158 protein-coding genes, 2 rRNA genes, 1 other RNA gene, 5 pseudogenes, 1 riboswitch and 1 other annotated feature (2 of these 168 running past the window's edge) are annotated in these 177329 nt (G+C 38.5%); of the genes and pseudogenes, 38 read left to right on the top strand and 128 right to left on the bottom strand.

Translation table 11 applies throughout. From position 1 onward, the window contains the following. The 4 genes from CYK55_RS03655 to CYK55_RS03640 all read right to left on the bottom strand — a co-directional run. A 23S ribosomal RNA gene (locus CYK55_RS03655) occupies nucleotides 1-105 on the bottom strand (it extends 2810 nt beyond the left edge of the window). Between the two features lie 230 nt (nucleotides 106-335). Then, a 16S ribosomal RNA gene (locus tag CYK55_RS03650) occupies nucleotides 336-1896 on the bottom strand. The 16S and 23S rRNA genes sit together here, the layout of an rRNA operon. A gap of 809 nt (nucleotides 1897-2705) precedes the next feature. Continuing rightward, a complete protein-coding gene (locus CYK55_RS03645; protein ID WP_019724011.1) occupies nucleotides 2706-3068 on the bottom strand; it encodes a hypothetical protein in 363 nt (120 codons plus the stop codon). Between the two features lie 71 nt (nucleotides 3069-3139). Further along, nucleotides 3140-3520, bottom strand: coding sequence for a CvfD/Ygs/GSP13 family RNA-binding post-transcriptional regulator (locus CYK55_RS03640; RefSeq protein WP_034690845.1), 381 nt, complete (start codon nucleotides 3518-3520; stop codon nucleotides 3140-3142). 90 nt (nucleotides 3521-3610) lie between these two features. Here CYK55_RS03640 and CYK55_RS03635 point away from each other — a divergent pair, with 90 nt between their 5' ends. After that, entirely contained in the window at nucleotides 3611-4777 is a 1167-nt protein-coding gene (locus CYK55_RS03635) for a MalY/PatB family protein (protein WP_034690846.1), read from the top strand. 144 nt (nucleotides 4778-4921) lie between these two features. On the opposite strand, the gene CYK55_RS03630 is transcribed toward CYK55_RS03635, so the two are convergent. Both CYK55_RS03630 and CYK55_RS03625 read right to left on the bottom strand, forming a co-directional pair. Continuing rightward, nucleotides 4922-5506, bottom strand: a complete 585-nt coding sequence (locus CYK55_RS03630; RefSeq protein WP_034690848.1) for a peptidylprolyl isomerase — start codon at nucleotides 5504-5506, stop codon at nucleotides 4922-4924. Between the two features lie 50 nt (nucleotides 5507-5556). Then, entirely contained in the window at nucleotides 5557-6669 is a 1113-nt protein-coding gene (locus CYK55_RS03625; RefSeq protein ID WP_126133961.1) for an SLC13 family permease, read from the bottom strand. 189 nt (nucleotides 6670-6858) lie between these two features. On the opposite strand from CYK55_RS03625, the gene CYK55_RS03620 reads away from it, so the two are divergent. Together CYK55_RS03620 and CYK55_RS03615 are read left to right on the top strand one after the other, a co-directional pair. Next, nucleotides 6859-7857: an NAD(P)/FAD-dependent oxidoreductase gene (locus tag CYK55_RS03620; protein WP_034690853.1), complete on the top strand. Its 999-nt coding sequence runs from the start codon at nucleotides 6859-6861 to the stop codon at nucleotides 7855-7857. Nucleotides 7858-7949: 92 nt separating this feature from the next. Continuing rightward, complete coding sequence (locus tag CYK55_RS03615; RefSeq protein WP_010736099.1) at nucleotides 7950-8459, top strand: phosphatidylglycerophosphatase A family protein; 510 nt, start codon at nucleotides 7950-7952, stop codon at nucleotides 8457-8459. Between the two features lie 106 nt (nucleotides 8460-8565). Here CYK55_RS03615 and CYK55_RS03610 read toward each other — a convergent pair whose 3' ends face one another. The 6 genes from CYK55_RS03610 to tadA form a co-directional block, all read right to left on the bottom strand. Continuing rightward, the gene (locus CYK55_RS03610) at nucleotides 8566-9213 is read right to left on the bottom strand and encodes a TIGR01906 family membrane protein (RefSeq protein WP_126133960.1); all 648 of its coding nucleotides are present in this window, start codon (nucleotides 9211-9213) and stop codon (nucleotides 8566-8568) included. A gap of 4 nt (nucleotides 9214-9217) precedes the next feature. Next, nucleotides 9218-9982 (bottom strand): TIGR01457 family HAD-type hydrolase, encoded by a 765-nt coding sequence (locus CYK55_RS03605; RefSeq protein ID WP_126133959.1) that lies wholly within the window; start codon nucleotides 9980-9982, stop codon nucleotides 9218-9220. A 4-nt stretch (nucleotides 9983-9986) separates the two neighbouring features. Continuing rightward, entirely contained in the window at nucleotides 9987-10658 is a 672-nt protein-coding gene (locus CYK55_RS03600; protein WP_126133958.1) for a YutD family protein, read from the bottom strand. An 11-nt stretch (nucleotides 10659-10669) separates the two neighbouring features. Continuing rightward, nucleotides 10670-12076: a bifunctional metallophosphatase/5'-nucleotidase gene (locus tag CYK55_RS03595; protein ID WP_206437474.1), complete on the bottom strand. Its 1407-nt coding sequence runs from the start codon at nucleotides 12074-12076 to the stop codon at nucleotides 10670-10672. A 158-nt stretch (nucleotides 12077-12234) separates the two neighbouring features. Then, nucleotides 12235-12319: signal recognition particle sRNA small type (ffs, locus tag CYK55_RS03590), an RNA gene on the bottom strand. 40 nt (nucleotides 12320-12359) lie between these two features. Next, nucleotides 12360-12854: a tRNA adenosine(34) deaminase TadA gene (gene tadA, locus CYK55_RS03585; RefSeq protein ID WP_034688832.1), complete on the bottom strand. Its 495-nt coding sequence runs from the start codon at nucleotides 12852-12854 to the stop codon at nucleotides 12360-12362. Nucleotides 12855-12985: 131 nt separating this feature from the next. Between tadA and CYK55_RS03580 the strand changes: the two genes are divergently transcribed. Beyond that, a complete protein-coding gene (locus CYK55_RS03580; RefSeq protein WP_034688834.1) occupies nucleotides 12986-13837 on the top strand; it encodes a helix-turn-helix domain-containing protein in 852 nt (283 codons plus the stop codon). 70 nt (nucleotides 13838-13907) lie between these two features. On the opposite strand, the gene CYK55_RS03575 is transcribed toward CYK55_RS03580, so the two are convergent. Then, on the bottom strand, nucleotides 13908-14243 hold the full coding sequence (locus CYK55_RS03575; protein WP_034688836.1) for a hypothetical protein: 336 nt from the start codon (nucleotides 14241-14243) through the stop codon (nucleotides 13908-13910). 267 nt (nucleotides 14244-14510) lie between these two features. Beyond that, complete coding sequence (locus CYK55_RS03570) at nucleotides 14511-15056, bottom strand: hypothetical protein (RefSeq protein ID WP_034688837.1); 546 nt, start codon at nucleotides 15054-15056, stop codon at nucleotides 14511-14513. A gap of 467 nt (nucleotides 15057-15523) precedes the next feature. On the opposite strand from CYK55_RS03570, the gene CYK55_RS03565 reads away from it, so the two are divergent. Further along, nucleotides 15524-16999 carry a helix-turn-helix domain-containing protein gene (locus tag CYK55_RS03565; protein WP_034688839.1) on the top strand — a complete coding sequence of 492 codons (1476 nt, stop codon included), beginning with the start codon at nucleotides 15524-15526 and terminating at the stop codon, nucleotides 16997-16999. Nucleotides 17000-17127: 128 nt separating this feature from the next. On the opposite strand, the gene CYK55_RS03560 is transcribed toward CYK55_RS03565, so the two are convergent. The 7 genes from CYK55_RS03560 to CYK55_RS03530 form a co-directional block, all read right to left on the bottom strand. After that, nucleotides 17128-17832, bottom strand: a complete 705-nt coding sequence (locus tag CYK55_RS03560) for a zinc metallopeptidase (RefSeq protein ID WP_034688840.1) — start codon at nucleotides 17830-17832, stop codon at nucleotides 17128-17130. A 77-nt stretch (nucleotides 17833-17909) separates the two neighbouring features. Then, nucleotides 17910-18248: a zinc ribbon domain-containing protein YjdM gene (locus tag CYK55_RS03555; RefSeq protein WP_126133956.1), complete on the bottom strand. Its 339-nt coding sequence runs from the start codon at nucleotides 18246-18248 to the stop codon at nucleotides 17910-17912. A 300-nt stretch (nucleotides 18249-18548) separates the two neighbouring features. Then, complete coding sequence (locus CYK55_RS03550) at nucleotides 18549-19499, bottom strand: DHH family phosphoesterase (protein ID WP_034688845.1); 951 nt, start codon at nucleotides 19497-19499, stop codon at nucleotides 18549-18551. 15 nt (nucleotides 19500-19514) lie between these two features. Beyond that, the gene (locus CYK55_RS03545; RefSeq protein WP_034688846.1) at nucleotides 19515-20846 is read right to left on the bottom strand and encodes a DRTGG domain-containing protein; all 1332 of its coding nucleotides are present in this window, start codon (nucleotides 20844-20846) and stop codon (nucleotides 19515-19517) included. A 9-nt stretch (nucleotides 20847-20855) separates the two neighbouring features. Beyond that, nucleotides 20856-21536: a metal-dependent hydrolase gene (locus CYK55_RS03540; protein WP_034688847.1), complete on the bottom strand. Its 681-nt coding sequence runs from the start codon at nucleotides 21534-21536 to the stop codon at nucleotides 20856-20858. A 433-nt stretch (nucleotides 21537-21969) separates the two neighbouring features. Further along, nucleotides 21970-22320 carry a PTS sugar transporter subunit IIB gene (locus CYK55_RS03535; RefSeq protein WP_034688848.1) on the bottom strand — a complete coding sequence of 117 codons (351 nt, stop codon included), beginning with the start codon at nucleotides 22318-22320 and terminating at the stop codon, nucleotides 21970-21972. A gap of 112 nt (nucleotides 22321-22432) precedes the next feature. Beyond that, entirely contained in the window at nucleotides 22433-24112 is a 1680-nt protein-coding gene (locus CYK55_RS03530) for a ribonuclease J (protein WP_034688849.1), read from the bottom strand. 473 nt (nucleotides 24113-24585) lie between these two features. On the opposite strand from CYK55_RS03530, the gene CYK55_RS03525 reads away from it, so the two are divergent. Together CYK55_RS03525 and CYK55_RS03520 are read left to right on the top strand one after the other, a co-directional pair. Beyond that, complete coding sequence (locus CYK55_RS03525) at nucleotides 24586-26094, top strand: ABC transporter permease (RefSeq protein ID WP_126133955.1); 1509 nt, start codon at nucleotides 24586-24588, stop codon at nucleotides 26092-26094. A 12-nt stretch (nucleotides 26095-26106) separates the two neighbouring features. Then, a complete protein-coding gene (locus CYK55_RS03520) occupies nucleotides 26107-26772 on the top strand; it encodes an ABC transporter ATP-binding protein (protein ID WP_126133954.1) in 666 nt (221 codons plus the stop codon). A 57-nt stretch (nucleotides 26773-26829) separates the two neighbouring features. Here the strand turns inward: CYK55_RS03520 and CYK55_RS03515 are convergent, their stop codons facing one another. The 8 genes from CYK55_RS03515 to CYK55_RS03480 all read right to left on the bottom strand — a co-directional run bounded on the left by CYK55_RS03515 (nucleotide 26830) and on the right by CYK55_RS03480 (nucleotide 36805). Then, nucleotides 26830-27051: a CsbD family protein gene (locus CYK55_RS03515; RefSeq protein ID WP_010736118.1), complete on the bottom strand. Its 222-nt coding sequence runs from the start codon at nucleotides 27049-27051 to the stop codon at nucleotides 26830-26832. 90 nt (nucleotides 27052-27141) lie between these two features. Next, a complete protein-coding gene (gene iadA / locus CYK55_RS03510) occupies nucleotides 27142-28335 on the bottom strand; it encodes a beta-aspartyl-peptidase (RefSeq protein ID WP_126133953.1) in 1194 nt (397 codons plus the stop codon). A gap of 202 nt (nucleotides 28336-28537) precedes the next feature. After that, nucleotides 28538-30277 (bottom strand): putative basic amino acid antiporter YfcC, encoded by a 1740-nt coding sequence (gene yfcC / locus CYK55_RS03505; RefSeq protein ID WP_126133952.1) that lies wholly within the window; start codon nucleotides 30275-30277, stop codon nucleotides 28538-28540. Nucleotides 30278-30798: 521 nt separating this feature from the next. After that, complete coding sequence (locus CYK55_RS03500) at nucleotides 30799-31404, bottom strand: SIS domain-containing protein (protein WP_034688860.1); 606 nt, start codon at nucleotides 31402-31404, stop codon at nucleotides 30799-30801. 509 nt (nucleotides 31405-31913) lie between these two features. Then, a complete protein-coding gene (locus CYK55_RS03495; protein ID WP_034688861.1) occupies nucleotides 31914-32288 on the bottom strand; it encodes a hypothetical protein in 375 nt (124 codons plus the stop codon). Between the two features lie 63 nt (nucleotides 32289-32351). Further along, entirely contained in the window at nucleotides 32352-33233 is an 882-nt protein-coding gene (galU, locus tag CYK55_RS03490; RefSeq protein ID WP_034688864.1) for a UTP--glucose-1-phosphate uridylyltransferase GalU, read from the bottom strand. Between the two features lie 30 nt (nucleotides 33234-33263). Next, nucleotides 33264-34277 carry an NAD(P)H-dependent glycerol-3-phosphate dehydrogenase gene (locus CYK55_RS03485; RefSeq protein ID WP_126133951.1) on the bottom strand — a complete coding sequence of 338 codons (1014 nt, stop codon included), beginning with the start codon at nucleotides 34275-34277 and terminating at the stop codon, nucleotides 33264-33266. Between the two features lie 791 nt (nucleotides 34278-35068). Then, nucleotides 35069-36805, bottom strand: coding sequence for a fibronectin type III domain-containing protein (locus CYK55_RS03480; protein WP_034688869.1), 1737 nt, complete (start codon nucleotides 36803-36805; stop codon nucleotides 35069-35071). Nucleotides 36806-37016: 211 nt separating this feature from the next. Here CYK55_RS03480 and CYK55_RS03475 point away from each other — a divergent pair, with 211 nt between their 5' ends. The 4 genes from CYK55_RS03475 to CYK55_RS03460 all read left to right on the top strand — a co-directional run bounded on the left by CYK55_RS03475 (nucleotide 37017) and on the right by CYK55_RS03460 (nucleotide 43112). Continuing rightward, entirely contained in the window at nucleotides 37017-37958 is a 942-nt protein-coding gene (locus CYK55_RS03475) for a helix-turn-helix domain-containing protein (RefSeq protein ID WP_126133950.1), read from the top strand. Between the two features lie 614 nt (nucleotides 37959-38572). Further along, on the top strand, nucleotides 38573-39214 hold the full coding sequence (locus CYK55_RS03470) for a lytic polysaccharide monooxygenase auxiliary activity family 9 protein (RefSeq protein WP_126133949.1): 642 nt from the start codon (nucleotides 38573-38575) through the stop codon (nucleotides 39212-39214). Nucleotides 39215-39619: 405 nt separating this feature from the next. After that, nucleotides 39620-41335 (top strand): ABC transporter ATP-binding protein, encoded by a 1716-nt coding sequence (locus CYK55_RS03465; protein ID WP_126133948.1) that lies wholly within the window; start codon nucleotides 39620-39622, stop codon nucleotides 41333-41335. Between the two features lies 1 nt (nucleotide 41336). After that, entirely contained in the window at nucleotides 41337-43112 is a 1776-nt protein-coding gene (locus CYK55_RS03460) for an ABC transporter ATP-binding protein (RefSeq protein WP_034688876.1), read from the top strand. 77 nt (nucleotides 43113-43189) lie between these two features. Here the strand turns inward: CYK55_RS03460 and CYK55_RS03455 are convergent, their stop codons facing one another. The 4 genes and pseudogenes from CYK55_RS03455 to CYK55_RS03440 all read right to left on the bottom strand — a co-directional run bounded on the left by CYK55_RS03455 (nucleotide 43190) and on the right by CYK55_RS03440 (nucleotide 45066). Next, on the bottom strand, nucleotides 43190-43723 hold the full coding sequence (locus CYK55_RS03455; protein WP_034688877.1) for a folate family ECF transporter S component: 534 nt from the start codon (nucleotides 43721-43723) through the stop codon (nucleotides 43190-43192). A 36-nt stretch (nucleotides 43724-43759) separates the two neighbouring features. Continuing rightward, nucleotides 43760-43857, bottom strand: a riboswitch (THF riboswitch). A 154-nt stretch (nucleotides 43858-44011) separates the two neighbouring features. Next, nucleotides 44012-44443 carry a methylglyoxal synthase gene (mgsA, locus tag CYK55_RS03450; RefSeq protein ID WP_034688879.1) on the bottom strand — a complete coding sequence of 144 codons (432 nt, stop codon included), beginning with the start codon at nucleotides 44441-44443 and terminating at the stop codon, nucleotides 44012-44014. Between the two features lie 66 nt (nucleotides 44444-44509). Next, nucleotides 44510-44833, bottom strand: a pseudogene (locus CYK55_RS03445) (type II toxin-antitoxin system PemK/MazF family toxin); the annotation flags it as partial. Next, nucleotides 44834-45066 (bottom strand): annotated as a pseudogene (locus tag CYK55_RS03440) (AbrB/MazE/SpoVT family DNA-binding domain-containing protein). Nucleotides 45067-45478: 412 nt separating this feature from the next. On the opposite strand from CYK55_RS03440, the pseudogene CYK55_RS03435 reads away from it, so the two are divergent. Beyond that, nucleotides 45479-46587: pseudogene (locus CYK55_RS03435) on the top strand (ABC transporter ATP-binding protein). Between the two features lie 82 nt (nucleotides 46588-46669). On the opposite strand, the gene CYK55_RS03430 reads toward CYK55_RS03435, so the two are convergent. From CYK55_RS03430 to CYK55_RS03410, 5 genes are all read right to left on the bottom strand, one after another. Beyond that, nucleotides 46670-47296, bottom strand: a complete 627-nt coding sequence (locus tag CYK55_RS03430) for a hypothetical protein (protein WP_034688882.1) — start codon at nucleotides 47294-47296, stop codon at nucleotides 46670-46672. A gap of 250 nt (nucleotides 47297-47546) precedes the next feature. Then, a complete protein-coding gene (gene rsmA, locus CYK55_RS03425) occupies nucleotides 47547-48431 on the bottom strand; it encodes a 16S rRNA (adenine(1518)-N(6)/adenine(1519)-N(6))-dimethyltransferase RsmA (protein WP_034688884.1) in 885 nt (294 codons plus the stop codon). Further along, nucleotides 48424-48993 (bottom strand): ribonuclease M5, encoded by a 570-nt coding sequence (gene rnmV / locus CYK55_RS03420; RefSeq protein WP_034688886.1) that lies wholly within the window; start codon nucleotides 48991-48993, stop codon nucleotides 48424-48426. Before rnmV ends, rsmA begins: the two co-directional genes overlap by 8 nt. After that, nucleotides 48986-49762 carry a TatD family hydrolase gene (locus CYK55_RS03415; RefSeq protein ID WP_023519222.1) on the bottom strand — a complete coding sequence of 259 codons (777 nt, stop codon included), beginning with the start codon at nucleotides 49760-49762 and terminating at the stop codon, nucleotides 48986-48988. The genes rnmV and CYK55_RS03415 overlap by 8 nt, the downstream gene beginning before the upstream one ends. A gap of 137 nt (nucleotides 49763-49899) precedes the next feature. Further along, nucleotides 49900-51222, bottom strand: coding sequence for an APC family permease (locus tag CYK55_RS03410; RefSeq protein WP_126133946.1), 1323 nt, complete (start codon nucleotides 51220-51222; stop codon nucleotides 49900-49902). 168 nt (nucleotides 51223-51390) lie between these two features. On the opposite strand from CYK55_RS03410, the gene CYK55_RS03405 reads away from it, so the two are divergent. Then, nucleotides 51391-51984 (top strand): hypothetical protein, encoded by a 594-nt coding sequence (locus CYK55_RS03405; protein ID WP_034688892.1) that lies wholly within the window; start codon nucleotides 51391-51393, stop codon nucleotides 51982-51984. A 67-nt stretch (nucleotides 51985-52051) separates the two neighbouring features. On the opposite strand, the gene CYK55_RS03400 is transcribed toward CYK55_RS03405, so the two are convergent. Together CYK55_RS03400 and metG are read right to left on the bottom strand one after the other, a co-directional pair. Beyond that, entirely contained in the window at nucleotides 52052-52693 is a 642-nt protein-coding gene (locus CYK55_RS03400; RefSeq protein WP_235186338.1) for a Fic family protein, read from the bottom strand. 438 nt (nucleotides 52694-53131) lie between these two features. Beyond that, a complete protein-coding gene (metG, locus tag CYK55_RS03395) occupies nucleotides 53132-55141 on the bottom strand; it encodes a methionine--tRNA ligase (RefSeq protein WP_034688895.1) in 2010 nt (669 codons plus the stop codon). A gap of 277 nt (nucleotides 55142-55418) precedes the next feature. On the opposite strand from metG, the gene CYK55_RS13990 reads away from it, so the two are divergent. Then, complete coding sequence (locus CYK55_RS13990) at nucleotides 55419-55697, top strand: hypothetical protein (RefSeq protein WP_010736143.1); 279 nt, start codon at nucleotides 55419-55421, stop codon at nucleotides 55695-55697. Nucleotides 55698-55788: 91 nt separating this feature from the next. Continuing rightward, a complete protein-coding gene (locus CYK55_RS03385; protein ID WP_126133945.1) occupies nucleotides 55789-56610 on the top strand; it encodes an NUDIX domain-containing protein in 822 nt (273 codons plus the stop codon). A 141-nt stretch (nucleotides 56611-56751) separates the two neighbouring features. Here CYK55_RS03385 and CYK55_RS03380 read toward each other — a convergent pair whose 3' ends face one another. The 5 genes from CYK55_RS03380 to opp3b are packed head-to-tail and all read right to left on the bottom strand — an operon-like array spanning nucleotide 56752 to nucleotide 61773. Next, the gene (locus tag CYK55_RS03380; protein WP_034688898.1) at nucleotides 56752-57759 is read right to left on the bottom strand and encodes an RNA-guided endonuclease TnpB family protein; all 1008 of its coding nucleotides are present in this window, start codon (nucleotides 57757-57759) and stop codon (nucleotides 56752-56754) included. Between the two features lie 12 nt (nucleotides 57760-57771). Further along, nucleotides 57772-58725: an ABC transporter ATP-binding protein gene (locus tag CYK55_RS03375; protein WP_010736151.1), complete on the bottom strand. Its 954-nt coding sequence runs from the start codon at nucleotides 58723-58725 to the stop codon at nucleotides 57772-57774. After that, a complete protein-coding gene (locus tag CYK55_RS03370; RefSeq protein ID WP_034688901.1) occupies nucleotides 58700-59782 on the bottom strand; it encodes an ABC transporter ATP-binding protein in 1083 nt (360 codons plus the stop codon). The genes CYK55_RS03375 and CYK55_RS03370 overlap by 26 nt, the downstream gene beginning before the upstream one ends. Nucleotides 59783-59787: 5 nt before the next feature. Then, nucleotides 59788-60831: an ABC transporter permease gene (locus CYK55_RS03365; protein WP_019722499.1), complete on the bottom strand. Its 1044-nt coding sequence runs from the start codon at nucleotides 60829-60831 to the stop codon at nucleotides 59788-59790. Continuing rightward, nucleotides 60832-61773 carry an oligopeptide ABC transporter permease gene (opp3b, locus tag CYK55_RS03360; protein ID WP_023519216.1) on the bottom strand — a complete coding sequence of 314 codons (942 nt, stop codon included), beginning with the start codon at nucleotides 61771-61773 and terminating at the stop codon, nucleotides 60832-60834. Nucleotides 61774-61853: 80 nt separating this feature from the next. Here opp3b and CYK55_RS03355 point away from each other — a divergent pair, with 80 nt between their 5' ends. Then, nucleotides 61854-62198 carry a DUF3899 domain-containing protein gene (locus CYK55_RS03355; protein ID WP_034688906.1) on the top strand — a complete coding sequence of 115 codons (345 nt, stop codon included), beginning with the start codon at nucleotides 61854-61856 and terminating at the stop codon, nucleotides 62196-62198. A 92-nt stretch (nucleotides 62199-62290) separates the two neighbouring features. On the opposite strand, the gene CYK55_RS03350 is transcribed toward CYK55_RS03355, so the two are convergent. The 8 genes from CYK55_RS03350 to CYK55_RS03310 all read right to left on the bottom strand — a co-directional run bounded on the left by CYK55_RS03350 (nucleotide 62291) and on the right by CYK55_RS03310 (nucleotide 72960). After that, the gene (locus CYK55_RS03350) at nucleotides 62291-63958 is read right to left on the bottom strand and encodes a peptide ABC transporter substrate-binding protein (protein WP_034688907.1); all 1668 of its coding nucleotides are present in this window, start codon (nucleotides 63956-63958) and stop codon (nucleotides 62291-62293) included. Between the two features lie 330 nt (nucleotides 63959-64288). Beyond that, nucleotides 64289-64831 (bottom strand): aminoglycoside N-acetyltransferase AAC(6')-Ii, encoded by a 543-nt coding sequence (aac(6'), locus tag CYK55_RS03345; RefSeq protein WP_034688908.1) that lies wholly within the window; start codon nucleotides 64829-64831, stop codon nucleotides 64289-64291. Nucleotides 64832-64916: 85 nt separating this feature from the next. After that, nucleotides 64917-65990, bottom strand: coding sequence for a 23S rRNA (adenine(2503)-C(2))-methyltransferase RlmN (gene rlmN / locus CYK55_RS03340; protein ID WP_034688909.1), 1074 nt, complete (start codon nucleotides 65988-65990; stop codon nucleotides 64917-64919). 579 nt (nucleotides 65991-66569) lie between these two features. Beyond that, nucleotides 66570-69008, bottom strand: a complete 2439-nt coding sequence (locus CYK55_RS03330; RefSeq protein WP_034688910.1) for a DNA translocase FtsK — start codon at nucleotides 69006-69008, stop codon at nucleotides 66570-66572. A gap of 175 nt (nucleotides 69009-69183) precedes the next feature. Then, a complete protein-coding gene (locus CYK55_RS03325; RefSeq protein ID WP_034688913.1) occupies nucleotides 69184-70626 on the bottom strand; it encodes a glycoside hydrolase family 1 protein in 1443 nt (480 codons plus the stop codon). Between the two features lie 205 nt (nucleotides 70627-70831). Further along, nucleotides 70832-71644, bottom strand: a complete 813-nt coding sequence (locus tag CYK55_RS03320) for an amino acid ABC transporter substrate-binding protein (RefSeq protein ID WP_034688915.1) — start codon at nucleotides 71642-71644, stop codon at nucleotides 70832-70834. A gap of 18 nt (nucleotides 71645-71662) precedes the next feature. Further along, the gene (locus CYK55_RS03315) at nucleotides 71663-72298 is read right to left on the bottom strand and encodes an amino acid ABC transporter ATP-binding protein (RefSeq protein WP_034688916.1); all 636 of its coding nucleotides are present in this window, start codon (nucleotides 72296-72298) and stop codon (nucleotides 71663-71665) included. A 20-nt stretch (nucleotides 72299-72318) separates the two neighbouring features. Next, entirely contained in the window at nucleotides 72319-72960 is a 642-nt protein-coding gene (locus CYK55_RS03310; protein WP_034688918.1) for an amino acid ABC transporter permease, read from the bottom strand. 91 nt (nucleotides 72961-73051) lie between these two features. After that, nucleotides 73052-73282, bottom strand: a binding site (T-box leader). Nucleotides 73283-73374: 92 nt separating this feature from the next. On the opposite strand from CYK55_RS03310, the gene CYK55_RS03300 reads away from it, so the two are divergent. Then, nucleotides 73375-73860, top strand: a complete 486-nt coding sequence (locus CYK55_RS03300; protein WP_034688919.1) for a YbaK/EbsC family protein — start codon at nucleotides 73375-73377, stop codon at nucleotides 73858-73860. A gap of 1 nt (nucleotide 73861) precedes the next feature. On the opposite strand, the gene CYK55_RS03295 is transcribed toward CYK55_RS03300, so the two are convergent. From CYK55_RS03295 to CYK55_RS03285, 3 genes are all read right to left on the bottom strand, one after another. Further along, nucleotides 73862-75937 carry a DNA topoisomerase III gene (locus CYK55_RS03295; protein ID WP_126133944.1) on the bottom strand — a complete coding sequence of 692 codons (2076 nt, stop codon included), beginning with the start codon at nucleotides 75935-75937 and terminating at the stop codon, nucleotides 73862-73864. Beyond that, complete coding sequence (locus tag CYK55_RS03290; protein ID WP_034688922.1) at nucleotides 75870-76247, bottom strand: DUF1033 family protein; 378 nt, start codon at nucleotides 76245-76247, stop codon at nucleotides 75870-75872. The genes CYK55_RS03295 and CYK55_RS03290 overlap by 68 nt, the downstream gene beginning before the upstream one ends. A 124-nt stretch (nucleotides 76248-76371) precedes the next feature. Next, the gene (locus CYK55_RS03285) at nucleotides 76372-76938 is read right to left on the bottom strand and encodes a TetR/AcrR family transcriptional regulator (protein WP_034688924.1); all 567 of its coding nucleotides are present in this window, start codon (nucleotides 76936-76938) and stop codon (nucleotides 76372-76374) included. Between the two features lie 146 nt (nucleotides 76939-77084). Between CYK55_RS03285 and CYK55_RS03280 the strand changes: the two genes are divergently transcribed. Beyond that, nucleotides 77085-78347, top strand: a complete 1263-nt coding sequence (locus tag CYK55_RS03280) for a multidrug efflux MFS transporter (protein ID WP_034688926.1) — start codon at nucleotides 77085-77087, stop codon at nucleotides 78345-78347. A 51-nt stretch (nucleotides 78348-78398) separates the two neighbouring features. On the opposite strand, the gene mnmA is transcribed toward CYK55_RS03280, so the two are convergent. Continuing rightward, on the bottom strand, nucleotides 78399-79520 hold the full coding sequence (mnmA, locus tag CYK55_RS03275; RefSeq protein WP_126133943.1) for a tRNA 2-thiouridine(34) synthase MnmA: 1122 nt from the start codon (nucleotides 79518-79520) through the stop codon (nucleotides 78399-78401). 851 nt (nucleotides 79521-80371) lie between these two features. Further along, the gene (locus tag CYK55_RS03265; protein ID WP_034688928.1) at nucleotides 80372-80635 is read right to left on the bottom strand and encodes a hypothetical protein; all 264 of its coding nucleotides are present in this window, start codon (nucleotides 80633-80635) and stop codon (nucleotides 80372-80374) included. 2248 nt (nucleotides 80636-82883) lie between these two features. Between CYK55_RS03265 and CYK55_RS03235 the strand changes: the two genes are divergently transcribed. Next, the gene (locus CYK55_RS03235) at nucleotides 82884-84806 is read left to right on the top strand and encodes a hypothetical protein (RefSeq protein ID WP_126133940.1); all 1923 of its coding nucleotides are present in this window, start codon (nucleotides 82884-82886) and stop codon (nucleotides 84804-84806) included. Between the two features lie 135 nt (nucleotides 84807-84941). Here the strand turns inward: CYK55_RS03235 and CYK55_RS03230 are convergent, their stop codons facing one another. Together CYK55_RS03230 and CYK55_RS03225 are read right to left on the bottom strand one after the other, a co-directional pair. Then, nucleotides 84942-85553, bottom strand: coding sequence for a metallophosphoesterase (locus CYK55_RS03230; protein ID WP_126133939.1), 612 nt, complete (start codon nucleotides 85551-85553; stop codon nucleotides 84942-84944). A gap of 93 nt (nucleotides 85554-85646) precedes the next feature. Beyond that, a complete protein-coding gene (locus CYK55_RS03225) occupies nucleotides 85647-86918 on the bottom strand; it encodes an MFS transporter (RefSeq protein WP_277600568.1) in 1272 nt (423 codons plus the stop codon). Nucleotides 86919-87009: 91 nt separating this feature from the next. Between CYK55_RS03225 and CYK55_RS03220 the strand changes: the two genes are divergently transcribed. Next, entirely contained in the window at nucleotides 87010-87789 is a 780-nt protein-coding gene (locus CYK55_RS03220) for a hypothetical protein (protein ID WP_126133937.1), read from the top strand. Nucleotides 87790-87929: 140 nt separating this feature from the next. Here the strand turns inward: CYK55_RS03220 and CYK55_RS03215 are convergent, their stop codons facing one another. The 4 genes from CYK55_RS03215 to CYK55_RS03200 form a co-directional block, all read right to left on the bottom strand. Continuing rightward, on the bottom strand, nucleotides 87930-88277 hold the full coding sequence (locus CYK55_RS03215; protein WP_010736189.1) for a DUF1831 domain-containing protein: 348 nt from the start codon (nucleotides 88275-88277) through the stop codon (nucleotides 87930-87932). 75 nt (nucleotides 88278-88352) lie between these two features. Continuing rightward, the gene (locus CYK55_RS03210) at nucleotides 88353-89483 is read right to left on the bottom strand and encodes a cysteine desulfurase family protein (RefSeq protein WP_080693158.1); all 1131 of its coding nucleotides are present in this window, start codon (nucleotides 89481-89483) and stop codon (nucleotides 88353-88355) included. A gap of 166 nt (nucleotides 89484-89649) precedes the next feature. Continuing rightward, entirely contained in the window at nucleotides 89650-90630 is a 981-nt protein-coding gene (locus CYK55_RS03205) for a ribose-phosphate diphosphokinase (RefSeq protein WP_126133936.1), read from the bottom strand. A 77-nt stretch (nucleotides 90631-90707) separates the two neighbouring features. Further along, on the bottom strand, nucleotides 90708-91562 hold the full coding sequence (locus tag CYK55_RS03200) for a hypothetical protein (RefSeq protein WP_034688944.1): 855 nt from the start codon (nucleotides 91560-91562) through the stop codon (nucleotides 90708-90710). Between the two features lie 235 nt (nucleotides 91563-91797). On the opposite strand from CYK55_RS03200, the gene CYK55_RS03195 reads away from it, so the two are divergent. Beyond that, nucleotides 91798-93705: a M13 family metallopeptidase gene (locus tag CYK55_RS03195; RefSeq protein WP_034688945.1), complete on the top strand. Its 1908-nt coding sequence runs from the start codon at nucleotides 91798-91800 to the stop codon at nucleotides 93703-93705. Between the two features lie 113 nt (nucleotides 93706-93818). Here CYK55_RS03195 and CYK55_RS13690 read toward each other — a convergent pair whose 3' ends face one another. From CYK55_RS13690 to CYK55_RS03170, 6 genes are all read right to left on the bottom strand, one after another. Further along, nucleotides 93819-93950, bottom strand: coding sequence for a putative holin-like toxin (locus CYK55_RS13690; RefSeq protein ID WP_235186340.1), 132 nt, complete (start codon nucleotides 93948-93950; stop codon nucleotides 93819-93821). A gap of 438 nt (nucleotides 93951-94388) precedes the next feature. Next, a complete protein-coding gene (locus tag CYK55_RS03190; protein WP_034688947.1) occupies nucleotides 94389-94658 on the bottom strand; it encodes a hypothetical protein in 270 nt (89 codons plus the stop codon). 149 nt (nucleotides 94659-94807) lie between these two features. Continuing rightward, nucleotides 94808-95359 (bottom strand): cysteine hydrolase family protein, encoded by a 552-nt coding sequence (locus tag CYK55_RS03185; RefSeq protein ID WP_034688948.1) that lies wholly within the window; start codon nucleotides 95357-95359, stop codon nucleotides 94808-94810. A 12-nt stretch (nucleotides 95360-95371) separates the two neighbouring features. Further along, the gene (locus tag CYK55_RS03180; RefSeq protein WP_126133935.1) at nucleotides 95372-96064 is read right to left on the bottom strand and encodes a 5'-methylthioadenosine/adenosylhomocysteine nucleosidase; all 693 of its coding nucleotides are present in this window, start codon (nucleotides 96062-96064) and stop codon (nucleotides 95372-95374) included. Nucleotides 96065-96081: 17 nt separating this feature from the next. After that, complete coding sequence (gene macP / locus CYK55_RS03175; RefSeq protein ID WP_034688951.1) at nucleotides 96082-96366, bottom strand: cell wall synthase accessory phosphoprotein MacP; 285 nt, start codon at nucleotides 96364-96366, stop codon at nucleotides 96082-96084. 12 nt (nucleotides 96367-96378) lie between these two features. Then, nucleotides 96379-96942 carry an NUDIX hydrolase gene (locus CYK55_RS03170; RefSeq protein ID WP_034688952.1) on the bottom strand — a complete coding sequence of 188 codons (564 nt, stop codon included), beginning with the start codon at nucleotides 96940-96942 and terminating at the stop codon, nucleotides 96379-96381. A gap of 217 nt (nucleotides 96943-97159) precedes the next feature. On the opposite strand from CYK55_RS03170, the gene CYK55_RS03165 reads away from it, so the two are divergent. Then, the gene (locus CYK55_RS03165; RefSeq protein WP_034688953.1) at nucleotides 97160-97816 is read left to right on the top strand and encodes a 5-bromo-4-chloroindolyl phosphate hydrolysis family protein; all 657 of its coding nucleotides are present in this window, start codon (nucleotides 97160-97162) and stop codon (nucleotides 97814-97816) included. A gap of 89 nt (nucleotides 97817-97905) precedes the next feature. Further along, nucleotides 97906-99105 carry a toxic anion resistance protein gene (locus CYK55_RS03160; protein WP_034688954.1) on the top strand — a complete coding sequence of 400 codons (1200 nt, stop codon included), beginning with the start codon at nucleotides 97906-97908 and terminating at the stop codon, nucleotides 99103-99105. Nucleotides 99106-99168: 63 nt separating this feature from the next. On the opposite strand, the gene CYK55_RS03155 is transcribed toward CYK55_RS03160, so the two are convergent. From CYK55_RS03155 to sapR, 4 genes are all read right to left on the bottom strand, one after another. Then, on the bottom strand, nucleotides 99169-100548 hold the full coding sequence (locus CYK55_RS03155; protein WP_034688956.1) for an APC family permease: 1380 nt from the start codon (nucleotides 100546-100548) through the stop codon (nucleotides 99169-99171). A 43-nt stretch (nucleotides 100549-100591) separates the two neighbouring features. Next, nucleotides 100592-101458: a GRP family sugar transporter gene (locus tag CYK55_RS03150; RefSeq protein WP_034688957.1), complete on the bottom strand. Its 867-nt coding sequence runs from the start codon at nucleotides 101456-101458 to the stop codon at nucleotides 100592-100594. Between the two features lie 331 nt (nucleotides 101459-101789). Next, nucleotides 101790-102815, bottom strand: coding sequence for a two-component system sensor histidine kinase SapS (sapS, locus tag CYK55_RS03145; RefSeq protein WP_034688958.1), 1026 nt, complete (start codon nucleotides 102813-102815; stop codon nucleotides 101790-101792). Between the two features lie 17 nt (nucleotides 102816-102832). Further along, nucleotides 102833-103507, bottom strand: a complete 675-nt coding sequence (gene sapR / locus CYK55_RS03140) for a two-component system response regulator SapR (protein WP_010736206.1) — start codon at nucleotides 103505-103507, stop codon at nucleotides 102833-102835. Nucleotides 103508-103961: 454 nt separating this feature from the next. On the opposite strand from sapR, the gene CYK55_RS03135 reads away from it, so the two are divergent. Beyond that, nucleotides 103962-104795 (top strand): manganese catalase family protein, encoded by an 834-nt coding sequence (locus CYK55_RS03135; protein ID WP_126133934.1) that lies wholly within the window; start codon nucleotides 103962-103964, stop codon nucleotides 104793-104795. A gap of 46 nt (nucleotides 104796-104841) precedes the next feature. Here the strand turns inward: CYK55_RS03135 and CYK55_RS03130 are convergent, their stop codons facing one another. From CYK55_RS03130 to CYK55_RS03120, 3 genes are all read right to left on the bottom strand, one after another. Further along, on the bottom strand, nucleotides 104842-105048 hold the full coding sequence (locus tag CYK55_RS03130) for a hypothetical protein (RefSeq protein WP_023519183.1): 207 nt from the start codon (nucleotides 105046-105048) through the stop codon (nucleotides 104842-104844). Between the two features lie 191 nt (nucleotides 105049-105239). Further along, entirely contained in the window at nucleotides 105240-105695 is a 456-nt protein-coding gene (locus CYK55_RS03125; RefSeq protein ID WP_034688962.1) for an arginine repressor, read from the bottom strand. A gap of 57 nt (nucleotides 105696-105752) precedes the next feature. Next, nucleotides 105753-106403: a GyrI-like domain-containing protein gene (locus CYK55_RS03120; protein ID WP_034688964.1), complete on the bottom strand. Its 651-nt coding sequence runs from the start codon at nucleotides 106401-106403 to the stop codon at nucleotides 105753-105755. 208 nt (nucleotides 106404-106611) lie between these two features. Between CYK55_RS03120 and CYK55_RS03115 the strand changes: the two genes are divergently transcribed. Next, a complete protein-coding gene (locus CYK55_RS03115; protein ID WP_034688966.1) occupies nucleotides 106612-107982 on the top strand; it encodes an MFS transporter in 1371 nt (456 codons plus the stop codon). Between the two features lie 188 nt (nucleotides 107983-108170). Then, the gene (locus tag CYK55_RS03110; protein ID WP_126133933.1) at nucleotides 108171-109277 is read left to right on the top strand and encodes an NAD(P)/FAD-dependent oxidoreductase; all 1107 of its coding nucleotides are present in this window, start codon (nucleotides 108171-108173) and stop codon (nucleotides 109275-109277) included. Between the two features lie 66 nt (nucleotides 109278-109343). On the opposite strand, the gene CYK55_RS03105 is transcribed toward CYK55_RS03110, so the two are convergent. The 6 genes from CYK55_RS03105 to CYK55_RS03080 form a co-directional block, all read right to left on the bottom strand. Continuing rightward, nucleotides 109344-109952, bottom strand: coding sequence for a LysM peptidoglycan-binding domain-containing protein (locus tag CYK55_RS03105; RefSeq protein ID WP_023519180.1), 609 nt, complete (start codon nucleotides 109950-109952; stop codon nucleotides 109344-109346). 377 nt (nucleotides 109953-110329) lie between these two features. Beyond that, the gene (gene queG / locus CYK55_RS03100) at nucleotides 110330-111496 is read right to left on the bottom strand and encodes a tRNA epoxyqueuosine(34) reductase QueG (protein WP_034688971.1); all 1167 of its coding nucleotides are present in this window, start codon (nucleotides 111494-111496) and stop codon (nucleotides 110330-110332) included. Between the two features lie 15 nt (nucleotides 111497-111511). Continuing rightward, entirely contained in the window at nucleotides 111512-112258 is a 747-nt protein-coding gene (locus tag CYK55_RS03095; RefSeq protein ID WP_034688974.1) for a hypothetical protein, read from the bottom strand. Between the two features lie 271 nt (nucleotides 112259-112529). Beyond that, a complete protein-coding gene (locus CYK55_RS03090; protein WP_126133932.1) occupies nucleotides 112530-113465 on the bottom strand; it encodes a metal ABC transporter substrate-binding protein in 936 nt (311 codons plus the stop codon). A 31-nt stretch (nucleotides 113466-113496) separates the two neighbouring features. Then, nucleotides 113497-114354 carry a metal ABC transporter permease gene (locus CYK55_RS03085; protein WP_126133931.1) on the bottom strand — a complete coding sequence of 286 codons (858 nt, stop codon included), beginning with the start codon at nucleotides 114352-114354 and terminating at the stop codon, nucleotides 113497-113499. Continuing rightward, nucleotides 114351-115097: a metal ABC transporter ATP-binding protein gene (locus CYK55_RS03080; RefSeq protein ID WP_034688981.1), complete on the bottom strand. Its 747-nt coding sequence runs from the start codon at nucleotides 115095-115097 to the stop codon at nucleotides 114351-114353. The genes CYK55_RS03085 and CYK55_RS03080 overlap by 4 nt, the downstream gene beginning before the upstream one ends. 241 nt (nucleotides 115098-115338) lie before the next feature. On the opposite strand from CYK55_RS03080, the gene CYK55_RS03075 reads away from it, so the two are divergent. Further along, nucleotides 115339-116709: an amino acid permease gene (locus CYK55_RS03075; RefSeq protein ID WP_034688983.1), complete on the top strand. Its 1371-nt coding sequence runs from the start codon at nucleotides 115339-115341 to the stop codon at nucleotides 116707-116709. A gap of 336 nt (nucleotides 116710-117045) precedes the next feature. Here CYK55_RS03075 and CYK55_RS03070 read toward each other — a convergent pair whose 3' ends face one another. The 10 genes from CYK55_RS03070 to CYK55_RS03025 all read right to left on the bottom strand — a co-directional run bounded on the left by CYK55_RS03070 (nucleotide 117046) and on the right by CYK55_RS03025 (nucleotide 124788). Beyond that, the gene (locus tag CYK55_RS03070) at nucleotides 117046-117867 is read right to left on the bottom strand and encodes a sensor histidine kinase (protein WP_126133930.1); all 822 of its coding nucleotides are present in this window, start codon (nucleotides 117865-117867) and stop codon (nucleotides 117046-117048) included. Then, a complete protein-coding gene (locus CYK55_RS03065) occupies nucleotides 117836-118408 on the bottom strand; it encodes a hypothetical protein (protein ID WP_126133929.1) in 573 nt (190 codons plus the stop codon). The genes CYK55_RS03070 and CYK55_RS03065 overlap by 32 nt, the downstream gene beginning before the upstream one ends. Next, a complete protein-coding gene (locus CYK55_RS03060; RefSeq protein ID WP_126133928.1) occupies nucleotides 118405-119061 on the bottom strand; it encodes a response regulator transcription factor in 657 nt (218 codons plus the stop codon). The genes CYK55_RS03065 and CYK55_RS03060 overlap by 4 nt, the downstream gene beginning before the upstream one ends. A gap of 12 nt (nucleotides 119062-119073) precedes the next feature. Further along, on the bottom strand, nucleotides 119074-120306 hold the full coding sequence (locus CYK55_RS03055; RefSeq protein ID WP_126133927.1) for an ABC transporter permease: 1233 nt from the start codon (nucleotides 120304-120306) through the stop codon (nucleotides 119074-119076). Between the two features lie 6 nt (nucleotides 120307-120312). Next, nucleotides 120313-120996 carry an ABC transporter ATP-binding protein gene (locus CYK55_RS03050; protein ID WP_034690876.1) on the bottom strand — a complete coding sequence of 228 codons (684 nt, stop codon included), beginning with the start codon at nucleotides 120994-120996 and terminating at the stop codon, nucleotides 120313-120315. Further along, a complete protein-coding gene (locus CYK55_RS03045) occupies nucleotides 120983-122236 on the bottom strand; it encodes an efflux RND transporter periplasmic adaptor subunit (RefSeq protein WP_126133926.1) in 1254 nt (417 codons plus the stop codon). Before CYK55_RS03045 ends, CYK55_RS03050 begins: the two co-directional genes overlap by 14 nt. Nucleotides 122237-122297: 61 nt before the next feature. Beyond that, on the bottom strand, nucleotides 122298-122528 hold the full coding sequence (locus CYK55_RS03040) for a hypothetical protein (RefSeq protein WP_126133925.1): 231 nt from the start codon (nucleotides 122526-122528) through the stop codon (nucleotides 122298-122300). A gap of 223 nt (nucleotides 122529-122751) precedes the next feature. Continuing rightward, entirely contained in the window at nucleotides 122752-123108 is a 357-nt protein-coding gene (locus CYK55_RS03035; protein ID WP_235186390.1) for an MmcQ/YjbR family DNA-binding protein, read from the bottom strand. Between the two features lie 136 nt (nucleotides 123109-123244). Next, nucleotides 123245-123871 carry a pentapeptide repeat-containing protein gene (locus CYK55_RS03030; RefSeq protein ID WP_126133924.1) on the bottom strand — a complete coding sequence of 209 codons (627 nt, stop codon included), beginning with the start codon at nucleotides 123869-123871 and terminating at the stop codon, nucleotides 123245-123247. A 533-nt stretch (nucleotides 123872-124404) separates the two neighbouring features. Next, nucleotides 124405-124788: a DUF7006 family protein gene (locus CYK55_RS03025; RefSeq protein WP_034690223.1), complete on the bottom strand. Its 384-nt coding sequence runs from the start codon at nucleotides 124786-124788 to the stop codon at nucleotides 124405-124407. Nucleotides 124789-125789: 1001 nt separating this feature from the next. Here CYK55_RS03025 and CYK55_RS03020 point away from each other — a divergent pair. Beyond that, complete coding sequence (locus CYK55_RS03020) at nucleotides 125790-127277, top strand: helix-turn-helix domain-containing protein (protein ID WP_034690224.1); 1488 nt, start codon at nucleotides 125790-125792, stop codon at nucleotides 127275-127277. Nucleotides 127278-127506: 229 nt separating this feature from the next. On the opposite strand, the gene CYK55_RS03015 is transcribed toward CYK55_RS03020, so the two are convergent. From CYK55_RS03015 to CYK55_RS03000, 4 genes are all read right to left on the bottom strand, one after another. Then, complete coding sequence (locus CYK55_RS03015; protein WP_034690225.1) at nucleotides 127507-132378, bottom strand: WxL domain-containing protein; 4872 nt, start codon at nucleotides 132376-132378, stop codon at nucleotides 127507-127509. A 13-nt stretch (nucleotides 132379-132391) separates the two neighbouring features. After that, a complete protein-coding gene (locus CYK55_RS03010; RefSeq protein WP_126133923.1) occupies nucleotides 132392-133474 on the bottom strand; it encodes a DUF916 and DUF3324 domain-containing protein in 1083 nt (360 codons plus the stop codon). Nucleotides 133475-133552: 78 nt separating this feature from the next. Then, nucleotides 133553-134356 (bottom strand): WxL domain-containing protein, encoded by an 804-nt coding sequence (locus CYK55_RS03005; RefSeq protein WP_034690227.1) that lies wholly within the window; start codon nucleotides 134354-134356, stop codon nucleotides 133553-133555. After that, the gene (locus CYK55_RS03000; protein WP_126133922.1) at nucleotides 134353-134748 is read right to left on the bottom strand and encodes a hypothetical protein; all 396 of its coding nucleotides are present in this window, start codon (nucleotides 134746-134748) and stop codon (nucleotides 134353-134355) included. The genes CYK55_RS03005 and CYK55_RS03000 overlap by 4 nt, the downstream gene beginning before the upstream one ends. A gap of 265 nt (nucleotides 134749-135013) precedes the next feature. On the opposite strand from CYK55_RS03000, the gene CYK55_RS02995 reads away from it, so the two are divergent. Then, entirely contained in the window at nucleotides 135014-136531 is a 1518-nt protein-coding gene (locus CYK55_RS02995; protein WP_126133921.1) for a helix-turn-helix domain-containing protein, read from the top strand. A 264-nt stretch (nucleotides 136532-136795) separates the two neighbouring features. Here CYK55_RS02995 and CYK55_RS02990 read toward each other — a convergent pair whose 3' ends face one another. The 7 genes from CYK55_RS02990 to CYK55_RS02960 all read right to left on the bottom strand — a co-directional run bounded on the left by CYK55_RS02990 (nucleotide 136796) and on the right by CYK55_RS02960 (nucleotide 145772). After that, nucleotides 136796-137962 (bottom strand): hypothetical protein, encoded by a 1167-nt coding sequence (locus CYK55_RS02990; RefSeq protein WP_034690234.1) that lies wholly within the window; start codon nucleotides 137960-137962, stop codon nucleotides 136796-136798. A 124-nt stretch (nucleotides 137963-138086) separates the two neighbouring features. Then, a complete protein-coding gene (locus tag CYK55_RS02985; RefSeq protein ID WP_034690235.1) occupies nucleotides 138087-139232 on the bottom strand; it encodes a pectate lyase-like adhesive domain-containing protein in 1146 nt (381 codons plus the stop codon). Nucleotides 139233-139461: 229 nt separating this feature from the next. After that, nucleotides 139462-139812: a hypothetical protein gene (locus CYK55_RS02980; RefSeq protein ID WP_034690236.1), complete on the bottom strand. Its 351-nt coding sequence runs from the start codon at nucleotides 139810-139812 to the stop codon at nucleotides 139462-139464. Between the two features lie 41 nt (nucleotides 139813-139853). Then, nucleotides 139854-140435, bottom strand: a complete 582-nt coding sequence (locus tag CYK55_RS02975) for a hypothetical protein (RefSeq protein ID WP_126133920.1) — start codon at nucleotides 140433-140435, stop codon at nucleotides 139854-139856. Between the two features lie 25 nt (nucleotides 140436-140460). Next, nucleotides 140461-140979, bottom strand: a complete 519-nt coding sequence (locus tag CYK55_RS02970) for a hypothetical protein (RefSeq protein ID WP_126133919.1) — start codon at nucleotides 140977-140979, stop codon at nucleotides 140461-140463. A gap of 32 nt (nucleotides 140980-141011) precedes the next feature. After that, nucleotides 141012-144029, bottom strand: coding sequence for a BspA family leucine-rich repeat surface protein (locus CYK55_RS02965; protein WP_126133918.1), 3018 nt, complete (start codon nucleotides 144027-144029; stop codon nucleotides 141012-141014). 267 nt (nucleotides 144030-144296) lie between these two features. Continuing rightward, on the bottom strand, nucleotides 144297-145772 hold the full coding sequence (locus CYK55_RS02960) for a helix-turn-helix domain-containing protein (protein WP_126133917.1): 1476 nt from the start codon (nucleotides 145770-145772) through the stop codon (nucleotides 144297-144299). A 1089-nt stretch (nucleotides 145773-146861) separates the two neighbouring features. Between CYK55_RS02960 and CYK55_RS02955 the strand changes: the two genes are divergently transcribed. Both CYK55_RS02955 and CYK55_RS02950 read left to right on the top strand, forming a co-directional pair. Further along, nucleotides 146862-147656: a DUF6597 domain-containing transcriptional factor gene (locus CYK55_RS02955; RefSeq protein WP_126133916.1), complete on the top strand. Its 795-nt coding sequence runs from the start codon at nucleotides 146862-146864 to the stop codon at nucleotides 147654-147656. Nucleotides 147657-147753: 97 nt separating this feature from the next. Continuing rightward, nucleotides 147754-148011, top strand: coding sequence for a hypothetical protein (locus CYK55_RS02950; protein WP_126133915.1), 258 nt, complete (start codon nucleotides 147754-147756; stop codon nucleotides 148009-148011). Between the two features lie 28 nt (nucleotides 148012-148039). Here CYK55_RS02950 and CYK55_RS02945 read toward each other — a convergent pair whose 3' ends face one another. The 3 genes and pseudogenes from CYK55_RS02945 to CYK55_RS02935 form a co-directional block, all read right to left on the bottom strand. Continuing rightward, nucleotides 148040-148636 (bottom strand): YitT family protein, encoded by a 597-nt coding sequence (locus CYK55_RS02945; RefSeq protein WP_051536295.1) that lies wholly within the window; start codon nucleotides 148634-148636, stop codon nucleotides 148040-148042. Between the two features lie 384 nt (nucleotides 148637-149020). Further along, a pseudogene (gene fghA / locus CYK55_RS02940) lies at nucleotides 149021-149862 on the bottom strand (S-formylglutathione hydrolase). Continuing rightward, complete coding sequence (locus CYK55_RS02935; RefSeq protein WP_126133914.1) at nucleotides 149843-150982, bottom strand: S-(hydroxymethyl)glutathione dehydrogenase/class III alcohol dehydrogenase; 1140 nt, start codon at nucleotides 150980-150982, stop codon at nucleotides 149843-149845. Before CYK55_RS02935 ends, fghA begins: the two are co-directional and overlap by 20 nt. A 204-nt stretch (nucleotides 150983-151186) precedes the next feature. On the opposite strand from CYK55_RS02935, the gene CYK55_RS02930 reads away from it, so the two are divergent. Further along, a complete protein-coding gene (locus tag CYK55_RS02930) occupies nucleotides 151187-151543 on the top strand; it encodes a winged helix-turn-helix transcriptional regulator (RefSeq protein WP_034690242.1) in 357 nt (118 codons plus the stop codon). Between the two features lie 596 nt (nucleotides 151544-152139). On the opposite strand, the gene CYK55_RS02925 is transcribed toward CYK55_RS02930, so the two are convergent. Next, nucleotides 152140-153969: a glucose PTS transporter subunit IIA gene (locus tag CYK55_RS02925; protein WP_126133913.1), complete on the bottom strand. Its 1830-nt coding sequence runs from the start codon at nucleotides 153967-153969 to the stop codon at nucleotides 152140-152142. Nucleotides 153970-154242: 273 nt separating this feature from the next. Between CYK55_RS02925 and CYK55_RS02920 the strand changes: the two genes are divergently transcribed. Then, the gene (locus CYK55_RS02920; protein ID WP_034690245.1) at nucleotides 154243-155442 is read left to right on the top strand and encodes an enolase C-terminal domain-like protein; all 1200 of its coding nucleotides are present in this window, start codon (nucleotides 154243-154245) and stop codon (nucleotides 155440-155442) included. 430 nt (nucleotides 155443-155872) lie between these two features. Here CYK55_RS02920 and CYK55_RS02915 read toward each other — a convergent pair whose 3' ends face one another. The 5 genes from CYK55_RS02915 to CYK55_RS02900 form a co-directional block, all read right to left on the bottom strand. Then, the gene (locus tag CYK55_RS02915; protein ID WP_126133912.1) at nucleotides 155873-156580 is read right to left on the bottom strand and encodes a GntR family transcriptional regulator; all 708 of its coding nucleotides are present in this window, start codon (nucleotides 156578-156580) and stop codon (nucleotides 155873-155875) included. 189 nt (nucleotides 156581-156769) lie between these two features. After that, the gene (locus CYK55_RS02910; RefSeq protein ID WP_126133911.1) at nucleotides 156770-157669 is read right to left on the bottom strand and encodes a LysM peptidoglycan-binding domain-containing protein; all 900 of its coding nucleotides are present in this window, start codon (nucleotides 157667-157669) and stop codon (nucleotides 156770-156772) included. Between the two features lie 118 nt (nucleotides 157670-157787). Continuing rightward, the gene (locus CYK55_RS13425; protein ID WP_010736259.1) at nucleotides 157788-157955 is read right to left on the bottom strand and encodes a hypothetical protein; all 168 of its coding nucleotides are present in this window, start codon (nucleotides 157953-157955) and stop codon (nucleotides 157788-157790) included. Then, nucleotides 157955-158632 (bottom strand): NAD(P)H-dependent oxidoreductase, encoded by a 678-nt coding sequence (locus tag CYK55_RS02905; protein ID WP_126133910.1) that lies wholly within the window; start codon nucleotides 158630-158632, stop codon nucleotides 157955-157957. Before CYK55_RS02905 ends, CYK55_RS13425 begins: the two co-directional genes overlap by 1 nt. Before the next feature lie 68 nt (nucleotides 158633-158700). Continuing rightward, nucleotides 158701-159606 (bottom strand): AraC family transcriptional regulator, encoded by a 906-nt coding sequence (locus tag CYK55_RS02900; RefSeq protein ID WP_034690316.1) that lies wholly within the window; start codon nucleotides 159604-159606, stop codon nucleotides 158701-158703. A 228-nt stretch (nucleotides 159607-159834) separates the two neighbouring features. Between CYK55_RS02900 and CYK55_RS02895 the strand changes: the two genes are divergently transcribed. Then, nucleotides 159835-160875 (top strand): aldose epimerase family protein, encoded by a 1041-nt coding sequence (locus CYK55_RS02895; RefSeq protein WP_126133909.1) that lies wholly within the window; start codon nucleotides 159835-159837, stop codon nucleotides 160873-160875. Continuing rightward, nucleotides 160872-162038: a galactokinase gene (locus tag CYK55_RS02890; RefSeq protein WP_126133908.1), complete on the top strand. Its 1167-nt coding sequence runs from the start codon at nucleotides 160872-160874 to the stop codon at nucleotides 162036-162038. Before CYK55_RS02895 ends, CYK55_RS02890 begins: the two co-directional genes overlap by 4 nt. A gap of 79 nt (nucleotides 162039-162117) precedes the next feature. Here CYK55_RS02890 and CYK55_RS02885 read toward each other — a convergent pair whose 3' ends face one another. From CYK55_RS02885 to aroF, 11 genes are all read right to left on the bottom strand, one after another. Beyond that, nucleotides 162118-162450: an arsenic metallochaperone ArsD family protein gene (locus CYK55_RS02885; RefSeq protein ID WP_126133907.1), complete on the bottom strand. Its 333-nt coding sequence runs from the start codon at nucleotides 162448-162450 to the stop codon at nucleotides 162118-162120. 645 nt (nucleotides 162451-163095) lie between these two features. Continuing rightward, nucleotides 163096-163605, bottom strand: a complete 510-nt coding sequence (locus CYK55_RS02875) for a type 1 glutamine amidotransferase domain-containing protein (RefSeq protein WP_010736264.1) — start codon at nucleotides 163603-163605, stop codon at nucleotides 163096-163098. Nucleotides 163606-163729: 124 nt separating this feature from the next. Further along, a complete protein-coding gene (locus CYK55_RS02870; protein WP_126133906.1) occupies nucleotides 163730-164185 on the bottom strand; it encodes a type II toxin-antitoxin system HicB family antitoxin in 456 nt (151 codons plus the stop codon). 39 nt (nucleotides 164186-164224) lie between these two features. Further along, nucleotides 164225-164398 carry an addiction module toxin, HicA family gene (locus tag CYK55_RS02865; protein WP_080693183.1) on the bottom strand — a complete coding sequence of 58 codons (174 nt, stop codon included), beginning with the start codon at nucleotides 164396-164398 and terminating at the stop codon, nucleotides 164225-164227. Nucleotides 164399-164536: 138 nt separating this feature from the next. Beyond that, nucleotides 164537-165403 carry a prephenate dehydratase gene (pheA, locus tag CYK55_RS02860; RefSeq protein WP_034690322.1) on the bottom strand — a complete coding sequence of 289 codons (867 nt, stop codon included), beginning with the start codon at nucleotides 165401-165403 and terminating at the stop codon, nucleotides 164537-164539. Continuing rightward, the gene (locus CYK55_RS02855; RefSeq protein WP_034690324.1) at nucleotides 165400-165906 is read right to left on the bottom strand and encodes a shikimate kinase; all 507 of its coding nucleotides are present in this window, start codon (nucleotides 165904-165906) and stop codon (nucleotides 165400-165402) included. Before CYK55_RS02855 ends, pheA begins: the two co-directional genes overlap by 4 nt. Then, nucleotides 165906-167189, bottom strand: coding sequence for a 3-phosphoshikimate 1-carboxyvinyltransferase (aroA, locus tag CYK55_RS02850; RefSeq protein ID WP_126133905.1), 1284 nt, complete (start codon nucleotides 167187-167189; stop codon nucleotides 165906-165908). Before aroA ends, CYK55_RS02855 begins: the two co-directional genes overlap by 1 nt. Before the next feature lie 4 nt (nucleotides 167190-167193). Continuing rightward, a complete protein-coding gene (locus tag CYK55_RS02845) occupies nucleotides 167194-168273 on the bottom strand; it encodes a prephenate dehydrogenase (RefSeq protein ID WP_126133904.1) in 1080 nt (359 codons plus the stop codon). A gap of 13 nt (nucleotides 168274-168286) precedes the next feature. Beyond that, nucleotides 168287-169453 (bottom strand): chorismate synthase, encoded by a 1167-nt coding sequence (gene aroC / locus CYK55_RS02840; protein WP_126133903.1) that lies wholly within the window; start codon nucleotides 169451-169453, stop codon nucleotides 168287-168289. Next, a complete protein-coding gene (aroB, locus tag CYK55_RS02835) occupies nucleotides 169454-170518 on the bottom strand; it encodes a 3-dehydroquinate synthase (RefSeq protein WP_126133902.1) in 1065 nt (354 codons plus the stop codon). A 14-nt stretch (nucleotides 170519-170532) separates the two neighbouring features. Then, nucleotides 170533-171552, bottom strand: coding sequence for a 3-deoxy-7-phosphoheptulonate synthase (gene aroF / locus CYK55_RS02830; protein ID WP_034690337.1), 1020 nt, complete (start codon nucleotides 171550-171552; stop codon nucleotides 170533-170535). 553 nt (nucleotides 171553-172105) lie between these two features. On the opposite strand from aroF, the gene CYK55_RS02825 reads away from it, so the two are divergent. The 3 genes from CYK55_RS02825 to CYK55_RS02815 are packed head-to-tail and all read left to right on the top strand — an operon-like array spanning nucleotide 172106 to nucleotide 174225. Continuing rightward, nucleotides 172106-173497 carry a Y-family DNA polymerase gene (locus tag CYK55_RS02825; protein ID WP_126133901.1) on the top strand — a complete coding sequence of 464 codons (1392 nt, stop codon included), beginning with the start codon at nucleotides 172106-172108 and terminating at the stop codon, nucleotides 173495-173497. Continuing rightward, the gene (locus CYK55_RS02820) at nucleotides 173460-173969 is read left to right on the top strand and encodes a hypothetical protein (protein ID WP_034690341.1); all 510 of its coding nucleotides are present in this window, start codon (nucleotides 173460-173462) and stop codon (nucleotides 173967-173969) included. Before CYK55_RS02825 ends, CYK55_RS02820 begins: the two co-directional genes overlap by 38 nt. Nucleotides 173970-173985: 16 nt before the next feature. Further along, the gene (locus CYK55_RS02815; RefSeq protein WP_126133900.1) at nucleotides 173986-174225 is read left to right on the top strand and encodes a hypothetical protein; all 240 of its coding nucleotides are present in this window, start codon (nucleotides 173986-173988) and stop codon (nucleotides 174223-174225) included. A 149-nt stretch (nucleotides 174226-174374) separates the two neighbouring features. Here CYK55_RS02815 and CYK55_RS02810 read toward each other — a convergent pair whose 3' ends face one another. The 4 genes and pseudogenes from CYK55_RS02810 to CYK55_RS02795 all read right to left on the bottom strand — a co-directional run. Continuing rightward, a complete protein-coding gene (locus tag CYK55_RS02810; protein ID WP_126133899.1) occupies nucleotides 174375-175241 on the bottom strand; it encodes an RsiV family protein in 867 nt (288 codons plus the stop codon). An 18-nt stretch (nucleotides 175242-175259) separates the two neighbouring features. Continuing rightward, nucleotides 175260-175772, bottom strand: a complete 513-nt coding sequence (locus CYK55_RS02805; protein WP_034690344.1) for an RNA polymerase sigma factor — start codon at nucleotides 175770-175772, stop codon at nucleotides 175260-175262. Between the two features lie 1163 nt (nucleotides 175773-176935). Further along, nucleotides 176936-177175: pseudogene (locus tag CYK55_RS13560) on the bottom strand (type II toxin-antitoxin system RelB/DinJ family antitoxin); the annotation flags it as partial. Nucleotides 177176-177263: 88 nt separating this feature from the next. Further along, nucleotides 177264-177329 carry the 3' end of a glycosyl-4,4'-diaponeurosporenoate acyltransferase gene (locus tag CYK55_RS02795; RefSeq protein WP_126133898.1) on the bottom strand. The gene runs 426 nt beyond the window's last position, so only the last 66 of its 492 coding nucleotides appear in the window; its start codon lies beyond the right edge, outside the window — the gene reads right to left on this strand; it ends in the stop codon at nucleotides 177264-177266.

Raw genomic sequence — 177329 nt, 5'->3', positions numbered from 1 at the left:
GGATCATAGCTTACGTACAGCTCCCCAAAGCATATCGGTGTTAGTCCCGTCCTTCATCGGCTCCTAGTGCCAAGGCATCCACCGTGCGCCCTTATTCACTTAACCTTATCAACCTTACGGTTGGGTTTTGATCTTTCTTCTAGCGATAGAAGTCCAATCAAGAAAAATAAGCAATTGAACTTATTAAAAAACTCATTCAACGCGGTGTTCTCGGTTTGTATTACTTACATTTTTACTTCAATATCCAGTTTTCAATGAACAAAATTTTGAGAGTAGACCTCTCAAAACTGAACAAAGTATCGACAAACGTGTGTAGTCTCCGTAATATTCCTTAGAAAGGAGGTGATCCAGCCGCACCTTCCGATACGGCTACCTTGTTACGACTTCACCCCAATCATCTATCCCACCTTAGGCGGCTGGCTCCAAAAAGGTTACCTCACCGACTTCGGGTGTTACAAACTCTCGTGGTGTGACGGGCGGTGTGTACAAGGCCCGGGAACGTATTCACCGCGGCGTGCTGATCCGCGATTACTAGCGATTCCGGCTTCATGTAGGCGAGTTGCAGCCTACAATCCGAACTGAGAGAAGCTTTAAGAGATTAGCTTAGCCTCGCGACTTCGCGACTCGTTGTACTTCCCATTGTAGCACGTGTGTAGCCCAGGTCATAAGGGGCATGATGATTTGACGTCATCCCCACCTTCCTCCGGTTTGTCACCGGCAGTCTTGCTAGAGTGCCCAACTAAATGATGGCAACTAACAATAAGGGTTGCGCTCGTTGCGGGACTTAACCCAACATCTCACGACACGAGCTGACGACAACCATGCACCACCTGTCACTTTGCCCCCGAAGGGGAAGCTCTATCTCTAGAGTGGTCAAAGGATGTCAAGACCTGGTAAGGTTCTTCGCGTTGCTTCGAATTAAACCACATGCTCCACCGCTTGTGCGGGCCCCCGTCAATTCCTTTGAGTTTCAACCTTGCGGTCGTACTCCCCAGGCGGAGTGCTTAATGCGTTAGCTGCAGCACTGAAGGGCGGAAACCCTCCAACACTTAGCACTCATCGTTTACGGCGTGGACTACCAGGGTATCTAATCCTGTTTGCTCCCCACGCTTTCGAGCCTCAGCGTCAGTTACAGACCAGAGAGCCGCCTTCGCCACTGGTGTTCCTCCATATATCTACGCATTTCACCGCTACACATGGAATTCCACTCTCCTCTTCTGCACTCAAGTCTCCCAGTTTCCAATGACCCTCCCCGGTTGAGCCGGGGGCTTTCACATCAGACTTAAGAAACCGCCTGCGCTCGCTTTACGCCCAATAAATCCGGACAACGCTTGCCACCTACGTATTACCGCGGCTGCTGGCACGTAGTTAGCCGTGGCTTTCTGGTTAGATACCGTCAAGGGGTGAACAGTTACTCTCACCCTTGTTCTTCTCTAACAACAGAGTTTTACGATCCGAAAACCTTCTTCACTCACGCGGCGTTGCTCGGTCAGACTTTCGTCCATTGCCGAAGATTCCCTACTGCTGCCTCCCGTAGGAGTTTGGGCCGTGTCTCAGTCCCAATGTGGCCGATCACCCTCTCAGGTCGGCTATGCATCGTGGCCTTGGTGAGCCGTTACCTCACCAACTAGCTAATGCACCGCGGGTCCATCCATCAGCGGCACCGTAAAGCGCCTTTCAAAACGAAACCATGCGGTTTCGATTGTTATACGGTATTAGCACCTGTTTCCAAGTGTTATCCCCTTCTGATGGGCAGGTTACCCACGTGTTACTCACCCGTTCGCCACTCCTCTTTTCCCGGTGGAGCAAGCTCCGGTGGGAAAAGAAGCGTTCGACTTGCATGTATTAGGCACGCCGCCAGCGTTCGTCCTGAGCCAGGATCAAACTCTCATAATAAAAGTTAGAACAATCTTGCGATTGTTAAGCTCAATTTGTTTGCTAGCATATTGCTTGCTTGTTAAAAATGTTTGTTGTCTTGAATTGAATCAAGACGCCCTACACATTTGGTTTGTCTTACTTTGTTCAGTTTTCAAAGGTCTACGTGATAATTGAAACACAACTGTCTCAATTCATCATTTGTGATTGCCGTAGCAACTTTTATATCTTAGCAAACTCTCGGATGATTGTCAACTATTTTTCAAAATTTTTTTGAACTCGTTTTTCACGAGGCTGTTTCAGCAACTCACTCATCATAACTCGTCGTATGTTATTTGTCAACACTTTATTTCGCTTTAAATCCTTACATATAAGCGTCTCACAAAGCGCTGAAACAATTCAACTTCGTTATATTAACATGGTTTTATCCAGCGGTCAATAGTTTTTTTAATGTTTTTCTGAATATTTTCAAAAGAACTTATTTTCGAATCAACGTTGTCTAATTTACCATGCTACACACCTAGCGTCAATACTTATTTTTAAGTAAAAAAAGACAAGGTTTCCAATCATTTTATGATCATTCGGATTATCCATGTATTTAAGTGTTTTTTTTATAAAAAAGTTAAAAAATCAATTGAATCCTGAACATTCTCTTCTACTTTTCTTGTAAGATAGACAAAAAAAAGAAGTTTGAAAGATGTTCAAACTTCTCTGAAAGTCCTGCTTGGTTCCAAAAAATGATCTCCTATTTTATTCGTCGATTCTCAAGTAGTCAACGATACACCTGCGAACGGTATTCATTTCTCTTTGGTAGAAGTACTGGAATCAATTTAAAAAATCGGTACACCATCTACTTCATAAATCCCTAGTACCGTACGCATTTGTCCTGGATCTTCCCAATGATAACCTTCGCCTAACTGTTCTTGTTGATTTTTTTGTTCCGTTTCAAAAACAAAAAGTGGAACATTTTCTTGATTGATATGGGTATTCGTCAACTCCATCAAGTTGATTTTACTCACATCAATATGAACGATTTCTTTTAAGAAACTAAGTATGTTTGCTAAACCAGTCTTATCATTTGAGTGGTCTGCGCATGCGAACTCTAATTTATTCTCTCTTGAATGAACTAAAAATTTTTTAGATCCATCCTCCAAATGCAACATAATTGTACCAGCGACTCTTTTGTTTGCCAAAATTTCCACCTCGATCAACTTGTTTATGGCTTACAAGAGAATTTTAGCATATTTTCAGAAAAAATACACTTTTATTTCCTTGGTTCTTTTTTATCTAATTGGATCAATGCTTCCTTGATCCATATAGGTAACTGTTTTTCAATCGTTGCAAACCCGATTTTTTTATTTTTATTAGTGAAGTATCGTTTTCTTCGGTATGGGATCGATGGTACTTTCTTTTCTAAGGTACGTAACGACAGACTGATTTTGTTCGAATACTCATCAATATCAATGATTTGTACAGTCACCGGTTGCCCTACCTTCAATAATGTATGAATACTTTTCGTATAACCAGATTGCACTTCTGATACGTGGATCAACCCTTGTGTCTCTTCATCTAATGAAACAAACGCTCCATATGGTTGTATTCCAGTGATTTTCCCTTTGATTATTTCGCCTATTCTATAAGTCATATACTTCCCTCTCTTCGCATTTATCATTATACTGTAAATATTAAAAAAAAAGAAGTTCTGTTCTTGCATCTAGATATGGAGGTCTTATAGATGGAACAATTTGATGAAATAGTTTCAAGACTAAACACAGATAGCGTAAAATGGGATACCATCTCACAAACTTATCATAGGAATGATCTTTTACCTTTATGGGTAGCGGATATGGATTTTCTTGCCCCTCAAGGAGTAACAACAGCTTTTCAAAACTATCTGAAAAAAGGCATTTTTGGTTATTCGATCGTACCGGACGGTCTCTACCGATCAGTGATTGATTGGGAAGAAAAGCGCCATCATGTGACTCTAACTAAAGACCACATTCTTTTCACTAGTGGAGTCTTAGCTAGTCTCTCATTGGCGATTCAAGCATTTACAGCTCCAGGTGACGCAGTGTTGATTCATGATCCAGTTTATCCGCCATTTGGTGCAATTGTTGAAAATAATGAGCGTCAATTGATTCGCAGTCCTTTAAATAAAACAGCCAATCATTTTGAAATGGATTTTCAAGATATGGAAGAAAAAATTGTCTCAAACAAGATAAAAGCAATGATTCTATGTAACCCGCATAATCCAGGTGGTCGTGTTTGGACCAAAGAAGAGCTCAAACAGTTGAGTGAACTATGCTTAACATACGACGTCTTCTTATTTAGTGATGAGATCCATCAAGATATCGTCTTTTCCGGATATGAATTCACCTCGATGCAAACAATTGATCCTGCCCTTTCTCGATTATTGATCACATTCACTTCAGCAACTAAGACATTTAATCTAGCTGCAATAAAAAATTCAATGGTCTTCATCAAAGATCATGATTTAAAAAGTCGCTTTACGAAACAATTAGAAAAAAATCAACATCAAGGAATCAATACTTTCGGACTCTTAGGCACTCAAGCTGCTTACGAAACTGGTGAGGAATGGTTAAATGAGTTATTAGTTTATCTGGAAGAAAATGTCCGAGAAGTCATTACCTTCTTTACTAAGTATCTTCCTGATATCAAAGTGATGAAGCCAGAAGGAACGTACCTTATATGGCTTGATTTTTCTGCCTATACGAAAGATGACCGGCTACTTGAAAAGAAGCTGATTGAAAAAGGCAGAGTTGTCTTGAATCCTGGAATCAGTTTTGGACCAAGCGGTCATTGCCATATGCGTTTGAATGTCGCTTGTCCAAGATCAGTATTAAAAGAAGGACTCTTACGTATCCAACGTGCTTTAAGTTAGAAAACGAAAGAAGTCATTGCACAACAAATGTTATTCTTTCCTACTTTGTTACCGTCCAAACCAAAAAAGCATCGAACAGCAAAAGTATTTTCTGCTTTTGCTGTTCGGTGTTTTTTAAGAGCTTGGTATGTTTAAAATTTTATTTTATTCAGAAATCTCAATCGTTTCGATCACTACATCATGTACTGGACGATCTTGTGGGCCACGTTGCGCATTTGCGATATCATCGACTGTGTCCATTCCTTCAAGTACATGGCCAAACACTGTATGACGGAAATCAAGCCATGGTGTTCCACCATTTTTATACGCTTCAATGATTTCGTTAGGGAATCCTGCTCCTTCTAATTGACTAAGCATGTTTTCTGGCACATTTGTGTTGTTGACGATAAAGAATTGGCTGCCATTTGTATTTGGACCAGAATTAGCCATTGATAGTGCGCCACGTAGATTGAACAATTCGCGGCTGAACTCATCTTCAAAACTTTCACCGTAAATGCTTTCGCCTCCCATACCTGTACCGGTTGGGTCGCCTCCTTGAATCATGAAATCAGGGATCACACGATGAAAAATCACACCATCATAGTATCCTTTTTTTGCTAATTCAACAAAGTTTTGGACTGTTTTAGGTGCTAACTCAGGAAATAGTTTTACTGTAATATCTCCGCGATTCGTTTTTATAAGAGCTTTAGGCCCCTTTTCATTCATAAGATCAAGTTGTGGAAATGCCATTTTTTCTTCCTCCTAAAAAATTCTGTCTTCCTGTGTAATCATAACATATTCTATTGATATACGGTAAAGATGAGCCACAAGAAAATCAAAAAAACGATGTTGTAGAATGCAAAGACGAATAAATACTTTTTTCTCCATTCGGGATATTGCTTGATGACTAATTTGTAAGAGATCAAACTTGCCATTGAAGCAATCAATGTCCCTAATCCTCCCAAGTTCGTCCCAATGATCAAACCCTTGATATTTTCTGTATAACTTGATAGTAGGAGCGCCGCAGGAACATTACTAATCAATTGACTTGCAAAAATGCTTGCACTGACTTCATGATGCGCCACACTTTTTTCAAAAAAGGCTCGGACAACATCTACTTGTTTGATATTCCCGATAAATATAAAAAGAAAAACAAACGTAAATAATAAGGAGTAATCGATTTGTTTAAAGAGTCGGCGATCATTGCCTAGTATATTGACACTCACTAAGACCAATACAACATAATGAGGGATGATGCCACTTACAGCTAGAAGACATATTAAAAATAGACCAAAATAAAAAATGAGTTGTTTTCGCTTTAACATTATCTCATCTGCATTCGCCAAATCGATGGTATTATTTTTGATTCTCCCATAGATCAACACCACCAATAATATGGCAGCAGCTAGTGTATATGGAAGCATCAACTGTAAAAATTCGATCAGTTGTAATTGTGACTGTGCGAATAAATAAAGATTTTGTGGATTACCGATCGGAGTGAACATACTTCCTAGATTACCCGCAATCGTCATCAAAGTTATGACGAGAGGAATCAAGGTTCGCATGCCGATCCTTTCTACTATCAATAGACCAAATGGTACAAAAATGATCAGTGCCACATCATTCGTAATCAGCATACTACTGAGAAACGTGAGAAACACTAAAATCAAAATTATGCCTCTCGTATTTTTTGTCTGGGTGATCAAATAATTGCCTAGATAATCGAAAAACTGTTGTTGCCGTATCCCTTCTACAATCAACATCAAACAAAAAAGAAGAATCAATGTGTGAAAATCGATATAAGAAAAATAATTGAAGTTTGGCGGGATGACGAACATGGTCCCTATTGCTAAAAGAAAAGACAGCGTCAATACTCCGTCTTCTTTTGCATTGCTTGTTATTCTTTTAATCATAAAATTCTACCTCTTAGATTCAAACACTTCGTACTAATAAAATAACTCTTTTTAGCTAATATTGAAAGTAAATAAACTATATGTTAGATCACTCCTTATATTTTAGTAACTGTTCGTTCCATAATTAAACTATTTGAGAAGAATTCTCAATTAAATTCTGTTATAGTGTCACCAAGGGAGGAATTTCAAATGGAAATTTACGATATTACAATTATTGGTGCAGGGCCGGTTGGCATGTTTGCAGCTTTTTATGCTGGTATGCGCCAAGCGAAAACCAATATTATTGATAGTTTGCCTCAACTTGGCGGACAGTTAACTACCTTATACCCTGAAAAATATATTTATGATATCCCTGGTTATCCAGCAATCAAAGCGGTTGATCTTGTTAATAATTTAAAGAAACAATTGACCACTTTTAATCATACATTTCATTTAAATGAAGAAGTTCTCTCACTTTCCAGAGAAGACGAGATCATCGAGATCACTACTACGAAAGGTATCCATTATTCAAAAGCTGTGATCCTGACACTAGGAAGTGGTTCTTTCCAACCAAGAAAGCTGAACTTAGAACATGCTGACCTATACGAAAACCATGGGTTAGATTATTTCGTGAACGACTTAATGAAATATGCAGGAAAGAAAGTTGCCATTGCTGGCGGTGGGGATTCAGCAATCGACTGGGCACTGATGCTTGAACCTATTGCGAGCGAAGTTTATTTGATTCATCGTCGAGAGGCATTTAGGGCTCATGAACATAGCGTCAATCAGTTGAAACCATCCTCTGTAAATGTATTAACACCTTATTTGATTGAGCGTTTATCTGGTTCAAATGGAGAGTTGTCAGACATTCGTCTAAAAAAAGCTAAGACAGATGAAACGATTGATCTCATGGTTGACTCATTGATCGTCAATTATGGGTTCACTTCTAATTTAGAGCATTTATCTTCTTGGGGACTTGAAAGTTCCAGAAATGCGATCACCGTACACTCTGATATGTCAACTTCAATTCCTGGTGTGTATGCTGCTGGCGACATTTGTAGCTATGAAGGAAAAGTGAAATTGATTGCCACGGGATTTGGAGAAGCACCGACTGCTGTCAATAACGCATTGCATTTCATCAATCCAAAAGAACGTACACAGCCTGGTCATAGTACAAGCCTTTACGATAAAACATTTGGACCAAAATAACTTAGCTGCTTTTTTATAAAAGAAATGATTCTTGCTTTTTGTACGTACTACGTTACCATGATAGATAGAAAGAAGAGACGGAGGAATCAAAAATGGTCATAAAAACAGAAACCTTAGAAGAAAAAGCGCGAGATCTCCTAAAAGAACGTGGCGTAACAATCGAGGATATCGCTGAATTAGTCATGTTTTTACAAAAAGACTATATCTCAGATTTAAGCTTGGAGGATTGTGCGGAAAGTATTAATGCAGTCTTGACAAAGCGTGAAGTCCATAACGCGATCATCACTGGCATCCAATTAGATATCTTGGCAGAACAAAAACAATTGATGAGCCCTCTTCAACATATCATTGAAGATGATGAAGGATTATACGGAATAGATGAAATTTTAGCCTTGTCGATCGTCAATGTTTATGGAACGATTGGTTTTACCAATTATGGCTATATCGATAAAGTAAAACCTGGGATCTTGAAAAAGTTAAATAGTCACGATGGCAAAAATGTCCATACATTTTTAGATGATATCGTGGGAGCAATTGCTGCCTCTGCCGCAAGCCGCTTGGCCCACCAAGAACCGGAAAAACGGAGCCGTTTGACACAATAATCAAATAAAAATTAAAAATCATCCATAAAAATCGCAAAAGGATTTTTATGGATGATTTTTTGCTATATCCGAAAAAACAATCAACGCGCTACACGAAAGTGATTGGTTAATTGTTCTCCTTTTTCAATTCTCTTTTGCCAACAAGAACCATCAAAGCGAAAAATAATTCGATAAGCACAAAAAACAGAATGAAACAATGCATGAAGTATTGCTCAGGTAAGACATTGATGATTGGATCAGTCTGAGGATCAAACAACCAGTCATCATTATTGAAAAATGTTTCGTGAAAAAGAATAAAAAAACGATCAAAACCAATCAACATGAAAAAGCCAAAAACAAATGGTAGGACCATGCCGATTTGGAATGGGCGTATTAGCCGCCACAAACGCTGATTTCTTTTCAACTGGCGAAGAAACAAGCCACTTGGGATCAATGTAAGTAACAACACCGTATAATTGAGCATGAATAATAACTTGACTTCATAAAAATGATGTAAGCCACTCGCTGACATTGGAAAGTCGGGAAGTGCCAACACTTGCTCAAAAGGATTATTGAGATACCTCATCAGTTGATCATAATTTCGAAGTAATGTTGGCTGATCCACAGTAGTGTAATCTAAGATACCTAGATGCCCGATATCAAACACATATAGTGGGCGGAAGTTGATCGTTATTGCAATTGCTAAAGTGAACAACGTCAGGAACAAACTAACCATCCCCGCATATTCCACCCATTGCCATCGTTTATTTTTCATTGTTTTAGAAACTCCATTCATCTAACGATTGCAAGACATAGGTTGCTGGTGTTGGCAGATCTGGTATGTCTTCTTCTTTTGTAAAGCCTGATAACACAAGCAGTGTGTCGATCCCATTACGAATCCCTGCTTGGATGTCAGTTTCATAATTGTCTCCTACCATGATGACTTCTTCTTTGTTCAATCCTAAAAGTTCCACTGCTTTATTCATAATGATTGCTTCTGGCTTACCAATATAGACCGGTGTGGTTTGTGTCGCTGTCTCTACAAAAGAAACAACCGAGCCAGCTCCAGGTAATAATCCTCTTTCTGTAGGGATATTTTTATCAGGATTCGTGCCGATGAACGTTGCTCCCTTTTGAATCGCTAACGTTGCGGTCACCACTTTTTCGTAAGTCAAGTGATTGTCTAGGCCTACTACGACATAATCAGGATGTTCTTCTTCCCATACAAACCCTGCCTCTAAGATCAAATCTGTCAATCCAGCTTCACCGATCACATACACTTTATTTCCTTTAGCGTCTGATTTCATGAAATCAATTGTCGCTAGAGATGCTGTATAGATCGTTTCTGGTGAGACATGGATATCAAACTCAGTGGCTAAACGTTGTGCCACTGTACCCGGTGTTTTTGTCGTATTGTTGGTTACAAATAAAAAGGGCGTCCCATTTTCCTGTAACTGTTCGACGAATCGCTTTCCTGCCGGTATCGGCTCCGTTCCACGATAGATCGTTCCGTCTAAATCGATCAAATAGCCTTTATAATTCATAGGATCATTCTTCCCTTTGTCTAATAGTAAAATTCTTTTTAGAAGTTGATTTTGTTGGGCGTTCTGATGTTTTTTCAGTTCCCTTTGGTGTTGCTGGTTTACGATTTTTGATCACAGGTTGTTTGCGTACCGATTCAACGGGCGCTTTTTTTTCATCGATGTGCGCTTGATTGTTGCGATTCGGATTTTTTTTCTTTTTACGTCGTTGGGTGTTTTTTTCTTTTTTTCCGCCAATACGTTCAATGACAAAATATGCACAGCCAAAATTACAATATTCGTATAAATAATCTTCTAATGCATCAATTCGCTGATCTGGGTGAGCACGTCGATTCGTGGCATCAAAAAAGCCTTTCAAACGTAGCTGTTCGTACCCCCAGTCACCTACGATGTAATCGTATCTGGAAAGCACTTCGCTATATCTCTCACCAAGCTTCTCAGCATTGAAACCTTCCCGGTAATCCGTTAGGATACGATAAGGTCTATCACCAATCAAAAGATTCGTTTCATCTGTCAATGTGACGATTTCTCCTTTGACTTTCTCTGGCTTCGTTTCCTCGATTATTTCTTCTAAAACTGCCGTCACTTCTTCGGTCACTGTTTGTTCTTGTGAGCGATCGACCGTTGTTTGACTCTCTTTTTTGTCACTGTTGTGTTGTTTATTTTGTTTCGTCGACATGCTTTCACCACCTATTTCTCTATTATACCTTCTTTTTCATTGGTTGGGTAGTGAGCATTTAAGTAGTCTCCCACTACTGTGCGAATAAATTCGGGAAATAAAAAATCGACCTGTCCGACAATTTCGATGGTTGGGAAAAAAGGAACAAACATCAGGTGGTCGACCGTAGTAACGGTATAATTCTTTTCCTCTTCGATTGGTTGTTTTTGCCACAGAACTTCTCGATTGACCGCATCATACGTGATCTCACTATAGAAAATCTCACCGAATATCTGACCACGAAACCCCATTCCCTTGATAGGAAAATTCCGTAAAAAAAGGCGACTTTTTTCAATTTCCAACACTAAGCGAATCATATCTGACCCTTTCAGCGTGACGTTGATCAAATGCATCGGATGTGGCAGTGCGCTATGGAGTTGATCTTGGTCAACCACTCCTTTAGGTACGCTATTCAAAAAAAGCCCACTATTCAGAAATGATGCTTCTGTGTTTCCTCTTTCTTTTACCGCTTCTAAAGCGATTTGGATAAAGGAATGTTCATCAAATGAATCAAGTGATAAGTCAAATGGCAGATCTGCCACTTTCTTTTGGGCTAAAAGACGATGTCCTTGTTCAAGATAACCGGCGATTTCTTTCTCATCCTCTACGAATGCAGTCATTGTATCTGTCGGAATCGCTTTGGCGTAGTGTCCGATGATTTTTTTATTTTCCAATGAAAGATGTACTTCCCCTACATATTGCCCAAATTTTCCGGCAGCGGCTAATTGTACCTCATTCACGACTTTCCCATCAATAAAAAGATGATGAGTATGCGATCCTAGAATCACATCGATTGCAGGGATTTCTTTTGCAATCTGTAAATCATCTTGGATCCCTAAATGACTCATTAAAACAAGAACGTCTACCTGTGGACGCAATTGCTCCACTAGTTCTGGCAAAAGGTCATACGGCTGACGGATGTCCCATCCATTTGGATTATATGTCAAAGGGAATGGCGCAGTAAAAGCAATCAAACCGACTTTTGTTCGTTGCTTTGTTTCGATGATTTTATATGGCTTTGTCCACACTGGTGGTTGCAAAGTATTTTTATCGAATAAGTTGCTCAGTAGCACATCAAAATTCGCGTGATCATATAAATGATTCAACTCATTCTTGGAATTACCCACACCTTCATTATTCCCTATAGTTGCTGCATCATATCCGATTTGATTCATTAATTCAACATTGGCATGACCATTCGTTGCTTCTGACAAAGGATGCCAACGATCAACAAAATCTCCAAGATCAACCGTGAGAGTCGTCGTATTATTTTTTTTCTCATTTTCACGCTTTTTTTGCTCAAGGAATCTTCTGATCCGTGGCCAGTTTTCAAGATGTGAATGTAAGTCATTCGTGTGTAAAAGAACGATTTCTTCCACTGTTTGTTCCACCTCACTTTTTTTCATCATACCATAGGGTTTCCCTTTGTTCACATGGAAAGTTTTTTCACAAAAAAAAGGTACTTAGACTTTTTCACAAAATCTAAATACCTTAAACTTGCCTCTAATAAAAAAAAGCCCTTTAGGCTTAATAATCCAATCAATCAGACACATGGCGGCACCTGCTTAGTGCTGCTTCCTTCCGGATCTGACACGCTTCACAAGCCCACCATTGTCCTAGCCTTTCGGCAAAGAATAGTATACCGCATTTTATTATCCTTGGCTAGTCCTTTTTTAATTTCTTTTTCTTTGCTCGCAACTCTCTAAAAAACATAGATAAAAGTTCACCACATTCTTCTTCTAATATTCCGCCCTCCACATCGGCCTGATGGTTGAAACGTTCATCCTCAAGTAGATTCATCAATGTCCCTGCGGTTCCTCCTTTTGGATCATAGGCACCAAAGTAAACTTCTTTTACGCGAGAAAGAATCATAGCACCGCTACACATTGGACACGGTTCTAACGTGACATATAATTGTGTTTCTTCTAAACGCCAACTTCCGATTGCCTTGCATGCTTCTTGGATTGCAATCATCTCAGCATGTGTTGTTGCATTTTGTGTTGTTTCCCTCAAATTGTGCCCACGCCCAATAACCTGTCCTTGGTGAACCACGATGGCGCCGATTGGTACTTCTGCTAACGCTTCTGCTTTTTTGGCTTCTTCAATAGCCACACGCATCCATTCTTCTTTTATTCGCTGTTGTTCTGTTTCTACCACTTGTACTCCTACCTTTTTTAGATTTACTTATCTTCTCTATCAAACATAGTATAACTGGCTTTTTAGTGAAGTACAAAGAGTTTTTCCTTATCGCCATGTCCTATGGTAAACTAGAGGATGAGGTGAAGTAAATGAACACAGAAAAGTTACTTGGATTATACCCAAATGCACAAAAAAAGAATTCTCCTTCTTCTGATGATCGAATTCTTTCACTGGTTGTAGAAGATTACTTCTTGTGGATCGATAAAAGTTCCTTGTCCGTTCAAGAAGAAAAACTTTTGAAAGCGTTATTTCAGAAAACAAACACCTTAGACAGCCATCCTTGGTATCAATATTTATTTGAGGAAAAGGTATATGTATGTGAAGAAAACTGTCGAATCATTCAGTTACATTTTGAAAAGAGATCAGATTTCTTACAAAAAGAATGGCGAGAAACAATTTCCGGATTATTTCCCGAAGCTCTTGATTTTTTTCTTTACACAGAGACAGATGCGTTGATCATCGAAAGAAAGCATACCAATTATTTGAATACGACAGATCTTAAAGGCATCTTTTTATCTCTTGATGTCGATTTTGATATGACGACACAAGCCTTTGTCGGTTCATTCCATTCAGCTGGACAAAATCTAACCGCTATGTTCAATGAAGAACGAAAAATTTTCCTGAATAAACGAACACAAATACAAGTAGCCGACCAAACGACTTCCATACAAGAAATTGCCTTATATTATTATACAAAAGAATTAGCTACATCCAGTCAGCTAACAAATGAATATCAAGAAATAATCCGTAGTTTTAAAATGGAAGACATCATTATCGAACTGTGGAAAAATTTCGGGAATATCAGTTCAGCAGCTAAACAACTTTTTATGCATCGAAACACTCTCCAATATCGGATCGAAAAGTTTGACGAACAAACAGGCTTCAATTTAAAAAAAGCAGATGACTTACTCTTTTGTTATCTCCTTTTGTTACACATATAAAAAAGGAACAAGCAGCAATAAACATCGCCTTGCTTGTTCCTTTTTTCGATCAATTCAAAGAGAATCGTTTTTAGATCATTTTCTCAACAAGTGACATCAGACGACCTTTCGCATCTTCTGTTGAGTCTTTGATAGAGTCACCGTAGACAGAAATTTTCTTTTTGCCAGATTTAATCTTTGCAAGCATACCCATCAATGAATCTAAATCGCTATCTGATAAATGGTCGACGACATCTAATAACTTTTCATTCCCATCAAATTTGTCATACACGAATTTTTTTACTTTTGTTCGGTTACTTAGATGATGGATTTTTTCGATCACTTTGCCAGAAACAACTACAGCTGTTGCCACACTTGCTGCTGCTGCGACACCTAATCCAATCGTTACTTTTGTTGATGTTTTCATAATTATCAGCTCCTTTTTATCTACTACAATCATATCACAGTCAAATAGATAAGCGAACTAATTGCTATGAGCCCTGCCAGATGAATAGCAAAAAAATTTACAAAAAGCAAATACTGTCTTATTTTATGATTTGCTTTTGTACGACGCCACATTTGGCGTTTCCGGTTTTAAGCAACCTTAGTTTGATGCGTTAAAAAAAGCACCTCCTTTTTGGAGATGCTTCATACATACAACTAAAGTAAATCATCCATACTAAGAAATGTAAGGTCAATTATCCGGAACATATTGGATATTTGTTAGCATTTCAGGCAAATCATCTTCTAATTCTGCTAACTTATTCCAAATCAATGTCATTGTCTCAAAAAATTCCTTTGATGATTTATCTGAATTTAAACTTCCTAGTGCGTTCAGCCAAAGAAGTTCTAATAAATACGCTTCTTTGATTCCCGTATGTTCTCTGACAAACTCTGAGAACGTTCGTTTGAACAACGAGGCCATGTCTAATTCGGATTTGATAACTACTCCTCTAATACTCTCATGAATCGAGAAAAACTCCTTCAATAAATGAACGACACTGAAAAAATCGTCAATAACGTATTCAGCTAAATATCGATCAAAACATATCGTGATCTCTTCGATAATTTTTTCTTTTAGTATACGGATTGATTTAAAATGTGCATAGATCGGGTAAGTAGAACAGCCACAAAAAGAAGCTAAACTTCTCGCTGTGATTGTCGATAACCCATTTTCTTCAGCATATACCATACTCTTAAATAGTAAATATTCTTTACTAAAATTCGTCACTCTTCCCACGAAACCATCCATCCTTTCCGATTATCTTATTCATATCCGGCAATGATTCTTTTTTTATTTCCCATGACGATCCAGCGCATTAGCTAGTAGGAAAAACTTATGTAAACCATGAAGAAACAAGTTTTGATAAAAAAAAACGATAATAACATATTTCGGGGGTTAAAATATGTCTCTTTGTAATAGAAGCTTGATTTATCTAATGCTTCGCCAAAAATAAGATTTAAAAAATAACGAAACACTCAATTAAATAACATTGTATTCCCTCATCCAAGATTATTTAAATGATTCCAACTTGACAAAATAAGCAAAGAAATAAACAATAGAATAGATAACTGATTATCATTTATTAAAATAACAAGTTATATAATCTAATTCTATTACTATGTGAGAATATCATACATTGAAAACACTTTCCACTCACATTTTATGTCACCACTAGTACACTAATTGTCAGAAAGGAGTCCATCATGTTAATCGATGCAAAAAAGAAAGAATTATTAGTCCTCTATACGATCGCTCAAAAAAGTCAATGTACGTTAAAAGAACTGGCGGATGAACTGACTATACCTAAACGGACAATCAAAGAATTGATTCGAAAGTTGAATACTACGATTGAACAGCACTTGAGCATTTCTACTTTTATTTTCTCTACACACAAAGGAGAAATAACTATATCCGATGAATACCAAGAAATAAAAATGATGATTTATCACAAACTCAAACTTTTTTATTTAAGAGAATCTAATCGTTTCAACTACTTATTACTTATGGTCAATTATCCCAAAGCGTATGTTCCGAAAAAATATTTATTGGAGCAATTATACATATCCCACTCTTACTTAGAAAAATTAACACACCAATTGAATGAAACACTTCAAGATTTTGAAATCGAGATTGTTTCATCTCAGGGCTGTTATTTGTTCAAAGGAAACGAATTATTTATCCGACTCTATTTGTTTTTTATTCTATCTGATGCTTTTCAAGGGTTGGAATGGCCTTTTGATAAATTCAAATTGAGCCAACTAAAAAAAGAGCGGCGATTATCCAAAAAATTGCTCGTTTCAAAGCATTCTTTGAAATATCAAGAAAACTTGTATTTGCTGATTGCTATTTTTACGCTTCGTACACAACAATCATCATTGATTACCTCTGAATCTAGTGAGGTCTATGCTATTTTAGAATTGCTGCAACAGGTACAAGATATCTCTGGTAGTTTTAAACATCATTTGTTTCATCTTTTACCACATGAAATCGCCATTGATGAACTATTGTATTTTAATTTTTTGATTTATTGCTTTTTTCCTAATCTCATTTCAAGTCAGCAGAAGAGTTTGATTGGTTATACTTTGACGAATAAACGTAATCATCTATGTATGAAAATCACCTCACTCACAAAAGAGCTAGCTCAAACCTTTCCAGTGATCGCAGCATCTGAAAAAAGGTTTTTTTACAATTACTATCTTATGCTTTCTTTAATTTCTATTTTGATATTGGGAAATACAACTCCCTTTTTCTACTCGTTGCATTTTCCTAAACCAGCACTTGAGCTTGATGAATCGAATGAACAAATACAACAAATACAACAAATTATCTCTGAAGTTTTTCATGACCACCCAAAAAAAACGTTGATTATTTATTATTTGAGTAGCTTGATCTATAACCTCTTGCAGTCGGAAACAAATGAAAAATTATTGATCTATGTACAAATGAATAAAACGCTGACTGGGAATTATCATATCCAAAATCGATTACGACAAGTATTTGACGAAAAAATGATTCGCTTGACAGAAAATCCAGAACAAGCAGATTTGATCGTCACCGATTGGTTTGATAAATTGCATCAAACGAGTAAAATTTTTTACCTTGATCCTAGTAAAGAAAAAGATTTGTGGGTAGATTTAGTCACAAAAATTCAACAACTCTATGTCAATAAAATGATTTGATTTAAAGAAAAGATAGGAGAAACAAGCGTGTCTCTATCGTCTGAACTTTTAAATTGCTAAAAATTTCTCCAAAATAAAAAGTGAGTGGATCAGTCCAATCGACTGTCCCTCACTTCTATTGGTTTGTTCTAGTCTCGACGATTGCCGCCAAAGAGCAAAATCAAACGTAGTAATTGTAAGAAAGTAGATAGCGCTGCAGCAACATAGGTCAAAGCCGCCGCAAATAGCACATGTTTCGCCATTGGTACCTCTTCTTCTGTCAGTAAGCCACCTTCACTTAAAATTTGGATCGCTCGTCTTGACGCATTGAACTCTACTGGTAGCGTAACAAGTTGAAACAATAGTGCCAATGAAAAAGCGAAGATACCAATATTGATCAACGTCGTATTCCAACTAAATAATACACCTACCATGATCAACGGAAACGAAATCATCGAGCCAAAATTCGCGACAGGCACTAATGAAGCTCTGATTTTCAACGGAGCATAACCAACGGCATCTTGCACTGCGTGTCCACATTCATGGGCAGCTACACCAATTGCAGCGACTGATGTAGATTGTGCTGTAGCTTGCGATAAACTCAACATCTTGTTCCCTGAATTATAATTGTCCGTCAAATCACCGGCGATTTGTTGGACGCCAACGTTATTGATTTGCTGACTTTGTAAAATGAACTGAGCGGCTTGTGTACCAGTCACGTTATTTTTGCTTCTGATTTTGTCGTATTTACGAAAAGTACTATTGACGTAAGCAGAAGCAATTCCGGAAATAGCCAATCCAGCAATAACTAAAAGAAACGTTGGATCTAAGCCATAAAAACCATATCCATACATAATCGTTTCACCCTTTCCTCATTGCTTTTATTTTACCATTGTTCGAGTAGAATAATTGTGAAAAGAGATTGAATATTTTAATTCTTTTTGACAAATTCTGATTTCAGCTTCATTGGACCAAACCCTTCGATTTTACAATCGATATTATGGTCTCCTTCAACTAAACGGATATTCTTCACCTTTGTTCCTTGTTTGATAGGTGAGAAAGCTCCTTTTACTTTTAAATCCTTGATAACGGTCACACTGTCGCCATCTGTTAAACGATTGCCGTTTGCATCAAGTACTACTAAACCTTCTGCTTCTGCTTCTGTTTCTTCAGATGGTGTCCATTCGTTTCCACATTCAGGACAAATCAATAATCCCCGATCTTCATAAGCATATTCTGAACCACATACTGGGCAATTTGGTACTGTCATGTTGTTTCTCCTTTTTGTTCGTTATTGAGCAATATTATAACGGAAAAATAACAGTTTGAAAAGAGCAACTTCTTATCGGAGATCCTAGAATACCTCCGCTGATTCAATCTCACTGACCTTGATTGCACATATCCCTGATAAAAAGACACTCAACTTCGATGAGTAAAGGGGCAAGGTAGAAGGAACCTGATTGCCGAAGAGGTCACTTCTACCCCCACCATTTATTCGTGCCAAAGGGAATAGATAAAAGAGAATGTAACGTTTGCTTAAAATTCTCGATTGACTACTTGAAGTACACTTTTAACGTGCATAATTGGTGCAAGCTTCTTGTATTTCTTTGTAGATCTCTGCTACTTCTTGCAGGTCTTTTGCATTTGCGCCACTTGCTAAGGGATGGCCGCCACCATGATGTCGTTTGGCGATCTCGTTGATGACTGGTCCTTTTGAACGTAAACGTACACGATAATAGCCCTCTGGTTGTTCGACAAAAATCGCCCAAGCTAACACTTCGTCAATCACACCCGGTAAAGAGACGACAGCTGCGGTCTCTGAATCAACGATGCCATACTTGTCTAACAATTCTTGTGACAAAATTACTTTTCCGGCACCTTTTTCGTCAACTTCGATCGTTTGATAGACACAACCGGATAATTTCGCTACTTTCATGGTGATCTGTTCAATTTCACGATTCAATTGGCTTGCATCGAAAGAGTACTTTCTTAACTCTGCTGCTAGTTCTAACGTACGACCTGTTGTTGAAGGATACAAAAACCTACCAGTATCTCCAACGATTCCCGCATACAATAAACGAGCAGAATCGCTGTTCATTTTCAGCTCATTAGGGAACATCAAAGCAAACTCAGCGATCATTTCACTACAGCTACTAGCTTTCGTATCCACCCAAAGTAAATCGCCATATGGTTCATCATTTGGATGATGATCGATTTTGATCACTTGATCTCCTAAGGAATAACGCTTATCATCGATACGTGGCGCATTCGCTGTGTCTGTCACAATGACTAATGCCCCTTGATAGAAGGCATCGTCGATTTCTTGCATTTCTGTTAAATAACGTAAACCTTCAACGTCTTTTCCAACTTGACGAATTTCTTTTTCTGGAAAACTATTACGTAATAACTCGGCTAATCCCACTTGTGAACCTAAAGCATCTGGATCTGGCCTTTGATGTCGGTGGATCACGATTTTTTGATATTTTTTGATTTCATTCAAAATTTCTTCTTGTATGGTCATTTTCTTTCCTACTTCCTACGAACGTTCCATCACTTGGCAGACGACAATAGCTTTAGCCACGATCGTGTTTTCTATAAATACTTCTACATCAAGTTTAGCAGACCTTCTACCGATTTCTAAAACTCTTGGATGAATGTCTAACTCACTTTCGATCTGGATCAGACGAAGGTAATGTAGATTCATTTGTTCCAACAAGATATTTCTTCGTTGATTCATGATCATTGTTTTTTGAGCAACATCTGAAATGATTTCACTTAATACCCCAAAAGAAATCGTTCCAACACCTGTTACCATTTGTGGTGAAACCTCAAATTTGAACTTAGGCGTCGTCAATCGATTGCCTTCGCGATCGGTATCGATCGTTTGGATAGCTCCTGAAATCTGATCAGAAATCGTATCAGCAATTTGCGGTTGACGTTGTACCAATTGCATCGCCTTCATGACATCTTGTCGTGTGATCAATCCTTCTAACGTCAAATCATCGGAAACGACTGGCATGACTTCTAAACCATCCCAAATCATTTGATGTCCGACAGAAGCAACGCTCATCGTTTTCTTGACACTGATTGGATCTTTGGTCATGACCCGATCAATGACTTGTGTCGGTGCTTTACCTACGACATCTTTTGCCGTAATGATCCCCATCAAACGCATGTGATGATTCACCACTGGGAAACGAGAATGTTGGGTTTCTTCTGAAATCCGTTGATAATCAGCCACCGTATCCGACTGTAACAAATAATGTGTTTTCTGGGCAGACAGATAAATATCACCGACGAGCATGATATCTTTTTTGATCAGTTGGTCACTAAGCGCTCGGTTAATCATCGTTGCTACAGTAAATGTATCATAGGTCGTACGTAAAATCGGCATAGCTAATTCATCAGCTAATTTGGCAATCTCAGGCGTCGTATCAAAGCCACCCGTGATCAACACTGCTGCGCCATCCTCAAGTGCTAACTTTTGCACTTCAGTACGGTTACCGACGATCATCAATGAACCTGGAGTGATATAGCGTTCCATTGCATGTTCGGTCATCGCACCTATGACAAATTTATTCAAGACTTTATCTAGACCGACTGCCCCGCCTAAGACATCGCCTTCGATGATCCGCACGACTTCGCCAAACGTCAATCGTTCGATATTTTTCTTCAACTTACGTTCGATCCGTATCGTTCCTACTCGTTGGATCGTTGACACTAACCCTACATTTTCAGCATCTTTAATTGCTCGATAGGCCGTTCCCTCACTGACGTTCAATTCTTTGGCTATACTACGGACAGATATTCGATTCCCCACTGGTAGGCTTTCGATATATTCTAAAATCAAATCATGTTTTGTCGCCATCTTTTTCCCCTACACTTCCAGCGTTTCCGAAACGCTCATTATTTTTCCTTCGGTATCTGCTAATAAATCGATGAATACTTGCGGATCTTGTTCAATGACGGGAAAGGTATTGTAATGGATCGGTACGACTTTCTTCGCTTTGATTCGCTTCGCTGCACGAGCCGCATCCTCAGGACCCATTGTATAATTGTCGCCAATCGGTAAAAAGGCTACATCGATCATAAACTGTTCACCTAAGAGCGCTAAATCGCTAAAATCTGCGGTATCACCCGCATGATAAATCGTCTTCCCCTCTGCTTGGATCAGAATACCACTAGGCTCTCCCATATAACGCGAAACACCATCGATTTCAATACTTGAACTATGCTGTGCATGGACAAATTTGACTGTGCCAAAAGGAAACTCCCTTTTGCCACCAATATTCATACCAAAAGAGTTTGCTCCTTGCCGTTGTGCATAATCAGCGATTTCGACAATACTGATGATGGTCGCCTCATTGTTCTTCGCAATCGGCAACATGTCTCCAATATGATCAGCATGTCCATGGGTGATCAATATCCAGTCCGTCTGGACTTCATCCACTTTTAAATCAGTCATAGGATTCCCAGTAATAAATGGATCTATCAGCACTTGTTGGCCATTTTGCATTTCAAGAGAAATACAAGAATGTCCATGATAAGTAATCTTCATCTTCTCACTCCTCAACATTTTGGTCACTGACTCTTTCGTTTTCGTTTCGAACATTTACACAATTAGTAGTACAGTATATCCTATTCAATTGTAACAGATAATACAGGTTGTACCAAGTATCAAGTGAGCGTGTACTTACTATTGAATACCCAGATAAAAGAATGTTTCGTCTATAATTGACAGTTTCTGTTTATTGTTTGATTTCTGTGAATAAATCTAGAATGACTACGAAACTGTAATAATGTTCAAAATAAAAAATACCAATAGTAGAAACTAAGACGCTAGTTTCTACTATTGGTATTTTTTATTACAGTTTAGCTACCTTATAAGCCTTACAAGACTGAACTAATCCGCAACACTTTTTTAGGTGGAAGAGTGATAAAATATAAAAAAGCAGTTTGCTAACTACTTTGAAAATTTCTTCTTCTCTAGTTTAGTGATCAAAAAATTTTTTTAAGATATTCTCAGCATTTAGCAGACCATAATCTTTCATGTCTATCACTTCAATAACCTTTGTAGGATAATCTTTTACGATAGTTTCTCTCATAGAAGACAGCTCTGGTGATAATAGAATAACATCGGCAGCCTTTGCATACTGATCCAACTTAGAAATGCTATGCATGTCAACATGCACAAGTAAATTTTGTTTTTTTGCTAAGTTGTTCATCTTTGTTACTAACAAATTGATATAAAGCGTACTATCTGTACTCATTGAAGTTACGCCAAAAACGATAATCTGTTTCTCTTTCATTTGATTATTTTCCAAAAAAAATTCCTTTTCCATTACATACACTTCCACCTTTCCATAATATATCCAATGCGCTCACTTCTATAAAATAAAAGCTATACCAAACATATCCATTATCTGAACACCTTTTGATATAGCTTTTCATTTTTTATCTTTTGCCGCGACGTTGTGTCGCTTCCATGATGACTGGTAAAATCACTGGGCGACGTTTGGTTTGTTCAAACAAATAGCGACCTAATTGATCACGTATTTCTTGTTTCAACTTGCTCCACTCGAAATCATCGCTTTCTAAATGTTTGCCTACAATAGTTTCGATCATGTTGCTACTTTCATTGATCAAATCACGACTTGCTTTGACATAAACAAATCCTCGTGAAGTGATTTGCGGTTTTGAGACAATTTTCTTTTCGCGACGACTAATTGTCACTACTGCAACAAAAATACCGTCTTCAGATAAGATTTTACGATCGCGTAAGACGATGTTTCCAATATCACCGACACCTAGTCCGTCGATCATGACATTTTCAGCACTTGTCGTACCTGCCACACTCATCCGCTTGTTTTTATATTCTAAAATATCCCCACGTCCTGTGATATAGATATTTTTATAGGGGATACCAACTGCATGGGCTAAGTCTGCATGGGCAGCTAGTTCACGGTATTCTCCTTGAACTGGGATGAAATATTTAGGTTTCATGAAGTTCAACATCAATTGTAAGTCATTTGGATTTGCATGACCGGAAACCCGCAGGTTGTCAGAGATTTGTTTGACTATTCCACCAGCTCGGTAAATGATGTCTTCTGTCTTAGCAACCATTGTTTCCATCGCAATACTTGGTGTCGTTGTGATATAAACAAGATCGCCTTCTTTGATCTTGATATGGCGATGTGCGCCATTCGCCATTTTTTGTAAAGACTTGATTGGTTCACCCATCCGGCCTGTTTCCAAAATGATCAGTTCTTCAGGCTCATAGTTTTTCATATCTTTTAATGTGACCAATAGGTCTTCACTTGGTAATTGAAGTTTTTCTAAGCGCATAGCTGTTCGGATGATCCGTTCAAAGTCTTGCCCAGTCAACACAACCTTACGTCCTGCTTTAGCAGCGGCGTCTAAGATTTGTTGGACACGTTGAAGATTACTTGCAACACAAGCAACGATGATCCGTCCTTCCCAATATTTGATGGTGTCAAATACTTCATCAGCAATTTGGAACTCAGAAGCAACAGGGGTCGCGTTTTCTGCATTTGCTGACTCACTCAGTAAAGCTAACACGCCTTCTTTCCCAATCTCTGCTAAACGAGCGTAATCCGTTTGGTACATTGGGATCGCCATTTGGTCAAATTTAAAATCACCCGTATAAACGATATTTCCTTCTTGGGTTTTTAAATTGATCCCAACTGAATCTGGAATCGTATGGGTGGTGCGGAAGAAGCTAACGATTGTTTCACCGAAATCAATCTCTGTATGCTCATCTACCACATGAAAATCTTTGAATCCTTTTGCAGCATCATTGCGATTGACATTCAATTTTGCCAATTCGATCGTCAATTCGGTTCCGAACACAGGTACAGAAATCTTTGACAATAAATAAGGCAACGCCCCAATCGCATCTGCGTGACCATGTGTCAGAAAGACACCTGCTACACGATCGACATTATCTTCTAGATACGTAAAATCAGGAATTACAACGTCAATCCCTAATAATTCGTTTTCAGGATACTTCAGACCACAGTCTAAAATAAAAATTGCTTCCCCTACTTCTGCAATGTACAAATTTTTTCCGTTTTCGCGTACACCGCCTAAAGGGATAATCTTAATGGTACTCACAAATTTCACCTCTTCTTATGACATCTTCATTTTGACGATGTCGATTTTCTATTTTATTTAAAACGATCCAATTTCTGAGTGCCTCATTTTCGGATGATTTCATTAGATAATCAAATCTATCTTAATCTTACAGGCGTTTAGGATCTTTTTTTGACACAAAAAAATCGGGATTGCTTCAGTTGCTCGATCAACTGCTCCACATCATTATACAACAAATCAAACAAATCGCTAGCATGTACGATTGTTTCTATCTTCATGTTTTTCCCAGACCATTTTTTCTTCTTTTATTTTAGAAGATACTTCGTCTATTTTAACATAAATTACTCAATAACTATAGAATGTTTTTCATTTCCTGCTCCATTTGATCTGTTTTTAGCTTTCAACTGTTTGTATTCGTAGCCTCTTTTTAAGGTAGGCTTAAGCTACTCCCTTTATTCTATTTTTTGTACTCATTTCGAAAGGAGATCGAACCAATGAATTTTTTCAAACGAGCATTAAAAAGTACAAAAGTAAAATGGGGGCGTTCTTTATTATTATTAGCAGTTTTTACAGCAATCCTTGTCTTCGTTCTTGCTGGACTAACCATACGTAGTGCGGCACAAGAAGCAGCAGAGCAAGCTCAAAAAGATGTCGGTGCGACGGTCACTTTAAGTGCAAATCGCGAAGCCGCTTTTCAAAAACAAACGGAGGCAACTGATACTGAATCCGGTGGACGACCAGATCCTGGAAGTTTCTCCCTCACACCTGTTTCAGTCAGCGATGCAGAAAAGATCGCAGCACTAGATCATGTAGCAAGTTTTTCCTTTGAAAGCTCTGCATCAGCTTTAGCAAATAGCGGAATCACTGCCATTTCAAGCTCTGATACCTCAGAAACATCCGAAGAAACTGATACTGCAACTGAAGCTGCACCAAACGGTGAAAACTTGGGTGGAGCTATGGGAGGTGGCAAACCGCAAATGATCCAAGCAGATTTTCAAATCAGCGGGGTATCGAATACAGCCCAAACCAGTGGCTTTACAGATGGCACAGCTAAAATCATCGAAGGAGAAGGAATCACTGATAGCGACAAAGATACGAATAATGTTGTGATCGACTCTACTTTAGCTAGCGCGAATGACTTATCCGTAGGGGACACTTTCATAATTACTAGCACGGAAGATGAAGAAACTACTTATGAAATGACGATCAAAGGAATCTATGAGTCAAGTGAAACAACTAGTAGCATGGGAATGAATTTCAATTTCATGAATCCAGCGAACACTTTGTATACTTATTATACGTTTGCCAATACATTGAATGGCGCGGCAGAAGATGACACAATCGATTCTGCGGTTTATACGCTGACCGATCCTAATAAAATGACAGACTTTATCAATGAAGCAGAAAACCTGATCAATACTTCAACGTTCAGTCTTCAATCAAACGATACCATGTTCCAAGCAATGCTTGAACCACTTAACAACGTGGCTAGTTTTTCACAAAATGTCGTTTTACTCGTTGCAGTTACCGGAATCATCATTTTGACTTTGATCATCATGATCACGATTCGTGAGCGTCGCCATGAATTAGGGGTATTGCTTTCATTAGGTGAATCCAGAAGCAAAATCGTCCTTCAATTGTTTGCAGAAGTAGCCCTATGTATGATCGTCGCGTTAGCTGCGGCTTCCTTTAGTGGAAATGTCGTTGCAAATGCGGTTGGTCAACAGTTACTTGATCAACAAACTGAAACGTCAACCGACTCACCTGCCGAGCAACAAGGAGAGCAAATGCCTAGTGGTGGCAATCGTGGACCTGGCGGACAACCAGGTGGAACTAGTAATCCATTTACCGTTTCGGAGCAAGTAAGCGACCTTGAAATCACCGTTCAACCAGCTCAATTCGGCCTACTAGCAGCTGTTGCATTTGGGATCAGCTTACTCTCAGTTTTTCTAGCCTCCATCGGCATACTACGATTAAATCCACGAAAAATTTTATTAAACTAAAGGAGGAATTGGATGTTACGTACAGAAAACTTGGGCTTCTGGTATCAGAATCCAACAGAAGCACTTTATAAAGATGTGAATCTATCTTTTGAAAAAGGAAAAATGTACGCCATACTAGGAGCAAGTGGTTCAGGAAAGACGACCTTTCTTTCGTTGATTTCAGGACTTGATACACCAAAAGAAGGGACTGTTTATTATGAAGAGCGAGCTTTAGCTAAAATAGGACTACGGAATTATCGTAAAAATGATGTATCCATTATTTTTCAAGCGTACAACTTATTGCCTTACCTTTCCGCTCTTGATAACGTCATTACCGCCATGGAAATTTCAAATACTCCTCAAAAAGGTTCTCGCCAAGTAGCACTTGATCGCTTGGCACGCGTTGGGATAAATGAAACACTTGCAAAACAACAAGTCACTAAATTATCTGGGGGACAACAACAACGCGTAGCGATCGTCCGAGCGATTTGTTGCGAACATCAGTTGATCATTGCGGATGAACCAACAGGAAACCTTGATGAAACGACTTCACAAGAAATCGTTCAACTCTTCCAAGAAATCGCCCATGAGCAAGATCGCTGTATCATCATTGTGACACACGAACTAGAAGTGGCTAAAAAATGTGATGAAGTTTTTGAATTAAAAAATAAAACATTCGCGTCCATTGATATTGGATAATCGCTAAAAAAGCGTCCACCTTATTGGTAGGACGCTTTTTTATAATTTACAAGTAGACTATTTATGGTCTTTTTTTGAAAATTTTTCTTTTACATCTTCAAAGCCTTCTTTGATTTCATCGCCGATATTACGAGCTTTACTCTTGATATCCGCACCTACAGATTGGGCTTTACCTTCTGTTTCTTTACTTCTATCGCCTGTTGCTTTTCCATAGGCTTCTTTGCCTTCACCTGCAACTTTGTCTTTCAAATCTTTAGAGCGTCCTTCTAAATCTGCCATGATATTTCCTCCTCTAAAATTTGTCTTTGTAACTACTTTTAGATTAACACCAATTATAAAAACAAACAAACAGTATGCTTATCTCAACATTCAGCTCGTTGCAATCGTTTGCTCAAATGTTCCCCAAACTTTCACTTGTTTTTCTTGGACCATGATGGTGCCATTAGCGATCACCGTATCGATTTCTAAGGTTTCTTTATCAAGTAGACAAAGATCTGCATCTTTACCAACAGCGATTCTTCCCTTTTGGTCCAGTTTAAGGACTCTTGCAGGATTGGAAGTCACAGCTCGTAAGGCAATCTCTAAAGGAATGGCTTCTTTTTGAACGGCTTCTTTGATGCCCACCAGTAAAGATTTCGCACTACCGACGCCCATACCGATAAAATGGTTCTCTTGGTCAAAATATGGGAGACTACCTTGTCCATCGGAGGTCAAGGTAAAGTTATCAAGAGAGACTTGTGCTTCCAATAACTGCTTCAATGCTTTACTGAAACGAACTTCACCATCGGTCTTTTCCCAAAAATCAGGATCTTCACTTGCAGTGAAATCGATCGTTCCACCTTTTTTTGCAAATTCGATACATTCAGCTAATAATTCAGTTGTCCGATTCGCATGCGTCGGATAAAACTGAGTAATAGGGATTTCTGTTTCTTCAACCACACGATTCAATAGTTCCAATTTTCTACTTCCGCCACCTAAATGGACATTCACGATCCCTGCTTTACCTGATAACATGCCACCAACACGAGCATCCGCCACTGCCCGAGCAAACTCGTCGAATGTTGGCTGAGAAGAGCGATGATCAGAGACAGCGATTTCTCCGATCCCAATGATCTTATCAATGGTAAGAAAATCTTTGATCAATGAATCAGTCACCGTTTTGACCGGCAACCGATAAGAACCCACGTAAACGTACGTAGTCAATCCTTCTGCCTCTAGCCCTCTTGCTTTACTGATCAAAGCAGTCATATCTCGACCCTCGCCATCTGTCCCGATACAACCTACGACTGTTGTCACTCCTGCTGTCGTTAATTGACTAAGTGTGACTTCTGGCGTGCGATTATGATAGCCACCTTCGCCGCCGCCACCTAAAATATGGAAATGTGCGTCAATAAAACCTGGGGTCAAGAGTTTTCCTTCTCCTGAAATTTCTTCTACGATCAATTCTTCGTAACCGCCAGATAGTTGATTTTCCAAGGCAACGATCTTATTTCCTGCCACTAATACGTCCTTCTTACCAAGATATTCTGGTGCATAGACATCGATTTGTCGAATGAGTTTCATACCTGATTTTCTCCTTTATAAATAATCTGTACCTTTTAAAATACTCAAAAGGTTGTTTAATAAGCAATCCATCGCTCTTTCGGAAATAAGCGAGAAAATCCAAAAATATGAAGATACTTTCGGGATTCCTCGCTTATTGCCTCAGAGTTACGTATCGGTTAGCATAACTTCTTTGATTGCTATAAATCAGTTCTTATTTGGTTTATTGAAGTCCGATCGCGATCGCAATCATAATGAAGATCGTTCCTAAAACAAAGAAGAATCCTTGCATTTTGATTTGGAATCGTGCCCATTTTGCCCATTCGATCCGTGCTACACCTAAGACACCGATCAAGCTAGCAGAAACTGGCGTGAACGCATCCATGAATCCTGAACCTAATTGATAAGCTAATACAGCCACTTGACGAGAGACACCAACTAAATCAGCTAACGGTGCCATGATTGGCATCGTCAATGCCGCTTGTCCAGAATTTGAAGTGACGACTAGGTTGAACAAACTTTGAAACACGTACATCGCCCATGCGCCGATAACTGCCGGCACACCAGTCAGTGCTGTTCCAATACCATGTAAGATCGTATTAAGCGCAGAAGGTACAGAAGCATCTGATCCACCTAATACAAGTAAGATTCCTTTTGCCATCCCAACAACGATTGCTGTTCCAGCTAGATCAGCTGCTCCAGATTGGAAAGAAGAGGCAATGTCATTGACCGTCATACCGTCCAATTTGAATAAAACAGCAATAATCCCTGCAACTAATCCCATAACAAAAAATTGAGAGGCGATTTCTGGGATATAATAGCCTTTTTGTGTGACTCCCCAAACGATCCAAACTAAAACGATCAACATCTCGCCTAAAATCAATTTATGGCCTAGTGTAAAGGGTTTTTGTTCATCAGAGGTTTTCTTCAAATGGTTACGGAAGTATTCGTCAGATTTATACGTTAATGAACTTTCCGGATTCTTCCGAACTTTTTCTCCATAGATCATTAAGTAACCAGCCGATAACGCAGTCACGACTACCCACATGATCAATCGGAAGGTGGCGCCTGATAAGACTGGAATACCTGCGATCCCTTGAGCAACGGCGACACTGAACGGACTCATCCATGACGTGGCATTCCCGACTTGTGAAGCCATATAGGTAACTGTGACGGCGACGATTGAATCATAGCCTAAGGCAATCACAAAAGGTACCATGACCATTGAGAATGGAATGACTTCTTCAGCCATACCGAACGTTGCGCCTCCAAATGAAAAAGCAAAGAATAAGAGCGGTAAAGCTAAACGTTCTAGACCACGTGTTTTATTGATAAAAGCATAAATACCTGCATCGATGGCACCCGTTCGCATGATGATTCCGAATGCACCACCCACGACTAAAATAAGTGCAGCGATCCCGACTGCTGAACCATATTTATCACCTGATACTAGACCTTCAAAAACGAAGTTTAAAAAACCGAAACCACCGAAATCATCGGTCCCCCATAGTTTTGCTGTTTTATGCAATTTCTTTGAGGTGTCATAGATGTCTTCACCATATTGATCGTATAAAACATCATCTGTCAGTGAGATTTCATCTAGTTTCTCCTGGGTCAAGTTTTTCTCACCAGCTGCCAAGACTTCTTCTAATCCTTCTTCAGGAACAGCTAACTTTTCTCTTTCTTTTGGATCATTTTGTAATTCTTCCAGTTGATCAAATACAAAAGCCTTATCTAATTCATAAGCATAACGAAACGAATCTTGGCGTAATACTGTTCTGGTACTGGTTTCTCCATTCGCATCTTTGTATTCTATATCTTGCGTACTGAATCTCCCAGCTGGTACGATAAATGTTAATAACCAGGCAAGTACAACTACACCAAAAATAATGACATACGTATGCGGGGTCGTCATTTTGGTAAAGTCTCGTTTTTTCTTTACTGAAGATTTTTTTCTCTTCAAAACTCGTTCTTCCTTTCTTGCTACGTTTTTGTCAATAATGAATAAGCAAATAGATTATACAGTAAAATGTTCTATACCACATGAATAAACAATTAAAAAAATCTATTGATTTTAGTTATCCTCAAGACATATTTTAATAAAAATGCTGTTTTCAAAGCCATATAACCTATAAAAATGGATTAAAATTCTTTTTTTATTTTTACAATGTCGCTATTTACGACTATTTATTTTCATTTATAATTACGTATAAACAAAGATTTTTTCAGTTATTCACAAATATTTATACATCTTTTCCTCGGTCCTTTCCTATTTGAACCGATGTTTTTGATTGAATTTCTACCTCGCTCTTCCTGTCTTTTTATTTTCATTAGGTATCTTCATTGCAATATTCATAACAAATGTACTATAATTGGAGTGTAAAGAGTTTTGGGGAAGACTCTTTCATCAACGTGTATAAAGAGACAAGAAAGAATCTTCATGATTCTTTCTTGTCTCTTTTTCGGACTCTTAACCTTTTCGCTTTAGTGACTCTCCAACAAATAATACACTGAAAAATAAACAATCTGCTGTAATAGGATTAAGGTGGCTAAGGAAGCCGCACCACATATAGCTGGCTCAAACTTAGGAACCCTAAGGACGGCATCATCTATCGTTGCATAGTTATCTAATACTAGATCTGCATATTCATATAAGCGCAAACCACTACTATGTCTTGACTTGATACTTCGGGATAGATCAAATCCGGTGATCACGATCAATAGGTACCCTTGTTCTTTGACCCATTCCGCCAGTTCAATGATTGCAGGATTTCTACCTTCATTTGATAAGAGAAGAAAAATATCTTCGGGTTGCGCATTGATTTGTTCAATGATTGCTTGTCCAGTTCCTTCCAGCGACTCATAAATCCCCGCTGCGGGATGTTCAATCAACTGAGTTGGCAAGATTTTTGGACATTGTTGCCAAAATTCATAGGCAATGCCTTGTAAGGTACGGCTAGCAAAAATATGTAAGCATCCTCCTCGATGAATCTGTGTAGCGACCCAACGTCCCGCTTGTTCCATCAAGGGTTCCTCGATCCTTAATTTTTGTTCAAGTTTTTGACAATAATCTAAATAGGGTAAGCTCATTCTTTTCTCCTCTTCTTCTGCTATTTCAGAATAGAGACAACTATCAAAAAGAAAAATACAAAAAGATAAGACGAAGCAATTGCTCAGTCTCATCTTTACCTTAACCACTTATTCATTACAATCAAGCAAAAGATTTGATGTAGCAGCATCTTGATGTTCTTCGCCTTCAGTGTAAAAGATAGGAACGATGTATCGCTAAAAGCAAGTCTTTAAAACGGATTAAACAAACTTCTCGCTTGAATATACATCTGTTTTGACATAGTAAATAAACTGCCTCGCTTCCTCCGCTTTTTAGATTCATAAGGTAGAAAAGCTTCCTTAAATCAGGTACAATAAATGCGGTCGGTGCGCTGCATCGACTATGGCAAAATGATCGGTCAGGGTATATACGTGTGACTGGTCATTCCTTGATAGTTAGTTGCCGCTAACTATCAAGGAGCCTTTTTTTTAGTTATTTCTATCTGCATCTATTGTAAGGAAAGTGCGAAACAAGTGCAAGTATCAAAATATCAGCGGTCAGACCTTGTCCGTCTTTCTGAGACATCCTTTAAGCGGTTCGGAGAAGCCGCATGTTTGCCTTTTTTGACGACATGAAATCTTTTGAGTAGATATGGGATATAAGCAAAAAGATACAGCAAAAGAAATGCTGCCGCAAAAAGAAATGCCTGTTGATCTCCCCACAAAAGAACGATGATCAAACTACCGATTGCCACTGTTGCTAAGTACCAAATAAAAATCAAAAAGGTTTCTTTTATTCTGACCATATAAAACATCGTAAACAAACTAATAAATAATACTGGCAGTAAAAACAGCCAATTATTTCCCTCCATCAACCATTTCAATCCATCAAGAAACGTTTGTGCAATGTTGATTAGAATCCCCATGTAATCAATACACCTCATTTACTATTCTTTTCTCAAGTTTTTATTTCTCTAATTGTTAAGTTTTTAGTCCAGAGAATGACTTAGATCAATGAGGTATTGTTTCAGCTGCTCGCTGATTTCAGGATGACCTAAACCATATTCGATACTTGTTTTTAGATAACCAAATTTATCACCGACATCATATCTAGAGCCTTTGAATTCTCTCGCATATACGGGTTGCTTTTTATTTAATTCATCAATAGCATCCGTCAATTGAACCTCATTTCCAGCTCCAGGTTTTTGTGTTTCTAATAATTCAAAAATTTCTGGTGTCAATAAGTAGCGTCCAATAATCGCTAAATCACTCGGAGCTTGTTCAGGTGTTGGTTTTTCGACGAATCGTTTCACTTCATACAAACCTTCAGATTCTTTTGCTTCTGGATCGATGATCCCATATTTTGACGTGTCTTCATGAGGAATTTTCATGACTGCTACAGTCGAACCTTTTGTTTTCTCGTAATCTAAAATCAATTGTTTTGTCAGGGGAATCTCATCGTCCATCAAATCATCCCCAAGCATAACGATGAATGGTTCATCTCCAACAAAAGTTTTCGCTTGCAATACCGCATGACCTAATCCTAAAGGATGGGACTGACGGATAAAGTGGAGATTGACATTTGTTGTTTCTTCGACTAATTTTAGCAAGTCAATTTTATTTTTTTCTTGTAGATTCAATTCTAATTCGATATTCGAATCAAAATGGTCTTCAATCGGTCGTTTTTCTTTTCCGGTAACGATCAAAATATCTTCGATCCCCGAAGCTAAAGCTTCCTCTACGATAAATTGGATCGTTGGTTTATCAACGATCGGTAACATTTCTTTTGCCATTGCCTTTGTAGCAGGTAAAAAACGTGTACCTAGACCTGCTGCAGGAATGACTGCTTTTCTTACGGTTTTATTCTCCATATGCGTATTTATATACTCCATTCTGTTGATTTACTGAAATTCGTTTTCCATCTTGCCATCACGCAACATAATTTCTTTTGCTGCTTGTTTGATATCCTTCCCTTGATACAGGACCTGATAGATTGTTTGAGTGATGGGCATCTCTACACCTAGTTGCTCAGCAAGCTCAACCGCCGCTTTTGTTGTCGATACACCCTCCACGATCATCCCCATATTCTCTAAGATTTGGTCTAATTTCTGTCCTTCACCTAGCATATGCCCCGCGCGCCAATTACGTGAATGGACACTGGTACAAGTGACGATCAGATCACCGACACCGCTCAATCCAATAAAGGTCAAAGGGTTCGCACCCATTGCTACACCGAGACGACTGATTTCAGCTAATCCTCTTGTCATGATCGCCGCTTTCGCATTGTCACCAAAACCAAGACCGTGGATCGCACCGGCACCGATTGCAATGATATTCTTTAATGCTGCACCTGTTTCCACACCGATCACATCATTATTTGTATAGATTCGGAAATAATCATTCATAAATATTGCTTGGACATAAGTAGCTGCTTTTTGATCAACACTTGCAGCAGTGATCGTTGTGATATCGTGAACTGCCACTTCCTCTGCATGACTAGGTCCCGACAAAACAACGATGGATTGCCGTTTTTCTTCTGGGATTTCTTCAGCAATCACTTCTGAGATCCGCTTATGCGTGTCTTGTTCTAATCCTTTACTTGCATGGATGATCACTGGTTTTGTCGTTAAATGTTGTAGCAATTCTTGTGCTACAGCACGGATTGCTTTCGTCGGTACGACAAATAATACTGCATCTACCTCTTTGACAGCTTCAGCCAATTTTGTGTAACCGATGATCGATTCTGGTAAATGTAATTCAGGTAAATAGTGTTTATTTGTATGATACGTATTGATTTCTGTGATTTGTTCTGGAACATTCCCCCAGATACGGACGTCATGTCCATTTTCTGCTAAGGTTTGAGCTAAAGCAGTTCCCCAAGAGCCAGGGCCTAATACTGCAATTTTTTGTTTCATGGAAATTCCTCCAAAATTCATAGTTAGTTTCTATTATAGTATAGATTAACAAAATACTGGACTTATTTTCATTGTTTTTAGCTTTTGTTTAAGAAGAGGTCGAGATAGAAGTGTTTCGAAGTGGCTACTTTTGTTCCCCTCCTTTATACAGTTTAGATGTGTGAAAGGTCAAATGACGCCAGAAACATTTTATTCAGCCATTTTATTTCTTGATCTAACTTAAATAGAAATTATAATGTTGCAATACCATACAAGATGTTTATTTGGTCTATTCCAATGATATAGTCTATTTATCAACAGTTGAACAAAAGGAGGTGTATCTTATGTGGTCAGTTACTCCACCAATGTAAGTCCAATTTTCAAGAATAGACAAAAATCTCAAGAATAAAAATACGAAGATCGTCGTTCAATAAGCGATTTTCGTTTTTTTATTTATTTTTCTAAAAATCAGCTGTCACTGTGTCCATCTCTTCTATTTACCGTAATTCTTTCTCGATGATTTTTTTATACATAGCACTATTATAACAAAACAATTATGTTTCTTATAAAATAAAAAAAGCCCTCTAAAAAGAGGACTTGGAATTTTTATAATAGTTGTTATAATATATGTTTTTTTCATGTTCTGTTATACAAGCATAAAAAATAATTGAATTTTTATCATGCGTTTCCCCCAGTTGCTAAGATTCTCGTTATACATACACGAAAATCTTAACAATACTGAGCAAATCAATTATTCGTTGATTGATTCAGCATCAACGATTGCTTCATTAATAAAAACGGGTATGGATCGATTAGCCAATCAATTCCCAAGGTCCCCATGGTTCAGCTCCAGGCTCATTGCCTCGTGTCCACCATTTTGCACGATATGTGTTTCCTTTGTGTGTCACGACATCACCTAAATCATAAATTGTATCTGCATCCCATGCTTCTACTGATGGTGCATCCGCCGTTGTCACAACTAATGCTTTGCTTTCTTCTGAAATGTTGCCCGCTTCGTCAAATGCTTTTACTGTATAAGAATACTCCGTATTAGCTGTTAATCCTGCGTCACTAAATCTATTTGTTTCTGTTTCTCCTACTTGCTCACCATCACGGTAAACATAGTAACCTACTACACCCACGTTATCTGTTGATTGTGTCCATGATAAAGCAACACTCTTGTCACTAATTGATGAAGCCGTAATGTTCAATGGTACTGATGGAGCTTCTAAGTCTGCTGGTGGCTCTTCTAATGTAGAGATCACTAATACTTTACTTTCTTCTGAAACGTTACCAGCTGCATCAAATGCTTTCACTGTATAAGTGTATTCTGTGCTGGCAGTCAATTTTGTGTCTGTATAAGTATTATTTGTTGCTCTGCCAATTTGTTCGCCATCACGATAAATGTAATAACCTGCTACGCCACGATCATCTGTTGATTTTGTCCATGATAAAGCAACAGTTGAATGTGTGGCTGTGCCTGCTAGATTTGTTGGTTGTGATGGTTTTTCTGTATCAGGTGTTTTTTCTTGGAATAGATCCTGATAAGACTTCGCAAATGATTCATTGTACTCTACTCCAGCTGAGTTTCTTCCTTCATCCCAGTTGATACTCCAAGTCATCAAACCTTTTAACGGTGTTTGATCTTTTTCCATTTGTTCGAATACATCGTAAACTTTCGATGGTTCTTTTACAAAACCATTTGCTGCAGCATCCACGTTTGCTGGAATACCTAAAGCTAAGCGATTCGCTGGGATTTGGATAAACCCACCGCTTCCTTCGTTTAAAGCTTTTGAAATTCCATATAAGAACTCAAATTTTTTGCTGTCATTATTTTGAGCGATCCATTCAGTTCCAACACTGATACCGTCACCTGCTTGGTTGTATAACTGTGGTGCAATAAAGTCATATTCTTGTTCTAAAGCAGTAATGTATGGTACATATTTACCTTGTGTTCTTAAGTACGGAAACTCTGGCGCCATTGAGATAATAAAATGTTTTTGTTCTTTCTCAAAATGCGCACGGACAATCTTCAAAGCATCTGGAATCACTGTTTTATTATCGCCTGCATCTACTGCGGTTTGTTCTAAATCGATATCTAAGCCATCAAATCCATAAACTTCAACCAAACGGATGATTTCATCGGCAAAGGCTTGTTCATCCCCTTTATGTAATTCAATATGAGAATCTGCACCACCAAGTGAAATAATGACCACACGATTTTCAGCATTCAAAGTGGCTACTTTTTGTCTAAATTCAGCATCTGACATATTGTAAGGTTTGAATGTTGGGATACCTTCTCCTTTCATGAATGACACAGCAATCACATTATAAAAAGGATTTACTTTTGCCAAATCAGTATCTGCCGGACGGCCACCTTGGTAACCCGCACCTTGTTCAGGCACCCAATTATGATAATAACCTACTGAAACTTGGCGATTTGAGATATCTGGCATCGTATCTGCTGCGTCTGCTGCAAACACATCTGTTCCGCCTCCAATCAAACAACCTAAAAGACCAACTGAGAATAATAAACTTTTCTTATTCATTTTTTCCCTCCTAAATTTGTATTACAGAACAGATTAAAACATATCTTATCCTTCAAAATTTTTTTTGTTTGGTATTGCAACAAAATAACTTTCCAAACAAAAAAATCGCACTTTTTTAACAAAAGGGCGCATATATGAAAACATAACATCCACATAACTACATTATGCTATTATAGCCATGTACAAAAAACAGCTTCTGGAGGAAATGAACATGACAGAACATGCTGCTCTAATTCGAAAATTAAGAAAAGATCGTGGATTGACACAAGAACAACTAACTTCAGGTATCTCACAAAGAGGAACCTTAGCAGCTTTCGAATCACGGGGAACAAAAATCGGCTTTGAACTAATAGTGAACTACCTTGATCGGATGAATATCACACTTGAAGAATATCAATTTTTGTTGAATAGTAATTCGTTGTCTAATAAACAAAAATTAACGAATTATTTAATCACTTCAAAAACCATTACATCTGCTCAAGAACAAGAATTGCTCAACGAATTTGAAAAAACAGGAAACATTTATTATCGTTTGATCTATGCCCAGAGAAAATTGATTTCAAATTATCTGTATAGTAGTTCTTTTACCGCATCAATGAAAGAAGAAATCAGTGTTATAAAGAAGTATCTTGAAAAGATTGATACATGGGGGCACTTTGAATTGACTATTTTTTCGAATTGTTTATTTATTTTTGATGATGAATATATTGCCTATTCGTTCCAAAATAGTGTCATAAAGATGAAATCCTACCTAGATAATACCTATTATTCTGAACTCCTTTCTAACTTTATTTTGAATGGTGTACGTCTTTCTTTTAACCGTGAATCAACCACATTACGCAAATTATTTCTAGCCCAATTAAAAAAAATCGCGACAACACACAAACAAACACTCGATCTTGCACATTACAAAGTATTTGCTGCTTTAGATAAACTAGCTGATGGACAAAAAACAGCTTTAAAAGAAGTGGAAACGGGTATTGCGTTTTTTGAATGGTTAGATCTTTCTACGAGTAAAGACTACATGATCAATCTAAAAGAAAAATTTTCTGCTGAACTATGTGAATTTTCGCACAATGATCACCACACAAAAGTCGTTGTCAAAAGTACGTGCGATTGCCTCTCTCCACAACGCCAAGTGAATCCTGTCTAAAATAACTGTGTATCTCCTCACTTCCAAATGAGAAGATACACGGTTTTTAAGTCTCTCTATTTATTCTCGATTGATTCGATAGGTTCCACTGGAATAGCGTACTTGATACGAGACTTTCTAAATAGTTCATTCACACATTATGTAGTCAGACGATTATCGATCAAAGAACTATCAGAAATGCAACGCATTAAAGAAATTCGTCTTCGTGTATTCCTTTCAGGGGTACCGATTACTAAAGTCAGCAGATCCTGCCCAGTCATATGGATCACCTACACGGGCGTACTAGCCTACTGCCTGTGTTGGTGCATAACGTTGCTTCCTTGATTTTCTGATTCGTTCTCTACAATTCCTCTCAATAGATTCTTTTATTACTTGTTTTGTCTCCATGTCTCCCCTTTCTATACTGTGCAAACGCGACTCCTTCAGTGGCAATTCTTTCTCCAGCGAACATTTGCGTTCCACCTAAAAAATGACTAAATAGTATAATTTCTAATAACACTCGCGATAAACGAAATTTTTTTGTTGCAATAACATACATATTTTTCACATTAATAATATATCCGTTATGATGACAATCGTACATTGCATAAAGTAAAAATATCGGAGGAATTATTATGAAAAAGAGTACATTAATTGGTTTAGGATTCATTTTAGCAGGTATCGGAGCAAGCACGCTTACTTCTGTTGAGGTTGCTGCTCATGGTTACGTTTCTGAACCAGCAAGTCGTGGATACCAAGGAAGCCTTGACAAAAATACAGACTGGAATGCTGCATTCAAAAAATACGGAGCTGTTATTAATGAGCCACAATCTCTTGAAGCACCAAAAGGATTCCCAGCTGCTGGACCTGAAGATGGTCAAATCGCTTCTGCAAATGGTGCGGTAGGTGATTTCTTATTGGATCAACAAACAGCCTCATTGTGGACAAAACAACAACTGACAGCTGGTGCAAATGATTTTACTTGGACATTCACTGCCAACCATTCAACAACAAAATGGCATTACTACATGACAAAAGCCGGTTGGAATCAAAATGATGTGTTGACAAGAGACGACTTGGAATTCATTGGTGAAGTAGGCAATAATGGACAACTAGCTTCTACTAATCCGACACATTCGATCAATATTCCCAATGACCGTTTAGGTTATCATGTGATCTTAGCTGTTTGGGATGTCGCTGATACTAAAAATGGGTTCTATAATGTCATTGATGTCGATGTTAAAGGTGAGACAGTTTTAGCTGACTTACAAAAATAAAAATTATTAATAACCGAAAGAGACCGAGGCAGGAATCTTTAGCCAAGGAAAATAAGTCACCATCTACGAGAGTTGTTTGTCAATTTTTTTAGATGGTGCTTTTTTGTGGTTATTTTTTTCTATGGTTTATTCAATTATAGGAGTTGCAAGAGCGACAATGCGTTAAGCGTTATGGTGTGATTTCTTAAGTTTTACTAAAATGTGCGAATTATGAAAAGGCTTGTTCTCTTTTCATTCTAAATTTCATAAGCTACAATATGAGAGTACCTAGTTATATCATCGTTAGATTTCTCGCTGCAAGATATTTTTGTTGCTTTAAGGATATCTATTTATCATAAATCGGTTGTTTTTTGCCGATAGACGTTCGAACAATATTGGGTAACTTGTTTTTAGGAGGAAATTTTTATGATTCAGTTATTGCGCTATGCGAAAGACTATCGAAAACAAATCATCCTAGGTCCTGTATTTAAATTTTTAGAAGCAGTCTTTGAATTGATTTTACCTTTACTGATGGCTTCGCTGATCGATAATGGGCTAAAAATGAACAATCGTGAAGTAATTATCAACATGGGTATCTGGATGATCGTCATGTCGGTGATTGGATTGATCTGTGCCATTATTTGTCAATATTACTCATCCATTGCCTCTCAAGGGTTTGGAACAGAACTTAGAAACCAACTCATCAAAAAAATCAACTCTTTCTCCCATAGTGAATTAAATCATTTTGGGACGGATACATTGATCACGCGGATGACCAATGATATCAATCAGCTACAACTTGCACTCGCAATGGTTATCCGTTTATTGATCCGAGCACCTTTTTTAAGTATTGGATCAGTAGTGATGGCTTTTGTGATCGACTGGCAAGTCGGGCTATTCTTCTTAGCTCTATTACCTGTTTTTTCAGTCATTTTATACTTTATTATCCGTAAGACGATCCCCCTCTATCAAAAAGTCCAAGAAAAGTTGGATGGTCTAAATGAGACTGTTAGCCAAAACTTAAGCGGGGTTCGTGTGATCCGAGCATTTTCACGTACCAATAAAGAAATCGAAACATTTGATGAAAACACGGATGACTTAGCAAAAAATTATTTACGTGTTTCCAATATCTCCGCTTTGCTCTCTCCGGCAACGACATTGATCATGAATGTTGGGATCATTTGTCTATTGACTGTCGGCGGGGTCAAGGTAAATATCGGTTCCTTACAACAAGGACAAGTTTTAGCATTGATCAATTATATGAACCAAATGTTATTAGCCTTGATCGTCGTTTCCAATCTTGTCGTGATTTTCACTCGTGCAGAAGCTTCTGCTCAGCGGGTTAAAGAAGTCTTAGATACCGAAAATACCATTACAGATGCTGAGACTCCTAGTGAACCAGTCATGGATTCTGAAACAATTCTACAATTTAAAGACGTAGATTTTCGTTATACGCCAGAATCTGGTCTGTCATTACAAGGAATCAATTTCACTTTGAAACGCCAAACTGTCTTAGGAATCATTGGTCCGACCGGAAGCGGGAAGACCACATTGACACAATTGATTCCACGTTTTTATGATGTTAGTGAAGGCTCTGTGCTATTTGATGAACAAGACGTTCGTGACTGGCCGTTAGATACATTACGAAGTCAGATTTCGCAAGTACCACAAACGGCTGTCTTATTCACCGGTACCATTCGGGAAAACCTTCAGTGGGGAAAACCTGACGCGACAGACGCAGAGTGTTGGGAAGCTTTGGCAATTGCCCAAGCAGAGGATTTTGTTCGCCAATTACCCAAAGGTTTAGACACAAGAGTCATGGAGAATGGGAAAAACTTTTCCGGGGGACAAAAACAACGGTTGACGATTGCTCGTGCATTGATCGCCAAACCTGCCTTATTGATCTTAGATGACTCCTTGAGTGCACTTGATTATCAGACGGATCTAAACTTGCGCCAAGCACTACAAACTTCCCTTAACACAACGGTCATCATTATTTCTCAACGTATCCGTTCGATTCAACAAGCAGAGCATATCCTCGTCATGGATCAAGGAAAAATCGTGGCCCAGGGTACACATAATACATTGCTTAGTCAATCTTCTGAGTATCGTGAAATCGTGGCATCACAGGAGGAGGTATAAAATGAAAACAAAAAAACTATCTTGGCAAACGCTCAAACGTTTTGTTCCTTATCTGACGGCCCATCCACGTGAAATTTGGTTAGCTGTCTTGTTGGGAATCGTCAATGGTGTTGCTACCGTCGTGATGACCTTACAAATCGGTCAAAGTATCGATCAAATGGTTGGTGTGGGGCAAGTCAACTTTACTCGATTAGTCCAACTTCTGGTGATGTTTGGCGGGATCGTTTTACTTAATGTCATCAGTCAATGGCTGATCCAAGTATTAAGTAACCGATTGGCTTACCTCTCCGTTGCGAATCTACGAAAAGACGCCTTTGCACGTTTGAATCTTTTACCTTTAAGATACTATGATCAAAATGCCCATGGAAACATTGTCAGTCGCTTTACAAACGACATGGATAACATCTCCATCGCGATATCAGCGGCGTTCAATCAATTGTTTTCTGGGGTAGCCATCATTATCCTCTCACTGATCTTCATGCTCAGTTTGAGTCCGTTATTGACACTTGTCGTCATTTGTTCGACACCAATCATTTTCTTAGTCAGCTGGTTAGTTGCACGAGCTTCTCAAAATGATTTTGATAACCAACAAAAAATCATCGGAAATATCTCAGGTTTTGTTACGGAACGGATCGGTAATCAAAAAATCATCAAAGCGTTCCAACAAGAAGAAGTCAATCAACAGCAATTCAGTGCATTGAATGCTGATTTATATGAAAAAGGGCAGCGCGCACAATTCTCTTCTTCATTAACGAATCCCTCTTCTCGTTTTGTCGATCACTTAGCCTATCTCTCCATTGGTTTGATTGGTGGTTTACTCGCCTTACGAAGTGATTCAACGATTACTGTCGGGATCATTTCAAGCTTTACAATCTATTCAAGTCAGTTTTCGAAACCTTTTATTGAATTATCAGGTATCACGACACAGATCCAAACAGCATTTTCTGGTTTAGAACGAGCATTTGAATTGATCGACCAACCGGAAGAAACGCCAGATGAACCTTTTGCGTATCAACTTGATCCTCAAACGATCAAAGGCGAGGTCGCATTTAAACATGTTTCTTTCTCTTATGAACCACAACAACGATTGATCGAGAATTTCAGCTTTGTTGCCAAACCAGGTCAAACTGTGGCAATCGTTGGTAAAACAGGAGCTGGTAAATCCACATTAGTGAATTTATTGATGCGTTTTTATGATGTCAATTCTGGGACAATCACGATCGACGATTATGATATTACCCAAATCGCCCGTGATTCCTTGCGTAAAAGCTTTGGGATGGTTTTACAAGATACTTGGTTATTCGACAGTACGTTACGAGAAAACTTACGTTACGGGAAGCCAGATGCCAGCGATGAAGAAATCAATGAGGCCCTAAAATCAGCCTATATGTATGAATTTGTCCAACGCTTGCCACAAAAACTAGATACACGCATTGGTGGACAGGGGTTAAAAATCTCCGATGGGCAGCGTCAATTACTGACGATTGCTCGTACGATGATCAGTAATCCACCCATGTTGATACTTGATGAAGCAACAAGTTCAGTGGATACGTTGACAGAAAAGAAAATCCAAAATGCCTTCCTAAAAATGATGGAAGGAAAAACGAGTTTTGTGATTGCCCATCGCTTGTCCACGATCAAAAATGCCGATCAGATCCTCGTGATGGATCAAGGGGCAATTGTTGAGATGGGAACACATGATGAATTATTGAAAATTGAAGATGGCAGCTATCGTCAACTTTACCAAGCGCAATTTACTGGATCGGTTGAAAAATAGTGAACATCGAATCAGATGGTTTTTCTGATCTATGCAAAAAACAAGCAGTCTTCTGGGATGGGAAGACTGCTTGTTTTTTATTTTGTATGCGTCGTTAAACTCCGCAAAATTCTTTTATATGGCATGGCGCGCCCAATCACATAGATCATCGTCGATTGGATCGGCAACCAGATAATGGCTTTTAATAAACGTGGTCCCCAGAATACCCAGTTCATCGGTACTTGATACATGATGACCAACCATAATGGTGTCAGGATCAAGCTAACGAACACTGTCACACTGAGCGTGGCTAGGATTGCATTTTTCCAAGTGATCTCTTTGCGATAGAAAAAGAACCCATAAATCGCTCCTTCAATAAAAGCATTCAACGTGAAGCCGATGAAAAAGACAGATTTAGGAAATAATGCCATACCCACCACATCAGCTAACACAGAACCGATCCCTGTCCAAAATGGGCCAAATAAAATACCCATGATTACTTGGGGAATGAACGTTACACTGATTTTGAGTAATGGTGTTTCAAATGAAACTAAGCGAGACAACGTGACCATCAATGCGATCAGCAGTCCCATGATCGTAATCATACGAGCATCTAAACGATTTTTCTTCATTTCTAGCATCTCCTTTAAGAGCTGCTACATGTTTCATGCAGCGAATGCGAAAATAAAACCGCGAACTTACGTCCTTCGTCCTAGAGGCAACATCCCATCCTCTAAGCACTTAACGCTTTATTTTCTACTCTGTTAATAGTGGGAACTTATCCCAGACAAACTATAGCATAGAAAAGGAAGAACTGTAAATAAAAAAACCTAATGTTCTAAACGAAAACGATTCCTAAGTTCGTAACATAGCAGACATTCGTCTTGATCAACTGTCTCTATCCTCGTAAAATCCGAATTTTAGATCTTATTAGGAAAAGGGAGCTTACTTCCTTCTTCATGAATGACTTTTCGAAATTCCAAAAATCCGGCTTCAAGTCCACGCAACAAAACTTCTGCTGTCCCAATATTTGTTGCTAAAGGAATATCATATACATCAGCCAAGCGAATCAACGCAGTGACATCAGGTTCGTGAGGTTGAGCTGCTAAAGGATCACGCAGGAAAATCACTAGATCCAATTCATCTTCTGAGATCATCGCGCCAATTTGTTGGTCACCGCCTAAAGGTCCTGAATTGAACCGATGGACCGATAATCCTGTGGCTTCTGCAATCCGCTGACCAGTTGTCCCTGTCGCGAATAGTTCATGTTGTTCAAGTATGATTTTATAGGCTGTTGTAAATTTGATCATCAATTCTTTTTTACGATCATGTGCAATCAATGCTATTTTCATCCGTCCTCACTCCTTTTTTACCAGTGTAACAAATTTCTTTGTGGTTTGATATTTTTCAAATTCCTTTATAAACATATCAAGGACTTCTCGTACATCCACCCTTGTCAGAATATCACATTGTTCAATTTTTATTAATTTTCTAGCGGTGTAATCAATTGAACACAACTGATGTGTAACAACTTGTCCAGAAATTATTTGCGGTTCTTTTATCTTAATATATGTATCAAATTTTCTTTCAGTTGATGTGATTGAGCAAATAAAACAAAAACCAGTGTATTGGTTGAAGTTATTCTTACTTACTACCAAACCTGGTCTTCGCTTATTTATTTCCTTTCCTCTAGATGGATCAAAATCCAGCCATACAATGTCTTTTTGCTTTGGATAATCCATTTACAGTTCCTCCCATTCACGGTTCATCTCATCCCACTCTTTATCTTCTTGGTGATTGGATCTCTAAAGCCTTCCCATGCCTCTGGACTCTTGAAAATATCTTCTTTTTTGGGTTTTAATACATATGTTTCACCTATTTTTATAATCGTATATATTTTTCCAACTTCTGGAGAAATATCTTTTGGAAAAATCACTCCTACAGAATTTCCAATCTTTCTAACAGTTGTTTCCATTATTATCATCTCCCAGCTCATGTTAAACCGAGTTCAACTTAATCTAACATGAAAATCAAAATTTTTTTCTTGGTTGTATCTTTTTTTATATTTCTTAATACCCACAAAGTATTATACGCTCGAATATAGTGAATAAAGGGTAAAGTTCTGATAAAGCGAGCAGTAAAAGATCCAAAAATAAATTGCCATATTGCTGGAGTTTCCTCTCATTATTGAAGGATCTGCTTCATGAACATCATTTATTCTATTTTATAGGTGAGAGATTTAGTTATCTCATGCACTTTTCAATTATTTTGTACACATTGACGAAAGATTCCACGAATTCTTGTTCATTGTGACATTGAATGTAGATAGCGCTTTCAATTATACTAAGCACATCAAATAAAAGAAAAAAGAAAGCGTGGTTTGTACGATGGTAGAAATGGCTCTGAAAAATGTATACAAGAAATATGACAATGCAGAAAACTATTCTGTTACTGACTTTAACTTGGCAATCAAAGATCGCGAATTTATCGTATTCGTTGGTCCTTCCGGTTGTGGGAAATCAACAACTCTACGAATGATCGCTGGTCTTGAAGATATTTCCGAAGGAGAATTGAATATCGGTGGCAAAGTAATGAACGATGTTGCTCCTAAAGACCGTGATATCGCGATGGTATTCCAAAACTATGCCTTATACCCTCACATGACGGTATTTGACAATATGGCGTTTGGTTTGAAATTGCGTAAGTACGACAAAGCAGACATCCAACAACGTGTGGAAAATGCTGCTGAGATCCTTGGTTTGACTGAATACTTAAAACGTAAACCTGCTGCTCTTTCTGGGGGCAACGTCAGCGTGTCGCTTTAGGTCGTGCCATCGTACGTGATGCGAAAGTCTTCTTGATGGATGAGCCATTGTCAAACTTGGATGCCAAACTACGTGTAGCCATGCGTGCCGAGATCGCGAAGTTGCATCAACGCTTAGAAACAACAACCATTTACGTTACCCATGACCAAACAGAAGCGATGACAATGGCAGACCGTATCGTCATCATGAAAGATGGATTTATCCAACAAATCGGTTCACCGAAAGAAGTTTATGACACACCGGTCAACATGTTCGTTGCTGGTTTCATTGGTTCGCCTGCCATGAACTTTTTCAATGTAAAATTAAGCCAAGGCGTTATCTCAGATGGTCATGGACTAAAATTGAGAATCCCTGAAGGTAAAAATAAAGTGCTAGTTGAAAAAGGTTATGAAGGAAAAGAACTTGTCTTTGGTATCCGTCCAGAAGATATCCATAGTGAACAAGTTGTCTTGGATGCCTCACCAGAAACTGTTGTCAATTCCGAAGTCGTTGTATCAGAATTACTTGGCGCAGAAACCATGCTTTATACTCGCACTGGAACAACTGAGTTCATTTCAAAAGTTGACGCCCGTGACTTCCACAAACCAGGTGAAATGATCGACCTTGCCTTCAATATCAACAAAGGCCATTTCTTTGATAAAGATACAGAAGATGTCATCACGATCCCTTAATGGACAATAAGCAAAAGACCCTAGGATCTTTCGATCTTGGGTCTTTTTTCTGGTTATTTTTCAGTCTTTATCTGTAGAATTGCTAAACGACTTTTTTAATCGTTCCTTGCACGATCTCTTTCTTTTGCTGTTTCTTGGCAGCAGTGAAAACTGGGATATCAAAGAATTTACTCAATGTTCCAGCAATGAAGTAAGCGATATTGTAATCCACCAAACTATGGATCAAGCCACCGATCCCCATCAAGATGAATACGGTATAGAAGTAGCCTTCTGCATAGTATGTTTCCGGCATATTCCCAATGAAGAAGAACACACTTACCACTAGCATTTCGATGATCGAGTGGATCACGCCGATCAATAGGTTAAACCCTTGAAAACGCCAGTTCATTAATGTGAATTGCCCGTCTTTTAAGACGATCCCTGGTTTTTTTTGTAAATACCACGCACCAAGCAGAGCAAACACCAAATGCGATAGTGCACGAAGCGCAATAATCACGGGTGTCGTCAAGAAGAAGCCAAATGTTGTACCTAGCGCCACTGCCACAGCTACACCAGGTGAAAAAAACATTGCGATAAATAATGGCACATGTGAAGCTAGTGTAAATGAAGCAGGCGGAATCACGATCTTAGGCATGATCATCGGAATAAGGACGCCCATTCCGATCAATAAAGCGGAAATTGTCAATTTTCTTACAGAATTTGTTTTCATTTTTTTACTCCCTTGATGTGTCTTGACACATTTGTTTTGACCTATTGTACCGCTAACTTTCTTAAGTGTCAAGACACATCAAGAGAAACAGGATGTCTGAAATGCTACCCACTCTGAAATCGAAAAATTTGATCTCGGACCTTATTTCTTAACATAGTCAGGCATCACCTGAAGAATACCCAAAATGGTTTCCTCAAGTGATGCCTTATGCTTAGAGCGAAAAGACTTTTTCAGCCTTCTATTCTTCACTTTATCTTTTTAGATGTTCCATGGCATTGCTCAAAGCAGCAAATTCTCCTAAAGAAAGTGTTTCTCCTCGTCTTTTCGGATCGATTCCTGCCTCAGTCAGACTTTCAGTTAACCATCTTTTAGTTTCTTCGTCTTTCCCATAGGCATGTTGCAAATTATTCCATAAAGTTTTTCTACGCTGTTGAAACGCTGCTTTTGTCAGACGGAAAAAGGCTTTTTCATCCGTTACGGAAACTGCTGGTGTTGCGCGTCTTGTCAATTTCAAGATTGCTGAATCCACGTTTGGTTGTGGCACAAATACTGTTTTTGGCACAATAAAAGCCAAACTTGCTTCCATATAGTATTGCACAGCGATCGATAAAGAACCATATGCTTTTGTTCCCGGTTTTGCTGAGATGCGATCAGCTACTTCTTTTTGCATCATCACGATCATTTCGTCAACCACTACGTCTGATTCAAGAAAGTGCATCATGATTGGTGTCGTGATGTAATAAGGTAGATTAGCTACCACTTTCAATGGTAACTGCTCGTTGAATTTTGTACGGACTGCCTCTGCTAAATCAGTTTTCAAAATATCTTGGTGGATGACTGTGACGTTCGGATAAGGTGAAAGGGTATCTGCCAAGACAGGAATCAATCGATCGTCGATTTCAAATGCGACTACTTGTTTGGCATGACGCGCGATTTGCTCTGTTAATGCACCAATTCCTGGCCCTACTTCGATCACATTAGTCTGCTGATCGATTTGACCAGTTTCAATGATTTTCCGAAGGATATTGGGCTCTGTCAAAAAGTTTTGTCCTAAACTCTTCTTAAAAGAGAAGCCGTGCTTCAATAAAATTTCTTTTGTTCTAGTGGGTGTTGCAATATCCCGATATTCACTCATAATGATCCTCCACTTTTTTCATTGCCTGCTTAAACTCAGTTAACGTAATTCGGAACATGTTCAATCGTTTTTCCAATTGTTTTCCGTTCGTATAACCGATGCGTAATTCATCACCTAACATCTCACGTTTTTCTTTTGCATGTGCTCCAGCAATCAATCCATATGCAACAAGTATTTGTCTAGTGATCTCCGGTGCTTGGGTCTCATCATCGATTGGCGTAACGACCTTTTTCAACGCTTCTAATATCGCTTCATCACTCGCATGTTCGACCCCTAAGCTTCCCCTTTTTTTCGGTACGGCTTGGTTCCTTGGCAAAAATGCATGTTTTGCTTGTGGTACCACTTCCATGATCGTTTTACGGATCTTCTCACCTGAGAAATCTGGGTCCGTAAAAATAATGATTCCCCTAGTTTCCTGTGCATGTTCGATCTGCATCAAGATTTCTTCATTGATCGCTGAACCAATCGTTTCTATCGTGTCGGTTTCAACCACTTCTTGTAGCCTTCTCGTGTCGTCTTTCCCTTCGACAACAATGATTTCTTGGATCTTTAACTTAGTCATGCTCTGACAATCCAAATAAATGATGGGCATTTTTCCATGTTTGTGCCGCTACTTCTTCCATTGGTAATTGACGAAGTTCAGCGATCTTTTCGACTGTGTAACGAGTATACCCTGGTTCATTTCTTTTTCCTCGATATGGCACTGGCGCTAAATAAGGAGCATCCGTTTCCACTAATAGACGATCCATTGGGACGTTTGTCGCTGCTTCTTGCACATCTAACGCCTTTTTGAATGTCACGACACCACTAAAAGAAATGTGCATCCCTAAATCAAGGAAACGTTGTGCCCATTCATAATCACCACTAAAGCTATGCATGATTCCACCAATATCACGAATGTCTTCTTCTTTTAACACCTTATAAGTATCTTCCAAGGCATCTCTCGTATGGATACTGATCGGTAAACGCATTTCTTTTGCAATGGCGATCTGTCTTCTAAAGATTTTATCTTGGACTTCTTTGGGATCTTCCATCCAATAATAATCCAGTCCGATTTCCCCTAAAGCAACCACTTTTGGTAAAGTCAGTTGTTCTTGTAGTTTGTTTTCGATTTCTTTCGTATAGCTACCAGCTTCTGTAGGATGCCAGCCGATGATGCTATAAATGTTTGGGTAATCTTGACTAAGCATCAAGGACTTTTCGATCGTTGGTGTATCAAATCCTACAACGGCCATTTTAGTCACACCTAGTTCTTCTGCACGCTGGATCGTTTCAGGAATATCATCATTGAATTGTTCCGCGTTCAAATGAGTATGAGAATCAAATATCATCTTTATCTCTCCTTTTCATTCATTACTTTAGCATATATATAGGCGTTAAAGAAGTGTCAAAGACTAAAAAACAAGATATATTATGCAAAGAAAGACAAGAAATGACTTGATTCACTTCTTGTCTTTTTCATTATCAGTTAGTTACTTTCAGTCTGTTTTTTTTTGTAATAAAACACAGGTACACCTAACAATGTGACTAATATTCCGATCAATGCCAAATTCGTTTGTGTGATCAGTGTCATCCCTAAAATAAAGATGGCTCCTAAAATCGCAATGATCGGTATCACAGGATAAAGGGGTACTTTGTATGGACGAGGCATCTCTGGGGCTTTCTTTCTTAAAATAAAAACACCAATAAAAATCAATAAGCTAAATAGCCACATGACAAAAATCAACATATCCGTCAGAAAATCAAAAGACCCTAAACTCATCATGATACATGCAATCGCTAATTGGAACAACGCAGGGACATAAGGAACAGTAAAGTTTTTTGAAAGCTTTGTCAACTGGTTGCTGAACGGTAATTCATTTTCTAATGCCATTGCATATGGAACACGAATCCCAGTCAACGTATAACCATTCAATGCGCCGTAGACAGAGATCAAAATACCGATCGTCACGATTTTCCCTCCTAGTTCACCGAAGATGACTGCTGACGCATCAGATGAAGCATTCAAGTTCCCAGCAATTTGATCAATTGGTAATGTTTTTAAAAAGACGAAGTTGATCAATAGATAAACGAATGTCACAAAACTCAAGCCTAAAATAATTGCTTTTGGTAGATCCTTTTCTGGACGTTTCATTTCTCCAGCCATGGCTCCGACACCTAACCAGCCATCGTAAGCAAAAAGCGTTGCCAACAAAGCACCACTAAGTCCTTCTGCCCATGAAACACCTTGTCCGGCTTCTACTGGAAATAATTGAACAGTACCTTGTCCTGGTGTCAGAAGCCCCCAAATAATAATCACTGCAATTGGGATCAACTTGACTACCAATGTAATAGATTGAACGTACGCACCAACTTTGGTCCCTAACAGATTCAATCCAGTGATAGAAAATGCTGTAATAATAGCAATCACTAATAAATAATCAGGAGATAGCTGTAAGAGATTGATCAGCTGTGTTGCAAAGATGATCGATAATGCCGCAATGTTGGCTGGAAAATAAATCAAACTTTGTGCCCATCCTAACAAAAAACTTGGTAACTTACCGTAAGCTGCTTCAATATACTTGACCGCTCCACCAGTTTCAGGAATGGCAGTGGCTAATTCAGCGACTGTTAGCCCCGCACAGATCGTTAAGAATCCCCCTAACAACCACGCGAGTAACGTCAAACTTGTTGATTGTGTACTTGCCACTACCGCTGCTGTTTTAAAAAAGACGCCGGCGCCGATCACAGTTCCCATTACTGTGGATAATGCACCAAACAAATTGATCTCGCGTTTTAATTTCCCCTTCATTCTCTTCCTCATTTCGTATTTCTTTTTTATTTTTTTCAGTATAACCGAGAACTTTTCATTTTACCATTCTTTTCAGAAATTTGTAGTGAAAATATCCCTCTAAAGACGGATGTATTCTTGTTTTACTTCTTATAGAATGAAGCTACTTGAAATGTAAGGAGGTAACCTATGGATTTTCAATCGATCGATCCAAAACTAGCATCTTATCTAAAAGATAAAGGTACCACTTTCTTTCCACAAAAAGAACAAAAACAATCCAAACTACACTGGTTTTTGTTGATTTTATTTGGCTGGTTAACAATTGCGACATTGACACAGCAATTGCTATTGATGGCTAGTTTTCTTCTGGTCGTCACATTGATCAAAGGACCTGGAATGGTACTTTGGGGAATCGTCTATACCTTCCTCGTCGGTTTGTTTCCGCCCATTGCTTTTTTACTATCGGTCGTCTTTTTACTATTGAACCTTCAAACAATCGTCAGGAATTGGCGAGTCACGATAGTCGGGATTTTTTTCTATGGTTATCCTTTAGCCATGAACGCAATACGTCATTTGACTGATTGGGATACAAGATGGTTCTTCGCGATCAGCTTACTCCTAGGGCTGGTGATTCTTCAATCGCTATTGACCAAGATTTATGCACGTTACGGCAATAGTCGCCTGATTGCTTGGTATATTCTATGTATTCCATTTTCGATCGTCGCAGCATTATTGCCAACGAAAGTCAAACAACGGCTAAAACTAAAAAAAGTCGGACGATGATTATCATCGCTCGACTTTTTTCAATTATCTATAAAACTATTTTATTGATGAATCAATCCTGTGAATTTCATTTTTTCAAAAACTGTTCATGCATATCTTGGCTCATACCTAAAATATCAAGTAAATAACCATTCTCGGTTCCCCAACTACTTAGACCTCTGTAATAGAATTCACGTTCGACATCTTTGATCACGACAGGCATGATATTGTGCTTCAAGCGTTCTTTGAACATGAGCAAACGTCCTATACGCCCGTTGCCATCTGCAAACGGGTAGATTCGTTCATATTTCACATGAAAATCTACAATTTCAACTAAGCTTTTTTTTTTTGAGTTTTCATAATAAGCAAGTAATTCCGTCATTTTTTCAGTTACTTCCTCGGGTGCTGAGGTTTCAAGCTCAGCATAACCAAAACCAATCATATTTTGAACAAGTTTAAATTCTCCGACAGGTGTTAGCGGATTGTTTTCATCGGTTGTTCCTCTTTTCAAAATTTGATGTAGTTCTTTGATAAAATCATTCGATAACGGTTCTTCGATATGATCGATCACGTAATCGAAACCTTTGAAATGACTTTCTATTTCTTTGATATCATCTAATTTCGTTGCCTCGCCACTTTCAGCAGGAGGGAGAATATTATTTTTAAATATTAAGGCGGTTTGCTTCTCAGAAATTCTCGATCCTTCGATTCGATTGGAGTGATACGCCATTTCTACTTGCGTCAGATGGTAAATTCCACCATGCAGATTTGCTTTTTTTCCAGTACAAATCGGGTAACTAAATTTAACTCAGCCACCTTCATCTTTCGTCTCCGTCCAATAGATAGCATAGTTGTTCTATTTCTTCTCTCTTCTCAAGCGCTAGTTAACCCAATGATCGGATCATTTGGCTTGGATTGTTTACTTACTCGCTTTTCTTTCTTATTGTAATATGTATGAATGGTTTAATACTGCAGTTCCAAAAAATTTGTCACTCAATTAAAGTTATAAAAAAGCCGAGGACCTTCGTCCTCTCGTACCCCCTAAAAAAATAAACGGTGTTCGCACAACCTCGTTAGTTTTATTTTTATAGATCCATGAAAAGTAACCCTATCAAAAAAAGAACTATTCTAAGCTTATTTGCTTAGAATAGTTCTTAACAGTCATTGATTAGCCAACTTCAGAACCGTTTGGCATACCTTTTGGTGCTTCGATCACTTGTAATGAACCATCAGCTGCTTCTGCTGAAAGGATCATTCCTTGACTGATCAGCCCGCGCATTTTGCGTGGTTTCAAGTTAGCAACGATCACTAATTTTTTGCCGATCAATTCACTTGGATCAGGATAAAATTCGGCAATACCGGATAAGATTTGACGGTCTTGGTCATCTCCTGCATCTAGACGGAATTGCAATAATTTATCTGCCCCTTCGACTTTTTGGCAATTGATGACTTCTGCTACTTTTAATTCGACTTTTTCAAATACATCGAACTTGATTTGTTTTTCTTTAGTCGAAACAAGCTCTGTTTCTTCTGGGTCCCATTTGACAGAGTCCTCATTTGTTTGAGTACCTTCTGACATTTTTGCTTGGATATACGCAATTTCTTCTTCCAGCTCTAAGCGTGGGAAAATCGGTGTACCTTTTGCAACGACTTTTGTCCCAGATGGGAATTCACCGAAGTGTAATCCTTCAAGGTTCATCATCTCGGCATCCAACCCTAATTGATTGAAGATTTTAGTTGGTGTTTCTGTCATGATCGGTTGTAAGAGGATCGCAGTGATACGTAGCGATTCAGCTAAGTGGATCATCACGCTCTCTAACTCTTTTTTCTTCTCTTCGTCTTTTGCTAAGACCCAAGGTTCTGTTTCATCGATATATTTGTTGGCACGAGAAATCAATACCCAGATTTCGGCTAATGCAGTGTTGAATTCCATTTTTTCCATTGCGTCATGATAACGACCTACCACATTCGCAGCAGTTGTTGATAACTCACTGTCAAACGGTGTCACTAATGACGCATAGTCAGGAACCATGCCATCACAATATTTATTGATCATTGCAATCGTTCGATTCAAAAGATTCCCTAAGTCATTCGCCAAATCGTAGTTCACACGTGACACAAAGTCTTCTGGTGTAAATACACCATCTGAACCAAATGGTACTGCACGCAATAAGTAATAACGCAAAGCATCTAAGCCATAGCGTTCAACAAGCATTTCTGGATAAACGACATTGCCTTTCGATTTAGACATCTTACCATCTTTCATCAACAACCAGCCATGTCCAAAGACTTTCTTCGGCAATGGGATATCTAATGCCATCAACATGATCGGCCAATAGATCGTATGGAACCGAACGATTTCTTTTCCAACCATATGGACATCTGCGGGCCAATACTTCTGGAATAATTGATCGTCTTCTGAACCGTAGCCCAGTGCGGTGATATAGTTCGACAACGCATCGATCCAGACATACACTACATGTTTTGGATCATTTTTGACATTGATTCCCCAGCTGAATGTCGTCCGTGAAACTGCTAGATCTTCTAAACCTGGTTTGATGAAGTTATTGATCATCTCATTTTTACGTGATTCAGGTTGGATAAACTCTGGGTGTTCTTCGTAGTACTCTAACAAGCGATCTGCATACTTACTCATACGGAAGAAATAAGACTCTTCCTTAACTAGCTCAACTTCATGACCACTTGGCGCTTTCCCGCCGATCACTTTGCCGTCTTCATCTTTGTATACTTCTGCAAGTTGAGTTTCTGTAAAGAATTCCTCATCTGAGACAGAATACCAACCTTCATATTCACCTAAGTAAATATCACCTTGTTCAAGCAAACGATCAAAGATTTTTTGAACTGCTGCTTTATGATAATCATCAGTTGTGCGAATGAATTTATCGTAGCTGATATCTAATGTTTTCCACAGTTTTTTGACATCTGCAGCCATTTTGTCTACATATTCCTGTGGCTCTACGCCTAATTCTTCTGCTTTTTTCTCAATTTTCTGTCCGTGTTCATCTACCCCAGTTAGATAAAACACATCAAAGCCCATCAAACGTTTATAACGTGCAACAGCATCACATGCAATCGTTGTATAAGAATTGCCAATGTGCAGTTTGCCACTTGGATAATAGATGGGCGTAGTGATATAAAAAGTTTCCTTTTCTGCCATGGGGTACTTCCTCCTTTATCGCATGGTGCGAATTCGTTTCCTTGCTAGTATACCATAAAATGAATACGCTGTTAGCTTTTTTTGATAACTCCCGAAATGTAAAGATGTCCTTTCCCTTCATGAAAACATTTATAAAGAACTCACGTTATCGTGATGATCCACTTCCTTCTCTCCCCACCCTCTTACTCCTTTTTTTTCAGGATCGTCTACTCTCACATTTTTACTTTACAAACATGCTATAATAAGCAATATCATATAAGAAAAGGTTTTGAGACTAATGACAAAAAAACACAAACGAATGATTATCAGCATTGCTTTACTTTCCCTCATCCATCTATTATTTAGTTTTTACTATTTACACCTGTATGGTTATTTCAATCTACATGGGCAATTAAATACTTTTCTTTTGCTCACTTTGATCCTTCGAGTGATCCTAGCAGGATATATCGTCCTCTGTGGATTTTTCGCCATTCGAGAAGAAAAACAGAAACTTCTCCCTTTTTATTTGCTTTTCTTCCTATTTAATCTACTCTTACCATTTCTTTTTCAACTCTGAGTTGGATTTATTTGTCTAGAAATATTTGGTTTTCAGGGAGATTCTGCTACAATAAAGTAAAAAGTACCTTAACATAACAGGAGGTGAGAAAGTGGAACATTTTCATTCAAAAGAAGAAGAAAAAACATATTATGAACAAGAGGCCTCTGAAACTGATTTCTTATCTTGGTACCAAGACCAAGAACGTCCTGAATATGAAAAACCTTCATTGACAGTCGATATCGTTTTACTCTGCTACAACAAAGAAGAAGATCAATTAAAAGTTTTACTTATCCAACGTAAAAGTCATCCTTACCGAAATTCTTGGGCACTTCCCGGCGGATTCGTCCAAAAAAATGAATCGACTGGTGCCAGCGTCTTGCGAGAAACAAAAGAAGAAACAGGCGTCATCATATCCGAAGAAAATATTGAACAGCTGCATACCTTCAGTACACCGAATCGTGATCCTCGTGGCTGGGTCGTGACAGTCAGCTATCTCGCCTTTATCGGTGAAGAACCTTTGATCGCTGGAGACGATGCCAAAGAAGTGCAGTGGTTTTCACTTGAACGTAATGCAAACAAACTGAATCTATCAAGTGGGGATGTAGCAATCACTCTAGACTTGACGACGAGCGAGTCTTCTGGCAAAGTCACATTAGCCTTTGACCATAGCGAGATCATTGTCAAAGCCTTCAACCGTGTCGTCAACAAAATGGAACATGAACCCCAAGTGCTTCAAGTGCTAGGAAAAGACTTCACGATCACAGAAGCACGCAAAGTATTCGCTAAATTCTTAGGGATCGATTTTAAAATGATCGATCATTCCAATTTCAAAAAAGCCATGTTACAATACTTCGATGAAATCGGTGAACGTCCTGTCGGTATCGGACGTCCCTCAAAGATCTATCAATTAAAACCTGGACATACAGAATAAAAAGAGGAGAAGGGCATGAATGCTCTTCTCCTCTTTTTTGGTTTGTCATAATTAGTGAGCTTCTCTGAAAGAAATTCCTAGAAACAAAAACAATAGATGTTTTTTATTAGCAAGGCGAACCCTGGCGCCCCTACCAGTTTTTTATTCAAACAGGACTTGCTTCCCGATTTCAATTAATTCCAGACTCTTTTTATTTGTGGAAGGATTTGTTTGTTCTTTCATATCGATCAATACTAACTTTTTGCTATACCATTGCGATTTATATTGGAGCTTTGCTAATAGCTTATGCCAGTCTTGGATAGAAAAATCGCCTTCCGGACAATCTGCTGAAATCGATTCGACAAACAAATAATCATAATGACGAATCACTGTTCCTGAAATTTGTTCTAAATAGTCTTCTCGTTGAAATTTTTGTTTTAAATAAAGGTCTTTGATTTTCCTTTTTTGCTTTTGATAATTTTTTACTCTTTCAACGTGTGTGCGTCGATGCTGTGCTGATCGTCCTTTGATCACAAGCTTTCTCTTTGCCCGCAGGAGTTGTTGATCAACTTGTTTGAATTTTGGAATCGTGATGTCAAGTGGTGTGGACATCTCCACTAGACGATCTGGATCATAGGCTATCCCGATCCATTTATTTGACGCTTTCATCGTCTTTGGGGGAACTTCACAGAGCAAGGAGACATAAAAGATCTCGTTGTATCGAGATGAGATCGTTGCTGAACGAATCGTTCCTTCAATCGGACGATGGGCATGGATGCGAATTTTCTCTTTTAGCTTTGGCAATTTAAGGTATGTTTCTTCTAAATAGATTGTTCCTTTTTGATTATTCGTCGTATACGACTGCCAAATACTTTTTTTATTTTTTAGTTTGGGAAAGCTTGCGCGTCCTTTAAAATAATTACGAAATGCACGATCCAAGTTTAATTGGGCATTCGCTAAGGCTAAACTATCGACTTCCTTTAAAAACGGATATTGCTTTTTTAAAGAAGCTGGTGTCAGCGTATAATCGATCTCTTGTGTTTCTAAATAATACGCCTGTCTGGCTTTTAATAAATGATTGTAAGTGAAACGCACACAACCAAATGTTTGGATCAACCACTGTTTTTGTGAATCAGTGGGATAGATTCGAAATTTAAAGGCTTTTAGCATCGGCTTCTCCCCCTAGTTTGCGACTAGCAAGGCTTCTTTCTGCCGTTTTAATTTTTTCGCATAATAAGCAACTTCTTGTTCTGTTGCGTATACAAAATGTTCAGGAGCAATTTCGCGTAACGTGCGGATTTGTCCATCGTCTGGTTCAGGTTGATACTTGATCCGGCGACGTTGACGTTCATGATCAGGGTCAGGCAATGGAATCGCTGATAGTAAGCTTTCCGTATATGGATGCACTCCATGATTATAGATTTCTTCACTGGTTCCCATCTCAAGCAACAAGCCATTGTGCATCACACCAATACGGTCACTGATATGTTTTACCATGGATAAATCGTGCGCGATAAACAAGTAAGTCAATCCTTGCTCTTTTTGTAAATCTTGTAAAAGATTGACCACTTGGGCTTGGATCGATACGTCTAAAGCAGAGATTGGTTCATCACAAATGATAAACTTCGGATTGACTGCTAATGCTCGTGCAATCCCGATCCGTTGGCGTTGTCCCCCTGAAAATTCATGAGGATAGCGTGTGCCATGGCTAGGATTTAAGCCAACTGTTTTTAGTAACTCGTTGACTTTTTCTGCACGCTCTTCGGGTGATTTAGCTAGGCCATTGACATCGATTCCTTCTGCAATGATATCTCGTACTTTCATTCTTGGATTTAATGAAGCATATGGATCTTGGAAAATCATTTGGACTTCATGACGAAACTTTGTCATGGCTTGTTTGCCTTTTAATTTCGTCACATCTTGCCCATCAAATAAAATCTCGCCACCCGTTGGTTCATTCAAACGGATGATCGTTCGACCTGTGGTTGACTTTCCACTACCAGATTCGCCAACTAAGCCGAATGTTTCCCCTTCATAGATGTGAAAACTGATATCATTCACCGCATGGACTTCATTTTTCTTTCCTACATTAAAATACTGTTTTAAGCCTTTAACCTCGAGCAGTTTTTTGTTCATTGTTCAATCCCCCTTGGCCATGTGCTTTTTGTTTTTCTTGAAAAATCGCCCAGCGCCGTTGAATCTCTTCTGGCGGTGTCACTTTTGGAGCTTGTGGGGCTAATAGCCAAGTAGCTGCTTGGTGTGTTGGTGATAGTTCGAAAAACGGTGGTGCTTGTTCCGCATCGATTTTCAATGCAAATTCATTTCGTGGATAGAAGGCATCTCCTTTTGGCGGATTCAATAAATCTGGTGGAGAACCTGGAATTGCATATAAGCGTTCATTGCCACTTTCCAATGTAGGCATCGAGCCAAGTAAGCCCCATGTATACGGATGCTGTGGATTGTAAAAAATCTCTTCAGATGTACCCACTTCAATGATTTTCCCACCGTACATCACTGCTACTCGATCAGCGACATTCGCTACGACACCAAGATCATGGGTGATAAAAATGATCGACGTGTCAATTTTTGATTGGATTTTTTTCAACAACTCTAAAATCTGTGCTTGGATCGTCACATCTAAGGCTGTCGTTGGTTCATCTGCAATCAAGATTTCTGGGTAACATATCAACGCGATCGCGATCACGATCCGTTGCCGTTGTCCCCCTGAAAATTGATGAGGATAACTATGGATGCGTTTCTCAGCCTCCGGGATCCCTACAAGATTCAATAATTCTAAAGCGGCTTTTTGCCCCTCTTTTTTCGATACTTTATTATGCTTACGTAAAGATTCTGCTACTTGTTTACCAATCGTCATCGTTGGATCTAATGAAGTCATCGGATCTTGGAAGATCATCGCAATTTCTTTCCCACGAATCTTTTGCATTTCTTTTTCTGTTTTACCAACAAGGTTTTGTCCTTTGAATAAAATCTCACCAGAATCGATTGATGCGTTACTTGATAATAATCGCATGATACTTCTAGTCGTTACGGATTTCCCACTACCGGATTCGCCAACGATGGCCAATGTTTCACCTTTGTTCAAATGAAAATCGACGCCTCGAATTGCTTGGACTTTTCCAGCATAGGTATCAAAGGAGATTTGTAAGTTCTTTACTTCAAGAATTTTCGTCATCGTACTCACTCTTTCATTTTAGGGTCAAAGGCATCACGTAAGCCATCTGCTAATAAGTTGAAACCAATCATGATCACCGATAAAGTTGCTGCCGGTATCCATAATAGGTACGGCAAGTATAAGAATGTTTTGTAGCCATCACTCAACATCGTTCCCAATGAAGCAGAAGGTGGTGTCAAGCCTAGGCCGATGAAACTTAAGAAAGCTTCGAAGAAAATCGCTGATGGGATACTGAACATCATTTGGATGATGATCACACTCGAAATGTTTGGCAAGATATGCTTGAAGGCGATTTTCCATTTGGATTCACCTAATGTCATTCCTGCTAACACGTACTCTTGGTCTTTTAATTTCAATGTTTGTGCCCTAACGATCCGAGCCATCGGAATCCAGTTCGTGATCGCCATCGCTGCCACGATCGAGAAGATCCCTGGTTCAAAAACGACTAACATCAAGATCATTACGACTAAGTTAGGAATTCCAGATAAGACCTCTAAGAAACGTTGCATTGCATTATCCACACGACCACCTAACAAACCAGAGATCAAACCATAGGCAACACCGATCGTTACATCTAGTAATGCAGCGATGAAGGCAATCAATAGAGAGATTCGCGTTCCCATGAACAAACGGCTTAACACATCACGACCTAGACCATCTGTTCCTAAAAAGTAGTTCACATCTGCGGGAACATTGGCTTGCGCATATTTATCGACTAACTCACCCGCAACCATTGCTTTTCCGTTTAGTCCGTCGATATTGATACCAGGAATACGTGGTGGTAAGTTGATGTAATCGACATTTTGAGCGGTTGGATCATGGGGTGAAACGAAAATCGTGATGATCGAGATAAAGATGATCACGATCAGTAGTCCCATGGAAATAACAGCCGCTTTGTTTTTCTTCAATCGACGCCAAGAATCCTGAATAAAATTCAGTGAAGGAGCTTCGATTTTTTCACGTTCTTCTTCTGTATTTTTTTGTAACGGTAAAAATTCATCTGCAGGAATTTCTGCAATTGTTTCGTAGCGTTTAGGTATCAGTTCCATCTAGCTTCGACTCCCTTCAGAAACTCGGATTCTCGGATCAACTAGTCCGTACAATAGATCCACGACTAAAATAACTAAGATCAACATAAATGAATACAAGATCGTGACAGCCATGATCGTTGGATAGTCATTTGTTGTGATCGACTTAACGAATTGCTCACCGATACCCGGAATAGCAAAGATATTTTCGACAACTAATGAACCAGTCATCAACGCGACTGCTAATGGGCCTAATAAGGTCATCAACGGGATCAAACTATTACGTAGACCATGTTTGAATGCAATTTCCCAACGACTCAAGCCTTTTGCTCGAGCCAATTCGACATAATCACTATGCAAGACTTCGACCATTTCTGTTCGTATGAATCTAGCAGAGTCTGCTAATGGCGACATGGCTAGTGCAATCGTTGGTAAAATCGTATACATGAACCCATCCCATTTTGCGATCGGCAATACACGAAATTGGATGGCAAAAATGTATTGTAACAATACAGCAAAAACAAAGTTAGGGATAGAACGGCCTAAGATCGCGACTAATGTAGAAGACGTATCGACCCATGTATTTTGTTTCATTGCTGAGATTGTTCCTAGGATCGTTCCAAAGAAAGTTCCGAAAATGATTGCTTGTAGACCAAGCTGTAATGAAGGTCCTACTCGTCCTGCTAATAAGTTAGCAACTGGTTGGTTTTTGAATTGGAAAGAGATACCAAAATCTCCTTGGAGCAAATTAGAAAGATAGATCCCATATTGAACGATGACTGGTTTATCCAAACCAACTTGCTTGTTCAACATTTCAATTGTTTCAGGACTTAAACGTTCCTGGTTTGTGTAAGGTGTACCAGGTAATAATTGCATCAAAAAGAATGTGATGGTTGCAATCAACCAAAGTGTGATGACCATAAAGAAGACGCGTTTTAATACATATTTTATATAACTATTCACGAATGTTTCCCCCTAGCTTTTGACTTCTGATCAATGTTTCGCTACATTATTTAATGAATCAATGATAAAGGAGCAAAAAAATGAAAAAAAAATATCGTCCTTATTTGTTTGCCGGTTTAGTGATCGTCCTCGTGTTACTTAAAAATGCTTTGACTGATCAGTTGACCCTTCTTCAATTATCCAATGATTTATTTTTATGTGCGTTGCCGTTTTTGATTATCGGCGGATTTTTATGGGTGTTCTCCTCAGGTTTCTTTGATCACTTTCAACGTTCGTTTCACTTAGCAAGAACGAGAAACCGGAAGGAAAAAACAGAATTTACTTCCCTATCTTCGGTCAGCTACGGTATGTATACCTTTTGGCTGATCATCGCTGGAATTTTGCTTGTGTTTTCGATTGTCTTTGCGCTCATTTCACTTGTCTAAATGAACGGCCAAAAGAATAACTAGGATCAGAAAATTGAGAGGTCTGGGATTTATTAAACATCCCAGACGCTCTTTTTTCTTTTTAGGACAGATTATTCTTCAATATATGTCCATTTGTAATCCCATGATGCGCCAGCAGCATGATGAACGATACCTTTGACTTTTGGATTAACTAAATGACCTTCAGCTTTTTGGTAAATTGGAGCGACACCCATATCTTCAGCGATGATTTTATTCGCTTCTTGTAAGTCAGCCCAACGCGCTTGTTCGTCACCAGCATCTTTAGAAGCAGATGCTTCAACAGCTTTGTCATAGTCTGCATTTGACCATTGACCACGGTTGTAAGAGTTACCTGTTACAAACAAGTCAGTGAAACTACTTGGATCAGCATAGTCTGCGCCCCAGCCACCTAATACTGTGTCAAAATCACCAGAAGATGAACGATCCAAACGAACAGAGAATGGTACTGGTGTAGGTTTTACTTTCACACCGTCAAGGTTTTCTTGGATAGAGTTTTGGATATATTCGATCACTTTTTTCGTTGAGTCGTCATCTGATGCCATCAATTCAAATTCTAATGAGTCGATTCCTAATTCACTCTTCGCTTTTTCCCAATATTCTTTTGCTTTGTCTTGATCATATGATACTAATTCGCCGGCTTCTGCTGCGAAATCTTCATTTGTTTCAGGGTTCTTAGTCATGTCTGCAGGAATCAAGCCTGTTGAAACCACTGAACCATCACCCATAACTTGTTTCACTAATGCTTCACGGTTGATTGAATAAGAAATGGCTTTTCTTAAGTTCACATTTTTGAATGGTGAATCATCTTCTCTTTGATTGAACTCGATATAACTTGTACGTGCTTCTTTAACTGACGTATAAGCTGGATCATTCGCATTTTGTTGTGCTAACTCACCTGATAAGATAACATCATCTGCTTGTCCATCTTTGAACAGATTCAATGCAGTAGAAGATTCTTTTACGACACTGACTTTGATTTCTGATAATTTAACTGCATCTTTATCCCAGTACTCTTCGTTTTTCTTGTACGTCCATTCTGTATCAGTACCTGGTCCATCAAAATCAGCTAAAGTAAATGGTCCGTTGTATACTGCGTTGTCACTTGATGATGCGTACGCATCTCCATGTTCTTCAACCACCGCTTGACTTTGTGGGAAGAATGAAGGGAAAGCAAGTAAGTATTGGAAGTATGGTGTTTGTTTGGCTAATTTGATTTCCAATTCATAATCACCAACTGCTTTGATGCCTAATTCTGATTTGTCTTTGTCGCCTGCTGTGATTGCTTCAGCATTTTCAACTGGTGCAAAAAGATACGCATATTCTGATGCCGTCGCTGGATCTACCGTACGTTGCCAACCGTATACATAATCAGCTGCTGTGACAGGCTCCCCATTTGACCATTTTGCGTCTTCACGCAATTTGACTTTATAAGTCAATCCATCTTCACTCACTTCAGCCAATTCACTGGCACCGGCTGGTTGAGGTTTACTATCTTCATCCAAACGATAGATTCCTTCATACACATTATTTAGTGCAGTAAAACTGATTGTATCTGTTGCAACCGATAAGTCGGCTGATGGCATTTCTTGAGGTACTACTAAGTTGAAGACGCCTCCTCCATCTGCTGATCCACTGCTTGAAGAACCACTACCACTTGTATCTGCGCTGCTGCCACCATAACAACCAGCAAGCACAAGCCCACATAAGGCCACAACTCCAAAAGTTAAATTCTTTTTCATCTTCCGTACCCCTTTATCGAAATTTTCAGAATAATTAGTATTTTCTGAGTTGTTTATGAGTTTAATGAATAATTATTAAATTTGCAACAGTTTTTTTTGCTTTTTCTAAAAAATAATGTCTTTTCCATGAACGTTTTATTATTTTTTTCTAAAAAAACTAGATAAATCAAGGTTTTTTAACTAGTGCTCTTTCGAATAAAATAATCATAAAAAAATGGTCTTCATTAGAACATTCGATATGAATGTTCGGTTTTTGCCTAAAAAAAGAGCCTCCGCATACGGGGAGGCTCGCTTGTTTTATTCGATTAAACAAAAATTTTAGTGTTTCGTTCATTGATTCATTTCTCCAAGCCGTTTTGCCAGAATGATATCTGGTTGATTGATCCCATTTGCATCAGGAATCACTCCAACGACTTGATAACCCATTTTTTCATAAAATGTATAAGGATGCTTGTTGATGGTTTCGATTGATTTCAGTTTATCTAATGGATGATCAAAAAGATCTGTATGACTAAGACTTGTGTCTCCATCCATATCATCTGTTCCTAAGTAAACCGTCACACCACCTTTAGAGGTGATTTCTTTCTCCAAATAGTCAACTAAGCGGCTACCGACATACTGCTTTCGATAAGAAGTTTCTACTACTAGAGGGTGAATTTCCCAACCAGTCATTCCATATTGCGGAATCGCACCGATAAAACCAACCAAACGATCTTGTTCAACCGCTGAGACGGCGATTCGATCCGTCGCTAGTAGTTGCTCGACTTCTTTCATTGGTTGTTCGCCGTAATCCTTCGGCCAAGTCAATCGCAAAAGGTCAGCTAGCTGATCCTTCAAACCAATATTTCTACGATCAAATTCACTGATGATCATCCTATTCCCCTCCATTCCAATTTCAGCCTATTCTATCAGCCAAACGGGGAAAAGAGAAGGAAAGAAAACTTAACTTTAAGAATATTTATTTTGCTACAGTTTTTTCTTTTTTCATTTGTTTGCTACGCAATTGCCCACAAGCTGCATCAATATCTGTCCCATGTTCTTTGCGAATCACACAATTGATGCCGTTCTTTTTCAAGACATCATAAAATTTCAATACATCCGCTTTTGGACTTCTTGAATATTGATCATGTTCACTTACTGGGTTGTAAGGAATCAAATTGACATAAGTTAATTTTTTCTTGTCTTTCAACAGATCAGCAAGTTGTTGCGCATGTTCTGGACGATCATTTACTTGATTCAGCATAATGTACTCAAACGTGATCCGGCGGTTGGTTTTCTCCAAGTACTCATCCACTGCTTCCATCAATTTTTCGATTGGAAAACGGCGATTAATGCGCATCATGGACGTACGTACTTCATTATTTGGTGCATGTAATGAAATTGCTAAGTTGACTTGTAATCCATTTTCAGCAAACTCTTTGATTTTGTTTGCCAACCCACTAGTTGACACTGTGATGTGACGAGCACCGATTGCTAAACCTTTGGCATCATTGATGATATGCAAGAAATCCATGACATTGTCGTAATTGTCGAACGGTTCACCGATCCCCATCACCACGACATGGGAGACTCGTTCCCCCAGTTGACGTTCATCAAAGTAATGTTGGACCATCATGATCTGAGCCACGATCTCCCCCGCAGTCAAGTCTCGGTTTTTCGTTAATAAACCACTGGCACAAAAAGTACAGCCAATATTACATCCGACTTGTGTAGTTACACACACAGACAAGCCATATTCTTGTCTCATCAACACCGTTTCGATCATATTTTTATCTGGCAACTCAAACAAGTACTTGACTGTCCCATCACTTGCCTCTTGCACAATCACTTGTTTCAATGGATTGATCTCAAAATTTTCTGATAGTTTTTCAATCAAGCTTTTTGAAAGATTCGTCATTTCTTTAAAGCTTGTGACACGCTTTTGATAGAGCCATTCCCATACTTGTGAGGCACGGAATTTCTTTTCACCATGTTCTAAAAACCAAGCAGTCAATTCTTTATTTGTTAAGCTATAAATGGATTGTTTTTCCACGATTATTCCCTCTTTTTTTCAAAGTATCGCTACATACTATAACTGATTCCCTTTATTAATGCAATAGTTCACAAAAGAAACTAAATAATCGTTAAAAACTTATACTAAATCTTATTTAGGCTATGCATGAGTATCATGCAACTCATCGTATTCTTCTACTGATTTTTCTGGATCCAAAATCATCCATTCAATAAAGATAAACCCTAAAATCGACAAGGTTGCTGGAATGATCAAGAAAAACTAAATAAAAGAGACGAACCATACCCGACATCTGAAATGATCAGTCCAACCACTTTTTTCGAGCCTGATGCTCTTGAAAGCAATAATTACAAGGTCAAAGTAAAAGCGATTACACTTATCGTACTTAGAATCGATCAAAAATAATTCCATAAAAAATGCCCCAAATACGTGTCACATAGATGAATTGTAACTTTTAGCTTATCATTATTTAGTGGGTATAATTTTATTATGTATGTTTTGTTAATTCTTGTTTTTTACACGAAACAGATATTTTTATGAACTAAACGCAAAATAAAAGCAAAAAATCAATTCGATAAGAAAAGATTTCTTGCTTTCATTTTATATTTCCTGATTTTCAGATGATGATTGATCCATTGACTCTTCCACTTGCTCAATAAAAACTTTTCGAGGCTTACTGCCTTCTGAAGGACCCACGACGCCGTGAGCTTCCAGCTCATCGACTAAACGGGCTGCTCGATTGTAACCAATTCTGAAACGACGTTGCAATAAAGAAATACTTGCTGTTTGCATTTCAATGACTAATGCTTTTGCCTCTTCAAATAGTTCATCTTGAGGTTGTTCTGCTGAACCAGCCGATTCAACTTCATCCGTTGGCATCATTTTTTCTTCGTAATTGGCTTCTTGTTGATCGGTGACAAAGTTGACCACACGTTCCACTTCATGATCTGAAATGAAGGCTCCTTGAACACGGATCGGTTTGTTCTCACCCATTGGTAAGAAGAGCATATCCCCTCGTCCTAAGAGCTTTTCCGCCCCATTAGAATCAATGATCGTTCGTGAATCTGTTCCGCTGGAAACAGCAAACGCCATTCGTGAAGGCACATTGGCTTTGATAATTCCGGTGATAACATCCACACTTGGGCGTTGTGTTGCCAAGATCATATGGATACCTGCGGCACGAGCCATTTGCGCTAACCGGATGATCGCATCTTCGACTTCGTTGCTTGCAACCATCATCAGATCCGCCAATTCATCAACAATGACGACGATAAATGGTAAGGTCGGATGTTTGGTTCCATTTTCTAGATTTTTTTGTTGGACAAATTCATTGTACCCAGAGATATTTCTCACACCAGTTGCAGCAAACTTCTCATACCGTTCCTCCATTTCCTGAACGACTTTTTGCAACGCTTGTGCTGCTTTTCTAGGATTGGTCACAACTGGCGTCAACAAATGCGGGATACCATTATACATATTCAACTCGACCATTTTCGGGTCGATCATCATCAGTTTGACTTCATGAGGTTTTGCTCGCATCAAGATACTTGTGATGATACCGTTGATCGCCACTGACTTCCCACTACCAGTCGACCCGGCAACGAGCAAGTGAGGCATTTTCGATAAATCAGCCGTTTGGACACGACCCGAAACATCTCGTCCTAAAGGTACTTCCAATAGCTTGTCTGGATGATCCGGTTGGGCTTCGATGATCTCTCTAAACGAAACCATACTGATCTTGCTATTCGGCACTTCGATCCCAATCAATGATTTCCCAGGGATTGGTGCTTCCATACGAACATCTTTTGCGGCTAGAGCTAAGGCAATATCATCCGTTAAACTAACGATTTTACTTACTTTTACTCCGACAGCTGGTTGAATCTCAAACTTCGTCACAGATGGTCCTAAACTTGCTTTGACGACTTTCGCATCGACACCAAAACTTTGGAAAGTTTGTTCTAATACGCCAATGTTCTTTTCAATTTTCTTGTACTCATCACTTTGATCCACGGTTTGCGCTGAGTCTAATAAATCGATTGAAGGTAGTTCGTATGCTTGATTTTCTTCTTCTGCTTCGATCTCAAATTCTAATGCAGTGCCATCATCTTCAAATAACTCATCTTCGGAAGACTCTTGTAATTGACTCATCTCATCCTGTTTAGGACGTTCCATAACAGGAGGTTGGACATTTCCTTGGAAACTGTCAATCGGCACAAAACTTAATTGTTCAGGTTCACTTTCTTCATAAATAGGAGAAGTTTCCTTTTGGACCTGATTCTTTTGACGAGTGGCTCGCTTTTGTTCCATTTCCGTCGCTTCAGCTTCGGCTGCTTCTTTCGCAGCAAGACGTTTCGCTTCTTTCGCTTCTGCTCGTTGCTTTTGCCGCTCTTCTTTCGCAGCTTGTTTGCGTGCCTGCTTTTCTGGGTCGCCTTCTAACAGTTCTTGGAATCGATCGCCCATGACTTGTAAGGCATTCAATAATTGATGCCCCTCAACATTACTGAATAATACTGCTCCGCCAATAATCAATAAAACAGCTACGAAATAACTTCCCGGTTGAGCAATCAAAAAGAATGTCAGATTATAAATAAATGCACCTAGCATACCACCACCGACATTCGTGGTGATTTGGCTTTGACGAATATCTGCCGATAGTAGATCCCAAGTCGTTCCAATGATATTGGGTTCTCCGCTGTTCAATTTTCCAAAAAGATTGGCATGTAAAAAGAGTAAGATACCTAAATAAAACAGCCCAACTCCCAGCCAACGACGACTCTTACCCATCGTGAATTCTCTATTTTTGACCATGATCCAAAATCCTAAAACTGCTAATAATACACAGAGGATCTGATACGTATTTCCAGCGACTATGCGAAAGCCATTCGCCACTAAAATGCCTAAAAAGCCTAATTTCAAAAAGCCAAAGACGGCAAATAGTATAAAAGCAAAGCCAACACCGATCGCGATCATTTGCTCCTGCTGCTGTTTTTGTTTTTTAGTTTTTCTCTTCTTCTTAGCAGGACGTTTTTTCTTTGCCATGATATATCCCTCTTTTCATCAAGTTCCATTATACAAAAAAAAGCAAGCGAACAAAAGTTTTGTTTGCCCGATTACTGATTTTCTTTCTTTATCAAAAAAAGAAGAGCAAGACCTAGGTCCTCTCTTCTTAGTTAATTATTCACTATTTAATGAGGAAACGCATCAAAGTGACCCTCTATTCACCAATATGCGCGCCATTTTCACGAATCACTTGTTGGTACCAATAGTAGCTATCTTTTTTATAGCGATCAAGTGATCCTTCTTGTGTTTCATCCTGATCTACATAAACGAAGCCATAGCGTTTTTGGTAGCCATTTAACCAGCTCAGCAAGTCTGTGTAAGACCATGTGCAATAGCCCAAGACTTCTGCACCATCTGAAATAGCTTCTTTGATGGCTTTGACATGACTTTCCAAGTAGTTGATACGGTAGTCATCATGGATTTTTTTATCTTCTGTCAATTTGTCATATTCACCTAAACCGTTTTCCGTGATCAACACAGGGATACGGTAGCGACTCGTGATTCGTCGCAAAGCAATACGTAAACCTTCTGGATCGATTTCCCAATCCCAATTTGTACGTTCGACAAATGGATTTTCTACTTTTTTGTACATGCCAGGCACGCCTGTTTCTTCTGATGAGCCTTTTTTACCTGTAGTATTCATCTTACCAGCGCCGACACCATCTAATGGATTAAAAGCATTCGTTGCTGTTTGGTAGTAGTTGATGCCTAAAAAGTCAGGTTTTGCAGATGCTAATAGCTCCTCATCGCCTTCTTCAATCGTTGGTGCCCACCCTTGTTCTTCCAAGAATTTCATCGCAGCGATTGGATATTTGCCCCACATATAAACATCCATCCAATAATGGGCCATCAAATCTTCCGCATTTTCAGCAGCCAAAATGTTCTTTGGATCACTGTCGATCGGATAGTTTGGCGTATACGCAAAACTTGGTCCGATTTTCCCAGGCATATCCATTTCATGGAACGCCTTAATCACTGCTGCATTAGCTAAGTTGGCAATGTGGTTCACTTGGTACATTCGTTTTGGATCAGTCACTCCTGGAGGATGAACCGCTAATAAATAACCGAGTGAAGTAAAAATATTTTGTTCATTCAAACTAACCCAATAGTGGACTTTGCCACGAAATGCTTCGAATAATGTTTTTGCATAGTTCGTAAAATCTTCGATGATCTGACGAGATTCCCATCCTTGGTATTCATCTTGCAATGCTTGTGGCAGATCCCAATGGTACAATGTCAACATTGGTTCAATGTTGTGTTTGATCAATTCATCAATCAAATCCATATAGAAAGCTAAGCCTTCTTGATTGATCTCGCCGCGGCCAGTTGGAAAAATACGTGTCCAAGCCACAGAGAAGCGATACGTTTTCAAACCTTGTTCTTTCATTAAGGCGATATCTTCTTTATAACGATGATAATGATCAACAGCTAAGTCGCCATTTGTTCCTTTAAATGTCTTACCCGGAATACGAACAAAGCGATCCCAAACGGACTCACCTTTTCCGCCTTCTTGCCATGCGCCTTCTACTTGATAGGCAGCTGAAGCAGACCCCCAAAGAAAATCATCAGGAAATGCAGTTAATTTTTGGTGTTCCATGAACATCTTCCTTTCCTAGTTCAATCTTTACCTCTTTAGAATAACACGAAACCCTTTTCATTACCAAGTAGATTTTTGACATTTACAAATAAAAGTCTAGTCATTTAAAAAATAAGTCCGAAACAAACAAAAAAAGTGGTGCAGCAGATGCTGTTCCACTTTTTTGACTTCCCCTATGATTCGATCCTTCATGTCATCCTGTCACCTATTCTGGTGTGACATCTTCACCAAACCACTTCTCTGAGATCCTGCTAAATTTTCCGTTTCTAACCAATTCAGCTATGCCGTCATTGACTTTTTCCACAAGTATTTCGTCATTTTTTCGCGCACCGACAGCAAAATCTTCTCCATCAAAGTCCCCTTTGATCACATTGAAATTATCTAATTCGTCTCGTATGTTCAAAAAATACTCGGCATAGACTTTATCGATCAACACACCATCTGTACGGCCACTTTTCAAATCGATCAATGCTTCATTAAAACTTGCGTACAAAACTGCCTCTTGATTTTTCACATAGTCTTTGAGTATTTCTGGATGTCTGACAAACATATCATAACCAGAAGAACCGTTTTGTGCGCCTAAGATTTTGTCTTGCATTTGTTCAAAGCTTGTAATGCCAGAAGTTTTTGGTGTGATCAGCACTTGATCATTTTTCATATATGGTTTTGTAAACAAGACCTTTTCTTCACGTTCTGGCGTTTTTGAATACCCGTTCCAGATCAGATCAATTGTTCCGTTGTTTAATTCGAACTCCTTCATTGACCAGTCAATTGGTTGGAACTCAACAGTAATGCCATATTCATCAAAGACAGCTTTCGCTAACTCAATATCAAATCCTGTCAATTTGCCATCTTTATCACGAAAACCCATTGGTACAAAGCTGTCGTCCAGTCCTACGATAATCTTTTTTTCTTGATTGATTCTTGACCAGCTTTCTGTCGCTGTCCGCTCATTCGTGCAGCCAGTTAAAAAGAAAAAACCAATCAAAGATAAAATCAAAAAGCTGAATTTTTTCATTTTCTCCCCACCGCTTTCCTACTTACTTGGCATAACTTTGATCAATTGATCCCCAACGTTTTCAGCAAAGACTAAATCGTGGGTCACGATGATTTGTGTCACGCCCTCTTCTTTTAATGAAAGAATCAACTTCTCTACTTGTTGGCGTAACTCTGGATCTAATGCACTCGTCGGTTCATCATAAGCTAGCACTCGCGGGTTCATCGCTAACGCACGAGCAATGGCCACACGTTGTTTTTGTCCCCCAGATAATTGATAAGGATAATTTCCTAATAAATCACGAATCCCTAATGAGTCCGCTAATTCTTCCGCCTTTTTGGTGTATTCTTCTTTACTTTGTTTCAACACCATTTTAGGTGCCAAAGTGATGTTATCAAAAATATTTAAATGCGGAAAAAGTTGGAAATCTTGAAAGACGACGCCTACCACTTGTTCTTTCGTTTTCAATTCGAAAGGGTCAAATTTCGTGCCATCCAGGTAAAGCTCGCCACTGTCGGCTTTTTCTAAACCGGCTAAAATCCGTAACATCGTTGTTTTACCGCCTCCTGACGGTCCACCGATCGCTAAGGTTTGCCCTTCTGGGATTACTAAGTCAAAATCTTTGATCACTTGTTTGTCACCAAATGATTTACTAATCTTTTTTAATTCAATCATCGCTGTTCCCTCCTCGTTTCTTAGCGGTAATAATTTAATTTTTCTTCAATTTGCTTCAACACGATCGTCAGCACTCCTGTTAGCGCTAGATAGATCAACGCCACGCCAAGCAACGGAAGTAAACTTGCGTCTCTCTCCATCGCGATCTTACCAGCTCGCATCACATCACCTAAACCTAAGATGTAGATCAACGAAGAATCTTTCACTAGATTGATGACTTCATTGCCGACAGAAGGTAACACGATTTTTGTTACTTGCGGAATAATGATTCTTGTCACTGTTTGGAAAGGACTCAACTGTAAGACTTGTGCTGCTTCATATTGCCCTTTAGGAATCGACTGGATACCACCACGGAAAATTTCTGCAAAATAGGCAGCATAATTTAAAATGAATGCGATCAAGGCAGCTTCGAAGCGATCAAACACGATCCCGATCGTTGGCAAGCCGTAGAACACGAAGATCAATTGTAACAATAGCGGCGTTCCTCGCATGATCCAGACATACGTTTGTACGAAATAACGGATTGGTTTAAAATGTAACGACAACCCTAAGGCTAAAATAATTCCTAATGGTAAAGAACCAATCAAGGTAAAGGCAAATAATTTCAAGGTTGTCAGTGCCCCTACTAACAACTGTGGCATCACTTCTAATAAATCATTCATTTTCTTTTCCTCCTCTTTTCTTTAAAGGGGTACATTGTTAGCTGTCCCTTCCAACCACATGAAAAACAAAAAAAGTCCTTTGATCCGAAGACCAAAGGACGCAAAATACGTGGTTCCACCTTTTTTTATTAGTTTCTCGCAAAACTAACCTTATCTGGTCGTCTAACAACGACCGCAGCTGTAACGGGCTTCCCGGATTTCCTTACTGGCTGTTCAGAAAATCGACTCCAAGATGTGTTTCACAATCAGTTATTGCCTCTTCTCACCAACCAGAGACTCTCTTCAAACACTTAATTGCTACTCTTCTTTTCGATGTCTTTTATTTAACTTAATGAGTAATTTACCCGATTCATTTTTATTTGTCAATCTTTTTTGTGCTAAAATAAATAAAAAATGAATGGAGGATTGTTTTTTATGTGTCATGCCACGAAACAAGAGGCCTATGAATTGCTGGATCTATTGGCAATCAATTACCATGAAGTGAACCACCCAGCCATTACTTCTGTTAAAAATCTAACGTTTACTTTGCCAGGTCCACAAGTCAAAAATCTTTTGGTCAAACCAAAGAAAGGTAAACAAATTTATTTTGTCGTCTTACCTGATGAAAAACAAGCCGACTTGAAATTATTGGCAGAACAGTTGAATGAAAAACGATTATCGTTTGTGCCAGAAGACCAAGTCAAACAGTTGTTGCATGTTCCGCCAGGCACCGTCAATCCATTTGCCTTAGTCAACGATTTAGAAAACGAGATCCAAGTCGTCATTGACTCCTCGATCGATCGCAATGATACCGTTGGCTTTCATCCAAACAGCAACACCAGTACCATCATATTTCCCTTTGCAGATTTTGAACGACTACTCACTCATGTAAATCATCTACCAAGATATGAAGTCTTGTAACTCAATGATCTTTCATCGCAGCTTTTAAGGCTGCTGCTAGTGGGCTTTCTTCCGGTTCTTCTGCTTGAGAATATTTCTTCATCAAGCGACGTTCTTCATGTTTCGTCATTTTTTTCTTCTGCTCTTTTTTCCCTAGCATTTTCTCTGTCGTCCCATCAAATTTACAACGGAAGTAAGCCCCGTTCTTGCCTTCAATGATCTCCATTTTGCGATGACATTGCGGACAACGATGGTTGGAGACTTTCGGATCTTTGCGACGGCGATAGTTACAATCTTGGTTTGTACACACATAGATTTTGCCATCTTTCGTGTTCTTCTCACGGAGATTCGAGCCACAATCCGGACATTTCTTTTGTGTAATCGAAAAATCTTGATATTGTTGTTTACTTGTTTTGATTTCTTGGACAAGTCGCTTCGTTTCTTTTTCGATGGATTGCAAAAAGACATTCGCTTGTTTTTTCCCAAGCGCGATCGCTTCTAAATCTCTTTCCCAACTTTCAGTCAAATCTGGTGTCACAAGTGATGGATTGACCAGTTCTAACAACTGCTTGCCTTTCGGCGAGACTTGTAAACCTTGGGGTGTGCGTTCCATTAATTCGGATTTGATCAATTTTTCAATGATCTCCGCACGAGTCGCAGGCGTGCCTAAACTGTGTTTTTCCATTAAGCCTAACAAACTTGCTTCCGTCAAAGGTTTCGGCGGTGCCGACAATTCTTTTTTGATTGTAAAATCAGGTTGGATGCGCATGTCTTTTTTCCAGTCAAACGAATCCACATGACTTTCCGCAGACGTTTTCCAGCCAGCTTCCAACACCCGGTTTTGGCGAAAAACAAATTGTTCGTTACCAAATACGACAGTGATTTTTGTTTGACTGATTTTATGTGGTTCTGCAAACAAGCCTAAGAAACGTGTCACGATCATTTGATAGATTTTTTGTTCTTCGTTGCTTAGTTTCTCATAGCGTGGACGATTTTCCGTCGGCAACAAGGCATGGTGATCTGTTACTTTACTATCTTGGAAGACACTCGTTTGACGAACCACTGCCCCATTTTTCAAATAAGTTTTGACTTCTGGTGCAAAATCGCTGATGGCTTGAAGTCGTTCTTTCATCGTGCTTTTCATATCATTCGTCAAATATTTACTATCTGTTCGTGGATAGGTGACGATCTTGTGCGTTTCGTATAAACTTTGAACAAGACCTAACGTTTTCTTTGCAGAATAGCCATAACGTTGGTTGGCTTCGCGTTGGATCTCCGTTAGATCATAAGGCAGTGGCGCTTTTTCTGTCTTTGTTTTTTCTTCAATGTTGACTACTGTTCCCTTACTCTGACTAAGGGTTTTAACAAACGCTTGGGCTTCTTCATGGGATTTCAAAGCAAACTGGTTTTTTTGGACCATTTTTGCTTGTTCATTGCCGACTGTCAATGAAATCGTAAAATACGTTTGTGGTCGGAACGACTCGATTTTCTTTTCTTGATTACGCACTAAAGCTAAGGTTGGAGTTTGTACCCGACCCGCTGATAAATTGTCTTGATATTTTACTGTCAGCGCACGTGTCACATTCAACCCAACCAACCAATCTGCTTTTGCCCTAGCCAAAGCAGACTCATAAAGCGCATCATAGCTTTTAGCTGGTTTCAATTGGTTGAAACCTGTCTTGATTGCTTTATCTGTTTGTGAGGAGATCCACAAACGTTTCACCGGCCTATTGAAATGAACGTATTCCAAGATCCAACGTGCAACGAGTTCTCCTTCACGTCCGGCATCTGTGGCGATCACTGCTTCTGAGACATCTTTACGACTAGCCAATTGCTTGATAGCTTTCAATTGATGACCAGTTTTTGGTAATGGTTTGATCCCTAGTTTTTTCGGGATCATCGGCAATGTTTCCATCTGCCAGCTTTGCCATTCCTTATTCAGATCTTCTGGCATCTTTAGACCTAATAAATGACCAAGGGCCCAAGTCACGATCACCTTAGGTCCTTCGTAGTAATTTTTGTGTTTTTGATTAGCACCAAGCACCTTGCTTAGGTCTTTCGCAACGCTTGGCTTTTCCGCTAGAATTAGTTGTTTCATAAAAATCCTTTCTGCTTTCCATGGTGATCGGCTGATAATCCTTCAGCAAAGCCAGTCCTTTGTATTGCTGCAAATCATCATCGCATTCTTCACACCAGCGCTCATCGCCATCATTCCAAAAAGCGCTAAGAAAATTATTTTTGGCGTGGATATACTCATAGTTGTCTTTAATGGCTAGCCATTTTTCTTCATAGTTTTGTTGCGCTTCTTCAAAAGAGGAGAAAGTTTCCTCCATTTGAATATCTTCTTGCCAATCCTCAAAGAACCACCAAGGCTCATTATCACCGAACATTGTAATTACTTGATACATACATGCGCTCCTTTTCTCAGGTCATCTTAAAAACATATTAGTCACTTTCCAAGAAAGTTGCAAGAAATTTTGCTTAAAAGGGGCTTTTTATGAATGATCAGAAAATTCATTGAAATGATGCCTTTTATTTTATTGGTAAAGTTGCAATAAAGTCGTCGATCATCCAGACATAACTTTCTTCTGGAGAAACATTCGGTTCATTGGTAAAATACCCTAAAAAACGTAATGAAAGATAGCCATGAATCATGCTGCGCAGTTCTCGACTTCGATGGACCTTCTCTTCTTTCGACAAAGAAAAAGCGTCAAATATTTGCAAAATAATTTGGTTTGTTTCATGTATTCCCTCTAATAAAATTTCTTCATTTGTATGCGGTACACTGATCAACAGTTCATAGACTGCTTGATTTTGAAAAGCAAATAACTGATAAGTTTGCGCGTATGCTTGTATCGCTTCTCCCCTACTTTTCCCAACTAACACTCGACGTAATTGATCATTTAACTCCGTTAAAAGTTTCGCAGTCAATGCCGTTTTTACTTCTCGAATATTTTTGAAGTGGTTATAAAGCGACGGTGATTTGATATTCAAAGCTTTAGCTAAGTGTTGGAAAGTGATTTGCTGTACAGTCATCTCTTCTGCCAATTCTCGAAAGCAGTCGATGATTTTCTCTTGTGACAGCGTTCGTTTTTTCATTTGATTTCCCCTCTTATGGAATAAACTCAATCCCCTTTAGTTTACCATGAAAGACAAAGAGAAAAAAGACTTGTTGTTGATAAACTACACATTGTAGTTTATAATAAATAATTGTAGATGAAAATTTTCAGAAAGAAGGCTTTATTGTGGTTTCAAAAGTAAAGGATGCTGTATTCAGAAAAAGAGAACCTTGGGAGAAAAATCTAGTGGTTTTATGGTTTGGCACATTTATGGCTGGCATTGGCTTTAGTCTTGTAATGCCTTTTATGTCCCTTTACATAGATACGTTAGGAAATTACAGTACGTCACAATTGAACTTTTGGAGTGGCTTGACCTTCTCCTCGACATTCCTTGTGACGACATTGATCTCTCCATGGTGGGGTCGCCTTGCCGATCAAAAAGGCCGAAAATTGATGTTGTTACGCGCTTCACTAGGGATGGCGGTAGTGATTTCATTGATGGGTCTAGTAACAAGCGTGTATCAATTAGTCGCATTACGACTATTACAAGGGATTTTTTCCGGTTATATCAGTAATGCAACAGCTTTAGTCGCTACTGGCACCCCGCGAGAAAAAAGTGGCCAAGTACTTGGTACTTTGGCGACTGGCTCTGTGACCGGAACATTGCTTGGTCCTCTACTCGGCGGACTCTCTGCTTCCGCTTTTGGGTATCGCCCCACCTTCTTTATCACTGGAACAATTTTGTTCTTCGTTTTCTTACTCAGCTTATTTTTTGTCCATGAACAATTTGTTCCTGTAGAAAAAGGCGAGTTGGTTTCTGCTAAACAAATTTTCCGTGACCTGAAATACCCACATGTTGTCATCGGCATGTTTATTACGACAATGATCATTCAAGCATCAAATAATTCAATCAGCCCGATCATTAGTTTATATATCCGGCAATTATTACATGGACACGGCAACGTCACGTTGATCAGCGGAATCATTGCGTCTATTCCCGGGATTGCCACCCTGATAGCCGCTCCTCGTTTCGGACGCTTAGGTGATAAAATCGGAAGTGAACGAATCTTAGCCATCGGATTAGGCTTCGCCTTGATCGTCTATATCCCAATGGCTTTCGTAACGAATGTATGGCAACTTGCAGGACTACGATTTTTGATCGGGATCTCCGACGCTTGCCTCCTTCCAGCGGTGCAAGCATTGATCACTAAATACTCTCCCCCACAAGCTGCCGGAAGAATATTTAGTTATAATCAATCCTTCCAAGCCACTGGAAATGTCGTTGGTCCATTGATTGGTTCAAGCGTTTCAAGTATTTTCGGTTATCGTGGGGTCTTTTTATCCACATCCTTACTTGTACTAGCAAACTTTGTACTGGTTCGCCATAATACGAAGGAGATCCATAAGCAGGAAGAAACAAGCAATGGTCATGCTTTCGCCAATAAATAGCAAAAAAGCCACAGGATTCGTAAAAAAATCCTGCGGCTTTTTTAGATTATGTTAGACGTATTGCAAAACTTTTGATTCTTGATACGCATGATCAATCAATCCGCCACCTAAACATTCCATTCCGTCATAAAAAACAACGGCTTGTCCGGGTGTGATTGCACGTACAGGTTCGTCAAAAATGACTTCCGCCCGATCATTTTCTAATAAGCGTACAGTTACCGGTACATCTTGTTGGCGGTATCGGAATTTCGCTGTACATTTGAATTCTTTTGGCATTGGTTCATTCGTTGTAAAATGGATTTCGCTTGCATCCAAACTGGTTGCATACAATGCAGGGTGGTGGAAACCTTGCCCAACATATAATGTATTCGTCGCAAGATCTTTCCCCACCACGAACCAAGGTTCTTGTGAATCGCCACCGCCACCGATACCTAAGCCTTGGCGTTGTCCAATCGTGTAGTACATCAAACCAGCGTGTTCGCCTTTGACTTCACCATCAAGGGTCACCATATTGCCTTTTTTAGCTGGTAAATAGTTACTTAAAAATTGTTTGAAATTCTTTTCGCCGATAAAACAGATACCAGTTGAGTCTTTTTTCTTCGCAGTCGCTAAACCGGCACGTTCCGCAATCGCACGTACTTCTGATTTTTCCATACCGCCTAACGGAAACATCGTTTTTGCTAACTGTTCTTGTGACAATTGGCTAAGGAAATACGTTTGGTCTTTGTTATTATCTACCCCACGCAACATATGTGACACGCCATTTTCATCACGTGTGACTTGCGCATAATGGCCTGTAGCAACATATTCCGCTCCTAAGTCCATTGCATAGTCTAAGAATGCTTTAAATTTGATTTCCTTATTGCACATTACATCTGGATTCGGGGTACGCCCCGCACGATATTCTGCTAAGAAATATTCAAACACACGGTCCCAATATTCTTTTTCAAAATTGACTGAGTAATAAGGAATCCCGATTTGGGCAGCGACTTTCGCTACATCCTTATAATCTTCCGTCGCCGTACAGACGCCATTTTCATCTGTATCATCCCAGTTTTTCATAAAGATCCCGATTACATCATAGCCTTGTTCCTTTAACAAAAGTGCTGTTACAGATGAGTCAACACCGCCACTCATCCCAACGACAACGCGTGTTTTGCTGTTGTCTGTCATGGTATCACCATCATTTCAATTAGATTCTGAAACATCTACGAGTTGAAGGTCGCAACTTTTCAGTATTTTACATTATACGTCATCTTTCTGAAAATTTCACCCCTAAATAATCAATTTAAAAAAGCGACGTTTTTTAGTTAGCTCATTCTGTACTTTTCAGATACCAAAACTTTGCTATGAGATGAGTCTTATTCGTGATTTAGTTTCTTACTACATTCACCAAAAACAAAAGTAACAGCACAACATTGAAATATGTAGAACACAAATAGTTGATAAGCAATAAGTAAAACTTTCGCCGGCTAGTTTCAAGCTTTGGTACGGCGTATAATCTAATCAATCCAGAGATCACCATCAACAGCAGTAAAGGAATCAAATAATAACTTTCGAAGGAATGACTTTGAAAAATAATCAAATAATGCACATAAATAAATGCGAGTGTAGAAATAGACATCGGGATGACCCAGCCCATGATAAAGAATGCTTTCTTTCTCTCTAACTCATGAAGCGCGCCCACAATCCATACGTACGCAACAGGGAATAATAAATACTCCACCTTACTAAAGCTGACAAAACCTAATAAAGTTCCAAGTACAATACCGTACATCAAAACAAGATGAATGCCAATGAGCACCTTTTTAAGAATGCTGAGGGGATTCTAGTTGAATAAAACAAACTGATTCCACTGATGTTCCACCAAGAATATTGGACTGTTCCAAATAACCAAAAAAATTTGAAAACAAAAACTAAACTTCCCAATAGAAAACAAAGCGCCAATAGATAGAACGAAATATATTTATTCGGCATACTTTTTTTACAAACATTCCACTCACTCCTTTTTTCAACGATTACGATCATAGCTTACTAGAAATAAACTCAATCACACGCATCAAACTCATAGCGGTCGCAAATCCATAATTTACGACTAAGAGAAATCCTTTCTGATATTTACCCATCGTAAGACAGTTCGTAAAATAAATCCCCATAAGTCCAGGAATTACCATGTACAGGACAAATGCAAAACTTGAAAGTTGATCTTCTCGATATAGAAAGCTCCCTATCATAAAGAAGGTAGACAACAGCATCGACAAACTGAATCCTGTTTTATGGAATTTCATGGTGATCTCCTATTCAACTTTTATTTATTGTAGCGTGATGGCGTTTTTTTCTATTTACAGTTAATGTTCATTTCATAAATAAATAGAGACTTAACTAAAGGAAAATAACCAACCGTAAATACAGCTAAAGTTCAAAAAAATGACTAAGTTTTTTAAGGCTTTACTTTCAATGAACCTTGAAAAAAATAAACTTATACTACTAAGTAGCCAACAAATCGATGTCAATATTACTCGCAATTCAATACTATATCATCCTCCTTGAACCAGGCTGAACGTAATCACACTGATGGATAATAGTAAAACAATCAATGAACAATATCTTTTGTATGTACTTTTCATTTCAATCTCCCTTTCAAATAATACTTACCTCTATTTTTTGTTCAAAGTTAAAACAATTAATTGAATGAATTGTCCAATAATTATAAATGTAGCAAAAAAGTAATTCAAAGAAATAAGCAACCATTTATAATGTCGAAGTTCCACTTTAGTGGAAAAATAAAGTCCTAGCAGACTTGGAAAAGTCATCATGAAAAACAAAATAATTCGTAGAGCACTCTCTCCTGAAATGATTCCTCCAACAAAACAACTCATCGAAAAAAACATTGCTATAGATAATATGAATTGGTTATTCGTCATCTTATTCTCCTTTAAACTTATGAATATCTGTATTTTCAAAAATCATATATAAACCACCAACCATAAATACAGAAAATGTTGATTCCAATGACAATACTCTTCAGAAATTTATTATTAATCGCCCGACAAAAAAATAAACTAAATCCACTTAGTAGCCAACAACCGTAGACAATCATTCTTTGATATACAAGTGGATATAGTCTATAGGATAAAAAATAATGTCTAGCAAGTAGACATGAGAGTATCAATAATACACACGACAAAATCCAATATTTTTTATTTCGAACCATTTTTTTCTCCTTCTCTCAATACTTTTATTGATACATCTGGTCCTTTTTATTTATAAAAAATTGTAAGAAAACATAGACCAAATCCCATATGGTGAGCGTAGTCGCAAATAAGTAATTCACGACTAACAGAGACCATTTCAAGTACCTTCTCATAGTGATTTTTGTGGTAAAATGAATTCCCGTAAGTCCTGGGATAATGATCACAAACACCAAAATGAAGCCGATATATCCTCCGTAATCTATGATTATTCCCAATAAACATAAGATCGATAAAATCATAGAAACAATTAACCCGATTTTATAACCGTTCATAACTATATCCTCTCATAATTTCATTTAAGTTATTGTTGTTCGGATGACCAGTTTACTTGATAGAACTTAACAATCAATAAAAAATCCACCAACCATAGATACAGAAAATGTTGATGCCAATGACAATCACTTTCAGAAGTTTATTCCTGATTCCTCGACAAAAAAATAAACTAAATCCGCTTAGTATCCAACAGCCGATAATAATGATTCTTCGAAATATAAGAGGGTATTGCATATAGGGTAAAAAATAATGCCTAGCAAGCAGACATGACAGACCTAAAAAGACAAATGATAGAATTAAATACTTTTTATTTTGAGTCATTATATTTCCTCCTTTTCCCATTTTTTGATATGTATCATACATTACTTGCATAAATGTAAAATAAACTGAATAAAATACCAACCACTAAGCGTAGTCGCAAATAAATAATTCACAACTAACAGAGTCCACTCTAAGTACTTTTTCATGGTAGTTTTTGTAGTAAAATAAACTCCCAAAAAGCCAGGAATTATGATTACAAATGACAAAATAAAACCAACATACCCTCTATAATCTATGAGTATTCCCAATAAACATAAGATCGATAAAATCATAGAAATAATTAACCCGATTTTATAACCGTTCATCTAATCTTCCTTTCTTCTAAAAATTTTAGGTAACGCTATTCGCTGATTCAGCTTATTTTTATTCGTTGATCTCTTACAACCTATAGAACCCTCGTTAAAAACTGGATTAAATATCTGATATGAAGATGCGGGGCGAATAAATAATTTACGGTGAACAAAAAAACCGATAAACAGTTATTTAAAATAAAAGATAAAATAACTTTAAAATAAATCAACAAACTTACAAATCAATAATAAAAAAACCACATCAACTTTTAATAAACAATATAATTAGATATTTTTCCCATAAATTCATATAAAAAAAACATAAAAAAATAAAAAATAGGTGTTTTTATAAATTTTCATATGTTATTATTTTATCATAAAATCAAGGAGAAAATATCATGAAGATCAAACTCTTTTTCACAACTTTTTTATTAATCGTTTCACTTCAATTCTCAAATATGCAGGTACTTGCCGAAGCGGAATCTTATCAGTCTTTAGAGGATTATTATGAATTTTTCGAAAATGAATACGCTTCCATTAGGCGGACATTTGAGGAATTTTCAGCTGATTACTACAACCAGACACCTTATTTAGATGAGGATCACTTAAAAGAATATGCACATTCCATCAATGACACGTATTTAACCGAGGAAGCAGAAAGGTTAGCCAAAATTCCACCACTATGGTCCTTCAATATTGGAAATTCTTTAGATAATATTACTTTTGAAAAGAAGCCGGAATATGGTACTTATGACTTGTTAAATACGGTCCAGCCTGGAGATGTTATTTTTGAGGTAAACAGAGCTGATATTCTCATAAGATACCTTCATCATGTCATGATTGTCGATGATATTGTTGAAGAAACATATATAATCAATGGAAAAGAAGAAACCTTTACATATATTCGAACAATTGAAGCGACAAAAGGAAACTTCGGTGTCAAAAGTGATGGCGTTGTCTACGGAGTATTAGATGACGAACGCTTTGATTATACCAATGCCTCCATCCTACGAGTACCTGAAGCAACAGTTTTACAAAAACAAGCTGCCGTAAGATTTATGGAATCACAACTAGGAAAAGGTTATGCCTTACATGATCTTGATGATCATGATAATCATCGCAACCGCTCCTCTAGCCGATCTACATGGTATTGTTCCATGCTCGTATGGGCTGCTTACATGAACGCTACACCTGATGGCAACATTGATGACCTGACGCCTGGAGATGACCCAAATTTCCAAGGGATTGATCTTGAGTCTAAAGATGATCCGTTTGAATCGCCAACGATTACACCTAACGATATCTGGCGCTCCGATAAACTGGAAAAAATCAGTCCTTCGTTCCCTGAATACAATGATTATACAAAGAATATCACTTGGGCGGGAGGAGGTTCCCCAATGGAAGGTGAAGATTTTATTTTCAGTAGAAACTCTAACCTCTATTACCTTGAAAACGACTATCATTTCTTAGCAATCGACCAAAACAACCAACGTCCCTACACCAACAAATCCCTTACACTCGGTCGTAACGCCAGTGGAAATGTTGTTGCACAATTAGATTTATTCATCAATTTCGCTTTGACTGATGAAGCGAAGCAAAAATACGCAGATAAAAATATCCCTGTTGTACCTAATGGTATTGAACTTGCGGATATCCCAAATTACGTGATGAATTGGATCAATCTCTATACTCAGTGTAGCTTTGATATTGTTTACTCAAAAGATATCACGACGGATAGTAATCACCTACGCTATAATCCGACTTATTCAAAAATTGATCAAAAAGCACATCCTTCATATGGCTATTTAGTTAGTCAAGTAGTACATACTTCTCCAGCATTTACTCAACGAACATTTGATTACACGGAGAATTTAAGTGTCTATGAAAATTATGATCTAGCCTATCCGAATCCATTGAATTATGACGTATCCTACACGAAGAACCGTCCGACTTGGTATTACTTCTTTAATAATTTCCATGCCTTGATCAAGCTAGAAAATGGTACCTATCGTTCCGCTACTTATCTACGATTCCATGGCTCTTTCACAACCCCTGCTTCTCAGAGGAACGGTTATGGCTTGAACTATGACTTTACAATGACCGATGAAGCCAAAACGATTTACCAAAATTATTACTATCATATCGGCGTCAACCAATCGGTGGATTACGCGATCGACTGGTTGAATCAATATACAAAAGAAGAGGTCCTTATCGTCTACTCAACAAATATCACGAATGATCTTAAACGTTTGAATGATGATACTGCTTCCGTGGGTAAAGGGCTGAATGATCAAGGAAAATGGGTGAACTGTATTATATAGAATAAGTAACATTTCTTTAACTAACTCATCTACCGACAATAAAAAGCATTCAAGTACTCCCCTTACGAGTAGTATTTGAATGCTTTTTCAACTATCTATCGACTGAATGCTTTTACTACGATCTCGTACTTGCGGTTACATTTTCTTCAAACGTTCCAATTCTGCTTGTTTTTTCTGATAGATTTCTTCAATATTATTTTCAGATAAGGGAGTGCCAAAAGGTAATGATTTTGCCAACAGTTCTCGCTCTGGTGCGTCTACGCCTACATTGACGTCGTTGCCGATGGGTACGCTATAATGATGGATATGGCCATGAAGATTGCGTATTTTATCATTGCCTCCGAGCAACAATGGATAATGGGTCAAATAGTATTGCTGATGATTGAATTTTATGATGACACCTACATCATAAAAGTGAAACTTTTGCTTTCCTTCATTTTTCCACGGATCATGTTGTTTCAAATAGTTGAAAAAGGCCCGACTGTCATGATTCCCTTTGATAAAGTGGATCGTGCCATTCAGTTCTTTGACTAAGGAAAGAATTTCTGCGCTACCTTTTTCATACTTAGGGTGCATCGCGAGGTCTCCTAGATGATAAACATGGTCGGATTCCTTTACGACTGCATTCCAACTAGTGATCAGTTGATGGTGCATGTGGGCAACATTTTTAAATGGTCTCGGCGAAAAATCACTATTACCGAGCAACCGTTCATGGAAAAAATGCATATCACTGATAAAATAATTCATCTAAGCTCACTCTCCTATATAAATATCGTATGTGAAAACAAAAAAAATAGGCAATCAATGCCTATTTTCAAAAAAGAAATTTATTGCTTTTTCTTAGCTATGTTTACTTTGTAATTCTAAATCGTAGTTTCTAGCTGAAGGAACCATGTACAGTGCAATTGCACAAAGTAATGTACCGACACCGGCAATCACAAATAGTTTCTCAACGCCAATGGCATCTGCTAGTGGCCCGGCAAAGATCAAACCGATTGGACCAGGGAGAGACATCAGCGAATTGAACACGCCCAATACTCTTCCTAAAATACTTGGCTCAAAACTTTGTTGGATCATCGCCATGACTAATGTATTGTAGTAAGGCGTAGCCAAGCCGGCAATGGCATTCAACAGAACAAAGTAAATAAATCCTTGTGAGGTTGCTGGCAACAATCCACTAGCACCAATCGACAGACCCATGACAATATAAGAAAGAATGACTACCTGCATCCGATTCTTAAAATGGCCAGAAAAACCAATGATTGCGCCTCCTATTAACATCCCAACGGCGTAAATGACTTCGATCAACCCCGCTTGTCCAACTGTGCCTTTAAAATAGCCTATGGTCATCAGGGGATATAAGCTTGCGGCAGGCATGAACAACAACATGAAAACTGCCCCATTGATCATGATATGCCACACCCCTCGCTTCTCATATAGTTTCTTTACTCCAAATTTAGTATCAGCTAACAAATGAACCGCTTCTCCCTGGATGTCCATCTTGGGAATTACCACAAGAATCAACAATCCCACACCAAGAATGGCACCTAATACATCCAAAAGAATCAAAGCATTCATGGGTACCGCAGCAAATAAAAAAGCACCTAGTCCAGGAGCAACGATATAATTCGCTGATTGCACCATCCCCAATCGCCCATTGATCCTTGTTAATTCTTCTTCTGGAACCATTGTTGGTAAAATTGATTGGATCGTCGGCATTTGGAATGTCTGTGCGACCGAGCGAATAAATAAAGAAACAAACACTAACCAGAGCGGCAAGGTCGACATCACCGTTCCTACAATGGATAAAATAAGTGCAAAGATCGCAACAATGATATCCGTATAAATCAATAATTTTTTCTTATCCCAGCGATCGATCAGCGGCCCAACAAACGGACTTAATAGAACCATCGGCAACATTCCTAATAATGTGGCAAAACTTAAAATAGTCGCAGAACCTGTTTCTTGCGTCAAATACCAAATAATAGCATATTGAACGACCATACTTGTGATTCCTGATAAAAATTGTCCCATCAAAAATAAATTAATATTCTTTTTCCAGTATTTCTGCATAACGCCTCCTAATTTTGTATTCTTTCTGTATTTTACCATTCATTTATCTCATATTTTTTTATAATTATGATTATTTTATTATTGCTTGAAAAACATGGTACACTGTAGAAAAAAACGGGAGGATACACCTATGCCTAAGGTTAGTTTTCACACCACGATCACTGCTTCTGAAACACAGATCCAATTGGAGAAAGAACAAATCCAACTCTCTATTTGTTCAAAGCCAGTAAAAGAAATAGAAAATTCCTTTTATCTTTATTACTTAGATAAAAAGTGTCTGGCAATTGGTACAAAGATCCGCCCAAAATCCTTTGACCAAGTCATCACTATCCATTTACCATGGGATCTTGAAGCCGATTATTTTATGTATCTAATGAATAATCAAGCCGCCGAAGTTGGGCTGACATTAGAAAAAGACAAAGATTTCAAAGAAAAAATCCCAGTTGAAGCAACCAAAAAATTAGCCCCGACGATCGAAAAAGTAACGACTGTGTTATCCTCGTTTGGCTACGGATTTGCTCCGCTTACTGCAACGAAAAAGAAACCTGCCAAAGCGCGTCATCGGTGGACGAAACAAATCAGCGAGATTCCTTTTACTGTGGAATTTCGTGGTAGCAAGGCAACACTTTACTGGATCAGTCGCAATGAGATGTTGATCAAAGCTGGCGCTACGTTATTACTTGATGCCCCTTTGAATAAAGACGGTTCGGTTAGTTATGCCGCGAAATATGGAGATAAGATGCGGGCTGACTACCAAGAGCAGATCAAAGATGGGAAAGTTGTGGAGGACATCATCGTCAAAAGCGTGAATGAAGCTAGCCTATTACTGTATTATGGCGGAACAAATAGTTGGTTAGAACTAAAAGATGCCCAAGGAAAAACATTAGATGAATGGTCAAAAGTTGAATGATTGCTGATCGATAAATGAAAAATACCCAAGCGCAAGAAGGACAGTTACGCATGCTCGCCGTCACATGAAGACGATACATGCACTTGTTTTTCTAGTGCTTGGGTACTTTTTTGTTTTTCTTTGTTGTGTCACATGAGTGCTTAGCCTTCTACTTTTTCAAATAGTCCACGACTGATCATGCTATCCATCAAGAAATAAAACTTATCTTGGCTCATTTTTTGCTTTGGATCTTTAAAAATATCGACTGCACGCAAACCATTGGCTGTCGTGATCGACATTTTCATTGTCTTGATGTCTTTTGCAACCGTGATTTTTAATTTAAAACCTTCTTTGCTTTGTGGTGTTGCATCAAGTGGACGAATCAATTGATAGTTCCCGCCATTTGTTTCTGTAAAGCCATTATCGCGTAATGTGTATCTTTTTGCATCTGGATGTAAACGGTAGCTAACTGGAGAACCGAGTACGGACGCTGTTTGTTCAAATGCCATCTTTTTCACCTCAGTAAGTTTAGTTTCCTCTTTATTATAAAAGTTTCTAACTCGTTTTACTAGGTTTTTTAGCGCTTAGATTGCTTTGACTAAACCATCAGCAAATCGTTGGACTTCTTCTTCTGTATTCCCATAGCCAAAACTGATGCGGATGGATTCTTTCAAGAATGGTGTTCCTTTTCCATACATGGCTTCTAGTACATGAGAAGGTTCGATATTTCCAGCAGTACATGCCGAACCGATTGAGATCGCAAAGCCTTGTAGATCCAATTTCATCAACAATAGATCGTTGACGATCCCTGGAATACGTAAATTCAGTACATGAGGTAATTTATTCGTCAAATCACCATTGATCGCATATTCAATCTCATTTTCTGTCAATTTATCTAAAATCAGTTGTTGGAAGCCCAAGTATTTTTTATTACGTGCTTCTCTTTCTTCCAGCGTTAATATTTCTACCGCTTTCGCTAAGCCACAGATCCCTGCTAAGTTTTCTGTACCGGCACGGCGTTTTTCTTCTTGTTCTCCACCTAAAAGCAAAGGTGGGATATTTACGCCATCTCTTTTATATAAAAAACCGATTCCTTTAGGTCCATTGATTTTATGACCAGATATGCTCAAAAGATCGATTCCTAACTCTTGAGGATGAATCGTTTGATTACCATAAGCTTGAACAGCATCCGTATGGAAATAGGCTGGATGTTCTCGTAAAATTCCACCGATTTCTTTGATTGGTAATAAATTGCCGATTTCATTGTTCCCGTACATGATCGAGACTAGAATCGTGTCTTCTCTTAAAGCCGAGCGGAAATCAGCGATCGAGATATTTCCTTTTTGGTCAACTGGTAGATATGTAACCTCAAAACCCTTTTTTTCAAGATACTTCATCGTATTCAAGACAGCTGGATGCTCAATAACTGTAGTGATTAGATGTTTCCCTTCATTTTGACGTGAGAATGCTGTTTCAATAATCGCAGTATTATCGCCTTCCGTTCCGCCACTGTTAAAAATGATTTCATGCGGGTGGACGTGCAAACTATCTGCCACGATTTGTCTGGCATTTTCTAATTTTTCATGAGCCATCCGACCAAATCCATGAATGCTCGAAGGATTGCCAAATGTCCCTTCCATGATAGCCATCATTTCTTTGATTACTAACGGATGCATCGGCGTCGTCGCTGCATGATCTAAATAAATATTGCCCAATGTATTCATCCCTTTCAAATAGAACTAGGCACATTCTAGCATAGAAATAGCTAGTTACCAAAAATAAACTTAGCCAAAAAGATGTTTTTTTAGTCGATATGCCCAAGTTTCTAGCAAAAAACACCATAAATGACCTAAATTCCGTCATTTTATGGTGTTTCATTTGTTATCTAAAGCTCTTCTCTTCCAAACGGAACAATGGGCTCATTGGCGTGTTTTCGTGGATACGTTTGACGGCTTCACCCATCAAGTTTGAACAAGTGACGATCGTCAAGTTTTCAGGGTGACGGTCTTCTGGTGTATAGACAGAATCAGTGATACAGATATCTTTGATTGGCGCTTCGTCCAAGATCTCTTTTGCTGGCTCTGATAACAAGCCGTGGGAAGCACAAACATAGATATCCTTGGCGCCATTTTCTTTCAAGACTTTGGCTGCTCGAGCGAATGTCAATCCAGTATTTAAAATATCATCAACCAGTATACACGTTTTTCCTTGAACATTCCCGATCACGTAACTTGCTGCTGTCCCTTCGACTTCTTCGTCCGCATGATCAACGATCGCTAACGTACTATTCAAATACTCTGATAAGCTACGCGCGCGTTGGACACCACTGTTCTTTGGTGAAACAACGACAATGTCATCGCCGATCAGACCAAGTTCACGGTAATAATGTGCAAATAATGGCATTGTAAATAAGTTATCTACTGGAATATCAAAGAATCCTTGTACTTGCACCGTATGCAGATCTAAGGTCAATACACGAGTCGCTCCTGCTTCTTCAAGCATGTTCGCAATCAATTTTGCTGTAATTGGTTCATGGGGCTTCGCTGTACGGTCTTGTCTCGCATAACCATAATAAGGCAATACCACATTGATTGTTTTGGCACTTGCACGTTTCATCGCATCGATCATGATCAATAATTCCATGTAGTAATCATTGACTGGTGCATTCGTCGATTGAACGATGTAGACATGGTCGCCACGGATACTTTCTTCAATGTTGATTGAAATTTCTCCATCACTAAATTGTTTGACTACACTTTTCCCTAACTCTGTTCCAAATACTTTGGCGATTTTTTCTGCTAACGGTCGATTCCCATTCAAACTAAAGATTTTCAACGTGTCGTCCTGATACTTTTTACTCATGACATCCTCCCAAACTTCTCTATTCTTCGATAGTTTAACATATTTCGTTCCGTATTTCTGGTATTTTCTGAAAATAATCAAGGAAGTGAGACTGTTCCATTTCCCCAACTTGCAGGAATCACTTTATTTGTGTTTCCCCAATTATCATGGACTTTATAATAACGCTCACCAGAAGCTGATTCATAGTAAGCATACGCAGTGACCCAATGATTACCATAGGTACTACCTAGCAATCTTAAAATACCGATCATCACAGGTTTTCCTTCTCGAATACGCTTTGTTGCTCGTTGCCAAGAACCGACTACTGTACTTCTGGCATAAATCGGTTGCTGTTGTTTTCTAAAAAAGGCTGAGATTCCTGTACTTACTTGGATAGGTACGGTAGGCAAGCCTAAAGGTTGAATCGTTTTACGCAGTTTTTGGATCAATTCTTTCGCATCGCGGGAATCTTTTCGGCGGATATCTGAAGGAATCAGATTGGGCATACAATGATCTTGATAGTAGGCAAGTAAAACTGCTGCCGCATAGGTACCACAAAGATAACCAGATGTTGTTCGCCACTTTTTATATGTCAAGAAACGTTGTTCCGGCAAACCTACCCAGCAATCAATTAAATGAGTCGTCGGCGCTCGTTGTGTCCACTTTGCCCAAAGCTTATCGATCATCTCATCGTCAATTCCTTCTGCATTTATACTGGCTTCTTGCCAAGTATTGGATGTTGCAATGCTTGTTGAATAGGCATTTACCACTGTAACAAATTCGACTGCTTTTCCTTGAGGATCAACGATCAAATAACTCTCATTTTCAAAAATCACTGCTAAATAGTGTCCTTTTTCTTGTTTCCTTTTTAGCAGACGAAACTCACTGATTCGCTCGGTTTTTCCATTGAGCAAGACTTCTTGCCATTTCCCACTTGCTTTTTTCAGAATCAATCACCTCCTCCCTCATTATAAGGGATAGTCCTAAAAAAATAAATCAGATCGACTAGTGATTGATTGCTCTTTCTGATCAATTTTCTTGATTCAGATGTTACGTGTTTTTACTCCTCTTCCGCCTGAGAAACCGATTACACTTTTATTCCTCGGAAATAGATTTTACGTTCCATTTGTTTATTCTGCTTTTTTGTTAGATAATGGGCACACGGAACTAAAAAGGAGCGATGATTCAATGAACCAAGAACGTTTGAAACAAGATTTTTTTGAAGCAGTAAATGAAGCATGGTTAAAAACAGCAACAATTCCTGCCGATAAGCCAGCAACTGGTGGGTTTCAGGATTTAGTTGATGGCATTGATCAACTAATGATGCGAGATACAGATGAGATGTTAGCTGATCCAACAAAAGTTACATCTGATAAAATGCGTCACTTCCTTGCTTATTATCAACTAGCAAATGATTATGAATATAGAGATCAATTAGGTGCTACACCTTTACAACCAATCCTCGAAAGGATCGAGCAAGTCACTTCCTTTGACGAATTAAATCAGCAATTTCCCGAATGGACATTGGACAGCTTACCGTTGCCTGTTGTCTTAGATGTGGATGCAGATATGAAAAATGCGCAGGTCAATGCCTTTTTCGCTTCACCACCCTCTTTATTTTTACCAGATAAAACATATTATGAAGCAGAACATCCAAATGGTGCTCAATTATTGTCCGTCTTTTTTGATATGATGGTCCAACTTTTAGAAATGACAGGCCGAGAAAGAAGTCAGGCAGAAGCAATCGTCGAACAAGCGATCCAATTCGATAAATTGATTGCGCCACATGTCAAAAGCGCGGAAGAAAATGCAGATTATAGCCAAATGTACAACCCACGTGCCTTTACTGAATTTACGGCATATACAGATGCTCTCGACTTAACTACGTTGACCACTGGCTTGATCGGCACACGTCCAGACCAAGTGATCGTTACTGACCCTGTCTACTTTGAACATTTAGCTGAACTTTTGACGACTCCACATTTCCGACTACTTAAAAGCTGGATGATCGTAAAAACGGTTCGTTCACTAAGCAGTTATCTATCTGAAGATTTCCGTCAAGTCAGTGGGATCTTCTCTCGGACTTTATCAGGAACTGATGAAGCAATGCCACAAAAGAAAGCAGCTTATTACCTTGCTTCTGGACAGTTTGATCATGTGTTGGGCGATTACTACGGAAACAAGTATTTTGGCGAAGCAGCAAAAAAAGATGTTGAACAAATGGTCAAGAAAATGATCACTGTTTACCAAAAACGACTCGAAACGAATGAATGGTTAAGTGATGCGACACGTGAAAAAGCAATCGTCAAATTGAACAAATTAGGCATCCAAGTCGGTTACCCTGATAAAATCCCTGCCTTGTTCGATGCGTTCCAAACAGTTCCCGCAAATGAAGGTGGAACCTTGCTTTCAAATGCGTTGAACTTTAGTCATCTAACCCTAAAAGACCGTTTCAGTAAATGGAACAAGCCTGTTGATCGTGATGAATGGGAAATGAGTGCTGATACAGTCAATGCGTACTATCATCCATTTCGAAACGTGATCGTTTTCCCAGCTGCGATTTTACAAGCACCATTTTATAGTTTGGAACAATCTAGCTCGGCAAACTTCGGCGGAATCGGTGCAGTCATTGCCCATGAGATTTCCCATGCGTTTGACAACAACGGCGCGAAATTTGATGAATTCGGTAACTTGAATAACTGGTGGACAGAAGAAGACTTCGCTCATTTCCAAGAAAAAGCGCAAGCCATGATCGAACAGTTTGACGGTGTACCTTTTGCTGATGGCACAGTCAATGGAAAACTGACTGTTTCTGAGAACATTGCCGATGCCGGTGGATTAAGTTGCGCACTAGAAGCTGCAATGACAGAAGACGATTATTCAGCAGCCGATTTCTTCATGAACTGGGCGACAATCTGGCGTACAAAAGCGAAAAAAGAATACCAACAATTACTTTTACAAATCGATGTTCACGCACCTGCGAAACTTCGGGCGAATATCCAACCACAAAACTTAGCAGAGTTCTACGAAGCATTTAAGATTACCGAAGAAGATCCGATGTATCTAGCACCTGAAAAACGTGTGCATATTTGGTGAAAAATTTCTTTTAGGAACTATATCAAAAAATTGATAGTCAAACAACAAGTTAAAAGAGTATAGAGCAGACACACCAAATTGTTTGCTTTATACTCTTTTTTTAAAGTCATATTTCATTGTATCAACGTTTTTTCAGTAAAGAATTTTCTGTTTAGAGGGTTATTTATTTGATTTTTATAGTCAATAATCAGCAACACTAACGTCGCAAAAGCAATCATCAGTTGCATTGCTTCAAAACTTGACACTTGCCTACCCCTTCTAGGGATAAAGAGCTATGGACCATAGGCATCATCCTTTTTTCAAGAGATTAGCCACCATCTTTTCACTTCTCTACCTCAAAATTATATCATATTATTTACAGTAATTACTTCGATAAACAGTCTTTTTTCATTTTGTCTCTATACCAATCTTTGACTCTGATTCTCGAATGGTGGTTACTCCCACAATTTGACTTAACTGGCTTTCAGCAGTGTTCAGTTTTTTAAATAGAGTTCCTGCTTTTTTCCACCCACCTCTTAATAGTTGAAATGAAAACACTACTTGTCGAAAAACTTTTTTTCCGGCTTATTTCATATTTCTTTTTGATATTTTGAATTTGAATCTATGTATGATTTTATATTTTCTTTACCTATCAACTGATGCTACTCCGTACTAGCCTCTGCTCAGATATGAATTTAAAACAATTAAAATTGTAACTCTCCCAGTTTTATAGTTAAAATATATGCTAATAACAGTGAAAAAATTATAGTTTTTAGTAAGATACTTCTGGTTAAAATGCTCTCTTTAATAAAAAAATCTTCCACTCCTCCCCCATTTTTTGTTATCCAAAAAAAGCCAAGCAAAGAAAATAATGCAAAGAGCGAAAATAACCCTGAGAGATTTGGTAAATATCCTAAAAACACTAAAATTCCCATTAAACCAAAAAAACCTAAATTTGCTTTCCCTTTTCTCATACCGATTCCTTCCTTTCACGTATAAACGACTTTATGTACACTCCATTGATCAATTTGTATGTATATATTTCCCATTGTTTCAGTTAATGACCAATAGAAATAGTGGATAAAATATTCGATCGAATATTTTATCCACTACCTCACTCTTTTTATCCCTTAATGATCTCTGCACCAAGGGCTGTTTGAAAATGTTTCAATGCCCAGTCATGTCCGATTGGATCAAAGCTGGCAATTGCATCTTCGTAAATAAATAATTGATAGCCTAGGTTATAGGCATCGATTGCTGTATGCAAGACACAGATATCTGTACAAACACCTGTTAAATAAATCTCTGTAATCCCACGTTCCCGTAAACGAATGTCAAGATCTGTTCCACTGAATGCAGAATAGTGACGTTTATCGATCCAATAAACATTGGCTTGTGTTTGATGTTCCGCATAAATCTCTTGCAATGAACCATACAGATCGCGGCCTCTGGTTCCGACTATATTATGTGGTGGAAACAATTGGTTTTCCGGATGAAAAGCATCTTCGGGATCATGTGCATCGATCGCAAATACGACAAATTCTTTCTCATCAATAAACTTTTTTGTATACTTCGTTAAAGCTGGTTCAATTGCCTGACCGCTCTTTCCAGTCGTCAATTTCCCATCATCTGCCACAAAATCATAGGTGTAATCAATCGAAATCAATGCTTTCATTCGGTTCGCTCCTTATACAAGATGTTTGACAAATTCAATCACCATTTCAGCTGAACGTTTCCCTGCTTCTTCGATGAATTCGTCAAAGCTTTGTGTCGCTGAATGGTCCGCCGTATCACTCATTGCTCGCACGATCAAGAAAGGAATATTGAATTGTTGCGCCGTTTGACCGACTGCAGCCCCTTCCATCTCACAAGCAAGTGCTTCAGGGAAATTGCCAAGGATCTCTTGGACTTTGACTGGCGAATCAACAAATGTATCTCCTGTGACGATCAAGCCTTCTTTTGCATTCAAGTTGGTTGCTTCTGCGGCTCTTTTCATTTCTGAACGTAAATACGTGCTTGCTTCATAATAAAGAGGCATGCCTGGTAACTGTCCTGGCTTGTAACCGAACCCTGTAACATCTGCATCAAAATAGGCAACTTTGTCAGAGATCACTACATCCCCTATACGTAGGCCTTCACCGATGCCGCCAGCTGATCCTGTATTGATGACCATGTTTACACCGTATTGTTGAATCAATAAGCTTGTTGTGATCGATGCCAAGACTTTACCGATACCTGAACGTACAACAATGACTTCATGATTGCCTAATGAGCCTGAGATAAACAGAGCACCTGCTCTTTCCCATGATAAGGGTTCTCCTAGTTGTTCTCTTAAAATTTTTACTTCTTCTTCCATTGCTCCGATGATTCCAATTTTCATTTAGTTGTTCCTTCTTTCTATATAAATGCAACTGCCAGAAAAACGATGGCTAACAATAAAATAACGATAACCAAGCCTTTCATCAAAACAGCATTCCATTTACGTGTTTTTTCTCGTTCGCCCGCTCTTGTTTTCGTGATTGGCTTATTTTTCTTTTGTTCTTTACGATAGAAACTCGCGATCTTTTTTTCTTCTTGTTTGTACGTAGCTTCCGCTTTTCTTTGTTTTTTTAATGATGCTTGTGCTTGTGCTTGCTGTCGTTTACGGATTTCGCTACGTGTGACTAGCGGTCCTTTGACCATCAATTGATCCCTCTACTTTCCTTTGTTCATTGATTCCCAGTATTGAATCGCATAAATCGTTTTTGCATCGCAAATGACTTGATCTGACATCGCTTGTTTTGCTTCTGCTAAAGTCAACGCATAAAGTTCCAATACTTCATCCTCATCTTGTGCGAGAGGCTGTTCCACTTTTTCGATATTTACTGCATGATAGATATGCAGGAGTTCATTCGCAAATCCTGGTGACAAATACATAGAAGTCAAATGCTCTAAACGCTCTGCGCGGTATCCAGTTTCTTCTTCTAATTCTCTAGCAGCAGTGATCTCAGGCGCCTGTTTTTCTCCTGGATCAATTTTACCAGCTGGTATTTCGAGGATCACTTTTTCTAAAGGTTTGCGGAATTGTTTGACTAATAGTAGACGATCTTTTTCATCAAAAGCAATGATTCCTACACCACCGGGATGAAAGACTAATTCACGCTTCCCGATATTTCCATCTGGTAAGCGGACATCATCCACAGCGACATCAATGATCGCTCCATGATAAATTTCTTTTCGTTGGATCGTTTTCTCTTCAAACTGTTCATATTCAAGCATCTTTTCCCCTGCTTTCTTTTGTCCTATAATAACTACTTTTTTTATTTTTTTCAATTTTCTTTTTGATTTCTTACTTAGTTTACCATATCCAAACCTTAGAAATTCTATAAACTCATAAAATCCACCTTTAGTCCGATACTAATTATTAAGAAGGTTGTGCTAAAATAAAGAAGTAGATGAGCAGAGTGGACAATGAATATACACGGAGGTTTTTAGGATGATTAAAAAGAATTGGAAATGGATCGTAGGTTTACTCTTAGTGATACTGTTCTTCAGTTATAATGATGTATCGATCATATCAATGATCTTGTTAATTGGCGCAGTTTTGCTGATTTGGGGGCTTTTTGGTTTTCGTAAAAAACCTAAGGACAAAACAGCTTTACCAAATCTATCTGATAAATTAGCAGCCCATTATAGCGAAAATGGCATGACACCGAGTGAAGTCTCTTTTTTCAGAGAAACGATGAATCAAACAAAAAATGAAATCGAACAACTAGAAAAAAATATGTACGAAACGGCAAAGCTTAAAGCGATCGATCTTCGTCACGAACCTGTAAAAGCAGCAAAAGGTTTGTTCAAAGAACTCGTAAAAGAACCTACTCGATTGCATGATGCGAGTCAGTTTCTTTACACCCACTTGCCAAACCTAGTGGATTTGACAAACAAATATATTGAGATCAATGAACACGAGATCAAAAACAAACAGACCTATCAAAAACTGGAAGAAAGTACCCAGATCATTGATCAACTTGCTTCATTAGTCGCGAAAGACTATCAAGATTTCGTTTCGGAAGATTTGGAAGATATCGATGTAGAGATATCTGTTGCGAAACAAAGCTTAAAGCGTGATAATAAAGATGTACCAGAAGAATAAGCACGTTTATTTCTTGGACTCGGAACACTTAGACATCGTCTGATTGTTTCGGGTACTTTTTCTAGCTTAATCGATAAGGAGGAATTTTAATGGAAAATAATCCACATGAACCAAAAAACGAAGTAACCCCTGTAAATGATACTTTAGAAGATTTATTGAATAATCCTTTTTCGACACCCGTCGATAAATTGACTCAAACACAACAAAATGAAATTAATGCACTTCAAGAACAGCAAACTGCTGCTCGGTTGATTGATAAATTACCTGCTGAAAGACAAGAACAAGCCAAACAATTGGCTGAAAAAATTGATGTCACTGATTCTCAGTCGGTCATCAGCTACGGTTCAGCTGCTCAAACAAAATTAGGTGAGTTCTCACAGTCGATGTTGAATCACGTGCAAGCACAAGATATCGGACCAGTCGGTGATTCATTGACTGAACTGATGTACCGCCTTCAAGAAGCAAATCCAGATGAATTACGTGCAGGAGAAGGAAATATTTTCCAACGCGTATTCGGTAAAGTCAAACAATCGATTTATGAAGTCACTGCCAAATACCAAAAAATCGGTGCGCAAATCGACAAGATCTCAGTCAAATTAGACAAAGAAAAAGATGGCCTATTAAAAGACAATCTGATGTTAGAACAACTTTATCAAAAAAATAAAGATTATTTTGATGCGTTGAACATTTATATCGCTGCTGGCGAATTAAAAATGGAAGAATTGCAAACAAAGATCATTCCAGAAGCCATGCGAAAAGCAGAAGAAACAGGGGATCAAATGGATGTACAGATCGCCAATGATTATACACAGTTTCTTGATCGCCTGGACAAGCGCACTCATGATCTACGCTTAGCCAGACAGATCACGATCCAACAAGCGCCCCAGATCCGTTTGATCCAAAATACAAACCAAGCATTGGCAGAAAAGATCCAAGCATCGATTGCTACAGCCATCCCATTATGGAAAAACCAAGTGGTGATTGCGTTGACCTTGCTTCGACAAAAAGATGCAGTGACAGCACAACGACAAGTTTCTGAAACAACCAATGATTTATTGAAGAAAAACTCAGAAATGTTGAAAATCTCTGCCATCGAAACTGCTAAAGAAAATGAACGTGGCATCGTGGATATCGAAACATTGCAAACCACACAAAATGATTTGATCGAAACGATCCAAGAAACACTTCGTATCCAACAAGAAGGAAAAGAAAAACGTCGTCATGCAGAAGTCGAACTTGGCCATATGGAAGAAGACTTGAAACAAAAATTACTCGATTTAACGCAATAACAAATAGAATGAAAAAACCTTGTATCAGCAACGCTGCTTGATACAAGGTTTTTTGTTCATTTTTTATTTTTCGGTATTCATCTTACTGTGTTTGTAACCATAGCCAAAGTAAATCACTAGGCCGATCACCATCGTAATCGCGAAGACTAACCAAGTAACCGCCTGTAAACGTAACATCAAGACTAGACAAGATAAGATCGAAATGATTGGTAAAATCGGTACCAATGGCACTTTGAACTCGCCTGCTTTTGGTTTGCCAAACATTTTACGCAATTTCAGTAAGCCTAGACTAACTAACATTAGATAAGCCAATGCCATGATGTTCGTCAACTCTGCCAAAATATTTAGTGGGAAGAACCCAGCAAAGAATAGTGCAGCGATTCCAGCTGCATAAGTTGCTTTCTTCGGTGTACGATGTTTTTTGTCGATTTCTGTCATGAACTGTGGTAACAAGCCATCTTTACTTACTGCAAACAATAAGCGAGCTAATGAATACATCATTGAGATCGTTACAGTCAATAAGGTCAAAATCGCTCCAACCGCAATGATTGCTCCTACTGTTCCATGCCCTACGTAACGCATCGCAAATGCCACAGGATCATTTACACCTAATTCTGTATAAGGAACGATCCCTGTTAAAATCAATGTCACAATAATATACAACACCGTGGCGATCAAGATCGAGCCGATGATTCCTCTTGGTACATCTTTTTGAGGATTTTTTACTTCCTCCGCAGCCATCGCTACCGCATCGAATCCTAAGAATGCAAAGAAAACTAAGGCTGCACCGTCTAGTACACCTTCAAAGCCGAATGGTGTGAATGGCTGCCAATTCTCTGGTTTAACAAAAAAGATTCCTACAATAATAAATAATGCAATGATTCCAAATTTCACATAAACCATCATGTTGTTCAATCGTAACGCTTTCTTCGCTTCCAAAGAAACAACGTATGTGACGAAAATCACAACAAGCACCGCAATTAAGTCGATGTATGTACCATTGGCTGGATTATATCCACCTGTTAGTGCCGTTGGTAAGCCAAAACCAAGACTTTCAATAAACCCTTGTACATAACCGGACCAACCTGACGCAACGGATGAAACGGCCAATAAGAACTCACCGATTAATAACCATCCAGTCAACCAAGCTGCAAATTCACCGAATACGACGTATAGATACGCATATGGTCCGCCGATCACTGGTACCCGCGAAGCAAATTCTGCAAAGCTTAGACCAGATAAAATCACAACGATCGCTGCTAAAACAAATGATAATGATAGTGCCGGACCGGCATTTTGGTTTGCTGCCACTCCTGTTACGACAAATATACCTGTACCGATGATCGCGCCAATACCAAGCATGATCAAATCGGATGTTTTTAGTTCTTTCTTCATCTCACTCGTATGATTGAGACTGATTTTTTTCTTACGAAACAAATCCATTAAATTCCCTCCCCCTGATTTTTTGGTATATAAAAAAACAGCTTTACGCTGTTTTCATATACCCTAAAAGGATACCACCAAAAATAACTAAAAGGCAACCTACAATTACAAATATAAGCTCTTTTTTGGTCTTTTTCTCCCCTAAGATAAAAATACCACCTAGAGTTGAAATGATGATCCCCATTTGAGAAAGAGAGAAACCGACTGCTAGTCCTAATGACTTAACGGTCAATAGCATACATACGTTACCGATTCCCCATAACAATCCACTCGCCATATTTTTCCAAACATATTGATCAACTTTTACTTTTCGGAAAGCAAAGAAACTAGCCCCTAAGATCATACCGATACTTTGCGGTAAAATAATCGACATCGCATCTAAATTCGCCCAGTTGACGATGATCGTATAGACACCATAACCTAAAGTAGAGTAGATCAATGCTCTGAATCCTTTACCGAAATCAAGCATTTTATTATCTGTATCGACTTTTCCTTCATCATCTTGTCGAGCAGTCAAATACGCACCGCTTACAAGAAGAATCAGCGCTAAAATACCATAAACGTAATCTTTTGTTTGTGTCCATTCATGGAAAAAGACAGCGCCCGCAATCGTATTCAAAATTAATTGAAAACCAGTGGATAAAGGTAATCCTACAGATACTCCCATGAACTTCATACCATGAAATTGCCCATTTTGTCCGACACTCCACGCTAGACCAGATAAAAATCCAATCAATATGATCCATGGCGTAATCGTTGGATTAACGATGAAAAAAGCAACGAGTGAAAAAAGAAATGCACCGATCGTCATTCCTAATGTTTGTTGATTGGCATCGCCACCGATCTTTCCACTGACTAAACCAATACTTCCCCACGCGACCATTGGGACTAATGCGATTAATAATTCCATAAACATTCTCCTTCTTTTAAATGTCACATGTTATAGAACATATCAACGAAAACGTTAACAACACAAGAGTTATTTTTTATTTCTCACTTTTTTCTAACTTAACTTCATTGACGTTTTTATGAAGTTCAATCAGTCACTAATAAATCCATAAATAAAATCAACTGTTTCCTCGAAAATTCTTCTACTTTCGGGGTAACAGCTGATGGATAACTATATTTAAACTTGTTCAATCATCATTTAAGGTCAACACACTTCTCTCACAACCAAATTAGAATATGTTCAACCGGTAGTTCCTTCAGAAATACGCGTGAACCTGTCGCAATCCCATTTTTTAACGTTCTTCCTGGTAAAAACTCAAGATAGGGAAAAACAAAGACATGGTCGTCCCTTCTCCTTCAATCGAGTCAACAGTGAGAGAAATCCCTAATTTTTCCGCGAGATTTTTAGCGAGGTATAATCCTAAACCAGTAGAGTGAGTTTTGCTCAGACGGCCATTCGCTCCAGTGAAGCCTTTGTCAAAAATCCGTCCAATATCCTCTTTCGGTATACCGATGCCCGAATCTTTGACAGAAAATTTTACACCTTTTGTCGTCTTTTCGATCAATAGTTTGATCTCGCCTTCATCCGGCGTATACTTAATGGCATTACTAAGAATCTGTTTGAAAATAAAAGCCACCCATTTGGAATCAGTCAAAATCGTTTGATCTTCACCTATCACTTCATAACGTATTTTCTTTTGGATAAAATAATTGGCTTGGCTACGAATGACGGGTTGGATGATACTCTTGATCTTGTATTCTTGGATCAAATAGTCTCTTGAAAAACTATCCAAGCGCGCATAATACAATACTTGTTCCACATACTCATCGATTTTAGACAACTCATTTTCTAACAATGTATATTTTTGATCATCGATATCAAACTCGATCGATCGTACTAACAATTCTGCAGCCGCTACGGGGACTTTGATTTCATGGACCCATGAGTCGATATAATCTTTTTGATCTTGCTGGTTCGTGATGGCTTCTTGCATCACTTCCTGATGTTCACGTATCAGTTGATTGATATAATCTTCTATCAACTTCTCTTCCTCTGTATGTCCACCATCTAAATAATTTTGCAAGGGAGAATTTTTTTGTAGATTTGCCAATTTTGCCCACCATCGACGTTTACTCAAGTAACAGACAAGTAAAAAAAAGATTAAGAAAACACCTTCGATCAGTATTAAATAAGCAATCGTGGCCCAATCGACCGTAATATTAGGGGCTAACCACATCACAAAAATCGTCAATAAAATAAAAAATATCCATCCGACGATCAGCGACCATTGATCTTTCAAATACTTAAAAAAGTTCATAGTTGTCTTTCATCCTTTCAGGGAACAATATACCCCTGGCCGACTTTTGTTTCGATATAATCGGTGATCCCTGCCTGTTCGATTTTACGACGTAAGCGATTGATATTAACCGTCAGTGTATTGTCATCGACAAACCGTTCATCATCCCACAACGCACGCAACAATTTTTCACGAGTCAAAATTTTCCCGTGTTGCTTCATTAAAATAAACAACAAGCGATACTCATTCTTGCTCAAATCGATCATTTCACCATTAATCTCCATACTACCATTATCGACATTCAACGTGATTCCATTGTGGGTCATCATTTCACTCGACAACTCACCATAATTATATGAGCGACGCAATAAAGCATTGATTTTAGCAATCAAGACATCGATTTGAAACGGCTTCGTCACAAAATCGTCTGCCCCCATGTTCATCGCCATGATCATGTCCATATTCGTATTACGACTTGAAATAAAAATAATTGGGACTTTGGAAATTTCTCGTATTTTTTGGCACCAATAATATCCATCAAATACTGGTAAATTGATATCTAAAAGAACAAGTTGTGGTTCTTCTTTCTCAAAATCAGCAAAAACCTGATTGAAATCTGACGTTCCATAGGTTTCAAATTGCCATTTCTCCAACTCTTCCATAATCAGCTGACGAATGATCTCTTCATCTTCCACTACCATAATTTTAGCCATGATATACCTCCGATGTTTTTCTTGTATTAACCATATCAAAGAAGCAAACATTCTACAAGTAACAATAGGTCGTGACAAAAGCATTTTGACCTGAGCAGTAAGCTTTTGGAACACCGTTTATCAGGGGCGTGAGAAAGCCGTTCAGCTCCAAGCTGGAAGCTGGAATTAAAAACAATCGTTCTTTGATGTGACCCTCTCTTCTTTCTCGTTACTTACTTTCCGTTAACAAAAATGAGAATACAATTGGAAATCATCAATAGTTATCATTTATAAAAAAAATATTTCATTGAGCTATTCCTAATTTTTTTCTTTTAACGAAGTCATTCTCACAGAATAAAACATTGATAGATCAACGTTTAAAAAATAAATTCAATATCTAGAGCGTTTTCTTTGAATTTTTTTCCATTACATATAACAATAGTAATGTATTAAAAAATGATTAGGAGGAGATTTGATGTTTAGACACCAAAAAGAATTACAGTTTGAGGCAAAACCAGATCGTCCCAATCCATTAATCGCAAAATATTTACAAGAATTAATTGGCGGACAGTATGGTGAAATGAGTGTAGCGATGCAATATCTTTTCCAAGGTTGGAGCTGTCGTGGAGAAGAAAAATATAAAGATATGCTGATGGACATTGCAACAGAAGAACTTGGACATGTTGAAATGTTAGCGACAATGGTTGCTCGCTTACTTGAAGATGCACCTGTTGAAGATCAAGAAGAAGCAATGAAAAAAGACCCAACGATTGGTGCGATCATTTCCGGCATGAATCCTCAACACGCTATTGTAGCTGGCTTAGGACCTCGTCCTGCGGATAGCGTTGGTAATCTTTGGAGTGGTGGTTATATTGTTGCTAGTGGAAATTTACTTGCTGATTTTCGTGCAAACTTAAACGCAGAATCTCAAGGAAGACTACAAGTAGCTCGTATTTACGAAATGATCGATGATCGTGGCGTAAAAGACCTACTATCAGTTTTATTGGCTAGAGACAGTTATCATCAAAACCTTTGGGCAGCAGCTGTCAAAGAATTAGAAGAAACAGAGGGCGGTATTCTTGTTCCTACGACTTTCCCAAGAGAAGAAGAACGTAAAGATATTGCTTATGACTTCTATAACTTTTCAGAAGGTGACGAAAGTAGCAAAGGTTCTTGGGCAAAAGGTAAAGCTTTAGATGGTGAAGGGGAATATCAATGGTTGGAAGAACCTAAGATCGAAGGCAAAGCACCTAAATTAAAACCGGTAACACCTAAAATGTATGGTACACCTCCCAAAAAAAATAAATGAGACTTAAAAACTGATGCCCTATATTAATGGGCATCAGTTTTTTCTATTATTCTATCAACAATATTCCGTCTTCGACGATCTTACCAAAAAATAGGAAAATACTACTGGTAAACAACAATGTCATGTTCACACCAAAATAGATTGCAATTTTTTCCAGGTAATTTTTGATCTCTTTTATTTTAATGTACATAAATGCCAAAAAATTGACGCCGTAAACTAAAATCGTCAGGAAAATGATCATATTTGTCATCACTGGACTGCTCGCCCCTCTTTCACTATATGCTTATTCAAATTGATTGCAACTTTAGAATGATCCAGATTGTACAGACATCCTTCTAATCATTTCGTACCATTCTTGCAAGTCCAGTATCCATGGAATTTAGTAGGATTTACACAACGTCAATATGTTTAGCGCTTCCATTGATCATTAGACTAAAAGTGAGCCTATTCTCTCATTTGCTCTAATTTTTCAGCGAAAGTCTGGGCTTCTTCTTCTGTGCGACAAATGACTATGAACGTATCAACGCCGGCAATCGTTGCAGCTACTTCTGGATAATCCACTTCATCTAACCAGTTTGTTACCACATCCGCACCATCTTTTTCGGTTAAGACAACGATCATGAATTGAATCCGTTGAATTCGTAATACTTCTCGTTTGACCGCACTTCGCAAGCGATCTTCCATCAAAGAATCCGCTTGTTTATTGAACAACGCATAGCGTATTTGTTTATTCTCATCTTGGATTTTCACAAGTTTCAACTCACGTATATCTCGTGAGATCGTTGCTTGCGTTGCATTGACCCCGTTCAGTTGCAAATGATTCAATAATTCCTCTTGCGTACCGATCGCATGTTCCGTGATCAATTGGCGAATCAATGATTGTCGTTGATTTTTTTTCATACAAAAAACACCTCTTCGTATCTATTATAGCAAAAAAACAGGGAGTCTTTCTTTCTTTTAGTTAATATCTGACACTTCGAATGATTTGTCTTGTTCAACAGTTACTCGCAAAATCGTCTTTAATTTTTCTGGCGCCGTCCTTCTGGGATCACTCAGATAGATTTCTTTATGCTCCTTCGAAGTTCGGCGATAGCCTTTTTCTTTGAGAAATAAAGCCAGCTTTTCAAATGTTTCTGGTTCATCGTCGTAGGAACCAATGTGTAAGATCTGCGCTACAAGGCCTTCTTCGATCGTCTTAAAAACGAGCTGACTCGCGAGATCTTCTGGAATTTTGGTTTTGGCTCGCACTAACGCCTCTGCAGCAACTTGAGGAGTCACAAAATCCGGTTGCTTGATCATCAACTGATAAGAAAAATGCTCTTTTAACATCAATGGTTCATTCAAAAATTTTTCTTGCAGTCCCCACTGACCTTCTAAAGGATACACAGTATAAGGTGAGTAATCAGGAACTAGCCAATCATTTTTAGGTGCCATTCGGATCGTATAGCTAACAGCATATAAACTACTTACACGACGCTTAAATTCTTCTCCATTTGGATCACCTATTCCGTTGATACAAAAAAATTTTTGAGCAGGAAGTGTGATCAATTGCGGTTTCTTTGACATACGATAACTAGGGTCGGTTTTTCTCCATTCGATTTTTTCCATAGGCCCTCCTTGTTTTCTTCTTCACTACTATCATAACTCTTTTACATTGGATTGGCTAATCTGGTTGACACTATTTTTAGACTTATGCTAGAATAAGCCGAACGATAAATCGTACAGATAACACGCCTAGCGTGTCGAGAGAGAGGCGGTTTCTATTTTCGAATAGAAATCTCTCTCTTTTTTTACGAATAAATTAGAGGTGAAAAACATGCAAAAACAAAAACAACTACAGTTAGTGCCGGCCGTACTTGCTACTGGGATCATGTCATTTTCAGGCGTTTTGATCGAAACCGCAATGAACGTGACCTTCCCAACACTGATTCAGGAATTTCAAATCAGTACCTCCCAAGTACAATGGGTAACAACCATTTACTTATTAATGATTGCGATCATTGTGCCACTTTCAACTTATCTGACCAAAAACTTTAGTCTGAGAACCCTTTTCTTGTGTTCCAATTTACTATTTATTGCTGGGTTGTTGGTCGATTACTTTTCCCCTACCTTCTTGTTACTGCTTTTAGGGCGGGTACTCCAAGGTGCTGCGACAGGGATAGCCTTGCCATTGATGTTTCACATCATCTTGACTTTTGCTCCTCTGGGAAAAAGAGGAACGATGATGGGCCTTGGTACTTTGACAACCGCCATTGCCCCCGCGATTGGTCCTACGTATGGTGGGATTTTGACTGCTAATTTCTCATGGAGTCATATTTTTCTCTTTCTATTGCCAGTATTACTCCTTTCACTTGGGATTGGCTTATACGCAATTCCTAAATTTAAAGTTGAAAAAAGTGGCCGCTTAGATTTGCCCAGCGTCCTTGGTGTTAGTCTGATGTTCAGTGGAAGCTTAACTTTTCTAAGCATGTTTAGAGACTGGGTTGGCTGGGTATCCTTAATCATCGCCATTTTAGGATTTATTCTTTTCTATCAACGAACAAAAAAAGCCGATCATCCTTTGATCCGACTTGAAATTTTTAAAAATCATACGTTCTGCTTATTCTTATTTAGCTTTTTAGTTTATCAATTTTTATTACTTGGTGTTTCTTTTGTCCTACCGAACTTCGTCCAAATCGTCCAAGGAAACAATGCCTTTGTCGCTGGTCTAGCTATGCTACCAGGTGCAGCCATTGGTGCCCTCTTATCTCCTTTTTCTGGAAAGTTACTCGACCAACATGGACCTAAAAAGCCAATCTTTATTGGTCTCTTATTTTCACTTATCGGGTGGACCGTCCTTGTGCTTATTTTAGGTCACGCATCATTAGTTTTTTTGATTGCCTGTCATTTCTTCTATATGATCGGTATTGGTTTGTCTTATAGCAATATGATGACTACTGGAATGAATGCTTTATCGATGGAATTACAAGGTGATGGTAACGCTGTATTCAATACGTTACAACAATTTTCCGGAGCTGTCGCTACTACGCTAGTCGCTGTGATCATCAACTTTTTCCAAGACCATCGTTCAGATAGTTATGAAGCAGCAACAACGTTAGGATCAAAAGTTGCTTTAAGCGTCCTACTTGGCTTGTTGCTCATTAGTTTGATCCTATTTATCCGCCATATGGTGCAAAAGCCTAAGTAAATACAAAATTAATATATAAGGAGGTGTGGGAGAATGAAGCTCACTCCTCCTTGTTTTTTGTCTCTAATTTGATCAATAATCAGTTTTGTCCATACATTTGTTCATATGAAATAGAAAAAAATCCTTGGATAAAATATTGTATCTCTAATGGTTCTATGAGATGGTAGATAAGTAAAGGAGGTTTTTCTATGGAAAAAATTGCTATTATCGGTGGTGGCATCATCGGTATGACATTAGCCAACTATTTAGACACCTCTAAATTTGAGGTGTCCTTATTTGATGCAAAAGAAGGACAAGCCACTCGCGCTAGTGCAGGCATCATCTCGCCTTGGCTTTCAAAAAGACGAAATAAACAGTGGTATCAGTTAGCAAAAGATGGTGCGGCTTTTTTCCCAAAACTAATCCAGGATCTATCACTTGATGATTCCATCTATAAACAATCCGGTACACTGATCTTTCGCCAAAAAGAAGCGTTGGAAGATCTTGCTGCAGTGGCCGAAGAACGAAAGAAAGACGCACCTGAAATCGGCAATATTTCGCTGTTAAGGGCTGAAGAGACAGCCACGACTCTTCCATTGTTAAAATCAACACCTGCTTTATTTGTAAGTGGAGGGGGACGTTTAGACGGCCATGCCTACCTATCTCATCTGGCCACACGATTGGAGAAACAAACGGTCAAAGTAATCTCTGAACGTGTCCAGTTACGCAAAGAATCTGCACAATGGATCGTCTCTGGTGCTTTTGGACATCTTAGCTTTGACCGAGTCATATTAGCGCCTGGCCCTTCATTGAAGCCATTACTGGAGCAGGTTGGCTTTCATGCCGATATTCGTCCACAAAAAGGACAGTTGATCGTTTTTCAAACACCTTATGTAAACAGTCAAGAATGGCCTGTCGCCATGTTGGAAGGGGAAGCCGATTTTATCCCATTCAAAGATGGAACTATATTGGTAGGCGCAACCCATGAAAATGATGGAGGCTGGGATTTGACTCCTACTGAATCTGCTTATCTGCAATTGATAAAAAGTACAGTGCCATTTTTAGCTGAACCCGATCAGCTTGCTACATGGAAACACACCATGCGAGTAGGTACTCGTGCGTACACATCCGATTTTGCGCCGTTCTTTGCCCCTGTCCCAGGGGAACCAAGCTTGATTGCCGCAAGCGGCTTAGGCTCCTCTGGTTTGACTACCGGCCCTTATATCGGCTATTTGATTGCAGAGTATATCAATACAGGGATTTGGCGAGGTGATCATTATCAAAAACCGATCGATACGTATCTTTCACGATTGTAAATGAAGAGAAAAAAAGAGGCCTACTTGCGTAGCCCTCTTTTTTGACATCATAAATTGATGGTTATCTTAGTACCAACCGTTTGCTAACCAGAATGCTTTTGCAGCATCCCATGAACCATAGCGTCCAGCAACGTATTCTTCTACAACACGTTCTTGGTTCGCTGGTGAGTAGTCACCGTTCAAATATGCTGAATCTAATTGGTAGCGTCCGATGTAGCGTCCGTTTGTTGCAGTGTAAGAACCACCTGATTCTTTTTGTGCAATCCATTCTTTCGCAGAGTTGCTGTTTGTTGTTACAGTAGTTGTAGCTGGTGCTACTTCAACTGTTTCAACAGGCGCAACATATGTATATTCTTGCGCTGGTGTTTCTGTTACTACAGGAGTTTCTACTTTTTCAGTTGTTGGTGCTACTTCTGTTGTTTTTACTGATGAAGCGTCAGTTGGAATTGTTAATTCTTCACCAACGAAAATGCGGTTGATATCGTCAATCGAATTTTGCTCTGCAATAGCCTTTATCAGTGAATTGTCACCTGCAAATTTTTGTGAGATTTTAGATAATGAATCTCCAGCTTTTACTGTATAGACTTCATCTGCATGAGCAGTAGTCCCTACAAACATTGCAGTTGCTCCAGCGGCAACAGTTGTCCCCAAAACGATCTTTTTAATTGAATTCATAGTAAGCTCCTTTTTTTCTCTTTGATTTGTTTCAACGTCACTAACTTTATCATCTAGAAATATTTCATAGGTGAAGGAATTATGACATTTAATGACAAAATCGTCACATTTTTAATATTTGTAATATTTGATTTTCCGAAAAACTAGGACTAAAGTCGTAGAATCTTTATAAATCAACGTCGAAATCGTTTTCTAACTCTTCCGCAGATACTTTTGAAAAACTTATGTTCTGTAATATTCAGAATAATTTTTTTTCAATTTATGGTATTTATCTGCGAAATTCTTTTCGTTTTTCCAATAATTAATATAATAAACACAAAAAAACCAGTAATTGTTACAACAATTACTGGGAAAAATGACGTGTTTGAGTAAAAAATTCATTTTTTAGAACTTTTTTTCTTTTGTAACAATTGGATTGCTTGGTTCATTTCATGGATTGCTTCTTCTTCTGTTTCTTTTTCTAGTGCGCAACTTAATACCTCTTGCCATTTTTTAGGATCTTTGATTCCTAACTTACCGATTGCCCACGCTGCTGTCCCGCGAATCACTGGACGGACATCACTTAGACACTCTTCAATATGAGGCAAAGCAGCACGTTCTCCTAAATTGGCTAAGGCAATCAGCGCATTTCGTTGAAGAGGTTTCCTGCCACGCCATGAACCAGCCAAATGACCGTATTGCTGTTTAAATTCTTTATTAGAGATCGTTAACATGGGGGTGAGTTTCGGATAGACTTCGTCTACTTTTGGCTCCATTTCTGGATGAAAGTGAAAATCTTTCCCTCTATTATAAGGACATACCAACTGACAGATATCACAACCATAAATGACGTTGCTCATCTTTTTTCGATACTCCTCTGGCATCATGCCTTTCGTCTGCGTTTGATAAGACAAACAGCGTTTAGCGTTCATTCGACCATCACCTAAAAGCGCATCCGTTGGGCAAGCCGTCACACAACGCGTACATTCGCCACACCCAAAGACACCAGGAGCATCTGGTTCTAGGTCGATATTGGTCACGATCTCACCTAAATAGACAAACGAGCCAAATTCCTCTGTGATCAATAATCCGTTTCGACCGATAAACCCTAAACCAGCACGTTGCGCCACAGCTACGTCGATCAACTCACCTGTATCGACTTGCGGCGCCAAGCGCCATTCTTCTTCCTTTTGCCAATGTGTCGCTCGTGACTCAATAAATGAAATCAATTGTTGCAGACGATCCCGTAAGACATCATGATAGTCGATGCCCCAAGAAGCACGAGCAAACTGTCCACGCTTTTCATCTCTAGGCATCTTTTCATGGATCTTTGTAGGATACGCTAAAGCAATTGCAATGATTGATTTTGGTCGATCAAACGTCATCTCCGGATATAAACGTTCATCGATATTAGGGTGTTCAAATCCAGAAGTATGTCCAGCAGCTTTTTGTTCTACCAACGATTCTTTCAAATGATCAAATGGCTCTGCTGTAGTAAACCCGATTTTATCAATCCCGATTCGCTTACTTTCTTGAATGATTTCTTCCTTTAATGTTAGTACCATCATTACCACCCTCGATCAGACACGACTATATAATCCGTAATATAATCGTTCTTTTTTCAATTGAACGAATTGGATCTGCTGATCTGGGATTTTTCTTTCTTCCATCCAACGATGTCTAGCCGCAAAAACTTCCCAGAAATTCACAGATACCCATTTTCGACGTTGGTCTAATGCATTGAAAAAGTTCAGCGAAACAGGTTTTGTGTGAAGTAGTTCATGTAAACGGAGTTGTTCTCTTGGTGAGAACCCAGATAGATCCCGTGAATAAACAACATCTTCGTATAGATTTTTTTGTTGCCCATAAGTGAACGTTTGTGGAATTTCTCCTGGACGAGCAATTTCTACTAAACGATTATAATACGTATTCATAAGTTTGCTATTTGCGATAAATGCACTCTTAAAAAATGCGGATTGGATTTTTGGAATCACACCCTCTGTCCCTATCAAAGAAAACAATGCAGGCCATGCTTGAACCTTTAGTTCATTCTCTTGTTTGACTAATACGCCAGGAGTAAAACCGACGGATGAAAGAAAGACAAAGTAGCCAATGCCTGTTTCTTCATCTAATGGCTGAAAATCATCAAATAACCATTTCCCAGGGTATTCCTCTGTTTCCAATTCTTCTGGGCTTGCTATGAACGCTTTCGCCATTTCTGCTTCAAGAAATAAGAGATCTTGATCTTTCTCTTTATTTTCTAGTTGGTTGATTTTTTTTGTTATTTCTTTTGCAATCAATTGTTTGTCTTTGCTAGTAAAATTCATAGCTTCACCTTCCTTTCCTTTCTTTTAACTATAACGGAATTTCACTAAAATTGGTATCTTTAAAACAATAAACGAACGAATTTTTATTTGTATAAAGTACGGAGGCATTAGTCCTCACGTCTCCAAAAACGGAGCAAACGGAAGGAATCTCTTCAAAAAAAAAGCGCTATCCACAAAAATTTAAAGAACAATTTTCGTGGATGACGCCTTATTTATCGAGGCTACACACTTTTGCCTCTTTTATTAGATTGTTAGCTCGATCGATTAGTGATTATTTCTTTTCTTGAGATAGACCATCGTGGATCGTTTCGATGTTCCATTTCATCATTCCATAATAAGAATCACCAGTTTCTCCTTCTTTTGCAATAGAATCAGTGAATAGCTCATCATAGATTTCAAGACCTGTTTCACTTGCGACACGTTCCATACTTCTCGGATCAACACTTGTTTCCACAAATAAAACTGGAACATCCGAAGCACGAACTTGGCTAATGATCGATTGCATTTGTTCAGGTGTACCTTGGCTTTCTGTGTTGATTTCCCAAATATACCCTGCTGGTAAATCGTATGCTTGTGAGAAGTATCTAAAAGCCCCTTCACTTGTTACTAATAGTTTTTTATTGTCTGGAATCGATCCAAAACTCTCTTTCGCTTGTTTATCTAATTCTTTCAATTTTCCGATATATGCATCTGCATTTTCTTCATATTGCGTAGCATGGTCTGGGTCTTTTTCAGCAAAGATGCGTGTGATTTCTTGTACATATTTGATTCCGTTTGAAAGATCCAACCACGCATGCGGATCTGCTTCTGTCTCTGATTCTCCACCAGTCAAATAAAGTGGTTCAACTTTTTTACTTACTGCAAAATAGTCTTCATCTTCTTTTTTATTTGCCGTATCCATCAAGTTTTCAAACCAAGCATCTCCTGTTTCCAAGTTTAGCCCATTGTACAAGATGACATCAGCATCACTTGCTTTTTTGATATCTTCTGGCAATACCTCGTATTCATGTGGGTCAGTTCCAACAGGGACGATACTATGAACATCGACATGTTCTTTTCCAACTTCTTTTGCCATGTCGGCGATAATCGAATTTGTTGCTACGACTGTCAGGTTTTCTTCTTTCTCTTCTGCTGCGGAACTGCCACAACCTGCAAAAATAAATAAGACAGCTCCCATTAACCATAAGATATTCAGTTTATTTTTCATGTACATACTCCATTTCTATTCGTTAGATTTTTTACGACTCGGCATTTTTTTTCGTTCTGTTTCTTGAAAAAATAATCCCTTTAGTCGGTGAAAATAAAAAGGCCAACGTAAAGAATACTGCACTGGTCAACACGATGGTCGCCCCAGATGGCCAATTATAACTATAACTATAAAACACACCGATGATCGCACTTAATACGCCGACTGTTGCCGAAATAAAAATCATTTTTGCCAATCGATCGGTCAATAGGTATGCAGTTGCTGCTGGTGTGATCAACATCGAGATGACCAAAATCGTTCCTACTGTCTGTAAACTCACGACGGCAACCAGTGTTAAGAAGAACATCAACAAATAGTGAACAAGTGTCGTATTCAACCCATAAGCTTTTGCCATCATCGGATCAAAAGAAGTGATTTTCAGTTCTTTATAAAAAATAAATACAAACAATAATACGATCCCACTCACTATGGCAGTCATCAACATATCACTTTCCCTAACTGCTAAAACATTCCCAAATAAGATATGGTACAGATTGGTTGCACTTTGAGCAAAAGAAATCAAGATGACGCCTAATGCAAAGAACGAACTAAAAACGATCCCAATAGCTGTATCATTTTTCAAACGGCTACGCTGTGTGACAAATCCGATTATTCCAGCTGTCAACATCCCAAATGCAGTAGCTCCTAGAATGTAACTAAAACCAAACATATACGAAATCGCGACACCAGGAAGTACCGCGTGAGAAATCGCATCCCCCATCAAAGACATCCCTCTCAAAATAATAAAAGAGCCAATCACCCCTGAAGCCAATCCAACTAACATAGATGTAATCAATGCATATTGTAGAAATTGATAATCCATTAACCCCTCAATAAACGATTGAATCATTTTTCCATTACCCCTTTAACTAATTGCCCAATGATCTCCCCATAAGCCAACTGTAGATTTTCTGAAGTAAATACTTCGTCAACTGATCCAGCTGCAATCAATTCTTTATTCAATAAAATTACTTCATCAAAATAGGCTTCGACTTTGTGCAGATCATGATGGACGATCACAATAGTTTTCCCTTCATTTTTCAGTTCATCCAAAATAGCAAAGATTTTTCTTTCACTGACCGCATCGATCCCAACAAATGGTTCATCTAAAAAAATCCATTCTGCGCCTTGAGCCAAGGCTCTGGCAATAAATATCCGCTGTAATTGTCCGCCAGATAATTCACTGATTTGTCGATTTTCATAATCTATCATGTCCACTTTCGCTAAGGCTTGCTTTGCTCGTTCCTTTTCTTTTTTCCCAGGACGTTGCCCCAAGCGCAAGGATGGATAGGTTCCTAACAAAACTACTCCTAATACATCGATCGGAAAAGAAAGATCCAGCTCACTACGCTGTTCGACATAGGCAATTTTTTTGCGAATCGTTTTTATGGAGCGACCATCGAAAGTGATTTCACCGGAAATTTTAGGAACTAATTCTAATAAAGCTTTCATAAAAGTAGATTTCCCAGCGCCATTCGGTCCAATGATCCCTGTAAATTTTTGTGCTTGGATAACTGTTGATACATGATTTAATACTGTCTTTCCTTGATACGCAACCGTCAAATCTTTAACGGATATTTCATTTTTAGACACCTCTTACCACTCCTTTTCGGTGTACCTAACTTTTTATTCAAACTTAGTTTAACTAATATCAAAATCATTTACAAGTGTTATACCTAATTTTTTTGATTTTTTAGATTTTTCTCGCAAATTTCGAAAATTTTCTGTAAAATCACAATCAAGAGCTATAAAGTAATGGGCGTTATTTTGTTTGCTAGTTATAGAATAAACTTATTTTTTACTTTATCACTCAACTTAAAAAAGGAGTTTTTGTATGGAAGAAGAAAAATTAACTCGTAGTCTCAGTGCACGTCACATTCAAATGATTGCGCTAGGCGGAACGATCGGTGTCGGTCTGTTCATGGGTGCTTCATCCACTATCCGTTGGACAGGACCTTCTGTAATGGTTGCTTATGCTGTAGCAGGCTTCTTTTTGTACCTGATCATGCGTGCCTTGGGCGAGATGTTGTATTTAGATCCTTCTACCGGTTCTTTCGCTAACTATGCAAGTGAATACATCCATCCCGTTGCAGGTTATTTGACGGCTTGGAGCAATATTTTTCAGTTTATCGTGGTCGGTATCAGTGAAGTAATTGCTGTAGGGGAATATATGAACTATTGGTGGCCAGACTTGCCCCAGATCATTCCAGGAATCGTTGTGATCCTTTTCTTGATGTTCGCCAACCTTTTTTCTGTCAAAGCATTCGGTGAATTAGAATTTTGGTTTTCCACTATTAAAGTAGTGACAATTATTTTGATGATCATCGCCGGTTTAGGCATCATTTTATTCGGATTTGGTAACCATGGAGAAGCAATCGGGATTTCAAACTTATGGAAAAATGGTGGTTTCTTTACAGGTGGCGTGAAAGGTTTCTTTTTTGCCCTATCAATCGTTGTTGCCTCTTACCAAGGAATCGAGTTGATCGGGATGACTGCAGGTGAAGCGAAAGATCCACAAAAAACGATTGTAGACGCTGTCCAATCAACAATCGGGCGGATCTTGATTTTTTATATTGGGGCGATCTTCATCATTGTCAGCATCTATCCTTGGAATCAATTAAGCGAACTAGGATCACCGTTTGTTCAAACTTTTTCCAAAATCGGGATCACGTTTGCAGCTGGTTTGATCAATTTTGTTGTCATCACTGCTGCTTTATCTGGTTGTAATTCCGGTATTTTCAGCGCCAGTCGTATGGTTTACACATTGGCAATCAACGGCAAAATGTCTAAAAAGTTTTTGAAACTTACACGTCATGGGGTTCCCTTTTATCCAGTGGTAGCCATCTCGTTTGGTATTCTGATTGGCTTGCTTTTGAACTATCTATTGCCATTAGTCTACTCCCAAACACAGGATTTATTTGTTTTTGTCTATAGTTCCAGTATCTTACCCGGAATGATTCCTTGGATCGTGATTTTGATCAGTCAAATCAAATTTAGAAAGACACATCATCAAGAAATGACGTCACATCCGTTCAAAATGCCTTTTTCTCCTTATACTAATTATCTGTCATTAGCCTTTTTGGCAGTCGTATTGGTCTTTATGTTCATCAATCCTGAAACAAGGATCTCTTTGATGATCGGTTTCGTTTTCTTGGTCTATATGACGGTTTACTATTTTGTACGTGAAAGAAAAATCAAGGAATAGTATAAGAAACTATCCAAAAAGAAGTCAGGACTGCGCGAACGTAGTCCTGACTTCTTTAATCTATCACAACCTGATTGCACAACTGCTACTTACCAGGGACTAAATTTTCTACAAGAGTTTCTAGTACGTTGTGAGTTTTTTGATCATTTTGTTCTTACTATTTAGTGGTATGGTATGGTGTGGTTTTGTACATTCCAGTTGAGTGTGTAAAAATAAAAAATCAAAGTCCCTGGCAAATAGCAGTTGTGCAATTTGGCTATTAGCTTCGCTACCACCACAAAAATATCAAATTAATTTTATGATAATTGACCATTTAGCCTTTAACGATACCATCGATCAATTTAGGCGTCTTCCACTAAAAATGACAGAAAAGCACATCCTGGAATTAGCAGTTGACTTGAATGAATACTCCCAGCCATATTTTTCAAAAAGTTGTTGTACGATAAACAATCCTAAACCAGAACCTCCAGTATCTCGACTTCTGCTAAAATCCGGTCGATAAAAAGGTTGGAAAATCTTACTTAATTCCTCCTCCGTAAGTATCTGATTCACTTCATTTTCAATCACTAATTGTTTACCATCAAAAAACAGACTGATTTCTCCCTCATGCTTCGTATATTTGAAGGCATTACTTAGTAGATTATCTAAAATTTTATCAATATCATTTTTATTACCGATGATTTTCTCTCCTTTTAGATGGACGACTAGTTTTTTCTGTTCTGCTTCAGCCAATATTCGGAAAGAAGTTAATTTATGTTCGATCATTTCTTTGATTGAGACTTCTTCATAGACCACATTATCTGAAGGCAAATTGTTTCTTGAGGCAAAGAGGATATTATTGATCATTTCTGTTTGTTCTTGCAAAATATTTTTACAAACTTCTAAATATCGCTCTCTGTCTTTAAATTTTCCAACATTATAGATCATGCCATCAATCAACCCCATCAATGAAGCAACAGGTGTTTTCAATTCATGAGAAGCGATTTGCATAAACTCTGACTTTGCTTGTTCCAATTCTTTCGTTTTAGCTACTTCAAGCTCTAACACGTCAATTGTTTGGATCAAAGAAACATAGAGATGGTTGATATCTTGCGCTAAAAGTGAGATTTCATCCGTACCTTTGACATCACAACGAATATCCGCATCTAATTCGATCATTTTTTCTGTTACTTTGGATATCTCTTTGATTTTTTTGTCGAATAAATACTATAATAGTAAGCGCCGATCCCCCAATGATTAGTGAGACGATGATGATAAATGGATATAAATGAAGTAACACTTGACTTGCTTCTGCGACTGGTTGCATCGAATAATTACCTAATAAATAATAAGTGTGACCTTCTTTGTCAGTAATTTCTTGAAAAAGGCTCATTTCATCAGAAAAAATGCTTATTTCTAAATAATCAAGATTCTCATCAAAGAAGGGACCCATGACTAGACCATTGTTATTAAGCAATATGACATCAAGATTTTGTTCTCTTCCACTTTCAAGCCAGTATTGATCAACCACCTTTTGCATGGTAGCTAAATCTTTGTTTTCTATACTCTTTGCCACTTGATTGAATTCCTTATTTATTTCGTTCAGCTTCATTCGTTCATAGTAGATAGGCATCGTAAAATATAAGACAATCAACGAAAGAATCGAAACTAGAAAAATGATGATCCCAGAAAAGAGAAAATTTTTCAGCATGATGCTCATGGGGTGTCCTCAAGCTGGTAGCCTCTATTTTTGATTGTTTTTATTGATAAAAGTGGCATTTTTTTTCGGATATTTTTTATATGGTTATCTAATATTCGATTTTCCAAATGATATTCATACGACCAAACTTGATACACTAATTGTTCTCGCGTGATGATTTTCCCTTTGTTTCTTATTAGAATCACTAAAATATCATACTCTTTTCTTGTTAAATGGATTCCTTCCTCTTGATGTTTGACAAGACCACCATCTAAATCAATGGCGTACTCCCCGATAGTGATGTGGGGATTTCCTTGATTCAGCCGAAACACATTTTCAATCCGTTTGATCAAAATAAGTGGGGAAAAAGGTTTGACGACATAGTCACTGATCAAATGGGAAAAACTGAGCAACTGCGTATATTCATCATCCAAAGCAGTCAACATGATGATCGGTACATCCGACGTTTCCCGAATTTTCTTTAAAACATCTGTCCCCCTTATTCCAGGCAACATAATGTCCAATAGGATCAAATCAAATGTTTGCTCAGCAAAAACTTCCAATGCTTGTTCGCCACTCCTTACTGAATAAACTTCATATTTACGCTCTTTTAAAAATTCCGTCACGATTTGATTGATCATATATTCATCTTCAACCACTAAAATTCTTTCCATATCACTCTCTCCTTATTCAAAGCGTAATGCCTCAATAGGGTTTAATTTGGATGCTTTCATCGCTGGTAATAAGCCAAATATCACACCCATTAGGGAACAAAAAACTAAGCTAACGATAATAGACAGTACAGACACAATATAAGGATAATCAAGCGACTGTGTGATAACATAGCCACTTAGTAAGCCTATAAGTATCCCCAGTATCCCACCAATCAATGTCAAGACTACCGCTTCTACTAAAAATTGTTTTAAAATAATTTTTCTTCTTGCGCCGAGTGCTTTCTTTATCCCGATTTCTTTCGTTCTTTCCGTGACAGAGACTAACATGATATTCATCACACCGATCCCCCCTACTAATAACGAGATACTTGCTATACCGGACAAGAGAATAAAACTTGACTGGTTCATTCGTTCCAATTCTCTGGCAAAGTCTTTCAGATTCATTACCCCATATTCATAATCGGATGGTGGGATCTGTTGATTAAGAATCTCTGCTGCTTTTTCTGCAGCGCCTTGTAATTGATCGGTATTATTTGTTTGGATCGTGACAAGTGGCACAATATCTAACTCATCAGATAGTTTATGTGCTTGCTGTAAAGGAACATAAGCTCTTTTCTCAAAGCTAAATAGATTACTACTATTGGGATCTAACTGAAATACACCTTGAACTTTGAATGGCACGCCATTCACTTCGACAAACTGTCCGATCCCTTCTTCATTGGGAAATAATTCGTCATACAAGGAATCTTGCAGAAAAATGGCTTGTTGTTGCTCCTTGAAGGCTTGAGAAGCAAAACCTTCCCCTTTGATGAAGTTTAATTGCTCCAAATCCTCAACAGAAGAAGTGACAGCAGAAACTTTGGCGTCAGCCCCTTTTGCTTTCCTATAGATTTTCCCATCTTTTTGATATAACAAGCCACTTGCTAAGACCTCTGGTATCTCATTAATTTTATTTAATATATCTTCACGTAAAAACGGAAGGTATAACGGTTTTTTTTCTTCCTTTTCTGATAGGCCTCCCCCTAATAGGTTTCCACTTTGGAATGAACTTTTTTTATCGTATTGGATGTTCATCGTATTATTGTTACCACCAATCATTTCTCGTTTCATTTTTTCGGTGTTTCCACCGATGATGCTGAAAATCGAAATAATTGCAGCAATCCCAATGATGACACCTAACATAGTCAATACTGAACGCATCTTATGAGCAAAAATCGATTGTAAGGCAAATCTGATTTCTTCCATTCTTGATCACCTCACTTCATTTTGTTCATCACTGATTATTTGACCATCTCGTAAAGTGATCGTGCGCTGACATAACGCTGCGATTTCTGGCTCATGGGTAATTAGAATAATCGTTTTCCCTGCTTGATGGAATTCCTTAAAGAGATCCATGATTTGACTACTAGTTTTTGTATCAAGGGCTCCTGTTGGCTCATCACCCAAAACAAAACTAGGATTAGTCACTAAAGCTCTCGCAATTGCGACACGTTGCTTTTGTCCTCCTGATAATTCCATCGGTTTGAAGTCACTTCGATCCTCTAACCCTACAAGTTGCAACATAGCCAAGGCACGCTTACGCCGCTCTTTTTTATTGACTTTTTTATACGTTAATGGCATTTCCACATTTTGCGAAACGGTTAATTTTGGCATGAGATTGAAATTCTGGAAAACAAAGCCGATTTTTGCATTACGGAAATCAGCTAATGAATTGTCCGCTAACGTTTTGACATCCGTTCCTTCAACGATATAATCCCCTGATGTAGCTGTATCCAGACAACCAATGATATTCATCAACGTCGACTTTCCTGACCCCGATGGCCCCATGATTGCGACCAGTTCTCCTTCATTGATTTGCAAAGAGATATCTTTAAGGACTTTTAGTTCTTTCCCGCCTTGCCAATATGACTTCTGAATGTTGTTAAGCGTCAACACTTGCACCAACCTCCATTCCCTCGACCATTCCTGTTTGAGGCAAAGCAAGTTGATCTTCAACAGTCAATCCTTCAACTATCTCTGCAAGTTCATCATCCATCAGATTCACCTTGACTTCATGCTCTTTGATCCGATTATTTTCGACTTTCCATACATAATATTTTTCATCTTTTTCCATGAGGTATCTTTGATTGATGATCACTTTTCCTGGCACAAAACCTTGAGGTAAAACATTGACATACACATTGGAACCAATCAGTGGCATTTCTTCTTTTGGATCAATCTTAACTTTGTAAGGAAACTTAGATAAATTAGGGTTCTCTTCTTTTTGATCGCCTTGTTTTGCATCACTTGTTAAATTTGCCACCTGCACAATGGTTCCTTGCCAAGTGTTCTCTTGGTCTTTACGATCCTTGATCTCTACTCGCTGATCGACAGCGACTTTTTCACGATCAAATTCGGTGACTTGACCATCCACGTACAAGTTCGAATCATCAAGGATCTCCATAAAGTTTTCTTCTTTTTGACGTTCTTTTGATTGATTGACTAAGTCACGATTCAATGATTTGATTCTTCCTGAGTGATCAGCTGTCACTGTGTCTTCATTCAGTCGTTCTTTTTCGTTTTGATGAAGTAACTGTGCCCTTCTTAACTCTGTTTCGGCATTCTTCACTTCATTGTCGCCAGCAATAGCGTCGGCATGGAGACCGGTAATTTCTCCTTCTAATGCTTTGATCGTACTTTGTAACTCTTCGGATTTTTCTTTCGCATAATCCTGTTTTGTTTTGCCAAGCTCTGCTACTTTTTGGTTATGTGCTGTCCATTTTTGATTTGCAGTCACTCGTGCTTGTTCTACTGCTCTCACTTTGATTTCTACGTCCATTTCAGCTTCCACAACTTTTCTCTGTTGATCTGTTTGGTATGTAAACAAAGGTTGCCCTTTTTCTACGACATCGCCTTCATTTACCAGAATATCTTTTACTGTTCCTCGTTCTGGATCAATTTTGATTTTGTTGCTATTATTTGGCATGACTTTTCCTGCTAAAATCAAATTCGCCGCTTTCACCTCATCAATGAGGGATTTAACAGACCGGGCTTCAATATTTGTTCCTATATTTTCTTCTTTTGTTTTCCCACTAGAAACAACTATACTGATTGCACCAACTACTAGTAAAACAGTGATGACTGCTACTAAAAAATACCATTTTCGGTTGAATTTTTTTATTTTTTTAGGCTTCATGTACCTACTCCTTCATTCAGATCAGTCATTAGAAAAGCGCTTATATAATTCTATCCAAAGCTCATTCCTCTTCTTTTTCCGACACTTCTTCATCAAACATTTGAACGACCGTTCCATCATCCATAACTAGTTCCGTTCCTTCCTTTCCATCAATAGTCACTTTTCGTTCACTTTTCACCTTTGGCATCTCTGATTCACTTGTATCTTTGGTCTCTGAACTGCATGCTGATAAAAGACCGATAGAACATACTAATACCAGATAACCTTTATACTTTGTTCCTTCTTTCATCATAAAAAACCATCCTCTTCCATTTGTTTTAGTTATGTTTCTCTTGTTATATTTACTATCATACATAACAAACCTATTCTCTTTCTAAAGCTAATCTGTTTTTTGTGTAATTTTTTTGGTAAATTTTTTTGAACAAAAAGATAACGCTTAAATTCCACACACAAAAAAAACAATCCAAGTGATCGTTGGATTGTTTTGATGAAAGTGAAATCTTCCACTATTATTTTTAATACTCATTCGTTAAATCATAACTCTCTTTCAGTAGATAAAAGAGTTGTTTTTCTGCGACTGCGCCATTCAAAGCGACACTTATCCAATGGTTTTTATTCATATGATAAGCAGGATAATAGCCTTTACTCTTTTTCAGGATGGAGATGATTTCTGGATCTGCTTTGACATTGACGAGGGGGAATTGACCTTCACCTTCTATGCCTAATTTGTCTTTTTCAACAGATACGATCAAACCAAACCATTTACCTGTCGATTGATGTCGGAACACGATATAATCTGGAAATTTTCCAAACGGATGATCCATTTGGACATCTTTCAGAGTAGTAGCAAAATTGATGAGTTTATCTGTCAAATCTATAGGTAAGTTCTCCTTTCTACCAATAAACTAAATTTAGTGCTCATGAAACAATTCAACTATTCTCTAGATTGATTTTAGAATTTATTCGATCAAATTTACTAACTTCTTAACATTGTTAGTGCTGTTTTATCTACTCAATCACCAATCCCATCCCCGCCGAAATAATGATTGCTTGTTCTTGATTAACGATCAGTCCGCGAAGTAATTCCATAGATAGATTGATTTGAGAAAATGTATTTGTTGTAAAATCTAAATCTTTCAGTGGCGTATTGACCCAATTAGAGCCTGAAAGGTCATTGTTTTCTACTACTAGATCTTTCCAATAACTATCGAAAAAATCAGTATTTTTCAATTGATTGTCGCTAAACCTGACGAACTTCATATTCGTGTAGCTAAAAGAAGACAGGTTTGCCACACATTCTTCAAAGACACAGTCTCTTAAAAAGCTGTCAGAAAAATTGGTTCCGGTCAATTTGCATTGCTTGAAATGTACACGATGAAAGCTTGCGCCAAACCATTCTAAATTTGAGAAATCACACTTCTCAAAAACGACATTGCTACATTCAAACCGCTCCAAACGAGATTTTTGCATCGCTAATTTTTTGATATGGCTATTCTTCAATACGATATTGCGAGAACTAAGATAACTCTGATCTTCCCCTTCAGATAAAATACCTGAAAAGGTTGTTTCATCCTCTAAATAAAAGTTTCCCTCAAGCAATTCGGGCAGCTCTGGAGAAGCAATTTTCTTTACCATACATTCAACTCCATTCTATCTGTTTGCTTCATTATCCTTATCATAACAGAATAAAGAAAAAACAACGTGATTTATTTCATAGATAAACTTGCTTTTATTTGTATCTCCTGATGAACGATTTAGCTTTGATCCCTATAGGAATTTGACAATGAAACAGCTTTCACCGTACACTATAGTTAACTAGTATTTTATTTTTTAAATAGGATATGTATCTTTCAGGAGGCTTTTATTTTGACTAATTATCATTCCAAACCATTCACATTCCTACGCTTGGCGTTATACACCCTTTGTAGTTTAAATTTATACTACCAATTCATCACAAATTCGATCTTTACTTGGGCCCTTTATTTGCTTGCAATAGGATTTGTTGCTTATGACGTGTATGATATGATCAAGTCACGGAAATAATCTCTTAATTTTTATAGGTATATGAGGTCGAGATAGAGATAACTTCTCTTGTCCCGACCTTTGTTTTTTTACCTGCGACTCGTTCGTTGAATTTTTTCTACCTTAATGAGAGCAATCAAGCTCCCTCAAGATTCACTAAGATAAATCAACTGCCAAGGTACTGAGTGGTTCATGTCAAGGCCGGTTAATTCTCTGTAAAAACATTTTTTATCTTTGGCGATCATCGAAATGATTTCTGATTCTGCCATCCCTAATTCTTCACCTAAACTTTGATTGGTACTTTTAATCAATTCTAATAGGATTTGTAGCTGTGCATCTATATCTAATAATGTAGCTAGTTTCAGAAAAAAAATTGCATCTGTTTGGTGATAAGTCAGTAGGAACTTTGTCCTTAAATGAAGATAAAATTCAAAAATTTCTGGATTCTTACTAATAAAAGAATGATTGATGACTTTCTGATCATAATAGCCCAAGTATTCTTCAGGTGTTTCAATTTTTTTCGTTTCCATTCGCTTCCTCCTTTAAATCATTAATTACTAAAAAACTAGCATTAGCACCTCTTTTAGGAGTAAGTTGTCATACAACTACTAAATTTAATCACGCTTACATTTTCTCCTTAATAAAATAATACTCACAAAAATATATTTTTTTCTTCACAGATTATTTTTATTTTTACTAATTAATGATAGTAACAGATTTTATGCTTTTGTGTCTTGCATAATGACATTTAGCATAGAGAGCATCTTACTATATCAAAATCAAGTTCTCTTGCTATCTAAAATTTCTTTGTGCTAAATTATTCTAAAGACACTTCCCTTCCGATGTGAAACAAATTATTCTGACCAACAGTACTTCTAATTTTATCTTCTTTATGCCATTTTATAGTATTCAAATGATACTTCAATTGAATAATTTCATAGTTTTCTGAAATTTGTAGATTGTTCTCATTAAGTTATTTTAATATAGTTATTAGGTAATATTAATTATCAAGCTAGTAGCCATTTTTTTACCTTAAGCGATTGTCAAAAAATGAAAAGGTGACTATCCAAGAATGAAGGATACGACTAACTCGTTTATCGCTTAAACATCTATAGCCACCTAAAAAATGATCATAGAGATAAAACCAGCTATCCTTTGATACGAAATCAAATCAACAAAAATAATAAACTTTTCACTTAAAGTAACATATCTATTCCTTAATTTTATCTCAATGAACATCCCCGACTTTGATATTGGTATTACTCACATATTCAACTGTGTAAGAAACATAGACTTGCCTATGTTTCTACCTAAATGATCATAACGATGAAAACAGTCTGTTAATTTCCTTTCTTCTTTTATTAAAATGTACATCTAAAGATATTCTAACTTTTTGAATTTCTATCTCAACTGTTAATGAATAAGAAATTAGAAAATTGCAAAAATATATTTTTTAACTTTCGCTATGAATACATGCCTGTGCTCCATTTTCTATTCCTTAGAAAGATTTAGATAGGAGGTAAAAGTTCTATTGAAAAATTTTCAATTAAATTTTATAACAGATAAGGTAAAATTACGTTGGTTCCAGATTTTGAAGGAGTTAGAGTCTACTAGAATCTGTACGACAGCCCAATTGATTGGAATGACAAACAGTACTGCCCGAACATTAGTCAATGACATCAATTACTTAAGAGAATATTTTGATAACGTTGCAGAGATCCACTCTTCGAAACAGGGGTATTCGTTAAATATCCATTCTTCGGAAAACTACTTAGAAAAAAAAAGAGCGATTCTTGAAGATGAGCCACTCTTTATTATTCTTGAACAGATTTTTTTCAACGAACTCCAGTCTATTTATGATTGGGCAGATTATTTTCATATCTCTGAAAGCACGATGATTGCGTATGTTAAAAGAATTGCGGAACAAGTAAAAGAATTCAACATCACACTTGAGCTAAATCCCGTCAATTTGATTGGCTCAGAAACCGATATACGAAATTTCTATTTTTCTTTCTATTACGAATCAGATATTACACCACATACAGTTTTTCCATCAATTGCCACACAAGAAGTAGTGCTTAAAATTGTTGACTTATTGGAATATCCTAATCAAAAAATATCTTCATTTGGGTATTTTAGTTATTTATTATACCTTTCCATTGAACGGATATTTTGTGGTTGTATGGTAGAACTCGATCCTGAATTAAAAGATATTGTCCTCAATGATCCAGAGTTCCATCGACTTTCACCCGCATACTCAATTGTGAAAGATTATTTTAATATTGACCTAGCACAAGAAGAAGCTATTTTTATTTTTATTTCTGTTCTATGTCGTAGAGGTATCGATAATCCAAAACAGGAAAAATATTTTTGTGAAAGGTATAATCGATGGCCTCAAATAATAGCGCTTACAAATGAATATTATCAAACGATCAAGAGAAATACTCACACACAAGTACAAGAGCTTATCTTATTAGAATCTTTTTTTACGTCCATCAAACTTCGCAGTCTACTGTCTAAAAGTGGAAATAGAAATATCCAAGATACAAATGAATATGCTAAAACCTTATTTAACAATGAATATAAAAAAAATAGAACTTTTTTAAAAAATAATCCCTCCTTCGATTATTTATTCTCTGCTGATCATCTGGAAGATATCTGTGCTAGTTTAACGATATTCACGGAGTCAATCAAAGAAAAATATCGGAAAAATCCTACGAAGATCGCATTTATTTTTGAAGGAAATGAGTATATCAGCCAACATCTTGAAACCTTAGTTCGAAAATATTTGGGGAGCTTTCAAAATATCTACTTTCTTCGTCCAAATGAACTTTGCGCCTCTTATATTGAAAATCATGAGATTGATCTCTTAGTCACCAATTACAATGAATACTTGACATTTTCTTCGTTAGGTCTGGAATGTCTGCTATTAAAAACAGTGCCTGATGCCTCAGATTGGAAAAAATTACTAAATAAAATTGATCCGCAATTATTGCAAAAATTTAGAACTGAACACTAATGATCCAAATTTATTCATTCTTTGCCTGCAACACAGCGTAGTGTAGAACCATAGATGAGGGGACATAAAAAAATCGGTTCAGCTATCCTTTCATTGCATTTATATTTATAGTCAGTATTTATCCTCTCTTATATCAAAGAAGAATCCAATTGATCCTAATATCCGATCAATTGAATTCTTTTTTAAGTTTCTTCATTTTTCAATCACATTTATTCAATAACTGACTGGTTTATTCTATGCGATTTTTGGGAGTAGCATGGAACGAATAATTGATACGTGTCGTATAATCCGTTGCTTTTGCATTTGCTGTATTTGGCACGTACAGAAAGATACTATTCTCTTTAGTCGAATCATCTCCAAAATTATAAAACCATGTCTGTTTCTCTATGAATATATTTGCATCAATCAATTGGATACTATTATTAGGAATCAAGATTCCATTTGTCCGAATGATGCCTAGATTATCTTCATTGCCGGCTTCTCCGGTGCTTGAAATAGCTTGTCCATTTCGCCAACTAAGTTGGGCGCCTTTTAATTCACCTGTTTTTTGATTAGCAAATTGTTCTTCTTGTTTGATGAATAAGCTCCAGCCACTTATTTCTGATGCTGGACGTTCATCTGTAACCTGAACAAAATTTGGTCTAGTGGTTCCCTGATCCATACCACCCACTTGACTCGGTAATGCTTGATAGGTTTTTGTTTTAGCCGTAAGTGGTTGGGTTCCAAAGTCCCAATTAGATGCTTGATCGATTGTCAGCTCTCCATCGACCATGTCACCTACAATCAATGTGGTAGCAGGAGCAAACGTTGCATCCCGAAATGCTAATGGGGCTTTCGGATTGATGTTTCCTATGTGATTATTCGTCTCTGGTGGATTGATGACACCAGCTTCACTAGCAGAACCTTGGCGATCTCTTAAGAAGACTTGGATGATATCATCTACTGCTAAATTTAACTTCTCAACAGCAATCCTGATATCTCCCTTATCATCTATGGTAATGAGGGTAGGATCGATTGTTTCTCCATTATGAGTCGCCGTAACCTCTACCTCAGGATCGTCGGAATGACCTGAAATAACCCGTGCATTTGCCGGAACTAAATGATTGGAAAAAGTCGCAGGTGAAGGTGGTATGATAGGAAATACGGTGACATCTTCCACCTCGTATACATTATCAAAATCGTCTTCCATTTCACCTGCTAAAACCTCAATATCCGCTATGCGTACAAGATCACCTGGATGTAAATATTCGTCAAGTTCGATTTCAAAAACGCCACCTTGCGGCTCTTCATCATAAATACTCACACCTGGTTTTTCCTCTGTGTGACCATGTGTCAAGGTTTCATATGTCTGGATCACTTCCCCAGCTCTTTCGATTTCCACAGTTACCTTTACTTCGTCTTGCCACGCCGGGCGGCTGTCGTGGAGCCCAACTGGCATACGGATCAAGCCATGGATTTTTTTATCCGCATTCGTAGGTACCCTCAATTCATTTACGATTGCCCAACGTGCATTGTTTGAGCTTAGTCGAGAATACGAAGTTAATCCTGATGAACCAAATGCTTCAAAATCGAAACGTTCTGCTGGTTCCATGGAAGTGAGTGAAGAAAAGTTCGTGCCAGAAAAAGTATAATTCATATTATTCGAGTGAAGATACGGATCGGCATCTAAGTCTGTACCATCTTTCCAAACAGCAAAATCACTTGCAGTAGCAGTTAAAGTGGAGCTTGCAATATTACTAAAAATATTTCCGCCACCTACACGATTATTTCGATAGTCCATAAATAGTGGATTATCAAAATTCACAGTAGTCGAACGTCCACGAAAAATACCTGCATTTGCACTTGCCGTGCGGCCAGAGGCCTCAAAATAACCTAAATTACTCACTCTGATCTCACCATTTCCGCCGGCTGTATTTCCACCAGCAACTGTGGCATCACTCATGTCCAATGCGGGCCCATCATTCGCATAGATTCTTACTTCTGAACCAGGATCATTGACGGAAAAACCATTATTTGATCCAGCAGTATAATGGATGCCCTGGTTTCCACCACCGGTATTCCCATTATGAGCAATACCCGTCCCTTCATTGACTACTAGCAATCGCCCCGCATTACTTACAGTCACTTGATTGTTACTGCCCCACATTCGGATTGCCGGCGCCATTTGGGCCGCACCACCGGCGTTACCTTTTCGCTTGGTCACGGTCATATCGCCACCATTGATATTAAATTGATAGCCACCGTGCGTCGTTCCTGTATTATTTGGACCGGAGCGTAAAAATCTTAAAGTAGCATTCGCATTATTTGCTTCAAGTTGTCCAGAAGGACCGGAATCTAACTTTAATGTCGCCTTGCTATTCACATTGAACTGGCCATTGATTCCTTGCAAGACTAATGCCGAGGACGAGTTTGCCCAGAGTGTGATATTCGCTGAATCGGATGCTCCTACAATTGGTTCACGACCAATTTTTTCTGTTTCTTCTTCCCCTAACTTAACGGTCGATACACCATTTACAGTTGTGGCGATATAGTTACTTTTTGCATTGATACTTGTTTCTTTATTCTCTGCTAAGAGTTTGACATAATCACCATTCAATTGTATCGCTGTCGCTGCCTGTGTTTCCGCAGTTAACTTTCCACCTTGACTAAGTGATAAAAGAGCATTCGCACCGTCTAAGCGAATCCCTCTCTTCGTACCCGAACGAACCAATACATCCACGCTAGCTCCTCGAGTAATTTCCATGGTAGGAGCATTTCCCTTTAAATAGATACTATTATTCGTTATGACAGTGTCAGCAGAATTAGTACTTGGAACTGCGACAGATAGTTGTGATTGGTTGTCAACAACCATTTTTGCTTGATTTCCTTGAAGAGAGACATTAGCAATTGCCCCGCCTCCATTTTCTACACTCATATTACTTTGGTTATCTAGGGTAAATAAACTAGTTTCACCCGACAGAAGAATGGCTCCACCGGTACTGGTTGCTTTCGTTGTTAAGTCACTTCTATCTAAATGGATAGATGGCTCAGACCCAGATAGTTCCACTGCTCTTCCTGTCACTGTCTGTATGTCAGCCTTAGAATCTGCAAATGTCATACCCGCTTTCTTTCCTTGTAAATAAATGCCATTTCCTGTTCCACTGTTGACTGTCAGATTCAGTTGAGCATTTTCTGAAAGAGTCGCTTTTGCCTCTTCCCCATAAAGTCCAATCAAACTATTCGCACCTGCGGTAGATACTAACGCGCCTTGAACGTCTAGCGTTGCACCATTTTGGACACGTAACGTAGAATTTTTACCCAATGTTGTAGTGCCAAGTTGATTGATATCCTCAGTTCGATTCCCTGTATTTGTAATAGCAACAGCACTATTATCAACCGTTAACATTGCTTCTTGATTCAACAATCGAATACCTGCCCCGGTTGTCGCAGTCATCTTCAAATCACTGTCATTGACCGTCATTGTCGGCGTTGTACCAGTCATTGTCAACCGATTGCCTGTACTAGAGTTGATCGTTACATTACTTGCATCACTTATTTCAAATGTTGCATCGTTTCCAGACATGACTAGACTATTTCCTGTAGTCGATTGGATTACCGCTGTTGATTGAGCTATGTTGAATGCGCTATTTGCACCTGTAAGGTTGATGGCATGCGCTGTATTCGATTGACTTTGCCATTGACTACCTGATGCCATATCGATTGTTGGGTTTTCCCCTGTCATGATAATTGCCTGTCCACCTGTAGTTGTCGCATTTAACCTTCCATTTTCCAGCTCAATGCTTGATTGATTCCCTGTCATCGAGAGCGCATTCCTACTTGTAGCATCTGTCGAAGTAGACGCTGCACCATCCGCTTGGATTTGTAAGTTACCGTTATTTTTAACAGAAACTGACGCATTGCTCCCCATAAAATAGACGGAATTTTGCAAAGCAGTTGTTCCACTGTTCGTAATAACCAGTTCTGCTCCGTCTGTGACGGTCAGTTTAGCATTCGCACTCGTAAATACTAACGCAGAGTTTTGAGTATTCCCTAGCTTCACGACTGCTTGATTTTCTACGATAAATTCTTTTATCGTAAACAGCGCGCTTGGTAGATTAATCCTATTATCTATGGTTAACTCACCGCCAGTTATTCGTACCACTGCGCTTGAGATATCAGCTACTCTAAAATAATTGATCGATGAGCTGTCTCTTGCAACATCTTCCATTTGAAGGGTCCAATTTTCACCAGACGATTGACCGATAACAAAGGGATTGGTATCTGTTTTATTAAGAAAAGTATTTTCAATCCTTAATGTTTTGCTCTCAGTAGTCGTCAATAAACGCACTTGTCCGGTGCCAATATTCAAGGTATTCATTTGCCCATTGATTTTTAGTGAACGATCAATGTCCAAGTTTTCTGGACTGATAACTGAACCTATATCGATTGAACGTTCCAAATTGATGATAGAAACCTCTGGATTGGCGAGTGCACTTAAAAATTCTGCACGAGTCGAAACCGGTACCGTTGCTCCTTGAAAGACATTTTCTTCGTTCTGTTTCTCTAACGAGCGATTTCTTTCCTTTGGTTCGTTGTTTTCTGACTTTTCTCCTCCTGAAGAATGATTCGGCTCAGCCTTCGTGATTTCTACTTTAACAGTTGCCACTTCTCCTACAGTTACTGAATAGATTCCTGCTTCTGAAAACATCACTGGTACAGTAAATTCCTTTTTCGGAGTTTCTGATGATAGAAGCCACTGGTCGGTCGTTTCATCATAACTGCTACTCATCCCTGAGGTCAATTCCGCTTCAATGATCTTTGCAGTTGACGGAAATTTGATTGCTACGTTGTCCACTTCTTCTGTGCTTATAAAAGAAAGGGAAGTTACCGTCTGTTCAGTTCCTTTGATTACTGCTTGCTCAAAAGAAAAGGAGGGCGTCAACGATTGGGTATCCTTCACTTCAGATGATTCTGTTGATTGACTATTACTGTTTGGTGTATTTAAAAATTGGCCCCCTTGATCGATTGTCTCCGCAACAGCGAGGAAAGGTATACCCAAAGTATATAGTGCAAAGATTGAAATACTTATTTTCGTCATCATTTTACATACTTTTCGATGCATTGGTCCTCCTCCTCTAGTCATCTGTTTTATTCTCCGAAAGGGTATCCAAGTATTTTTCTTGCATCAGTTTTGCTTTTTTCTTATTTTTGTATGTCGTATAGGCGAGTAGACTAATAATGATCACGATTAGCACGATGGCTGCAATCAACCACCAGTTCGTATCAGTAACAGACACATCTGATTGGTTCAAGCGCCTTGCTTCATCTGCAGTCACATCAAAAGTTTCTTCCCAAGACCATTCATGCTCGCCAGAGCGAGCCGTCATATTCAACACATATGTCCCGCTTCTAAAACGTTCGCCATTGAGCGAGATTGGAAAATTAAAATTGGAGTTCGGTGCCATTTGCATCATTTCTTCTGATGCTTGATATAAAATCTTATCAGATCCTTCTCTACGTACTGAAGCATCCACACTTAGTTCATTCACAAAAGTAGGTAAGAAATTTTGGATTGTTGCACTAAAGGCATTTCTATAATTGATTTGATCCGCAAATACATCTAAAAGTGCCAATTCTGGAACAATCGTTTGTGTGCGATCATTGCTTGCTACGATACCAATCACATAAGAAAAAGAATTGATGATCTGCATTCCTTTATCCTCAGATTCCTCTTTCTCTTCTTGTACCACTTCGCTTAGTTGTAAGCCACCAGCTAATAACCCTTCCACCTTTTCCTGTGGCATGGTGAGGGTTGTCACGATTCGTTTTTCCTCTCCGGCTTCTAGCCGAATGGTTTCATCTTCGACATCCAGTAAATCTTTCATCTCTACTTTTAATGTAGGATCGGGTTGGTCAGCTTCTCCGCCATATTCAACCACACCATTGATATTTGTGTAGGCTGTATGAGCTGTGATCGAGAGATCGATCGGAATATTTCTAACATTTTTCACCACTAATGTGAGTTCTTCTGTTTTTCCGGGTTGCAATTCCACGTCAAAGTAGCCTTTGTCCTCTCCAAATTGACTTTCAGGTGTAATTGTGCGAACACTGAAATTTAGTTCACCATTGGCAAATACTTCTTGAGAAACACCAACAAACCCAATCATTACATAAACAATAACAAGGAAAGAGACTGTGAACTTGTTCAATAAAGACATAGTTAGCTCCTTTCTAAAAAACAACGATGCCGACTGCATCGTTGCTCTTTTTTATCATTCATCTCATGCATTAAATGATTAAACTTGATTAGCTGGTGTTGCTGTCAATGTCCAAACTAAATTCGTCGTATATTTTGAATTTGCATCTGTACGGGTTACACCTGGTACACTTAATTGTACGGAAGGATTAGCTACCCCACCATCTACTTCAGAGTCTTGCACTAGATTTGCTTTATTTCCCCACATTGCAGTACTTAGTCCATAGCCAATGTTACTTCCAGCAGTCATGATGACGTGACTATTTTCCGGAGTCAACGTAAAGCCTGGATTTACCGTTGGTAATTCACCACTTGTATTTTGAGCTGTCCCATTCGCAAAAGTGACTTGTGCCCCATTTAAGCTTCGTTCTCCATTCGTAAATTGTGCTTCTTGTTTCAATACCAAATTCCATCCCGTTAGATCTGCACGTAAGTCACGTACTTGTGCAAATTGCGCACGTGCAGCTTTTTTTGTCGTTTCATTGACCCACGGACTACTCATATCAGGATTAGGAAAGTCAGTTGATTCTTCATCGATATCAAACCACCAAGCGGCAGCTGGGTAAGATTGATCTAATGCTGAATTTTGACGTAACCCAAAATCATAATCCCCAACGTAAGCAATAGCAAAAGCCCCATCTTGAGTAGGAGGTACGATGACTTCTTCTGGTCCTGGGTTTGGATCAATTGTTTCACCGTTGTCCTCGTCCGCTTCACGATATTCAATTTGTCCATTCGTTTTTAGTGTGCCATCCTGTGCTGTGTCGTCTGCATGAACAACCATGCTTCCTGTTGCTAGACTTGCTAATAATACTGACATTGATACTAGTTTTAATGCTTTCATTTATTCGTTCTCCCTGTTGATTTATTTTTTGTATCACATTCACTTGATAGTGCAACTTGTCTACTTATTCTCTTGTCTCTTCGTATTAACCAAGTTCGAATGACCCATAAAAGAATCAGTAGACCCAGTAACCCATAGCTTGGTATCACTTGATTTAATTTTGGTAATTGTCCATTTACCTGTACATATTCGTCTCTATCTGAAGGTTGAGCCTGCTCTTCGGAAGGTGGTTGTGGTTTAGGATCCCCTTCATAATCGATTTCTCCGTAAAAGCCTACATTCTTATTCGATTCTATAGCTTGTCCTTCCGCTGCGAAAAGTGGAACGGATTGATGAAACATCCCAAAAAACAATAAAATGGTCCATAACAAATACCGAGACTTCTTTTTCACATTTATTTCATTCCTCCTATTCTAGATAACTGCTTTTATTTTCTTCTAAATAACATTTTTATGACTCAAATTTGTTTTTTAGAAGAGTACATTTTATACTTTAAACAACACACGTCATCCTTAGCAATTAGCGTTTTTCACCATACTCTGAAATTATTACTATTTACTAATTATACTTAATAGATATAATTTAATTAAAATTAGCTACACCTAAAATAAAGAATCAACTTCCCTAAACTAAACTGATCTATGAGAGGTGGGTACATTGAAAACATTCCAACTGAATTTCATCACCAATAAACCCCTGATACGATGGCTTCAGATCCTCAATGAATTTGAAAAGAATACTTGTTGCAACGCGAATGACTTAGCAATACTTACGGAGAGCACTTCTAGAACAATCGGTAAAGATATCTGTCAGATCCGAGATTATTTTGAGGATTCGATCACGATTGAATCTACCCATCAGGGGTATGTATTCAAACAACTAAAATTAGTCACTTACGAAGAGAAAAAAACTGCTTTACTTATAGACGAGCCACTTTTTTTAATCCTTGAGAAAATTTTTTTTGCTGAATTATATACCCTTGACGATTGGTCCGATCAATTACATCTCTCTAAAACGACACTCTTGAAATACCTCAAAAAGATCCAATCACAGTTAGTTTATTTTGATTTGGACATCACGTATGATCCCGTAAATATCATTGGACAAGAAGCGGACAAACGCCATTTTTTTTGTACGTTCTTTTATGAATCTGAAATTACTCCTCACACCGTCTTTCCTTCCATTTCCGCACAACAAACAGTGAATGAGATCGGTTCTCTATTTAAGAATGACTGCTACCGAAATACCTCATTTTTCTTATACACTTACTTACTTTATATCTCGGTTGAACGATTCATGCAGGGAAATACGGTTAAAGTAAATAACCAGTTACGTAATGCTTTAAATGATCGTATGCAACAAGTCCATTTTAAAAAAATAAATGACGTTATCGAAAAATTTTACGACATTCGTTTGCCTGACGATGAATTGATTTTCTTATTTTGCTGCATCATCTCACAAAGAAAAATGAGTGATATCACTGTTGAAAAACAATTTTGTTTCACTTACAATCAATGGCCAGAAAGCAAACTTCTTGCTGAAGAATTTCTTAATATCCTAGATAGTAGCTATGAAAATAAAACAATTACTTTGATTTTTTTAGAAGCTTTTTTTATTACGGCGAAGCTGAAAGAATACCTTTGTATATCTGCTAACCGGAATACGCAGGATATCAATCGATTTATTCAAAAAATGTTTCCCTATGAGTGTCACATGTACCAAAAATTTCTTGAAAGTAATAAGAACTATCACTCACTCTACTCTGATGAATTTTTAGTTGATTTCTCTTGTAGCCTCGTACTACATATTGAAACCATCAGAGAGCGATATTGGAAAAACAAAAAAAATATTGCCTTTATTTTCGAAGGCAATAATCATATCATTCAATTCATTGAAGCAACATCAAATAACTATTTAATGGACGATCACTGTGTATTCTATCCAAATGCTAGTGAAGTGAATAAGAAGTATCTTATTGAAAATAAAATAGATATTTTGATTACTAATTATCCTGAACATGTAGAAGAATTCCAATCGGAAGCAGAATGTATTCTCTTTCGATCAATTCCTTCTGCTTCCGATTGGAATCGTTTACTTGAAAAGATCAATCCAAAAATCACTAATCAATATTTCTTAGCCGACAAAACCAATTTTTCTTCATACTTGTATGAATGATCTATTCCAAACATATGCTTAACTTTTTCAAACGCCTCTTCTTTGAGTTTATTCTATTGATGGTTGATCTCAACGCATGATGATTCCTTAATCTCATTTATCATAATCATCCCTTGCTCAGATATTTACTTACATCCCCTTTCCTATCATTTTATTCTGTTAAAAAAACAATGGAATGGCTATTTTATAAGATATACGATCGTTCAGATAGAAAAAACTCCCCCAAATTGATACAACTTTTGAGGGAGAAAGATTATGATAATTTTAGTCATTCATCGATTCAGTCGGTGGGAAAGTATCTGGATATGCCTGACTTCCAGTTCCAGCAGTATATTCTCGATAGCCATTGAATCCTAAGAAATTCTGTGTAAAGCTATTGATGTTCGAAGAAATGATTTGATTTCCGTTGGCTCCACTTAATTGCGTTTGTAAATGAGCAGTCCAAGCATGAGTAGGTGATGGCCCAAAATTATTATTTGCCCAGAAAGCATTACGAACGGCATTGACTTGGATATTTGTTCCTAATGTGTGGATTAATGGGCTAGACAGAGCCCCAGAACCTGTTTGTCTTAAATGGAGTTGATAAGGATTATCAATCAATAAGTGGCCAGAACCAAGAACTTTTACTACTGGCTCAAGACCATTGTGATCTGCTTTAAAGGTTGAGAACTCTCCAACATACATTCGGCCATTTGTTGAAATTTGTACAGGAGACAAATAGTTTGAATTGACTGTTAAACTACCGTTATTAATCACATTCAATTGATTCGCCACGATGGCTTCATTCATGATTACTTGGGAGCCAGAGTCGATTTGGATTAAACCATCTGTTCGAATAAAGGGTTGTTGCCTCTGTCTCGTTTGTTCATTACCAACAACCACCGAATTCCCAGAAAAACTTACTGTTGAACCAGAGACACCTTGCACAAATGGTTGTCTAACTTGGTTTCCGTTGGTAATAATTGGTCGATTCGAGTTAGAGGTAAAATGAACATGTCCACCATACCCTACACGTAGGGAATGATTGTTATTCATATTGATAGTCGAATTATTGATAAAATTGATTGTCACCGTTCGATTGACTGTATTCAGATTTTTTAAACCGCTATTGAAACTTGACGTGACATTGATCACTGAAACATTGTTATTATTGATGGCACTTCTAAATCCGGACCACGAATTAACAGATGCAGTTTGGTGATTACTTCGACCATCTACAAAGAGTTCTACTTCCTCGTCATTTGTCATTGTTTCCCCGTACATCGATAACGTTTCTCCGTCTTTCAGATGAATACCAGGGACATCTCCGTCTTCTGTTAGGGATTGCGTTTCTGGTACGACTTCACTCGCTTCGACAGTTGTCACTGACAAAGGGGCAGTAAGGAACATACCACTTAATAATAAGGTGCTCATCAGAGTCATTCGTTTCATTTTCTTTCCTCCATTCATTTGATAGTTTAAGATTAACGAAGAACTCACATTGAATCAAAAGTGTTTTTTCGGGACTATACGAAATTTTTCAATTGATTCTTTCAAGATTCTTCACTAGCTTTTGCTACTCTGGAAATGTATCAGGAAATAATGGCATATCCACTCCAGCAGTGTATTCCCGATAGGAACCAAATCCTAAAAAATGTTTTTCAAAACTAACTAAATTAGAACGAAGAACTTGCGAACCATGTGGCCCACCAAGTCGTGCCTGTAATTGACTATTCCAAACATGGGTGGGATGAAAACTTAGATTATAATCCTCCCAAAAGGCATTTCTCACGGCATTGATTTCTATGAGTACAGCAGAAGTATCGATCAAAGGTGCGACAAGTCCACCGAAGCCAGTCTGTTTTAGATGTATACTGTATGGATTGTCAAAAAAAATCTCACCACCAGTCATTTGGATCACTGAGTGTCTCCCACCATGTATCACTTTTAACGAAGAAAATTCGCTCACTGTGATCGTCCCATTGATTCCCATTTTCAAAGGAGTGACTTCATGCGCATGTAATTCTAAATGACCATAGTTGATCACAAACAAGTCATTTGCTTCCACTGCTTCATGTATCCTTACTTTAGCGCCAGAGGAAACCTCGATCAATCCTTCTGTTCGAATAAAAGGCTGCTCTCTCACCTCGGTTGAGCCATCTCCAATGACAACTTCTCCTTTTAAACGAATGGCACTCCCATAAGAACTTTGGATAAACGGTTGCTGTAATTGATTTTTACTAATAAATATAGGAGACTTGGCGTTCGCTGTGATTTCTAAAGCCGAATGCTTTGCCAGTTTGAGCGCATGATCATTTTCTAAATCTATACAAGCGGCATTGATAAAATTGATGTTCAAGGGACGATCAACTGTATCCAAGGAATGAAAGGTCGTATTGAAGCTAGCCACAACGTTGATAACGCTAACATTTTGATTGTTGATTGCATTTCGAAATTGGTGCCACGTTCTTACCTCCGCTGTTGTACGGTTGTCCTTATTTACGACATAATATGCACCATCTTCACTGACAAAATGATGGACATGATCAGCTAATGACTCACCATCTTCCAGCAAAATTCCATTGACCGGTTCCTCCACTCCAATCGCAAGATTTGTTTGAAAATCTTGCATTGTCGCCCCACTCGTTGTTGAACATCCAAAGAGTAAGCCCATTATTCCTCCTAAAAAAAACACCAAATGGATCTGCATAATTTTTTTCATATCTAACATCCCTTCCTTTTTATAAAGCGATCATACCTGAAAACAAAATAGAATATCAAAAATATTTTTTCTGCAAAACAAGAATTTTTCTGTTGCTACAACTAGCAAATATTCTCATTCCGCACATACGTCCACTATGAAACAAACAAACCAACAGGCTCCTTTCAATTCCGGAGTCCTATTGGTTTGTTTCTTCTTTATTGTTTTACTTTTAATTACTACTCTTTTTTCAACGCTTGTTACCTGAGCGATAATTCTTTCTAGTTGAAATAACAAGCCACCCTGTCACAAGCAAGTAGCCCAGCCACAAGAAACGGTAACCACTCAAAGCATTTGTCTTTGGCAGATTCCCTTGTTTTAGTTGGGAAATATCTGCAACAAGGGTATGGGTTTTGTCCTCGTTTCCATGTGATCCATTGATCACTGCATCTTTTTCTTTTGTACTAGCACCTTCCCCGATTCGTCCAGTAACAGTTATTTGTCCCATTGTCGTATCTGCGACGACGACTTTAGTCCGCAAACCGTTCGAGATAACAAGGAGAAGACTCAGAATATAAAACAACTTCATTTTTTTTTTCATTTGATTTATCCCTTCTTTTCTGGGATTTCAGTGATTCTTTTTTATGCTACGTTAGGTGAGAAATTCAAAACTAATTTAAACGTGGGATTTAATTCCGCTGAAGCATTCACGGGTGTTGCTTTACCAGTGAATCTAAATTTCCCTTCATTCACTCCGGCATTTCCTTGAAGTCTGAAAAGTTCTGATGCCGTTATCGTTGGTTCGCCATCTTCAAACAAATCAATTGTCGTCACATTCGGTATCCCCACCGTATTTATGCTCAATAAATCTACTTCTTTCATATTCACTGGCGTCTCTACGTCAGAAACTGAAGCAATCACACCAACTGCAGAGTTGTTTGTAATCGTATGTTCGGGTGATGTGATTGTCGTATGATTTGAGGCTTTGGTTGTGTAAAACAAGGCGTTTGTCGGAATCGTCACATTGATCCATTGATCCAATTCCTCAGGATTTGGACCAGGTGTCGTATTATCAAACTCACCGATGATTCCCCGTACAGTCACGTCTCCTGACGTCTCGCCTTCACGTCCATCAATCACTTGCTCTGCACCTGCGATTGTCCCAGTTACCATGATCCCTACGATTGTTGCTGTACTCAAAAGTGCTGCTACTATTTTTTTCATCTAAATTCCCTCATTTTCTTTTATTTTAGTTTTTAACAATAATCATTATTTCCGCTTCAGTGACCCCTTGTTTTTCTTTTGTTTCAGGGTCATAAATATTAACGGTGGCTTTAGCGGGATACTCCCCTTTAGCTAGTTGTTTTTCCAATTTTACATTTTCTACGAATTGGTTCGGATAGATGGCACCAGAAGAATAAATCAGCTCGTCACTAGACATTAAAGAAATATCTACTGCGATCGGATAAACATTCGTCCCAGGATTGACGATCTCGATCGATCCTTCACTCTGTCCGTTCTCAAAGACGGCTTCTGGATTGATTTGTAATGTAAAATAATTAGCATCAGCTACTTCTTGCGCTCGATCCGCCAATTCCTGATCAGAGGCATCGCCGACCGCTGGTAAAAGATCCGCACTGACCAATGGAACGTGATCTTTTGGTTGATTAAAATAATAGGCGAGACCACCGGCAATCAACGAAAATAGCAAAAACCACAAGAGCCATTTACGCTTATTTTTATTTTGTGCTTGGTTCATTTCCTCCAATGGCTTCACCTCCTTGTTAACTATTTTTTTCTTTAAGTTCGTGGGACGAATCGCAACACGATTCGGTAATTAGGCACGAGCATGTGCTCGTAATAGCCTCCTTGCTCAATATCAGGGTTATCAACCCACCGTGGATAATCCCCATAAAATTCTCCCGATAAGGAAAGGGGTGTACGATCTCCTTGGGATAAACGAATCAGATGTTGCTCTGGCATCGTTGCGTATAACTGTTTTTTAGTCTCTTGCGTTTGGAGATTCAAGCGCAACAATGGCTTCGTAATATCCTCATAACTAGGATCTTCCACTGCACTTTCTGCATAATCCAGTGGATCTTCCCCTTCCTTCAAAAGAACGATTCCAGCAGAATCATCAATCGCAACTTGATTGATATACGTATCGACAGCTACCGAAGATTGGTTGTGGATCTCATAGGTTTGGCTCTCAAACTGACGTTTTGACTCTTCTTCGTCATACAATGATTCAAAAACCATTTTGACAGGGATCGTTACCCGCAAATGTTCAACTTTCGATGTCAGATCGATACCAATCGTCATTTGATACGCTTTATTGCCGACTTCAAGAATAGCGTAATAGCTTCCGTCTTCTTCGCTATCTAACGAAAGATCGGTCTCAACGATGCGAAAATCATTGGTCATGTCTTCTTCAGATAAGATATTTTTTGCTTGTGCACGACTTTCTTGAAGAATAAGCGCATGTAATTCTTCGACAGTAGCTAACTCATTGAGCTTAGAACGATCTAACGTAAAGTTATTGCTCCGATAATCAATCCCTTTGATAACTGTTTGCTCTTCAGCTACATCACCAGTTGTGTCTCCTGAAGGTTTGGACAGTTTGATTTCGACCGTTGACCCCGTTTCAAGCCGTTCATTTTCTGCCAAATTGATTTGGAACGAGCGAACCTTCTCCTGGGAATCCTGATAATCTCCCCAGAGGATGCGAGGAGAATCTTTTTCAAGAACCACTGTACTTCCTTCTGTATTTTTATAGGTAATCGTCAAATGGTCAACTGATTCTGTGGCATGACCGTGAATCGCTACAGATTGATCACTCACAGGGTCAAATTTGGCAATGAGTTGTTCAGGTGGAACTGGTTCCCAGATATACGTACCTGGATTGGAGCCGTCATAATTAGTCATAAAGTCGGTTGAATTCTCAAATGCTATAACCCCAGATCCACTAGTTAAACTTTCTTCTAAGACCCATCTACCCGTGTATAGGTTATCTTGTCGTCTATTTGGCAAATTGACTGAAGAATCAAAAATTGATTTTTCACCTAGGCTTATCCTCTTCAAATTATTTGTTCCAGTAAACATATTGTTCATATTAGTTACTTGGTAAGTATCCCATTTATTCATATCTAGTTCTGTTAAGGACCTAGCATTGAAAAACATAAAGCTTATATTCCTTACCTGGGATGTGTTCCAGTTGCTGACGTCTAATTCTTTAAGTTCACGTGCTTCTTGAAACATAGCACCCATGCTTGTTACTAGAGAAGTATCCCATTGGCTAACATCTAAAGCCTGTAATGAGCTTGCTTGATTGAACATAAAAACCATAGTTGTGACACGTGAAGTATTCCAATTGCTGACATCTACTTTTTTTAAAGAGTTTGCACGTGCAAACATAAGATCCATCATTGTTACATTTGAAACGTCCAAATTCCCAGCATTTTCTATCACTTCTAAATTTGTCAATCCGCTGAATAACCTAGATGATATCTCGGGTAAGACCACCGTGTCTTCAACTATAATTTCTTTTACAGAGGAATATACTTTCCATGGAGCATCTGCTACTGCGCCAGCTTCTCCACCATATAATGTGATTGTCTCCAAAATACCATCATAGATCCACGGAACAGTGCCCCACATGCCAAAGGTTTCCCATGTATACGTACCTGGAAAACGGCCATCATAATTTGTCATGAATTCACTCGAACTGGCATACCTGATCCCAAGATTTTCTGTACCTGGTTCCAACTTCCATCCACCAGTATAACCGTCTATTTGTTGAATCGCTGGAAGCTGAGTAGCAGCAGAAAAAAAGCTTTTTTCTCCGAGTGTCAATGATTTTAAATTAGTATTACTAAACATCTGACTCATATTCGTGACACTGGAAGTATCCCATGAACTAAGATTTAATTGTGTGAGAGATCGGGCTAAATGAAACATTCGGCTCATATTTGTAACCTTTGATGTATTCCATGTTCCTAAATCTAACGTAGTAAGACTATTGGCTTGAAAAAACATATCACTCATATCTGTGACATTTGATGTATCCCATCCTCTTAGATCTAAGGTGGTAAGGCTTTGAGCGTTCATAAACATTTGACTCATATTCGTAACACTTGATGTATCCCATGAGGTAAGGTCTAACGTAGTAAATGAAGCAGGTGTGGCAGCCAAATTTCCAAACATGAGTCGCATATTCGTCACATTTGACGTATCCCAATTACTAACATCTATTTCTCTTAACCGCCATGTAACTTGAAACATACTTTCCATATTCGTAACGTTAGAAACATCGAGTTTATCTGCATTCTCTATGGATTCTAAAAAAGTCAAACTCCTAAACATACCCGATGAGTCACTAGGTAAAATCACTTGATCTTCAAAAATTATTTTGCTGATTTGAAAATACGATCGCCATGGCGCCTCCCTTGCTGAGCCTGCTGTTCCTCCACCTAATACAATTGTTCCTACTCCATCTTCATAATAAGACCATGGAACGGTCCCCCATACACCTTGATCTGTAAGTACTTTACTCTCCGTACTTGATTTTGCCTCTGGGCTATCACTAATTTGTTGAACGGATATTGAATCGTTTGCTTCTTGATTCGACTCTTCGTGTAAGGAATTTAATTCAGAATCACCTGGCTTTTCTGGATATTCTGAAGTCACTGTTACTTCATGATTATCAGAAGAACTTGAATAATCATGTGCATAGGTTAGTTGAAACGGGAGATTGGGTAAAAGTAAAACCATGATCAACAATAACTTCCCAATGATTCGTCTAATTGTATTTCTTTTCATACCACTCCTCCTAGTATTTGACCTACTGTATTCTTCTTATCTGAAACTTAAGCGAACAAAGTTTAGATATTCTTTTTGTCAACTGTCATTTTTTTCTTGGCTCGAAGCTAAATCTTTTTTTCAAAAATACTGTAAGTCAACTTGCATGTTTATTACTTCACTAAGACTACATTGATTTTTTAATAAAATAAAATCATCTATTTCATAAACGACTGAAATAGATGAAAAAAAACAGTCGCTATTTTTATTAGCAACTGTAGAAAAACATTAATTATAGGTTTTACGATAAGGGTTTATTTTTCTTTCCAATCGTTGCCAATCATGTTCATCTGGGACAGCTTTTAACAAAAGAAAATCGCTTTCAATAATGTAATCTAAAAGATAGCGATTATAATTTGTCACAATTAAATCAATATGTGCGGCGTTCAATACTTCTTCTGCTAGATAATAAAGCGGTAAAAAAACTAATGTATGTTTACTCCCAAATTGTTGACGTACACGAGTTATAATTTGTTGACAGACAAAATGATCCCCTTCCAGAAGAAAGTAAATTGTTTTATTTGGTAAATAAAAATCGAAAATCAAATTACTATAAATCGTTAAACTCACACTTATATCTTCCATGTATTTTGAAGAAATAGAGTAGTTTTTCCTTTCTTTTTTTAAAAAACCTAAATTCCGCTGATAATTCTCATTATCTGAGCGTATGACTGCTTTTTTTATTTCTATCGCCTCTTTATTTAAGACAGGTGATAACAAATCATTTATTTTTCTAGAGAGAAAAAACGAACGTAAGAATGTTGTGATTTTTTGATCAATATTTTGGGGGAAATCAAATTCCTTTAGATATCGATTCGTGAGTTGAGAAATTTCTGTGCCTTCATGAAAATCTTTATAAAACTTCTTCTCTGATTCTTCATGATCTAGGGTACGTTTACAGATAGTGACTAAATAAATCCAAGCGAATTCTTCTTTTGATAATTCGACCCTATAAAGTTTCTTGATATCATCTTTCAAAGAATGAAGGAGAGAGAAATTCTTTGCTTTGTATGCTAATTTCGCCAATTTTCTAGGAATCTCTATAGAAAAACCAAGCCCTGCACGTTTGATTGCAATATAAAAAGTATAATAAAAGGCTGCCGGCGTAGTTCCAGATCCAACCTCATCTTGGCCCAATTTATTGCTTAGTTTTTTTAAAACCAATTCATGTAATTCAATATCAGGAACAAGCGTATAGGGCGTTTCTACCCCTTCATAATAAAAATCCTTGAAGAATTTTCGTAAATTAGCTTCCCTCCCTTCAATCGACAACGGGTTAGATGCCCACTGCAATCCATAGCTCTTCAATACTGTGGTTGTTCGATTCAATAGCCGGCGAAAGGTACTCTCTGAAAAATGATAGTGATGGGCAAGTTCATCGATTGTTGATAATTCTCCTAAAAAAATATTCCCGATGATTTCAAATAGACACTCATTCTCAAGTAATTTCTGCTTTTTTTCTTGATACATCGAAGCTTTTTTTTCTTCAAAAAAGATTCCACTATTTCCTGAATCTAAACTGATACAATCATCAAAATAGTCTTTGATGTACTTGATATCATTGGCAATCGTTCGTTCTGTCACTTGCAGTTTTTCGGCCAATTCTCCAATCGTAAACAATCGTCTTCGTTCAATCATACTCAATATTCGAAACAAACGACTCGTCGTTCGATTACTGATAAATGCCAATTGTAAGTCTTTCAATTTTCCACCTCATTTTTTAAATGAACACTTTTCTTTATACTTACATATAAATAACACAACCAATCGGAATGATAAACTATATTGTTTCTCCTTGAAAGAAAAAACGAACGTAAAAGTGACAGATTTTAACGTTCTATTTTGCTTCTTAACCTTATCCTTATGGTAGTTATGATTTATTCAATAGTTACACAACGCTTTCTAAATGATCATTTGTACCCATTTTTATATTTTTTTCAGGATTCCAAATGAATCCTACTGTTATAAACAGCATTACCAACAAAGTCATTCTTTAAATAAAAAGGACTATTTTTGCTAACTGACCAATCTTATTAGTTATTAACCATGTATGATCCAAAAAAGCTGATACACCTTACATAGAACCAACTTATTTATAACAATTTGTTCATGTATTCTTGCTTATTATCCATAAACTCAAGTTCTTGATCTCCCTTAAAATCCATTTGCTATTATCGTCTTTTGTCTTCCTTGCTCTAGTATCCTACAAAACAAATCCAATAAATAAAAAAACATGTCTTTCTCCTTCGTCAGATAATACGTAGAAGAAAGACATGTTGAATATTTTGTTCATATCCAATTAAATAATTTATTGGGATCAACGTGGAGAGTTTTCTCTTTCACCAATACTGTTAACATTAAAAACGACTATTTTATTCACTTTAACAATCACTTACCTATGGAATAGAAGATGAGAAATCAGAACGGTAAATGCGTAACCTTATAACCAGTCAGAATAGTCAAAAACCTAGGAGAAGAACCAGCGATCACTGTGGTATCTATCCTAGGTTTTTACTATCTAGCTTGAGCATACATATTTTTTCCCTTAGCCAATCCACTCATTTATCCCTCTACCAATTAACAGATCTGTGCTTATCTCTTTGATTTTTTCACACCGGCATCCTATTTAGCGACAAATAGCAATCCAACGCCTTTTTTCATTTCGCCTAGATACGCTGACACTATCACCGACAATCCCAATTGCGTACTTACTTTAGTGATATAGACAGATACATCTCATCAACATGCTATAATTGATAAAAAGGAATAGAATCATAAACAAGTAGGTGATCTATGTATTCTCCAATTCAAGTACCCTATATCGTCAACCCGATCTATCAGAAATATTTCAAGTATCCAGCAATTGTCATTCCCTCATTACAAGACTTTGTGATTTGTCTATGGGAACACCAATCCTTGACTCAGGATTCCTACGAAGTGAATGATTTGATCATTCCAGATGGGTGTATCGATCTTTTCATTGATTTCAAAAAACAATCGATCGAATTTTCAGGTATCAGTAAAACAGAATATGATTTTTATAGCCATACGTCTGAATCTTACTTAGCGGCTACACTGAAACCTGGCGCTTTTGGACAACTTACTGGACGACCGACGACTGAGGTAATGGATTCTTTTCTATCCATTAGTGAGTTTAAGATACCTTTCAACCTCAACTATTTCTTCTACCTATCCTATTCTCAACAAAAAGAATATTTTATTGATTACCTCCATCAATTGATTGAAGGACATACACCAAACCAGTTTATCAAATTGATTGATCGATTTAGCCAAATCCCTGCTTCTACAATTCAAGATTTGTGTCAGGATTTAGTTGTAGGCACACGGCAATGCCAACAGTTATTTAAGAAGTATTATGGCATTTCACCGCAACTGATGTTGCTTACATTGCGTTTTCAGTACTGCTTGAAAATACTAACCGATCCTCACGCTAGTGAAAAAAAGTTAATTGCGTTGCATTACTACGATCAGTCTCACTTGATCAAAGATTTCAAAAAACATATCGGCTTCACACCACTCGAATTTGTCCAGCTTTGTAAAGAGTTCAAAGCACAACCTTTGGATTAGATGATACGTCGTGAGCAAAGTGAGATGTCGTGTATTTACAATACAGTCTAAAATTCTCATGCTATAGTTGCTCGATCAAGTTCAGGGAGATGAAATCATGAATAAAATCAAGTGGAAAGGCTTTTTACTTACAACTTCTGATTCAGAAATCGAAGTGATCCACGATACATTGACCTATGCCTGGGGACAAAAAGTGTTTCGTTTTTACGACTACGATAAACATATCGTCGAAGTTTCAGAAAGCATTCAAGGTGTCTTCAATCGTCTATATGCGCAAGGGTTGAGCCTTCCAGAAATCGCTGAACGCTTCGGTGACCCACTAGAAATTGTCAAAAAGCGTTACAGCATCTCCTAAGCTCCAAGAATAACTAAATTATCTACCTCTAAGAAGTTTGTCTGTTCTCAATAGATTGATAGGATATCTTAGAGAATAGATTCATCGTTAGAAAAACTAGAATATTCGAAGTTAAGGCAAGTAAAAATTGATCAAAACCAAAAATACTCCAATTTAGCAGTATGACTATACCATCTATGAAAAACAAGCCTGTAGAGAGTTTTATATTGAAATATTTTTTTAAAATTATCGGTGGAATGGACGTTCCTCCACTAGAAGAATTTTGTGAATAAACAATGGACATACCTACAGAAAAAATTAAACTCCCCAAAACGATGGATAAAATTTTATTTTCAGTAAACATTATTTTAGGTACATAGGTTAACAATAACGGTAGAACTAAACTACCATATAAAACTTTCATAAATACTTGTTTACCTAAATAAATGATTGCTAATAGCAACATAACTGAATTTAATGCCAGCACGATGAGTGAACGATCTACTTGAACAAGGTATTCAAGTAATATTCCTAGACCACTCGTTCCTCCAGCAGCAATATAATGTGGGCCAAAAAACATATTGATACTAATTGATAGTATCAATAGCCCCAAAGTAATCGTTAAATATTTGAATAGATTTTTCATATGCGCCTCCTAATATTTTTTAATGCAAGAACACAAAAAGGGATTAGATAAGAATATTCTTATCTAATCCCTTTGGATCCTCCGAAACTTTAATTATGATAACACAACTATTCTAAAAAGTAAACCTATTAATTTTATTTTTTAATTTTGACTCACAGAATTACACCCATATAAACAATTGAAACTAGTATCCGGCAGAACTCCTTTTACTAATTGGCTTTTGTAGCTCTGTACACGATCTTGTCAAACTAAATAGGTATCTCTCAAAAAACATTTTCAGATTTCACTGCTTATTGCTTATAGTTGCATCTTTCTGACTTCTTCTGATTTTTCAGTTAGTTGCTTGTTCATCTGACTCATATTCCATCTCTTACAATGGTCTTTTCACTGTTTTAGATAGGTTGCATGAAAAGCAATATGTTGTTCTATAAATGTAGCAATGGTGAAGTAGCTATGATCATAGCCTTCTTCTTTTTGATAGAATACTTCGTGTTTTGCTGATTCTGCTGCTGTTAAAAAAGCTTCTTCATTGAGCTGGACTTCATAGAATGGATCAGCCGTTCCTTGTGTGATCAGGATAGGCGGTTGATTAGTTGTTTCTTTTTTGATCAACTCAGTGGCATCCCATTCACTCCAGGTCGCTTGGTCAGCACCTAGATAAGCGGTGAATGCTTTTTGTCCCCATGGTACGTTTGAGGGATTCGAAATCGGTGCAAAAGCAGAGATCGAAGCAAAGTGTGCTGGATTTTTCAGACCGATCACTAACGAACCATGCCCACCCATGGAATGACCCATGATACTTTCTTTTCCAGAAAGATTTGGGATCAAGGAGTAGATGATCTCAGTCAGCTCTTTCGTGAGATAGTCGTACATTTGGAAGTCTTTCTTCCAAGGTTCTTGTGTTGCATTCAAGTAAAAGCCAGCCCCTTGACCGAGATCCCAATCTTCACTGTCAGCAACATCCCCCGAGGCGATGTGTCCGGCATGACGAAGGCGATTTGCTGTTCTGCTGCATAGCGTTGGAATCCACCTTTGATACTGAAGTTATCATCTGTACTTGTTAAACCAGCTAACCACCAAATGAGTGGGATTTCTTGATTTTCAACGGTGGTTTCTGGTAAATATACGCTGAATGTCATCTCACAATGTAGCATTTCTGACAGGTGACGGTATTTGATTTGTTGCCCGCCAAACGACCGATGTGTTTCAATTTTCTGTAGTTCCATCAGTATCACCTCCATAAGTGAGCATGGTACGAATTGATTCTCCACGATTCAACAGCTCAAGTGATTCATTGATTTGTGTAAAATCTAAACGATGGGTGATGAATGAATCTAAATCAATTCCACCGTTCAAGTAATCTTCCACCATACCTGGCAATTGGCTTCGCCCTTTGACACCGCCAAAAGCAGAACCACGCCAGACACGACCAGTCACTAGTTGGAACGGACGCGTGTGGATTTCTTTTCCAGCTCCGGCTACACCGATAATGATGCTTTCGCCCCAGCCTTTGTGACATGCTTCAAGCGCGGAACGCATCACTTCCACATTGCCAATACACTCAAAACTATAATCTACGCCACCTTGGGTCATTTCTACGATGACTTCTTGGATCGGACGATCGTGTGTTTTAGGATCAACAAAATCCGTTGCGCCCATTTTTTTAGCTAACGGCCATTTTTCAGGGTTCATATCGATTGCAATGATTCGTTTAGCATTGGCTTTTTTCAAGCCTTGGATTACTGCTAAACCAATCGCTCCTAGCCCAAAGACAGCTGTGACAGCACCTTCTTCAACTTTTGCAGTGTTTTCCACGGCGCCTAATCCTGTTGTTACACCACACCCTAATAGTGGAACGGTATCTAGAGGAGCATCCTCTGTGATTTTCACCAAATTAATTTCATTGACGACAGTATACTCACTAAATGTACTCGTACCCATATAGTGATAAATCGGTTCGCCTTTGTAAGAAAAACGTGTCGTACCATCTGGCATTAGACCTTTTCCTTGCGTTTCACGGACAGCAGAGCATAGATTGGTTTTTCCTGACAAGCAAAACTCACACTTCCCACATTCTGGGGTATACAAAGGAATCACATGGTCCCCCACTTCAACAGATGACACATCATCACCAACTTTAACAACGATACCGGCGCCTTCATGACCTAAGACCGCAGGAAAAACTCCTTCTGGATCTTCCCCTGATAAGGTAAACGCATCTGTATGACAGACAGAAGTGTACAAAATTTTCACCATGACTTCCGTCGGTTTCGGATCAGCAACATCGATTTCAACGATTTCTAACGGTTTTCCGGGTTCAAATGCTACGGCAGCTCTACTTTTCATTTTTCTTCCTTCTTTCTTATTCCGCTCGTCTGGTTCTTAGTTAGCGAGCGAATCCGCAATCTTTCCACTTCATCGTATCATAGGCTGTGCTGAGAAACAAAACTGACAAACTTGTCAGTATCCTCAATTTCTTTACTTCCATTGGTGAGATTTGTATAATAGCAACTATTGCTGTCGAATAAATAAAACAAAGTGAGGTCCTTTATGTATCAATACCATGAAAAAAAGTTTACCAATACGAAAGACTTAGCCATGCATGTTCTGAGTGGAAAATACAAGATCGTCTTGATTTGGTGCTTTTTACAACAACCAATTTTGCGCCTAAGTGAGATCGAAAAAATGTTACCAGATATCAACCAACGGATGTTGATTCGGCAATTAAGAGAATTAGAAAGCGATCATTTACTCACACGTAAAATCTATCCCGTAGTCCCGCCAAAAGTAGAGTATCAATTGACCGAGATCGGGCGTGAACTCTCAACGATCGTCCAACATATATGCGATTGGGGCGACCATTATTATGAAGTTGTGGCGAGTCTTACAATTGACGATGTCGATTGAGCTGAGAAACAAAAAAGGAATTCTCTCCAACGCTATAGTATTGTTTTTTGAAAACACAAAAACTTCGATAAACTTGGTATTAGCATGCACACATTCGCTTTATCAGGAAATAAAGCGTGAGGAAGTTTGACTAACATTTCCTTAGGCATATGCCATCACTTCAAGTACAAATAGACTAAGGCCATTGGCAGAAATTCAATTGCATGAGCCATTTTTTCTAGAAAGTTAACTTGCGCAAAATTCGGATGTCGCCGTTTCTAAAAATGTTACTTTATCTGATAGATTTTTTGTTGATATTGTCAGTTACTAATGTTTCACTCTGTGTAGGAACTAAGCTGTTGTCTCTGCCCAAGACCAATCGTTTTTTCCAACTACTACTGATGTTTCCAATAGTATAAAAGCTGTCGTTTCACTGCTGTCCATCTACGTTGTACGCGCTTCTTCCACCAGTTTCTTGTATTTATCAGTAATCTGATGAGTTTGGAATTATGAACCCATCAAACCATTCGTCACATCTTCTCCTTGAACTTATTAATAGAAAAAAACATACAACGCCCGTTGAAGACGATGTATGTTCTCTTTCTCATGCTATTTTTTTACCCATTTAACAAAGCACGTTCCACGAGCGCTCCAGCTTGGTGCTGCCCTTCTAAGTTTCGTTCACCCGAAAATTTCGACACACGATCCATGTTCGTGATCACAACGATGACCATGCTCTTTTTCCCTTGACTATGGATATAAGGCAAATCCATTTGAGCGATTTTGGTGTCCACTGTCACCTGATCACCAACCTTGACAAGGACATCAAATCCTTCACCCTTTAAGTTAACAGTGTCGATCCCCATATGGACTAAGACTTCTACGCCATTATTTGTTTTGATTCCTAACGCATGTTTGGAAGGGAAAATCGTAGTGACTTTTCCGTTGACCGGTGCAAAGATGGCACCATCGATTGACTCGATTGCAAAACCATCACCCATCATTTTCGTTGAAAAAACTTCATCAGGCACATCTTCTAAAGGAATATATTCCCCTTTAGTCACAGCGTGTAGATTCACTTCGTTCGTGTATTCCGTATCTTCTGCTTGTTCATTTGGTACTAAGAAATAAGTAATCGCAAAAGAGGAAACCAAGGCAATCACTATCCCAAGTACCGCAAACATAAAATACTGACCAATATAGGCGGGTAAGCTAAAAATACTTGATAAAATATAACCGTAGATCCGAACACCGAAGAAACTGATAAACGCTGAAGCGATCGAGCTACCGATCGTAGCTGCCATAAACGCTCTCTTGTATTTTGATAAGATCCCGAAAAGCGCAGGTTCAGTGATTCCTAATAGACCAGAAACAGCAGAAGATAGAACCAATGATTTTTCTTCTTTTGATTTCACTTTCAAATAAATAGCCGCTGTCGCCCCAGTGATCGCCATGTTTGCCATAAACATCATCGGCATCAACATGTCATAGCCTTGATTCGCAAAATTTTGTAAGGCAATCGGAGTCATTGCGTGATGTAACCCAGTAAAAATCGCAATTGGACGGATCGCACCGACCACGATACCAGCTAACACTGGTGAAATTGAGAACAACCATGCCACGCCTTCTGCTAGCAGATTCCCCAAATGGATACTGATCGGACCAATCACTGTTAGTGTCACTAACCCAGCAACAAATAATGAAATCGTTGGTGTGAACACTGTTCTTAAAACTTGAGGCAATATTTTGTCAACCCAACGATAAATATAACTCAATGCCAATACCGCAAAAATGATTGGGATAACTGTTCCTGCATAATTAAAGACCGGAACTGGAATGATACCAAACAGTTGGAAAGCAGAGATCGAACCTTCAGCAACCGCTGTCGTCATGGTGGGAAATTGTAACGTTGCAGCAATCGCAATCGCTAAATATGGATTCGTTTTGAAGATCCGAGCGGCAGAAGCAGCAACGAAAAATGGCAAGAAAGTAAACACGCCACTCGCAATCATATCAATGATCAAATACGTATCCGTCTGATTCGAAATGACATTCAATGCCACTAAACCGGCCATCAAACCCTTGATCATTCCTGCCCCAGCTATCGCTGGTACGATTGGACCAAATACACCGGAAACAGTATCCATAAATAAGGATACGACTCCTTTTTTCTCTCCTTCACTTCGTTCACTTGTTTCATCTAACCCTAATTCTTTCGCAATTGGCGCAAAATAGTCAGCGACTTCTGTACCGATCACGACTTGCAGTTGTTCGCTCTGATATTTTGTCCCCACCACTTTAGGTGTTTTTTCTAATGCAGCATAATTCACTTTTTTCTCATCTTTTAAATCAAACCGTAATCGTGTCATACAATGCCAAGCGTTGTTGATATTACTTGCTCCACCCACATGTTGTATGATTTGTTTTGCTATTTCTTCATGCTTCACTTGTTCTCCCCCTTATTCTCATCAAACAATGATTCTTGTTTCCGCTTTCACCCAAATAGTAGCATGTGGAACGCTACTTGTAAAACCAGTCCTTTTTAGTATAAAAACATTAAAAAAGCTTGCATATCAATGTTTCAAAAAACAATAAAGTAAAATTGGACTGATTTTTAGTTGGTTTAGATGTTTTTATTAGACCAAATTGACAGGATGTTCTTCCCCATGTTTCAATGAGGATGCACATGATTCATATTTATGTATATTGGAGTGAATAAAATGACACCAACGATCATTACAAATATAAAAAGTTACGCAATCAAACCAGATCGTCACAACTTGTTAGTCGTAAAAGTTGAAACAGATAAAGGCGTGACCGGCTTCGGTTGCGGCACTTTCCAATTTCGTCCTTTGGCTGTCCAAACCGTAGTTGAAGAATACTTAAAACCTTTACTGGTTGGACGGGATGCGAATCAAATTGAAGACCTTTGGCAAGTCATGAATGTCAATTCTTACTGGCGGAATGGGCCAATCACAAATAATGCCATTTCAGGTGTCGATATGGCGCTCTGGGATATCAAAGGGAAAATCGCTGATATGCCATTGTATCAGTTATTCGGCGGAAAAGCTCGAACAGCAATCCCTGCGTATACGCATGCTGTCGCAGATAATCTAGAGGATCTCGATCGTGAAATCGAAACATTTCTCGCACAAGGGTATCGCTATATTCGTTGTCAATTAGGTTTTTATGGGGGCAATCCAACGAATTTAGCAACACCTGAACAGCCACTTGCAGGCTCTTACTTCGATCAAGAAGAATACATGGGCACTACGCTATCCATGTTTGAACATATCCAAAACAAATATGGTGATCGTTTCCAAATGTTACATGATGTTCACGAACGCTTGCATCCTAACCAAGCGATCCGTTTTGCAAAAAAAGCAGAAAAGTACAATCTTTTCTTTTTAGAAGATATTTTACCGCCAAACCAAAATGAATGGTTGGCTCAATTGCGAAGTCAATCAACGACCCCGATTGCTACTGGGGAATTGTTCAATAATCCAATGGAATGGAAAGAATTAGTTCGCAATCGCCAAATCGACTATATGCGTGCCCATGTCTCACAAATCGGCGGGATTACTCCTGCCTTGAAATTGGCACACTTTTGCGAAGCGATGGGGATACGGATCGCTTGGCATACGCCATCTGATATCACACCAATCGGCTTAGCAGTGAATACGCATTTGAACATCCACTTGCACAATGCGGCGATCCAAGAAAACATCGATGTTCCGGAACATACGAAACAACTTTTCGGAAATATCCCTACACCAAAAAAAGGCTTTTTCTATCCAATCGAACAAAGTGGGATCGGTGTCACATTCAATGAAAAACAGGCGGCAGAATTTCCAGTTGTCTATCGTCCACACGAATGGACACAAAGCCGTACACCAGACGGCACGATCGTGACACCGTAATCCAAAAAAAGCTATCCTTACACGAAACATGTAAGGATAGCTTTTTTTTGGTTTTAACTAAAATAATATAAAAATAGTATTTCCAATAATTGAAATGTTTATATGGAAAATAGCAAGTATAATAAATTATATACTCTAATTTGTCTATTCAAAATCCTACATCTTATTATCAAGGTTATTCTTCCGAACATATTCCTCAACGAGTGATTGATAATCGAGTCTTTTTTAATACACATACCTTGTTCTGATAGTAACTTCAAATCAAAGTTAACTAGGGCTTTAAGTAAATTATATTTGTCGCTCTGTTGAAAGTTCCATTCATTCTAGTTATAGCAGCAAAAGGTTTATCGCCAGTTTGAAGAACATTAAATTCGATTAACGATTTTCCTAGTACTGATATTTTAACAACTTTTGACTTCTACTCAACTCCTCAATCAATCCTCGACCGATGGATCTCACGGTCAAACGGGCGGATATAAGTCACTGAGTAGTCGATGGCAATGATACTGCTGTATTCATAGACTTGTCCATCTTCTAATATAGCTCGGTTCGTGATTTGCATGGCTGGTGTACCGCGTTTACATAGCAATATTTTTGATTGTTCTTTGGAAGTCGTGATTGGGTCATAACTCGTGATATAGTGAGAAATGCGATAGCCTTTTTGTTCCACATATCTTTGGATGGAATGCTCGATGACTTCTTGGGACAGGTCGGGAAACATTGCTACCGGCATTTTTGACATTTCTAACTGCTCGATTTTATAATCAACGATTCGAATACGTTCAAATGTCCAAACGTCGGCGCCTTCATCAAGTTGAAAGATTTTTTGCTCATCAGCCGTTGCTGGTGCTTGGTTTAAACCGATCATTTTTGAATGGATTCGATCATAAGGGGTACGTGTCAAAGAATTGAAGATCAAGGGATTTTTGACCCATTTTTCATGGATAAAGATACCTGATCCTTGAACGACACGGACAATACCGATTTCTTCTAGATTTTTGATCGCTTGTTGGATCGTAAAGCGAGAAACATGATAGATTTCCGCTAGTTTTCGTTGATTCGGTAATTTTCCATCTTTAAATTCTTCTTGATAGATTTTACTCAATAAATCTTGGACGATGAATTCTCGTTTTTTCATGATCTTCTCCTTTACGGGTGACATTCACTTCTTTATCTTAACAAAAAAACAACCAATCACAACCCACTCATGACGAGCCAGTAGAGAACGAAACGTATTTAGAACAAAAAGGTCACAAAAATTGGCAAAAAGAGCCATTTTTGTGACTTCATCTAATCGATTGAAATTGAATCGTTCTTCTTGATCTTCCTAATTCAAACGTAATTCTTGACCAGGGTTAAAGAAGAAATCATCCATCGTCATGCCATTCAAGGACAAGATCGTCTCAACTGGCACGCCAGTCCGTTGCGCAATTTGATTTGGACCTTCGCCTTCACGTACAACGGTTGTAGTTGCTTGATTGGCTTGATTGCTCGTATCTTCTGTGGACTGTGCCGTGTACTGATTGGCTTGTGATTCCGACGATTCTGTTGTTTCTGGTGTCGCTTCCGTCGAAGGTGACGTCTCTTCCGAAGAAGATTCGCTACTAGGTGTTGCTGCTTGAAGTTCCGCACTTGTTCGCAGATAAATGTCGGAGATCCGAGCGACCTGCGCCGTGTAACTTGCAGATAGCTGATTGATCATGGTATCTAGGTCGATATCCTCCTTGTTGGAAGCATCTTGGTACATCCCTCTTAATTTACTGATTCCTTCATCCGATAAGGCTTGAAGTTCTCTTGCTTTTCGGTTGGCAATGACCGAAAGACCATTGACACCGTCTTGATTGTTTTGGATCTCTGCTTGGTATTCTTCGATCAACACTGGAGTTTTATCTTCGATTTTCTTTGAATAATCTGCAACGACTGCTTGTAGTTGTTCAGAAATAGCTCCTGAAGGTTCTGTTGCTTCGCTGCTTTCTTGTGTTGCTTCAGTTTCAGATGAAGCAGTAGTTGAAGCTGTGGACGATTGCGTCGTTTCACTCGTCTTTGCTACCGAGTTTTCACTAGCATTGTTTCTACTATGGAGATATAATCCAGTACCTGCACCAACCAGTAGTAAGACTACTGCAACAGCGGTACCGATTTTCATCATACGCATGCGTGATGCTTGTTTCTGTTGTTGTCTTCGAGCTGATCGAACATTGCCACGCTGTTCATTTTCTTCATTCATTTTATTCACCACCTGTTATTTCTGTAAAAAAAATAGCGTTACCAGCTTTCTTGTAGTTCCATTGTAGCAAATAATAAGCGTTATGAACATTTTTTATTATGTTATTACTGAAGAAAAATCACCATTTTTGATGATTCCAAGATTCTCCATCGATTTCTCCTTGCAACTGCTCGATCCGTTCATTGATTTCGACAAATAAGCGTGACATTTCATGAAGTAAGGCTTTGCCCTCATAATCCGCTTGCGTACTCAATTCGGCTAATTGTTCTGTCAACCATTGATCCATTATAAGGTCCTTCCTTTCATCTCTTGTAGTATAAATGTCAGATCTTCAATGTTTTCTTTGGCTTCTTCTAACATCGTTTCGATCATCTGCTGCTTCATCGGTGCTTTTTCCTTGATGCGTTCATTTTGCGCAAATCGTTCGATAAACCAATCGATCCGATTGATCAGTGAAGGTTTTTCGACTAATGTTAGATATTGCTGATAACTGATCAAGCGTTCAAACCGTTGTTCTTGAGTTAAGTACATGAACTGTGCTAAAACAAACGGAGGCAAAAAGGTCATCTGGAATTTATGGGCAATTCGTTGATACGGACGCAAATACTCCGAGATCGTATACTCTTCTTTCCCACCTGCTTGGTATTCTTTTTCACTCACGCCGGTTGTTAAGACGATTCCTAATTCTTTGCCCGATAAGACTTCGGTTGCCGCTTCTAACACTTGGTCTTGCCACATTTTCAAATGGGCTGGCGCGCTATACCAATAGAAAGGAAATTGGAAGATGATCCGGTCATGCTCTTTCAATAGAGCAAGCTCTGCTTGAAGGTCAATTTCCCCATCTGGATAACAAGCTTCTAGATGATGCCAAGTAGTCGATAGCTGGCTGGATGCTTCTTTAAAAAACTGTTGGTTCAACGATGTGTCAATTGTCGGATGGCTGACAATAATCAATGTTTTCATAGCTTTTTCCTCCCGTTTCCTAGTCTAGCATATCCTTAGAAAAACCCAGTAGAAGATGCCTTTATGTCTTAGGTTGCCCAAGAAATGATGGCTTGTTCTTCTAATTGATTTTTCAATTGTTCTGCGGAAACCCCTTTGATCTTTTCGTTATTCATTCGTCTACGATAGTTTGTCGCCGTCTCACCAGTGAATTTCTTGAACATGCGGCTAAATACGACCAAACTATTGAAGCCGACTTGGTAAGCGATTGCTTCAACGGATTCTTCCGTCAGAGATAAGAGAAATGCTGCCCGATTGATGCGAACACCGATCATATATTCTTTGATACTGATCCCCATGTGATTTTTGAACACACGAGATAGATGACTTCGGTTAACGGATAATTTTTTAGCGATCTCCTCAACAGTCAAACGCTCGCTGTAATGTTCTTCGATATACTGTACCGCATCAACAGCGAGTGCTGAATAACTTTTTTGTTCGCCTAAATGAACATAGCCACCATCTTCTAATAAAAGCGCGAGCAATTGATACGTCAACGCATTTAATTGCAGCTCATCGACTAGATTTTTTGTCGAGTAATTCATACATGCTAAGATAATCTCCACATATCTAGCAATTTCTGAAGAAACCATCGTGTATTGATCATCTTTGAATAAAGAATGTTGAATGACTTTATCCGCTACTGACCCACCGAAGGAAATCCAACAGTAGACCCAAGGATCTTCACCATCCGCCAAATAAAAAGTAGAATCCCCCGGTCTAATCAAAAAAAGATCACCTTTTTTTAATTGATATTGCTGATTTTTTACGCGATAGACCCCTTTTCCTTCCATCACGATATGCAAAATATAATCTTGGCGAATAGCTGGTCCAAATGAATGAAAGGGCAATGTTTTAGAAAAACCGCAAAAATCAAAATATAATTCTTGTGAGATGGATTGATGTTCTTTTTTCAAAAAAATCGCTTTTTCCATTGTCGTACCCCTCTTTCATATTTTCTTTATTCTACTATAGATGCAACAAAAAGTTAAATACTGCTCACAGAAATACATTCAAGTAAGTGCTCTTCTTTGATATGATTGAATGGTAAAAACAGTAACCATCTCATTGTAAACGCTTCATTTAATGGTATAGTTAATTTGATTAGGCGTAAACTGCGCCTACACCAACTACTAATCCAGCACCAAGAAAGGACTACTTAAATGGACATTACTAAAAAAACATTTGGACAATCTGCACATTTGATTACTTTAACCAATCAACAGGGTACGACCCTCGCTGTTACTGATTTAGGCGCACGGATCGTCAGTTTGACATTCATGGATAGAGAGTTGATTCTAGGTTTTGATTCAGCAGAAGAATATCTCGAAAAAGATGCCTTTATCGGAGCAACGATCGGACGAACCGCTGGGCGGATCGATGCAGGTAAATTCACCCTCGACGGCCAGACGTATCAACTACCTGTCGATCCCGCAACTGGTCACTCCTTACATGGTAGTGCGCCAAGTTTTGAAGAAAAAATCTGGCAATACGAAATCATTGATGGCGAACAAGAAGCCACTGTGATCTTTACCACGACTAGTCCCGACAAAGAACGTGGTTTTCCAGGGAATTTATCCGTAGAAGTTCGCTATACCCTTACAGAAGATAATATTTGGCGTGTAACAACGAAAGCGGTCAGTGATCAATTGACACTATTCAACCCAACCAATCATGTTTATTTCAACTTGAGTGGTGATGTAACGCAACCAATCGATGACCATACTTTGTGGGTCAACAGTCAAGTCTTTGCTGCTTTACGACCAGACAGCATTCCGACAGGTGAACAAATAGAAGTGACCGGAACACCTTTTGATTTTCAAACACCAAAAAAACTAACGACCGTTTTCACCAGTGACTTTCCACAAAAAGAATTATTTAATGGAATCGATCATCCGTTCTTCTTAAAGGAAACAGGCTTAGATAAAACAGCCGCTTCTCTTTTAAGTCCAGATGAAACAATCAAAGTCAGTGTCAGGACGGATGCATCGAGTATCGTCATTTTCACTGCCAACTTTGGGGAAGATACACCTGAAATGCGCGGGCAACATTTAGCGAACCATGGCGGCATCACTTTTGAAACACAAATCGCTCCAGGAGCAGAACGTTACCCTTCTTTCGGCGACATATCTTTGGTACCGAAAACACCATTTGAGACGATTACAGAATTCAAACTTGAAGCAAGAGAGGAACAAGACAGATGAATAAAACAGCACATTTAACAACGAAATTCAACGAATTATTTGGAGAAAAACCAACAACAAACTATTTTTCACCTGGGCGAATCAACTTGATCGGTGAACACACGGACTACAACGGCGGACACGTTTTTCCTGCATCGATCACTTACGGCACTTACGGAGTTGCTGCTCGCCGAGAAGACAACAAGGTATTGGTCTACTCAACAAATTTCGAAGAAATCGGTATCATTGAATTTAGGCTTGATGACCTAACATTTGCTAAAAAAGATAATTGGGCAAATTATGTCAAAGGAATGATCTTGAAACTAAAAGAAGCTGGCTATACCATCGAAAGCGGTTTTGAATTGGTGATTGAAGGAACGATCCCTAATGGTGCCGGACTTTCTAGCAGTGCTTCGTTAGAATTATTAGTGGGAGTTGTTCTGGAAGATTTGTTTGATTTACCGATCGATCGTTTGACACTCGTTCAAACTGGAAAAAAAGTAGAGAATGAATTCATTGGTGTCAACTCAGGGATCATGGATCAATTTGCGATTGGTTTTGGTGAGATCGACCATGCCATCTTGCTAGATACGAATACACTACACTATGAAATGGTCCCAGTTAAATTAGATGGCTACGCTGTGGTTATCATGAACACGAATAAGCGACGTGAATTAGCAGAATCGAAGTATAATGAACGCCGCAATGAATGTGAAGAAGCCTTGAAACGTCTACAAACGAAGCTAGACATCAACGCTTTAGGCGAATTAGATGAAGCGACTTTCGAAGCGAATACGGACTTGATCGGTGATGATACCTTGATCCGTCGTGCACGTCACGCAGTCACTGAAAATCAACGAACATTAAAAGCAAAAGCTGAATTAGAGCAAGGAAACTTAAAAGCATTTGGTCAATTATTGAATGACTCTCATTACTCACTCCGTCATGATTACGAAGTCACAGGTATCGAATTAGATACACTTGTAGATGCTGCACAAGCGCAACCCGGTGTATTAGGCGCACGTATGACAGGAGCAGGATTTGGTGGCTGTGCCATCGCTCTAGTCAAAGAAGAGGAAATCCCTGCCTTTAAAGAAAATGTCCATGCACGTCATTTAGAGGTTGTCGGATATGAGCCTGAATTTTATGTAGCACATATCGGAAGCGGTACGACGAAAATTTAGTTAAAAAACAGAAACATGCGTCTGGGCTTGGCAAACAACCAGTCTCAGGCGCATATTTTATTGAATCGTGATTTTGAATCTAGATTAAATAATCGGTTCTCTGCATAGATATTCCTATACCAGTTATTTCAGACAATTCAGTCAAGCTTAAGTAACTACCAGTTTTTACAATTTGGTTATCGATTTCAATGATTGGTAAACGTTTTATATCTCCTGTGCGCAATAAATTTAAAACTTGGGAATTCTCAAGAAAAGGCAAAATCGAATGACTCAAAAAATATAAATTTGTTTCTAGTTTCTTTCCCTTTGTATGACTATAAAACTCTTTTGTAGCCAAATCTTCATGTAAGGATTTGAAAACGTAGAGTTCTTCATCATCAACTTGCTCAAATACATAATATGAAATAATCATCCTTTTATTGACACTCTCCTTCATTTCTTATCCCGGCATCATACAGTGATACGACTTTATTCATCAACATTTAACCAAGCTTCTAAAGTCTCGATGTCTTCTATTCTAGTGATATTAGGTGACTTTTTGCTAGCCTAACCATTCTTCTTACTTGTTTTGTTTATTCAGGCAAATTCACTTCAAAAGGCAAACCTTTCTTTTCAATTATTGTTTATAAAAAACAGTAATTGCCGTTCTAGGAGTGATTCCTCATTCTTGTAAAATATCTTCAGCTTTCACTTTCAATTCACTTTCGATAGAAACGTGAATTCTTTCTTTTTTTGGCATCAACAGCGGCACCTCCGAGAGGGTTATACGCAAAATATACTATTCTTCAAAGGTTTAATCAAAAAGCTGGCGGAAATGGACTATTAGTATCGATATATATCATTTCTACTACACTTCATTTTCTTAGCGTTGATCCCCCATTGTATTATTAACTAAAATACTTAGTCACTCGAAGAATAGCGAAAGTTGATCAGATTTCTTTTTCACAACAAAAAGACAGAAAGAATGTATCTGCATTCTTTCTGTCCCAATCATTCTAAATTTTTTTATTCCTCGTATCACTATTTTGACTTGCAACGCTACAAAGTGGTCAATCGTTTAACCTAAGATCTCAACAATTGCTTTATTGAATTCAGGCAAGTCATCTGGTGTACGACTAGTAACTAATTGATTATCGATCACCACTGCTTCATCTTTGACATTGGCGCCAGCGTAAGCCACATCTGGACGAACCGTGTCGTAAGCAGTCATCGTTCTGCCTTCTGTTAGACCTGTTTGGATAAACAATTGTGGGCCATGGCAGATAGCAAATAACGGTTGGTCATTTTTCAAGAAGTAAGTAACGAAGTCAACAAAACGTTGATCCTTACGTAATTGATCCGGTGAGAATCCTCCAGGGATCAAGAGCGCATCGAAATCTTCAGGAGAAACTTCATCAATGCTGCGATCGATCGTGAACTCGCCACCTTTTTTGCCTTTGATCGTTTGGTTTGCTTCAAAACCAATCGTTGTCACTTCATTCCCCGCATTTTCCAATGCTTCTTTTGGTGAAGTCAACTCAATATCTTCGACTAAATCAGTTACGATTGCTGCAATTTTTTTTGCCATTTTTCCTCTTCCTTTCTTATCGCTTGATTCTAGCCTAAAGGATTTCAGGAAAGTGTGCAAATCATCTGTTTATGATTTATAACTTATTTTATTTAAAAGAAAAATGATATTTTCTCTTTTAAAATTAAGCACCTAGTTTTTCACGAACAATGGCTTCGGTCAATGTCTTTGAAAAACTTAGATGCATTTCTTCACCTAACTTATCTGCCCATTTTGGGATCATTACCGTCTTTTTTATAGGTTCCTCTGAGCCTAAATATTCTGTTAGATCTACAGAGACCATTGAAATAAATGATTTTTCAGCATCATATTCTAATGTGAACTCGGAACCACTTTTAATAGGATTATTTTCTAGAAGTGACAATGAACTGATAAGAGATGGATTAGGTAATGTTCGGTCTTCTGCTATCTCAGCCGCCAAAAAAATATCTAAGTAATCAGAGGCATTTTCGAGCGCTTCAGGAATATCAGATCCGCTTGTACCAGACATCTCCGGAAAATCTGGAAAGAAAACAGAAAATCCCGAGGCATAGTCTTCACTTGTTTCTAAATAGAATAATACCGGATATGAAACAAGCATGATTTTCTTTCTCTCTCAAGAAGGAGGAACAGAGCTATTTTAACCCTGCCTCAGTGTCGCATGTTCTGTCCCTTTAGGTAGCTTGGAAGGAACAATGATTAGTCGATTTACTCCTAGTAGTTTCACTTTTATATGAGAACCTTTTCCACCTTTAACTTTTAACCCACCTATGGAAATCAAGAGTTTGACCATTCCCTGTTGTGCCATTGGCATTGTTACAATACCTCCTGACATGGCTACACTAACACGTGAAGAAAAGAAAAATACGTGCTATACGTGTAAAAGCAAATATAGAAAAATTATTCAATAAAAAATAAACCAAGGCAGCTATCTAGGTTCAGCTGCTTTGATTTACTTTCTGCATGTCGCTTTTTTATCCTCACGGCTACGGTACACTGGATATTCTCCAATCAATTGGACCGGAAATGCTCGCTGTTCCAGTAGCTTGATTGCTTCCTTCAATTTTGTATCTGCTTGTTCAATCTCTACTTCGATCACAAAAAAGTATTCACCTAACGAGGTTTTTTGCGGTCTAGACTCAATTTTGGTCAAATTAAGTTTTTGTTCTGCAAATACCGCAAGTACTTGATATAACGCACCTGGGCGATTTTCTGGCAAGTCTACAAATAGCGTTGCTTTGTAAGTACTGACTGGTAACTGAGATGACATCGGTGAGGAACCTAGTAGCCAAAAACGGGTTTCATTGTTGCGGATCGATTGGATATCTTGCTGAACGATGGTCAAACCAAACTGTTCCGCAGCTTCTTTAGGTCCGATTGCCGCCATTTTTTGTTCAGGATGCTCAGCAACTTGTTGGGCACCTTGGGCAGTCGAACCCATTTGCTCGATTTCCACATCAGGAAACTGTTGTTTCAAAAATACTTGCGATTGTGCCAACGCTTGCGGATGACTACAGATTTTTGTTACCTCTTGCCACGTCTGTTGATGCTCAGGATGCACCATCAATTGTTGCTTGATTGGTAAAACGATTTCTCCTTGGATCATCGGTAAGGTTTCATAGACATGGTCTAATGTGGGCAATACAGAACCTTCGATGGAATTTTCGATCGGTACCATCGCATAATCGATCGCATCGTTGATCTGGGCATCAATCAAATGTGTTAAAGCTTGATACGGAGACCAATCGCCTTCTTTGAAATAATTCTTTACTGCACTATATGTGAAGGAACCTTTTGGGCCTAGATAACCAATTTTCATCGATTCATCACCTGCTTTATGATTTCTGAGACAACTTCTGCTGGTGATTTACCAGTTGTTTCTATCGTAAGATCTGCTAATCTTTCATAGTGTTTTTTCCGCGAAAAAAATAATTCTTTTAACTCTGTATCATCTTTATCGAGTGCCAACGGACGGGCTTGTTTGTGATCTTGCCGGATACGTTTAATCAGAAGATTAGGATCAGCTTTTAAGTAAACCACCAGATGATCTGTCAGCAGTCGTTGATTTTCTTCTTGTAGGATAACTCCCCCACCTGTCGCAATGATCCCTTCTTCTTGCAACGAGGTTTTCAATAGCTTCGTTTCTTCCTGTCGAAAGGCAGCTTCGCCATGTAATTCAAAATACTGACTGATTGAACAGCCAAACTCCTCGACTAGTTTTGTATCCATATCGATCAATGGTTTCTTTAACTGCATAGCAAGCTTGCGACTGATTGTTGTTTTACCGGCGCCCATAAAACCAATCAGCACAATTGCAGCCATTAGTTTTTCTCCTTGATCAGACCAGCTAGATCAGTGAAGAAGTCAGGATAAGAAATATTTACTGCTTCTGGATGGTTCAATTCAACTGGTTCAGCGGTCAATAACGCGGCAATCTGTAACATCATGCCAATGCGATGATCCCCATGACTGTCAACAGTTGCCCCATGTAAAGGTGTCGGACCATGAATGATCAACCCATCATCTGTTGTTTCGATGTTTGCGCCCATTTTTAACAATTCTTCCGCTGTCGCATCGATTCGGTTGGTTTCTTTCACTTTCAATTCTTGCGCGTCCCGAATGATCGTCGTGCCTTGTGCTTGTGTTGCAGCTAATGCCAAAATCGGTAATTCATCGATCAAGCGAGGAATGATTTCTCCTTCGATCGTACACGCCTGCAAGTTGGCAGAACGCACCATTAAGTCAGCTGCTTGATTTTGTTGATCGATCTGCATTTCTTGGATCGAAGCCCCCATTTCATTCAACACATCTAAAATCCCTGTTCGTGTCGGGTTGATCCCCACTTGTTTCAATAGCACTTCACTATTTGGCAAAATACTTGCTGCGACTAGATAAAAGGCTGCTGACGAAATATCCCCAGGTACCGCCACGTTTTGTCCAACTAACCGTTGCCCGCCAGCAAGTGTGATCACTTTATCTTCTACTCTGATCTCTCCGCCAAATTGTTTGATCATTTCTTCTGTATGATTCCGTGATCGTTCTTTTTCGATGATCGTTGTCTCACCATCTGCTTGCAGTGCTGCGAATAAAATTGCTGATTTGACTTGCGCACTGGCAATTGGCATCTCATATTCGATTGGTTTCAAAGGCCCACCAGTCACTCGTAAAGGTGGTAGATCTGGATGTTCGATCTCTTTAAGATCCGCTCCCATTTCACGTAAAGGATTCATCACTCTCCCCATCGGGCGACGATTCAATGAGTCATCTCCAGACACTTCTGCCGAAATCTTACTTCCAGCTAAAATCCCTAAAAGTAAACGGATCGTGGTACCAGAATTACCTGCATCTAAACGTTCTGTTGGTGTTTGTAATCCCTCTATGCCATGACCATAGACATGGATTTCCTCCTCTTCCTCTTCTATTCTCACACCTAATTGTCTAAATATGGACATCGTACTCAAGCAATCTTCTGCTTTTAAAAAGTTCGTTATCGTCGTTTTTCCGTGACTGATTGCACCAAACATGATGCTGCGATGAGAAATCGACTTATCTGCTGGAACCGTTAGCTCACCTTTGATTCCATGTGTCGCGTTAAGTAATTTCATTGTCTCAACTCCTGATCCAACAGTGAAAATTTTCCGCTTGAATCAATGCTTGTCCTTTTTCTAAATCGGTTTGATTTTTGAAGGACAGTTCAAGGACTCCGAAAATATCTTCTCTAGTTTCTTGTATTTTTAAATTGATGATTGAAATGTCTGCTTGGCTCAAAGCCGTTGTTACCTTAGCAACTGCACCGGAAATATCCGGAATATCAACGTATAGATCATAAAACGCTGGAATCGTTCCTTGTCGTTTTTTCGGCAACTGATCCCTTGTCTGCTTAGCTTGTGCAAAAAATCGATAAATGGCATCTTCATCATTTTTCGCAAGTTGTGTTTTCAATGATTCCATGGAGGATTGCCATTCTGTTAACAAGGACAACATGATTTCTTGATTTGTCAATAAAATATCTGTCCACATTTTAGGATCAGATGAAGCAATACGAGTAATATCTCGAAACCCTCCGGCTGCAAGTTGGGATGCTCTTGGATGTTTCTGATTGAGTTCATCACTGATTTGCACTAAACCAGCAGCCACGATATGAGGCAAATGACTTAATACGCCAACGATCTCGTCATGATTTTTGGCTTCCATCAACACAAATTTTGCTCGAGTCGGTTCTAATAGTTCCATCAGTTCAGCTACACGATCACTCTCATGATCATTGGTCAATATATAATAAGCTTCCTCGAACAAATTGGGATTGCCGGCTTTGACTCCAGATTTATGCGAGCCTGCCATTGGGTGTCCACCAATAAAAGTAAAAGGTAATTCCTTAGCCGCTGTCATGATTGCTGCTTTCGTACTGCCAGTATCACTGACCAATACAGTTTCCTTTAGCGGAAGTGTCGCTAATTGTTGCAAATAGTCCAAACTAACTTGTACAGGAACCGCTAATAAAATGACGTCCATTTGACTCGCTTCTTCGATCCCAGACACCAGATGATCCACTAATTGGACTTCTTCTGCAATTTTTCTTGTTTCTGCTGAATGATCCCATCCATAAAGAGTCACATTCGATCCTTTGATGGCTCGGCAAAGCGAAGCGCCAATCAGACCTAAACCTAAGACAAATACCTTTTTCTTCATATCCATCTCCTCACTAAAAGTCTTGGATCATCTGCCGATGACTGGCAACAGATTTTTTCAGCTCACTCATGTTATCGGCTGGGAAATGTTCAAGGATCTCCACGGCAAGTGCTGTTGCAATGACGTGTTCAGCTACCACAGAAGCTGCTGGTACAGCGGTACTGTCTGAACGTTCGACACTTGCTTTATAGGCTTCTTTTGTGTCGATATCCACACTCATCAACGGCTTGTAAAGTGTAGGGATCGGTTTCATCACACCACGAACGATGATTTGTTCCCCATTTGTCATCCCACCTTCAAATCCACCTAAATGATTGGTTGTCCGACGGTAGCCTTGTTCTTGATCCCAGGTGATTTCATCCATCACTTTAGAACCTGGTAAAGTCGCTGCATCAAAACCGATCCCAAATTCTACCCCTTTGAAGGCATTGATACTCAGCATGGCTTGTGCTAATTTTCCATCTAATTTTTTATCCCATTGGACATAACTACCCAAACCAGCCGGTACATTTTCAACCCGGACTTCGACGACACCACCTAAGGTATCACCTGCTTTTTTTGTCTCATCGATCAATGTTTTGACTTGTTCTTCAATCTCAAAATCGACCATGTTGACTTCGGAGATCATTGTTTTTTCCTTGATCACCGCCACAGGTAGCACTTCAGGAATCGTTGCTTTGACCCCTCCAAGAACTGCTACATGACTGGCAATTTCAATATCTAGTGCTGCTAGGATCTGTTTTGCTAAAGAGCCGATTGCCACACGCATGGTCGTTTCTCTAGCTGAAGACCGTTCTAACACATTCCTAAGATCTTGATGTTGGTATTTCATTCCACCAACTAGATCCGCATGTCCTGGACGAGGTTTTGCTACTCGACGACGTGTGACATGTTTTTCTTCGATTGGCTCGACTGACATCACCGTCTGCCAATTCTTCCAGTCTTTATTCTCCACGATCATTGTGATTGGCGAACCAAGCGTTTTACCATGTCGAATACCTGAGGTGATTTGGACACGATCTTTCTCAATCTTCATTCTGCCACCACGACCGTACCCCCCTTGTCGCCTCGCAAGATCTTCATTGATTTTTTCAAGTGAAACTTCTAAACCTGCTGGGATACCTTCAATAATGGCAGTTAACTGTGGACCATGAGATTCTCCTGCTGTTAAAAAACGCATTTAGTTGCCCTCCTCTAAATAATCTTTCACGGATTCAAGCGGGATTTCTTGGATTCTTGCTTGTCCGATCGTATCTAATAAAATGATTTTCAATGTCTTTCCACGTGCCTTTTTATCATGGGTGATCGCATCATAAAGGGATTGCTCCTCCCACGGTTGGTACTTGATCGGTAACTGATACTTTTCGATCATTTGGATCAATTGCGCAGTGATACCCACTGGTGATTGTCCCAGCTTTTCGGCTTGTTTGGTGATTTGCACCATACCGATCGCTACGGCCTCGCCATGACTGATCTGACCGTAACCAGCAGTATTTTCGATGGCATGTCCGATCGTATGGCCAAAGTTCAGTAACAAACGATTCCCGTTATCGAATTGATCTTCTTCAACAACTTGTTTCTTCACACGCAACGCCTTTTCAATGATTTTTTCACTATTAGCCAGTAAGTCAGCAACTCCTGTTAAGCTTGCCAAATCTTGCCATAGCGTTTCATCACTGATTGCCCCACACTTGATGATCTCAGCGATCCCTTCTTGGATTCTACGCTCTGATAACGTCATTAACGTCTCTGGATCGATCAATACCCCGTCTGGTTGTGCAAATGTCCCAATCATATTTTTCGCCATGGGTGCATTGATTGCTGTCTTTCCGCCAATGCTTGAATCGACCTGTGCCAGTAGGGAAGTCGGAATCTGGACAAATGAAATCCCTCGCATATAGGTGGAAGCAACGAAGCTGGCTAAATCGCCAATCACTCCCCCTCCAAGTGCGATCACCGCATCACTACGCGTAAATTGTTCTTCTGCTAAAAACGCATAGAGGTTAGCTGCCATGTCGAGTGATTTGCTACTCTCCCCAGCTGGAACAACATAATGGACGACTTCGTAGCTTGCCCGCAACTGTTGACAAATTTTTTCGCCGTATATCGGAAAAACATTCGTATCACTGATAATCGCGATTTTTTTATTTTTCCAGATTCCTTCAATCCACTCAGACACATGATCGAGAGCATTTCGTTCAATGATGATCTCATAGCTTTTTTCTGGTAAGACAACTTCTAACATGACGCTCCTCTTTTCTATAAGGCTTTGATTTTATTCATTGCTTCAACTAAAATCTCGACTTCTTCCATCATTCGTAGGTAGTTCTTTTCATTCAATGATTGCTGTCCATCTGACCATGCGTGGATTGGATCAGGGTGGATCTCTACGATCATCCCATCTGCGCCACTAGCAACACCGGCTCTTGCCATTGGTGATACGAGATCCCAAACCCCTGTACCATGACTTGGATCAACGATGATCGGGAAATGACTTAATTTTTTAATGATCGGTACAGCACTTAGATCGAAGGTATTGCGTGTCGCTGTTTCGTAAGTACGAATACCACGTTCGATAAAGATGATGTTTGGATTGTTTTGTACCGCAATGTATTCCGCCGCGTTTAACCATTCTTCGATCGTTCCTGAAATCCCGCGTTTCAAGCCAATTGGTTTTCCTGTTTTCCCAACAGCTTCTAATAGACGAAAGTTTTGCATATTTCTGGCGCCGATCTGAATGATATCTGTGTATTCGCAAACGACATCGATATGGGCTTCATCCATGACTTCGGTAATGACTTTTAAGCCGTAATGATCCGCTGCTTTACGCATCATTTTCAGTCCTTCTTCTCCTAATCCTTGGAAAGCGTATGGTGATGTTCTAGGTTTGTAGGCTCCTCCACGTAGGACCGTTGCTCCACCAGCTTTTGCCATACGAGCAGTTTCCATGATTTGTTCTTCGCCTTCTACTGAACAAGGACCAGCCATCGTCACAAAACTACCATCACCGATTTTCAGGCCATCCACATCAACGACTGTATCTTGCGGATGAAATTCTCGAGAAGTCAGTTTGTACGTATTAGAGATTTTTACTGCACGCTCCACCGTGTCGTATCTTTCAAATGGTACACCTTGGATAATTTTTGGATCACCGATCAATCCTAAAACAAGACGATCTTTGCCGTAGTTGATCTGGACATCCAAGCCCTCTTCCTTGATACGTGAAAGTACTGGTTCTAGTTGGTTTACTTCAATTCCTGGTTTAATAATCAAAATCATAAGATAACATCCTTTTTTATTTTTATTTTTTTATCTCTGTTTGAACACTTGATCGACAATGGGAAATCGTTCGTTGTTTACTTAAAATAACTCGTTGGAAAATGAACTACTGTGGTTCTCCTTTCGTTAGGTATAAAAAAAGCCCGCCGTAGACAAATCTACAGTGGGCCTTCACCAATTCTAACAAAAAAGCCACTATAGATTTTCATCTATGTGGCGGACAAGTCATCTCAAACATCCTTAGCCATCATAGATACAAACGTTGTGTTTGCACCCATGAATGTCATGAATACAAACCTATCTAAAATAGCTAAAGTAATACGTATTCAGTTGTGAATTCAATGTGATTTTCATAAGAAATCGCTCCAAACTGATTTAAGATTGGTTTAAGTATAGATTTCTTTCTGAAATAAGTCAACTACTTTTTCAAATCTTTTTCTTTTTATGCTAATGATCCTTTAGAAGAGCGATGTTTTTTTTAAAGTTCCTATTGATTTTTTCGTTGACAAAAAATACGAACATGTGTTCTAATCATGTAGAAGAGGTGACTGTTATGTTTAAAAATCAAAATCCTGTATTTGACTATCATAAAGAACCTTCTAGAGATATTTTATGTATTGATTGTAAGTCATTTTATGCTTCTGTTGAATGTGTCTCACTTAGATTAGACCCTTTAACAACCAAACTAGTTGTTATGTCGTACCCCGGAAATTCATGGGAAGAACGTGGTAGCGGGCTGATCCTTGCCTCTAGTCCAGCTGCAAAAAAAGCCTACGGGATCACGAATATCAGTCGTGCGCGTGATTTGCCCTTTCCTTATCCCAGTGATTTATATATTGCCCCACCACGAATGGCTTATTATATGGAGAAGAACAAAGAAATCAATGCGATTTATAAAACCTATGCAGACGAGAGTAATCATCATGTCTATTCGGTCGACGAAAGTTTTTTGGATATCACAAATAGTTTGAATTTGTTCGATGCTCCTGATGCGCGGACACTTGCAAAAAAGATTCGTCAAGACGTTTATGATCAGACAGGGATCTATGCCACGATCGGTATCGGTGATAATCCACTATTGGCAAAATTAGCTCTGGATAATGAAGCGAAGGATACCCGAGACATGATCGCCGAATGGCGTTATGAAGACGTCCCTGAAAAACTTTGGCGGATTCCTCAGCTGACAGATTTTTGGGGGATCGGTCGAAAAACAGCGATTCGTTTAAATAAAATGAACATCCATAGCATCTATGAGCTTGCACATGCGGATTACTATCGTTTAAAAAGTGCAATGGGGGTAATTGGTACACAACTTTATGCCCATGCCTGGGGAATCGATCGAAGCTTTCTTGGTGAAGTCTACACCCCTAAATCAAAAAGCATCGGAAATAGTCAAATCCTCAATAAGGACTATACCCGTCGAGAAGAGATTGAAATCGTGATCAAGGAAATGGCGGATCAAGTAGGCACACGCTTACGTCGAGAAGAAGCAAAAGCACAAGTAGTTAGTCTGTGGGTCGGTTTTTCTTTGGGCTACACAGATATTTCAGGAAAAACTGGGTTTCACCAACAGATGAAAATCGAACCGGCCAATGCCAGTCATGTCTTAGCAGAAGCACTATTGATGATTTTTGATCGACATTATCAACGGCAAGATATCCGAAGTATCGGCGTCAACTGTTCTCGCTTAGTTTATGCGACTGGCTTGCAATTGAATCTATTCGATGATCCTAACGAGCAAGTCAATGCGGCAAAGATTGACTTTGTCGTGGATAAGATTCGACAAAAGTATGGATTCAAAGCAATCGTCCATGCACATAGTTTACTGGAAGGTGGTCGAGCAATCGCCCGCAGTTCGCTTGTAGGCGGTCATGCTGGCGGAATGGCTGGTATTGAAGGTGAAGGACATGCGACGCACGAAAAAAGAATTTCTCGATTACAATGAATACCGCGATCGCCCCTTTGGCTTGAAGTGGGGAACCGCTTTTGCCATGGATGAGCTAGTTAAAGGGATCGAAGAAAATGCAGCAGCCGCCTTAAAAGACCTCCCTCCCCAATCGCAAATGACGAGAGAGGAAATCGACCAAGTACTATTACAGTCTTTTCTCTACCGACAAAAAGTGACCATCCAATTAAACACAAAAGATGAATTTGGTCGATATAGAGAAAATATCGAGGGTGTTTTCTTAGGCGAATGTGATGAAGAATATCTGACGATTGACCAGCACCAGATTCTCTGGGAGAACATTCGTCACGTTGGTTTGAAACAAGAAATAAAATGGTTTGAGTTTAGTACCAACAAGACATATGACGAACAAATTTCACGATCAATCGATTGGAACAAGCCAAAGCAACAAGCTGAACTGCAATTGATCAAAGATGAATTTTATCAATATTTTGAAGAGGAAAATGACTAAAAGGGAGGCGCTACCGATGACAATGATAAAGAATCATTTCGAAACTGTCATAATCACTGCCTATATTGCCAAACAAGAAATTACGATCCAAACAAAAAAGGGAGAAAACTATAGAGGAACGATTCAAAAAAAGATGACAGAAGATGGCTTTTATGTAAACGAGGGCTTTATTGCTTGGGATGAACTTGATTCGATCGATTTAGAAGAGGAATATTTTCATTTTTGGCAAGAAATCGTCAAGCAAGCGGTTGAATAATTCAGATAAGCATTGGATTTTTCGGCCATTATTGAATGCTATTTCTCTCAACCTAAAAAGCGTCAACCGGTAAACATGTACAAAAGATTCTACCGGTTGATGCTATTATTCTCAGCAAAGAACGATTCTATTTGTAAAGTTTGAAAGCTTTAATTCAAATAGTTTGGGTCAGCCAATAAAGATTGGATTTTATTTTTATCAATAACGAATTCTTGTGTCCCCATAGCACCAGGTGCTACCTCGTATTTATCAAAGAAGATAACCAGCTGGTGTTCTTTATTGATATAAAAACTAGGATCTTTTTTTAATAAAAATGAGCCATTATCCTCTAGAGCAAAATAAGTTGATTCTGGATCTTTTTCCATACGATTTTTCATCTGTTCTTCAATTTCCTTTGAAAGAGCAATGAGATAATCATCATTTTTAAATAATAAAGGCAAAGACACAAGTACCTCATTTTGTTTATCTAACGTGTCAAATTGATTGTTCGTTTGCGTACTCGCAATTGTCTGTTCGATTGAACGATCAATCACTAAAAATCGCTCATCATTGACCAATATGCGATATCCACCTGTTGTATCAATCTGTTGCCCATTTTTCTTGATTTCTTTCACTCCTTCCTCATAAGCTCGTTGTCCCTCTGCGAGATATTTTCGATTCAACTGGTCATGGATTTCTTCTTTTCCAATTATTTTTGGAACAGCAATCCTGATACCCGATTCCTCTTCTTGGAATGAATAGGTTTTCCCAGTAATGATCGAAACCAATTCTCCTAGAACAGGGATTTCTGTCGCCCATACGCGAAAGTCTCTATTTTGAACACCTGCGAACAAAATAACTACAGAGCAGACGATCCCCAAACCGATATGGCCAGCATGTTTTACTTGTCGTTTCACCTTCACTTTTTTCTTGGCAATCGTAAAACGCTTGAATAGCTCATCTTCTAGCTGTTCAGGAATTTCCCCCGCTTGATACGCCTGATTCATCATACTTATTTTTTTCTTTGTTCCTCCCATTTCGCTATCCACTCTCCTTTATTTTAAAATTTCTTTGTAATTATCTAGTGAGCGATACATTTTTGTTTTCACTGTATTCTCATTTAAATTTAAAATCTGAGCAATTTCTTTCAATGTAAATCCTTCAAAAAATTTCAAGATAATGATCTCGCGTTCTGGGCTAGGTGTTTGGCTCAATAATTCTCGTAATTCCATGTAAGAAACATCATTTTGAAAATCGATGAATTCAAGTCCTGGACAGTCTTCCAATTCAAAATTCAAAGGCATTCGTTTATTCTTGCGCCAATAATCAATTGCTGTGCGGACTAGGATTTTATAAAACCAAGCTTGAAAATGATCGATCTTCTTTACCTTTGAGAAATCCATCAGCGCTTTTTGAAAGCTATCTTGGATAACATCTAGTGCATCTTCCGAACAGTGTGTATAACTATAAGCGATTCGATACATTTTTTGATATTGTGTCTCAATCAGCTGTTCTAACTGAGATTCATAATGTCTGACTCGCTGCTTTTTTGCTATCCGATTAAAAATATTAGATCCCTCCCTATCTCAAATAATAAATTTCACCCAGTTCTCGCATAAAATCCTTGTTTGCTTCCTTACGTAGTTGTGTATCTTTCGTTCTAGTCGACTCGCTTGTCCCTATCTCCTGTGGCTTTTCTTCTCGGATCGAAAATGTATCCATTGAATACATCCATAAAAAAAGGCTGGTAAACAGGAACAATAAGACTAGGAAAATTAGTTCTATCGTTAAAAATGAATAGTTTTTTTCATGTTTCATACGCTCACTCCACTTTCTTTTTTTATACTTAATTAGACGATCGTTTTCTAAGAAAAGTTTCAAAAAGATCCACTTTATTTTGAGCATTCCTACATTTTGAATCACTAACTTTGCACAAAAGACAGGTTTGTGAAATTCTGATAAAAGTATTAAGCTCCGATAAAAAGCACCAAAACCCCACAATTATTCATCAATGGATTTTGGTGCTTATTTATGTAGTGTTCACTTCTAGAAAGCCATTTATTCGTTTTTAGTAATCACAGTACCAACTGGCAGCTTATCTTTCCATTTTTTTATCCGAAATTTTTCCCCAAATAACTCTTCACTTTTCAAAAGGAACGAAACGAACGATAATATCGTTCAAAAAAAAAAGTCAGCGATTTGGCGTACACCAAGGGATATACCCCAGTGGAAAATAAACCAGGCAAGAATGTCAAGCATCACTAATACTCCAGTGGTCAAATGGATTAGTGGCATAAAATGCTCCTAAAGTTTGATTGTTCTTCCTAAAAAACGATTACACCATTTCTCTAATAGCTTCTAGAAAAAAATAAACGAGAGAATCCAAACACTTTAAAAACAAGTTTTGGGTTTTCTCGTTTATTTTTCTGAGTTGTCCATTTATTTCACAACTTCTTTAAAAAAATTCACTGTGAGATCCCAGCCTAGCAAGTATCAAGATTAATTGATCATTATCAAGCTTATATACTAATAGCTAATCAGGACTGATATACCATTCTCTAAATCCCACATAACTATCGGTCAAATAATGATCACGATACAGTTCGGGTCATTTATGTTGCCTTTGCAAAAGAGATAGCATCTTTCTTAGTTTTGCTAAATCTTTTCCCTGCTTTTTCGCTTTTTTATAGTCTCGCTTGAATTGTGAAGTATAAAAAGTCCTCCAGCAACCATCAGCAGAGCTGAATCCACCATGAATATTACCATCTCCAGCATCTTTTCTCGCTTGCAAAGTAGCCGGATTTCCCCTTTCAATTTTAAAAGGAAGTGCCAGTTTAGTTACAGACTGTTTTAAAAAAACTGTAATTGCGGTTGTCATATTCATACCCAACTCAGCAAATAATTGCTCAGCATCCTTTTTCAAATCCTCATCAATTGAGATATGGATTGGTTTCTTTTTTGTCGTTTCCATGTCATCACCTCTGCTGTTTTTCAACTTATAATTAACACCAAGACAACATATAAACAACATAAAAGAAACATAAATCCGTTTTAAGAAGCTACTTATTCCTCATTTTTCTAATGAACGCTCGTTCCAATCGTGGCCGATTATAGCGTTGGATCAT

It is taken from the genome of Enterococcus mundtii (genome assembly GCF_003957375.1).
GTDB lineage: Bacteria > Bacillota > Bacilli > Lactobacillales > Enterococcaceae > Enterococcus_B > Enterococcus_B spodopteracolus.
This window is presented reverse-complemented; position numbering and strand designations above follow the sequence as displayed.

Coding starts and splice junctions, on each gene's coding strand:
- mnmA (WP_126133943.1), bottom strand. CDS start 79,520: ATGACAGACAACAGCAAAACACGCGTTGTCGTTGGGATGAGTGGCGGT.
- aroA (WP_126133905.1), bottom strand. CDS start 167,189: ATGAAATTACTTAACGCGACACATGGAATCAAAGGTGAGCTAACGGTT.
- CYK55_RS03550 (WP_034688845.1), bottom strand. CDS start 19,499: ATGACCATACAAGAAGAAATTTTGAATGAAATCAAAAAATATCAAAAA.
- CYK55_RS03135 (WP_126133934.1), top strand. CDS start 103,962: ATGTTTAGACACCAAAAAGAATTACAGTTTGAGGCAAAACCAGATCGT.
- CYK55_RS03075 (WP_034688983.1), top strand. CDS start 115,339: ATGGAAGAAGAAAAATTAACTCGTAGTCTCAGTGCACGTCACATTCAA.
- CYK55_RS03005 (WP_034690227.1), bottom strand. CDS start 134,356: ATGAAAGCATTAAAACTAGTATCAATGTCAGTATTATTAGCAAGTCTA.
- CYK55_RS02915 (WP_126133912.1), bottom strand. CDS start 156,580: ATGAAAAAACGAGAATTCATCGTCCAAGATTTATTGAGTAAAATCTAT.
- CYK55_RS03610 (WP_126133960.1), bottom strand. CDS start 9,213: ATGAAAAATAAACGATGGCAATGGGTGGAATATGCGGGGATGGTTAGT.
- CYK55_RS03370 (WP_034688901.1), bottom strand. CDS start 59,782: ATGACGAAAATTCTTGAAGTAAAGAACTTACAAATCTCCTTTGATACC.
- iadA (WP_126133953.1), bottom strand. CDS start 28,335: ATGAAACTCATTCGACAAATCGATGTCTATGCACCAGAATATCTTGGT.
- CYK55_RS03625 (WP_126133961.1), bottom strand. CDS start 6,669: ATGATTAAAAGAATAACAAGCAATGCAAAAGAAGACGGAGTATTGACG.
- rnmV (WP_034688886.1), bottom strand. CDS start 48,993: ATGACTAAGTTAAAGATCCAAGAAATCATTGTTGTCGAAGGGAAAGAC.
- CYK55_RS03030 (WP_126133924.1), bottom strand. CDS start 123,871: ATGGTAAAGAAAATTGCTTCTCCAGAGCTGCCCGAATTGCTTGAGGGA.
- mgsA (WP_034688879.1), bottom strand. CDS start 44,443: ATGAAAATAGCATTGATTGCACATGATCGTAAAAAAGAATTGATGATC.
- CYK55_RS03565 (WP_034688839.1), top strand. CDS start 15,524: ATGTTAATCGATGCAAAAAAGAAAGAATTATTAGTCCTCTATACGATC.
- CYK55_RS03215 (WP_010736189.1), bottom strand. CDS start 88,277: ATGGCATTTGAACAAACAGCGTCCGTACTCGGTTCTCCAGTTAGCTAC.
- CYK55_RS02945 (WP_051536295.1), bottom strand. CDS start 148,636: ATGAAAAATCTATTCAAATATTTAACGATTACTTTGGGGCTATTGATA.
- CYK55_RS03120 (WP_034688964.1), bottom strand. CDS start 106,403: ATGGAAAAAATCGAATGGAGAAAAACCGACCCTAGTTATCGTATGTCA.
- CYK55_RS03025 (WP_034690223.1), bottom strand. CDS start 124,788: ATGGAAACGAAAAAAATTGAAACACCTGAAGAATACTTGGGCTATTAT.
- CYK55_RS03475 (WP_126133950.1), top strand. CDS start 37,017: ATGACAGAACATGCTGCTCTAATTCGAAAATTAAGAAAAGATCGTGGA.
- CYK55_RS03355 (WP_034688906.1), top strand. CDS start 61,854: ATGAAAAAAAAATATCGTCCTTATTTGTTTGCCGGTTTAGTGATCGTC.
- CYK55_RS03195 (WP_034688945.1), top strand. CDS start 91,798: ATGAACCAAGAACGTTTGAAACAAGATTTTTTTGAAGCAGTAAATGAA.
- CYK55_RS03620 (WP_034690853.1), top strand. CDS start 6,859: ATGGAAATTTACGATATTACAATTATTGGTGCAGGGCCGGTTGGCATG.
- CYK55_RS02900 (WP_034690316.1), bottom strand. CDS start 159,606: ATGGAAAAAGCGATTTTTTTGAAAAAAGAACATCAATCCATCTCACAA.
- CYK55_RS03040 (WP_126133925.1), bottom strand. CDS start 122,528: ATGATGAAAGAAGGAACAAAGTATAAAGGTTATCTGGTATTAGTATGT.
- CYK55_RS03365 (WP_019722499.1), bottom strand. CDS start 60,831: ATGGAACTGATACCTAAACGCTACGAAACAATTGCAGAAATTCCTGCA.
- CYK55_RS03105 (WP_023519180.1), bottom strand. CDS start 109,952: ATGAATTCAATTAAAAAGATCGTTTTGGGGACAACTGTTGCCGCTGGA.
- CYK55_RS03545 (WP_034688846.1), bottom strand. CDS start 20,846: ATGGCGACAAAACATGATTTGATTTTAGAATATATCGAAAGCCTACCA.
- aroF (WP_034690337.1), bottom strand. CDS start 171,552: ATGATTTTGATTATTAAACCAGGAATTGAAGTAAACCAACTAGAACCA.
- CYK55_RS03315 (WP_034688916.1), bottom strand. CDS start 72,298: ATGATTGAATTAAAAAAGATTAGTAAATCATTTGGTGACAAACAAGTG.
- CYK55_RS02975 (WP_126133920.1), bottom strand. CDS start 140,435: ATGAAAAAAATAGTAGCAGCACTTTTGAGTACAGCAACAATCGTAGGG.
- CYK55_RS02875 (WP_010736264.1), bottom strand. CDS start 163,605: ATGGCAAAAAAAATTGCAGCAATCGTAACTGATTTAGTCGAAGATATT.
- CYK55_RS02980 (WP_034690236.1), bottom strand. CDS start 139,812: ATGAAAAAAAAAATGAAGTTGTTTTATATTCTGAGTCTTCTCCTTGTT.
- CYK55_RS02985 (WP_034690235.1), bottom strand. CDS start 139,232: ATGAAAAAAATTATGCAGATCCATTTGGTGTTTTTTTTAGGAGGAATA.
- CYK55_RS03560 (WP_034688840.1), bottom strand. CDS start 17,832: ATGTATGGATATGGTTTTTATGGCTTAGATCCAACGTTTCTTTTAGTT.
- CYK55_RS03235 (WP_126133940.1), top strand. CDS start 82,884: ATGAAGATCAAACTCTTTTTCACAACTTTTTTATTAATCGTTTCACTT.
- CYK55_RS03410 (WP_126133946.1), bottom strand. CDS start 51,222: ATGAAGGGGAAATTAAAACGCGAGATCAATTTGTTTGGTGCATTATCC.
- CYK55_RS03380 (WP_034688898.1), bottom strand. CDS start 57,759: ATGCTAAAAGCCTTTAAATTTCGAATCTATCCCACTGATTCACAAAAA.
- CYK55_RS02885 (WP_126133907.1), bottom strand. CDS start 162,450: ATGATTATTTCATATTATGTATTTGAGCAAGTTGATGATGAAGAACTC.
- aroB (WP_126133902.1), bottom strand. CDS start 170,518: ATGTTAGAAGTTGTCTTACCAGAAAAAAGCTATGAGATCATCATTGAA.
- CYK55_RS03325 (WP_034688913.1), bottom strand. CDS start 70,626: ATGGAACACCAAAAATTAACTGCATTTCCTGATGATTTTCTTTGGGGG.
- queG (WP_034688971.1), bottom strand. CDS start 111,496: ATGGTACTAACATTAAAGGAAGAAATCATTCAAGAAAGTAAGCGAATC.
- CYK55_RS02955 (WP_126133916.1), top strand. CDS start 146,862: ATGTATTCTCCAATTCAAGTACCCTATATCGTCAACCCGATCTATCAG.
- metG (WP_034688895.1), bottom strand. CDS start 55,141: ATGGCAGAAAAGGAAACTTTTTATATCACTACGCCCATCTATTATCCA.
- CYK55_RS03115 (WP_034688966.1), top strand. CDS start 106,612: ATGCAAAAACAAAAACAACTACAGTTAGTGCCGGCCGTACTTGCTACT.
- sapR (WP_010736206.1), bottom strand. CDS start 103,507: ATGGCTAAAATTATGGTAGTGGAAGATGAAGAGATCATTCGTCAGCTG.
- CYK55_RS03060 (WP_126133928.1), bottom strand. CDS start 119,061: ATGGAAAGAATTTTAGTGGTTGAAGATGAATATATGATCAATCAAATC.
- CYK55_RS02870 (WP_126133906.1), bottom strand. CDS start 164,185: ATGCTTGTTTCATATCCGGTATTATTCTATTTAGAAACAAGTGAAGAC.
- CYK55_RS03110 (WP_126133933.1), top strand. CDS start 108,171: ATGGAAAAAATTGCTATTATCGGTGGTGGCATCATCGGTATGACATTA.
- CYK55_RS03350 (WP_034688907.1), bottom strand. CDS start 63,958: ATGAAAAAGAATTTAACTTTTGGAGTTGTGGCCTTATGTGGGCTTGTG.
- CYK55_RS02855 (WP_034690324.1), bottom strand. CDS start 165,906: ATGGCTGCAATTGTGCTGATTGGTTTTATGGGCGCCGGTAAAACAACA.
- CYK55_RS03070 (WP_126133930.1), bottom strand. CDS start 117,867: ATGATCGAATTAGATGCGGATATTCGTTGTGATGTCAAAGGTACGGAT.
- CYK55_RS03225 (WP_277600568.1), bottom strand. CDS start 86,918: ATGGTAAAATACAGAAAGAATACAAAATTAGGAGGCGTTATGCAGAAA.
- CYK55_RS03330 (WP_034688910.1), bottom strand. CDS start 69,008: ATGGCAAAGAAAAAACGTCCTGCTAAGAAGAAGAGAAAAACTAAAAAA.
- CYK55_RS02825 (WP_126133901.1), top strand. CDS start 172,106: ATGTTTAAAAATCAAAATCCTGTATTTGACTATCATAAAGAACCTTCT.
- CYK55_RS03285 (WP_034688924.1), bottom strand. CDS start 76,938: ATGAAAAAACGAACGCTGTCACAAGAGAAAATCATCGACTGCTTTCGA.
- CYK55_RS03065 (WP_126133929.1), bottom strand. CDS start 118,408: ATGAGCATCATGCTGAAAAATTTTCTCTTTTCTGGGATCATCATTTTT.
- CYK55_RS03310 (WP_034688918.1), bottom strand. CDS start 72,960: ATGAATGATTTATTAGAAGTGATGCCACAGTTGTTAGTAGGGGCACTG.
- CYK55_RS02890 (WP_126133908.1), top strand. CDS start 160,872: ATGAATAAAACAGCACATTTAACAACGAAATTCAACGAATTATTTGGA.
- CYK55_RS03150 (WP_034688957.1), bottom strand. CDS start 101,458: ATGGAATTATTAATCGCATTAGTCCCAATGGTCGCGTGGGGAAGTATT.
- CYK55_RS03470 (WP_126133949.1), top strand. CDS start 38,573: ATGAAAAAGAGTACATTAATTGGTTTAGGATTCATTTTAGCAGGTATC.
- CYK55_RS03090 (WP_126133932.1), bottom strand. CDS start 113,465: ATGAAAAATAAACTGAATATCTTATGGTTAATGGGAGCTGTCTTATTT.
- CYK55_RS03180 (WP_126133935.1), bottom strand. CDS start 96,064: ATGAAAATTGGAATCATCGGAGCAATGGAAGAAGAAGTAAAAATTTTA.
- aroC (WP_126133903.1), bottom strand. CDS start 169,453: ATGCGTTTTTTAACAGCAGGAGAATCTCATGGTCCACAGTTAACTGCC.
- CYK55_RS03535 (WP_034688848.1), bottom strand. CDS start 22,320: ATGGAAAAGGAATTTTTTTTGGAAAATAATCAAATGAAAGAGAAACAG.
- CYK55_RS03575 (WP_034688836.1), bottom strand. CDS start 14,243: ATGAAAACATCAACAAAAGTAACGATTGGATTAGGTGTCGCAGCAGCA.
- CYK55_RS02895 (WP_126133909.1), top strand. CDS start 159,835: ATGGACATTACTAAAAAAACATTTGGACAATCTGCACATTTGATTACT.
- CYK55_RS03010 (WP_126133923.1), bottom strand. CDS start 133,474: ATGTCTTTATTGAACAAGTTCACAGTCTCTTTCCTTGTTATTGTTTAT.
- CYK55_RS03405 (WP_034688892.1), top strand. CDS start 51,391: ATGGATTTTCAATCGATCGATCCAAAACTAGCATCTTATCTAAAAGAT.
- pheA (WP_034690322.1), bottom strand. CDS start 165,403: ATGAAAATTGGTTATCTAGGCCCAAAAGGTTCCTTCACATATAGTGCA.
- CYK55_RS03220 (WP_126133937.1), top strand. CDS start 87,010: ATGCCTAAGGTTAGTTTTCACACCACGATCACTGCTTCTGAAACACAG.
- CYK55_RS13990 (WP_010736143.1), top strand. CDS start 55,419: ATGACAAAAAAACACAAACGAATGATTATCAGCATTGCTTTACTTTCC.
- CYK55_RS03170 (WP_034688952.1), bottom strand. CDS start 96,942: ATGCTTGAATATGAACAGTTTGAAGAGAAAACGATCCAACGAAAAGAA.
- CYK55_RS03265 (WP_034688928.1), bottom strand. CDS start 80,635: ATGAAATTCCATAAAACAGGATTCAGTTTGTCGATGCTGTTGTCTACC.
- CYK55_RS03515 (WP_010736118.1), bottom strand. CDS start 27,051: ATGGCAGATTTAGAAGGACGCTCTAAAGATTTGAAAGACAAAGTTGCA.
- CYK55_RS02845 (WP_126133904.1), bottom strand. CDS start 168,273: ATGAAGAAAAAGGTATTTGTCTTAGGTTTAGGTCTGATTGGCGCTTCG.
- CYK55_RS03230 (WP_126133939.1), bottom strand. CDS start 85,553: ATGAATTATTTTATCAGTGATATGCATTTTTTCCATGAACGGTTGCTC.
- CYK55_RS02950 (WP_126133915.1), top strand. CDS start 147,754: ATGAATAAAATCAAGTGGAAAGGCTTTTTACTTACAACTTCTGATTCA.
- CYK55_RS03190 (WP_034688947.1), bottom strand. CDS start 94,658: ATGAGAAAAGGGAAAGCAAATTTAGGTTTTTTTGGTTTAATGGGAATT.
- CYK55_RS02935 (WP_126133914.1), bottom strand. CDS start 150,982: ATGAAAAGTAGAGCTGCCGTAGCATTTGAACCCGGAAAACCGTTAGAA.
- CYK55_RS02910 (WP_126133911.1), bottom strand. CDS start 157,669: ATGAATGAAGAAAATGAACAGCGTGGCAATGTTCGATCAGCTCGAAGA.
- CYK55_RS03125 (WP_034688962.1), bottom strand. CDS start 105,695: ATGAAAAAAAATCAACGACAATCATTGATTCGCCAATTGATCACGGAA.
- rsmA (WP_034688884.1), bottom strand. CDS start 48,431: ATGAGTGAATATCGGGATATTGCAACACCCACTAGAACAAAAGAAATT.
- CYK55_RS03540 (WP_034688847.1), bottom strand. CDS start 21,536: ATGAAGATTACTTATCATGGACATTCTTGTATTTCTCTTGAAATGCAA.
- CYK55_RS03015 (WP_034690225.1), bottom strand. CDS start 132,378: ATGCATCGAAAAGTATGTAAAATGATGACGAAAATAAGTATTTCAATC.
- CYK55_RS03630 (WP_034690848.1), bottom strand. CDS start 5,506: ATGGCATTTCCACAACTTGATCTTATGAATGAAAAGGGGCCTAAAGCT.
- CYK55_RS02865 (WP_080693183.1), bottom strand. CDS start 164,398: ATGCCAATGGCACAACAGGGAATGGTCAAACTCTTGATTTCCATAGGT.
- CYK55_RS03555 (WP_126133956.1), bottom strand. CDS start 18,248: ATGACAGTACCAAATTGCCCAGTATGTGGTTCAGAATATGCTTATGAA.
- CYK55_RS03495 (WP_034688861.1), bottom strand. CDS start 32,288: ATGGGGATTCTAATCAACATTGCACAAACGTTTCTTGATGGATTGAAA.
- CYK55_RS02815 (WP_126133900.1), top strand. CDS start 173,986: ATGACAATGATAAAGAATCATTTCGAAACTGTCATAATCACTGCCTAT.
- CYK55_RS03415 (WP_023519222.1), bottom strand. CDS start 49,762: ATGATATTTGATTCTCATACTCATTTGAACGCGGAACAATTCAATGAT.
- CYK55_RS03480 (WP_034688869.1), bottom strand. CDS start 36,805: ATGAATAAGAAAAGTTTATTATTCTCAGTTGGTCTTTTAGGTTGTTTG.
- CYK55_RS03185 (WP_034688948.1), bottom strand. CDS start 95,359: ATGAAAGCATTGATTTCGATTGATTACACCTATGATTTTGTGGCAGAT.
- CYK55_RS03485 (WP_126133951.1), bottom strand. CDS start 34,277: ATGAAACAAAAAATTGCAGTATTAGGCCCTGGCTCTTGGGGAACTGCT.
- CYK55_RS03430 (WP_034688882.1), bottom strand. CDS start 47,296: ATGAAAACAAATTCTGTAAGAAAATTGACAATTTCCGCTTTATTGATC.
- CYK55_RS02905 (WP_126133910.1), bottom strand. CDS start 158,632: ATGAAAACATTGATTATTGTCAGCCATCCGACAATTGACACATCGTTG.
- CYK55_RS03640 (WP_034690845.1), bottom strand. CDS start 3,520: ATGACTTATAGAATAGGCGAAATAATCAAAGGGAAAATCACTGGAATA.
- CYK55_RS03520 (WP_126133954.1), top strand. CDS start 26,107: ATGTTACGTACAGAAAACTTGGGCTTCTGGTATCAGAATCCAACAGAA.
- CYK55_RS03055 (WP_126133927.1), bottom strand. CDS start 120,306: ATGGAAGAAATCAGATTTGCCTTACAATCGATTTTTGCTCATAAGATG.
- CYK55_RS03600 (WP_126133958.1), bottom strand. CDS start 10,658: ATGTCGACGAAACAAAATAAACAACACAACAGTGACAAAAAAGAGAGT.
- CYK55_RS02920 (WP_034690245.1), top strand. CDS start 154,243: ATGACACCAACGATCATTACAAATATAAAAAGTTACGCAATCAAACCA.
- CYK55_RS13425 (WP_010736259.1), bottom strand. CDS start 157,955: ATGGATCAATGGTTGACAGAACAATTAGCCGAATTGAGTACGCAAGCG.
- galU (WP_034688864.1), bottom strand. CDS start 33,233: ATGGAGAATAAAACCGTAAGAAAAGCAGTCATTCCTGCAGCAGGTCTA.
- CYK55_RS03160 (WP_034688954.1), top strand. CDS start 97,906: ATGGAAAATAATCCACATGAACCAAAAAACGAAGTAACCCCTGTAAAT.
- CYK55_RS03155 (WP_034688956.1), bottom strand. CDS start 100,548: ATGGATTTGTTTCGTAAGAAAAAAATCAGTCTCAATCATACGAGTGAG.
- CYK55_RS03045 (WP_126133926.1), bottom strand. CDS start 122,236: ATGAAGCCTAAAAAAATAAAAAAATTCAACCGAAAATGGTATTTTTTA.
- CYK55_RS03455 (WP_034688877.1), bottom strand. CDS start 43,723: ATGAAGAAAAATCGTTTAGATGCTCGTATGATTACGATCATGGGACTG.
- CYK55_RS03290 (WP_034688922.1), bottom strand. CDS start 76,247: ATGTATCAAGTAATTACAATGTTCGGTGATAATGAGCCTTGGTGGTTC.
- CYK55_RS02930 (WP_034690242.1), top strand. CDS start 151,187: ATGTATCAATACCATGAAAAAAAGTTTACCAATACGAAAGACTTAGCC.
- CYK55_RS03205 (WP_126133936.1), bottom strand. CDS start 90,630: ATGAGTAAAAAGTATCAGGACGACACGTTGAAAATCTTTAGTTTGAAT.
- CYK55_RS03580 (WP_034688834.1), top strand. CDS start 12,986: ATGAACACAGAAAAGTTACTTGGATTATACCCAAATGCACAAAAAAAG.
- CYK55_RS03460 (WP_034688876.1), top strand. CDS start 41,337: ATGAAAACAAAAAAACTATCTTGGCAAACGCTCAAACGTTTTGTTCCT.
- CYK55_RS03295 (WP_126133944.1), bottom strand. CDS start 75,937: ATGAAACAACTAATTCTAGCGGAAAAGCCAAGCGTTGCGAAAGACCTA.
- sapS (WP_034688958.1), bottom strand. CDS start 102,815: ATGAACTTTTTTAAGTATTTGAAAGATCAATGGTCGCTGATCGTCGGA.
- CYK55_RS02965 (WP_126133918.1), bottom strand. CDS start 144,029: ATGAAAAGAAATACAATTAGACGAATCATTGGGAAGTTATTGTTGATC.
- CYK55_RS03165 (WP_034688953.1), top strand. CDS start 97,160: ATGATTAAAAAGAATTGGAAATGGATCGTAGGTTTACTCTTAGTGATA.
- macP (WP_034688951.1), bottom strand. CDS start 96,366: ATGGTCAAAGGACCGCTAGTCACACGTAGCGAAATCCGTAAACGACAG.
- CYK55_RS02820 (WP_034690341.1), top strand. CDS start 173,460: ATGCGACGCACGAAAAAAGAATTTCTCGATTACAATGAATACCGCGAT.
- CYK55_RS03615 (WP_010736099.1), top strand. CDS start 7,950: ATGGTCATAAAAACAGAAACCTTAGAAGAAAAAGCGCGAGATCTCCTA.
- CYK55_RS03300 (WP_034688919.1), top strand. CDS start 73,375: ATGTGTCATGCCACGAAACAAGAGGCCTATGAATTGCTGGATCTATTG.
- CYK55_RS03605 (WP_126133959.1), bottom strand. CDS start 9,982: ATGAATTATAAAGGCTATTTGATCGATTTAGACGGAACGATCTATCGT.
- CYK55_RS03500 (WP_034688860.1), bottom strand. CDS start 31,404: ATGAGCTTACCCTATTTAGATTATTGTCAAAAACTTGAACAAAAATTA.
- CYK55_RS02990 (WP_034690234.1), bottom strand. CDS start 137,962: ATGAAACGAATGACTCTGATGAGCACCTTATTATTAAGTGGTATGTTC.
- CYK55_RS03465 (WP_126133948.1), top strand. CDS start 39,620: ATGATTCAGTTATTGCGCTATGCGAAAGACTATCGAAAACAAATCATC.
- CYK55_RS02810 (WP_126133899.1), bottom strand. CDS start 175,241: ATGGGAGGAACAAAGAAAAAAATAAGTATGATGAATCAGGCGTATCAA.
- CYK55_RS03525 (WP_126133955.1), top strand. CDS start 24,586: ATGAATTTTTTCAAACGAGCATTAAAAAGTACAAAAGTAAAATGGGGG.
- CYK55_RS03375 (WP_010736151.1), bottom strand. CDS start 58,725: ATGAACAAAAAACTGCTCGAGGTTAAAGGCTTAAAACAGTATTTTAAT.
- CYK55_RS03635 (WP_034690846.1), top strand. CDS start 3,611: ATGGAACAATTTGATGAAATAGTTTCAAGACTAAACACAGATAGCGTA.
- CYK55_RS03085 (WP_126133931.1), bottom strand. CDS start 114,354: ATGATTCAATCGTTTATTGAGGGGTTAATGGATTATCAATTTCTACAA.
- CYK55_RS03400 (WP_235186338.1), bottom strand. CDS start 52,693: ATGGCGTATCACTCCAATCGAATCGAAGGATCGAGAATTTCTGAGAAG.
- CYK55_RS03095 (WP_034688974.1), bottom strand. CDS start 112,258: ATGAATTTTACTAGCAAAGACAAACAATTGATTGCAAAAGAAATAACA.
- CYK55_RS03320 (WP_034688915.1), bottom strand. CDS start 71,644: ATGAAAAAATTCAGCTTTTTGATTTTATCTTTGATTGGTTTTTTCTTT.